Raw genomic sequence first — 230,686 nt, 5'->3', positions numbered from 1 at the left:
TCCTTATATTGAGTTAGACCGGGTGGATATCTGGCAACTTAATACGGAAGAACGATAATTATATTCGGACTTTTATTTATTTTTGATATTTAAAAGGGGATTACGCAAGTAATTCCCTTTTTTTATGGATTAACTTTGCAGAAATTTTCTTTACATTAATTTTATATGGAAGATTTCTTAAAAAATATTATCTTAGAAGCGATGCAAAAAAATATGATCCATATTGACTCCCTCCACCATCATGGCGGTTTCGACCGTCAATAGCATTGCTACAGGCAGCTTAAGCTGCCCTCCACCCTTTTTATTCTTATTCTCTCTTAACAAACTTCTTTTCAATTATATCTATCCCTAATTGCTATGGAACGAACTGCCGATTCTAAAACTTCACTACGTATCGCGATCCAGAAATCAGGGCGTCTGACCGACAAGACTATTGATCTGCTCAAAGGTATCGGACTCCGTTTTGATGATTATAAACGCAATCTACTGGTAAAATGCCGTAATTTCGATGTAGAGTTACTTCTTATTAGAGATGATGATATTCCGGAATATGTTCAGGATGGAGTCTGCGATCTCGGTTTTGTAGGAGCCAATGTCACCGCCGAAACCGGGGCAAATGTAAGCGTACTCCGCGATCTGGATTACGGCGTATGCCGGCTGTCACTGGCAGCTCCCAAAGATGGTGATATCCAAACAACAGAAGACTTCGATGGAAAAACCATTGCCACCAGCTACCCTAAATTAACCCGCGATTTTTTGGATAAACAGGAATTGAACGCCAATATTGTTACTATTTCAGGCGCCGTTGAGGTTGCACCCCGCTTGGAAGTAGCAGATGCTATTGTAGATTTGGTATCTACCGGTAATACGCTGAAAGCAAACGGACTTCAGGAATTGAATACCATCCTTGAGTCGGAAACGCAACTCATCCGCACAAATAAGGAACTCTCACCCGGAAAAAAAGAACTGATCGACAAGTTCCTCCAGCGCATGGATGGCCATCAACAAGCCGAGCGCAGTCGATATATTATGATGAATGCTCCTAAAAAGGCCGTGCCTAAAATAAAGGATATTATCCCCTCTCTAAACAGTCCGACGGTAATGCCTCTGGCCGACGAGGATATGGTAGCTATACATACCGTTATCCCCATTGATCAGTTCTGGATTGTCATGGAAAAACTAAAAGCCGAAGGAGCTACAGGAATTGTTATTTTACCAATCGAAAGCATGATTCTGTGATGAAACAATACGACATTACAAAACTTACCAAGGAAGAGATACAGGATCTCTGCCAGCGGCCTAAAATGGATTTTATCTCCATCTTTTCAGAGGTAGAGCCAATCATAGATAAGGTTAGGCAGAAGGGAGATTCAGGAGTTAGCTATTATACCAAAAAGTTCGACGGTGCTTCGCCGGATACCATTACCGTTAATCCTGCTGATCTTTCGATAAATCTGACATCCTCCACTCGTAACGCTATTGATACCGCTTTTGAAAATATCCAGCGTTTCCACAAAGGCCAGCTGCCCCAACCTTTAGAGGTGGAAACCATGCCCGGAGTGAAGTGCCAGCGGGTATCGCGACCTATAGAAAAGGTAGGGCTGTATGTACCCGGCGGAACTGCTATATTGCCTTCTACGCTTATGATGCTGGGAATTCCGGCGAAGTTGGCAGGATGCAAGACCATTGTTACAGCCACTCCTCCCCACAAAGACGGAAGTATTGCCGATGAAATTATCTATATCGCTCAAAAAATTGGGATTACAAAAATCCTTAAAGCGGGCGGAGCCCAAGCCATCGCGGCAATGGCATACGGTACGAATACGGTACCCAAAGTGGATAAAATTTTAGGCCCCGGCAATCAATATGTTACGGCCGCTAAAATGATGCTCCAAAACAGTGAAGCACAAATTGCCATTGATATGCCGGCCGGACCTTCAGAAGTACTGGTTATTGCCGACGAAACGGCCAATCCGGAGTTTGTAGCCGCCGACCTGCTTTCCCAAGCGGAGCACGGTCCTGACAGCCAGGTTGTTTTAGTTGCTACTAAAGACTTTGACCTGGGGGCCTGCTCAACTGCGTTGGAAGAACAACTTATGAGACTTCCCCGTAAGGATGTAGCCCAAGAAGCCATTAACAAGAGCTTTACCTTAATCGTAAATAATCTGGAACAGGCATTTGACTTCTCTAATCAATACGCACCGGAACATCTGATCGTCCAATGTGAGGATGCCGAACAGTGGCAGAACAGTATTTACAACGCCGGATCTGTTTTCTTTGGCCAATGGACCCCCGAGAGTGCGGGCGACTATGCTTCCGGAACCAATCATACGCTTCCAACCTATGGCTATGCCCGTATGTTCAGCGGGGTATCGGTTGATTCGTTTCTTAAACAAATTACCATGCAGACCATCAGTCGGGAAGGATTACAAAATATTGGTCCGACCATAGAAAAGCTGGCCTCCCTTGAGGAACTCGAAGCTCACCGCAGAGCAGTCTCAATTCGATTAAATAATCTGAAATAATTTTCAGCTCGTTATGTCTAATCCATTTGATCTCGAAAAAATTGTACGACCCAATATCAAGCATCTAAAACCCTACCACAGCGCCCGGCAGGATTTTAGCGATGGCCTGTTATTGGATGCCAATGAAAACAGCCTCGGAGCTCCCTACCAGGAGGCAGAAGGACTACACCGTTACCCTGATCCTTCTCAATCCAGATTGCGCGATTTCATTGCTGATTGGCGCGGAGTAAGAAAGGAAAATGTGTTTACCGGTGTGGGGAGTGACGAAGGGATCGATCTATTGTACCGAATATTTTGCAGGCCGGGACAAGACCGCGTTCTTACTACCCCTCCCACCTACGGAATGTATACGGTTTCGGCTGACATCCATAATATTGCTGTGGATTCAGTACTGTTAACGGCAGAAACATTCCAGCTTAATGTGGATGAGATTCTCAATACCATCCGTGACGAAACCAAACTGCTTTTTCTTTGTTCTCCCAACAATCCCACGGGCAACACTTTTAAAAGATCATCAATAGAACAACTGATTAAAGCCTTTCCAGGTATTGTCGTCATTGACGAGGCCTATATCGATTTCAGTGAAGAGCCAAGCTGGGCTTCAGAGGTCGTTAATTATCCCAACCTGGTGGTCCTGCAAACCCTGTCAAAGTCCTTCGGACTGGCTGGCATCCGCCTGGGGATCTCCTATGCTTCCGAAGATATTATCAATTACATGATGAAGGTTAAGGCTCCCTATAATATCAATCAATTGACCTCGAACTATGCGGTACAGGCTTTTGAAAATCTTAATACCGTTCGATTTAATATTGATGCAATAAAAAAGGAACGGAGCCGCCTCCGCGGAGAGTTAGAAAGGGTACCAACTATCCGAAAAATTTATCCGAGTGAAGCTAATTTCCTGCTTGTGAAAATTGATGATGCTCTGACCATATATAACAAGCTGACACAGCAAAATGTGATTGTTCGTTACCGGGGAAATGAACCACACTGCGACAGCTGCCTGCGTATCACCGTTGGTACGCCGGATGAAAATAAGCGCTTAATTTCAGCACTAAAACAACTAACGCCATGAATATTAGAATATCGTTAGAGGCATTATCCGGAAAGAATGAAACTTTACTTTGGAGCGGGGCTCTATACGGTCTTAAAAGGCTACAGGAATTAGGTCACAGGCTCTTTTTTCTCATCGATGATCTGTCTAACAAACAAAAGGATCTGCTGGAGAACGAAAAAATAAAGGCCACAGCATCCATCCCGGAGGAAACAGATTTACAGGTCATTGCCGACAACGGAAAGCTAGAAGTTATTACCAGAGAGGGGAAAACGATTGAAGAAGCCTCTGACTGGATCACCATCAGTAATCGGATATGCTTCCCCACTCGGAAGGCCACGCTGTCTCGGCAGACCGCTGAAACGGACATCCATATTAAGCTGAACCTTGATGGCACCGGTAAAAGTGCCATTGACACGGGACTTCCTTTCTTCGACCATATGCTGGAACAAATTGCAAAACACGGACTTATCGACCTGGAGCTTAGTTGTAATGGCGACCTTGAAGTAGATGAACACCATACCATTGAGGATGTAGCTATTGCTCTTGGAGAAACCGTCACTAAAGCCCTGGGTAACAAAGTGGGCATTAGCAGATATAGCTTTGTACTCCCGATGGACGAATCCCAGGCAACTATAGCCCTGGACCTGTCGGGCCGCCCCTATTTAAAGTTTGAAGGCTCTTTTGACCGGGAAAAAGTAGGAGACTTCCCCACCGAAATGGTGGAGCACTTCTTTTACTCCCTGGCCATGAATCTACAGGCTACCCTCCATATTTCCGTTGTGGGGGATAATGCTCACCATAAAATTGAAGGTTGCTTTAAGGGTTTTGCCCGCTGTCTGAGAGCCTCTGTCAGCCGAAGTGAACGAAACGCAAATATTCTTCCCAGTACTAAAGACTTACTTTAATACATATTCATGATTGCAATCATTAATTACGAAGCCGGAAACCTTGCCTCAGTATCCAATGCGCTGCAACGTTTAACGATTCCACACACGATTACAAATAAGGAATCTGAACTGGATAAAGCCGATGGTATTATTTTTCCGGGAGTAGGTCATGCTACCCCGGCAATGGCTTCCTTGCGTGAAAATGGACTTGATAGCTGGCTTAAGCAGACTACAAAGCCAGTACTAGGCATCTGCCTGGGTATGCAGCTGTTTTATGAATCCTCGGAAGAGGGAGACTCGGAAGGACTCGGAGTTATTCCCGGACGGCTAAAAAAGTTTGATTCTTCCCAACACAAGGTCCCGCATATGGGATGGAATACCTTCTCGGATGTTAACGCCCACCCTTTGGTCAAAGGATTCGGTACCGAAGAGTATTTCTATTATGTACATAGTTATTATGCTCCTGAAAATGAATTTACGACTGCAAGCTGTCACTATATCAACGAATTTTCTTCGGTTGTTTGCAGAGATAACTATATGGGGGTACAGTTCCACCCTGAGAAATCCGGAAAAGAAGGATCATTGCTGCTCCAGAATTTCATACAGATCGTTTCCAGCGAGTAAAACTGTTCTGAGTTAACAGAATATAGTGGAAACACCGTAACGGGTATGTTAACAGGTTTACTGCACAGCCTGTGCATGGAGACCGTTAGGAAATTTTTCGAAAAATATTCCTTGACTGGAATCTAAAAAATAAGCAGTCTGTTGATGACTGCCTTCCCTCCCTAATCGCAGGAACAGGCAAGAGAGAAAACCGTAACCAGATTATCCAGTATTATGGCTATACCCTACACTATCGTCAAGCAAAAGAATCCCCGGAATACCAATCAGACCCTATATTATCCCCGCGCCGCATCCAACGGAGTGGTTGAATTAGAAGAGATCATCTACAAACTGGAACAAATGAGCACCCTGAGCGGCGCCGATATTGAAGCGGTGCTATACGGACTTACTGATCTGGCCGCCCGGGAACTCTCCAACGGGAAAATCGTGCGTTTTGGTCGGCTGGGCAGCTTTCGCATTACATTTGAAGCCTCAGCCTCGGAATCCAAGGAAACGATTAGCCCGGACAATATCCGCAAAGCAAAACTGCGCTTTCAACCTCATCAACGCTTTAAACAGATGCTCAGTACAGTAGAGTTCAAGGAGAAGTAACCTTCTTTCGGTCATTTAACATATGTTATTTATTATTTAGCATATCTCATATGTAGAAATAACACATGTTGTTTTCCCTACTCCTGCGGATGTTCTTGAGAAAAGGTAGTGGTTATCCAGCAAGGAAGTGCGCAGAGCTATTTATCGAAGCAACTTTCTTATAATATTCCTCTTCTGGGCTTCGGCTACATGCCTCCCCTGTGCTGTAATATTCTCTGCTTGTACATCAGTGAAAAAGTTGCTATAATTTTGACTGAACGTTTAGTCAATATAAATTATGTCTCCCAGAACACCACAACAGAACGAAGAGATTCGCCAGCAAAGCCGGAAACAGATTATTGACGCCGCCTTTGAACTATTTGCCAACGAAGGATATTCCCACACCAGTATTTTAGCAATAGCCAGGAAAGCCAGCGTTTCCAAGGGACTGATCTATCACTATTTCGACAGTAAAGAGTCTATTTTAGTTGCAATCTTTGATCAGATGGTGCAAATAGGCGAAGAGATGCTGGATTTCCCCGACCATTTTACTTCCACTGACAAAATAAAACAGGTATTGAACCAAACATTTGAGTTCATTGAAACTCAACCCGGTTTAGGGCGGTTAATGATTCGCTTAGCTCTCCAGCCGGATACTATGAGTACATTGAAACCCAAGATTGATGAAGTCCAAGAAGCTCAAATGGTACAACACGCACAAATACTGGAAGACCTGGGGTATGAAAATCCTAAGCTTGAAGCTTATGAACTTGGAGCTATACTGGATGGTGTTTTACTTGGTTATGCTTCTCAGGGCGATGATTATCCACTAAAAGAAATGAAAACCAAAATTATGGATGACTATGTACCCTCTTAAATCAATATTGATATCTATTGTCATTTCGGGCATGGTTGCCTTGCCGGTTTATGCGCAGGAGGCCACGGAGATTGTACGTAAAGCCGACCAAAAGATGCGCGGGGAGTCCTCGAAGACTGAGGCCACGATGACCATTGTGCGTCCAGACTGGGAGCGGGCCATCTCCATGAAAACATGGAGCCGGGGCACTGACTACGCGCTGATTCTTATTACTGCACCGGCTCGCGACGAAGGCACAGCCTACCTGAAACGCGGAAACGAGATCTGGAACTGGGTGCCTAATGTCGGACGTACCATCAAGCTGCCTCCCTCCATGATGATGCAGTCCTGGATGGGATCGGACTTTACCAATAATGACCTCGTGCGCGAATCTTCTATCGTCACTGATTATGAGCATGAGCTGCTGGGTGAGGAAACCATCCGGGATTACGAGACGTATAAAATTGAGATGGAACCCACCCCTGATGCGCCGGTCGTCTGGGAGCGGGTGCTCATTTGGATATCCAAAGAGGAATTCCTGCAGCTGCGCATTGAGTTCTATGACGAGCGCAATGAGCTGGTCAACACGATGATTGCTTCCGAGATAACGGAGTTCGATGGAAGGAGATTACCCTCCCGTATGGAGATGATTCCGGCAGATAAAGAGGGACACAAAACAATAATGGAATACCAGTCTATGAACTTTAACGAAGAGATCTCTGAGAGCTTTTTTACGGTCCAGAATATGCGAAGAGTAGATTGAAACCAGTAAACAGTGTATCAGTAAACAGTTAACAGTATAATAAACTTATTAATTTATGCGGGTTTTCTTAAGTATAGTAAACAAAATTCTGGCAAGCTCATCGGCGTCAGCATGCATGCTTGTATATATTGCTTCATCAATAAATTCCGTGTCTTTTAACAATGACAACCAATATTTGGTTTCCAGGCATTCTTTGTATGAAATCGAGAGCTTGGATGAAAAATCAGCTGTGGATATAGCACCATTGGCTTCGGCTATATTGGCCCCAATACTGGTACCGCTTTTAAGCAACTGCTTGGAAAGAATAAATTCTCGCTTCTCCAGACTTAAATATTGATATGCTTTGGTAATGCGAATAGCAAATGCGTACGCTTTTTTATACAAATTATTGTCCATATGTCTCTCATAATATATGTAGTTAACGATTTTAATAGTAAGATCTATTTGGACCGTCTTCCTTACAAAAAATTTATTGTGGCTATTGGCACACTATACGCTGACACACTGAACACTGTTAACTGATCACTGAAAAATGCTTTTTCTCAAACTCGCATGGCGAAATATCTGGCGGAATAAGCGCCGCACACTCATTACGATGGCATCGGTGGTGATGGCAGTGCTGTTAGCCTCCGTGATGAGCTCCATGCAGGAGGGGTCCTACGACCAGATGATTGACAACACGGTCGGCTCATCTACCGGACATATCCAGATACAGGCACAGGGATATCACGATGAGCCAACTCTTGACAACAGTTTTGAGATTGACTCTACTCTGTTGGAAGAAGTAGCTGAACAGCTGGGCGTCGCCTCCGTAATTCCACGTATTGATTCTTATGCACTATCTGCCGGAGAGGAACGTTCCCGCGCTGCAATGGTAATCGGCATTGATATCGAAGCAGAAAAATCGCTCAGCGAACCTCATGAGAAGATCGTTGAGGGTACCTATCTTGAGAACAATAATCAGCAATCAGCACTGGTAGCAGCGGGACTAGCGGACTACCTTGATGTGACAATAGGTGATACGCTCATACTACTGGGACAAGGTTTCCGGGGTACCAATGCTAGCGGGGCCTATCCTATTGGAGGAATCATTGAGTTCGGTATCCCCGATATGAATAACTCATTGGTGTATCTTCCACTGCAAACCGCCTCCCGGTTTTACGGCACCTACGATCGGCTAACCGCCTTAGTCCTCCTGGCCGAACGTCCTGAAGATGTACAAGCAATCACCCGCTCGCTCCGCTCTCAGCTGCCGGAACAATATGCAGTCCTCGACTGGCAAACCCTTATGCCTGAGCTGGTACAGGCCATCCAGGCCGATTCGGGAAGTAACTTCATCATCCAGCTTATTCTCTATATGGTGGTTGGTTTCGGAATATTTGGAACAGTATTGATGATGACTGCCGAACGTAAATTCGAGCTGGGTGTTATGATTGCCACCGGTACCTCCCGAATAAGTGTAGCAACTATTCTGCTGCTTGAGATGATCTTTATTACTTTTATGGGCACCCTCGTTGGAATGATTGCCAGCGTTCCTTTCATGTATTATTTCAACCGGAATCCAATCTACTTCAGCGGTGATGCTGCTGCCGCTATCAAAGAATGGGGTATGGAGCCGTTTGTCCAGTTTTCAACAGATCCGTCTATCTTTTTGACTCAAGGAGCTATTGTACTGAGCATTACGCTGCTAATCTGCATATATCCCCTGTGGTATGCCTTCAAACTTCAACCTGTAAGTGCAATGAGACAGTAGAAATTAAGAATTTGGAATTAAAAATTAATGAGCCAACCCCATCCCTTCCTAAAGCTTTAGGGACGGAGTGGATAAAAATAAAAGATGACAAACTAACAATCCCTTCATGTGGTCAATTATTAAATTAAGCTGGAAAAACATCTGGAGAAATCCCATGCGCAGCGGGGTAGTCATTACTGCGGTGGTACTGGGAACATGGGCCGGTATTTTTATGTCAGCCTTCATGAGTGGGATGAGTCAGCAGTATATCCGTGATCACCTGCAAAACTACACCGGACATATACAGGTTCACAATGCCCGCTACGTCGAAGACAACTTGCCGGAATTTTATATTCAGGAGGCAGACGCCCTGGTCAATCAGCTCCAGCAACAGCCTTTTGTGGAAGAAGTTACCCCACGCAGCGTGGTGAACGGGCTGGCCTCTAGTGCTACCAATAACTTCGGCGTAACCATTCAGGGTGTTTGGCCGGAACAGGAAAAACGAGTCTCTGGTCTTCATGAATATATGCAGGAGGGGGAGTATCTTGATCCTTCTATTCGCAATCCCGTGGTAATAGGGGCTCCGCTGGCCCGGCGGCTTTCCATAGAAACAGGATCGCGTATGGTCCTTAATTTCCAGGATGTGGATGGCAACATCACGGCGGGGGCATTTCGCGTTTCGGGTATCTTTAAGTCTGCCAACTCCGGTTTTGATGAGTCAAACGTTTTTGTCCTGGCTGAGGACCTTAACAACATCCTGGGACGAGAAAATGTCATCCATGAAATAGTATTAATGGTAGATGACTTCAAACAAGCCGGTTTATACACCTCCCAACTGGAAGATACTCTTCAAAGTGAAGGACTCGCTATTCAAAGCTGGGGAGACGTCGCTCCCACCCTGCGATATATGGATACCAACATGGATTTTACTCTTTATATCATCATGACCATCATCATTATTGCACTCATGTTCGGTATTATTAATACCATGCTAATGGCCGTCATGGAGCGCACCCAGGAAATCGGCATGCTAATGGCAATCGGTATCAACAAAAGACGCACCTTTGCCATGATTTTTTGGGAAACCCTCTTTTTAACTATGATCGGTGTACCGCTTGGCATGGGTCTGAGCCGCCTGTCTATAGCTATCTTCAGCAATACCGGCATTAACCTGGGCATGTTTGCCGAGGGACTCTCGGAATATGGCCTGAGCTCCGTTATATATCCCGAACTGGAAGCCTTTTACTATCTGAATATCGCACTGTTAATGGTTGGAGCTACCCTAATATCTTCGCTTTATCCCGCCTGGAAAGCACTGCAGCTCAATCCCGTGCAGGCAATTCGAAAAATTTAAGATTAACGCTATGGCTATTATTGAAACACATGACGTAACAAAAATTTATAACCAGGAACAGGTGCCAGTGCACGCCCTTAACGGTGTTACCCTGAATATCGAAGAGGGTGAGTTCACCTCAATTGTAGGTCCCTCTGGCTCCGGAAAAACCACGCTGCTCAATATGATTGGCGGCCTTGATAAACCGACTTCCGGCAAAGTGGTAGTCAATGGAATTGACCTCTTTGCCATGAAGGAAAACGATCTGATCAACTTTCGGCTGCAACATATTGGCTTTGTATTCCAGGCCTACAACCTTATTCCGGTACTTACCGCTAAAGAGAATGTTTCTTTCATCCTGCAGATGCAAGGCAAAAAAGCCGCTGAGTACGAAACACGCAGCATGGATTTGCTCAAAGCAGTGGGACTTGAAGACAAAGTGGATAAACGTCCCTCAGAGCTTTCGGGCGGACAGCAGCAGCGGGTAGCCGTTGCCCGGGCCCTGGCCTCCAAGCCGGATTTTGTACTGGCCGATGAACCGACCGCCAATCTTGATTCGGTCTCCAGCGGTAACTTATTAGATATGATGCTACATCTGAACGAGGAAGAAAATATCACTTTCATCTTTTCCACCCACGACCAGCGGGTGGTTGATCGGGCGCGCCGGGTGGTTACCCTGGTAGACGGAAAAGTGGATAAGGATGAAAAACGCTGAATACAATAATTGGAATTGCCAATGATTATGAAGCTGCTTACGAACACAGAATATAGAATTACGAATGTAATCCACTTTTTTATATCCCTTATCTGGTTTTCAATATTTATATCCACCCTTCTGTTATCCATTATATCATCCCCTGTCCTGGCTCAAGATGGAATCGACACTGATTTTGGGGGATACCTCAAAGAACTTGGACAAATAAGCGTTAGTAATGATCTCGGAACCCTCCGTTACGATAATGTCTTACACCACCGTATCGAAAGCGAGTTCGACTTTGGCAAAGGATTCGAAGTCCGGGCTGATATGCGTACCCGACTACTCAACGGCTGGACGGTACGAAATTCTCCAAATTACACCGACTTCCTGGATGAAGATCCCGGTTATTTTGACCTGAGTCTTACTTGGATCAATACCGACCAAACCATTCTTCATTCGACCATAGACCGGCTCCACCTCTCCTATATCACTGGTCCGTGGGAAGTACACGCCGGACGCCAGCGCATTAATTGGGGCAAGACCATGGTTTGGAATCCCAATGATCTGTTTAATGCCTATGCTTACCTCGATTTTGATTACGAAGAACGGCCCGGCACCGATGCAATTTCTCTGCAATATAACTGGAGTTACGCTTCCAGCGTAGATCTTGGATACCGTATTGGTGCCTCCATCGACGAATCGGTAATCGCCATGATGTTCAGAGGGAGCCTCAAAAATTATGACATACAGCTTGTTGGTGGCAGCTATTACGAGCACCTAACACTCGGGGCCGGATGGACAGGTTATGTTAAGTCAGCAGGTTTCAAGGGCGAATTTTCTTATTTCCATCCGCGCCAATCATTTTGGGATGAAACAGGACATATCACAGCAACAATAGGCGGTGACTACATGTTTTCGAATTCGGTGTACCTTAACGGAGAACTACTCTACAACAGCGGATGGGATAGCGCGGCCAATCCTGTTGCAGAACTTATGCAACCTCCTACCGCTGATGACCTTTTTATGGCTAAAACAGGATACTTTGTAGATGCATCCTATCCACTCACCCCGTTAACCAATATAAGTGGTGGAATCATGGGTAGTTTTTCACGCCCCCTGGCAATCTTTATCCCCAGGCTAACTCATTCACTCAGCAATAACCTGGATTTTATGGTCCTTGCACAAGTACTTAAAGGATCAGTTTTGGAGGACTTCACAGAAACACCGAACTTGCTTTATTTTAGACTCAAATGGTCTTATTAAACTACCATAAAGTTCTAAATAAAAAATTCTTTATTTCCGAACTTTTTTCTTTTTGATCATTCTATGACACATTATCGTTTCATAATACTTGCTTTTCTTATTTTAGTAAGTTGCTTGTGGCCTGGAGTTGTATCTCCCGTTCAGGGACAAGATACCAATAACCCAGATAAACATTCTCCTAAAATTGGTCTGGCCTTAAGTGGCGGTGGGGCCAAAGGTTTTGCGCATATTGGCGTGTTAAAGGTATTAGAGGAAGCCGGAATTCAGCCCGATATTGTCACAGGCACCAGCATGGGCAGCGTTGTAGGCGGACTTTACGCGATAGGCTATACCCCTGCCATGCTTGAAGAAATTGCCCTTTCAAACAATTGGGAAGAGTTCTTTAGCAACCGGGCTCCCCGTCAATACCAATCTATTTATCAGAAAACAAATCACTCTCAAAACCTGCTCACCTTTCCTTTCAAAGACGGCTCGGTCAGGTTACCGCGTGGACTTATAAAAGGCCAGAAAATTGCGATGATGCTTTACCGGCTCACCGAACCCTATCACGGAGTTACTAATTTTAGAAATTTGCCTATACCTTTTGCTGCTATTGCTACCGACCTTGCTACCGGAGAAGCAGTAAGGATGGACCGCGGCTACCTTCCGGATGCTATTCGAGCTAGCATAGCGATCCCAAGTATCTTTGAGCCTGTAGAGATCGATTCCGTTAGCTATATTGATGGCGGTGTTGTCCGTAATATCCCTGCTTCAGATGCTCGTGAACTTGGCGCTGATATCGTGATTTCTTCAGATGTGAGTTCCTCTCTTGCACCGGTGGATAGCCTTAAATCATTTGTAAATATTCTGTCGCAAGCCGTAGGCTTTACTATGCAGGCCTCTAATAAACAACAGTTGGCCCTAACTGATATACATATCCAGCCAGCCATAGGGAGTTATTCGGCCTTCGATTTCGAACAGGCTGCCCAGTTGATCCAAAAAGGTGAGCAGGCAGCCCGCAAAATGCTTCCCCAGCTAAAAGCGCTGGCAGACTCTCTCGATAAACCAAAAAATAAGCTTCCCCCCGTTCCCCAGCAATCGGATACATTATTAATCAAAGAACTTCAAATAAATGGCTCAAATTCTTATATCCGGGATCGACTAAAAAACTCACTCCATCTTGAACCGCCTACCCGGCAATCGCTCTCAGAGCTGGAATATAAATTAACCCGGATCTATAATTCCGGTTCTTTCACCGACCTAATCAGTTACCGCCTGCAGCAGCTGCCTGATCAAGACGGATATTTATTAAACCTTGATATCTCCACCCAAAATCAACAGACGGTTGGTCTTGGCGCACGCTACGACAGCCACTATAAAGCCTCCCTGTTATTTAGCGGAACTTTCAATAAGATTTTTACGCCTGGTGATGTACTATTAGCAGACTTGCGACTCGGTGAACAGATACAATTGCAGAGCAACTATTTTTTGCCCCTTTCGTTTTATCCCAAAACGGATTTAGCCCTGATGGGTAGTATCACGCGGCTCCCCATTGATATATTCAACAATAATCAGCGTATCTCTAAAATAGATGTGGAACAGCTTTCCTTTTCCCACCACTTGCGTGTAGAGATTATGCCAGAACTGTTTTTTGGTATTGGTCCGCACTTCGAGGTCTTCAATTTGAATGAAGCAATTGGAGAAACCCTCTTTCTTAGTAATATAGATGGATTAATTACAGCCCAGATGTTGGTTTACGGCGATTCTTTTGATCATGCTTATTTCCCTTCAAAAGGGCAAAAGTTATTTATTAAATCTGATCTTTCAGACCGTCGATGGGGAAGCAGTCGGTCTTTTTTCCAATTGACAGCAGATTGGGAAACCAGACTCCCTGTTTCAGACCGGTTTTCATTTCTCTCAAGACTTACAGCGGGACGTACTATTTCTTATTCGTCAACACTTCCATTGCATTATCGCTATTTTGGTGGAGGAGCTGTTCCCATATCCATTTATCAAGAGAGACAATTTCCTTTATTGGGATATGAGGTTCAGGAACTGTCAGGACAACATATACAATCATTGGAACTGGGCGCTCAGCTAAGAGTCAAAAATACATTTCTGCAATTTAAATGGAATGCCGCCAGCTTTTCCGATCAATCCAAGTGGAAGATTCAACCTTCAAATTTTAAATCGGGTTTTGGTATCTCCGGGGGGACAAAAACAATTATCGGTCCAGTAGAACTTATCTTAATGGCCCCGGACTTTGACGGACCTTATGCTCTGCGAATAAATGTAGGCCATTCCTTTTGATCACTGATTGGGTTCTACAATCTCGTATTTAAATTCATCGGTAAATGTACGCCCAAACATATCGGTTACCCGTATTTCAATCGTATGCTCTCCAAGTGGTAAATTATTCGGTACGCCGGCTTTCCACAAGTGAGATGATTGAATCGGGTTAGACGGCCTTCGCCCCTCTTCGGGCAGCTCATCAGCTGTATCCCACTTTTGGCGCAACTTTGTGACATGAGGATCCTGTTCTTCTACCTTGTTCATTGGTCGCCAGCTCTCCCATTCATTCTGAACACGAAATTCCACTTCCGTATATTCATTACCCAAGAAATAGTTAACATAGAGTTCGGCTCCATGCCAGGAATCTTGTGGAACGATCTCAGGCCCCCACTTACTTAATCGATAATCTTCTGGCTTATCTGCAACCTTATAATCGATAGTATATTCATTTCCCTCTATATTGAGCATCGCATAGCCATTGGGGGTTCCGTCACGCATCAACGTGGGGGGAATTCCACGCTCATCCACCTGCCCGGACCACCAGTCACCGTTAGTTGTCCCCACGTTGTAGTGAATATGGGGTTCCAACCGTTTCCATTCATCTTTATCATCAAAAAAGTGGAATTTTTGAATATGAGTATGAGCTGAAAGCGTCAAGGTATTTGGATACTTCTTTAGTAAATCAAATAATCGATCACGATTTTCAATGCGGAACGTACGTCCCCACCCATCCGGCATAAAAATCGGAATATGAAACGCAATTACCACTAGCTGGTCTTCAGAAACATACTCCAAATCATTTTTGATAAATTCGAACTGTTTATCCGTAAAACCTCCGATATAACCTGATTCACCATCTTCGCGCGGGTAAACTACATCATCCAGTACAATAAAATGGGCATTGCCATGATTAAATGAATAGGTCGGGGGACCAAAAGTAGCCTCAAACGTTTCGTCAGCCAGAGAATCACTATTAGCATCAAAATTCATATCGTGATTGCCATATACATGAAACCAGGGGAGTCCGATTTTAGATACTGATTCAATGTAAGGCTGAAACAGATCCAAATCATCTCCCACGATATCACCCAGCGTAATTCCAAACTCGTATTCCTCTGTTCCTTCCAGCTCGGAGACAATATCCTTATCAAAATATTCTACTTCCCGCTCAGTATAGGGCTGTGGATCTCCAAATAGCAAAACGCTGAACTCATTTTTCTGCACATCCTCCAGAAGCGGAAAGTTAATCGCTTCCGGAAGCGGACCCGTCGGCTCTACTCCATCAAATTCCAATTCCGGAGAACCATCTGGCGTATGGATATAGTAAAACTGCGGCTGATTGAGCTCATTCACGGGCAATCTATATCCTGCGGGTTTAATCACAAAAATAGTGGCATCATCTTCATTGATCTGGATAGAATATTCCCCATCTTCATTCGTCTTAACCACATCACTCCCGTTCGAGACAGCCACTCCGAATAATCTTTCTTCATTTCCATCCAACTCACCGTTATTATTATTATCCACATAAACCGTCCCTTCGGCGGTTTTCTGCGCATTCAGGATAGCGGGAGAACTCATTAGCAATGAAATAATGATCGGGAGAAGTATCTTTTTCATAATCAGCTCAGAGTTTTAGTTTAATTGAAAAACATAATGTAACAAATGTGAAGGAATGCTGTTTAAAATGGAGATTAACAAATGATAAACATAACTTCAGGTTAAATCATGTATAGGTTGTAAATCATTTACCAACTGATATCCTAAATTCTAGAAATTATTTTAAGAATATGCGTGTAATTCCAGCTATTGATTTATTAAATGGAAAAGTAGTTCGTCTTCATAAAGGTGATTATGATGAGGCCACCATCTATAATGAACATCCCTTTGATGAAGCCATAAAATTTAAAGAAGCAGGATTTGATCATATCCATATTGTAGATCTGAATGGTGCAAAGGAGGGAAAGTTTGTCAATTTAGACCATATACAGACTATTATTGATAAACTCGATATATCGGTACAGACCGGTGGGGGTATCCGTAGCTTTGAAGATGCCGAGATGCTAATTGAACACGGTATCTCAAATGTTATTTGTAGCTCGATGGCCGTTAAAAACAGTGATGAATGGCTAAAAGTTTTGGATACCTATGGAGATAAAGCCATTTTAGGTATGGACCTGAAAAATGGGAAAGTGGCTTATAGCGGCTGGTTAGAGACACTGGATCAATCACTTGAGGAATTTTTAAAGCCAATGATAGATCGCGGGCTTTCAACCGTTCTCTGTACGGATATATCAAAGGATGGCACGCTGGAAGGCCCCAATGTAGAGTTGTACAAAAAGCTCAGTGCTCAATTTTCAGAAATAAGCTTCATCGCTTCCGGAGGAGTATCTGACAGTAACGATTTAAAAACGCTCAAAGATCAGCAGCTCTACGGCGTTGTAGTGGGACGAGCTTACTACGAGAATAAAATAAGCCTGGAACAACTGTTAAAATATCATACTTCCTAGGTAGCTGTTGAATTTACGCCAGCCTTTACTAACATCAACACCAATACAAATTCCAGGGCAATTAACAGTGCCACTCCGACCAAATGTACAACCTGATACAAAGGTGGTATTCCGAGGTAATACAACCCTATACCTGTAGCTATCTGCAATAATATGAGTCCGAATATCCAACTCCCTAGTTTAATTATCAGCGCACTTTGGGAATGCCATCGTGTAAGATAGAAGAGCACTCCTCCGGCCAATAAAACCACCCATGAAAAAGAGCGGTGAAGATTATCAATGAATCCAATTTGTGATATCCAATTTTCCCGCGGTGGAGATGTATCCATATTCTTGAACACATCAATAGCTTCACGAACTTGGGTACCAAATCCGAGCTGTAAAAAGGTAATGGCCAGCAATACCACACTTGTAAATAGAAACCAGCGACGTTTAGTTGATGACAGGGTAATAACAAACTGATTTTCAGAAGCCTTGAAAACGGCAAATATAAGTGTCATCATGATAAACATTGCTAAGATCATATGGAGTGTAATCAGCCATTCATCAAGTCCTGTGGCAACAACCCTTCCTCCAAGCCAACCCTGTATAATTACCAGAACAAAAGCAGCTCCTGAACTGTGAAAAACAGCATTATTCTGTTTCCGGTACCGAAAAGACAAAATAAAAGTAGCAGTGATGAGCAAACCAATAACAACTCCAATCAGGCGGTTTATATACTCTGTCCAGGTTTTAATTACATTAAACTGCGACTGATCAAATTGACTGGGTAAGTCGGAAGCAGTGGTTGGCGGTATCCACATCCCGAAACACTTAGGCCAGTCGGGACACCCAAGCCCTGCGCCCGATGCCCGCACCAATCCTCCGATAAAAATAAGAAAAATAACAGCCCCTACGGTTGTCAGAGCTACTTTCTGATAGGTATTTAACTTCATGCTCTTTTTATCCTCCTATTTTATACCTGATATTGGGGTACTGATTTTTAATATTTTTTAGTATCTTAAGCGTACTGAAAAATTTAAGTTCGGCATGAAGTTAAGCACAGATCTAACTCTTTCAAAGTTTCTTAATACGGAAACCCTTGCGGCATACTATGAGCTTACCAAGCCTGGTATAACCCTGACCGTATTAGCCAGCATGCTTATCGGTTTTATACTGGGTTCAGGGAACGGAATTGATTATATGCTTATGCTTCATGCCGCCCTGGGAACCTGGCTTATCGCCTCGGGCACCGCTGCCCATAACCAATTTATGGAGTGGCGATACGATGGAAAAATGAAGCGTACTCAAAAGCGCCCCGTCCCCGCAAGTAAAATAAGTCCCCGCCAAAGCGTTTTCTTTTCTTTGGGATTAATTATAGGCGGACTTATTTATCTTATTCTCGTCGTAAATTATGTAGCCGGACTTGTTTCTCTCCTTACCACCCTTATTTATCTGGGAATATATACCCCGATGAAGCGTATCTCGGTAGCAAATGTTTTTATCGGCGCAATACCTGGTGCATTGCCGCCGGTTGGTGGATGGGCAGCAGCAACAGGCCATTTGGGCAGTACAGCAATGTGGGTTTTATTTGCTATTGTTTTCCTGTGGCAGGTACCTCACGTAATGGCCATCGCATGGGTATGCAAAGACGACTATTCTACTGCGGGATTTAAAATGTTGCCCAAAGACGACCCCAAAGGATATAAAGCAGTTGCCCTTATTCTACCCTGTCTCTTCCTACTTCTACCGGTCTGCTATGGACTCTATTGGGTTGACATGAACAGTTGGCTCTACCTTGCCGGTTCGCTGCTCAGCAGTCTGGTATTCTTATACTATGGAATCATTTTTACCCGGGATCGGGACAAGCCTTCAGCAAAAAAACTAATGTTTGCTTCTTTCGGATATCTTCCTGCTGTTTGGGCCTTTGTCATTATAGATCTTCTACTTCTCTAAAGGTCAAACTTCCTGATCGCAGCCCGTTTAGACTTATTTATGTTTTGTCTTTAAAGCAGGGATTTCTTAACTATCAATCCCATAAGAGCCAATCAGAGATAAATGAGCATGCGTACTTTCAAAAACTTTTCCCTTTTTATACTGGCTTTAGCGCTAACGGCTTGTAACATTGAAGCAGTCGATGGAGACGATGACGATGATCCCGATACAGAAGTTTATTACCGAAATGTAAGTGCGGATTACTTGCCGTCGGGGCTTTCCGGCTCAACGCAAAAGGCTAAGGCTGCTGATATCAATGGAGATGGATTTCCCGATATCGTATTGGCAATCAATGGCCAGCCAAATAAAATATTACTCAATGACGGCTCCGGAGATTTTTCCCACATATCGCCGGTCCAGCTTTCTTCACAGGGATATACTACCCAGGATCTCTCGATAGCTGACTTCAATAACAACGGAAATCCTGATATTATATTTGTATCCGGGCAAGGTAATCCTAACGAGCTCTATATTAATATTGGCGGAGGGTCTTTTTCCGATATAAGCAATCGAATACCCGTCTCCAATAATTCAACTTCTGTTGAAACATGGGACATCGACAATGATGGAGCGGTGGATATCTTTATAGGGAATATTGGTCAAAATACCATCCTCATAAATAATGGCAACGCCTTTTTTACCAATCAGACGGATCAACGGATACCTATTCGGTTTACTGACACCGAAGATTTCACTTTTGGGGATGTAACCGGCAACCAATGGTGGGATATCGTAACGGCCAATCGGGATAATAATCGACTTTATCTAAATTCTGGCAGTGGTTTTTTTACAGACCAAACACAATTCCGTATTCCTTTTATCCAAACCGCTGAGGAAAGCAGCCATATTAGCCTTGTAGATATCGATGGTGATGGTGACCTGGACCTGTATATTGGAAACTCTACCCTTGAAAACAGTCCTTATGTACAAGATCGGCTGCTTATAAACGATGGGGAGGGATTTTTTAGCGACGAGACCGGAAACCGACTTCCTCAAATAACGACCAATACTTCTGATGCGGCATTTGTAGATTTAGACAATGATGGGAATAATAACAATAGAGATTTCGATGTAGTTCTTGGCAATCCCAATGGTGGTCTTTGGATTCTAATCAACAATGGCAATGGAAACTTTAACAATCAAACATCAAATTGGATTGAAGAAGATTATTTCCCACAGGTAAATGACATTGAAGTAGCAGATTTTAATAGGGACGGCTTCTGGGATTTATATCTGTCTGTGCAAAATAATCCCGACCAACTACTCCTTCAAAGAAACTAACAATCTTTCGCTACGTACACTCGGAAAGTTAACTACCCAACAAGAGATAGAGTCCCGCGGCCAATACGCCACCAAAGAGAGGGGCCGCAATGGGTACCCATGAATAGGCCCAATCGCTGCCTCCTTTATTAGAAATTGGCAAAAGTGCATGCATTATTCGAGGACCTAAATCCCGCGCCGGGTTAATTGCATAGCCCGTTGGTCCGCCAAGTGATAACCCTATCCCCAAAACAAGCAGCCCCACCGGCAATGCAGAAAGGGCTCCCAAACCGAACCCTACTTCTTTTCCCTCAATAGTTATCGTTTCCAACAGCTCTCCCTCTGCTCCTACAAAACCTGGAGAAACCAAGTATAATACTCCCAAAACCAGCATCAATGTCCCAATTGTCTCAGTCATAAAATTAGAAGGATAATTCCTGATATTCGGAATCGTACTGTGGCAGGCCAAAATTAGCTCTTCGTTCTCCGATGCTTTGAAATGGTCTTTATAAGCAAGCCAGACAAGTAACGCTCCCAAGGCGCCCCCAATAATCTGCGCGATAATATACGGTATAACCAGCCCCCACTCGAACAGGCCCGCACTGGCAAGCCCAACCGTTACCGCCGGATTTATGTGGGCACCGCTGAATTGCCCCATTGTATATACGGCAACAAAAACAGCGATCCCCCATCCCCAGGTGATGACAATCCATCCCCCATTATTTCCTTTCGTTTCTTTTAATAACACATTGGCTACTACTCCATTCCCTAATAAAATGAGGATAGCCGTACCAACAATTTCAGCTATAATTGGTGACATACTTTTTTAGCTTTGTTAATTATTTTGGTTGATATATTTCTACAAGTTTTTTGTAATCTTCAAGCTGCTTTTCAATCCATTGGTCATCATATCCTGCTTCACGTGCCATCAGGCGAGCGACTTCCGGAGCCATCTCCAGACTAGCTTCTGCATCCAAAAGCAGAGCACGAGTCCGACGGGCATTAAAATCCTCGACCGTCATGGCCATCTCGTTTCGCGTAGCCCAAACAACCTCCGCTTTTATATAAGGCATTTGGCTATGCAGCCGTTCTCCTAATTCCGGGTCTTCTGCTACAAGCTGTTCTACATTTTCCTTATCACTGCCATAATAACTGAGTGGGCTGTCCGGATTATCCCCCTGTTTCCATCCGTGGATTTTAAGATTCTCTGTGATACATTCCTGCTCACTCAGCCCGCCTTTCTCTATTGCTTTATCAACGACATCTTCTGCCATTTCTCGATAGGTTGTCCACTTCCCACCCGCAATCGTCATTAGTCCGGATTTACTAATTAACAGAGAATGGTCCCGTGATACTTCCGCCGTATCTTCTGCATCCGGATCGGTTACCAGGGGACGCAATCCGGCAAAGATACTTTTTATATCTGATTTTGTCGGAGCATCTGTTAAATATTTTGCAGTATGTTCTAATATAAAATCGATTTCATTCTCTAAAGCCTCCGGTTCAGATTTAATCTCCTCGACAGGAGTATCGGTTGTTCCCACCATCACCTTATCATACCAGGGAAGAGCAAAGAGAATCCGTCCGTCACTGGTTTTTGGAATCATTATAGCAGTATCTCCGGGTAGAAAATGCTTATCAATCACAATATGTATACCCTGACTGGGAGTAATGATAGGGCTTGCCTCAGGATTGTCCATCTTTCGGATACTATCCGTAAACACTCCGGTCGCATTAACAACAGTTTCTCCCTCGATTTCATATTCATCACCGTTCAACATATCCTGTACCTGAACACCATAGACTTTCCCTCCAGACTTCATTAATCCGGTGACTTTCATATAGTTGATGAGAGTTCCTCCCTGCTCTGCACTGGTTTGGGCAAGATTTATTGCAAGCCGTGAATCATCAAACTGTCCGTCAAAGTATAATATACCACCCCGTAGTTTTTCCTTTTTTAAGGTGGGAACTCTATCCAGTGTTTTTTCCAGGGTAAGATATTTAGACGAACCCAATCCAAGATTTCCAGCCATCAAATCGTAAATTTTCAATCCAAGCCAATAATAAGATCCTCTCCACCTGCTATAAAAGGGTACCAAGAAAGACTGATCGTGGACAAGATGGGGGGCATTCTTCTTTAATAATCCTCGTTCTTTAAGTGCTTCAAAGACAAGTGAAATATTTCCTTGTTCCAGGTAACGAACTCCACCATGGACCAATTTAGTAGACCGACTGGATGTACCTTTGGCAAAATCATCTTTCTCCAGAAGTAATGTTTTATATCCACGGGATGCAGCATCTACGGCCACTCCCAAGCCTGTGGCCCCACCCCCAATAATAATCATATCCCATCTATCGGTCGCTTTGACCGCCTGTACCATTTCTGTTCGTTTCATCAAATAGCTTTCCTTAAAGCGTTAAATCTATTCTTCAGACCAGCTTATAGTTGCTTTTAAAGCTCGATCCCAGCCAGACCTTAATTCCTCTATCTGGTTCTTTTCCATTTGGGGACTAAAGGTCTTATCGATATTCCATTGTTTACTAATTTCTTCCTGATCTTCCCAGTATCCAACAGCTAACCCCGCCAAATAGGCCGCTCCTAAAGCGGTAGTTTCCAAAACCTGGGGGCGAACTACAGGAGCTTCAAGCATATCCGATTGAAACTGCATAAGAAGATTATTAGCTGTAGCTCCCCCATCCACTCGTAATTCTTTAATTTCTATTCCTGAATCAGCTTCCATCGCCTCTATAACATCCATCGTTTGGTAGGCTATACCTTCCAATGCAGCCCGGGCTATGTGCCCGGCACTTGCACCGCGTGTGAGCCCAACAATAGTGCCACGGGCATGTTGGTTCCAATGGGGGGCTCCCAAGCCGGCAAAAGCCGGTACCAGGTATACTCCATTATTATCTTCTACCGAGGCCGCCAGCTTCTCAACTTCTGCTGAGTTTTCTATAATTCCCAATTCATCCCTAAGCCACTGTACCACGGCACCAGCTATAAAAATACTTCCTTCCAGAGCGTATTCGACCTTCCCATCAATCTCCCAAGCGATAGTTGTTAATAAATTATTTTCAGAGATGATGGGTTCCTCTCCGGTATTCATCACCATAAAACAACCCGTCCCATAGGTATTTTTTACCATCCCGGGTTTAATACAGCGCTGGCCAAACAGTGCGGCTTGCTGGTCACCAGCTATTCCTGCTATGGGAATTCCCGAAGCAACATTACTTGTCTCGGCATACACCTCGCTTGAAGATTTCACTTCCGGCAGCAGGCTTTGGGGGATATCGAACAAATCAAGAATCTCCTCATCCCACTCTCCCGTCTTGATATTGTACAACATAGTCCGGGAGGCATTCGTAACATCCGTAACATGGGTTTTCCCCTGCGTGAAATTCCAAATAAGCCAGCTATCAACCGTACCAAAAGCCAATTCTCCATTCTCTGCTCTTTTGCGTGCTCCCTCTACATTATCGAGGATCCATTTTATTTTAGTAGCAGAAAAATAGGCGTCAATTATCAATCCGGTCTTTTCACGGATTTTCTGGATGAGTCCTTTCCGTTCTTTCAGCCTGTCGCAGTATTCAGAAGTTCGGCGATCTTGCCACACAATAGCATTATATACGGGTTTTCCCGTTTTGCGATCCCAAACGAGTGTCGTCTCCCGCTGATTGGTGATACCGATTGCTTCAATATTGCTCCAATTCAGACCAATTTCAGATATTGCTTCTGTAGCCACACTGGATTGGCTTGACCATATCTTCGACCCATCATGTTCAACCCAACCCGCGTTGGGGTATATTTGTTTGAACTCTTTTTGTGCTGACGATTTAATCCTCCCCTGTTTATCAAATACAATAGCCCTTGAGCTTGTCGTTCCCTGATCCAGTGCTAAAATATATTTTTCCGGCATTTTCTATCCCTTTATTTTTTGTATAGTTGTCTATACAGGTTATGGAAAGAGCTTCAACAAATCAAGCATTTATTTCTGTAGAAAATTAAACATATTTACAGGTTACCAACTGTGCTCTTCAAGCTCTAGTGGAAGGCTATGACTTTCATGATTCTGATCATAAGGCTTCGTAGTAGTGGTAAAATTAATCCGATCGCTTCTATATACATCTTCCGAATATTGGAATACCTTTCCACTCTTCGTTTCGATCAGTCTTTTCATCAATAATAATGGATCACCCACATTTACATCCAATAATTCAGCTTCTTTTTCCCCGGCACTGATGGCTGTAATTTGCTGCTTAGCCTCACCAAGCTCAGTATTGGTATGCTTATAAAGCAACTTGTAAATAGAATTAGACTCCAGGTCCTTATCTAAAATGGGTTGAAAAAAATCATACACGAAATATGATTGCTCTATAATCAATGGATGGTCATTACCATAACGAACACGCACAATGTGTACGAGCTTATCCTTCTCCCCAAGCTCCATCAGGCTCATTAAATCTATGGGAGGAGTAATTACATTTTGCTCTATAATCTTTGCCGACGGTTCAATATCGTGCTTCTCCATAAGCTCAGTAAAGCCCATTAGCTTTTCTGAGTCCTGTTCAATAGTCGGACTGGTCACAAAGGTTCCCCGCCCTTGTTCTCTAACCAAGTACCCCTGCTGTATTAAGAGCTTTACCGCTTCCCTGATTGTACCCCGGCTTACCTCAAACTTTTCCACCAAATCCATGTCGCTGTAAAAGCGATCGTACTCTTCAAATTCACCGCTTTTTATCTGCTCTAAAAGCTTCTCATAAATCTGATAATACTTCGGTATAGGTTGTTCTAGCTCCTCCATGGATGTCACACTGGTTAAAATGGGTCACGTTGATCAATTGCATCAAAATAATACAATTGACGCTATTTTTTCAAAGTTAAATACTTTATGCAATTAAAGTAGTGGAGCATTGCTTCATCCAAAAAACTATGCAGAGATATATACTCAGGCACAAATATTACGTCCCCTTTCCCCTTCCTCTATTCATAAATAGGTGGATATTTATCTGGATCTGCCTCACTCATAATAGCATAAACAGCTTCAAAAATATCCTCCTCATTGGGTTTTGAAAAGTAATCCCCATCCGAACCATATGCCCCGCGATGCTCTTTGGCCGTAAGGCATTGGGGTTCAGAATCGAGGTAATAATATCCTTTTTGCTCCTGTATAATTTCATTCATCATATAGGCAGAGGCTCCTCCCGGCACATCTTCATCCACGATAAGAATACGATTGGTCTTTTTTAGAGACTCAACGACGTCATGATTACGATCAAAAGGCAACAGAGTTCGGACATCTATTAATTCAACTGAAATACCGGCTCTCTTAAATTCCGGAAGCATCGATTCACAAATATTACAGGTAGACCCGTAAGAAACGACGGTAATATCCTTACCCTCTGAAATAATTTCTGGGATACCCAATGGAACAGTAAACTCACCCAAGTTTTCCGGTACTTTTTCCTTAAGTCGATATGCATTTAAAGGCTCGATAACCAGTGCAGGGTCATCTCCCTGCAAAAGTGTGTTATACATCCCAGCAGCGTCGGTTAGGTTCCGTGGAACGCAGAGATGAACGCCGCGAATACCGTTAAGTATCATTCCCATGGGAGATCCTGTATGCCAAATACCTTCCAAACGGTGTCCTCGTGTCCGGACGATAAGCGGAGCTTTTTGTCCGCCCATACTTCTATAACGAACGGTGGCCAGGTCATCACTAAGCCCCTGGAAACAATAAAGTATATAATCCAAATACTGAATCTCAGCAATGGGTCGCAAGCCTCGCAGGGCCATTCCTATTCCCTGTCCTAGGATAGTCGATTCCCGGATTCCAGTATCGGCCACGCGAAGGTCGCCGAATTTCTCCTGCATATTTTCTAATCCTTTATTCACATCCCCCAGCTTTCCGGTATCTTCACCAAAGACCAGGGTTTCAGGATACTTTTCAAATAATTTTTCAAAGTTGTCACGCAATACAATCCGGCCATCTACCGATTTAGGGCTGGTTCCGTATCGGGGCTTGACCTCCTCCACATTAAGTGGCGAACGATCGCTTTCACTGTACAGGTGACTCCCATAGCGCTCCTCATTTTCCTTGAGAATTTTTTTAAGCCAATTCTGCATTTCTTTCTTTGCTTTGAGATCCTCTTCCCGAACTATACGACAAGCTTTACGCACCGCAGATACAATATCTTTTCTGAGAGGTACCGTAGAAGCATTCATTTGCTTCTTAATCCTTCGTAACTTTCCTCTATTATTACTCTCATTGATAAGTGCATCAATAAGATCGGTAGCTTCATCCAAATCTTGTTTTAATTCAGTACTAAATGCCTTCCAAGCGGCATCTTTCCCCTCTTTAGCCTCTTTCTTTGCAGCTTCTTCTATGGTATTCAATTCTTCTTCCGTAGCAATATCTTCCGCAAGCATCCAGTTGCGCATTTTTTTAATGCAGCAATGCTCTTCTTCCCACTCGAGCCGTTCATCTAACTTATATCGTTCATGGGAACCGGAAGTAGAGTGGCCCTGCGGCTGAGTAACTTCCTGTACATGCACCAGAACCGGCACATGATCTTCACGGGCAATTTGAGCAGCTTTCTTATAGGTCTCCAGTAATGCCGGATAATCCCATCCTTTAACTGTAAGGATTTCAAATCCCTCATCCTCTTCTGTCCGTTGGAAACCGGATAACACATCCGAAATACTTTCTTTAGTAGTTTGATATTTCCGGGGTACAGAAATACCATAGCCATCATCCCAGACCGAAACAACCATAGGTACCTGCAAAACACCGGCTGCATTTATAGTTTCCCAAAAAACACCCTCTGAAGTACTGGCATCACCTATTGTTCCCCAGGCAACTTCCTTACCATCTTGCGAAAATTTTTGAAATTTTTCCTGCTCAAGAAGTGACTCATGCTTTTGATATACCTTGGAAGCCTGTGCCAAACCCAGTAGGCGCGACATTTGTCCTGCTGTAGGAGAGATGTCCGGGGAACTGTTCTTCTTTTCCGTCAAATCTTTCCACTCTCCTTCTTCATCCAGGCTTCGTGTACTGAAATGGGCATTCATCTGACGTCCTCCGGAATGAGGATCGGCCTCTATATTAGCATGAGCATAAAGCTGAGCAAAGAACTGTTGTACTGTTACTTCGCCAATAGCCATCATAAAAGTTTGGTCACGATAATAGCCGGAACGAAAATCTCCCTTTTTGAAGTACTTTGCCATGGCAATTTGTGGCAATTCTTTCCCATCGCCAAAGATGCCGAATTTAGCTTTTCCCGTGAGCGTTTCTTTACGCCCTATATAGGATACTTCCCGACTGATAATGGCCAATTTATAATCTTCTAAGATCTGCTTCTTTTTCACGTTTGTTAACTCAGCAGATGAAAAACCATTTTGCTGCAAAATACTTTCCTGCCTGGTTTCTGTAGGTGCCATAAGATCATAATTTCAATTTCCAGTCACTCTCACATGTGACCTTTCTATCTGGTTAAGTAGCCATTAAGAAAAACAGCTATTGTTAATCTATATTACATATTAATCTATTTTGAGGACATAATTTATTCAAGGAACTATTGCTTATAACGTTAAAACAGTGGTAAGATTCTGATTAACGCTGAAAATGGCAAATTCCCCTTCACAAAACCCTTTTACTCCATAAAACCCCCCTTCGTCATATTAATAGGATCAAGTGCCTGATCAAGTTCCTCATCACTTAAATCTGTCATTTCCCGGGCGACCTCTTTTACAGGACGGCCTTCTTTAAAAGCCTTTTTAGCAATTTTGGCTGCTTTATCATATCCGATTAAAGGATTAAGAGCGGTTACCAGCACTGGATTACGTCCTACCATATCCGCAACCTTTCCTTTATTTACACTTAGTCGGGATACCGATCGCTCAGCAAAGTTTCGCACCGCATTTCCTAAAATATTGATTGACTCCAACAGATTGTGAGCAACGACCGGCAGCATCACATTAAGCTCAAAATTTCCGGACTGGGCCGCCACCGTAATTGCAGAATCGTTACCTATAACCTGTGCACAAACCATGGTAACCGACTCTTCAATAACCGGATTTATTTTGCCCGGCATAATAGACGATCCCGGTTGCAATGCTTCAAGCTGGATTTCTCCGATTCCGCTATTGGGTCCTGAATTCATCCACCGCAAATCATTGCTAATCTTCATTAATCCCACGGCTATCGTCTTTAGCTGTCCGCTTAGTTCTGCAGGAGCGTCCACCGTTGACTGGGCCTCGAAATGATTTTCTGCTTCCCGAAAAGAGAAACCGGTCGCCTCTGAAAGGGCTTCTGCCACCTTAGCTCCGAATTCAGGATTTGTATTAAGTCCTGTACCGACTGCAGTTCCTCCCTGCGGGAGTTCTGTCATCCGCTCCAGAGCCGATTCCAATCGTTCAACCCCTAAAGAAAGCTGACGTGCATAGCCCTCAAATTCCTGTTGAATAGTTACCGGCATGGCATCCATCAGGTGAGTACGTCCTGTTTTGACAACTTCCGAAAACTCTTCTCCTTTTTCTTCAAAAGCCTTCTTTAGTTCTTTCAGAGCTGGAATCAGATTCTCCTTTACTGCGGTAACAGCGGCTATCCGTATGGTAGTAGGAATAACATCATTCGAACTTTGTCCATAATTCACATGGTCATTGGGATGTATATCGGTTTCCACCCCTTCAGCCTTCAGTTCATTCGCTCTTTTAGCAATAATTTCATTAGCGTTCATATTTGTGGAGGTACCGGAACCGGTCTGAAAAATATCCACGGCAAAATCCTGATCAAATTTTCCATTGCTAACCTCTCCTGCCGCCTTCGCTATTGCAGATGCTACATCCTCATCCAGCTCGCCTAATGATGCGTTAACATCCGCAATATTCTTTTTTAGCAATCCCAATGCTTCGATAAAATGGCGACTGAACCGCAATCCACTTACCGGAAAATTATCTACTGCTCGTTGGGTTTGAGCTCCGTAATAGGCATCTTTAGGAACTTTCACTTCTCCCATTGAGTCCTTTTCAATTCGGAATTTGCTCATAATCTATTTAAATAATTTTTAAAAATTTGCATTAACACTGTTACTCCCACAGTATTGACAGGCATACAAATATAGTAAAATTATAGCAATTTTTTGAGTCCAAAAGAGAGGTTAAAGACAGTAGATAAGATAAATAGGTGGGAAAAAATTAAAAAACTTTTAGCAGGAAGTACTGTAGTTACTCGGAGTAATCAATAACAATCTGTGCTAAAGTTCTTTGCTATACATTCGATAGGTTTTCTCGCGCCGGGCACCAATTTTTTCCGCTACACTAATCATCCCTTTATTGGATTCCAGAACCCAGCTCAACTCAGAAGATTTATACCCTACTTCTTTGCCGTTAATTATCGCCTCTTTATGGAGCAAGGCATCAATACCTTTTCCCTGGTACTCGGGAAGAACGCCCATCAGGGCCGTTCGGATACGATTAATTTTTCTGCGATACCACAATAGTTTGAATATTCCGGTCGGAAAGAGCGTTCCATCCATATGCTTGAGTGCCTGATTCAAATCCGGAAGACCGATAGAAAAAGCAACCGGCTCCCCATCTACCTCAGCAATATGGGCGACTTTGGGATCCAAAATTAACTTTAAATCTTTTGCCAGATCTTCCAGTTCTTCCTCATTAAGCGGAATAAATCCCCAATTCCCGGACCAAGCTTTATTATATATATGTCGTACAATCTGCACCTCTTGCTCAAGGTTTTTAAGATCGATTTCACGGATATCCAACCGCCGAATTCGCCGGCGCACCAACTCTTCTGCCCGGTACATACGATCTAGATTTACGGTCCCTTGTGTTACCCGAAAGGCATAAAGATCCATTGCTTTACTCAAGCCGGCATTTTTAATCAGCTTATCATAATAGGCCTTGTGATAGGGCATCATAATACTTGGATCGTACTCAAAACCTTCAACCAAGATACCAACCTCATCCATCATACTGGGATTTGCCGGTCCCATCATCTTGGTTCGCCCTCTCTCCCGCAACCAGTCGGATGCTACTTTAAGCAATAAATTAGCTACTGTTTGATCATCAACACATTCAAAAAATCCAAAAAAACCCGTTTTATCATTGTGATGTTCATTATATCGATGATCAATAATCGCTGCGATACGCCCTTTTAGTTCTTCTCCCTCTTCGACCAGAAAAAGAGCGATTTCGGCGTTTTCAAAGAAAGGGTTTTTATCTTCATCAATAAGCTTTTTTTGCTCCATTTTAAGCGGAGCGATCCAGTGCTCATCGCCCTCATAGTGTTCATAAGGGAACTCAATAAACCTCTTTCGCTGTTTATCGGTTTTTACTGCCGTAATTTTGTGTGTGCGCTTTCCAGTACTCACGAGTTAATCAGTATCCAACAAAGAGTGACCGTTTTGATCAATAATACCCTGATCGAGACCAACCTTGCGGAACGCCTCTAAGATACGATTCAGGTGATCATCGGTATGAGTTGCCATATAGCTGGTTCGGACAAGAGACTGTCCCTGCGGCACACCAGGTGGTACTACAGCATTTACATAAACGCCAGCCTCAAACAATCCTTTCCAAAACTGGAAGCAATCTTTCATCCCTCCTATCACAACCGGTATAATAGGAGTTTGGCTACTCCAAACATTAAATCCCATGTCCTGTAAGGAATTTCGCATGTAGTCAGAAATTTCTTGTAACCGATCTAAGCGCCATGTTTCTTCCTGAAGGATTTCTAATGCTTTTAGAACAGTAGCCACATTGGCAGGGGGCATCGAAGCACTAAAAATATGAGCGGGTGAATTATGACGAATAAATTCAATAACTTCCTGGTCGCCCACCAGAAAACCACCAAGGGAGGCAAAAGACTTGGAAAAGGTTCCACTTATTAAATCCACTTCGTCCATCAAGTCAAAGGTCGAAGCCGAACCGCGGCCTTTATCTCCTATAACACCTATAGCGTGTGCATCATCCAGATAGAGGCGAGCATCAAATCTATTCTTTAGTTCAACCAGTTCGGGGACTTTAGCAATAGTTCCCGACATTGAGAAAACACCGTCACTCACAATAATTTTCCCTGCCTTCTCATCCGCTCTTTTCAGCAGCTTCTCCAGCTGCTCCATATCATTATGCCGAAAACGCATAGTCTTCGCATTGGATACAAGCGTACCTGTTACAATACAGGCATGATTATCTTTATCGGAGAAGATAACATCCTTACGGCCGGCGATGGTCTGTATAGCGCCTTCATTTGTCTGGTACCCGGTACTAAATAACACACAGGCATCTTTATTCATAAAATCTGCCAATTTTTCTTCCAACTCAAGATGCAGATCGAGTGTGCCGTTCAAATATCGGGAACCTGTGCATCCTGTTCCATACACTTTTATCACATCACGGGCTGCTTTAATAACCCTCGGATCATTCGTCAGACCCAAATAATTATTCGATCCGGCCATAATTACTTCACGACCATCGATCTGTACCGTAGTACCGTCAGTAGCCTGTAAAGGCTTAAAATAAGGGTATAATCCTTCTGATTTTATCTCCTCTGCCTTAGTAAAATCGTAGGCTTTGGCAAAAATATCGTTTGCTTTTACATCGGACTTAGAATTAGTCATTCGTTCCTGCTTTCGACTTATTATATGAGTGCTTATCGTTGCAAATATACTTCCATATTAAGCATCAATCAAATTATGAATACCTTAATGTTATTTTATAGTATAACGATCAACAACTGTTTCCAAATAATTAACATATTCTTTGGCAACATGCAGCCAACTGAATTGTTCCTTTACGTGATGCCGGGCATGTTCTGAGAATGATGCGAGATCATCATCTAATACATATCGAATCTTTTCAGCAAATTCTTTCGGACTAAGTGTGGGGACGCGAAAGCCATTTTCACCTTGCGTTATAACATCTTTTATACCTTCAAGATCAGCAGCTACCGCCGGCGTTCGAGCCATATTCGCCTCCAGTAAAACAATTCCAAACCCTTCCATGTCTCCTTCGACCGGAATGTTGGGCATAACAAAAAGATCGGCCGCGGCATAGGCCTGCTTTAAAATATTATCTGGCTGACGTCCCAGCAAAAAAATACGATCCTTAAATGGAACCTCATCTGCAGCTTCTTGAATATTTTCGAATTCAGGGCCATCTCCCACCGTCACATAAACAACATCTTCTCCCAGCTTGGGCATCACCTCCCGTATAAACCACTCATGACCTTTACGTTTCACATTACGGCCAACGGTAAGTAACATCTTTTTTTGATCCAGGGGAATATCAAAATTTTTCTGAAGACTCCATCGCGATTTCTCCTTAGCCGGAAATTTATCCAACCGATTAAGATCAAATCCGTTAGGCAGCGCTATCCCCTTTCCCGGTGCCATGCCTCTTTTCATACATTCTTTCTGGGTAGCTTTGGAAACAGAAATCACTCCATCCAGCTGTTCAAATACTTTGGGCACAAACCACTGATAAATCCTGACTGGCAGCGTCACATCCCGGCCATGATTAATAGTTACCATTGGAACATTAATTTTTTTTCGAAGAAAATAGGCCATGCTTGCAGTAACCATTGAAGAAAACAAGACAACATCGGCCCCCGTTTCTTTTACCCTGTGGGGGAGCTCCATCAGTTCTTTAAACAAAAAGGAAACCGTCTTCGCTATAATTTGTCCTTTCCCAGAGGCATTAATGGTATCTTTAAAAACTGTTACTGATTCTTTCCGTTCTAGTTCACGTATAAGTTGCTGACTTACACGCTGCATGCCTCCCACATTGTCAAGAATTTCTCCTTCTTGTGGATGGCTATGAGAAACATATAGTATTCGCAATATCAAAAAATCTGGTTAAAACTTCAGTTGTGGACGGGGTTCACTTAAAGCTTCTCGATAATTTTCCAGAAGCTTCTTATTTACATTTTCCCATGAGTACGCTAATGCTTTCTGACGGGCTGCTTTAGCCATGCTTTCTTGCATCAACTCATCTTCAAGTATTTTGGCAACACAGCGGGCAAACTCTTTAGTATCACGGGGTGCCGCCAGAAAACCGTTCACCCCTGACTCAACCAGCGACCTGCTACCCGTAGCATCAGCCACGACACATGGCAATCCGCTGGACATTGCTTCGAGAGTCACATTCCCAAAAGTTTCCGTCTCGGATGGAAACAGAAACACATCACTGCTAGCGTAAGCACGACTCAGCTCATCCCCAGTGACAAAGCCGGTAAAATGTGCCTCCGGAAGCATATGCTCGAGCTCCTTCTTTGCCGGTCCATCTCCCACAATCATAGGTTTGATGCTATCGTATTTCTGGCGCAATCGCTTTACAGTATCTACGTATGTCTGCAAATTTTTTTCCCAGACCAATCGTGATACAAAACTAACGACTTTATCGGAATCCTCGATCCCGATAGAACGACGCCATTCCATATCACGAAACTTTGGATTAAACTCATCGGTATTAACCCCCCGGGCCCAAATACGGATTCCTTCATCAATTCCTTCTTCATTTAATTCTTTTGCCATGGAGGGCGAAGGCACATATATATGCTTGCACTGACTGTAAAACCACTCTAGGTATTTCCATCCCAAAAGCTTGAGCATATCCAGATTATAATACTTTAAATAACTGGTAAAATGAGTATGGTAGGAGGCCACAATCTGAATATTATTTGCCTGTGCCCAGCGCATAGCACGAAAGCCTAATACATCCGGGGTAGCCAGATGGATAAGCGTGGGATCAAATTCACGAAGCCGTTTCTGCGCGGATTCCGGAAATCCTACCGTAATACGATACTCGGAACGCCCGGGCATCGGTACCGAAGGAACCGGCACAAACTCTCCTTCATGATCCATCGGCGGATTTTCTACCGTGGGGCCAAAAACAATCACAGGCACCCCCTCCGTCTCCAAATAGGCAACCAGACGATTTAAAGTAAGAGATACTCCATCTTGGATATGATTATAATTTCCGGTAAAAATTGCTACTCGAGGGTCATTCATAAATTTTCCAATGCATCATTGAGATTTGTATCTTTGCACAGTGGTTCCAAAGGAACTTGGTTAACACTATTAACATAGTCACCAAATATACAAAATTTGATGAAAGCCTTCGTAACCGGCGGCACGGGTTTTATTGGCAGTCACCTTGTTGACGCTTTGCTAGAGAACGACGACTATACAGAAGTTCGCTGCCTTATTCGCAATAACCCCAAATGGCTAAAAGGTAAAAATATTACTTCGGTGAAGGGCGATCTCGATGATATATCTACTCTAAGGGAGGCTGTTCGCGGTGTAGATGTCATTTTTCATATTGCAGGTCGCGTTAAAGCTCCTACGTACAAGCAGTTAGAACATGCCAATGTAGGAAGCACTGAAAATCTTTTACGCATAGCACAAAAAGAAGGTATTACTAATATGGTGATACTTTCTTCTCTTGCTGCAACAGGTCCCAGCAATGGTGAACCTGTTACGGAAGATGCTCCTATGGAACCGATCAGTATGTATGGTCGTTCAAAAAAGGAGATGGAAGAACGCATCCACGCACTGGCAAATGAGGAGGTTTCCATCACTATTTTACGTCCCCCGGCTGTTTACGGACCTCGTGAAGATCAAATCTACTCCTTTTTTAAGATGGTTGACAAGCGCATTTGTCCCATTATTGGAGATGGCAAAAAACCCAAAATATCAATGGTCTACGTGGGCGATGTTGTACAAGGTATCCTTAAAGGGGCTAAACAGAAAGAAGCCGGTGTACACACCTACTTTATTTCGGGAGAAGAAGTATATACCTGGAATAAAATCCGGGATATAACAACTAAGATACTGGGTAAAAAGAATATTCCTATTTACTTGAAACCAGGCTTGGTTCAAAAAATTGCCGGGGCTCTTGAAAAAGCATCATCATTTTTTGGTATTTATCCCGTTTTAAATAGAGACAAGGCCAAAGAAATGATTCTTGAATGGACCTGTACATCCGAAAAAGCACAGCGTGAACTCGGATATAAACCTCAGTACTCCCTTGAAGAAGGTATTTCACGCACGATTCACTGGTATCAACGACATCATTGGTTATAGACATTTATGAAATATTTATACAGTTGTTTTATCCTCATGCTACTTTTCATTAGTAGCGCACCAGCACAGCCGACTCTAACAAAGGATTATTCCTACCTCATGGATATTCCTTCGGTTGTGGCAATGGAAAGTTCTCCGGCCCATTTTTACGTACTGTCGGAAACAGAAGGCATGGCTGTTTTCCGGTCCCGCCCAGATTCACTGCAATGGCTTTACTCCTCAACCGGGATGCAAAGGCGTGGAAACACGGTAGTAGCCGATATTCGTTTTGCCTACCTGTTTGGTGACAGCAATCGGTTGTCAGTACTGGAGCCTACATCTGTACTGGGTGTTTATTCCTCTACTAATCTTCCGGTTCCTCCCTTAGATGTTCAACGGATAAGCGAACAGCTCTTCATTGCACTGGGAGATCGTGGACTGGGTCAGTTATCCCTCGAATCACCCTCCTCGGTAGATTCCCAAGTTACATTTGTTGCAGAGTCGCAGTTAAATAATCAATCTGTTATAGACCTCGAACGACTGGATGATCAGCTATTTGCCCTCGGCTCCGAGAGCAACCTTTTCCGATTTAACTTCGACAGTGAAAGGCTTTCACTGGATCAGACCTTCTCCCTTGCCGAACAATTGAATCGTATTTTTCTTGTTGAGAACACTTTATACGGAGCAGATGCTGGAGGAAATATTTATGAAATAAACGGTAGTGGAGATCTGTCAAAGCTGGGAAGCATAAAAGAACAAGTTATTCAAATTCTTAAATGGAATGACTGGCTTATTATAAAAGGGAATTCTAATAAGCTGTGGACGTCCTATCAAAACCGGAGCCCAGTATTGTGGAAAGAGAATGAAGCGGCCGGGAATTTTATTACTAAAACAAAAGGGCAGCTTTGGCTTAGTGAGTACAACCAAATAAGCAGAGTGACCGTAACGAAAGGACAAACCCAAACCGATGCGGATAACAATAATAGCAAAAAATCGGGTTCTTTTACGCTTCAGCCGATAAAGAACTATACCATCCCCCATTCCAAATCACTTATTTTCCCTATCAAAATTGAGGGAAATATTTCGCCGGAACAACTGCAATTCACCTATCAATCGTCCAGCATACAGGACGCCGAAGTACGGGGACAAAGTTTTTACTGGCAACCCTCGCAGGATGATGCGGGGTCGCACCGTGTTAGAATTATCGCTTCGGCAAAAAATGGCCAAACGGCTTCAGAAACATTTAATATACAGGTACGATCCTTTAATGCTCCCCCCAGATTTACCCCAATGCGGCCAATGACCATTCCTGTTGAAGAATCCTTTTCACTTCCTGTGAATGCTACCGATCCGGATGGAATTAATGAGGACCTCATTCGGTACATGGGGGTCAATATGCCGAAAGGAGCTACCATTAATGAAAGAACCGGATTAATTGAGTGGACGCCTACCATCCGCCAGGTTGGGGAAAATAACTTCCGGGTGATTGCAACGGATCAGTTCGGAGCGGCATCATCCGTAGATATCACTATAAATGTTACGGAAAAAGTCCGGCGAAACAATGCCGGAGAATAAGTTATAATCACAGCTTCAAAATTTTTATCCATCATTGAACAACACTGAACTTCAGTCTCGGTTACTGGATTGGTACGATCAAAATAAACGAAATATGCCTTGGCGAGGTTGTGGAGATCCGTACAAGATATGGGTGTCTGAAATAATGCTCCAGCAAACACGCGTAGACCAAGCCACACCGTATTTTGAGCGATTTATGGAGCACTTTCCTACCGTGCATGATTTAGCACAAGCTGATCAGCAAGAAGTGCTTAAAGTTTGGGAGGGACTGGGCTATTACAGCAGGGCCCGCCATCTCCATGCCGCATCAAAACTGGTTGTTAACGAATTTGATGGAAAAGTTCCGGATAATTGGGAAGATATTAACAAGTTAAAGGGAGTGGGTCCTTATACCGCTGCGGCCGTATTGAGTATTGCTTTCCAGAAAAAACACGCGGTTATGGATGGAAATGTAATTCGCGTACTCAGCCGGTATTTTGGCATTGAAGACAATGTTCGTACGACCAAAACAAAAAACATTATTCAGGAATATGCCGATGAACTGATTTCCGAAGAACGTCCCGGTGATTTCAACCAAGCACTGATGGAGCTGGGAGCCACCTTATGCACTCCTTCCAGTCCCGAGTGTGAGGTATGCCCCTTACAAAAAAATTGTGTGGCTTTTAAAACACTTAGAACCGAAGAGATCCCCTACAAATCTAAAAAGAAAAAACGTCCCCATCACCAAATTGGTGTGGGCATTATCATGAATAAAGAAGAGGAAGTACTCATTGCGCTGCGTCCCAATGATGCTATGCTCGGGGGCCTATGGGAATTCCCGGGTGGCAAACAAAATGAGGATGAGGAGATGCCGGATACCGTCAGGCGTGAACTCAAAGAGGAATTAGACGTAGATGTTGCTGTTAAAAAGCCCTTTATGAAACTTGATCATGCTTACTCACATTTTAAAATTACCATGCATGCCTATCTCTGTGAAATCCAGAAGGGTACTCCAAAACCGAAAAGCAGCCAAGAAGTCCGTTGGATATCTATCGATGAGCTGGACGATTATCCTTTCCCAAAAGCCAATAGAAAACTTACAGAGAAGTTAATGAATCTTAACAGAGGCCAGCAGGAATTAGAGATATAACTACTACATCATACTGAATCACTGTGCTAAATTTCATTCAATATCTCTTTCAGCATCTAAATCTACCGGCCTGTATTATAGTAATCTAAACCAGATATTGGTCCGGCGGATAGAATGACATTCTAATAATATTTGACCAGATAAATATTCCATTTAATGCGACGAGAGCTTCAAAAAAGATCACCCGTACAGATCAAAAAACTCAAACCGTTTTTAGATAAATGGGTGGAACGCATTGAGCAACGGGATTATATTAATGAGGATCCTATACTTTTTATGCATGCCTTCAATCACAAAGAGGATCAATTACTAGCCGGCTTTTTTGCTGCAACTATGGCCTGGGGTCGGCGGGATATTGTAATCAGAAAAGTACGTGACCTGCTGGAGCGAATGAATAACCGCCCTGAAGAATTTATCGGTAATTTTTCAGATGATGATGCGGATCGTTTTGAAGGATTCAAGCATCGCACTTTTAAACCGATTGATATGATTTGGCTCACCAAAATTCTACAATCCATTTTACAAGAATTCGAATCCTTTGAATGCTTCTGGAATGCTTGTTACCAAAAAGCCCAGCAAACAGGTCGACCTTTGATGGCTGTTTTCCATGAGAATTTTTTTGCACTCCAGTCCAACACCCCCAAACGTACATACAAACATGTCTCCAATGCCGAAAAGAAGAGCTCCTGTAAGCGACTGTACTTGTATTTGAGATGGGCTATCCGAAAAGAGAGTCCGGTTGATCTCGGACTAATGGACTTTATGCCTGCATCGGAACTTATGGTACCACTGGATGTTCACGTAGCCCGACAAGCACGGAAGCTGGGATTACTTTCGCGCACTTATAACGACTGGTGGGCGGTAGAAGAGCTTACAGAAACACTGCGACTTCTTGATCCCAAAGATCCAGCCAAGTATGATTATGCTCTGTTCGGTCTGGGAGTGGCGGAAGATGGACTGCCTGAAGAGCTTATCATAAATCCAACGTTAGGTAAATAACAAGAAAAGCCCCTTCTGTCACGATATAATTAAAAAGACATCCCACCCCTTTCTGGATAAAGATTTTTTATATTTTAGCTGAAACTATATTCTTCAAAAGACTTCATCACAGATGAAAAAAGCAGTTATTGTTTTACTCCTATTTTTTAGCTTTTCAACAATTTCTTTTGCACAAATAACCTATAAAAGTGATCCTGGTTTTTTTACTCCGGTTCTTAAATCTTTCTATCTACGAGGTGGTTCTTTTGAAAATACCCAGTTAATTGGTCCGGCAATTGGTTACCGGATTAATGAAAGTCACGATTTCACCCTGCATACAGAATATCTATCCAGTGATCTTGGCAGCGAGGGCAAAAATACTCCCAAATATTCGGGAATAAATGTAGGTTTTATTCTCGGCAATAGCTCTGCCGATTTTGCTGAAAACTGGCTCATCCGCTCAAAACTTTCGGTATATAAGTCCTTCAATTTTAATGCTACGGGCTACTCAGATCGCAATTTAAAAGATCCGAAGCTATTTTCAGGACAAGGATCTACAGCCATATATATTCGACTACCGGTTTCCACCTCGATCTCCTTACTACCAAATGCTGGTGGCTTTTTGGGCTACGGTGATTATTCTCCCACTCAAGCTTCAGCTCATTTTCGCCAGGGAATTGACGGTTTTCAAGTAGGTCCCCAGTTTGGGTTAGATCTGCTATTCAAATTTTCCCGAAATTTCTATTTAGCGCTCAAGCCCCAGTATCATATCCAATACAACCTTACGCATGATACCTCTGGGGGGATATTATTTTTTAATACACAATTCAACTTTTAGCTTCTAACTAATTTACAAGCATATTATATATGCAAAAAATTGGTGCCGGCCATTTGAGTTGACTTGGAGACGCAGCTACAATTCTTTAACACATGAAGAAAACGTTATTACTCTCACTATTTATACCTCTCTTTACTTCAGTTTGCGCCCAAGAAACTGAACAAAATTGGCGGCTCAATATTATCAATCCAGACATAGAATTTGGGCTTGGTTTAAGCGCTAATATATATTAGAATATATCCGTTTCAAGCACGGACGTTTACAACCGTCATAGAAAAAAGATTTTTTTCGAAAACCCTGTCATTCTGAATCTATTTTAACTCATGTTATTTGTCTCTATAAAGAATAACCTGTACTCTCTAATTGACCTCTTACGACAACTTTCCCCTTCCCAGTATAATAGTTCTTGCACAGCCTTAAGCGGTTCCAGCATAGGGAGCCATTATCGGCATATTATCGAAATGTTTAGATGCCTGTTAGATAAGTATGATGAAGGGACCGTAAATTACGATTACAGACCGCGAAATAGGACCATAGAAACCAATATAGAAGTCGCACTCCAAGAATTAGAACTTTTGATTACTCAAATTGAAAAACCAAATAAAACGATATCCTTAGAACAGATGATTTCCGAAGAAAAGATCCTAATTGAAAGTAATTATTATCGGGAGATACTACATAATTTAGATCATACCATTCATCACCAGGCCCTGATAAAAATTGGTGTATCTGAATATGATAATATCATTTTAGATGATAACTTTGGCTTTGCTCCCTCCACATTAAAATACAGAAAGCAAAATATGTAATGAGTTTTTTTGAACTGTAGGGATCATAGTTCATTCTTTTAGGTAATAGCCTTACCTTTTGAAATTGGACATAAAAAATTACCCAAATTTAAAACTTGGCTTTTACAAGACTCAGGAGTGGTTAAGGTTACACACGTACCCTCTTACCTTGGTAAAGGTGTTGAAATGAATAGCAACTTTTCTTTGTTATAATTATGTACATTTATAAAAAGATCCTTATATTTCGCGTCCGAGAATCGAAAGCAAAACAATTTAAAGTATATGGTTGGAGTTAAAGTAAAAGATAACGAGAGTATTGACCGAGCAGTTAACCGCTTTAAAAAGTTGGTGGCTCGTTCACGAATTTTAAATGAATATAAAGAGCGGCAGCAGTATACCAAGCCCTCCAAAAAACGTCGTGAAGCGTTAAAGAAAAGCATTCGTGAACAGCGCAGACGTGAGCGTCACCAGTTCTAAGCACTATTACTATTTTTTTAAAAGCTCTTTAGATTATATTCTAAAGAGCTTTTTTTATAGCTGCCATAATATTCGCCGCCTTAATGAGCTGTAAATCGTGCTTTCGGTCAATGGTGCTTGCTTGGGGGACTATGGCTTTTTCAAAACCCAGCTTTTGTATCTCCCCGAGACGCTGATCAACATTATTGACCGCGCGAATCTCTCCTCCCAGCCCCACTTCCCCGAGGAAGGCAAAATCCTTTGAAATAGAATCATCGAGCAAGCTCGAGACCAACGCACAGACCACACCCAAATCTGCAGCCGGATCATTCACTTTTAGTCCGCCGGCTATATTCAGATAAACATCCTGACCTGAAAACTGGTACCCTCCTCTTTTCTCCAAAACCGCCAGCAGCAGTGAAAGCCGCCGGTGATCAAATCCATTGGCTGTACGCTGTGGTGTACCGTAATTACTGGGGGTAACCAATGCCTGTACTTCTGCTAAAAGCGGACGTGAGCCTTCAATAGAACAGATAACTGCATTGCCACTAACACTGCTGTCATAATCCGACAGAAAAAGCTGTGAAGGGTTTAAGACCTCAACCAACCCCGACTGCTTCATCTCGAATACCCCAACTTCCTGTGCCGGACCAAATCTATTTTTTAGGCTGCGCAGCATCCGATAGTTATAGTTACTGTCTCCCTCAAACTGAAGCACCGTATCCACCATATGTTCAAGTACCCGCGGGCCCGCGATATTACCTTCCTTGGTAACGTGTCCGATAACCAATGTCGTGATATTCTGCTTTTTAGCCAGTTGCTGCAACAGGGCGGCACACTCTTTGACCTGCTGAATGCTGCCTGCCATGCTGGTTAGCTCCGTACGGTAGACCGTCTGTATCGAATCCACTATCAACAAGTCGGGATCCAGCTTCCGTGCTTCCTTCAACACTTTATTGATATCCGTTTCCGTATAGATATAGAAGTTATTGGATTCCACCCCCAGCCGACGGGCGCGCTGTTTTATCTGCCCCGCCGACTCCTCTCCCGCACAGTACAGTATTTTCAAATCCGAAACTGCTTTTCCCAGCTGGAGAGTCAGCGTACTTTTACCAATCCCAGGATCCCCCCCCAGCAGTATAAAGGAGCCCGGGACAAATCCTCCACCAAGTACACGATCCAATTCCTGGATATGACTCAAAAATCGCTCCTCAGAATTCGATTTAATATCGTCCAGCTTTTGGGGAGGTTGGGAATCATTTAAGCCTTCAACCTTGCCCTTATGCTCCTTTTCCGATTTTGTCTTGCGCTCTACCTTAAACTCCTTGAAGGTATGCCAGCTTCCACAATTGGGACAATTACCCAGCCATTTTGTAGAAGTATGGCCACATTCATCACATACAAATTGCATTCGATCTTTTGGCATAATCAAATAGATTCAGATGAGGGAACGTCTCTTTCTTGTTCTTCGGGGGACAAGTCATCGAAACTTTCTACTACCGACTGATTTATATACCAGGTAGTAGCCATGATTCCCAAACCAACGGAGATATAATAGCTAATGACTCTCCATGCAAATACAGCGAGACCAATAAACGCTTTTCGATCCATTAAGGGACCCTGAAAGATAGCGAAGAGTCCCTCTACCCCACCACTTCCACCTGGTGTGGGCATAATGAGAAAAGCCAGATTCATTGCCAAGCTTCTGAGTATCGAGAGAATTTCATTTGCAGGTAAAAGACTTAATACAACAATGGTAGGCAATGCGATTCTACACAACCAGGACATGGTCGATAAAAAGAAAGCCTTTAGCAAAAAGCTATTCGGCTTCGCGCGAAGTTCATGGGCATATTCCACTAAATTTTCAGTTTCATCTTTTACATCATCTTTCCAGCGACGCAAAAAAGGAAGTTTGAATACCACATTCACCACCTTTTTGATCGCATGAGGATTCTTTAAAATGCCATAAGCCATCAGGCCGGCATAACTTAATAGTCCTATATATAGCAATATCATAGAAGCATGCCCCACCACCCCAGTATTATTGGGTACTACTTCATAGAATATTCCCGATACCAGCAAGATAGGCACCGCAAGGGCAAACCAAAGCTGATCAAGAAAAAGGCTATAGAGAATAATGGCCGATGATTGGCCCAGACTAAATCCTTCCTTCGTCATGGCGTATGTCCCCATGGGAGCTCCGCCTACAACAGAAGGGGTTATCGAAGAAGTAAAATCCCAGCTAAGCATAACGCGGCATGATGCCATCCAGCCCAAAGCCTTTTCAGATAAATACCGTATTTTTGCCGCTGAAAAACCAATTCGCATGAAAGATACCACCACAGCTATAATAAGTCCCGGCAACCTTTTCATCTTCAAATGCTCCAGAACTCCAGGAGTATAGGTCCAGTAAATTAAAAAAGCCATCGTCCCCACACTCAAGCCTATAGAAATAAACAAGTATTTACTGGAAAAATACTCCTTAGGACTTTTTTGTATGTGATGTTCACTACCTGACAAAAAGCTATTATTTAACAATTAGAGAAAATGCGTAGCTCAAAATAGGTATCAAATCTAAATAATAGAAACCAAATTAGCAGGTGCCAAGATATTTAACTAAGGCATAAAAAAAGCCTTATGGAAAATCCATAAGGCTTTTAAAAAACATTTAGAGCTTTTAGGCTACAGTAATATCATCATCAAGATATACATCCTGAATGAAGTTAAGTAGCTTCACTCCTTCTTCCAATGGTCGTTGAAATGCTTTACGACCGCTTATAAGTCCCATGCCGCCGGCACGCTTATTAATAACAGCTGTACGAACAGCCTGCGCAAAATCATTTTTGCCGGAACCGCCTCCAGAATTAATCAGTCCTGCGCGACCCATATAACAATTTGCCACCTGATAGCGGGTAAGGTCAATGGGATGTTCACTAGCAAGCTTGTTGTAAATATCCTCATCAAGCTTACCATAAGAGGAATCTCCCATATTCAGGGCCTTATACCCTCCATTATTCGTCGGCTGCTTCTGCTTAATAATATCGGCCTGAAGGGTAACGCCCAAGTGGTTAGCCTGCCCCGTAAGGTCCGCTGATGCGTGATAATCTTCTCCATCTACTTTGAAAGCTGAATTCCGGGTATAACACCAGAGAATAGTAGCCAGCCCCAGTTCGTGCGCACGCTCAAAAGCGCGGGCAACCTCCTGAATTTGTCGGCTGGACTCTTCCGAACCAAAATAGATCGTAGCTCCTACCGCAGCAGCCCCCATCTCATACGCACGTTCAATCGAACCGAACATCACCTGATCATATGTATTCGGATAAGTCATCAACTCATTATGATTAATCTTAACAATGAAAGGAATTTTATGAGCATACTTTCGAGCTACTGCTCCTAAAACTCCAAAGGTAGAAGCAACACCGTTACATCCCCCTTCAATTGCTAATTTTATAATATTTTCGGGATCAAAATAGTCGGGGTTGGGTGCGAATGAGGCTCCGCCGGAGTGTTCAACTCCCTGATCTACCGGCAAAATTGAGGTATATCCCGTACCTCCCAGCCGGCCATGATCTAGCAGGGCCTGTAGATTCCGTAGTACTCGTGGATTCCGGTCGGACTGGTACCAAACATCATCTACGTATGATCCTGAGGGTAGATAGAGTTTGTCTTTAGATATTGTTTCACATTTATGAGTCAGCAAATCTTCTGCTTCATCACCTAACAGTTCTTCTATACTTTTGGATGCTAATGCCATGATCCCGTTCTATAAATTAATTGAATTAAGGATTAAGCGCTAGTATAACAATTTTCAGCATTCATATCATTAGTTAATTTTAAACCGCTAATTTCTAACCTGACAATTAATCGAGGTTTTCTGAGATTCTCCTTATATTGAGGTTCAGCAATTATTAAACCAACCATTGAGTACCAAAGTGAAAATAGGTGATTTAGATTTAGGTCATAAGCCGCTTTTGCTGGCTCCCATGGAAGATGTAACGGACTCTCCCTTTCGAACTATTTGTCGGCGCAAGGGGGCAAATATCGTATACACGGAATTTATCAGCTCTGAAGCCATAATACGAGACTCCGACCATGCTATGCACAAAATGGACTTCAGTGAAGAGGAACGTCCCTTTGGCGTACAAATTTTCGGAGGTCGCGAAGAAGCAATGGAGGGAGCAGCGAAGATAGCCGAATCTAATAACCCCGATGTAGTGGATATTAACTTCGGGTGCCCCGTCTACAATATTGTCAAAAAAGGAGCCGGATCTGCCTGCCTTAAGGATATGGATCTGATGGAACGAATGGCCGGATCTGTTGTGGATGCTGTAGAAAACCGGCCGGTAACAGTTAAAACGCGGCTCGGATGGGATGATCGAACGATCCGTATTGGGGAAGTAGCCCTTATGCTTCAGGACCTGGGCGTTAAAGCCCTCACCGTACATGCTCGTACGCGCAATCAAAAATATAAGGGGGATGCACGCTGGGAATGTCTTAAGAAGCTAAAAGACACTCCCGGTCTCGAAATTCCGATCATTGGCAATGGAGATGTTACCACTCCACTGGATGCCAAACGGATGTTTGATGAAACCGGTGTGGACGGCGTCATGATCGGACGCGGAGCCATCGGAAACCCCTGGATATTTGAACGTTCCCATCACTACATCCAAACCGGAGAACTGCTGCCCGACCCTTCCGTTGAGGACCGGATAGAACTTTGTGCCGAACAACTACGTCGTTCCGTAAAGCATCACGGTGAACGCTATGGAGTAATCATCATGAAGAAACACTATGGCCAATTTCTTAAAGGCGTGCGTAACAGCCGCCAGTTGCGGGCTGCGATTATGGAAGAGCAGGAAATGAAGCCTATCCTCGATCTACTGCACCGGTTCAAAGAACAGGAAATGTATGCCGTAGCTTCCTAGTTACCTCTATATTACTATATAATATTCAAGCATCTCACTTTCCCGGATACCATCCGGGTAAAAGTCTCCTATCCAACTGTCATACGACCACCCGCTGGTTCCAAGATACAACTCCCTCACCCTGTTTTTGCTTAAATTATCTTACAACTGCTATAAGGATATAGAGATTGAGCATTCTCTGTTTAAATGAATCAATTTGGCTTTCTGTTCGTAAAGCTAATTACACAGCAATTAATTATATCCAGTTGTTATGATACAGCGACTTCTTCGACTTCTCGCGACAAGCCTGAGTCTCTATACTTTTTATTCCAATCCCCTGCGATTTATCGTCAGTTTACTTTGCATAATGCTCGTTCCCTATCTGGCGTATATTTTCTGGGGAAGCTTAGTAATTATAGGTCTTGCTATTTTGGGCATCTACTTCATTTACCAATTGATAGCGAATTTTAGCAATCGCAGATCATCTTACTATTAATCAGCTTCTTCCTGTTGAACTACTGAGTTTATAATTTCAATAGGCATCGCTTCCGTATCCTGACCGGCATAAAGAGATACATGAGGAAAAGGAATCTCAATACTTTCTTCATCAAATTTCTTTTTGATCTCTTCCTGAATGGTGTTCTTAAGGAAAATCCATTCATTAACCGGGGCCCAGATCCGAAAATCCAGGTCAATAGAAGAAGTACCAAAGGCCTCAAAGATGATTTGAGGTTCGGGTTCACTAAGAGAATACTTATTTTTCTCAGCCACCTCCATTAAAATTTCCCGAACTTTTCCCACATCTTCTTTATACGCCACCGAAACCTTGGCATTAAACCGCCGGATGGGAAAACGAGTTAAGTTAATGACTTCCGTTTTGATAATAGTTTCATTGGGAATTCGTACGAACATATTGTCAAAAGTGCGGAGTTTAACCGAAAGCACATCAATAGACATTACAATACCAATTGTACCGTTCACATTGATGATATCATCGACTTTAAAGGGTTGTTCAGCAATCAGGAAAAGTCCACTGATAATATTGGATACGCTGGTTTGTGAGGCGAAACCAAGAGCCACTCCAACAATCCCGGCACCAGCCAGCAGTGGAGCCAGGCTAATACCCAGCTGCCCCATTACCATTACAATCATAATAACCAAACCGGTATAGAACACTACTTTTCCTGCAAGCATCCCATAGTGGGACGCGTATTTCTTAGTGAAGAAAGAACGGGCCCAATTCCGCAGCAGCAATAAGACCGGGAAGGAAATCGCAATGATCAGTAAAACTCTTACGGCTTGAAAAACCGTTTCCTCAGATATGTAGTTATATATATTAAACAAATCCATAATAAGTAATTGTTATCGTCCTAAAATATCAGTGTCTTCAAAAAGGCGTTGAAAAGTACGGGTAGCTAAACTCTTGTGTATCTGCTTTCTGGGTTTGGATATCTGCATATCCTTGGTGATTCCTTTGGGTAGCTTCCCTGTCATTATAATATCACTATGTTGCTCCTCCCCATGATATGTAATCTCGGTTTCATCCGCCCACAATACACCATTTGTATCCTTATAAATTCCCAGTCGTTCCACTCTAAAGCAGAAGCTCTCGAAGGTTAACTCTTCTGCAGAGCGGTTAGAAATAGTAATGGGACAACTTAGCAGGTAATCTTCCGGTGTCGTTTTTGATAGGTCACGACGAGCCTTTGTGGTCACATGGTAGCACAACTCCCCTTCAATGGGGGTACCGAACCATGTTTTGGAAAGTTTCGTAGCTGGCAGCTCTATCAGGCTATATTCGTTTTTTGCTATAGAAATGGAAATCCATAACGGAACCCGGCTGTATATCTGTATAGTCGTATATGGACTCACTTTAAGAGAATATTCGGATTGCACAATAAGGGGAAGATCAGCAAATGCAGGTAAAATCTGCACCTCATTGCCTCCACTCTTATGGGCCCATCGCTGCCAATCAGTCTTTTCCGGTGGGGCGGAAGGATCCACCTTTCCTTCTACTTCTTCATCATAACAATACGCAATCCATATCTCTTCATTTCGGTATAGCATCCATAAATTAAGTGCACCCACATCCACAAAGTAGGGTTCTTTATCACCCAGGGGATGCGTTCCCCATATGCTGTTCTTTACCTCGCTCATCTGTATGAAATCTTTTTATAAAATTAATTAAGAATGTATTTACAATGCTCTAATTGATAACATCGGTACCCATAAAAGGCTGAAGTACTTCAGGAACTTTAATACTTCCGTCTTCCTGCTGATAAATTTCCAATATCGCTGCTACTATGCGGGGCAGGGCCAACCCGGAACCATTAAGCGTATGTAAGATTTCTGTTTCTCCCTCGTCATTGCGATATCGAAGCATCATCCGTCTTGCCTGAAACCCTCCGAAATTAGAACAGGAACTCACTTCCAGCCAACGTTCTTGAGCAGGACTCCATACCTCAAGATCATATTTTTTGGTTTGGGTAAAGCCCATGTCACCCGTACACATTAACAAAGTTCGGTATGGAATCTTCAGCTCTTCTAAAAGGGATTCAGCATAGGCACGCAAACTCTCCAGCTCATCGTATGCCGCATCCGGATGCACTAACTTGACCAATTCCACCTTATCAAATTGATGCAGGCGGTTTAGTCCTCGTACATCTTTACCATAGGAACCCGCTTCGCGGCGCCAACAAGGCGTATAAGCCGCATAATAAATGGGAAGATCATCATTATCCAGAATTTCATCGCGATGGAAGTTCGTCACCGGTACCTCAGCCGTAGGTATGGCAAAAAATTCATCTCTTGGAATCTCATACATCATATCTTCCTTATCGGGAATCTGTCCCGTTCCCCGGGCCGAATCCTCATTGACAAAGTACGGTACCTGTAGTTCCGTATATCCCTCATCCGTTGCCTTATTAAGAAAATAATTTATTAACGCACGCTGAAGTTTAGCTACGGGACCAATATAAAACGGGAATCCGGCTCCTGTGACCTTTGCCCCTCTCTCAAAGTCGATCCACCCCTGTTCTTCCACCAATACCCAATGCGGTTTCAGATTCTCATCTTTTAATGGCTCACCCCAGGTCTTAAAGACCTCATTTTCGTCTTCCGAATGCCCGACCGGAACTGATTCATGCGGGACATTGGGTATGCGTAACAATAAATCAGTACGCTCTTCTTTAAGGGAATTCAATTGTACTTCTTTCTCCTTAATCTTTTCTTTGAGCTTGCTTGTATAGGCAATGATTTCCTGGGCTTCTTCTTTATTGCCCTTACCCATCAGCTCACCGATCTTCTGTGCCTTGGTATTACTTTCACTCCTCAGATCATCGGTTTCTTTAACAAGCGCACGCCACGATTCATCAACCTCCAACAGTTGATCAACAATCTCAGGTTGATCTTCGCCCTTGTTCTTCATTCCTTCTTTTACGCGCTTGGTATTATTGCGAATATAGGTGACGTCTAACATTTGTTTTAGTTACATTTTCTTGTATTATAATTTTGCTAAAGATAAAAGAGTTTTCACAAACCTTTGAATCTTAATTTTGCTTCTTTAAAATACTGTTTCACTACTATTGGCATCAGCTGAAATTAACTGTGCTTGACCTCCTTAATATTTAAGCTTATTTTTAATAAATCATAGAAAATTTAGGCAATTAAAAAGGAGGCTATATGGGTAAAGGACTGGATGAAACCGATCTAACTATTTTAAAACATCTTCAAAAAGAAGGACGAGCACAGCGAAATCAACTTGCTGAAATTGTCCATTTATCCGTACCATCGGTTTCAGAACGCATGCGCAAGCTTGAAGAAAAGGAACTTATCACGGAATATCGAGCAATTTTAGATGCCAAACGCTTTAAATTTGATATCACGGCCTTCGTTTTTGTAGAAGTTGATGGCTCTGAAAATTATCCCCGGTTTATCGAGCAAATACAGCAAGAACCGGAAGTGCTCGAGTGTCATTCAATTACCGGAGATGGCTCCCACATCCTAAAGATCAGGACGGAAAATACCGACTCTTTTGAAAAGCTTCTTTCCCGTATTCAATCCTGGGATGGTGTAAGTAAAAGCAGGTCTAATGTGGTATTGAGTAGTTTTAAAGAAACAACTGAACTCCCTATTGAAAAAACGATAGATCCAAAATAACCTTAGTTATTGCCGTTGACCTTTAAATGTATCTGGTCTTTTTTTACAGAAACCTTTGTAAAACCTCCAAAAATTGGCTTGTCACTGCGAGCCTGCGAAGCAATCTCCCGATCAATGCTGGTAAAAAGAGATCGCCACACTTCGTTCGCGATGACAGAATGGTTTTTCAAAGGGCTCTTTACGATCATCATCTTGCTTTTCTTTGCCGGCTCCATTCATGCTCAACGAAATTTTGGCGTAGTATGGGAATTGCCAGAAAGCGAACAGCAGGCTCTTGATCAGCTAAGTACTTTCCAGGAAACAGGCATTACCATTCTGGAATTAAATGAACAACCATCTGATCGCCTTTGGGAAACGATCAACCAATATAATTTTGAGATCTATGCCTCACTTGGAATCTCCTTTCCCACCCCCCTTTCTCTTGCACGTACAGATTCGGCTACTGCTGCGGCCTTAATCCAAAAAGCAAAGGCTTTTCTGTCCCAGCCTTCGGTAGAAAAACTTAAACTTTTTCAATTCGGAGCTATTGAACAGTCTGCATTTAATACAGCGGCTTCCTCTTTTTTCGCCTCTTTTAATAATCTCGATAATATAGATACATATTATACCGACCACCAAATAACAGATACGCATCCACCAGCCGATTTCCTTATTTATGACATTCGTCTGCATTCAACAGATCTGGATTCCCTAACTATTCCACGATCCGAATTCATTGGTGGATATCAATACAGTCCGGACCCGAAACTTCAGGGATTTCTCACTCCTCTTAAGAGAATCATTGAACAAACTTCACACTCACCCGGCAAGCCTCTTTTATTTAGGAGTTCACAGCTCCTCTCTACAATCGAAAATAACCCCCAATTAGGGAATACCCTGCGTGCTTTTGCTTCGACCCCCAACGCGATCTTTCCGGTTCCTGAAGAATCACTTCCTAGCTCCCGAAAACCCATTCTTCCCACAATAGTGCTTTTACTGGTTTGGGGGTCACTTGCCATGCACTATAATATGAGTCCGCTCTATCGAAAATCACTGTTCCGCTATTTCTTCGGTCACTCCTTCTTTGTGAATGACATATTCAGGCGTCATATCCGTACTTCGGTGCCAGCCATGCTCATCCTGTTACAGCATGCTCTGCTTGCCGGCGCTGTATTGTATACTCTTTCAACTTATTTATGGTCCCCGCTGGGTCTGCAGAGTCTCGCATATCATTATCCCATGCTCGAGATAATTATCAGCGGTAATGAGTATATTCTTCTTCTGGTATTTTCAGGCATATTCTTGATGCTCTCTCTTATAGCAATATTCTGGCTGTATCTTAGCAACAAATATCTTCGATCACTAACCCAGGTCACTACTCTTTTGGCTTGGCCTTTCCATCTTAACTTTCTTATCGGGACGTTTGCTATAGCCGTTTATGTATCTTGGGGCAGTATATATGCCATCACTGCAGCCACTATTTTACTACTATTTGTATTTTTTTGCTCCTTTATAGTCGCTGCTATAGACCTCTCCCGGGCGGTAGTAACCAATAAATTGCGTTATCTGAGTTTAACGGTGGGACTTTATCTCCTCCTTATTACAGCATTAACTGTCTGGATGGTAGGATTCAACAGCTCCGTGTGGGAAGTTATTTACCTAAGCCTGAAACTTTAAACAATTTGTTTACGAAGTCGTGCGACCGGAATATTTAGCTTCTCGCGATATTTACTCACAGTTCTTCGAGCAATTTTATATCCCTTTTCCTTGAGTTGATCCGCGATGGCCTGGTCACTCAGCGGTTTTTTCTTATCTTCATTATCCACGATTTCCTGTACTGCATTTTTAACCTCCCTGCTGGAAACTTCCTCTCCGCTCTGTGTTTCCAGTCCCTCGCTGAAAAAGTACTTAAGCTCGAATACTCCAAAATGTGTCTGAACATATTTACCGTTAACTACCCGGGAAATGGTGGAGATATCCAAATTCACGCGATCAGCAATATCCTTAAGAATCATCGGTTTCAATCCCTCCCCATGCTTAAAAAAGTCCTCCTGAAGGGCTACGATCGTCTGCATGGTATTCATCAGCGTATTCTGCCGCTGACGTATAGAATCGATAAACCACTGAGCAGATTCTATCTTATCTTTAATAAAAGATTTGGTCTCTTTAGTCTGCTTACTCTTATCCTTTTTCTTTTTCAGGTCTTCCCACATATCCTTATAGCGGGGTGAAATTCTAAGAGGTGGCACATTTCCATTATTTAGTGAAATGACAAAATCACCGGCCTCTTCCTCATTTCCATTGGAATTTTCCGCAGGCTGATAATATACTTCAAAATCGGGTTCAATATAGTTTTGCGTATCATCGACCGCATTACCTCCGCCGCCGGGCTTTGGATCCAGCCCCTTAATACAGTCAAAAGCAGCTTTTAACTCCTCATCATCGATCTGAAGTTTTTTCTTGAGCTTCCGGAAATGCTTCTTTTCAAAAAGGTCCCAATGATCTTCGAGCATAGCGATCGCATCATTCCGGCCCTCGACATCTTCATTCATCATCCTAAGCTGAACCAGCAGGCAATCCCGTAGATCGCGCGAGGCGATGCCCGGGGGATCGAGCCGTTGAATTTGTTTACGGACTTTCTCAACCTCTTCCTTGTTGGTCAATGTTCCCTCATTGAAAGCAATATTATCAACAACGGCCTCTATTTCTCTTCTGAAATACCCGTCATGATCAAGAGAACCAAGTATTTGGTTGGCAATCAACTGTTGTTCTTCATTTAAATCCAGAAGGCCAACCTGCTGCTCCAGCTTTTCCAAGAAAGATTCATGATAAGGATCCGGCAAATCCCTCCAGTCTTCATTGCCCCCATATCCGGAACCGCCGGAATAGTTATTGCCGTCGTACTCGGTGTTGTGCATAAATTCATCCCAGTCGATCTCTTCATTCTGATCAACCGGCTCGAGTTCTTCATCCCGGGCGACTTCTTCCTCTTCCCACTCCGGTTGTTCCAGTTCATCTACGGAATCAGATTGCTCACCTTCCTCCAGAACCGGATTGGTCTCCAACTCTTCCTTTATCCGCTGCTCCAAAGCAATAGTAGGGAGCTGCAACAGCTTGATATACTGTATCTGTTGCGGCGACAGACGCTGCTGTTGCGTCTGTTTCTGGTTCATCTGTTGACCGGTCTTAAGCATATACTACGTTTTTTCCATCCTGTAAACAGGATAAAATAGATTCTTTAATCTGTAACGAGATGATAGTGTCAATAGTACCGACTCAAGATACTATTTCTAAAACTGAATCGAAACGCCAACGCTTTAAAGAATAGTAATAAAATATAGAAATTATAAAAGCTCAAAATTTTTACCCGCAGACTGACGTACACAGTGCTGCATCTCCAATTCAAGTAGTTTAGGTAACAATTTATGTGCTGTAGTATCCAGCTGTTCAGCTAAATAATCTATATGCATCGGTTCTTCTTCCAGTGCCTCACAAATATTTGTAGACAATTCATCCAGATCAAGGGAAGCCCACTTACGGGAGGCCGACCCGGCAGAGCGATCTTTTTTTTCAGATTGCGTTATATGAACCTCAATCTCTTCTAAAACATCTTCTATATTTTGAACCAGCTTGCCCATCCCGCGCTGTATCAGGCTGTGGCAACCGATAGAATTGGGAGATCCAATGGCGTGAGGTACGACAAAAACTTCCCGGTTCTGATCCAGTGCCAATTTAGCAGTAATCATGCTGCCTCCATCAATGCCCGAAGCTACCACCAGTGTACCCAAACTCAATCCGCTGACAATGCGATTACGCACCGGGAAATTACCGGCATCCGGAGGTGCCCCAAGGGGAAATTCCGTGATAACAGCACCACCCGTATCAACAATATCGGCTACCAGTTTCCTGTGTTGCTGCGGATATATGATATCCAGGCCCGATCCCAACACTGCTACTGTACATCCATTTTCCGATACAGCTGCCCGATGAGCCGCCCCGTCTACACCCAATGCCAATCCACTAATTACAGTTAGGCCATTATGAACCAATTCCCGGCTAAAATACTTTGCAGTTTCCAATCCATACTTTCCGGCCTTGCGCGTACCTACAACGGCCACACTCTCATTTTGCAGGGCCTTCCTGCTCCCTTTAATCCATAGCATCAGCGGCGGATCGAATATTTCGCGCAGCAGTGTAGGATAGTCCTCATCCCATAAAGTCATGATCTCTGATCCAAGGCGCTGCGTCTTATCCATGATCCGGTCGACTTTACCCCAGCTGTCAAAGGTAATAATCTCCTCAGCGGTCTTGGGACCTATTCCATAAACGGATTCAATATTCTGCCGATCCAGTTGAAAAATTTCGCGCGGATGATCCACAAATTGCAACAGGCTTCGAATACGCTGCGCACCCAAGTTGGAAATTAAATGAAGGGCTATAAGCTCTCTAACCGGAGCTTTCTGTATCTTCTTTAGACTTTTCAACGGCTTGTATCTGCTCCCAGATGATTTCTTTCAGTTCATCTATATGGTAGTTAGTTGCGGAGGAAATTTCAACTACCGGGATGTCCAGATCTAATTTTTTTTCTTTATCCAGCTCAAAGTTTTCCTGCAGATCCATCTTGGTAATAGCCAGTATACGCGGTTTATCCAGCAGGTCGGAGCGATAGGCCCGAAGCTCGTCCAGCAATGCCTCGTACTCATATTCGATATCCTGCTGAGAGCTTACCATAAAAAGAAGAACATTATTACGCTCAATATGCCTCAGGAACTGAATGCCCAAGCCCCGCCCTTCGTGGGCCTCTTCAATAATTCCGGGAATATCGGCCATTACAAACGTTCGATAATCGGGCATCGTAACAACACCCAAATTAGGCTGTAGCGTGGTAAAAGGATAGGAATCGATTTTGGGTTTGGCTCCTGAAATAGCCGACAGCAACGTACTTTTACCTGCGTTTGGGAAACCAACGAGTCCAACATCAGCGATGAGTTTCAGCTCGATCTCTATAGCTCGCTGCTCTCCCTCTTCTCCATCCTGGGCATGACGCGGGGTCTGATTGGTTGAACTGCGAAAATGCCAGTTTCCGAGTCCACCTTTACCGCCTTCCGCTACTACAATTTCCTGCTCGTGGTCGGTGATTTCCCCCAGACGTTCTTTGGTATCCGCATCATATACCACGCAGCCCAGTGGAGCTTCCAGGATTTCATCTTCACCATCCTTACCCTTGCGTTTACTGGATTCGCCGCGATTGCCGTCCTTGGCATTCACATATTTCCGATAACGAAGATCCAGAAGCGTATTCAACTGCTCATTGCCCCGGAGAATAACATCGCCCCCGGCGCCACCGTCGCCTCCATCTGGCCCCCCATGGGGTACATACTTCTCCCGGCGGAAATGAACCGCACCGGCTCCTCCATGACCTCCCTTAACATAAACTTTTGCATAATCGGCAAATTGAACTCGGCCCATACTATAAGTTTTCTAAAATATAATCAGTCAGCATTCTATAAAGATGTTCACGAGTATTTCCGCCATAAATACCATGATTGCGGTTCGGATAAAACATGGTTTCGAACTGTACATTAGCTGACACAAGGCGATCAATCATTTCAACGGTATTTTGAAAATGCACATTATCATCACCTGTGCCATGCACCAGCAAATAATTACCGGTAATCTGATTTGCGTAGGTTAGCGGTGAACCCTTGCTGTACCCTTCAGGATTTTGCTCAGGAGTCTGCATAAAGCGCTCGGTATAAATCGTATCGTAATACTTCCAGCTCGTTACCGGCGCAACCGCAATGGCCGTACTAAAAATATCATTTCCCTGTGCCAGGGCCAATGTAGACATATATCCACCATAGCTCCAGCCCCAGATTCCAACTCTATTCTCATCAATAAAATCATACTCTTCTGTCAGGTATTTAGCAGCATCAATCTGGTCTTCCACCTCATACTGCCCCAGCTTCTTGTAAATCTGCTTTTCAAAATCACGTCCCCGGGCACCGGTTCCGCGATTATCCACACTCACAATAATATAGCCCTGCGAAGCCAGGTAACGATGCCACAACGGTCGCTGAGAGGTAGAAAAGTTCTTCTGTACCGTCTGGCTTCCAGGACCTCCATACACATAAAAAAGAACCGGGTATTCTTTGGAAGCATCAAAATTATGGGGCTTTATCATATAGCCATTGAGTGTCGCCTGTGGCAGAGGGATTTTGATAAATTCTTTTCCCGGAAAATCATATTCGGCAAGGGTATCACTCAGTTCATCATTATCCTCCAACACGCGCACCTGAGCTCCATTAATCTTGTGCAGAGTGTATTGCGGCGGAGTACCCGAGGAGGATGAGGTATTGATATAGTATTTAAAGTCACGGCTCATGTTGATACTATGCCATCCCTCGCTATCCGTCATTTTTCGCTTATCGCTTCCATCGCGCTTTATACTGTAGAGATGGCGTTCAAGTGGCGATTCCTCAGTGCTCACAAAATAAAATCGATCGGTTTGCTCATTATAACCAAGATAATTCGTTACCTCCCAGTCCCCTTGAGTAACCTGACGAATCAATTCTCCATCAAGGTTGTACAGGTAAATATGATTATAGCCGGATTCTTCACTGGTATAGACAAACTCTTCGCCATTTTTTAAAAAAATCAGATCGTCATGCACATCAATCCAGGCATCACTTTCTTCTGTTTTTATAATCTCGGTATCGCCGGTATTTGCATTAGCAAGCATCAAGTCCTGCTTATTTTGCAGTCTGTTCATGCGACGAATGGCCAGTGTCTCGGGATCTTTCGTCCAATTGATGCGGGGGATATACTGATCATTTTCTGAACCTATATCCATCCATACGGTATTATCCTCATCCAAATCATAAACTCCAATTTTGACCACCGAATTTTCCTCACCGGCTTTCGGATACTTAAAGCGTGTGAGTCCAGGGTACAATTCTCCCCATTCGGTCATAAAAAATTCTTTCACATCAGACTCATCAAAACGATAAAAGGCAATCTTTTCCCCATCCGGAGACCAGCTCCAGGCTTTTGCAAAACCAAATTCTTCTTCGTATACCCAGTCGGCCGCGCCATTAATAATCTTATTAAATTCACCGTCGGTTGTGATAGCTGTTTCCTCACCGGTAGACAGGTTTACCCAATAGAGATTATTTTCCTGTACAAAAGCAGCCTTTTCCCCTGACGGAGAAAGCTGGGCATACTGCTGTTTTTGGTCCGATTGGGTCAGCTTTTGTGTTCGACCGGTTTCAAAATCATAAATGAAATAATTTTCACGGGTACTGCGCCGCCAGATCGATTCGACATCGGTTTTGATAAGTACCTTGCTTTCATCCGCAGAAAACTGGTAATCCTGTATAATGATCGGCTTATCACGTCCCGGTACTTTTAAGTCCGAAGTAGACATCAACACTTCATAATCCCCAGTGGTAATATCATATTTTCGAATCTCAATATCACCGTTGACACGCTTCAAAGTACTGTAATACCGGCCATCCTGCATCCAGTTTACATTTTGGATACTTTCCGCTCTAAAGGTGTTATCGAATATATGGTTGAATTGGACTTCCTGGGTCTGGGCTGAGAGAGGCTGCAGAATCCAACCAAAAATTATGGCTAATAAAAGTAGTTTCTTCATAGATCGCGCATGTTAGCATTCAAGTTTCCCAAAGCCAAGTAACAAATCTAAAGAGCTCTCCTCAGCTACTCTTCAAATTTGTGGAGTAAAATATTCAATAGCTTGGTCATTTCGTCCTTCATTTGATTACGGGGGGTAATAAAATCAAGAAACCCATGTTCCAACAGATACTCGGATCGCTGAAATCCTTCCGGCAGATCGCGACCGATAGTCTGTCGTATCACACGGGGGCCTGCAAAACCGATCAGAGCTTCCGGTTCGGCAATATTAAAATCGCCCAGCATCGCAAAACTGGCAGTCACTCCACCGGTAGTGGGATTCGTCATTACGGAAATATAGGGAACGCCCGACTCCTCGAGTTGTGCCAGTTTGGCCGAAGTTTTGGCCATTTGCATCAGGCTCAGCACACTTTCCATCATTCGGGCACCACCAGATTGTGATATGATGATCAACGGTTTTTCGTGTTCGCGGGCGTGATCGATGGCCATGCCTATACGTTCACCGACAACCGATCCCATACTGCCACCGATGAAACTAAAATCCATGCAGGTAATTACAACATCCAAGTCATTCATCTTACCCACGCCAACACGTACGGCATCAGTAAGTCCGGTCTTTTCCTGGTACTCTTCCAATCGATCGCTGTATTTCTTACGGTCTTCAAACTCCAGTGGATCAGTTGGTACAATATCCTGGCCGATTTCTTCAAACTCACCGTCATCAAAAAGAAAGGAGAAATATTCTTCACTGCCGATACGAAAGTGATAACCGCTAAGGGGATCTACCCAGAGATTATCCTCCAGCTCGCGGCGGTGAACCGTTTCACCGGTCTTGGGGACTTTAATCCAGACCCCTTCCGGCATTTCTTTACGTTCATCCGTTTGGATATTTTTATCTTTTCTTTTAAACCAGGCCATGATCACTTTTTTAGTTTAAATGGAACCCAAAAATAATGATTCTCTGCCGAAGCTAAAATCTTTTTATTGGTCTGCTACATTTCTCGATATAAATGCCCCCATGAATGATTCAAGGGCATTATCATCTATAAAAAACTCTTTGGTAGATGTTATAACGGATTTTTTTCTTCTATAATATGTCGTGCTGAACTTATTTTACTTCAGAATTCGATTTATGAATTACAGACAGGGACTAATTCAAAGGATCTGATAGTTTTTTAGACAGAAGCCGCAAAAAAGCGTACTCCCATTCCAATTAAAATAGCGATGGTAAAGCTTAAAAGTGTTCCAAGAAGGATGTATTCCGTTGTCAGGCGCTGCTTCTCATCGTCCCGGAATCGCAGAATAGACTTCGCTGCAATTAGAAGACCAATAGCGGCATACTCTCCAACGAGTATAAACAGAAAAATAAGCAAGCGCTCCAAATATCCAATCCAGGCCCCGGCATTGGGCAATTCATCTGCCCGGTCTCCCACAACTTCTGCCCACCTGCCGCTTACAAACTGTATAAAGATACTACTTGGCCGAAACAGCAGTAACAAGCCTGCTCCATACACCGCCCATATGCCCCATTGTTCAGGGTCAATCACCTCATCTAATCCTCCGGGCACCTCCGTTAGTAATATAGCAATAGTAACAATTACCGCTATATGGGCAAGCTGATCTACAATAAAAGCCGTAGTTGTTTTCTGTTTATCTACCTGAACTTTGATGGCATCTACCAGCCAGTGAGTGAACGCCGTTCCTATGCCCACCAACAACCAGCTTTGCCATTGTGCTGCAAATAGATAGGCCAGAAAGCCCGCAATCAGTGCGTGCAGCGCAAGCTGTGGAGATTTCCACCTTTTTCGACGCTTTTGCCGCAACATATATTTGCTCTGAAGAAAAAAATCGGCCAGTAGATGCGCCATTAATAATTGAAAAAATAGTTGCAAAAAATTACTCATAATACCATTTGATTAGATTCTCATAGCGTTCAAGCATTTGGCGTAAACCCTTCCAATGAGTAGCCTGACTGTGTTGATTGACGGCTGATTGGGAAATGCCAAATTCCTCAGCTATCTCTCGTTCTTTCAGTCCCTTTAGTTTCTTATAAACAATTCTTGCCGCCGACAGCGACCACTGCTCTATGATCCATTCATACAGATACAGTTCAGTAGAAAGTTCTGCATTCAGCTGCTCCTGATCAGAAAATATCCCCGTGCCCAGTCCTTTTTCGGTAATCGTATCCAGGCATCTGCCCGAGCGTACAAAAGGGGGAGTATTCGTAATATCATTCAACTCAACAGATTCCACCTTACCTAAACCAATGGCCGTTCTGATATCAAAAACGGTAGATTTTCCACGTCTGGAGACCATATCTTGAGGCATAATCTGACGTACTGCTGTTTTCAGTCTAAAAGCAATCTCAAGAGCACGTGCAGGATAATCGGTCACCAGCTGTGCGCTGTCGCCCCGATACAGTTCGTAATGGCGCACAAGCTCCTCTTCCTGCAAATCCGACAGTTCTGCCTGCAATACCTCCATCAGCTGATCAAAATCACCCGACGATAATTTGGTAGAATCTACCACATCCGTTGTCAATACAGCTATTGCAGGCATTTTTAACAAGCTCTTATTATAAGCCAAATAACTTATTACAATAAAGTATAAGCTGTATAGCTTATCAAATATCAATTTGATGTTTAGAATCTACGGTCTATCTCCTCCCATACGGAAGAAGAACTATATTTCATACTGCTAATTACTGAACCTGACTCGAAGTGTAATAAGACGGGTCAAAAGATTCCGGATCGACCTGCTTAAAAAAGTTTTCGGCCTCTGCTTCATACAGATCTATAAGAGATCGGGCGGTAATAGCGTGACTATCCAAGAGCGTTGCCTTGTCCCGGACCTCAGCATCCAGCCGTTTTAAGCCGGTACCCACCACGATATCCCCGGCTTCTATCATTTTTTCAACATTATCTATAGGTCTCACTTCGGTTTGGTCGTACGTGCGAAGCGCTCCCTGTTCCCACTGAAATTTCTGATGATACAGATGCTGCCGACGCGCATCTATCACGCTGTGGATGGTCCCAACGACTTCCCTTTCAGTTGCGGCCTGCATGGCATAAGAAGCCAGAGTATCCACCGCATAGAGCGGCACTTGTGTCTGGAAGAGCAGCCCTTTTACCGCGCTGGCGCTAATTCGCAAGCCGGTATAAGATCCCGGTCCTTTACTGACCAGCACCCCCTCCAGCTCCGGTATTTTCAAACCGTGCTCCTCCATCAACTCTTCAATAAAAAGAAACAGCAGCTCTGAATGGGAGCCCCGCTTATTCGTTCTTTTTTCAATCTGCTTTCCTTCCCGGTCGCGGAAAGCAACAGAGCATACATTTGTTGCTGTTTCAATGGACAAGAGCATGATTTGGTTGAAGGTTAAAAGTATAGAGGTTGTATGTTTTATTGTTCGATCAGCCAGTGACTGTTGCTGAGTTCTACCCAGCGATTATACAGCTGGTAGAGTGGGTCAAACTGGTCTACAGTAAAATTCTGCCGGCTAATGTTAATAGCATAATCATAATTAAGCAGATTATTTTCCATATCATAGGATTCCTCAAAAGAAGCCCCCGGGAACTCCAGCGTACGGCTTTGTACGCCTTCCCCCATGCTTGCTCCTTGCGGCAGTGCAATAGAATAGGATACTTTCAGGCGTTCCGGGGCATCAAGCGTAACAGGAAGCGTACGGTTGGTATCCCCGAAAGGGTTCTCCCTGCGATAGCCCACCACCATGGGAGGAAATTCAAGTCCGTTGCTAAAGCTGGTTGCATAGTTGGGAATTTCAAAACGGGCCCTCAGTTCAACAGGTGCACCAGGAACTTCACTATTGTTAAGCGCTGCATCGGTTACCTGCAATTGGGAATACCCATCGAATAAAACCTGCCTCAGAATATCCGCTTCCGAGTTTCCATTGGCCTTCTGCTGGCGAATCAGGCGGGCGGGATACCCCTGCTGCCCGCTTACCACCTCTCCACTGAGCGTTCCATTGGCTGCCAGCTGCGCATTTATTTCAATCTCAATATCAAATAAGCTCTCATCCGTCTGCATGGACACCCACTCAAAGGATTTTTTACGCAACAATAGTCCCTCCCCGTTATTAATTTCCGTAGGGATGAGATTGGGATGACTGTAAGGAAATCCGGCATCCATAATATATTCCTCGCCATTGATATTACTGTAAACAGCCAGCGCATTAAACTGATAAAAAGAGGGAAACTCCCGGTTTATTTCTCCAGAAGAGCGTGTAGATGTCAACAGTGGGTAAGCTTCAATGCCTGCTCCCCGCAGCATGGCCAGCAGCGTCTGATTAATAGCTGCCTGATCAGCCGCCTCTCCTGCAAGTACCGCCGAATCAGGAGTGGTACTGTGAGGGACATAGTTTCCTGAAAAATTAACCCGTTCATTCAGATAGTGATAAATACTGTCCTGCACCACACCGGGACCATTCGCAGAAATCGACTGCGCGATAGAATCTCCTTTTTCCCGAGCTAAATCATACTGTTCAATCTGCGACCACGGGTTAATATTGCGGCGCAGCTGGGCCACAACCACTTCCCAGCCGGTATCCAGCGGCTGCCTCGGAAGACCAAAAGCATTAAGCAGAAACTTTATCTTGCCCCTATAGTTATCCAGTGAAGTGGTGAATGCTTCCTCCTCTACCGCAGGAATATCCGTAGCTATCCAGCGCTCCGTTACAACCGGATCGGGCTGCGGAATCGTAAAAATCTTAGGCACCGAACTCGTATCAGTATAGGAAAAGCTATGGTCTACTTCTCCGTCGTAGTTTTCCACGACGCTCTCATAGCGAAGATAACGCGGATAGGTAATAGTGGCCTTGGCATTCAGGGTTGGCACCCGGTGCGAGAAATGAAAATCCGGGAGCTCTTCAATATAGCGGCGGTGGATCACATAGCGATACTCCAGCACGGCCCCATCCTCTACCGCCGGCATCTGAAACTCCTTGATATTATACCGGCTGTTGATATTAATGGTGCGTATATCTTCTTCACGGAGGGGCACCTGTTCACCAGAAGGCAGGTAGGTCGTACCGCTTATTTCCACCAGCTGTTCCATATCATTGTCAAAGTAGTAAGGCACAGCCACCACCGAGGCTTCCGGATGATCCCCATCAAAGACCTTCAGGCGTACATGTTGTGCAATAATAGCTGTAATACCTCCATCTGATTCCCAGAAGGATATATCCATCTCTTTATTGGTTACGGTATAGGGATAATCATCTGGATTTGACAGCGCAAAAAGCGAATCGGGAATAACGCCAAACTCCGCATCCTGGTAGGGTTGCGCCTGTACGTTTCCCAAGCTTAAGACAGGGACAAGACAAATAAGAGCAAAAAGTCGAAACAAGAAATCAGGCATGAATTATAATTTCAAACTAAATAACGCTCGACCCGGGGATTCATTCTGTTAAAAATATTCAAGAGTTACAGGATTTCTATATATCTATCATTCTACCGAGTAAAAAGTGCCTCAAGTTCGGGCGCCATGACTTGGTTCCAAACTGCATATCCCTCCTCATTCAGATGCAATTGATCCTCCACAAAAAGAGAGTCATCGGGCGTGCCGTCTTCGCCCAGCAGCGGCGTTGCCAGGTCCACATAGTACAGGTACTCCCGCTTCTCGTTATAAGCCTTCACCTGCTGGTTCACCTCTTTCATTGCAGGCCAATAGTCCCACCGGCTGCTGCTTGGCTTGATAGGCACATATACAAACTTTGCATCCGGGAAATCCTTATGAAACCGGTACGTCAGTGCTTTGTAATCACTTACAACTTCCGCTACTGACTTCTCGTTTGCAATATCATTATCCCCGGCATAAAAAACGACCAGGGCGGGGGCATATTTCCCAATGACTTCTTTATAGAAATATTGCACATCCGAAATCATAGAGCCGCCAAAGCCACGGTTGATCACCGGATAATCCGGGAACGCCTTATGTGTTTCCCAGAACCGGATGCTGGAGCTTCCCACAAACAGAATAGCCTCATCCGGGAAACTGTTTTTAGCATCCCAGTTTTCAAAGGCCTCAATCTCCTGGCGGAAGCGCTCCGGATCAAGTTCCCCATCCTGGGTTTGGGCCCATCCCATTGACGGGACTAAAAAAGCGAGTACAAGCAGGATTCTAAACAGGGTTTTAGCCGTCATAACAAAAATTAATATATAAGCTGTTTTGTTTTTTATTTCGGACCATGTAACAGTTTTAGAAGGCTTGTGAAGCTCAAGGTGTCATCCTGAAGTTAGTTCAGAATAACATAATAGAAGGTTTTGCAAAGCATCCTTATATCAAATCTCATTAACCACAAACTGTCCCTTATTGTAGATCGCCTCTGCCCGGCCGTTCATCTGCTGGTCCAGATAAGGAGAGTTCGCCGATTTTGACCGCACCTGTTGCTCGTCAAAGGTCCACTGCTCATCGATATTGAAAAGCGTCAGATTTGCTGTGGCTCCCTCCTTAATCTCAGGTACTGTCAGGTTTAAAATTTCACGGGGATTCTTAACAAACTTATCCAACAGCTCTTTCAATTCCAGCACGCCGGAATTCAACAACTGCCGCACACTTACACTCCAGGCCGTTTCCAGGCCGATGATGCCATTTGGTGCATAGATAAACTCCACTTCCTTCTCTTGAATAGCATGCGGTGCGTGATCGGTACAGATCGCATCAATGGTGCCGTCGGCCAGTCCCTCGATCATGGCATCCACATCTTCCTGTGTGCGCAGTGGCGGGTGCATCTTCACATTGGTATCAAAATCGCGGCGTTCAATCTCCTCATCAGTCAGGTCAAAGTGGTGGGGACACACCTCTGTTGTGACGTTAATGCCCTCGGCTTTGGCGCGGCGAACCAGGTCCACGGCCTTGGCCGTACTGATGTGTGCCACGTGAATATGTCCGCCGGTAAACTCCGCCAGCAAAATATCGCGGGCGATCATCGTCTCCTCCGCGATGCCCGGCGTACCGTCAATGCCCAGTCGTGCCGACACTCTTCCCTCGTGCATATGTCCCGGACGCGAAAGCTTCAGATCTTCTTCATGATTAATAACGGGCATCTCCAGCATGGAAGAATACTCCAGGGCCACCCGCATCAGCTGGGAATTATAGACCGGATCACCATCGTCACTAAAAGCCACGGCACCGCCCTCTTTCATATCGCCCATTTCGGCAATAGACTCTCCCTTTCGCTCCTTGGATACGCATCCGATCGGGTGCACTTCCACCGGCAGCTCGGCCGACTTCTTCTTAATATATTCCACCACATCGCGGGTATCGATAGCAGGATTGGTATTCGGCATGCAGGCTACCTCGGTAAATCCACCGAAAGCCGCAGCTTCACAGCCGGTTTCAATCGTTTCCTTATGTTCAAAGCCCGGTTCGCGCAGGTGCACATGCATATCCATCCAGCCGCCGGAGAGGTAATTGCCATCCGCATCGTGGACATCTTCCTGATCGTTACCTTCCAGTCCGGTTCCTATTTCGGTAATCTGGCCATCCGCAATGCGAATATCCACCGTTTCCGTGCCGTCGAAATCAGCGCCGACCGGCTTCACATTCCTGAGTAATAAATTAGGCGTGTAACTCATAAAAACTATCCGTTATTTTTGATGGTAAATATACAAAAGCCACAGATAAACACAGATTTTTTCATAACATACGACTTTAATAAATATTGGACTCTATCTATACCTCTTCTCCACTGCTTATTTCAAACCAAAATCGAGTCAAAAGCAATGATTCCTAACAGCTCGTTTTGGGTTCCGTTTTTGCGTCGTTCCAAAAATGGAACAAGGGGGAAAGTATAAGAATACCTCCTTACTAAAAGGGAAAGCCCTAATCAAAACAAAAGAAACACTCTTATCCAAGAGGCCAAAAACACACTTGGTATGATTCTGTATTTAAGTAGTTTCCTTCCTATTTTAGGTGAGAGGCTGGAATGGACCAAATAAACCGGTAAGAACCCGGGCCTTACACCCAAATTCTGAATACTGATCACTGTTAACTGTCAACTAAACACTGAAAATGTCACAATCGGATCTTTTTAGCACCTCTGCCCTCTCGGTCTCGGAACTTACCGAAGATATCAAAGCTGTACTGGAAGGCAACTTCCTGGATATCAAGGTGGAGGGAGAAGTCAGCAATGCCTCTACCAGCCGGGCAGGACACACCTACTTTACGCTCAAAGACGAAGACGCACAGCTCTCCTGCGTGATATGGAGTGGAATTAACCAGCGGCTGAATGTGGAACTGGCCGACGGGCAACAGATCATTGTCGGTGGCGATATCCAGGTCTATCCCCCGCATGGGAAATACCAGCTGATCGTGCGCTCTCTCGAGCAGGCTGGGAAAGGGGCTCTGCAGGAAGCCTTTGAGAAACTTAAAAAGCAGCTTAAAGAAGAGGGACTCTTTGAGGACACACACAAAAAAGCCCTGCCCAAGTTTCCCTTTGATATAGGTGTCATCACCTCTGCCACCGGGGCGGCCTTCCACGATATCCGCGACACCCTGGCCCGGCGCTGGCCCCTAGCTACAGTACACCTCCATCACGCCAGCGTTCAGGGCGTCAATGCGGCACCCCAGCTGGTCAAGGCCATCAACCATTTTTCTCAGGAACAGAAGGTAGATCTGCTTATTGTGGGACGCGGAGGCGGCTCGCTGGAAGATCTCTGGCCCTTTAATGAAGAAGCGGTGGCCCGCGCCCTATTCGACTGTAAGGTGCCGACCATCAGTGCGGTTGGACATGAGGTGGATTTCAGTATCTCCGATTTTGTGGCCGATGCCCGCGCCGCGACCCCTACCCAGGCAGCCATCATTGCCGCGCCCGATATCAATGAGGTGCGCATGTACACCGATGATCTTTCCAACCGTCTCCACCAGTCTGTTGAGGATCGTATCGCGAACCAAAAGGATCGGGTAAAACAGCTGATGCAATCCCATGCCCTGCAGGCTGTACAGCAGAAAGTCAGCCGCCTGAACGAACGCATCAGCGGATTGACCGACCGGCTGCACCACCGCCGGGAGATGCTGTTTATGCGTAAGAAAGAAAAGCTCAGCGACCTCCATCACCGGCTGGAAGTGCAGAATCCCAATGCCGCCCTGGAACAGGGTTACAGCCGCATCCGCCAGGATAATGAGTGGATCAAATCAGCAGAGGCTTTTGACAGCGAGAAATCCGCTACCATCGAATGGAAGGATGGGGAGGTTGAGGTTTAAAGTTGCAGGTTGAAGGTTAAATAGTTAGTTGCAGGGTGCTGGATGCCCGATTCCGGATGACAGATACCGGATGCTGGATCCCTGGCAAGTTTAAAACTTGTGCCAGTCAAATCGAGGCAGATAATTACAGGCGTTGGTTTCAGTATAATGCATCCGAAATAGACCACGGACGACCAATACCTGCTATCCAATTTCTGAAATCCGCTATCTGCTAACCAACCTCCGGTATCCTGTAACTTAAAACTTTCTACTCAATACTTAACACTTCATCACCCTTTTCAATCCACTCAACCTTTAATATCTCTTTTTATAATCCCCATACATCCCTTAGATTTACTTTAATACATGCATGCTTCATCAAAATAAATCCTGCGCTTATGTTTAACCAATACCGGATACAGCTTCAATATAAAACCCGACAACGCCAGATCCTCAATGCGCTCCTGGCATTGGCAACGGGCATATTAACCCTGATCTATCCAAACTTCCTATACCTCATTGCCGCAGGATATCTGATAGGATTAGGACTTTTATTCATGGCCTTTAGGATCCCGGCTACTCTTTCGGCGCTGCCCATTGTGGCGGGCGTTCTTATTTTCATCTTTCCGGAGCTTATCCCCGTAACCTTTGCCGCCTTTCTGGGGCTGTTTGGGTTTATCCTGCTATTTGGATTTCAGTTTGCGCTTGTTGGTGTACTCACGCTCATTATTGCCATACTTATTCTTATGAATCCCGATTCGGTGGCCTACCTGATTGCCACCTTCCTGCTGCTGTATTCCGTTTCAAATCTTATCCGCTTTTATCAAAACCCCAAAAAAGGAAGCGGCGACTCAGAAAAGGGTCCGGTGAGTATTCAGTAGCTCTGACTATTGCGGGCGTAATTAACCTTCAATTGTCCTTTCTTAATTTTGATTTTCGATCTATCTATAGCGCGGGAATTAATTCCCGCGCTAGTCATTTGAATGACTAGTTACTTTTTTGTCAAGTCCCACTTGTTCACTTCATCCTGCATTCTAGATGCTCTATCTATTTTCTTTTTCCATAGAATTCAAACCTTTCAAGCTCTTCTTCTAGTTTCCAATGCTGCTGGTGCTTTTCCTGATTTATAATATATTGGCGAATATCAGCCAGATTATTCGTACTTACAGAAATTGCCCCATATCCAACCTGCCAAGAAAAAGGAACCTCTAGATATTGCTTTTTATTAATCCATCTGGATGAGTTTCCCTTTATTTGTTTCACAAAATCTGACACTTTTTGATCGGGCAACAACCTGATAAGGCAGTGTACATGATCTTCAATTCCATTAATCATATCTGCAACCAAGCCCTTTTGACAGGCATTTTCTTTCATATATTTAAATAAGCTGATTCGAAAATGTTTATGCAGCAATGGCATGCGACTTTTTGTTGTCCATATTAGATGTATCCAAATTGATGAATAGCTTTTCATACGATAAAGGTATTATTAATAGTTAAACAAATCTGATATACCATACATAGCGCGGGAATTAATTCCCGCGCTAGTTAGAATCATTCTGAATGCCTAAGCGATTCATATTAATCTTTTCAGTTTAAAGTAAGTTCAAATTCTACGGAGATCCTTACAAATAAATTCCACTTAATAAGCTTATCCCTCCCGTCGGCCTTGAAAAGTCAGGCATTCAATTGATATCACAGGGCAAAAATCAAATCCATCCGACCTTGAAAAAGAAGTATTCCGGGTGGCGGGGGCGTAGCGGAGGAATAAGAAAAAAATATGCCTGAACCCGACAACCGTCGGTTGAGTTTATATTTTTCCCGGAGCTTAAGCAACCGCCGAATGCTTCTTTTTCTCAGTCGGTGGTTTTTTGGGTTCGTTTTTGTCCACACAAAAAGGAACAAGACATCAAAATAAAAGAGGATAGATTAGGTTATTTAAAAGACAGTATACGTGGCAAGCGACCCTATCTGCAAAAAAAACAGGACAGATACCCCACTTAAAAAATGCCCGACTTTCCGTATCATTACCATTACCGTATTGATCAAATAAGATGATATAACACGCTACCAAACCCGTAAATCTTGCATCCCAATGATTACCGTTAGCCTCCGCTTTTATGGAGATCTGAATGACCTGCTTACCATCAGTACCGGGCAGAATCAAACAACTTTTGAAAGGCAGCTACCCGGACCAACCTCCGTCAAGGACCTGATCGAGGGATGCGGTGTACCCCATACCGAGGTTGATGTCATCCTCGTTGACAGCAAGGCGGTTGACTTTTCCTATCTGATCGCAGATGGAAATCGCATCAGCATCTATCCTGTCTTCAATAGCCTGGATATCCCTGAAGCGGATCGCCTGCAAAAGCCAACGGCACACTATCCCCGCTTCCTGGCAGATGTAAACCTGGGTAAACTGGCCCGGTACCTGCGATTAGCCGGCCTGGATACTGCCTACCGGAACGATGCGGATGATGACGACCTCATTGAACAGATGCAGGAGGAAAATCGCGTGCTACTGACCCGCGACCGGAAGCTGCTGATGCACAAGGTCGTCCGACACGGCTACCTGCCCCGGTCGGCCGATCCCGCCGAACAACTAGAGGAGGTACTCCGGCGGTTTGATCTCTTTCACGAGTTGGAGCCCTTTTCCCGGTGTCCCCGCTGCAATGGATCCCTGCAAAACGTTCCCAAAGAAGAAATCATCGATCGGCTGGAGCCCTTAACCAAACGCCACTTTGATGAGTTCTCTCAATGCATTGGCTGCGGACAGGTATACTGGGCGGGCTCGCACCGCCGGCGGCTCGATCCGAAGGTCAAGGAAATATTTGATCGGATATAAAAGCAGTCTCCATATTATTTTTTCCTTGGGAGGACCTCCTTTTTGCATTTTACATAGCACTTTTGGTCGCCAAAAGTGCTACAAAAACGACCGGCCCTGTGGAATGCCCCTTTGGGGCCCGGTCTTGCCGGATTCCACGGGGCCGGCGGGGTCATTTTCTTTCCGGCCTTGGGTTGTGAGCCGATCAGAGCAAGGGCGGGAGAACCGCCCGTAAATAAGCTTGTCTGAGCGACCAACGGGAGCGAGTTTTGCTTTTTTACAGGGTCGAGCGGACGCGCTCAGGCGAAGAACCCTCAGCCGGCGACGTTTTTGGGTTCCGTTTTTGCGTCGTTCCAAAAATGGAACAAGACATTAAGGTAAAGCTTGCATCCATATCATCTTGTTTCAATCCTCCTGTCCTCCTTCTCCAAGGAGGAACTCCCAAACACCTGCCTTGAATAAACAAAAATCTATCTCCTCCGGCCTTTGAATATGTTGCTGATAAAAGTGCAGGGGCTGGAGTAGTAAAAAAACATTTTTGTCTGACGACCAATACATAGAATCCGCAATCTGCTAACCGACATCCGCCTAACCTGCAACATTCAACATTTTTTATCCTGCAACTTAAAACTTCTACCCTCTCAACTTCTCAATAATCACCCGGATGTCTTTGTCCTCGAACATGCGGATCAGGCCGAGCACCTTAGGCAGCAGAAATCCCGGAGGCGCAAGCACCTTCCTGGCTACCCTCGCTATCTGTTCATCCATCTCGCGAATAATATGATCCTTGTCCTCCTCATCGGCATGTGCCAGCGTAACAGCGGCACCCCACGCAAAGTCGCGGGCCCTCCTGAGGCTAAAATTAATCATCTTCTCATCACTGCGCTTCCCTATCCAGTCGAGCAGGAACAGCAGTGGTGATGCCCGGAAAATCCGCTCCTGCATCTCATCAATCAACTCCTCCAGCAGATTATTCACCGTCATGAAATCCTTTTTAAGCGTCTGTATCTGTCCGCCGGGAGCCGTCTCCGCCGCAGCGATCCCCAGATCAAGATTGATATGCGCATTCATGCCCAGCAGCAGGTGCTGCAGGATGATTGGCTTTCGTCCCTCCGGGTCTTCGGCCGCATGGAAGGCGGTCCTCCACACAAAAGGAACCGGCTTATCATGCCTGTAGCGCCAGAAAGCCCGGATATACTTCGCGGCAAAATCCACATCGAAGCGCTCCATCCGATCCGGATCTTCGAACGTATCCTCCGCAATCCCTTCCGCTATCCTGGCGGTTGTTCTGCGATATACAAAGGCAAAAATTGCCAGCGGACTCCCTTCCTCCACCGTGGTTTCGATAATATCATCGAGTTCTTCAAGCACTTCATCGATACTCTGCAGATTACGTACAGGCATAATAGATATAGGTTATAAAATTAATCGGTATCCCAAAAAGCTCGTATCCTTATCCCAAATAAAAGAGAAAAAAGCTAATAACCAACGATTTATATTTATATGCGCAGATCCATTTCTCAATCTGTTTCGATCAAAATCATTTGGAACCATTATCAACATAGGTTTTTAAAAAATAATGAGAAACTCCTTCCCTTGTTTCTATGTGACTTTTCCCATTGATGGAAAAGTCACCAAAAAATCTAGGACCATTTAACTCCTCAGGATGGACAACATTCGAAAACGTTGAATACAGTTTTAGGCCACCCTTCGTCACACAGAAATGGTCCGGGTGGGGTTCTGTCGCTTTCAATATTTACAGTAATCCGGCCGTGAAAAGTCAGCCATCCGGATAGGTGGAGACAGAGAGCAACCTTCATTTCGGTAATCAACCTATCTCTAGCGCGGGAATTAATTCCCGCACTAGTAATTACAACCTAACCTTTTATTTGGCTTTTAATCTATTTCAAATAGCCAATGAGCTGGAATATTTATTTCCTAGCTATTTAAGAAAAATTACTTGATCATCCCCCATAGCCCCTCATTCAACAGCTTTTCTGCAGCATTGCCATAAGGGGGACTTTAATTTCCGGCCTTGGGTTGTGAGCCGATCAGAGCAAGGACGAGAGAACCGGCCGTAAATAAGCTTGTCTGAGCGACCAACGGGAGCGAGTTTTGCTTTTTTACAGGTTCGAGCGGCCGCGCTCAGGCGAAGAACCTACAGCCGGCCCTTGTGGAATGCCACTTTGTGGCCCCGGCCTAGCCGGGATTCCACGGGGCCGGTCATTTTTTTGGGTTCCTTTTTTGCGTCGTTCCAAAAATGGAACAAGAGCCTTTAAAAGGTACCTCCCAATAAATAAAGGAATTCAAACACACCCCGAGCTTCCGCAAAATCCACGGTAGCCCACCAACAGTACGCTAGCGCTACGTCGCAGGCCCTCTCAAGAGGAGACTTTGTCAGAGCCAACAATTAGAAAGTGATACCCCTTACTACTACAGACACTCGTAGTAGTCTACTCGGACCTTCTGTCCTTACTACTCCGAGCTCCTGTCCTTACTACTACAGGCTCTGTAGTAGTCCACTCCGGATGACTGTAGTAGTGCGGATATAAAAAAATCCCCTATCCTGGCGGGGAAAGGGGATTTCAGTCTATTGACTATTCACATTTACGATACGACCAGTGGGATACCCAATCCTCCTGTTCGTATCTTATCATGACCGCGAGGAGTATTGCGCACCTCTATCTCATATTCCCCGCTTGCGAGGCCGTCGGGAATCATAAAGATGAGATTGGCCGGCATATTACGCATCAACATATCCGCCTTGGTTTCCGTACCATCGGTTGCGATGAAGAAGATCCCCTGATCGCTGTCCGTGGTATCCAGTTTTAGGTGGCTGCCTCTTATTTCTCCACTGGAACCCGGTGTGATGGTATCGTTCTGGGTAGCGGTGGAAAAATCCTTAAACAGCTCAACCACGGGCTGAACTTTGGAAGCGGATACTTTCTGCACGGGCAGGTCTTCGGCGATCTCCCCGATGCGTGAACCCGGATTCACGTTCAGCCGCACATAGTGGCGCGAGCGGTCGAAATTATCGGTCTGATCCTCAAATACGCCCGAAATGGAAGCGCTGGTTTTAAACAGCGGCGTATTGATGCGGTCGCCATTGCTGAGAAATTTAGCTATTACCGACTGGTAATCTTCCATCACGGAAAGGATATCGGCTTTGGTAACGGTAGACCCCCGATCGGCCATCTCGTTGATGATATCGTCCATCGTTCGCGTCTGCTGATCCTGCACTACCGCCATGTAGTCATTAGGATCGTCTGTAAGATGATTGGGAATTAACGAATAATTTATACTCATAATAGTATGATATTTTATTTATTGTTTGTTTTTTCACATCTCTTGAGAGGACGCTATTTTAGGTCTCTCATTAATAGTAAGTACCATCCGGAGGCCAATCCTTACAAAAAATTTTCGGAGAAAGGGATTTTTTTGTCTGGATAGGTGTATGACTGGGAATAGATTAGCGCAAAAACCTCTTGAAAGGGTAACCTGACTTTTTGCTGTAAGAAAGGTATAATGATTTTGGCAAATGGTTTCCGATAGATCTTAAGCTATCGAAAATCAGGACACTCGACCAGGACTTTTAAACACCTGATCGTGATTCCAGGCAATATAATCGACACTTGGCTCATACACCGCGCGGACCGGCGGACGCATTTCATCGCCATGAAAACGACCCAGCCACAAATCAAAACCGTCGGTGCCGATGACTTTTTCGGATACCAAGAACCGCTGGTCTTCATTAAGAGTAAAAGCCCCTAAATCAAACAGCTTGTGATGCATGGTACATAGGGCAATGCCGTTGGATACCTCATCCGGTCCGCCCGCACTGTGCCATTTGATATGCGCGGCTTCTATGCAGATGGTTTTGGAACCAAGACGGACGTCAAAATCGCAGACCGCACACCGATGCTCGTACGCCTGCAACACATTCAATCTGAAATTCGGATCGCGTGGTTTTCGGCTTACCTCCTGATCCTCAAGATTCAGCCCCACTTCATGAATAATGTCTTCGTGGATGGTATCGGGGAAATGGGCATCCAGCAGCTTCGAGCAGATCGTGCTGACAAGAGCAGGTTTTTGTTTCAAGAGCTCATACACCTCAGACGTAAAGCCGGCCCGAATATCTTTATTTCTCAGTTCGGTTTTTCGCACTCCTCCACTGCTGTTCAGTGTTAGCTCATTATCGCCTTCCACTTCCCACATCCCGTCGTTGCGTAACCGCCAGAACGGATAATGCGTGTTGCGCGCATTACGCGGAGTACCGAATTCTTCCAACAGTCGTTCCAGCTTCCCTTCCACCATCTTATAGGGAAGCAACCGCTGATCCTTATTTTGCAAATAGCCGAGGGCCAGCATCACCAGTAAGGGTTTATGAGGTGCCCTGCGGTCGCCGCTTCTCCAAATTGTCAGCGACTGGAATTTATTTCGGATTTCTTGTTCGGTCATCGTTCTACCTCAAAATAACTTTTGGAGTATATCAATCTCTGTATCACTCATAGAAAAAGGGATTGCCGAAAGGTTAAGTTGAATATGCCGATTCCCTCGACTTATTTCTGCCGTATGCACATGACGATCACGCTCTATTAGCGATTTCCACGTTCCCTTTTTACAGGGATACATAAGTGAACAACGAATTTCTTTGTCCTCTGGAAGGGAAGCATAAGCTAATATTTGGAGCAAATCGTTACGGTGCCGCTCCCTGATGGTATCCCCAATATTATACCAGCTTTCGGTATTCAAATCCTCCCAGTGATCTTTGTATTTGGCATCTATGATGTGGACAACATCCTCTTTTTCTACCACAAGATCGGGCACTAATGAACCTTGCGAACCGAGAAAGGGTGGATCCCATGAAATAGGGACTACCGTTTCCCGATTACGTCCACTTTTTAGGGTACCACCCGTCTGCTGTACGATTTTTTCAATTACCGATTCAACATAGGACTCAAACAGCTCTTCCATATTCATCTTCCATGGCAAGCCACTCAAGTCTCCCAATCCAGCCAAGCCTTTGTTTTCGGTGGTCCAGACTATGGCTTGCAGTCCACGCTCAATAGCATCGCCCTGCAATAAAGATGACTGTAAATAATCAATTTGGAGATTATTGGGTTGCCGTGGCGGACAATCGGCCACTTTTTGTATTAAATGATTACACAAATCAATAAGCTGAAGCACATGAACGCCGGCATCACGTTGGGTTGCCAAACTCTGTCGCTGCTTATTTAATGCAAAATGGACGACGGATTTAAGTTCACGATTTTCCTGCAATTCCGGGTATCGACATTTGAAGTTCAGGAACTTCCCCTTTGGGACCTGTTTCTGCGCATAGTCAGCCCAATCTACCTTGCCCTTGGGTTTAGTTCGATGCAGTTCGTCCATTTCGAAGCGGCGATCTAGCTGTTTGATCAATTCTTCTAGACGCCCCAAAATAACACTCGATAATACCCACGGTGGGACACGCCGCTCCGAGATCTTTAGTTGGGGTAGATTCAGGATATTGGGTAGAATCTTCCATCCTGTCGTAGATAAGATAGGTCCGATGCCCTGCCATCCAAAGCGAGGCGTTATAATTAAGCTGTATTCATACTTATGTGTGATCGGTGAAAGAAGGGGTATCGCCCCTACACATGTATGAGATTGTAATTTTAACTTTAGGCTATCCCCGGAATAATAAATCTCGGGAACCAGATCGAGTTTATTTAGAGTATTCCTATTGAGATTTAAAAACTGTTGCCCCAACTTTGCCGTGATCTTGTCTTCATTCCGAGCATCTACATGTTTCGATAAAAATTCAGTACTCAAATAAGCCGTCTGATTATCGTGCAGCTCTAAGACATCCGAGTGGTTAGCCTGCAAACCCTTGGCCCACTCGTCGGCTGTTTGCTTTTTAGCCATGACAGTTAATCCTTAAAGTTGTTCAATCTCCTGAATATAGGCATGGATGGCATCCGCAAAATTAGCTACATATCCTTGCGCTAAATATTCTTTCAATAGGGGAATCAAGTTCGTCTGCATTTGATCGGCGGCGTCAACATCTTCGTGAGCGATGAAGTAGGAGTGTCCTGGCATAAGATCGAAAGAATCCTCGGAAGCATAGTTGATAAAAATCGATAACAGTTTCTGATAGGCTTCCTTCGTCAACTCATTTCCTTTTTCTTCTACAACCTCTACCTGTGGCCACATATTTAGGAATGCAAATCGACGACGAATGGCTACATCCAAAATGGCGATACTACGATCTGCCGTGTTCATCGTACCAAGAATATGCAAGTTTTCAGGAAAGGTTAACTCCTGACCAATTTCTCCTCCAAAATCGTAAGGCAATTGAATAGTGCGATCCTCATATGGCTCCAATCCATAGATAGCTTCACCCAGTACTTTCGCCAAATCTGCGCGGTTAATCTCATCAATAACTAATAGAACATCATCTTCTGTTTGGTAAGCTTGTTCAACGGCATCTAACAGATGACCACGGCTGACACTAAAATTCAATCCTAACTCAGTTCCTGTAGATGTGGGAAAAAGTCCACCGATAAAATTTTCATAAGTTATATTGGGATGAAACTGGATCGTCATTCCCTGACTACCATAATCCTCTTCCAATAATTTATTCGCTAGTCGTGTTTTACCTGTACCCGGCGGACCTTGAAGTACTACATATTTCCGCTGTTCCAGTAGATTACCAATTTTCTGTTGTGTTACCGTCGGCATTAGGTAAGAAAAATAGCTACTTTTAATCTCCTTAAACTCATCTTCAGAAGCACTAAGAGGGGTATAACCACGCTCTTCAAAATTAAAATCTAAAAAGGCTTTTAGTGCTTTATCAGCCACCTCTTCCTTGGCGATGCAAAAGCCATAAATCTCTTTACCATAACGATCAAATACACTTTTATACTTGGGGTGGGCATTAATCACATTTTGAGGAACAGTAATATCGGTACGTACTGCATCTTTTTTAGCCCAAGCAATGGGTTCATTTCCAGAATACTGCTCATTTAACCAGCGGACAATAGCATTCATTTTTCGTGAATGTCCGGGCTTTCCGATAATATTTTCATCGGGGCTTAATCCCTGTGTACCAACTCCCATGGCGATCATAGCGGGGCCGTCCTCAACAGGAAAAATCACAAAACTCATCCCACTGTATCCTCCACTTGTGGGATTTGACTCATGGATTATAGCAGAAAAAGGAACTGATGCAGCTGGGGTACGAAATTGAATATCTTTTTGCGCTCTTAAAGAGTAACGTCCATCACCCGACCCGAAAAGTTCCTCGAATGCTGTTTCTGATTCCTCTGACCAACTATCTGATATATATGACTTTGTACACAGATCAATTAATGAATTCATTCTTGTATATTAATTATCAGAAATTCTACTCTCAAAGGTGGGCTATTTATGAAAGGAATACAAATCTCATCAATGTGTTTTTTGCCTCCCACAAATACCTCCCCCCCACAAATTCAACCTTCTCCGCATCGTAGAGACCTATGCCGCTGATCTTAAGTCTGGGAATAACCAGCGGGTCCATAAAAAGATCAGATAATCTGAACTTGATAATTGACATATAAATAAAGAGACTGACATCTTACTTTTGATATTATTTTGGTATTACATATAATACCACATGATGATTAACGTTGTTATTGATACCAATGTGCTAATTTCGGCTCTACGTTCGAACCGCGGAGCCTCATTTAAGTTGATCAGCTTAATAGGAACCGGAAAGTTTGATATCAGTCTTTCCGTCCCGTTATTGCTTGAATATGAAGCGGTAAGTAAAAGGAAAAAGTTTGATCATTTGATAGAAACAGACATTGATGATCTGTTAAACTATCTGTGTAATGTAGCTGATAAACGGGATATCTTTTTTCTTTGGCGACCCTTTTTGAAGGATCCCAAAGATGATATGATATTGGAATTAGCCGTTGAAGCTGGTTGTGAGTATATCATTACCTACAACCTTGATGACTTTAAAGGTGTTGAGCAATTTGGCGTGGAAGCAATAACACCGAAACAATTTTTAATTAAAATTGGAGAACTATGAGCACTTTAAGCATTCGATTACCCGACTCGATGCACGAGAAGATAAAAGAGCTGGCTAAAAAGGAAGGCATATCTATGAATCAGCTAATTAATTCTGCGGTTTCTGAAAAACTATCTGCCTTAATGACGGTGGAGTATTTAAAAGAAAGAGGTGAATTAAGTTCACGAGACAAATTTGAGCAGGTATTATCCAAAGTTCCGGATGAAGAACCTGATGAAAGGGATAAACTATAATTTGTGATGCCTACATATCATCGATCATCCGGATTTCCTATCAAAGGAAAAGACAGATTGAATTAAGCCCCGTGGAATGTCACGTAGTGACCCTCCGAATTTCGGAGGATTCCACAAGGGCAAGCTAAAATGAACATGCAACCTTTAACTTTTAACCTTTAACCAGGCACCACCCAACAAACTCAAAGTTTTCCGCATCGAAGTGCCCTCTGTCGCTATTCTTAAGACTGGAAATTACCAGCAAGGCCATAAAGATATTAGGATATCAGCAGATAGGGCGAATTCAGCTCGCTATTCCCAGACATTCACTTTCACCTCGGTATAGTAAAGGGAAGTCGTAGCTTCAAATCCCGACCGGGTACCGGCCAGCAGCCAAAGATTGCCCTCGGCATCAGTCCTTGCAGTTCGGGTTCCGCCGGTAACCGTTTTTATCTCATATCCCCATCCTTCCTCGCATTCCCGCGAATTGGCTACGTCGCCGATCTCGGTGGCCTGGTACCAGCTCTGTGCCTCTCCCTCATATTCTTCTGCGAGATTCAGGCGGTAGAATCCCGGGTCGCGGCTGTCATCCACGATGCGGCCGGGCTCCATTCCGGAAGCATCCACATGCACGGTTACGCCTTCACCCGGCGGTCCGCCGGCGCCCACACATCCCGAGGGAGCAGCGGTAGCAAACGAGACGTCAAGGGATACCTCATAGGTGGTTTCCGGCTGCAGTCCGCTGATGCGGTGCTTTAAAAACATATTCAGATCATCACTGAGGTTTTGGCCGGATAAATAGAATCCCTCCTGCCCGGTATCCAATGGGGCGGGCAGCGAACGATAGCCGCTTTCGAGTTCAAAATCATCCTCGCGTCCCACACTATAGTTACTGAATAAGGCGGACCAGCCGCCGGGCTCTTCATCAAACTGATATTCGTAGGTCTGGTCGGGCGCATCGGAGCCGGTAAGGGAATCGCATCCGATATTCGAGAATGACAGGGAGACCAGCAATATAAAAAGGAGGGCTAACGGCGGGTTCGACCACGCAGAGAAGAAGTTTTGTGAATGCTTACTGTTGATATTATCAGGGGTTTGCATAACCGTTTCGTTTGAAGCAGTTTGTCTTCTGACTCACTTACACTTATGATACGGGATGAACCGCTGGATTATTGTATGGAGTGAACGCAACGGGGCCAACTGGCTATCTCAAAGGTTTGTGCCATTCCAGAGGGCCGGGTGATTTATAATCCTATTGAAAGCGACAGAGCCCGTCCCGGACCATTTCTGTGTGACGAGGGGTGGTCTAAAGCTAAAATCAACGTTTCCGAATGTTGTCCACCCTGAGGAGTTAAATGGTCCTTGATCTTTTCGTCTCTTTTGGATCAAGCCAAAAGGGACACTATTAATATTGTTAAGTTTTTCCTTTTAGTAAGGTGATATTCTTATACTTTTTCCCTTGTTCCATTTTTTCAACGACGATTCGCTGGGAATTTGAATTAACCAGTGGCGCTTAGCGTAGGGTTTTATCTTTGAATAGCGTTTACTTGCACCTTTTACCTTGATGCAAAAGGTGCTCATAAGATCAAGGCTGAGAATTGTGTGGTCGCTTTAGCCGGCAGGATGCGTAGATTTTGATGGTCCTTTAGCTATTGAGCCAAATGATTGGAATATCACCGGTACTACTACGCCAAGGCTTCGTAGCACAGGTACAAAATCTACAACCTGCATCCTTTGTCCGCAGCACACAATTCAAGGCCAGGTTATTTCCTGATTTTATTGAAAGGGACAAAACCCAGCAGACGAATTTCTGTTACTTTTCATCAATGGAAAAAGTAACAGAACAAGAGATACAGATCTTAGCTATTCTATGTATCTTTTAAATGATAAGAGACATCCAGCAACAGACCTAAATATAAATTTAGACTCAAAACGCCATGCGCCAAATAGTTAATACCGCCAACGGTAATTATGATGTTCTGGAAGTACAGGAAGCCCCCGACCTGCATCCCGGTAGCGATGAACTGATTATCGAGGTTGAGGCTTCGGGACTTAATTTTGCGGATATCCTGGCCCGTAAAGGGCAATATCCCGATGGTCCCGACAAACCCTGTGTGATGGGCTATGAGGTCGCAGGCAGAGTTTCCTCTGTAGGTAGTACCGTAGACGATTCCTGGGTAGGTAAAGAAGTCGTAGCCATGTGCCGGTTCAAAGGTCAGGCCGAGCAGGTATGCGTTAAGGAACAGCAAATCTATGAGAAGCCATCCCGGCTTTCTTTCGCAGAAGCGGCTGCCGTACCTGTCAATTACATCACTGCTTGGGTACTGCTCAATGTAATGGGCTCCCTTCATGAAAGTGAGTCCATACTCATACACAATGTGGGCGGTGGCGTGGGCATTGCCGCACTGGATATTGCCCAGCATATCGGCGCCACTACTTACGGCACTGCCAGCGAACACAAGCACGAATTCCTAAAAAAACGCGGACTCCATCACGCGATTGACTATCGCAATAACGACTGGTTTGAGGTTATCATGGACCTTACAGGCGGACGCGGGGTGGATCTTATTACTGATCCGCTGGGCGGCAAGGAGTGGAAACGCAGTTATAAAGCGCTGAGGGCCACCGGACGTCTTGGCATGTTTGGGATATCGTCTGCCCATACAGGACCCAAAGGCGGACTTAAAGCTTATTGGGATATGCTGAAAACCGTTATACGGATGCCCCTGTTCCATCCGCTGTCTCTTATAAATAGTAATCGCGGCGTATTCGGCGTCAACTTGGGTCACCTCTGGCACGAACAGGATAAAGCCTCTTCCTGGATAGAAGATATCCTCGAAGGCGTAGAGGAGGGTTGGATTAATCCTCATGTGGATACCACCTTTTCCTTTGATGAAGTTGCTGAAGCCCACCGCTATATCGAGAACCGAAAAAATATCGGCAAGGTGATCCTGGTGCCGTAAATCTGCATAATAACAGTAGTGGAGCAGCTGCTGCCAGAGGTTAAAATTCGAAATGCCGCCACAAAGCCTTACCTTTCCATCGTATTCACTTAATCCAACCCACATCCTGATTCCCGCGCATGAGAAACGATGATATCATACAGAGCATCCGGCACATGCTGGATATTAATGATCATGAAATTGCCCATATTCTAAAGCTCCGGGGATATAATCCCAGGCGCGGTGAAGTGGCTAATATTTTTATCAATCAACAAGCCCCGGAGGATGAAAAAGGACCGGATTGCAGCCATGTATTGATGGCGCATTTTCTGGATGGCCTCATATACTACAAGCGGGGTAAAAGTAAAGAACACCCTCCCCGCCCTATCAAAACGCCGGTGACCAATAATATGGTGCTTAAAAAGCTGCGGGTGGCCTTTAAGCTTCGTGAAAAAGATATGCATGATATCCTGGAGCTGGGCGGCTTTTCTATTTCTAAGCCCGAGATGAGTGCGCTGTTTCGAAGAGAGGGACATAAGAATTACCGGGAATGCGGAGATCAGATCCTGCGCTATTTTCTGAAGGGATTAACAGTAAGAATCAGGGATGATAATTAGCTGTTGCAGGCTAAAGGGTAAAGACGGTTGACGGTTGGCGGTTAGCGGATGGCAGATTTCAGATTACAGATCTCAAGTATTGGTTGTCCGTGGTCCATCGTCGAATACGTTATATTGAAGCCAGCGTCTGTCATCGCGAGAGTGCCTGTTCTTGCGAATGCGACGATCTCCCGAAAAATGTAGTCTAATGTAGTCTCTCGATTGAGTGTATATACTCTTCTCCTTTTCTGTGTGCTCTCTTTTATGACAGGGAAAGTATATGGGGACCTTTAATTGATGAAAAATGTTGCTACCTTTTGGGTGCCTCCTCTCACCCTGTTCAGCAAAATTTATAAGGCCGGAAAGGTAGAATTCATACATAGCGCGGGAATTAATTCCCGCGCTAGTGATAGGTCGCTTACTAAATGAAGGCCGTTTTCCACTCCACCTACCCGGATGCCTGAATTTTAACGGCCGAGATATTTCTACTCTTTTATTGAAAGCGACAAAACCAACCCCGCCTGCACTCACTCTACTCAGCAAAATTTGTAAGATCGGAGAAAAGAATTAAAAATTAGGAAGTGGGGACATTTTTTAAATAGTTTTAGCTCGTACCGTTCTACGGAGCAAAAATAATACTTATGATTTTTTGGCTTATTATTTCAACCATATAAAAGAAAGATTTATATACATTCTGAGCCAAGAGTTGATATATTCCAATCAAGGTTCATATTCATTCCTAATTTTTCATTCTTAATTAAAACGCAGTGAGTGATCAAAAAGTTATTTTTTCGATGGTTGGGGTCAGCAAGGTTTATAAACCCAACAATTATGTACTTAAAGACATCTACCTTTCCTTCTTTTATGGTGCCAAGATCGGCGTGCTCGGCAACAACGGCTCCGGCAAAAGTACACTGCTGAATATTATCGCCGGTAATGACGAGGAATACCTGGGCGAAATATCGCGCAATAAAGGGATTACTTTCGAGATGCTGCCCCAGGAGCCCAAACTGGATCCCGATAAGACCGTCAAGGAGATCGTGCAGGAAGGCGTACAAGATCAAATCGACCTGCTGGCTGAATATGAGGAAGTAAATGCCGCCTTCGGAGATCCCGATGCAGACTTTGAGAAGCTGATTGCAAAACAAGAGAAACTACAGGAAAAGATCGAGCAGCTTGGGGCCTGGGAGCTCGACAGTAAACTCGAGCAGGCGATGGATGCACTGCGCACCCCGCCGGGTGATACTTCGGTTGAAGTCCTCTCCGGTGGCGAGGCCCGCCGGGTGGCGCTCTGCCGCATCTTATTGAAAAAACCGGATGTCCTGCTCCTTGATGAACCAACTAACCACCTGGATGCCGAATCGGTGGCCTGGCTGGAGCAGCACCTGGCACGCTATGAAGGGACTGTTATCGCCGTTACCCACGATCGCTATTTTCTGGATAACGTAGCGGGATGGATACTGGAACTGGATCGCGGTGAGGGCATCCCCTTTGAAGGTAACTACAGCTCATGGCTGCAACAGAAGAAGAAGCGTCTTGAACAGGAAGAAAAGCAGGAATCCAAGCGACAGAAAACCCTGCAGAAAGAGCTCGAGTGGATTCAGCAAAACCCAAAAGGCAAGCGGTCGAAAAGTAAAGCGCGTATCAATCAGTATGAAGAATTGCTGTCGGAAGAGCGCAAAAAACAGCGCGAGGATATGGAGATCTTCATTCCGGCCGGACCGCGTCTCGGTGATAAGGTGATTGAAGCTCATAATGTTTCCAAAGGCTACGACGACCGGCTGCTTATTGAGGAAATGAATTTCAGTCTTCCCCCGGGTGGCATTGTAGGGGTTATCGGTCCCAATGGCGCCGGAAAATCAACGCTCTTTAAAATGATCACCGGAGAAGAGGAACCCGACAGCGGTACTATTGAAATCGGCGAAAGTGTGGAGCTCGGATATGTCAACCAGAAACGTCCACTGGATCCTGACAAGACCATTTGGGAGGAAATATCGGATGGCAAGGAGGTCGTCAGGCTGGGCAACCGCGAGATAAATTCGCGAGCGTATACGGCCCGTTTTAACTTCAGCGGAACGGATCAGCAGAAGCGGTGCAGCGAAATTTCGGGTGGAGAACGCAACCGGGTACACCTGGCCAAGATGCTGAAGCAGGAGGCGAATGTACTGCTGCTCGACGAGCCTACCAACGATCTGGATGTTCATACCCTTCGGGCCCTGGAAGAGGCCCTGCTGGATTTTGCGGGGTGTGCCGTCGTTATCTCCCACGACCGTTGGTTCCTGGATCGTATAGCCACACATATGCTGGCTTTTGAAGGCAACAGCCAGGTGTACTGGTTCCATGGAAACTATTCGGAGTACGAAGAAAATCGCGAACAACGCCTCGGCTCCAGGTATCATCCGGAACGGGTACAGTACAAAAAGCTGATGCGCGACTAATGGTGCCCTAACCGGCACATTACCAGCCGGGGGATATTTGAAATCCTATATAGCCCCCCTTTTCGGGACGCTGAAAAGGAACGGCATAGTACAGTTCGGTAATCAGATATCCCAGTATATTTACGCGCACGCTGGCCCCGGCACTAAAGACGGGAACCCGTTCGGCAGAGTGCCTGTCCCATTTCAGTACCGGAGGATCGTCTTTGGTCCAGCTCACGCCTCCGTCAAAGAATGCGGTGAGCGTGGTGGGTATGGTACGGGAATCAAAGAGCGCAAATTCATCCGGCCCGAGTACCGGCAGCCTTAGTTCCACATTGGAGATCGCCATTTTGCTGCCCGAAAGACGATTTAATTCCATACAGTTGCCTTCGGCTGACTGAGTGCATTCTCTGGGTTCAAAAGAAGTAAAATTATATCCGCGGATCAGGCTTTCATACCCAACAAAATTGGGACTTAACCGATCGTCCTCTGCATCTTGCCCGTATCGGCCACTGTGCATGGCGCGAAAAGCTAATGTCACCGGACGAAAAAAGAAGTAACGGCGATAGTCTGCCAGCGCTGATATATAATCCAGAGAGCCCGTCGTAGGAGAAACCTCCAGCCGCATGCGCTGTCCGGCTACCGGACCCGTAAGCGCCGGAACGGAAGAGTCTTGCACATACGCCAGTGAAGCATTCACCATATTTAGCGGTGATGGGGTGGAGAGATCTTCCGTTTCACGATCAAAAGGCGTTCCCAGCTGGTCAAAAAAGGTTTTTTGTAGCTCCATATCGTACCATATATGCGTATATCCGACACTGGCTTCGAGCCGCTGTGTGGTAGAAATAGGATACATGCCAAGGGCCGAAATACGATCCTGAAAAGTGCGCTGGTTAATGCGATTCAGGGTGGGAGCTACCACTTCCGTATCATCGACCGTGGTGGTATCCTGAGAATAGAAGCCGCGGCTGGTTCTATATGGAATATGAGAAACAGATCCGCCCCAGATAATACGATTGTCCCTGTTCAGATAAGCTACCTGTCCGCCCAGGTCTTTAAAGGTACCCTGTAATCGCAGTGTGGTCATCAGCTGGTGCTGATTCAGCATGTCGCTGAATTGCAGGTCAATACCTCCACCAGCTCCCACTCCCAGCTGATTGGAAACGCCAATACCGCCTCCGCCGCCAATGTAATCGAGTGCCAGGCGGGGCTGATAATCTGACTGGGAGAAGGAAGTATCCGAAGGAAGATCGGTTTCCGGATCAGATAACAATGAAGAAACGACTTGTTGGCCGCTCCTAGCATCTGGTGGTAATTGTAAAGAGTTAACCAGGGGAGCATCCTCTTCAACTCGCTCTCCTGAGCTTTCACCGGGCGAAAGCCGGCGAAAGAGATACTGTGAATCTTTAAAGGTTGTAAGGATCATGGTGCCCTCATTGCTGGCTACACTGAGCGCAGGGGAATATTTACTGATTCCGCTTACCCCCGTACTGACATCCGTAACCTGGTAGCGATCCATTGTCTGCATGTCATAACGATACACGTTATTGACCCCCTCGTGGTCGGAAATAAAATACAGGGAATTCCCATCGGGACCGAATTGCGGGTTAATGTGCTTGGCATCATCAAAGGCGGGAAGAACGGTATGTTCGCCCGTTTCCATGTCCCTCAGGGTAATCACCATCTCTCCATATACCAGATCATCAAGATCAGTATCAGGACCGCGGTCGGATATAAAAGCAAGCGTTTCGCCGTCCGGGGACCAGGTGGGCTGCAAATCGGAATGGCGGTCTTTGGTTATCTGCTGCAGCGAATCTTTTTCCATATCATACATCCACAAGTCACTATAGCCATCAGTAGATCCTGAGAAAGCAATCTTATTTCCATCCGGAGACCAAGCTGGATTCGTTATTGCATCCACTTCGTCAAAATGAAGCCTCCGTGTGATATCCCCGTTATCGGGATCAATAAGAATAATCTGGTTGTCTCCTTTCGCAAAGACTACGGCCGCAAACCGTTCACTGTCCGGCGACCAGCTGCCTGAAGATTCGATGAAACGCAGAGCATTAAGATGAGGATCAGTGATAGTGCTGGTCAGCTTTCGGATCACTTCACCCGTTTGAGCATCAGCAAGGTACCATTCCAGGGAAAAAAGGCTTTCATCGGAGATGTATACTACATATTCTCCATCAGGGCTCAAAGACGGAGCACTTCTCATTCGATCTGAATCATCCGAAAACACCGGCTCACCAACCTCATCGGGTGGGGTTAGCCGTTTCACTTCGCTTTCGTAAGTGGATCTCATCGCTTTGTGCCACATTCCCGAAAGGGTATCAGTGGAAATATTAAGGGTATCCTCCAACCCTTTCTTGATACCTTTTTTAGCTACGGACTCGTACAGGGGCTTTATTATCTGGTCTCCCCAGGTTCCTGTCATATAACTCCACATCGCATGCCCGTATCGGTAGGGGAAATATTCTCTACTATTGGAAAGCTCACTAATCGTGGGCAGATTGTCGTGTAGTACAGCATCGCGCATCCACATGGCTGTTTGCGTATCATTTGGGCCGATGGACAGGTATTCGGCCATTCCCTCTATAAACCACAGGGGTATATCAGAGGTTGCCTGTATGCCGCCGAAATTACTGCCTTTGGCTATACGATACTGAAAAGCATGCACCAGCTCATGGCCCAATACGTGATTGGTACTACTGTTGGATTCAGCAAATGGCATCACTACCCGGTTTCTTAGTCCCTCGGTGACACCACCGGTTCCCACACTTACATTGGGTACAATATTGTTTTGCTGAAAATCGGCATGATTGGCATAAATAATGAGTGGGTTACGCTTCGAAAAGGTAAAGTTAAACACTGTTGCATGGCGCTCATACCAGCGCTCCGAAAGTTTTCCAAGATTCTGTACCGCTTCGTCTTCTGCAGGATAATGATAAAGATCAAAATTAGGCGTATGGAGGACTTCAAAATCAAAATCCTCGTATTGAACTTGGTTTCTGCCGAAATATTGAGCGCTAATAATTTGGGGAATAATGAGCAAACAAAATAATATCCAATAAACTTTCTTATTGAAAATCATAATAACATGATTGCCTTATGTAAAAAGTAGAATATTTATTGTCTTTCTTTTTTAATGGAAGTCAACTTCTATGCGTTCCATGGAAATATTCAGCCCCAAATAGCAACCAGATAGGCGAAAAGTTTTAAAAAAGCTAAAGGAGAACTTATTAACTGCAAAATGAGGTTCTGGGGCGATTGAGAGTCTTCATTTTGATAGGATCAGGCTGTCAGGCCAGAATGTTTTCATTGCCAGAATCGGCCACAAAAACACAGGCCGATTGGGTACGCTCTACGAATAACCGGAGTTCGTCCAAGTCGGGATCCTGGGGTAATCCCATCAAATCCACATCTGCCTGTGGAGCATTTTGGATAGCTTCTTTAAAAGTGCCAATCTCTACATGAGGCTGAACATCCGGGAGGCGTGCAACATCCAATAGGTTTTCGAGATAGTTATAGGCCTGTTCTACCTGCGATTCATCCACAACCGTTATCATTCTCATGGTGGCATTCCAGTTCATTTTTAATTTATAGGCGGTAAGTAAAGCTAAGTCTATATTTCCAAGCTCCATACTCAAATCCCAGTCAGGGCTCCTTTCGCGCATCCATACATTTACCGATGAACTTCTGCCAAGCTGTGCTATCGTATCCTCTACATAAAGCTGGATTCCCATATTATTTAACCTTGCCTGGTTGATGATAGAATGAATTTCTTCATCATATCTTTTATGGTTCGGTAACCTCAGAAAGAGGATATTAGGCCTGAAAAATGTCCCTTGTAATGTTTGAAGTGAGTTTAATATGGCTTCCTTAAAATTATCAGAATCTATAACGCTCCACTTCGCGTATACGTTTTCTCTGCTAAATGACATAGCAAAGTCCATCAGCGAATCTCTGAGTTTACTATCATCTCCTGTACCCGACAGTCCCACTAATTTTACCGATCCTTTGGGATATACCAGATTTCTGATGAGACTAAAACTGCCGCGCAACTCCCTTGCGCTGCGCACAGGCACAAGTAGATTTGCTTTCCATGCACGCTCATTATTTTCCGGCAGAAGGGAAACGCGCTTTGCTGCCCACTCGGCCAGGGATACAAAAAGACCACTTCTCATATCCCCATAGGGCACTTTTAACTTTCTGTTCGTGAGATATAAATAGGTTAGAACTACAAATCCCAGAGCAACAAGTCCGAAAGTAGAATTAATGATAAACATGGTAAAAAGGCATCCGGCTGTACCTATAAATGGAACAAACTTGGGAATGGTAAAAGTGGGACGAAAACTAATCATGTTCATCCACTGCTCCACGAATACTACCAGATTGATCATCATATAAGTGATAAGAAAAAACATCGTAATGAGCGGAGCGATGGTATTAAGATCGCGAAGCAGCAGGGTTGCTAACACAATGCCTCCAGTCAGGAGAATAGCATTCCGGGGTTCACCATTTTCCGACAATTTTGAAAATATTTCTCCACCTGGGAAAATCCGATGATCGCCGAGGGCCTGTAAAATACGGGGTGCTCCCACAATAGAAGCCAATGCCGATGAAAAGGTCGCACCTAATAGTCCGCCTAAAACGGCCGGCGCCCATAAAGCATAATCAATCATCACGTTATAGTTGCTTACCAGCTCATCCACCGGTGCTACCCTTGCAAACCAATAACCCGAGGCCATATATATTACATAACTAATGACTATAGCCGAGATGGTTCCCAGGGGAATGCTCTTTTTAGGATTTTTTAGCTCCCCGGACATATTAGCACCCGCCATGATTCCGGTAGCCGCGGGAAATAGCACTGCGAATACCACCCAAAAACTGACGCCCTCAAACCCATTCTCCGGGGCTCCGGGAAACGCTCCCCACCATTGTATACTATGTTCCATTGCCCCCGTAAAAATGGTGCCCCCAACGGAAATTAAAGCTCCAACAATGACCGCTAAAATAATATACTGTATTCTAAAAGCCAGTTTGGCACTCATAAATGCGATGCCGAACAAAGTTCCAAATACTACAAAATCGACCAATATGGCATAATGTCCAGGAAAGATATAGAGCCATCCCTCTCTGAATCCGAAAATATACATTGTAATAGCAAAAGTCTGAGCAAGATACAGGGGAACGCCTACGCTACCTCCTACCTCAAGTCCCAGTGACTGCGAAATAATGGAATATGCGCCACCCGCCTTGATGCGAATATTTGTAGTAATACATGACATCGAAAGGGCCGTAAAGGTGACAATGACAAAAGCAAGGGTAATTATGAGCCACCCACCCAGCAGTCCGGCATTCCCAATCACCCAGCCCTGTCGAAGGAAAAGGATAACGCCCAGTATAGTAAGGAGCGTAGGCACAAACACCCCGCCAAAGGTACCGTACTTCTGTTGAACGCCAGATTTCTGCTCGTCAACCTGTTCTTGTAAAGTTGTTTCTTCGGCTAATTCATTACCCATTGCAAATATTCACTTTGTTGGAGCTACTCCATTAATGTATAAACCTGCTCCTTCAATTCACAAAAGATCGCATTTTTTTATTCTATTCTTCAAAAACTGATTACCTCATTACTGTGCAACGACTTGTTAAGTGTGTTTAAAACAATTATAATTTAATTGTCTGTTTTTTACTGATAACCACTATAAATGATTTTATCATGAAATATTTACTATACCGTCTTCCTTTTTTGCTTGTTGTTATTTTATTTCTTCAGACTGGTTTTACTGCTTCTGATACAGTCCAAGCGCAATCATCTTCTGTCTCAGAAGCGCCCTATACCAATCCGCTTATTCTCCATCGGGCCGATCCATGGATTTATCGCCATACCGATGGCTACTATTATTTAACGGCTTCTGTTCCGGAATTCGACCGGCTGGAAGTTCGCCGGTCCAAAACGATAGAGGGACTTAAAGAGGCCGAACCCAAAGTCATCTGGCGCAAGCATGATGAGGGCCCCATGGGTTCCCACATCTGGGCTCCGGAACTCCACTATATTAATGGCAAATGGTATATGTATTTCGCGGCGGGTGGTTCTGAGGATATTTGGGCAATCCGTATGTATGTGCTGGAAAACGATTCCGAAAACCCCCTGACGGGCGAATGGGTTGAAAAAGGACAAACAAAAACAAAGTGGGAAACCTTCTCGCTAGATGCTACGACCTTCGAACATCGAGGTACACGCTATATGGTTTGGGCGCAGCATCCACCGGAAATGGATGGCAATACCGCCCTTTATATCGCAGAAATGGACACCCCATGGAGTATCGTACAGCCGCAGGTTGAACTTACCCGTCCCGAATATGAATGGGAAAAACAACTTTTTGAGGTAAATGAAGGAGCAGCAGTCATCAAAAAGAATGATAAGATCTTTATGACCTACTCAGCCAGCGGCACAGATCATAATTATTCGGTGGGTCTCCTTACCGCGAATGCAGATGCCGACTTGCTGGACCCAGACAGCTGGGAAAAGTCTGCCGAGCCAGTTTTCGAAACATCGGAGGAGAATGGGATTTATGGCCCGGGACATAATAGCTTTACCACAACTCCGGATGGAAAAACAGATCTATTTATATATCATGCCAGAAGCTATAAGAAGATTGAGGGCGATCCGCTTGATGACCCTAACCGGCATACGCGCGTGCAGGAACTTCAATGGTCAGAGGAGGGGACCCCTGTTTTCGGAGAACCTTTGCCGGATAATGCCCCGACCGATCCGGATAAACGTTAAACATTACCCGCGGGAATAAATTCCCGCGCTAGTTATAGATTCCCTAACCCTGCTATTGCATTGCTTATATCAATCTTTTGTTCGCCAGACAAGTAACTTAATACTAATCCCCATTGCCTACCTGTGCAGGATAGGAACCGAGTATCTTCAGTGAGCTGGCTTTCTGCTCCAGCTCTTCAAGGGCAAGCCGCGTATCGGGATTGGCAATGTTGCCCTCAATATCCAGGTAAAACTGGTACTTCCAGGGCTCGTTGGGCTTGGGACGTGATTCCAGCTTTGTCATGCGTATATCGTGCTCATCAATTACGTTCAGACAGCGTATCAGCGCACCTTTATCGTGAGAAGTTACCATCAACAATGAGGTTTTACACGGAATCTGCTGATCGACTTCCACAGGATCGGTACTGACTACCACAAAACGGGTAAAGTTTTCAGGCTGATTGGCTAAGTCGCGTTCCAGAATTTTGAGATCATAAATTTCGGCCGCATGGGCACCTGCAATAGCCGCCTGTGATAAGTCTCCGTCTTCCAATACTTTCTTCGCAGCCATCGCCGTATCAATATAAGATTCCACTTTACAGCGATGCTGTTTAGCCAGAAAGTTGCTGCACTGGGCAATCGCTTGTGGATGCGACAAGATACGCCGGATTTTATCTGTGGATACCTCTTCGATAGCCAACAGACAGTGGATAATTCGAAGGGCTTCCTCCCCTACAATGTGCAGGTTCCCGTCTCCCAGAATATCATAGGTATCGCTGATAGAACCGGCGGTGGTATTTTCTATTGGAAGAATCGCATAATCCACCTTCCCCTCTTCCACGGCTTTGGCAGCCTGACGGAACGTATCATATCCAACAGAGTGGACTTCTGTATAACGCTCTTCAAAGTGACGTGTGGCAGCCAAATCACTATAAGCCCCTTCTGTTCCCTGGTAGGCTACTCGAACATGTTTGGCATCATTTTTAACATTCTGATAATCAACCAGTGTATGTGTCTGGAAACGGACGGAATGATCGATAATATCCTTAAACAGCTGTTCCGCAAAATAGCGATCGAGTCCCGCTTCCCGGGCCAACTTGGTTATTTTATTGAGGAGCTTCTCCTCACGCTGGAAGTCGCGTATATTTTTTTGTTCATCTATCTTAAAAGACGAAACTTCTCTTACCAACTGCTGACGTTTAGCCAGTGCGTCAATAATTTTTTTATCCGTTTCGTCAAGTTGCTTTCGTATTTGATCTAATTTATCTGACATAACTATGCTTCTCTGTTCACTTCAAGTACAGCGATAGAATATCAGAATAATAGCGTTTATAAAAATAAAAATTAGCAATATTCCGATATTCTATCACAGACTTGAGTAAATTCCATCTTCGGTGGCCAGCTTCTATGGAAATGAGCTAACTGAACGTCCAGCATAGAGGTCAGTTATGCCGTTGATTTTTGATACCGGAAGATAGCCGCTGGAAGAATGATTACAGCCATCAGAGTGAGTAAACCCGTCAGATGCTGGACTTCCGTCCAACCGGCTCCTTTCAATAATACCATCCGCATAATTTTAATGAAGTGTGCTACCGGATTGAACATTGATAACTCCTGCGCCCATACCGGCATACTTTCAATGGGCGTAAACAAACCTCCCATCAGAATAAAAACGACCATTAAAAACCAGGCAATAAACATCGCCTGCTGCTGGGTATCAGTTATTGTTGAGATAAATAAGCCAATGCCCTGTACCACCAACATAAATATAGCCGCAATACCAAAAAGCAATAATACACTGCCGACAAAGGGGATGTTAAAGCCGTAATAAGCGATAAAAAGTCCTATTCCAAGCTCAAAAAGGGCAATGATCCAGAACGGCAACAGCTTCCCCGTAATAAACTGGTATCGTTTAATCGGCGTCACGTTTAGCTGTTCGATGGTGCCGATTTCCCGTTCACGCACGATATTCATTCCAGACAGAAACATCCCAATCATCGATACAAGCACGACCAGGATTCCGGGAACCATGTATTTGATATAATCGAGGTTGGGATTGTACCAGCTGGCCGGAATAATCTCAATGCCCTGAGATGCTAAACCGGAAGGCTGTATGTCCGTAATGTCTGGCTGAATTTCTGCATTAAAATCCTGAATAATGGACCGACCATATCCCTGGATGAGTCCGGCTGTAGCACCGTCTACGGCATCTATATTCATTTGGATGGAACTACTTTTACCAGACTTTAGATCTTTTTTAAAGTGAGGTGGGATTACAAGTGCCAGCTGCACTTCATTTTTTTGGATCTCCCGAATTCCATGATCAATATCTTGAGAATGACTTTTCAAATTAAAATAACCCGAGGCCTGCAACTTAGTTACCAACTGCCGGGATACGTCTGACTGATCAAAATCCACTAAATGCATATCCACTTCTTTTAGCTCGTAGGTTGCTGCAAAAGAGAGTACTACCAGCTGAATAATAGGCATGAGAAAGATGATAGGCAGCATACTTTTATTACGAAATATCTGCAGAAACTCTTTTTGTAAAAGAAATTTTATAGTTCTCATCTCAGTTAGCAGTTAGCAGTTAGCAGTTAGCAGTTAGCAGGCTGCGGATTTCTAATCTCCGGGCCAAAAATTAATTTTGTTATTTGTTATACATTCAAGACTTCCGCTATAAAGTACTTCGAATTCACAGAACTCAACCTTAACTTCATTCCAATCTCACTTTGAAGCTCCTGACACTGAGTGTAATAAATCCAAGCGTCATGACAAGCAATACCAGGGTCTCTTTCCAAAGAAACAGCAAGCTGGAATCTTTGAGCATTATGCTTCGCACTATGACCAGAAACCAGCGCGCCGGAATCAGGTTGCTTATCCACTGCAATACCTGGGGCATACTTGCAATCGGAAATATAAAGCCCGACAAAAGAACAGTCGGCAACAACAACCCTGCCAGGGAAACCATCATGGCGGTCTGCTGATCATTGGCTTTCGTAGAGATTAATACACCCAGCGCCAGAGCCGTAAAAATGAACAACAGCGATTCAATCAAAAACAGACTGTATGATCCCCGAAAAGGGACATCAAACACCCACTGGGCCATTAATAATACCGTCAGTACATTTATAAATGATAGTACGAGATAAGGCAATACCTTGCCCACAATAACCTGGGACGGATGCAGCGGAGAAACCAGCAGAATCTCCATATTCCCCATCTCTTTCTCACGAGTAATTGAGATAGAAGTCATTAATGTTGATATAAGCATTAGAATAACGGCAATAAGTCCCGGTACAAACAAATTGACGCTTTCCAGCTGCGGATTAAACAGCATATTGGCATGAACTCTTATGCCTCTCTTTTCCGTGCCCGCAGGTGACATGCGCTGCTGGAAATCAAGGATAATAGAGGAAGAATACTGTTGAATAAGCTGTGCCAGGTTTGGATTGGAAGCATCTGTTATTATATGAACGGCTGGCTGCCCTCCTCGCTCCAGCTTGCGGGCAAAATCATTCTCAAAAACGATAACTTCATCAATCTCTCCCTGCTGGAAAATGGTCTCAATATTATTTATATCCTGTAATTCACCCGCGACGCTAAAATAATTTGAAGCATCAATCTTATTGACAAGCTCCCGGGTTACTTCATCACGAGAGTTATCCAGAACCATGATCCGGGCATTCTCCACTTCATTCCGGATGGCAAAGCCAAACAACAACATCTGTATGATTGGCATGCCAAACAACACCAACAGTGTCCGCCTGTCGCGATAGATCTGCTTGAATTCTTTAGTAATGAATGCTTTAAATGATTGCATTTTTTAGTGATCAGTTAACAGTGTTCAGTGTGTCAGCGTATTATGTGCCAATAGCTTCAATATTTTTTTTTGCAAGGAAAACGGTCCAGATAAATCTTACTATTGAAATCGTTAATTACATATTTTACAGGATACATTATGCATAATAATTTGTATTACTGTTACCTGTTTACTGACTAACTGTTCACTGTTCACTGCGATCAGCGCCACGGGCCAGCTCTATAAAGACCTCTTCAATATCGTCAGCTTTAAATTCCTCTTTTAATCCTGAGGGCGTATCCAACGCTTCTATAACGCCGTCAACCATGATGGAAACGCGGTCACAGTATTCTGCTTCATCCATATAATGGGTAGTTACAAAAACGGTGGTTCCTTTTTCCGTAACTTCATATATCTGCTCCCAAAATTGGCGCCGGGTAATTGGGTCGACGCCTCCCGTCGGTTCATCCAAAAAAACAATATCCGGTTCATGCAGTACCGCAACTGAAAACGCCAGCTTCTGTTTCCACCCCAATGGCAATGAGCCAATACGTTTATCGCGTGCATCACTGAGCTGAAGGGTTTCCAGCAAATCATCTGCTTTTGCTTTTACGATCTCCATCGGTAGTCCATAAATACCTCCGTACAGCCGAATATTTTCCCAAACGGTCAGATCGGCATAAAGAGAAAATTTTTGGCTCATATATCCTATTCTTTTCTTGATAGCTTCAGCTTCGGTAAACACATCATAACCTGCAACAGTAGCTTCCCCGGATGTCGGCGTTAATAATCCAATAAGCATTCGTATAGCCGTAGTTTTACCTGCTCCATTGGCTCCCAAGAATCCAAATATTTCTCCCCTGCTTACTTCAAAGCTGATATTATCCACCGCAAAAAAGTCGCCAAACTTCCGGGTCAGATTCTGTGTCTTAATCGCGGGTATCGTGTTATTCATGGATGTTTCTATTTTGCATGAGTGCTATAAAACTGTCTTCAATATCGGGCGATGTTGGTTTTATGCTAATTCCGGACAAACCGGCATCCGACAAGTAGGCCTTCAGTTCATCAGCATTTGGTACTTCCCTCTGGTCGGTGTAGTGTACGTACTCTCCGAATGGCTGTACGGAATGACTCCACTGGTAGCTGCGAAGCTCTTTGATAAGCCAATACATGCTGGTGGCTTTGACGGCCAAAATTGGTTTATTAAATGATTGAACGACCTTCGCCGGGGTGTCAATCTGAAGAATTTTCCCTTCGTCAATGAGTGCGACTCGATCGCACTGCTCGGCTTCATCCATATAAGGTGTTGAAGCAATTACGGTAATACCCTCAGCATTCAGCCGCTGGAGCATCTCCCAGAATTCCTGTCGTGATACCGCATCCACTCCCGTTGTGGGTTCGTCCAACACGAGTAGCTCCGGCTTATGGATAAGCGCGCAACTTAACGCCAGCTTCTGTTTCATTCCACCGGATAGGGCACCAGCCAATCGGTCTTCAAACTTTTCGAGCTGACTATAAATCGGAGCTACCAAATCGTAATTTTCTTCCAGTGTGGTACCAAAGACCGAGGCAAAGAAATTCATATTCTCCCGCACGCTTAAATCCTGGTACAGCGCAAACTGTCCGGGCATGTATCCAAGCTTGGGACGAATGGAACGATAGTCTTCTATCACATCCATTCCTAAAACTGTGGCCGTACCAGAATCGGGTTTTATTAACGTCGTCAGAATACGAAACAGAGAGGTCTTTCCCGCTCCGTCGGGACCGATAAAGCCGAAAAGTTCTCCCCTCTCTACTTCGAAGGAAACATCCTTCAGAGCCTGGACCTTTCCATAACTTTTTGTGATATGTTCAATGACTAATGGTTTCATAATATAATGCTATTCAAAATTCACTTCTCCGGGCATCCCTATTTTTAAAATACCATTGGGATTAGGTACTCGAACTTTCACGGCATATACCTGTGTTACCCGTTCCTCCTTGGTTTGGATCATTTTGGGAGTAAACTCTGCTTCAGATGCAATCCAGCTTACTTTTCCCTCCATTGCCTGATTTTCCTCAGCGTTTTTATCAACTAATACTTCAACTCGCTGTCCAAGCTTCACAGAAGGTAATTGTGCTCCACTGATATAAACCCGAAGCTCCAACGTATCCAAATTGGCAATTTCATAAAGCGGCTGGCCTTGCCGGATCATTTCATAGGTCTCCACAAAAGAGGTAAGTACCGTTCCGTTTACCGGATTCATTATCAGGGCATCGTCAATCTGATCCTCCACCTGTTCAATACGCGTTCGGATAGTCTCCATTTCAGCCCGGATGGATTGTTTTTCGGTTTGGAGAGCTCGAATCCTTTTCTCCATAGTCTGTACCTTGGTTCGGGTATCATCCAGCTGCTGTTCGGTAGCAGCGCCATCTTCGTGCAGAGCTTCCGTTCGCTTCAAGTTGGTCCGGGCCAGGGCTAATTCTTCTTGCTGGACTGCAACCTGCGCATCTATATTTTCAATTTTAGAACGGACTGATTCTAATTGTGATCTTAATTCTTTCTTCTGCAGTGACAGGCGCGTGGTATCCACCTGGCCAACCTGCGTATTCTGGTCAAGGCGATCCCCTTCGTTAATGGTGTACTTTATTAGTTTGCCCGGCACCTCAGAAGAAATGGAAGTTTCTGTCGCTTCAAATTGCCCGTAAGTATCCGATTTTTCTTCGGAAGCGCAGCCCGCAAGCAGAACTAACAGCGGTACTGTATAAAAGAACCAATGCAGCTTGCCGACTACGTGCCTTACTATTGTAACCTGTGATAATCTATTTATATGTAACATGTTTTTATTGTTATAACTCAGATTTTAATTCCTGACTTCTTCCCTTCATGCTGTGGACAATCGTTTTTTAGAATCACCGAAAACCTTATCGAATACCGTGTGGAACCCCGGCAAAAGCTTGTATTTTCTGGGGTATTGTTTTCCCGAAAGAGTCTTTCCAATAAATTCAAAAACAACTCTGGAATTCCAGTATTCGGTATGATTTGAGATTACCTCGCTGCAATCAACGATGGTAAGTTTCTCCAAATGCGAGACTACTTCGGTTTGGTTCTGTAATCCGGAATAGCCCACCGCATCCTGCCATTCTACCAAGCGAAACCAGTATTTAAGAATGTCATCATTTTCCGTATGGAACAAATAAAGGCTATCCATTTTCTGTATTATTTGCTCTGTACTCTCTTTTAGAAAAATATTTTGAGATACTGCAGCTCCGAACGAAAACACATTCCGGATTCTCATCTTTTTGTTAGTCTTCAAGGCATGGTATCCCACAATAGTTGCCATACTATGACCAATTACATCGATAGTACATTTTGCTTTACTGAATCGATTAATCCAATGGCGCAATTGCCGACCGGCCCTACGGGCATTTCGTTTGGACTTAAAGTAATTAAACTCTGATTCTCCCCCTGGCCATACATATCCGATAATAGCATCGTATTCCGAGTTAAAAAATATGCGATATTGTTGTTCTATCTTTTTAAAGACTGACTGAATATGATGGGTAGTATTATTGAAACCATGGATAAGCACTAAAATATTTTTTTGTGCTACCTGCTGCATTAAATCATCGTCCGTCATCGAGTGCAGTTTCATATCTTCGTCTAAGTAAGATATCTGCTCAAACCGGGAAAAAGTATTTCCTTTGACTCCATCCTGTCGTAAGTTGATCAAAAACATGGTAACCTGATTTTGTATCTTTTTATAAGAGTCTGCTTGACAGCGCTATCCGCCATCAGACAGGTTAGTAAATTTATTGACCTAAAAACCTACGGCCAGTGCAATAGTGAATACCCTGTTTTTTGCCTCCGGATCTCCAGCTATATCAAACACATCGGTAAGCCCCAATGTATAACGCAGATCTAATCCTACAGTTTGGATAAAATCAGTTGGAGATGAAGCTACCTCTGCATCAAGCCCCCCACCAAACGTCAGTCCAAATTCTGCATCCTGTATTTCATCATCGATGTCGCGATCGTTTGCATTACCATATAGTTTAAATCCAATTGCAGGGCCGACAAGAATATTTGGATGCAAAGTATTACCAGTTACCAGATGATATTTGAATAATACTGGTACTTCCAGATAACCTAACTCATAATCAGTAGTAGTCTCTTGCCCTGAAACACTATTATCTAATTCTGCTCCCTTCATGCTAAAAAGCATCTCGGGCTGGAGGGACAGACGAGGACTAAATGCATAGCTAAAGAATAAGCCCCCATTGAATCCCGTTGCAATCTCGGTATCATTAACATCATCACCATAGAGAGTAGCCAAGTTAACTCCTCCCTTTAATCCCCAGCTTAATGGCGCGCTCTTAATCCTCTGTGCATTGACTGTTGAACTGACAAAAAGCAGTGTTGCTAAAAGAGTAGCAGTAAAAAGTCCAAGATATTTTAACTGATTGATTTGCATAATAAACCTCCGTAATTTGGAATGCTGGGACATCTGCCTTTTGGCCGATGAACCCGATTAATGATTGAAGGTGCGCGTGCTTCTTACTTTGCCAAAAGCGGGGCACGTTGCACCTTTTATTTTTATAACCTGTTGTTCGTTATCGCATATCACAAATAAGCTTTACCTTCAACCTTATCGAATACCATCAGCAGGTATTCCCAATGTTGTCAAATATTCTACCTTTGCCTGCGACAAACGCACCCTGTTGATATAAAGTGAAAGGCGCGCCTGATTTGCACGGGTCAGCTCCATAACATACTCCGTAGCTGTAATCACCCCGTTTTTAAGCTGACTGGCACTTTCCTTCACCACTTGTTGGCGAAGTTCAATAATCTCCCGGTCCCGCTTCATATTTTCCTTTATGGATCCAATATGCTCGCTAATACGATCAAGCGAAGCATTGAGCTGACGCTGAAATGCACGCTGCTCATGATCTATCTTTTGCTGTTCGATCTTTAAAATCTGCTGCTCCCGATCGGCATTAAAAAAATCCCACACGTTCCATCGTACCTTCACGCCAGCTATATAGTAATCGTGGAAGTCATCATTCAGGAAATTGAGTCCGGGACGTCCATATGCCGCCGTTCCAAATGCGGCAAGTGATGGCATTTGTTTGGTTCGAACTAATTTTCTCTGCTGTTCAAGTGTCTGTCGCCTGCTTTCAAATAAATTTAACTCTGCACGCTGGGGATGAAGGGATTGGTAGCCAGGCTGCTCTTTCGGTAGCACCAACTTTGCTTTAGGAATAATTTCCTCTCCGATAATCTCACTTAAGACCTCGTATCCGGCCTTTATATTTGAATGATTATCTATGGAATCCTGGCGCGCGCTGATTAGTTCTGCTTTAAGAATATGTTGCTGGCTGGGAAGAAGTACTCCATTTTCTACCTGTGAGCGTACAGCAGATAACTGTTCTTCCAGGTTTTCAATCAACAAATTAATGGTTTTCGCTTGTTGCTGAGAAAGCAGAATACCGAAATAGACCTGGTCGATCTGGGAGCGTATTTGTTGCAAGTTCACTTCCGTAGCGTGCATTTGTTGCTCTCCTTTGGCTCTCTCCAGCTCCTTTTGGATTTCCACCGCTCCGCCGTTAAAAATCGTCTGGGTTACATCAACCGACCCCTCGTATTGATCTTTACTGATGCTCGGCAGACCTCCCCCACCGGACAATCCTATCTCAGTCACTTCCGACTGGTAAGTGGCTTGTCCATTTATCGTGATATCCGGGAAGTAACCGGTGTTTGCGATATGGACATTGAGCTCCGTAATCTTCTTCTGGAGTTCAACATTCTTAGCGGTGGGATAATGTTCATATGCCTGCTGATAGCAGTAGTCCAGACTTATCGAATCTGGTTGTACTGATCCAAAAAATGATAAAACAAAAAAAATGGCAATCGTTAAAAAAGTCATGGTCTTGTATAATTAATTCCACTCAGAATAAAATCCACCAAAAAGGGCTTTCTCTCTTTGAGAAATTTCAAAAACTGCTTTTCATCGTATTCAAAAAACACCTCAACCATCGTTCTGGCGATATAGGGAAAGAGGATAATACCTACAATACTTATCAATAATTGCGTAGGATCTACGGCATCCATTCGCTCTTCATTGATCGCCTCTTTGATTTGCCGCGTAAATTCAGCCGGTGGATGAATACCCTTTTCTTTGATAAAGCTCCGAAACCGATCGGGATTTTGATTCATCTCATAAATGATGAATTGGGCCATCTTGGGATTATCATTCAGGAAGCCGTAATAAGTATCAATAAGTCGTTCTAATTTTTCATCAAGTGGATCTTTGGAGCTGAGCACCTTGAATATTACCGGGAAAAAGCGACTCACTTCCCTTTGGTAAACTTTCTGGAAAAGCTTGTCTTTATTGCGGTAATAATAATGGAGCATCGATTTATTAATGTCTGCCTCATCAGCAATCTCCTGCATCCGGGCGCCAGCATATCCTTTTCGCTGGAAAACCCGGCTGGCCGCTTCAAAAATTTGTTCCTCTGTTCCTGATTTATTTTCGCTCATAATAGAATCTTTGGTTTAACATTCTGAAGGTAATCTAAATCATCTAACTATAAATTTCAACTATTTGGTTGAATATTTTAGTTAACAACTATTAAAAAAAGCTTAGGAAACAAAAAAAGCCCGTCAGATTTAATTCTGACGGGCTTTTAGAGGTAAATACCTATACTTTTTAGCCGATTCTCAGTTTTAAATCCTCGATTTTTTCAAGAATATCACCACGATCCATTTCCTGATAGCGTTCGGGGAGTAACTCTTTAGAGGTGCACTCAATAACCGCGCTAAGGGTCTGTAGTTCTATTTCCTCCGGATAGGTAGGCGGAAGAAAATCGTTTAGAGCAATATCCAGTATTTCAGGGGTTACTTTCCCCATTCCCTGAGCGGCGGCTCGAAATTTAGCCCGGGTAAGCGCTGCTTCCATATCTGCACCCGAGAAAGACTTAAGCCCCTGCTCAATAGTTTTCGGTACATATTCTTCGGTAAGTTCCAGTCCCGTTTTGTTCTTCATAACTTTGAACAGTTCCACACGTTCCTCTTTGGTGTGGGGCGGAAATAGTGCCAAGTGCTCCTCTGCCCTACCTTGTCTCTTGAGATCTACCGGCATCAAATCAGGTCGGGCCGTCATCAGGAACCAAAGTATGCGTCCTCTGTTACGCGTATCGCTCATAAAGGTAGCAATTTGAGAAAAAACCCGGCTGGATACTCCGCTGTCTCCACTTGCATCACGGTCTCCCAGATACGCATCAGCCTCATCAATCATTACGGCTACGGGCGCCATAGCTTTAAGCAATCCCAGTATTTTTTCCAGATTACCTTCGGTTACCCCCTGCCATTGACTCCGAAAGTTTTTGAGCTTCACCATGGGGATCCCCACCTCACTCGCAAAACAATTCACTAAAAATGTTTTACCCGTTCCTACAGGGCCGCATACGAGGTATCCCATTGGAAGTACATCGCGCCGACCATTTTTCAAGGCTTGCACAGCATGCCGAAGATGCTCCTTCACTTTAGTATGTCCCGCTACGTCGTCAAGCGTGTAATGGGTTTCCACAAACTCCAACAAGCCGTAGGCTTCGGCTTCAATGAGCTCTTTTTTGGCTTCTGAAAGGCGGTGGTGGGTTATAGTTTCCTTATTTTCACGGGCATTGGAAAGAATGCTTCGGATATTGATGAAATTCAGCCCTGCCGTCTGTTGGGCTACCACTTCGGCTGATACATTTGACAGTCCCCCGAACTTATCTTCTCCCACTTCAAAGTGGATAAAATTCTTCCGCTGCTTTTCATCAGGAATATTTATTTTGAGCTCGTTAGTATAGGGATTTTGAACCAATGTCTTATTCAGGTCAGCCAGGTTCTCAGTTAGCAGTACCGTTGTAAAATCCGCGGCTAAAAACATGGGATCATGCGCCCAACGAGATAAATATACCATAGAGGTACGGTCTTCGGAACCCGTAGACCCAGCCTCGTTCATTGGTACAATAGTTTCCGCATAATCAATAATAAGTGCGATACTCTTTTTGTCATCAATACGCAGGCGAAAATACTGCTCCAACAGTGAAAATACACGAACCGGATCCTTTGGAAGCTTATTCGCATAATCGGTGCCCATCAGTGAATCACGTCCCGACAACGCACGGTTAAAGTCTTTTTTTGATTCTCCATCTCTAAAGTAAATACCTGAAGAACGGTCGTAGAAAATGACGTAGTCCCGTGCCCCAAAAAACTCTTCTGATAAAAAAGTCTTCAATCGAACAAAATTATTATTCTCTCGGTCTAACGGAACCAAATCGTGCACATTTCCGTGTAGTATAAACTGGTTTATCGTACGACTCAGATATTTTTGGGCAAATTCCTGCGCCCATTCGGGATAATGGTTAAACATTCAGTTAGCGGTTAGCGGTTAGCGGTTAGCGGTTAGCGGTTAGCGGTTAGCGGTTAGCGGTTAGCGGTTAGCGGAGGCTGTTGATTTTATCTCTCAGTACCAAGAATTAACTTTTGATTATTTGATATAAGTTAATTGGTTATTCGGTGGTTGCTTTAGCTGAGGAAAAAGCTTCAACATTAAACCTGTAACTTTCAACCTTATAGCTTAACACTTAAAACTTTTCCCTGACCACAGTTGTACTGTTCTCTGTGCATTATTCCATCATTACCAGCTTTACCGTCTCAATACGGCTTGGTGTAGCCTTACTGATAATTACTTTGTTGTTGCCAATCATCAGCTCCTCATTTACTTTGGGAATACGTCCTAATTCATTAATAATGTAGCCGGCCACCGTCTCATATTCATCGGTATTTTCCAACAAATTTATCTCCGGATACTTCTCCAGCAGATCTTCAATTTCAATACCTCCACTCAGGATATAGGTATTTTCAGAGATTTTCTTCATGAAATAGTCTTCTGTGTCATATTCATCCTGTATATCCCCAACTACCTCTTCCAGCAGATCTTCAATGGTCACCATCCCAGCCGTCCCCCCATATTCATCTATCACAATAGCTACCGAAATATTCGTTTTCTGGAATTCGGAAAGCAGATCCTTTGAGCGTTGAGAAACCGGTACCAGTTTAACCGGACGTATAATTTCAGATAGATTCCGTGGATTGCTAAATAAATCGTAAGCAAAAATAACACCTATAATATCATCTATACTTTCCTGATAAACGGGTAGCTTAGAATAGCCGGAAGAGATAAAAATCTTGAGGGTTTCTTCAATACTACTATTCTTTTCCACGGCCACAATGTCAGTACGGGGGATCATAGACTCTCTTACCCTCATATTGGAAAGCTCCAAGACGTTATGGAGAATCTCTGAATCCTCCTTATCCAAATCTTCTCCTCCCTGGTCTCGCAATTCCTGAAAAATCATTTCTACATCCTGACGACTAAAAAGCTGATCGGATGATACACTTCCCGGCTGTACCATACGAATTACAATTTTGGACGCCCCATTAGCAACCGATATAAGAGGTCTAAAGAGATAATAAAATATTTGCTGGGGAATGGCTATAATACGCATCCACCAATCGGCATGAGTTCGAAATAACACTTTGGGCAGAATTTCACCAAATATCATAATAACCGCCGACGCTATAACCGTCTGCATGATAAGAATAAAGGTTACGGAGGGAGTTGTCCCTATCCAGCTCTGATAAAAATTTGTCAGGGGGGTGACCAGGAAAATAGCCATCAATGTACCGTATAGCACATTGGCGATATTATTACCAACCAGCGTTGTACTTAGAAAAGTTTGGGGACTGCGTACAAACTGACTGACCGTTTTGCTGGTCCAGCTATTGTTACGGGAAGCAATTTCAAGTTTTAATCGGTTGGCACTTACAAATGCCATTTCAGAACCGGAAAAAAATGCGCTAATTAAAACCGTTATAAGAATTAAAAACAGCTCTGTCATTTAAAAAAATTGATTAGATAATATCTGATTTACTTAAGGTATGTTTAGAATCTGGTAATTCATCTAAAGATACGACCAGAACTACATTTTAAAAAAGCTTGTTATGCCTCAATTCAAAAATTCAGCTATTTACCTTTAAAATCGGGTTTACGCTTCTCCAGAAAAGCAGCGGTTCCCTCCATAAAATCTTCTGTTTCACAGAGCTCACCAAATAATGCGGCTTCTGTACGATAACTTTCGTTTTTATCGGAGGTAAAAACAGCCTCAATTGCTTTTTGGACGGCCAACGGTCCTTTGGAAAGTATTTGCTGAATAAGCTTCCGTGCTTCTTCTACGGGATTTTCTTCCGCTACTGAATTGACCAGCCCTATTTGCCGTGCTTGTTCTGTATCAATTTGTTTGCCAGTTAAAATCATTTCAAGCGCTTTGGCGCGCCCAACAATCCGGGATAGTCTTTGGGTACCTCCATAACCGGGAATAAGTCCCAATCCAACTTCCGGCAAGCCAAATACAGCATTACTCCCTGCTACTCGTAAATGGCAGGCCATCGCCAGTTCGGCTCCACCGCCCAAGGCATAACCGTTCACTGCAGCCACTACCGGCTTTCGGCTATTCTCAATTTTCTGAAATATCTGCTGCCCTTTGCGGGAAGCCTCTTCTCCAGTATTCTTATTGAGGTCACGGAGCTCTTTAATATCCGCACCTGCTACAAAGGCTTTGTCTCCCGCACCGGTCACTATAACCGCCGATACCCGGTCATCCTTTTTAAGGCTATCAAAAACTTCTTTTATCTCATCCAGAACTTTACTGTTCAGGGCATTTAACTTTTGGGGGCGGTTAATCGTAACCGTAGCGATACCATGCTTATCCGTTTCCCGGATAATGGTTTCGTAAGAATCACTCATATTCAATTTACTCTTTTACTCGTTTAGAAGAACTGACATTCGATTCCTGCTGTTCCTTTTCCATTTCGCGGAATTCAGCGTCCAAATCGATACCTCCAATATCTGAATGGAAGGGTAAAATTTCACGATCCATATCATCAATGAGCTGTGACGTTTCTTCCACCTCATCCAACAGGTTATCCAGTTGGAGACCAATTTCTTCCGGATCGCTCATGGTCATCGACTGTTCATAAATATATTGGATAGCATCTTCAATAGTTTCAATATGAGTTTCACAGATAAGATAATTCTCCTTCGCTACCTCAAACTTTTTAAGCCGCTTTCTGAGGATGGCGACCCTCCGTGCCGTTGTCTCCTTTAAGCGATCAGAATCCATATCCTCCATCTTCCGTTCTTCCTTCTCCACTTCTGCTTTCAGCCGCTCTTCCACCGACGTATTCATATACAACTGATAGCGTTTGTGCAGATCCAGCAGATTAAGATAGTTTGAGCTAAGATCTTCTATCTTATCCCGTATATTTTCAAGTAACCCCTGTGAACTATATGGCAGTTTATCAAAATTCTCCTTAATGAGTTTTGTGAGATGCTTCAAACTCAAAAACCGTTTTTGGCTCTTCCGATCCAGCTCGTGAAAAATCGTCTTGTCATCTGTAGCATCTTTTTCGTGTAGTTTTCGAAACTTTACGTTTTTTCGAAAACGGGGCAGGCGGGGGACAATCCCCAGATACATTAACTCAACTCCAAAAGCAATGGTTAGTGTAAGACTGGCAACAGACCCCATACCACTCATGGCAAAAGCCGAGATAGCAGCCACCAGAAGCATCCCCAAATTAATCGGATGGAGAAAAGCTTCGCGTGTAAAATTAATTGTTTCTTCTTCACTCATAATGGTATCTAATCTTCCTCACTGCTATCGGTCGTTGTACTCTTATCAGACTTTGAGGATAATTCAGAACTGGGTCCGATGGTTTTTTCCACTTCTATAGAACCGGCTTGGTCCTCAATTTCCTTGTAAAGCATTCCCATCTCCATTTTCAACTGCTTTAATGTTTCCTTGGCCTTTGCTCGGTCTAATTGTTCATCCAACTCTTGAGTTTCCATTGACTTTCCTTCAACCCCTAAGTCCTGCATAGCCATATCCAGCCGTGCTTCAGCAGATGCTATTTTATGCTTTACAGAGAACAAGAAATCGTCAAAAGCTTCCAACATTTGGCTTTTGTCCATATCGCGAAGAGCTTCTGCAATTTTGACCGTCTTTTGTTGACGAGACATACGTTCCTTGGTCTCCCGCATCTTGCGGTAGTGCGCTTTATACTCCTCCTTTAAACGTTCCCGTTCTTCGCGGCTATCAGAGCTCATGTTTTAGCAGTTAGCAGTTAGCAGTTAGCAGTTAGCAGTTAGCAGTTAGCAGTTAGCAGTTAGCAGTTAGCAGTTAGCAGTTAGCAGTTAGCAGTTAGCAGTTAGCAGTTAGCAGTTAGCACAGGCTGCCGGTTTCTTATCCTTCTGTCAAGAGTTAATTTTGCTCATTCGTTTATCAGTAAATTAGTTATTCGAGGCTGTTTGATCTCAAGCTAAAACTTTTAACGTTCAGCTTTCCCTTAATAATTAAAAACTTTCATTAAGATTGTGATCGTTCTTTTTTCCCAATTGTTTTGCCGGATTCTTTTTCAGATGATTCCTCATCAATTTCTATCTGCTTATCAGCAGCAGATCCTACACTTTTTTCCTTTTCCTCTTCCGAAACTTCCGTTTTACCCATCTCCGACTTAAACTGTTTTACCAGTTCATGGGCCCGAAGCTTTTCAGCATTGGCTTCAATCTCCATAGCATCCGTATCAATACTGTCGAGTGCCAACTCCATACGAGCTTCATTTTTAGCTGTTTGCTCATTCACCCGATTCAACATTTCATCATGGGTCTGATCTAATCCACCGGTCTCAAACTGTTCCAGGGCATCTGCAACTTTTCCCTGCCATTCAGCCCGCTCATTAGCCCGTAAAGCTTCTTTGGCTTCCTGTATCTTACGATCTTTTTCCTTCACAAAGGCTTTTTTGACCTTCAACGCCTTTTCATAGGCTTGCTCAGCGAACTTGAGTTGTTCTTTAGAAGAGGAGAGATTTTCCTTTGCCTGTTCCAGCTGCAACGCATATCCTTCTGCTATATCATCACGATCGGCATTAATGGCCGACTTTATTTTAGCCGTCAAATCATTGATACGCTTTTCATATTTCTTAACCTCTTTCTGCAACATTATCATATTTGCCTTGACAGTGGCAATATTCTCATTCATTTGGGGGATCTGATCATTTAAATCCCGAATGTTTTGCTCCAATATAAGCTTGGGATCTTCCATAGAGCTTACAAACCCACCAAATATCGACTTGATTGCACGAATGAATCGTTTAAACATAATATTGTACTTTTATTAAATTTTGCCCTTGCCCTAAGTGAGTATTTTGCTTTTCAACAAATTATTCACATACAAAGTAAAGTTAGATTATTTTATCGATATTGCAATTTTTATCGTATTAATCTTTAATCGGATGCACCCCCTTTCGATCAACGCGATGCGTAATCATGGTTAATGGGCTCGGCTTTTGCTGTTTAATCTCGAATGCATCCTCTAAAGTTTCCACTGCAATTTCTATGCTTTCTTTGTTGTTCGTAAAACCGGTAGCTAATGTTTCACCTTTTTTCAGATGTCCACCAACTTTCTTTTGCAGCACCACGCCCGCAGCGGGATCGATTTCATCATCTTTTGTTTTACGTCCAGCCCCCAATTCCAGGGAAGCAATCCCAACCTTGTAGGCATCCAGCCTCCTAACATAACCGCTCTCTTGTGCTTCAATAGTAAAATGATATTTTGCTTTGTTATATTTTTCAAAGTCTTTCAACACCTCCGTATCTCCTCCCTGCTCCCTGGTAAGCTCTAACCATTTTTCAAACGCCTGTCCATTAGCAACCGCTTCCTTACTCATTGCTATACCCTCTTTAACCGTTTCTGCCTCACCTCCCAGCCAAATCATAGTACCGGACAGCATATGCGTGATTTCCATAACATCCTCCGGACCTTCTCCCTGCAAGGCCTCCATCGACTCCTCCACTTCCAGCCAATTGCCAATTTTGTATCCAAGTGGTTGGGTCATATTAGTCAGATAAGCTACCGTTTTTTTTCCAAAATCTTCTCCGATAGCAACCAAGGATTGAGCCAGCTTGCGGGCGTCCTCCTGCTTCTTCATAAAAGCCCCGGCCCCAAACTTTACATCCAGTACCAGCGCATCAATTCCCTCGGCCAGCTTTTTACTCATAATGCTACCAGCAATCAGAGGGATGGATTCCACAGTAGCAGTCACATCACGCAGCGCATATAGGCGCTTATCGGCCGGTGCTACTTCTTCCGTCTGGCCTGCCATAACCATCCCACACTTTTGCAGTATTTTTTTATATCGCTCGAGTGTCATATCTACCTTAAAGCCGGGGATGGATTCCAACTTATCTAGGGTGCCTCCAGTATGTCCGAGTCCCCTCCCCGATATCATAGGGACCGGCACCCCGTAACTGGCCACAATGGGTGCCAGAATAAGCGAGAGTTTATCGCCCACACCACCGGTAGAATGCTTATCGACCTTAATGCCATCCACATGACTTAAATCGAGTACAGTACCAGAATACAGCATCGCTTCCGTAAGAGAAGCCGCTTCATGCTCATCGAGCCCATTTAAAAAAGCAGCCATAAGAAAGGCGCTCATCTGATAGTCCGGAAGGCGATCAGCGGTATATTCTTTGATAAGATAGGCTATTTCTTCATTCGTCAATGATTGCCTATCGCGCTTTTTCTTAATAAGAGATACCGTATTAAAACTCATATATTCCAATATCTTATCTTTATCTTGAAGTATTGTAATAACGTGTTTTTGCCAAAAAATTAACAACTTTATTCATGATATCCGTTTTCGCTGATCAGTACTTGTATCAGATCGATCATTTCCTCCCCGATCAAGTTGAACTCTATTTATTTGACCCGGCCAATGGACTTCCCAGCGAGTTGTCTAAGGCCCATGCACTCCTTATACGCACTGTAAACTCCATCAATGAAAAGAGTCTGGCAGATATTCCGGATAATCTTTCGTTCATCGGGACCGGATCCTCAGGTACCGATCATGTAGACCAGGAGTATCTCCGTGAAAATGATATTGTTTTTGCCGATGCGGCCGGATGTAACGCCCGGTCAGTTGCCGAATATGTAGCCGCCAGCCTGCTTATCTGGTCGGATAATACCGGTCACTCTTTGCATGAGTTTTCTGTCGGCATTATTGGAATGGGACATGTAGGTAGACAGGTTAATACCCTACTACAAAAGCTGGGAATAACTACTTTTGGGTATGATCCCCCGCGGGCGGAACGAGAGGCTGACTTTAACTCGGTGGAACTGGATATGATTTTAAAAGCTGATATTCTCAGCTTTCATACTCCACTAAATCATGGTGGCAATTACCCAACCTTTCACTGGTTGAATAGTGATAAACTCAAAGGCCGGGCATTCGATCTTATTATAAACACGGCCCGTGGCGGCGTTGTGGATGAAAAGGCGCTCATAGAAGCCCATAAGAAAGGGACAATCCATCATTATATTCTGGATGTGTGGGAAAACGAACCACAACTAAAGCTGGAAACCGCCCGACAGAGCTATATTAAAACTCCCCATATTGCCGGATATTCCGTTCAGGCGAAACGAAATGCCTCCAAATTTATAGCGGATGAGCTGATACGCCATTTCGATCTTCCATCTGCAAAAAACACGGATGTCCCTTCTCCACGAACCATTACTGATACCATCGAATCATTTTCAGGTATCGAACAATTAATTACGTATTTGCATCCAATACGGCAATATGAAGAGAAACTCCATCGCATCTTACAGAACAATCAGGATAACCGAGGGGAACTGTTTAATAAATTACGGGCAGAGTTCCCGTTGCGGCAGGAATTTAACAATATCAGGCTTCCTGAAGCTTATTTTAACCACTATCCGTTACTCAAGAAGCTGGGTTTCCAATCATTGGACTAATACTATGAAAGGTCGAAAAACTGCTTCGCGGTACGATCCGTCTGTAGGAGAACTTCATTCAGGGAACATTCCTTTACTTCAGCTAATCGCTCTGCAGTAAAACGGACAAAGGCCGGTTCATTTCGTTTCCCTCTTTTGGGAGAAGGAGCCAAATAAGGCGCATCTGTTTCCAACATCATTTTTTCAAGGGGAAGCTGTGCTACGGTTTTATCTACGCCCGCATTTTTAAAGGTAAAAATGCCCCCTATCCCCAAGTGCAATCCCAAATCAAGCGTACGCCTGCCTTCCTCGACTGACCCATTAAAGCAATGCCATACTCCTCTCAAACTACCGTCCTGCTCATCTTGTATAATATCCAGCAGATCAGTTGTACTGTCTCTGTTATGTAATACAATGGGCTTATCCAACTCTTTAGCTACTTTACAGTGGATACGAAGGCTGCGTTGCTGTTCCGTTTTATAATCATCACTCCAGTAGTAATCCAGCCCGGTTTCTCCAACTGCAACAATATCCTCACTACTGCAGTATTCCAGTAATTCATCCTCGCTCGTCTTTTTTCCTTTGTTAATTTGGGTAGGATGAATACCGGCCATTTTATAAAAAGCTATGTGAGGATGTTCCAGCTCATCCATTCGGGAAAGGGAACCAAAATGGATGGCCGGCATGAGAATATGTGTCACGCCTGCGGCATACGCCCGCTCCAGCACTTCATCAATATCATCATCAAATTGTTCGAGAAAGAGATGGCAGTGGGTATCAATCACAATATCCTGTACTTTTACAGCGAATGAAATTCTATAAGCCGTTTCATGGGCTTGCTGATATAACGACCCGATTTCATCCCGTGCTTTTCCAGAATTCCATTGATCATATCTTTATGTCCGTGTGCTACCGATCCAATGAAACACACTTCATAGTCAGAAGCATTGGTATATTTCATCACAATTCTGGTGATAAAATTCTCAAACCCTTCATAGAGCATCTCTTTAATATGGGGGTGGTCTTCATGCTCTCCCAGGAATGAAGCGTAAGAAGCAATAAACCGGCTTTTCTGAGAACCATCATAAAGTTCCTTTGTAATATGATCCAGATCCATATTATAATTTTCCTCCAGATCTTTGCGCAAGTTATCGGGAAGCTCAAACCGGTAATACTGGTTGATGAGCTTTTTGCCAAAATATCCGGCACTTCCTTCATCCCCAAGAATAAAAGCAAGCGAGGGAATATGTTCTATAATCTTCTCCCCATCATAGAGACAGGAATTAGAGCCCGTACCCAGAATACAAGCAATCCCCGGCTCATTAAAAAAACATGCCCGGGCTGCTCCCAACAGATCGTGATATATATGCAGCGTTGCATCGGGGAAGTTATAAGTAAGAGCAGCATCAACCCTCTCTTTCTTTTCCTCACTGTCACAACCGGCCCCATAAAAATGAACATCCGTGATCTCTATGCCATCATCCAGCTTGGCACGAAGTTCATTCTCGACAACATCTTTGATACTTTGTGTGGTATGATAGTAAGGATTTAACCCCTCCGTTTTATAAATCTTATTACCGTCTGCCGACTTTACACACCATTCTGTTTTTGTTGCGCCACTGTCGGCAATTAAAATACTCATAAACACCTTTTCATTTATAATTTCGATGCCAAATCTAAGCAATTCTTATCACATTCTGCAAAATTGCGCCTAATATAATTATCCGCCTGACAAGGTGTGATATTTATCACAAATATCAACGAAAAATAACTATAGTTAAGCACACAATCATAAGTAAAAGGGGAACTCCCTCATCACTTACATACATAGTGAGGCAGGAATTTGTCAAAATTAAATACAAATTAAAAGAGAAGCTGGAAAATATTGATATCCAAATGATTAAAATGCTCATTTTTTAAACATTTTTAAAAAAGATTGTAAGGATTTACCTGCTAAAACGATCTTACTTACTCATTCCTGCTATTTTTGTGGAGTTAACTTTGAATACAGCGAACTAATCAACTATTCCAATATAGCAGAACCGGTCTATATATTAATTCACAGTATTTTTTACAGATAGGGATGACGCTATGTTGTCACTTTTATTTGATATATTAACCGATGAAAAACAAAAGATAACTATAGAAACGTACTTATGTCTGACAATAACGATCGCGAAAAGGCACTGGAAATGGCCATCGGCCAAATCGAAAAACAACATGGGAAAGGCACTATTATGCGCCTGGGAGACGAAGCGGCACAGGATGTTCCCAGCATCTCTACGGGGTCCCTGCTACTTGACCAAGCTCTCGGAGTGGGAGGAGTTCCGCGAGGACGTATTACTGAAATTTATGGTCCGGAAGGAAGTGGAAAGACGACGCTTGCAATGCATATTGTAGCCGAAGCTCAAAAGGCGGGCGGGTATGCAGCCTTTGTAGATGCCGAGCATGCTTTTGATCCCCGGTATGCAAAAAACCTGGGCATCAATACCGATGAATTGCTTGTCTCGCAGCCCGATAGCGGTGAACAGGCCCTTGAAATAACCGAAACACTTATTCGCTCCGCTGCTTTGGATGCCATTGTTGTGGATTCTGTTGCTGCACTGGTACCACGAGCTGAGCTGGAAGGAGAGATGGGCGACTCGCATATGGGATTGCAGGCCCGCCTGATGTCTCAGGCGATGCGTAAAATTACGGGTATCATCAATAAAACACGAACATCCGTAATTTTTATCAATCAGATCCGGGAAAAAATTGGAGTCATGTTCGGAAATCCTGAAACCACCTCCGGGGGACGAGCGCTTAAGTTTTACTCTTCTGTTCGTATGGATATCCGCCGTATCGGTTCCCTCAAAAAAGGAGATGAGGTAGTTGGCAACCGTACTAAGGTAAAAGTGGTCAAAAACAAGGTAGCTCCACCTTTTAAAGTGGTAGAATTCAACATTATGTATGGCGAAGGGATTTCCCGCATGTCTGAAATTCTCGATCTGGCGGTCGAATACGATATCATCGAAAAACGAGGCAGCTGGTATCGTTATGATGGCGAGCCTATTGGCCAGGGAACAGATAATGCGATTGAATTTCTCGAATCAGATCCTGAGTTAACGGAACGGATTGAGGAAATGGTGCGTAACGAAATGAATCCCCAGCCTACAGAAGAAAATGAAGAAGAACAAGAAGCCAAGGAAGAAGAGCAGGATTAACCATGGCCACAGATTCCTATGAGGATGCCGGTTCCGCACTCCCTGCTACCATCACCGGCATAACCATCCAGAAAAAGAATAAAGAGCGCTATTCTATTTTCGCGGACGGAAATTTCCTCTTGGGCGTCCATGAGCAAACGCTTCTGGCATTTAATCTAAAGGAGGGGGTTGAAATAACTCCCTCTCTTTTCAAAAAATTACAGCGCGAAGAAGGGCGTTTTGCTATAAAATCCTACCTGATGGGATTACTAAGCCGGCGGGATCACTCCCGGCAGGAATTAATGAATAAAGCTCTGCAAAAAGACTATGCCCCTGAAACTATTACGGGGGTACTGGATGAACTTCAGGAAAAAGGATATATCGACGATACGGAATTCGCTCTTAAATATGCATCCGAAAAAAGCCGGAAAAATAATTGGGGACCCGCCAAAGTTAAAGCTCATCTTTATAAAAAGGGAATCAAACGGCAAAATATTGAAAAAAGCGTCAGAAAAGCTTTTGAAGGTGCAGATTTCGAAGAAACTTTCATACATTTAATTTCAAAACGTAAAAGACGTTTTTTAAAAGAAGAACATCCACTAAAGCGAAAAAAGAAAGTTATCGACCATCTGGCAAGGAAAGGATATTCTCCTTCCAGTATCTATAACTGTATCGATAAGCTTATGAAGCTTTTAGAAAAAGATGAATAATTTAACTCTGGAACGGCTTATAAAATCAATTTTAGGACTGGGAGCCGTTGGCATTCTCTTTTATCTGCTTTACTATTTTGGCACCCTGGTAGGCTATGCTGTCATTGCAATAATCATAAGTTATATCTTAGACCCAATCGTTAACCGCATACAGGCGGCGGGCATAAACCGAACGTTTGGCATTTGCCTGACACTTAGCGCTCTTATTCTGCTCATTATCTGGATATCTACCAATATTTTGCCGGTCATCGTAAGCCAGATGGTAGAATTGGCAGGACAATTGAATATCCAAAACATTCAGAGTATAGCACGACAAATCGAACAACGCCTAACGGAAAGCTTTTCTTTTCTACCTGATCGGTTCCTCAGTGATAATATAACTACCATGTTACAGGAGCTTTTTAACATTGGTCAACTTCCTACTGCCCTAAGTAATATCATTGGTGTCTTTACCAATATTTTTTATGCTGCTCTGGTCATTCCATTTGCCACTTTCTTTTTCTTAAAAGACGGAGCACGTATTCGACGGGATATTCTGCGACTGGTTCCTAATAAATATTTTGAAACCACTCTGAGCCTTGTTGACAAAATCGAAACCCGTTTGGGCATCTATTTCCGAAGTGTAATGCTACAAAGTTTCATCGTTGCCCTAGCCTCCTGGATTGTACTTTCCGTTGTGGGACTTAACAACGCACTTTCAGTCGGAATAGCGATAGGATTGGCCAATACGATTCCTTACTTCGGTCCGGCCATCGGTTATATACTTTCCATCATCGTTTCTATTATTGAAATTGGAAACTTTTCGCTGGTTCTCCCCTGTATCATTGCCATACTTTTAGTTCAAATGCTGGATAATCTGGTTCTTCAACCACTTATTTTTTCCCGGTCGGCCGATATTCATCCCGTTGCCATTTTGTTTATTATTATGATCGGTGCACAAACCGCCGGTATCATCGGTATGCTAATTGCTATTCCCATAGCTACTGTTATAAAAATTACGATCAATCAGATACGATGGAGTCTTAATAACTATTATGTTTTTCGCTCACCGGACTCAATGTCTACAGAATAACAAACCTACTTGCGGAAATAAGGCTTCGTTTTTAAACTTTTTTACTTATCTTCACCCACTTAAATTGATAGCAACTTATAGTATCGTTTTCCATTGATTAACATTGTCGTTTTTGCCTCCGGATCGGGAACAAACTTTCAGTCGATTATTGATGCTGTAGAAGAAGGAAAGATCAATGGACGTATACGTGGACTGATTACCAATAAAACCGATATTCAGTCTATTGAACGGGCTCGAAAGCATAACATTCCCCATGTCACAATTTATCCCGGCGCTTTTGATAATCAATCAGAATATGTCGATACGCTTCTTACCCGGCTTGCCAATTGGGAAACCGATCTTATCGTACTCGCCGGTTACATGTTAAAGATTCCTTCTGCAGTTATAGAAAATTATGAAGGAAAGATCATCAATATCCACCCTTCTCTGTTACCCAAATACGGAGGGAAGGGCTTTTATGGAATTAACGTGCACCAGGCTGTTCTTGAAAACGAGGAACAGGAGTCGGGCTGTACCGTTCACATCGTCACCGAAGAATATGACGAAGGACCTGTTCTGGCCCAGCGAAAAGTTCCCGTTTACGATACGGACGATGCCGAAGAGTTAGCCAAACGTGTATTAAAACAGGAACATCAGCTCCTTCCGGAAGTTATTGCTAAACTTGCTAATAAACATTCCAAAACATAATTAAACTGTGTCTTTACAACCTCTTTCTGAACTACCTGAACATAACCTTTCAATTAACAGAGCCCTGCTCTCAGTCTCCGACAAAACAGATATTATTCCGCTGGCCCGGGTCTTGCATCAACATGATGTTGAAATTATATCCACAGGGGGTACCGCTCAAAAGATAAGAGAAGCCGAACTGCCGGTTACAGATGTGAGTGAAGTTACTGGTTTTGAGGAATGTCTGGATGGACGGGTTAAAACGCTGCATCCTATTATTCACGGTGGACTTTTGGGAAGAACCAGCCATCAATCTGACCTCGATGAAATGAAACAACTAAATATTGATCCCATTGAGCTAGTTGTGGTGAATCTGTACCCTTTCAAAGAGACGATTGATAATTCCGATTGTACTCCTGCAATAGCTACGGAAAACATTGATATCGGCGGTCCTACTATGATTCGGGCAGCAGCCAAGAATTTTGCCCACGTTTGCGTTCTTACTGCTCCCAAACAGTATGATGATTTCATAGCTTCACTTGAACAGGAAAACGGTATCCCATTTACTAAGCGTCGGCAATGGGCGCGCCAGGCGTTTAATCATACCGCTCACTACGACACCCATATTGCCAACTATTTCAATACGCTCGATACTAAATCGGAGGAACAGCCGGAACAGCTGAATATATCACTCCCTAAATCCCAGGAATTGCGCTATGGCGAAAACCCCCATCAGAAAGCGGCCGTATATGGCTACCAAGAAGAATTCATCGATTGTTTTCACGGCAAGCAACTCAGCTATAATAATTTCCTTGATGTGGATGCCGCCCTGCGACTTATTGCTGATTTTAAGGATTCTGATCCAACCTGTGCTATTTTTAAACATACCGTTCCCTGTGGGGTAGCCTCTGACGAGAATCTTACCAAGGCATGGGAAAAAGCCTTCCAAACAGATACTAAATCCCCTTTTGGAGGCATTGTAGCTGTCAACCAGGAGCTCGATCTTGATACCGCTAAAAAAATAGACGAAATATTTACTGAAATTATTATTGCTCCTTCCTATACTGAGGACGCTCTTTCTCTGCTCAGGCAGAAGAAAAAAAGACGCCTTATTCGCCAAAAGAAGTATTTGAGTGATAGCTCAGAACAACAGTTCCGTTCGATCTTCGGAGGAGCACTCAGTCAGGACCTTGATTTCTCTATTCTTGATGAAAACGACCTTAAAGTGGTGACAAAGCGCCAGCCGAGCCAAAAAGAACTTCGCGATATGCTTTTTGCCTGGCAGGTGGTTAAACATGTAAAATCCAATGCCATTGTTTACGCTAAAGATCAGCAAACTATTGGCATCGGCACAGGGCAAACAAGCCGTGTAGAAGCTTCGCAAATTGCTATTGCCAAAGCCAAAGAAGAAGGACTCTCAATAGAAGGTACCGCCATTGCATCTGATGCCTTCTTCCCCTTTCCCGATGGAGTAGAAGCCGCGGCTAAAGCAGGCGCCACTGCAGTAATTCAACCAGGCGGAAGTATTCGCGATGACCAAGTCATAGAAACCGCTGACGCCCTTGATCTTACCATGGTCTTCACCGATAAAAGACTTTTTAGGCATTAAACATTTTCATTTTAACTTTTATTCTTATTTATTCGGAAATAGACGTACAAAATTGTATTTTTATTTTTGGTCTTTTTTAAGGTAAAATTTGACTACTTGCAGCTCATCTACACATAGCTAATATGGACAATAACGTATCTACATCTAAGAAAGATAAACAGCAACGAAAAGGTTGGTTTGACTGGCTATACACCGATATTGCTATCGATCTTGGTACCGCCAACACCCTTATCTATTCCCGGGGGGAAGGTATCGTACTTAATGAGCCCTCCATTGTTGCCCTGAACACACAGAATGAACCTGTTGCAACAGGACACGAGGCCCGGCTGATGCACGAAAAGACCCATAAGAATATCCGCACCGTACGCCCCCTACGTGATGGCGTTATCGCGGATTTTGAGGTCGCTGAACAAATGATTCGCGGTATGATTGACAAGGTTAAAATGAAATGGTACTCCAGTACCCGAACAATGGTTGTTTGTGTACCCAGCGGCATCACCGAGGTCGAACGCCGAGCTGTTCGGGACAGCGCAGAACATGCCGGAGCCAAATCGGTCCATCTCGTAGACGAACCCATGGCAGCGGCAATCGGAATTGGACTCAATGTGCACGAGCCGATTGGAAATATGATTGTAGATGTAGGCGGGGGAACCACTGAGATTGCTGTCATCGCTCTTTCGGGTATCGTATATGCACAGTCGGTACGTTTGGGTGGTGACGAGCTGAATGAAGATATTATTAATTATTTCAGGCGGAATCATAATCTCCTTATCGGAGAACGAACTGCTGAAAAGATCAAGTGCGAAATCGGGTCGGCTGCTCCTCTCGATGAAGAAATAGAAATGGATACGAAAGGACGTGATCTTGTTAACGGGGTCCCCCGAGTCCGCCACGTTACATCCAAAGATGTTCGGGAGGCAATCTCCGAATCGGTAAACACTATTGTTGAATCTATTACCAAGTCCCTGGAGCAGACTCCTCCTGAACTGTCAGCGGACATTCTGGATCGGGGTATTATGCTTACCGGTGGAGGTGCCAAGCTTAAAAATCTTGATAAACTAATCCGGGAAACTACCGACTTGCCTGTCCACATTGCCGAAGATCCTTTAACTGCCGTTGTACGTGGTACCGGCGCCATATTAGAAGATCTCGATTATTACCGAACCGTAATTACCTAAGTATCTAAGGAAGGAAGAAGTGAATGCAAATTCGTTTTCCGGGAATAACGGAAATTAAAGATCATATTATTGCAGCATTTTTACTTATTGTTGCGGTAGGCCTTATTGTCAGCCGTCATCAGGGGGGGCTTCATAATTTACGAACTGTTTCGGTAACTGTTTTCAGCTACCTGGAGGAACCGTTATCTAATATTCGAACTTATCGGCAGGCCTTAAGGACTAACACTTACCTCAGACAACAAAATGTTTTACTACTTGACGAGTTAAGTCGCCTACGTTCAGCTCGTGAAGAGAATGAAGAACTTCGCCAATTACTTGAATTCAGCCGCAATAGTAATCTTAATCTATATCCCGTACAAATTGTGGGAAAAGAACTTTCCCAGGTATTTAATTCTTTAACTATTGATGCAGGTACTGAAGAAGGTATAACCGCTGGTATGCCTTTGGTAGCAGCCGAGGGATTGGCCGGAAAGGTTGTACTGACCGATGGAGGGTACTCCCAGGTAATGCCAATTTTTAACAGTTTATTTAAGGTTAGTGCCAAACTACAAAACTCAGGTGCCTATGGCATTGTTTCCTGGGATAGTAAAAACATTCATGAACTTCAGCTAAACTATGTCCCTCAAACCGTAGAGGTCGATTCCGGAGAAATAGTAATCACTTCTGGATACAGTAATCAATTTCCTCCGGATATTCCTATTGGAGAAGTGATACGGACCGAACATCAACCGGGTCGGGATATACAGAAAATTATCGTCAACCCTTTTGCAGATATTTATAGCATGACGGCCGGATTTGTTGTTAAATTTCAACCCGATACTACGATCCAAAAACTTAACGAACAATATCAGAACGCTTTAGAATGACCGGAAGGCGGCTTAAACATATCGGCATAGGACTTGTCTTCCTGATTCTTCAGCTTGTGCTATTTCGGCATTTAACTATTTTTGAAGCATATCCTGATCTTGTTCTTATATTCCTGGTCTGGTATATGAGTAAGGAAAACAGAACAGCAGCTCTGCTGATGGGGGCTTCTTTGGGATTTCTGCAGGATGCTCTGCTTGATGTTTGGGGGCTCAATATGTTTTCTAAAACATTGCTTATATATATCGTTCATCGATTTATTCCTAAAGATCATAAAACACAATTAAGTGTTGGACAAGTCGTTATTACTGTTGCACTTGCCGCTCTTTTCCATAATCTTATTTTTTTGGGGTTGAACATCTTTATCCAGAATTACACGGCAGAAACACTTTTTGGAGCTTACCTACTTGGAAGTAGCTTATATTCAGCTATAGTAGCAGCTCTTTTCTATATGTTCAGAACTAATAAGTAGTACCATTCATGCAATATCAGAAGAAAAAGCGCAGCCATATATCCATTCGCGTTTTGATGGGTATCATTATCGTTTTGGGGCTGATAATTCTAGGACGTCTTTTCCAGCTTCAAATATTGGAATATGATACCTATGATCCGCTAAGCCGGGAAAATGCCCTGCGACAACAGATTGTCAATCCAGCGCGTGGTCTTATATATGATCGTAATGGGAAACTATTAGTAGAAAATGAGCCCATTTATTCTATTACTATTATTCCTTCCAGTTATAAGGATGAAAACACTCCCATTCTCGCAAGATTATTAGATATACCTGTTGAGGAGGTAAGAAAACGCGTAGAGGAAGCCCGCTCATATTCTTGGCATCGGGCATCCCGGCTGTTTACTGAAATTAATTTTGAAACCTTCTCAATAATTCAGGAAAACATCTGGCAGTTACCGGGCATTGGCCATCAAATTGAAAGCAAGCGTCACTATCCTATTGACAGTCTTCGAGCTTCTCATGTACTGGGTTACCTCCGGGAAGTCTCCCAGGAAGAGTACCTGGCCAAGGATAGTTATCATCTGGGAGATAAAATCGGCAAAACCGGCCTTGAAAAGAGCTATGAATCCCAACTCAGAGGAAAAGAAGGGACAGAATATATTCTGGTCAATGCGATGGGTCAAAATCTTGGATCCTATCAAAATGGATCTATGGATGAAGCGCCTCAAAAAGGAGCTGATTTGCATACTTCCCTCGATACAGATCTGCAGCTATTGGCTGAGGAGCTCATGGAAGGAAAGAAAGGAGCAGCTATTGCTATTGACCCCCAGGATGGGAGCATCCTGAGCATGACCAGTGCTCCGGAATTTGATATAAGACGCCTAGCGGGTAGAATAGATGCTGATTACTGGCAAAGTATAAATGCTGATACTTTAAACCCTCTTTTCAACCGTTCGACTTCAAGTGCGCAACCGCCCGGATCTACCTTTAAACCCCTTATGGGTCTTATGGGAATGGAGATGGAGGTAATTACTCCACAAACAACTATTTATAATCCGGGTTATTACTCAAGGGGACGACGATATAACGATTTAGCTGACCCGGGACAATACAATATTGGCAAAGCTATCCAAGAGTCCAGCAATACCTTCTTTTTCTGGCTAATGGATGAAATGGTACGCTCCCATAGCATTGATCGATGGAATGAGTTAGCTTCGTCCTTTGGCCTTGGTCGCCCCACCGGCATCGACCTACCCAGTGAAACGTCTGGTATTTTACCCGACAGCTCGTACTTAAACAATACCCTTGGTGAAGGTACCTGGGGCATAGGCGACCAGCTTAGCCTCGGTATTGGACAGGGATTCATGGCTGCGTCACCGCTTCAAATGGCTACCGTAGCGGCACAAATTGCAAACGGCGGTTATGCCATCAAACCCCACTTTGTACAATCCATTCGGGAACCAAATGGAAGGGTTATATATCCCAATACAGATACAACAAAAATAAGTTGGGTCGATGAAAGTGAATTGGCGGTCATTAAAGATGGTATGCGAAGAGTAGTTACGGAGGGTAGCGGGAGGTACTACGCAGACTTAGATAGTATAGCTGTTGCCGGGAAAACCGGTACAGCCCAAAATCCACATGGACAGGATCACGGATGGTTTATTTGTTTCGCTCCCGTAGAAAACCCTCAAATTGCTGTAGCAGTACTTGTTGAGAACGCTGGTTATGGCTCTATATCAGCTGCACCCATAGCTTCATTAATGGTAGAACAGTATATCAATGGAGAAATTGGTCGCTCCCATGTGTACGATTACGTGATGAATTTTGAACCAAGACCCGAAAACAATTAAAAAATGAATCGTTTTGGAGAATATAACTGGTCTCTTGGCACTTTATGGATCGGCCTTGTAGTAGTTGGCCTGGTAGCCATTTATAGTGCTACTCAGGGCCCAGTGGCTGAATTCCTGCCTGGTTACATACAAATCAACTTCTATAAGCAATTAGTGGCATTTGGTATCGGCCTGGGAATTCTGGTGGGACTTCAATATATAAATCCGCGTACCTTTCAAGAAGGAGCATTTGTTTTTTATGCTATTGGACTGCTGCTGATGATTCTTACCCTGTTTATTGGCCGGGAGGTTAATGGAGCCAAAAGCTGGTTGGTATTAGGACCTGTTAACCTGCAGTCAAGCGAATTAATGAAAATAGCGACTGTGCTTGCTGTCGCCAGCTACCTGACCAGCCGACGTAATATTTCTGCTGATAATCTTAAGACAGCCGTTACCACTGTACTGATTATCCTCGTCCCCACAGTACTTGTTTTCCTTCAGAACGATACCGGTACGGCCATCATATTTTTGGCGCTTATTCCCGTTGTACTTTTCTGGTCGGGTCTACCTTATGGGATATCCCTGTTTATTATCTCTCCTGCAATCATTGGCTATGTAAGCATAATTAGCTGGTACTGGGGGATTCTTGCCGCTGTAGTATTAACCCTGCTGGTCTTTATGCTTCAGCGAAGCACTTGGCTTACATTTACTTCCTTCGCCACCGGTATTCTCCTTGTGATTGGGGTTCAGGTTGCCCTCTTTCAAATATTACAGCCCCACCAACGTGCACGTATAGAAGCCTTTACCGATCCCTCTTTTGATCCACAGGGCGCTGGATGGAACATCATACAGGCTAAAACCGCTATTGGTTCGGGTGGCGTATACGGAAAAGGATTCATGGAAGGAACCCAAACCCAGCTTCGGTTTCTTCCGGAGCAGTGGACAGATTTTATATTTTGCGTTATTGCTGAAGAATTTGGATTTATAGGAGCTGGAATAGTTGTGCTACTCCTACTCGGATTTACCTTGCTTTTATTAAAAGCTGCAGCGACCCATAAGCATCCATTTGCACAACTTGTAATGGTGGGGGTTGCCACTATATTCTTTACTCATTTCTTCATCAATGTAGGTTCGGCAACGGCGCTTATCCCTGTCATCGGTGTTCCCCTACCCTTTATTAGCTACGGGGGATCAGCACTTATTACGAACACCCTTATGCTGGGAATATGTCTAAACCTCGATTACTATAAGCGACAATTCAGCATCTATCGCTAATTCTAAGTTTCCTCCAGCATTACTTCCTTGTCTGTACGCAATTTAAAGCTTTGCCGATGATATTCTGTATAGCCATACTCCTCCAGTCCACTGTAATGTTGGGCTGTAGGATAACCCACATTGGTATCCCAGCCGTAATAAGGATACTCCTTATGTAATTCAATCATCCATTTATCTCTGAAAACCTTGGCAATAATAGAAGCAGCTGCAATACTCATCGAACGGTCATCTCCTTTGACCAAACATTTATGCGGACACAGTCCCGCGCTAAATCGGTTTCCATCTACCAACAGATAATCCGGCCGGGCTTTTTTTGCTTCAGTGCACCGGTGCATTGCTTTAATAGATGCATGTAATATATTCAGTTCATCGATCTCGGCCGGCATACACCATTGAACAGTCCAAAAAGAAGCGAGTTCTTTTATCTTCTCAGTCAACGACATTCTTTCTTTCAGGGAAATAGTTTTGCTATCCCGAATTTCCTCAACAAAGGTTCCCGGTTTAAAAATAACTCCTCCTGCTACTACAGGTCCTGCAAGGCATCCTCGTCCCACTTCATCCAGCCCCATAACTCTATCAAACCCTTCTGACCAAAGCTGGCGCTCAAATTGAAGGCGATCTATATTTTGCACTTTATTTTCTGCCATCCAATGAATTAATTTTATTGTCTGTATGTTTTCTCTATACTCCTGCTAAAGTCAATGTTTTTGCCATGCATTTCAAGTATCGAGAATGGAATCCCAATATAGATAAAAAATCACCTAATCAGTCTCCTTTTGATACCCTCATGGATTTATTTGAGGAGTTGCTTACCATAGCAAGCGGAGACGTCTCTCAGGCTTTGCGTTGGATGGCTGATATTGATGACGAATATGGTATTACAAACCAATTTGATGATTTTGATCTGGATGATTTCGTAGACGAACTCAAAGAAAGGGGGTATATAGAGCAAGACCAAGAAGAAAATATGCTCGTCATTACCCGAAAGGCAGAGCGAAGTCTTCGGAAACATTCACTCGAAGAAATTTTCAAACATCTTGACAAAGGAGCGGCAGGGAGGCACAAGACTGATCATACGGGAGAGGGACTCGAGCGCCAACCGGAAACACGCCAATGGCAGCAGGGAGATGACTTAACCAATATTGATAGTGTTGGCACGATGATGAATATGTTTAAGCATAGTAGCATCGATCAGATGGATTTGAAAGAAAGGGATATCAGGGTACATAATACCGATCATCATACTTCTGTGGCTACCGTCTTACTCATTGATTTAAGCCACTCCATGGTCTTATACGGCGAAGATCGCATCACACCAGCTAAAAAAGTAGCTATGGCCCTTTCTGAACTTATTCTCAATAATTACGCTAATGATTCGCTTGATATCGTAGCCTTTGGCAATGAGGCTTGGAAAGTAGGTATCGAGGACCTTCCTTATCTCAAGGTTGGTCCCTACCATACCAACACTCAACAAGCGCTGCAGATGGCCAGACATATTTTACACCGCCGTAAATATGCCAACAAGCAAATATTTATGATCACAGATGGCAAACCCTCATGTATCATAGAAAATGGTCGGCTGTACAAAAATAGCGTTGGACTGGATCGCAAGATTGTCAATAAGGTGCTGGATGAAGCCGTGAAGTGCCGTCGCGATAAAATTGATATAACAACATTTATGATTGCCCGGGATCCGTACCTTCAGAATTTTGTCCGCGAGCTAACCGAAGCTAATAAAGGTCGGGCATACTTTGCATCATTGGATAATCTGGGCGGATATATTTTTGAAGACTACATCCGCAACCGTAAAAGAAGAGTCAAATAAAAAAGGCAGCCTGTTTTACAGGCCGCCTTTTGAGAAAATTAAGAGAATCAGATGAGCCTACATATCCAGCTCATCCATCACTTCATCCGTTATATCATATTGCTGTTGTGCTTCATCAGAAACATAGAGAAGGATTACGTCTCCATTACTGGTCGTCGTGTTCAACACATAAGAAAGTCCCCTTTCATTAGCCACTGTATTAATAGCAGAATCAATTTGGTCTAACAGAGGTCCCACTAATTCTTGCTGTTTTTGCTGGATCTCTTGCTGAAGCTGGGACTGATACTGTTGAAGTTCTGCCCCCATTTGTCCCAAACGTTCTTCTTCCTGTTGCTTGGCATCTTCGGATATAACCGATTCTTTATCTTGATACTCAGCTACTTTCTGCTGGTACTCCTCCTGTTTAGAAGCAAACTCTTCTCGTTTGCTTTCCATAAAATTCTGGAGCCGTTGTTGAACGGCTTTCATCTCCGGCATTTTACTCAGAATTGCCTGAGGATCTACATATCCGATTGTTAAATCGTCATTCTGGACTTGAGCAAAGGAGGTATTAGAAAACCCACCGACTAAAAGAAAAATAAATAAAACTGGTAGTATTCGTTTAATCATAGTTCTAAAGTTAGATTCTGTGTTAGTTCTGTGTCGCATTCTCATTAATATGTTCAATCACCTGCTGAGTAATATCCAACTGTTGATCAGCAGCATAGTAGATCACGTTATCTCCACTATTTGTCGCCTCATTGAGTACAAAATCAAGGTTATTACTTTCCGCTACCTCAGCAATCGCCTGATCCATAGCTTCATACAACGGATTAAGCAGCTGGGATCGACGCTCTTGAATTTGTCCTTGTATGGTTTGCTGAAACTGCTGTATTTCTCCTTCTAACTCAGAAAGTTCCTGCTCTCTTTGCTGAATTTGCTGATCAGTCATATTTCCCTGATTCTCCTGGTACTCAGCAACCTGATCCTGGAAATTAGCAATCCGATTTTCCAGTTCTCCTCTTTTCTCTTTTATAAAGCTATTCAGTTGCTGTTCTACTTCTGAGCGCTGGGGATGTTCACTTAGAACCTCCTGGGTACTCATATATCCGACTTTCAACTGCCCGTAAGCCGTTGTACTTAAAAGAAAAAGAAACAGGCAAGCTGTACTTAGTATTTTTCTAATCATTGAATCAATCTTTTTTAACATTCTATTTTGTTAAAGCGTGTGATAATACTAACAATTTATATTAATTGCTGGACTCATTTAACGTAAGCCCCAGCTCTTGTAGTACCTCTTCATTTAAATTAAATTCCTGGTTACCATAGAGCATGTTGGTATTTTGTGCACGATCGAATATAAAATCAAAATTATTACGTTTGGCTATAATATTTACAGCCTCAAAAACCTTGCGCTGTATTGGTTCTAATAATTCTTTCTGTTTTTGAAAATATTCCCCTTCTTCACCGAACTTTTGATCCATAAACTGCTCACGTTCAGTAACGAGTTTTTGGATTTTTTGTTGTACTTGTTCTCGCTGCTCCTCAGTATACAGAATCTCCCTGGACTCAAAATCTTCCTTCAACTGATTAATCTCCTCCTCCATTTTCTTCAGCTGGCTATTCCATTCGGAGCTTATCACCTGCAGCTGTTGTTGTACCCCTTCATATTCAGGCATTTCTGATAAAATCTGGTCGGTATCTACATATCCTATTTTCTGCTGTTGTCCATGGGCAATCGATAAACTGCCAAATAATAACACAACCAGAAGTATAGTATATGTATTTACCCTAACCATTAAAAAGGTGCACCAATATTAAAGAGGAACTGCCATTCTCCCGGCTGCACTCGAGTATTGGGTATTCCGTCCAGGCGGTAACCGTAACTGAGATCAACGAGTCCTAATATCGGCAGATAAATACGCGTTCCCAATCCAACAGAACGCTTTACATCAAAGGGAGAAAATTGGTCAACATTCAGGTATGCATTACCAGCATCCATAAAAGCATAGGGATAAACCTGCGCCTGCTGTTCAGTAATGGCCGGATAACGCAACTCCAGAGAATATTTGGAATACAAACGCCCGCCTACATTCTGTCCATCTTGAAAAGCGGTAATAGATCCATTCTGTCCACCTGGGAAACCACGCAAATCAATATTATCATCCAGGAATGATTGCCGCTGCTGCAGTTGTGTTCCTCCAAGTTTAAAGCGCTGAAAACCACTGCGCTTGCCCTGACTCAAATACCCAAGATAACCATACTCAACGGTGTTAGTCAGTACCAACTTACCTACCAATGTTGTGTGGTTCTGGTAGCTTGACTTTAACTTATAATATTGTGCAAATGAAGGTAATGGCGGAGCTAATTCACCAGAAAGCTGAATCTTGGAACCGGTCGTAGGGGAAATCTGATTATCAGTAGAATTACGCTCTAAAATCTGTTTAATACTCAAAATACTGGAAGCCCCTTCAGGTAAGAACGATGCTCCTCCCTCAACATCATACAGCTGATAGGATAACACACTTCGATGGGTAAAGTAGTCATCAGGCCAGTCTAATCGTCTTCCCAGCGATATACTGCTTGAAAAGAGTTCATTGCGTTGATCTGACCTGCGGTATTTGATCAGGTCGTAACTGGTATTTACCCCAAGCGAAAGCGGCCGACCTCCAAGCCATGGCTCCTGGAAACCAAGGCTGTAACTTTGGTATCCACTACCGGTAACCTGAACGCCAAGAGATAACTTCTGACCATCTCCGGAAGGAATAGGATTCCATCCTTCTCCCCTGAGCGCCCGCTGTATGGAAAAGTTATTAAAGTTCAGCTTCGCTGAAAGAATCAAACCGATACCCCGGCCTCCAAATCCTCCGGAGAACTCAAAATTGTCGGTACTCTGGGATTCATCCAAATTGTAGGTTATATCAACCGTTTGGTTTTCCTGATCCGGAACTAAGTTTGGTTCAATAGCATCCTGTCGGAAATAGCCCAGCTGCCCTAGTTCACGTATAGTCCTAATAATATTCTGACGACTATATTTCTGGCCGGGTACTGTCCGTAAGGTTCGACGAACTATATCATCATGGGTTTTGGTATTCCCTACAAAAGAAACTTCCTCAATGTAGGCAATTTCATTTTCATAAATTCTCATATTGAGGTCAACTGAATCTTCCGCTACCACCTCAATATTTTCTTCTACCCGGAAAAACAGGTACCCAATATCTTGGTAGAGACTGGTTACATCAGGACCTGACTGATTGATTTCAAGTCTGGTATTAAATTTTGTCTGGTTAAAGACCTCCCCTTTTTCAAAGCCCAGTGTCTGGGTGAGTTCCTCATCAGTATAAACAGTATTTCCCTCCCAATTAATATCTCTCACCTTATATTGAGGGCCTTCATATACTGAAATATCAACTTTTAAGCCTTCAGCGGGATTGGAAAGCACATATAGTCTTTGCTGGGTATAAGGAAAAGTATAGACAGAGTCGGAGGTTACCCGGAAATCGAGAAAGCCATGCTCCCGGTAAAAGCTTCTTAAGTTATTTTTGGCTTCTTCAAATTCATCTTCCTTATAAAGCTTCTTTGAGAAAAACTTCCACCACCGATCTTCCGAAATAGTTCCCAATGACTTCTGGAGTGCCCGGTCATCAAATTTTTCGTTACCATGGAAAGTAATATCTTTTACCTCTAAGCGCTCTCCCGGATTAATATGGAACTCCAGTGTTATTCGATTGCGAGTCTCATCCAATTCCGAGCGCTGCACATCAATTTCGGTATACCAGTATCCCTCCTCTTCATAATAGCGCTTTATGGCACTCTTAGCCTGGGAAATAGAAGATTCTGTCACTGCATAGCCTGGAACAAGAGACAGCTTTTCTCTAATATCGCTCCGCTCTGAGCTCTTTACTCCATGAATTTCATAGTTTTCAAGCCGGGGCTGTTCCTGAACAATAATTTTCAGGTAAATACCATTTCCTTTCTCCCCTGTTTTAATAATTTCTATATTCGAAAAGAGTCCTGTTTGATACAGACTTCTAATGGCATCTCCCACATCCTGCCCGGGAATAGTAATACTGCTTCCTTCCTCAAGTCCACTGGTTCCAATTACAAACTCCTCCCGGGAAGTTGTTAATCCCTCCACTTCAACCCCCAGTACTTCATACTGCTGAGGCGTTGTATTCATTGGGTTTTGGATATTTATCGAAACACTATCGGGTGAAGTATCCTGGGCTGATGCTGAAAATGCAACAAAGCAGAGTACAAAAAGTGTGCTTAATAATTTCTTCACGTAAATATATTCTTGTGTAATAGTGAGCGTGCGTTAATGAAAGGTTATGGTGTCAGCTCTTAAACGTGCAGACTCGCCTCTTTCTTTTGTTCTTTTTTGGAAAGTTTGCCAAACCTGCGTTCACGTTCCTGAAAAGATTGGATAGCTTTATATAATTCATCTCTGCGAAAATCGGGCCAATAAGTTTCGGTTATATAGAGTTCGGAATAAGCTAGTTGCCATAAAAGAAAATTACTGAGGCGATATTCACCACTGGTTCGAATTATTAAATCCGGGTCCGGAATATCCGCGGTTGATAAATGGGCTCCTATAAGATCATCATTGATGTCATCCGGCTCAATTTCACCTTTTTTTACGCGTTTAGCCAACTTCTTAACGGCTTCAGTAATATCCCAGCGGCCGGAATAGCTCAGAGCGAGACATAAGTTAAGACGATCATTCTCTTCGGTTAACTCGATTGCCTCTTGTAGTTCTTGCTGACATCTTTCGGGGAACCGGTCAATCTGACCAATAGTGTTCAGTTTTATATTATTTTCATTCAAGTTCTCCGCCTCCTTACGCAAGGAATTAGCTAATAAGCGCATTAAAGCATTCACTTCCAGCTTGGGTCGCCCCCAGTTTTCCGTAGAAAATGCATAGAGAGTTAAGTATTTTACTCCTATTTGAGCGCAAGCCTCCGTAATATCACGAACCGAATCCACTCCCGCTTTATGTCCATACGAGCGGATATTTCCCCGACTTTTAGCCCATCGGCCGTTACCATCCATAATAATAGCAATATGCTGAGGTATCTTACCCTCGTCTGTAAGACGGAGCTGTGCCTCTTTATCGCTACTTTCCTGTTCTATATTTGTGAGTGAATATTGCTCCAAAAGCGTATAACTGGTGATTTGTTAAGCTATCAATATTAGAGCTTTATCGTCGTTATATCAAGCTTTTTAGCATTATAATTGATCAATATGCCGGCTCAAACTTATCATCTCTATAAGTGCCAGTGCGGCTTCGGCTCCTTTATTCCCTTTACCTTCAACAATACCAGAGCGTTCCTGCGCCTGTTGGACATTGTCTGTAGTCAAAACACCAAAAACAACCGGTTTATTGCCTTTCATATTTAAATCGGTTACTCCGCGGTTAACTGCATCGCAAACATAGTGAAAATGAGGAGTATCTCCGCGAATAACGGCCCCAAGAGTAACCACTCCATCTGTTTTTTCTAATAACTTTCGAGCGGTGAAGGGAATCTCGTACGCTCCGGGGCAACGGGCGACGATAATATCTGTGTCAGAGAAGCCTTTTTGAGTAAATATATTCAATGCGCCTTCTAACAGCTCATCCGTTATAAATGAATTCCAATTGGCCACAGCAATGCCCACCGTACAATCGGAAATGTTTTTATTTCCAGAAATTATTTGAGGAGCCATTCTATTACGCTATTGTTTCTTTACGTTGATTCGTTAGGCGCAACAACCGATACACATATTTAGTATTAATTGTTACAACCCCAAAGTATTTTTGGTATTTTTTATTACTTCCATGGAAATCACTGCCCCCGGTTTTTAACAAATTATGCCGGTCGGCGAACTCTTCCATTTGTTTTTGTGTCTGATAATTGTGGCTTGGATGTATAACTTCAATTCCGTCAACTCCTGCCTCTACCAGACTTTCCAGTTCTTCTTCAGAATATAATCTGCCCGGATGTGCTATTACTACCGCTCCCCCGGCCTCCCTTATGATATCAATGACCTGATGATGACTATAATATTCATTGTATATATTTCCTAACTGATCATCACTCAGATATCGAATAAATGCTTCTTTAAAAGAAGCAACATAGCCTTTATTCTCTAGTACAGCCGCAATATGGGGGCGGCCGATGTTCCCGCCTCTGGCTTCGGCCTTCACTTCTTCCAAATCTAACTCCATACCCTGATTCCTTAGCTGTTCAATAATCCAGCTCCCACGTTTAAGACGAGACTGATAATGATGCCAGACCAGTTTCTTAATTGCCGAGTGATTTGGATCAAAACAATAGGCGAGAAGATGACACTCCCGATCTTTAAAATCAGAGGTTATCTCTATACCGGGAAGTAGTTTTATATCTCTTTTTTCGGCCTCTTCGGTTGCCTCCTGATATCCTTTTATAGTATCATGATCTGTAATAGAAATAACTTCCAGATTATGCTTTTCTGCATAACGAACCGCTTCCTTTGGATCTATATGTCCATCTGAGGCAAGGGTATGTATATGCAGGTCTGCTTTAGCCACTATATTATCCTTAAGGTCTAAAAATCTTCGAATAACGTATTGATCAACAATCTCCTATTCAGGACTGCCGATCTTAAGCGTTTGTCCCGCATAAATTCGATTACCATTTATACCATTCAGCTCCCTGATCTTACTTACCGAAACCCCATGCTTATTAGCTATATCAATCAGGGTATCATTGGGCTGAACCGTATACTCTCCATCAGTATTTACGAGGGAGGCTAAAGTGATATCCTCGTTTCGACGTTGTTTCAACTCAATTTCCTGCTTCTTATCAAAAGGCATTTCCTTTATTTTCAGATAATAGGACTTTTTTGAATTATCTACATAAATATCAAGATTATTACCGGGCCTTATGTAGCTTGTAACATTATTCCATCTTCTTATCTGGGAAGCAGTTACATCAAACCATTCGGCAATATGACCGATCGTATCCCCCTTTTTAATGGTATACTGTACCTTAGCTTTATCTGACCCCGCATCGGTTTGAGAATTCGATTGTGAGGATGAGGAAGATTGAGCCTTTTCCGAAGTATTACGTTTGCTTGTATTTGTGGGGCGGTTGGAGGCTATTTTATTTTTACTCCCTCCGGGCAATGGAACTACAATCTTTTGACCGGGATAAATAGTGCTAGAAAGTTTTTCATTAGTCTCATATAAAGCACGAACAGACGTACCATATTTTCGGGCAATATATCCCAGATTTTCACCGCTACTAACCGTATGCATAGCTATGTGACTACTTCGCTCGTCCTTGGGGATATCATCATAATTGGCAGCAAATGTATCATAGGCCCCTACCGGCAGCTTTAGAGGATACTTATCTCCCGGCGGTGTGGCCCAACGCAACAGTTCGGGATTGTATTCTTTCAATTTATCAAGTGATATTCCCGCAGCATCCGCCAGCGTTTCCAGCGGCATAAGCGGATCCACCCGAAAAACTTCATAGTCATAGGAATCTCCTGAATACTGTTTCTCAAAACCAAACTCCTGGGGATTCATTCCAATCATCGTAGCTGCCAAATAGGTGGGAACATAATTTCTTGTCTCACGCGGTAAATAGGAAGCTGCTGTCCAATAGTCTTTTTCACCACCGGAACGCCGAATAGCACGCTTAAGTCCCCGTTGACTGATATTATAGCCGGCCAAAGCCAAGTGCCAGTCGCCCCAAACATCATACAGATCCTTTAAATGCTGAGCTGCCGCCCGTGTTGCCTTTTCAGGATCTTGTCGCTCATCAATCCACCAGTTCACCTCAAGCCCATACATTGATCCTGTTGAACGAATAAACTGCCACATTCCTACAGCCGAGGCCCAACTTTTGGCAGTAGGATTCAATCCGCTCTCAATCATAGACAAGTGGATAAGTTCTGTTGGCACCCCTTCTTCTTCAAAAATTCTTTTCATCATCGGAAAGTACTTGTCAGAACGGTTGAGCCATTTTTCCATCACTTCAGGACGTTCCAGAGAAAAATACGTTAAATACCTGTTCACCTTATCGTTCTGCAGTAAGGGTACCTCTGTTCTATTGATGGAAATATTATCTGGCAAGGAGTAATCTTTATTCATCCAGTCATGCTCTTCAGCAAAAAGCTCTTGCTGGATCGCAAATATCTCTCCCTGAGCTTCGGTTTCTTCCGGAGTAATGCCATAAAACTCACGATATTCTGTCATAACCGACCGATAGAGTTCACTAAACCGTCTGTTTGATTGAACTTCCGGATAACGATCCAACAGTCCCTGCAATTCATTCAAGGCATCAGTAATAAATTTCTCGGCCTGTAGCGGATTTTGATTGAGCTGAGCATACATGGCTTTATAATGGATTTCATAAATCCCGGCCATCCGCTGCATTACATCCTCTTCCAGGCTCCCCGGTTTTATATCATTTGTATTAATACTGTCTGTCTCAGTATCCTTGTCTTCCATCGGATTATTATAGGGAAGCCGCTCCGAGGATAAAGATGAAACTTCTAATTTAATATTGGTTGTATTCGCCTCTTGTCCAATAGCAGAAGATGTCACTAAAAATGAGAGAACAAATATTAAAAATAACTTAGGTTGCATAGAAATGTTGATATATTATTTGATAAAAACTTTTGTACATAAACTCGTTAGCGATATTCCTATCGCTAAGATCTGTTTTGGGTCCACCGCTGAACCAAAGGCCAGCGTCTACCAGACCCAAAAGATTTAGAACTTAGTTTGAGCACGGGAGCCGCCTGTGCACGCTTATATTCCATCTGATCCACAAGTCCTAATATGCGATTTACTGTTTCTTTTTCAAAATTTTGAGCAATAATTTCATCAATCGTTTTTTGCTCCTCGATATAGGCCTGTAAAATAGCATCCAGCACTTCATAGTCGGGCAGAGAATCTGCGTCTTTTTGATCCGGACGCAATTCAGCACTTGGCGGTTTATTCAGAACTGACTGTGGAATAATTTCATCGTTGTAATACTCATTATTAAGCCAATGAGCCATCGCATATACTTCTTGTTTATATAGGTCCCCAATTACGCTAAGTCCTCCGGCCATATCACCGTACAAGGTACAAAAACCCGTTGCGAGTTCCGACTTATTTCCAGTATTCAACAGCATATGACCAAATTTATTTGAATAAGCCATCAACAAAGTGCCTCTGATTCGCGGCTGTAAATTTTCTTCAGCAACCCCGAAAGAAGTATCCTGAAACAGTGGCGCCAAGGTATCATTAAAAGAATCATAAGTATCTTTTATAGCTATTTCATGGAGGCCAATACCTAAATTATTGGCAAGTTCTTCAGAATCGGTAACGCTTCCGGTGGATGAAAACTCTGATGGCATGGTAATTCCAATCACCTTATCATCTCCCAGGGCTTCCCTTGCGATACAGGCTACCAAGGATGAATCAATACCGCCGCTTAATCCTAAAACTACTTTATCAGCTACTTCTGTTTTTTGGAGATAGTCGCGAAGACCTGTTACAAGTCCTTTGAACTGCTGTTCCGGCAACGAAGGAGTATTAGTCTTTACATCATTTTTTACTTGCAAAGAACTTCCCTCCCCCTCCCAGTTAATATCGATAGCATCCTCTTCAAATAAGGTACATCGCTTCTTAACATTACCATTTTGGTCCATTGCAAGAGAATCGCCGTCGGATATGAGCTCTGTATTGCCACCTACCTGGTTAGCATAAAGGATCGGCAACTTTAGGTTATCTACCTGCTTCCTAAGCATCCTTTCTCTGCCTACTGGCTTATTTCGTGTATAGGGCGAAGCAGAAATATTTAAAATAATTTCTGCTCCTTTATCTGCAAGCTCCCTGGCCGGATTTAAATCATAAGTTAAATATTGCGGTTCACTGTAGTTGTACCAAATATCTTCGCAAATAGTTATACCCAGCTTTTCTCCAAAAAGTTCTATACACTCAAAAGACCTTCCCGGCTCAAAATAGCGGTGTTCATCAAACACATCATATGTAGGTAAAAGCGCTTTATGAATTTCCGCCATTACTTTCCCTTGATACAATACCAAAGCACTATTATAACATTTTCGTCCTCTACCAGTGTGATTAGGCGTTACCGTTCCTAATATAAGGACTGTATTCTCTACTTTGCCGGCAAGTCGGTTGTTCATTTTATATAATTCCTGCAAAAAAGAAGGATATTCCAACAGATCCATTGGCGGATATCCACAAGTAACCATTTCCGGCAAAACCAAAAGATCTATATTATCCTGCTGGGCGGCCATAAGAGTCTGAACAATTTTTTGCTCATTTCCTTGTATATCGCCTATAATCGGATTCAGCTGTGCTACCCTAATCTCCATAACTCAAATTACTTCTGTGTATCTATATTAATCAGCTTTAGAATATATCTTTTGGCCAGCGACCCAGCTTTCGAGAACCTCAGTTTGCCAAATTTCCTGATCAGGAATCTCAAAAAAGTCGCGATCAATCAAAATAAAATCTGCCCATTTCCCCGGCTCAAGGCTTCCAAGCACTTTCTCCTGGTGAGCCGCGTAGGCAGCATCGAGCGTAAATGACCGCAAGGCCTGTGCCCGACTTACTCGTTCTCCGGGATACCAGCCACCCTCCGGTTCTCCCTCCTGGGTTTGTCGAGTTACAGCTGAATACAAGCCATAAAAAGGATTTACATCCTCAACAGGAAAGTCAGATCCAAAGGCCACGACTGTTCCCTGATCAATAAACGTTTTCCACGCATAACCTCCCTTGATGCGCTCGGAGCCCACCCGATCTTCAGCCATATTCAAGTCACTGGTGGCATGAGTGGGTTGCATGGAAGCGATGATATCAAGCGATTTAAAACGAGGAATATCCTTCTCTGAAACAATCTGGACATGCTCAATGCGATGGCGAAGCCCCTGATTGCCTAAGCTATCTTTTACAGATTCAAACGTATTTAATACCACCCTGTTGGCCCGGTCGCCTATAGCATGCACATTCGTTTGATAACCTGCCGAGGCCGTTTTTAAAATCTTATTGGTCATCTCTTCCTCAGAAGCAAAAAGCAATCCCCTGTTATCCGGATCATCACTATAAGGATTAATCATTGCAGCTCCCCGGCTGCCAAGAGCACCGTCAGCATAGATCTTTACACTTTGCAATGCCAGCATATCCTGCTTATAAGACGGTATAGGTCCCTTTTGTGCCAACGTATCAAAGGTAGCGCCTGTCCCAGAAATCATTGCATAGATACGAGTCGTAAGACGGCCCGAGTCTGCTACCGATTTATAAAGCTGCCAATCTCTTATGCCAATGCCTGCATCATGAACGCTTGTTAAACCATGGCTGCGCATCTGTTGAAGCGCATTATTAAAAGCCAATTTCCGTTCACGGGTAGTGGGCTCCGGAATTTCAGAAGTTATAAGATCCATGGCAGCATCCACAAAGATACCCGTTGGCTCTCCATTTTCATCGCGTATAATCTCTCCTCCCTGGGGTGCTTCGGTCTCAGCGGTAATTCCGGCCAATTCCATTGCCTTGCTGTTGGCCCATCCGGCATGGCCGTCAACTCTAGTCAACCAGACAGGGCGTTCATTTTCAATTTTATCAAGCTCTTCGGCTGTTGGGAACCGATTGATATCCCAGTGTGTATGGTTCCATCCCCGCCCTTCAATCCAGTTCAGATCGGGATAGTCAGATGCATATTCTTCAACCTGTCTCAAAGCCTCTTTAAGGGAAGGGGTACCTGCTAAATTCACGTGTATCTGTTGGAAGCCCAACCCCATTACATGGGCATGGGCATCAATAAGACCGGGCAGCATTACCCTTCCTTGGCCATCAATTATTTTAATATCTCCACTGTCATTAAAAGATGTATCAGTATAAACATCTACTACTTTCCCTTCTTCAAAAGCTATGGCTGAAAATTCACGGAGGGTATCCTCATAGAAGGTATAACCGGTTACATTTTGAATAACCATACGATCCATTTCATTCTGTGATTGGCAGGAAATAGCTGCAATTGCCAGTACGACCAGAAAAACGCTATAATATTTAAATACTGATAACATGGATTAAATGGTATAAAGTTATTTAAGTATTGAATTAAGAAATGTTGAGGCCTACTCTGTTTTCCCACTGCTCTAAAATTGGAATTAAGTCCCGGGGAACAAACGGAATATTGCGCAGCTCTTTTATGGGTATCCACTGCAGATCTTCAATGAGCTGCTCTTCCGTCTCCAACTCAGGATCAGAGCCTAAAGTTGCCTTCCCTTCAGCATGATTAACTTCAAAATAACACTCCACGGCGTGGAAAAGGTTTTCCATCAACTCATTGACATGCAACAAATCTCCGACCTCCACGCTTATTTTGGCTTCTTCCCGAAACTCTCTCTTTACTCCCTTTTTAAGAGACTCACCGAATTTAATCTCTCCACCCGGGGGCATCCAAACAAGCTGATTAATAACGGGTGAATGTATTTTAATTAAAAGGATAGCAGAATCTCTGATCAGCAATCCACAGGCACGTAACCGCAGACGCTCACTAAATGGAGAACTGGAGACATCCATCAGGCTTCACTGACCACCACTTTTTCACCCGTTATAGGTACATGCAAGTCATGCTCTTTGGCATATTCCAGTCCGGCTTTTACGAAGTCTACAAACAAAGGCTGAGGATTATTTACGGTAGAACACAATTCAGGATGGAATTGTACCCCTACATACCACGGATGGTCTTCTAACTCTATAATTTCAACAAGATCACGCTCTGGATTGAAACCAACGAGCTTCATTCCGTCTTCCACCAATTTGTACCGGAGATTATTATTCACCTCATAGCGGTGGCGGTGGCGTTCTTGAAAAAGTTCTTTCCCATAGGCTTTATACGAATTAGAATCTTGCTTTATCTTACAATCATACAAGCCCAGACGCATTGTCCCTCCCTTGTCTTCTATATCTTTCTGGTCGGGCATCAAATCGATAATAGGATACTCAGTATCTTCATTAAATTCTGTACTGTTGGCATCGGTCCAGCCACATACATTCCGGGCATATTCAATGACTGCGCACTGCAAGCCCAGACAGATACCGAAGAAAGGAATATTATTTTCGCGGACATAGGTAATTGCTGCCAGCTTACCTCTGATACCGCGTCCCCCAAAGCCGGGAGCTACCAAAACACCGGATATATCTTTTAGCTTATCGGGAACATTCTCAGGAGTAAGATCATCGGATTGAATCCACCGAATATTAACCTTGCAATCATTGACGGCGCCGGCATGTATAAATGCCTCAACAATCGATTTATAGGCATCATGATGCTCCACATATTTACCCACCAACGCAATATCAATACCGTTGGATGGATTTCGTACAGCTTCAACAAAACCAATCCACTGATCCAGTTCAGCATCCCCGGCTTCAATATCCAGCTTTTTAATCACTCGCTCATCGAGTCCTTCACCCTGCATCAATAACGGTACCTGGTAAATACTCTCCGCATCGAGGGAAGCAATCACATCCTCATTTTCAACATTACAGAATTGAGCAATTTTATTCCGGATATCCTGATCCAGTTCATACTCCGAACGTGCTACAATAATATCGGGCTGTAGTCCACTTTCGGAAAGCGTTTTAACGGAATGTTGTGTAGGCTTCGTTTTCAATTCGCGTGCCGCAGAAAGATAAGGAACCAGCGTTAAGTGGATGGAAAGCGTATTTTGCCGACCCACATCATAACGTAACTGGCGTACGGCTTCAATATAGGGTAAGCTTTCAATATCGCCTACCGTCCCACCGATCTCTACAATAACGATATCATAGTCACCGGATTCTCCTAAGGCCAGGATATGTGATTTAATTTCATCGGTAATATGGGGAATAACCTGTACTGTTTTACCCAGGTAAGCCCCCTGACGTTCTTTGGATATCACATCATTATAAATGCGGCCTGTCGTCACGTTATTTTCCTGTGACGTTTTAATATCCAAAAAGCGCTCATAATGCCCGAGATCAAGGTCAGTCTCGGCACCATCTTCAGTTACATATACTTCTCCGTGCTCGTAGGGATTCATGGTACCTGGATCAACATTAATATACGGATCCAATTTTTGTACTGTGACACGAAGTCCGCGCGCCACCAAAAGGCGCCCTAAAGATGCACAGATGATTCCTTTGCCAAGTGAAGACGTAACTCCTCCGGTTACGAAAATGTATTTTGTGGACATGAAAGCATTTATTAATTAGGGAAAAGTAAAAATAGAAGGTTTCCGCTCAGCATTCAAACCTTAAACAGTTTTTTTTAAGATTTTATTCTTTTTCCTGAAATTCTGTGGCTACCTCTTTTAACAAGTCCGGTTTATTGGTAAAAATCCCGCTGACTTCAGCACTCAGTAACCTACGCATTCTACGTGGCTGATCAACCGTGTAAATAAAGTGCGGAATATTATGTTCCTTAAGCTCGCGACTCCATTTCTTCTTAAACTGATTGTAACTACAGTTAAAAGCATCCACTCCATACTTCCGAACGAGTTCAAGCGGAGACATGTTTTCCGATTCGGAGCGATTGTATAGCAAAGCCACCGGGATCGCTGGATCTAATTTCTTTAAATGTTCCAATGCCCGATAATCAAAACTGGAAAAAATTACATGATCCTCCATCCCGTACTTCTTAACCAACTCCAGGCTTTTTTCCTCAACACCACCATGCAATTCATCAGATACCGCCTCTGTTTTAATTTCAATATTGAGAGCTATTTTTCCGGAAGCAAATTCAATAGCCTCTTCCAGGGTCGGCATCTTTTCACCTCTATACTGTTCACTAAACCATGAGCCCACATCCAGTGTCCTAAGCTCCCGGAGGGTATAATCTTTTAACAGACCTTTACCATCGCTATGATCATCAAGCCTGGCATCATGAAAGACCACCGGCACTCCGTCACTACTCATCATCACATCCAGCTCAATCATTTCAGCTTCCATTTCTACCGCCCCTTTAAAAGCCGGCATCGTATTTTCAGGATACTGAGCACTGGCTCCCCGATGGGCAATCACTAAAAAACTATCATCATTCGAATGATATAAAACAGGAAGCGACAAATCTTGTGACATAAGGGGCTGAGCTAAGATACCAATAGTAAAAAAAATGAATGCGCCGGCAATAAAAGTTAATTTATCCCTGTCCATGTAGCTGTTTCCAATTCAAATATTCAACAAGTTCCCGTAGCTGTTTTTTCTGATAAAAAATAAGTCCCACATTAATCCCAAAAACCGCCACTATGATAATGAAAAACGTTTGGCTAAGCTCCGTGATGTCAAAATAGAAGGAATAACCAAAGATAAGCACAGCTGCAATATTCACTGCCAGCATAATCCATTTATTCCGATCCTTTTTCTTCAGTTCTTCTATCTGTTCCTGCACAGATAGCGACTGCGAGTCGTCTTTAAGGTGAATTTTGAGATACGATTCCAATTTTTCCTGCTCTTTTTCGTTGCTAAAATCAGTCATGCTAATTTTTCGATTCGGTCACTCTTTTCATTGCGTCACGCAACAATTTATTGGGATCGTGCATCTTTGTAATCGTATGGTACACCAAGAAACAACCTATCATCGTAGACAAGCTGGAAATCATCGTCAACAGTGTTGAGACCCAAATCGGCTGTATAAATCCCAGTATAGAAACAGTAATCACGGCCAAACCAACCCCTACCTGACTGATTCCCGCAACTAAGCTAATAGTTGTTGACGAATGGATCTGGTTGATCCACTTCGAAATACCGGTACTGTACGCAGAATCTCTTATATTAGGCTCATCCGATGGTATTTTCCAATTATTATGTTTTCTGGATTTACTCATAACGGATATCCAAGATTAGTAGGTCTTTTGATTACCTACAAATTAACTGAAATTGTTGTTTTTTCAACCTTATTTTTTCATGTCAGATTCCCAATCCGATATTTATATCTACGGTCGTAACCCCATTCGAGAAGCTCTTTCAAACAAAGCCGAGCATATCGAAAAAATTTTTGTGCGCAATTCCCTGCACGATAACCAGATTTCGGAAATTTTTGAGCAGGCCTCGAATCATAGGATCCCTATCTCGCACGTACCTGGCCAGAAACTCTATGAGCTGGTTGGTTCGGTCAATGACCAGGGCGTGGTTGCCTTAATAAGTTCTACTCCCTACCAAGATTTCAACAACTGGCTGGATACCGTAGACACCGAATCCTATCCAGCTATTTTACTTTTAAATGAAATTGAGGACCCCGGAAATTTTGGTGCTATTCTTCGCACTGCTGCGGCAGCTGGCCTTTCTGCCGTTATCGTTCCAAAGCACCGTCAGGCTCCTGTTAATGCGACTGTTTACAAAACATCGGCCGGCACAGCAGGACGTATTCCTATTATACGGACCGGCAACCTGAATCAGGCTATTATGAAGCTTAAAGATGAGGGTTTTTGGATCGGAGGATTGGATATGGCGGGCAATCAGAACCTTTGGGACTTAAAAGTAGACAGGCCCCTTGCTTTTGTCATTGGCAATGAAGAACACGGCATTCGGGAAAAGACGCTTGAACACTGCGATTATCACTTTCAAATTCCAATGGAAAATGAGGTAGAATCTTTAAACGCCTCTGTGAGTGCGGCATTGCTTAGCTATGAGTGGAAACGCAAACGATAAGGTAATTTACGTTTACTCGTATAGGAGATAATCCGCCCGCTGCTGTCTAAACTGTTCAGCCGTTTGGCTCCAGTGTTCAAGATACGATTCATTCTCCAACTGTCGCATCAATTCTTCTTTATTAATACCGCTCAGCTTTTGGATAAAATCATTAAGCTCGGCCTCGGGAGTCGCATCCAGCATCGTTGCCAACATGCGAACGCCCAGATGCACCGGATTATTAAACCGTTTCAGATCCGTAATTTGCAGTTCCATACCGTGGCAGCGTTCCCCTTCAAACTTAGGATTTGGGGCCTTACCAGGTATCGACCGGGGACGAAAGGAAATACGTTCAATGTTAACCCCGTTAAAGTCACGGCGGAGCCGGGCAATATGACTGGTAGAAAGCGTAGCTGCGGGAGATCCCACCTTTAAAAAAGGATCCGCAGTACCCCGTCCCTCCGAAATATTTACCCCTTCGAAGAGTACCGTTCCCAAATATACATAAGCGTGCCGAAAGGTTGGTAAATTAGGGGATGGCGGAATCCATTCAAGCCCCGTCTGCGGCCATGTCATTGACCGATCCCATCCCTCCATGGGAATGACCCGAAGCTCTCCTTTTTCTTGAAATTTAATCCATTCCTCTCCGACCATCATTTTTGCCAATTCTCCCATGGTCATGCCATGCGCCATCGGAATGGGATACGCTCCCACAAAGGATTTATGCTCTTCCTGAAGCATCCAGCCGGAAATATAATTTCCGCCTGCAGGATTCGGCCGATCCAATACCCAAACGGCGACCCCATGTTCTGAAGCCGCCTCAATAACATTTCCCATCGTCACATTGTAGGTATAAAAGCGAGCCCCCACATCCTGCATGTCGAAGAGTAAAATATCTACCTCATCAAGCATTTTTTCCGTAGGTTTTTTATTCTCACCATAGAGTGAAAAGACCGGAAGCCCGGTAGCCTGATCAATTCCATCCTCAATGGTCTCTCCCGCTCCCATATCTCCACGGAAGCCATGCTCAGCTGCAAAAAGAGCTGTCACATTAATATCCCTGGCTATCAATATATCCAACATATGGATGCCTTCCACCCGGGCTGTAGGGTTCATTACTAGTCCTACGCGTTTCCCCTCTAATTCTTCAAGATGATTATCCAACAAAACCTTGGCACCTACTGTAACCGCCGCATCATCCGTGCTTTGGGCTTGACAGCCTATGGTCAGAAAAATAAGAATTGATAAAAAATATGATCTATACATTATCATTGATCATTATATATAACAGAACTTACAAAAAAATAAACTTCCCACCGCTATCGCAGTCCCAAAATAAATCTTAGGAAAACCAGGCTGCTGATTAAAAATAAGAACAGCCCGGTTTCCCTAAGCGATTACCCTAAGCTTTATTGGCTACTACTTCCTGCTCGGCAAAGAAAAAGTTGGACTCTTTCTTTCCATTTTCTACTGAATCGGAGCCATGAATAATATTTTCTCCTACACTGTCTGCAAAATCCGCACGTATGGTACCTTCTTCTGCTTCATCCGGATCTGTAGCTCCAATGAAAGTACGGAAATCTTCAATCGCATTTTCCTTTTCCAGAATCATTGGTACGCAGGGACCACTACTCATAAACTCGCACAGTTCATTGTAAAAGGGGCGTTCTTTATGAACCGCATAAAAACCACCGGCCGTATCTTTGGTTAACCGGGTCATTTTCAGTGCAACAATTTTGAAACCTGCTTCTTGAATGCGACGAGTTACCTCGCCAATTAATTCTTTCCGTACACAATCAGGTTTTAGAATGGTTAGCGTTCGTTCTACAGCCATAAATAATACTCTTTTTTATCGATTAGTTTTGAAAAGTGAATAGAACCCAAATATAACGCTTAGAATGTTAATTCCCGAAGTCATTTCTTCCCGTTTTATAAGAACAAACAAAAATTAATTACCGCTTGAGGGCTACCGTATCTTACATTAGCTTATCTACTGAAAAGGAAGCATAGCTTTCTTCTGCAATAATCACTTTAAATTACTTTTAAGAAAATGAATAACAGTAACAAGAGTTATAAGAATGCCAATCCACCTATTGCACATAGCTCAAAGAACATGTCGAGTAAAAAAAATATAGCACTTGTCGCTCACGATCACCGGAAAGAAGATCTGATCGACTGGTGTGACTTCAACCAAGGTTCTCTTTCTAAACACAATTTATTTGGCACCGGTACCACAGGACAATTAATTGCCGATAAGATAGGATTGGATGTAACTCGTTTTAGCAGTGGCCCACTGGGAGGTGACTTACAGATAGGAGCCGCTATTTCTAAGCACGAAATTGATATGATGATTTTCTTCTGGGATCCACTACAGGCCCAACCCCACGATGTAGATGTTAAGGCTCTGCTTCGCATCGGGGTATTATACAATATTCCTGTGGCCTGTAATCGATCGTCTGCCGACTTTATGATTTCGTCTGAGCTGTTCAATGACAGTTATGACCGTTTTTTGGTAGACTATAGTCAGCGCTTTACAAAAGAAGTTGATGAAGAAGAATGACCTCAAATAAAAACAAACAGAATACAAATCGACTGGCGGATGAATCCAGTCCCTACCTACTTCAGCATGCCCACAATCCGGTAGACTGGTACCCCTGGGGGGAAGAAGCCTTTGAAAAGGCCCGAAAAGAGGACAAACCGGTATTCTTATCCATTGGCTATGCCACCTGTCATTGGTGTCACGTTATGGCTCATGAATCGTTTGAAGACAAAGAAACAGCAGCCATGATGAACCAGGCATTTGTCAATATCAAGGTCGACCGGGAAGAACGACCTGATATTGATAATACGTATATGCCCGTCTGCCAGATGCTTACAGGTAGTGGAGGCTGGCCCCTTAATGTATTTCTTACACCGGAAAAAGAACCCTTTTATGCTGCGACCTATATTCCGCGCCGGGGGCGCCAGGGAAGACCCGGCATGCACGAGCTTATCCCCTGGATTAGTCAATTATGGGAAAAGGAACGCTCAAAGATTAAAAAATCCACTGACCAAATTATAAAAGCGTTTCAAAAGTCCAATAAATTCTCTCCGGGCAATCCGCTCGATTCATCAGCCGTAGACAAAGCTTACCGTCATTTCAAAAAACAGTTCGATAAGCAACACGGTGGATTCGGTTCCGCCCCAAAGTTTCCCGCATCACATAAGCTTATGTTTCTACTACGCTATGCTAGGCAAACGGGAGATACCGAAGCTATACAGATGGTAGAAAAAACCCTAACGAATATGCGGCAGGGCGGACTATTTGATCAGGTAGGATTGGGCTTCCATCGTTATTCTACCGATCGCCACTGGCTTTTACCCCATTTTGAAAAGATGTTATATGATCAGGCTATGCTGATGATGGCCTATACTGAAGGGTGGCAGTGTACAAACAATTCTCTCTTTAAAAAAACAGCTGATGAAATTTTCCATTATGTGCAGCGGAAAATGCAACATGCGGATGGTGGATTTTATTCAGCTGAAGATGCAGACAGTGAAGGAGAGGAAGGGAAATTCTATGTATGGAGCATTTCAGAAATCAGGGAAGCTCTTCCTCAAACCGAAGCAGAGTTGGCTATCGAGGTATTTAACTTATCAGATGAGGGTAATCACCAAGATGAAGCCACTGGCCGAAAAACCGGAAAAAATATTCCGCATCTAACAAAATCTATTTCCCAGCTGGCAAATGAACGCAATATGTCTTCAGAAAAGTTAAGCCAGCTCATTCATTCCATTCGGGAAACACTGCTGGAAGTGCGAAGTGAACGTACCCCTCCCCTACTCGATGATAAAATATTAACCGACTGGAATGGTCTTATGATTGCTGCACTGGCCAAAGCCGGACGAGTTTTTGAGGAAAAAACATACCTCAAACAGGCTGAAAACTGTTTTTCATTTGTAGAAAGTCACCTGTGGAATAATAGTACACTTAAACATCGCTTTCGAAACGGTAAAACAGCGATTGATGCCCATGCCGACGATTATATCTTTTTGACCTGGGCACTTATTGAACTTTATGAATCTACGTTCAAATCTTCCTATTTAGAAAAGGCAATAACTCTTAATAAAACGCTTATCAATCTTTTTTGGGATGACGAAAATGGAGGTTTCTATTTCACATCCGAGTCGGCCGAAGAGTTGTTGGGAAGGACGAAAGAGCTTCATGATGGCGCCCTTCCTTCTGGTAATTCCGTAGCCTGGTCAAACCTGCTTCGTCTCGGGCGTCTGACCGGCAATTCCAAATGGGAAGAAATGGCGGACCAGATGCACCAAATTTTTGCTGATAACATGCAAAAGGCTCCCACCAGCTTTGGCTTTGCCCTCCAAAACGTTCTGTTTACATTTTCGGGAGGAAAAGAAGTCATTATCAGCGGAGAAAAAGATAAGAAATCCACACAGGATTTACTTCAATCTTTGCAGGCCCGATTTTTGCCAAACACTCTTGTCTTATTAAATGATCCAGATGATGATTCAATAAAAGAACTAGCCCCCTTTCTTAAAGACTTTCCTGTGAAGGAGCAGGAAGCCACTGCCTATGTTTGTCAAAATTATAGTTGCGAACTACCAACTCATAACGCTGATAAAATGATTGAACTAATAGAAAACGATACCTGATAGATTACCTATTTACTTATTCCGTGGATAATTCTATAACGGTAACTTCAGGCGGGGCATCATACCGAATGGGAGCCAGTGTAAACCCTAAACCGTTGTTAACATGGATCGGCAGATTATCTTCCCGGTACAATCCTCCGACATAAGGTGTTTCCCGTCCTGCTGCCGAAAAACGCATTCCTAAAAATGGTACATGTATCTGTCCGCCATGCGTATGGCCAGCCAGTATCATATCATAATTGCTATTCTTACTACTCTGAATCAGATGGTCTTTGACCTGGTGAGAAGATAAAATTTTCAGCGTAGCTGCTCCGGCCGTCTCTGTGAGCGAATCAACAACAGCAGGAGAAGAACTTTTACTATATACTTCCGTTACCCCGGTAATCAATACCGAAATAGAGCTGTCAACTTCTATAGTATAGTTTTCATCCTTTAGCAATGGAATATTTTCCTGTTGGAGAGCCTTTTCTACATTTTCCGTTCCGGCCCAATAGTCATGATCACCGACAACAGCATAGGTCCCCAAAGGGGCTGCTGTTCGTCCAAATTCTTCGGCTGAGCTTTTAATAAAATCAGTACCATAAGAGATAAGATCCCCGGTAAAAACAACGATATCCGGCTGCTCCTTATTTATTTTATCAACATAATTTGCTATCTCGCGGCGGCCGGTGTATTCATCCCCCTGAATATCGGTGATATGTACGATTCTAAATCCATTCATCTTTTCAGGTAGGTTTTTAACCGGCAACGTAACATTATTTACTTCTACCTGTGTGGTATCTCTGTAGGTCTTCCAGCCGGTAAAACAAAAGATAATCACAAAAAGGACGAATAAACTCTGAGCAAACAGGTACTTTATGGTCTGCCTTTGATCGGATACAAATGAGGCGATGAGCTGTATGCCATCTGCTATCAATACCCAGGTGGTTAACTGAAAGACAAACACCAATCCAAACCAAAACCAGTAGGTCAACAATTTGGGGAACTTAAGGATATCTATATCACCAACAATATAGAAATAGACAAGAGCAGCTGCCGGAAAAAGATAAAAGGAACCAACTATCATGGGCAAAGTAAAAGACCATCCGGATGATTCCGGCAAAAGAATACGGGAGCTATAGCGATATCTCCAGATCAAATATAAAACAGCCGGCAGCATTAGCAGCGCCACTAGCAAAGTCATCCTTAAAAGCCAGGGCAAATCAAATAAATTTTATTCCTTGATATTTTAGTTTAGGGAAAGGGAAGCCAACGTCAATTACCATCAACACTAGCGATCATTCATCTTTTGGAAAAGATATTGTTGAAAATTCATCAATTTAACATCGGAACTTACTTCGAGCAGCGAGCGATCTACCGGAGTTTTACTCACTTTCGTAGCCTCCAATACCGATCGCAATTCACCTTTTGAATATAGTTCTACTCTTAGCGGAAAATATTTTTCTTTAAAAATAATATCTGCGGGGAAGCTACTGCTAATCAGGGCATCCATATTATCGTTCCATGGTTCGGCCAACATTCCCCAATTAACGTCTATCTCTTTTGTCATCCATACCACTGAGTTATCGTTTTCTCCATCCTCCTCTTCTCTGAAGATAAACTTTTCAGCCTTGTATCCTCTTATATCCTTTGTATCTCCGGTTCTGCTGTACCGAATATCATAATCATCTGCAGTTTCCTTAGCATCATTTCCAAACATTTTCATCATAGAGGTAATATCTGACTTCGCAATTTGAAGCGCCTTGCTATCACCCGTCAGAAATACAAAATCCTGTTTATCCAGTCGCACCAAAACCCCTTCTGTTTGAATAGATTCCATAAATTGGTATTGATTCTCTCCCTGCAGTAAAATACGGTCAGGCCTGACATAAAGATTAAACCCATCAGATTCTTTTTCCTGCCCCTTGCTGTATTCGTAGGTTTTAAAGGTAATTTCTCCTTCAAACTGTGCGGTTGCGGGTTGCGTAAAACAAGCAACCATGAGCATTGCTGACAAATAATAGCTGGCCTTCTGCATAGTAAAATTATTTAAAGTTCATAGTTGATAATAATGTTTGGTAGTCGTAGACGGATATCCACCACCATATGTTACATCCATTCAATAAAAAAGTCTGCCCAAATAATATTTGAGCAGACTAAATAACGAACAGCATTCATATAAATTATGCTTCTTGTAAAATATCGGTATCGATATTCACTTTATGTATCCATCCCCCGGCAACTACATCGTTCCCTTCATAACAGACTACTGCCTGTCCCGGGGCAATGGCTTCACGACCAGTGGGAAAGGTTACCTCTATTTCATCATCTCCAGTTTGACGGAGATGGCCGATTGCACCATCATCATTATACCGAATAGCCCCGGTAACTTCCATTTCACCACCAGGTACTTCCCCATATTTGCTGAGATTAACATTCTTAGCTTTACAGGTTGTACTAACCAAGTCTTTCTTTTCCCCAATAGTTATTACATTTGTGTCGGGATTAATATTGGTAACGTATACCCGTTTCCCCATTGCAAGATCCAATCCACGACGCTGGCCGATGGTATAAAAAGGATACCCTTCGTGCTCACCAACAATATTTCCATCCTGGTCAACAAATTTGCCGCCCTTCACGCGTTCTTCCAGACCATCAACACGATCTTTAAGAAACCGACGATAATCGTCATCCGGTACAAAACAGATCTCGTATGAATCAGGCTTATCAGCTACTTTATTAAGTCCGAACTCTTCTGCAAGATCCCGAATCTCTGTCTTTTCATAACTACCTAAGGGGAATTTTGTGCGAGCTAAATGCTTCTGCTCCACACCCCATAAAGCGTACGATTGGTCCTTACGCGGATCCAGACCGCGGGATATCACGTACCGGCCGTTCTCTTCACGTACGTTTGCATAATGTCCGGTTGCTATAAATTCACAACCCAGATTATCTGCACGACGCAGTAATGCCGCCCATTTAATATGCGTATTACACAGCACGCAGGGATTAGGTGTACGCCCGCTCATATAATCTTCCACAAAACGATCTATTACCCAATCACCAAATTCATCGCGAATATCTACGATAAAGTGCTTAAAACCGTATTTCACGGCAATCTCACGGGCATCATTCATAGACTCAATTGTACAACAACCCGTTTCCTTGTCGGATTTACCCCCTACCCGAGAGTAATCCCATGTCTTCATCGTAATTCCGATGACGTCATATCCTTGTTCCTTGAGCATTACAGCGGCCACGGAAGAATCTACTCCTCCACTCATCGCCACTAATACTCGTCCTTTACTACTCATGTTTTGATATTGGTGATTAGTTATTTGTTATCAGATCAGCAAGCAATAGCTAATAGTGAATAACGAACTGTAAAAATACGAATTTTTTATGTAAATCTTATGAAGAAGGCGGTTGTCTTATTGAGTCAAAGTCTCTTGATTATTGCTGCATTTCAGTAAATGGTGAGGCCAAATAACAAAGAATACGTAATCAAATAACTACATATACAGGTATGGCTTCCAATCTTCTTGCACACTCCCCATGACAGACTGTAAAAAGGTAATATGAACCGGCCGATAGGGTTTTCGTTTTAGCGGCATTTCAGCTTCTTTCGGCGTACGATTTCCTTTTTTTACGTTACAATCGTCGCAAGCTGCTACAAGGTTCTCCCAGCTGTCTCTTCCCCCTCGGCTTTTAGGCATAACATGATCAATAGTAAGATTGTAAGCAGCACCGCAGTATTGGCAAGTATTGGCATCACGTTTTAGAATATTCTTCCGGCTAAGTACAATCTTGTTATATGGGATATTAATATAGCGTCGCAAGCGAATAACCGAAGGATACGAATATTCCTCGCTCACGGTACGCAGGGTGCGATCGGGATAGTCGTGTAGCATTTCGGCCTTATCCAAAAAGAGAAGCTTGACCGACCGATGTACTGAGCATACACTTAGCGGCTGATAATCCTTATTTAAAACCAGAACATTTGCGTCCATGGTAGTAACAAATTTATCCGATAAAACTCCTTAAGCATTAATAAATGGTTATAGAAAATCTTTAGTGTGTAGAATCAACATTAAATTTTGCTTAAATGCAAGGTCAGATAGACAAACTATCCTGAAATGAGCCTCTTATCCAAAGAGATAATTCCAAATACCTACTTTTATATCGGGATTAATGGCTACAGCCAACGCAATGGATACAGCCAGGCCGAATAAGGCATAGCCAGCATCTTTACCGACCAACTTCAGGCTTTTTCCAAATGGCTTTCCCTTACCACGGGCATCTGTAAAGCTCATCGCGATCTCTCTTCCTGCCAGTAAGCCTATAAACACCCAAGTAGTACTCATAGGAACATTACTCTGTATTTTAAAAATATATAGAATAATAGCATATACGAAATCAATGATGCTGGCTGATCGGATATCCCGTACATCCGACTTCTCCGTAACTACCTTTTGGATCCTATCTCCCCGCATGTAGAACAATATTCCTAAACCAAAAAAGATATAGAGGGCAAAACCCAGAAACTCTGCCAGTGAAAGGGAGCGAGGGAGATAGACGGCAATATTCGCTGCATCCTGCATAATCCAAACCGACCACAGGGTACCACTGGTAATCCATTGAAAAACCGTCCACCATTTTTTCGGCTCTCCGACAAAATACTTTCTGATTATCCGTGATAATGCAATCCAAGTAAAAATAGCTACTACAAAAGCTACCAGGTATCCCGAAAGACTCTTTACCAGAACCTGTCCGATAGCGGAAGCGCTGGCTGAAAAGCAACTCAATAATAGGAAAGTAGTGGAAACCGGCATACGCATGCGGGTTAGCAGCAATAGAAAGATAGGGGCAGCAATTTGTAGAAAACTAAATGACTGGGGCGCTTCAGAAAATCCCTTGGCGGCCAAACGCTGGTTACTCACATCCCCATCAAACATATACCAACTATAAAATACCGTTGCCAGGAAAATTCCTCCAATAAATAACCACAAAACCCACCATCGTTTATCCTCATTAGAAGCAAGAAATGTACCTATCGTTTGAATGCTGTCGTTTGCGATAGCCGAATATCCGGCAAGGGCAAAACCAATCCATTTAGCGATCCCGGCATAGGGAAAAGTAACACCGGCTAAAATGAAGAAAAAGCCAATCAGGGCTATAAAAGTCCGCTCTTTCCGAAGCATAATCCGAACACGAGGAGATAGGAAAGAGGCTAAAGATAAGGACGTGGTATCAGAATCCCGGGAATCAGACATTTATCAATTTTTAATGATAGACAAGATGCTAAGATGATCACGAAGCCATTTTTAAGGCTTTAAAGATGTATAAATAACACAAAAAATGCATATTAATTTCAGTTTAATATTTCTTCGCTACCAAAGAATAGGCTATTTATAACCACCATTCATAATTTTTTTCAAAAAATTGTGCTTATATCATCTGAAAAATTTTTTATAACTTCTTTGCATTACTAATGGGACAAAAATCAGCCAATCCCATACAATAGAAATGCTAATTCCTCACACTTGGATTTCCTTCTATGTCGAACAAAGAAAAAATGCGTACAACTGGCTATTACAAAGAACCGGGACCCAAGCTAAATGAAGAGTCCCCATTTAAATCTATGATGGAGCGCTTTCAATTTGCTGCCGAAATACTTGAGCTCGATGAAGGCATGTTCCAGTATTTAGCTAATCCTGTTAAGCAAATTACCGTCTCAATACCGGTTGTAATGGATTCGGGAGATATTCAGGTTTTTGAAGGTTATCGCGTTATCCATGATAATGTTTTGGGACCATCCAAGGGAGGTATTCGCTTCGCTCCGGATGTTAATATCGAAGAGGTAAAAGCATTAGCTTCCTGGATGACATGGAAATGCGCTATTGCCAATGTCCCGTTTGGTGGGGCCAAAGGAGGCGTTAGGTGCGATCCTAAAAAGCTTTCAACATCGGAACTGGAGCGCCTAACCCGACGTTATACGGCAAACATGCTTGAGGTATTTGGTCCGGATCGCGATATTCCCGCTCCCGATATGAACACCGATGAGCAAATTATGGCTTGGATTATGGATACTTACAGCATGAATGCTCACAAAACCGAAACCGCTGTAGTAACGGGAAAACCCATCATCCTGGGGGGCTCACACGGACGTAAGGAAGCAACTGGACGTGGAGTTGTGACGGTAACGCTGGCTGCCCTCAACAAGCTTGGCTTAGCTCCCAATAAATGTCGAACGGTGGTACAGGGCTTTGGAAATGTTGGATCGGTAAGTGCGAAACTAATGTATGAACAGGGCGCTAAGGTGATAGGAATCAGTGATATTACAGGAGGTTATTACAATAAAAACGGTATTGATATTATCGATGCCATAGAATTTGCCAAAAATAACGGTAACTCACTGGAAGGTTATCCCGAAGCTGATAAAATAACAAACGAGGAACTGCTTCAACTCGATTGTGATGTACTCATTCCGGCTGCGAAGGAAGACCAAATAAGCCCCCGTAACGCTGATAAGATTAATGCGCGCGTTATTGTGGAGGGAGCTAACGGACCTGTTACGGCAAATGCCGATGCTATTTTAGAAGGTAATGATATTATGGTTGTACCCGATATCCTGGCAAATGCGGGAGGAGTAACCGTTTCTTATTTTGAATGGGTTCAAGACCGGCAGGGATATTTTTGGACTGAAGAACGAGTGAATCGACGCCTGAACCGTATGATGCGGGCTGCGTTCGACAATCTCTTTAATGTAAAGGAAGAACATAATATCACACTCCGTCAGGCTGCATATGTTTTTGGAATTAATAAAGTTGCTACTACTTTAAGGATGCGTGGAATTTACGCATAACAAAACACATACCGGCTTTTACTACTTGTTTTATATATAAAAATCTTTATTGTTATTAATTAGTTCATGGCTTCAGCAGACCAAAAAACACTGTCTATACCCTCCTCCTATGAAGCGTTGGAACAGCTGGAGCCTTTTGTCATTGAACTACAACAATGGGCGTCCTTTTCGGACGAAGATCAGAATCGTATCATGCTGGCACTCAGTGAAGCAGTAAATAATGCGATAGTTCATGGTAATGATTTGCAAGAAGATAAAACTGTAACCATCAGCGCCAGCTATCAAGATCGACAATTAGATATTTCGGTGATGGATGAGGGAAAAGGTTTTGATCCGGAAAGTATTCCAAATCCACTTAAAGAACAGAACTTACTCAATGAAGGGGGACGTGGCGTTTATCTGATGAAACAGTATGCCGATAATGTGATCTTTACTAAAAATGGTTCTAAGGTTACCATGAATTTTGAGATCGGATAATCCCTGTTATTCACCCGCTCCTTCCCCGGTAAGTTGACCACTTAAACGAAACAAATTTGTTTCGGCAACCTTTGCTTCGTATTGTGCTTCAATAAGCCTGTTTTCTGCACTTACTAGTGTTCGTTGTGCTTCACGTAGTTCTAATGAACTTATCGTTCCCAGCTTAAAACGCTCGAGCGCTATACTAACAGACCTTTCCGCATATGTTAGATTTTCTGATTCTAACTTTACAAGCCTTAAGGCGTTAATATAGTTCTGATAATCGCTGTCAAGGTTTGCCTGGATGACTTCTCGCTGCTCCTCCAAGGCCAGCTGTTGGTTTTTAAGGGCAATCTCAGCATTACGGATACGCCTGTTTATATTAAATCCATCAAAAATATCTACCGAAGCTGTAATACCATAGTTAATGCCGTTAGTTTCATTAAAAGCTAAAAACCCTGCGCCCGACTCATTTTTATTATAGTTATATCCTGCATTTACAGAAATTTCCGGATAGCGCTCGGCCTTCACCTCTTTCACCTCCAGCTCAGCTATCTCCTGGCTCATCCTAGCCGCCGTTAATTGCACATTATTTGTCAGCATCTGCTGTTCAAGGTCGGTATAAGCTAGTTGCTCATCTAGAGGTATGTTTTCAACAACCGCAAACTCTGTTTGGCTGTCACGGGCCAAAAGTTGATTAAAAACAATTTTAGCGTCTTTTAAGGCCGTTTCCTGACGAATCAAAGCGGCACTATCTGCATTCAAGTCCGCTCTTGCTTGCAACAGGTCATATTCCGAACCGGAACCGAGGTCTTTCTTGGTTTCAGCGATTCGGATACGCTCCCGGGATATCTCTGCCGTATTTTCAAGGGCATTCAATGACCGCTTCAATTGCGTGATGTTATAATATCCAATGATAATCTCCTGCAGTGTCTGCTCAATGGTTAACCGTGCCTGCTGTTCTCCCAGTCTTTCGAGTTCATTGAAGCGTTCATAGCTGGTAAACATCCGCAAGCCGTCAAAAAGTGTCCATTCCAACGAAACTCCGGCACTGGTGGTTGTTGACTCCGCATTTTCGTCTTCCCGGTCAGGCAGACTGCCTTCTGAATATACTGTCCGACTATCTTCAACACTGCGCGACTTGGAAATATTAGCGGACAAACGTGGCAGAAAACCGGCATTTCCCAAGGAAGCATTGTTTTCTGCAATGGCCGACTCATTGTGTGCTATTTGAATGGCATAATTGTTCTGAAGCCCCAACTGAATGGCCTCATCCAATCCTAGTGTATCCTGAGCCTGGCCAGCATGGAATAATCCTATACCACTAATAATTACTAGTATTATAACGCGCAAAAAAGATTGAAAACTAAACATTTTGCAACTCCAGATTTTCTGCTTTTCTAACCAATTCCTCATCGATACCGTCATCGGCTGATTTCTCGGAAGACAGGTAGGAATAAATAGCCGGAATGATATATAGTGTAAGTAAACTCCCTATGATCAATCCGCCAATGATAGCAATCCCCATTGAGGTCCGGCTTTCTGCTCCGGCGCCCAAGGCCAGAGCAATGGGTAAAATACCCAATACCGTAGATAAGGAGGTCATTAAAATAGGCCGAAAGCGGGCTGCTGAAGCATCAATAATTGCCTCTCTGATATTGAGTCCTTGCCGCTGACGCTGATTGGCAAATTCAACAATGAGAATACCGTTCTTTGTAACCAGACCTATAAGCATAATCATCCCAATCTGGCTGAATATGTTCAGCGTTTCATTGAAATACCATAGCGTCAATAGCGCGCCGGTTAGTGCAAGGGGAACCGTAAACATTATAGTCAGAGGATCTCTGAAGCTTTCGAACTGGGCGGCTAGTACCAGAAATACCAATACCAGTGCCATTAAAAAGGTAAACAAGAGACTCGAAGAACTTTCCTGGTAATCCCGCGACGGTCCGGCCAGAGAAGTGGTAAATGAATCATCCAGCTCGCTATCAGCGATTGCATTCATGGCATTTATACCATCTCCAATTGTTTTTCCGCTTGCAAGCCCGGCCGAGATGGTAGCCGATGCGTATCGGTTAAATCGAAATAGCTGTGGCGGACTGCTTTGCTCTTGGAGTTCTACAACATTGTCAATCTGTACAAGGGTACCTTCATTATTCTGCACATATAACGATTGCAGGTCTGCGGGGTTGTTACGATCCTCACGTTTTACCTGTCCAATTACCTGATACTGTTTACCATCTCTGATAAAGTATCCGAATCGCTGACCACTGAGTGAGAGCTGGAGCGTCTGAGCGATATCCTGTGCAGAAACACCCAGAGATCGGGCCCGCTCCCGCAGGATATTCACCTGAAGCTCTGGCTTATTAAACTTTAAATTAACATCTCCAAAAGAAAAGGTAGGATCACTGTTCACTGACTGTAAAAAACCGGGAATAACTTCTTTCAATTTTTCAATATTATCTGCCTGAAGTACGAACTGTACCGGTAATCCTCCTCCGCCTCCACCAATACTTTGCTCCTGAAATAGATATACCTGTGCTCCACTTAAATCTTTAATCGATTCTGAAAGTTCATCATAAATCTGCTGCTGGGATCGTTCCCTGTTCTCCGCATCCTCCAGAATAATGCGTGCAAAGCCAGAGTTAACCGAACTCGAAGCGCCAAAGCCCGGAGAAGTCACAGAAATAATTGACTGTGCTTCAGGAACTGTTTCCTGTACAAAAGCAATCAACCGATCCATATAATCATCCATATATTCAAATGTAGCCCCTTCGGGTGCCGAGGCACTTAGACCAATGCGTGCCCGGTCTTCTACGGGGGCCAGTTCCTTGGGAAGTCCTACAAAGAAAAGGTACATCAACAAAGCAGAGCCGGCTAAGATCGGGAAGGCTAACCACCTGCTCTGCATAAAACTCTCGAGCGTATTACGGTAAGATTTATTGAGCCACTGGAAAAAAGGTTCCGTTTTTTTATAAAATTTGCTGTGCTCTTGTCCTTGCTTAAGTAGTTTGGTAGATAGCATGGGCGTAAGTGTAAGCGCCACGAAAGTAGAGATCACCACGGCACCGGCAATCACAATTCCAAATTCCTGAAACAACCGGCCTGTTATACCTCCCAGAAATAGAATCGGCATAAAAACGGATATCAGCGCTAGTGAAGTTGCTAAAACAGCAAAGAAAATTTCGCGAGATCCCACCAGACCCGCTTCAATAGGCGTCATCCCCTGCTCTATTTTCGCATAGATATTCTCAAGGACCACAATGGCATCATCCACCACTAATCCAATAGCAAGCACAATAGCCAATAAGGTTAATACATTGATAGAGAAGCCGGCAATGTACATCACAAAGAAAGCGCCGATAAGAGCAATGGGAATTACTATAATGGGAATCAGCGTAGTGCGCCAATCTCTGAGAAATAGAAAGATAATCAGGATTACCAGTCCCATTGCCAAAAATATTGTTTGCTGAACTTCATTAATAGAAGCCCGGACATATTCGGTCGTATCAAAACCGATAGCGGTTTCAATATCTGGAGGTAAGTCATTTTGAATGCGTTCGGCCCGCCGGTAAAATTCATCAGCAATCTCAATTTGATTGGCTCCGGGCTGTGGTACTAAAACCACGCCCACCATTGGTACACCATCGCGCTTAAGTACGGTGCGCTCATTTTCTGCCCCCAGTTCTACTTCCCCGATATCCTTAAACTGAATCGTCCCTTCACTGGTATCCCGGATAATGAGGTTTTCAAACTCATTAACCCCAGAAAGTCGCCCCATTGTCCGTACCGTAAGTTCAGTCGTATTCCCCTCAATACGTCCCGAGGGCAGCTCTACATTCTCACGCTGCAGAGCATTCCTAACATCCAGGGGTGTTAAGTTATGGGCTGCCAATCGAGCGGGATCCATCCAAAGGCGCATCGAATACCTCTTTTCACCCCAAATTTGCACACTGCTGACGCCAGGTATAGTTTGTACCCGCTCCTTAAAAGTATTAATAGCAATATCCGTTAACTCCAGGAGATTACGCTGATCGCTCTTAACATTGAAAAAGACAATAGGACTGGCATCGGCATCCGCTTTTGAAACAACCGGGGGATCTGCATCGGGCGGAATATTACGCACGGCACGCGAAACCCGGGCACGCACATCATTGGCCGCCGTTTCGAGATCAATATCCAGATCAAATTCTACCGTAATAGTACTGCGCCCTTCACGACTAACCGAAGTCATGGTTTTGATCCCGGCAATACCATTCACCTCCTCTTCCAGAGGTTCGGTAATTTGCGATTCAATGACATCCGCATTAGCTCCGGTATAGGAAGTACTGACCGTAATAATCGGTGGGTCCACTGCAGGATATTCTCGTACTCCAAGGAAGGTAAAAGCGATAAATCCAAGTAGTAATATGACTAATGAAAAAACCGTGGCCAGAACCGGGCGGCGTATGCTCAGTGACGATAAACTCATGAGGACCCCCTATCTGTACCAGAAATTTCGACCGCCATACCCTCGCGAACCTGTAAAAGACCGGTCGTCAGTACGCTATCACCGGGATTCAACCCTTCAACTATTTCAACCTGACTTTCACTTCGAATTCCGGTCTTCACCTCTTGCTTCACAACCTTTCCATCCCGATACAAATATATATATTGACCGCCTAATTCCGGAACAAGTGAGATCGTTGGTACTGTCAACGCATTGTCACTGCTTTCCAAAATAAGTTCAATATCAGCAAATGAACCGGGTAATAACAAGGCTTCTTTGTTATCACTGCGGGCCCGGATTTGCACTGATCGGGTATTACGCTCTATAGCTGGCTCAATGGCATAAATATCTCCCTCGAAAGACTGCTCGGCAGTCTGTACATCAAATACTATTTTATCACCATTTTGCACCTGATTGTAGTAACGTTCCGGAATAGAAAAATCAATCTTAACCGGATCAATATTCTGCAACGACGCAATTCTAGTAGTAGGCGATATATAGCTGCCGTCACTTACATATTTTAGTCCGACCCTTCCATCAAAAGGGGCACGAATTTCTGTTTTATCAATTTGGGCTTCAATAAGGTTAACTTCCGACCGAAGCACATTCACTTCATTAAGGGTAGCGTCATAATCTTCTTGGCTAATGCCCCCTTCTGCTAGCAATTTTGCCTGGCGGCCTTCACGCTGCTCTGCCAATGCTAAGCGGTGTTTTGCCCGATCCAACTGTGCCTGCAGCTCGCTATCATTTATTTTTATAAGCAAATCACCTTCCTGTACCGACTGTCCTTCTTTCAGAAAAATAGATGTTATTTTACCCGAAACTTCACTTCGTAAATCAACTGTTTCATTCGCAAGAATTGACCCGGTTGATGAAATTTTTCGCTGTAGCGTAGTAGGTTCTGCTACTGCCACTTCAACTTGCAAGGGATCCGACTGGTTCGATTGCTCTCCCTGTGCAGGACTACTAAAAAGTGGAGCAATTTTGGGATATGCTAACACTAAAAATAACAGCAGCACTCCCAGACCTGCTATCAAACGCTTTGTTCTTTTATTCATTTATTGATGAGTTAGAGAAATTACATACCTTTTGAAAATCGACAGTACCATTCCTGTTCAATAATTACAGGATTGAGTTTAAAATAAAATGATAATGGAGAGAAGTGAAGGTCATATTTGTAAAATGCGATTAAAATATCAAAGGCGGTGAATCTCTTCCACCGCCTCCAATACTAAAAAAGTGCACTCTTTTAGTTTGTAACCTGCGCTTCCAACTGTTTTTTAAGCTGGGCTTTAGGTACTGCTCCTACAATCTGATCAACTACTTCTCCATCTTTAAAAATGAGCAGAGCGGGTATACTACGAATGCCATACTTGGTGGATGTTTCAGAGTTAGAATCTACATCTACCTTACCTACCTTCGCTTTTCCTTCAAACTCTTCAGCCAATTCCTCTACAACAGGCCCGACCATCCGGCATGGGCCACACCATTCAGCCCAAAAATCCACCAATACAGGAGTATCTGCATCAGCATTTAATACTTCTTCTTCAAACGTTTCATCTGTGAGTTCTAGTGCTTTACTCATAATAACATTTTGTCCGTTAGTTAAAGTTAAATCCTTCGATTTAATTTCGATGTTAATATCTTATAAATTTACAAAACTATCATATCACTTCTTATTATACGACCTATTACAAAAATTTATCTTCTGCCATTCACGCTCCGTTTCATTTGAACAGAATCCTCGCCCAGCAGTGATTTCAATCCGCCGATTAACTCTTCATTGGGATCCACCACGTATTTACGCACATGCATGGCAAAAGGTCGCTTTGCCTCCCTGCTTAACACATTAAAGTGTACATTCGTTTGTCCTTGATTATTCTTGAAGAGATTAGCCATTTCCTGCAGCTCACTCTCATCTACCTGGGAAGTATCAATATCCAGCTTCAGCTCTATCTGATCCTGATATTTTTCCCGCATACTTTCGATTCGTTCAAAACTGTTAGCTATAATTTGGGGTTTCCCGCGGCGGGTATCAATACTACCATCCACGACGACTAAGGTATCGACCTGTATCATGCCTAAATTTCGGTCGTACACATCATTAAAGGCAATGACCTCTACCGTGCCGTGTAAATCCTCCATTTGCAAAAAGGCAAAGGGACGTCCTTTTTTATCGGTTACCCGTTTAACTTCCGTAATAATACCGGCACACCGAACTTCAGTACGATCATTGAGCTGTTCCAGTTCCTCAGCCTTTAAGGTATGGGAACAGAAGATACGTATATCTTCTTTGTATTTACTCAGTGGATGTCCACTCAGATAAAAGCCAATCAGTTCCCGTTCCTTATTGAGCCGTTCAATATTCGACCATGGTTTAATTTCCTGCAGCTCTGGCTCATCAATAGCAGAGGCACTTCCGCTGCCGTCTCCAAACAGATCCGACTGATTAGAGTTTTCCATCTCTTGCACCCTTGAACCGTAGCTGATAATCGTTTCCATATTATTGGACAGCTTTCGACGGTTTGGATTCAAAGAATCAAAGGCTCCCGCCTGAATCAACCCCTCAAGGGTGCGTTTGTTACAAACGCGAGGATCAATGCGACGGGCGAAATCATAAATCGACTCGTATTTTCCATTTTCTTTACGCTCCTTCACTACCTCATCCACGGCATTGGAACCCACCCCCTTGATAGCTTCCATTCCATACTGAATTCGTCCATCCACCGCTACAAACTTTCCGGCTCCCGTATTTATATTCGGAGGATCTACCGTAATGCCCATATGGTAGCACTCTTCAATAAACTTGGACACCTTATCAATGTCGCCCATATTGTGCGTTAAGACCGCGGCCATATATTCCGGCGGATAATTGGCCTTAAAGAACGCAGTTTGATAAGCTACAACAGAATACGCCGCCGAGTGTGATTTGTTAAAACCATAGTTCGCAAACTCGGCCATAATATCAAAGAGTTCTTCGGCCTTCTCTTCGGATACCCCATTATCAACAGCTCTTTCAGTAAAGACCTTGCGCTGCTTGGCCATTACTTTTTTCTTTTTCTTACCCATAGCCCGGCGAAGCAAATCCGCTTCGCCCAGTGAATAATTGGCAATAATCTGGGCGGCCTTCATAATCTGCTCCTGGTAGATCATGATACCGTAAGTCGGTTTCAGCAGCTCTTTCAGGTCTGGATGTGGATACTCCACTTCACTTCGACCGTGCTTTCGATCAATATACTCGGGGATAAACTGCATGGGGCCCGGACGATAAAGGGCATTCATCGCAATCAGATCGTCCAATTCGGTAGGCTTTAACTGCTTAAGATATTTCCGCATGCCATCCGACTCAAACTGGAAGGTCCCGATCGTATTTCCCTTCTGGTAAAGCTCAAACGTCTTCTCATCCTCTTCAGGAATCTCATCCAACTCGTAGTGTACTCCATGATTTTCTTCTACATACTCTATGGCTGTTTTGAGGATAGAAAGCGTTTTAAGACCGAGGAAATCCATTTTCAACAGTCCGCAATCTTCAGCGTGGGGACCATCATACTGGGTAATTAATTCCTTGTCTTTAGAAAGGGCGACGGGAACATAATCACTTATTTCTCCCGGGGCAATAATGACCCCTGCCGCGTGGATACCAGTTTGCCGGGCAGACCCTTCCAACGTACGCGCAAAGCGCATCATTTTCTGTACCTGTGGATCAGGATGATCAAACAGCTCTTTAATATCATCCGCAGACTCAGGATTCTTAGACTTGTCCAAAACCTTATCAAAGGTATTTACACCCGGCTGATCGGGGAACAGCTTGGTAATCCGGTTCACCTCCTCCAGCGGCACTCCCAATACACGCCCCACATCACGGATGGCTGTCTTCGCCTTCATTGTTCCATAGGTAACAATTTGTGCCACGTTATCGCGACCGTATTCTTCAACTACATAGTCGATCACTTCCTGGCGGCCGCTGTCATCGAAATCAATATCTATATCCGGGGGACTTACTCGCTCAGGATTCAGGAAACGCTCGAACAGCAGATCGTGCCGCAGGGGATCAATATTAATTATTCCCAGGCAGTACGCCACGATAGAACCAGCCGCAGAACCACGTCCAGGACCAACAAAGACATCCCGCTTGCGGGCCTCAGAAGTAAAATCCTGTACAATCAGGAAATAGCCTACAAAATCCATTTCCTTAATGATAGTCAGCTCCTGCTCAATGCGTTCACTCACATCGTGGGTAATCTCCCCATAACGTTTTTTAGCCCCCTCATAGGTAAGCTGACGAAGATAATCGTACATCGAATCATACTCATCCGGGATACTATAATGCGGCAGGAGCAATTCGGAGCTGAGATCAATATCATCTACTTTTTCGATAATCTCATTGGTATTATCGATTGCCGAAGGCAGATCACTGAAGAGTTCCTCCATCTCCTCCGGCGTTTTCAAGTAAAATTCCGTGTTCAGATTGTTATTATCATCAGTAAATCGAAATCGATTGGGATCATCGATGTCCGCATTAGTTTGCAGGGCTAAGAGGATATCATGGGCCTCGGAGTCTTCTTCCTCTACATAATGAGAGTCATTAGTAGCAATCATTTTCACATTGTACTGTTTAGCCCATTTAACCAGCGTTTCATTGCAGCGATTCTGATCCTCCAGTCCGTGCCGCTGTAGTTCAATGTAATAATCATCCCCAAACACATTCAGATACCACTCAAAAATCCGCTTGGCCTCTTTTTCACTCTTATTGATTATAGTCTGATTTATTTCGCTGGCAATACAACAGGTTGTTGCAATAAGTCCTTCTGCATGCTCAGCCAGTGTGGGCTTATCAATACGCGGTTTGTAGTACATCCCCTCGGTGTAGCCCATCGAACAGAGCTTAGACAAATTTTTATAGCCCGTCATATTTTTCGCCAGCAGCACCTGGTGGTAGCGAGTGGTATCCTTTTTGTCATCCATGCCAGAGGGAGTTACATAAAACTCACAGCCAATAATTGGCTTAACTCCCTGCTTCTGTGCCTCATTAACAAACTCCGGCACCCCAAACATATTGCCATGATCGGTAATGGCAATGGCTGGCATACCTTCATTTTTTGACTTCTTGATAAGCTGACTGATGCTGGCGGCACCGTCAAGCATACTAAATTGAGTATGGCAATGTAGGTGAGAAAAATTCATGCAATATCACTTAAAAATTAGCACTGGCACAGACTATTATAATACGATTCCTTTCCCAGAAAATTAAGAAGAGATTTCCTTAAAAAGTATACTTCATGCAAAGAAAAATAGTGATGGCATTAGAAAAATATGGTCTTACCCTTCTATTTTGCTATTTTAAAATCAATTTTCAGTCAGAATCTTTTTGAGCAGGGGTATAAATCAGCCAATGAAAGCACTTGTTGTAGAAGACGATTTAGTCCTTAGTTTCCTATATGAGACCTATCTTAATCGGTTAGGGTTTGAAACAGAAGGAAATATGGTCTATGGGAAAACAGCTGTTGAAACGGCTCAGAACTTTAACCCTGACCTTATTTTAATGGATATCATACTGGAAGGTGAAATGGATGGTATCGATGCCGTAAAAAAGATCCAGGATGAAAAAGATATTTCTGTCATTTACATCACAAGCAGCAACGATCCAAACCATAAAAGGCGGGCTGCGCAAGCCACTAAGTACCTTGATTATCTAATCAAACCCATTGATTTTGATGATCTCAAAGGAGTAATAAAGAAACATTTTGATATTAAATAGCAACCTTCCTTACAGCCAAAAATTATACGTCATATGCTATACCTAGCTAATTCAATTTCAATCAAAATGAAAACGACGGCGATATCTGTGGTAGCTATGGCCTTCGTTTTTGCCGGATGTACTGCCAGTCAGCAAACAGCAGTCGATCAAACCAATGAACAAAAACAGGAGAAGCAGTCCCAATTGCCATCCGAACGGGATCGAATGGTTCCTAATCCCATTACTAATGAAATACCCCATGCTTTTTTTCAAGCCATGGAGGAAGGAACCCGAACAATGTCTGGTGAGCCGGGAACAGACTATTGGCAACAACGTGCCGAATACGATATGGATGTGGAACTCATTCCCGAGGATACCCTGATTAAAGGAAGCAGCACTATTACCTATCATAACAACTCCCCCGATACGCTGAACCAACTTTTCCTGGAACTTGCACAAAATCTCCACAAAGAAGGGGTAGTACGTAATGAAAGCGCTGAGATAACCGGAGGAATCAACCTGCACCGAATAGAAACAGCCCAAGGGACACTTAGCGAAATGCAGTCTTCGCGCGCTCAGCAAGGGTATTACGTAGATGGAACACTCATGGTCCTGCGTCCCGGGAATGCACTCGCACCCGGCGAATCTCTCGAATTTGAAATAGATTGGGACTTTAAAATTCCGCAAAGAGGGGCCAGTGGACGCATGGGCTACAGTGAAGATAACCTATTTTATATCGCCTATTGGTATCCACAGATGCGGGTATACGATGATGTCAATGGTTGGTTTACTGATCAGTTTAAAGGCAATGCAGAATTCTACCATGATTTTGCTTCTTACAATGTGGATATTACCGTACCTGAACAATGGATAGTCACATCAACCGGTCAGTTGACGAACGCTCAGGATGTATTAAATAATGAAATATATCAGCGACTCGAAAAGGGCCACAGCAGCGATGAGGTTGTACCCGTAGTTACAGAAGACGATTTTGGAAATGTTACACAAACGAGCAGTGACGGAACCCTTACCTGGAACTTTTCTTCTGATAATGTCCGGGATTTTGCTTTTAGTGTAACCAAAGAATCGATGTGGGATGCCACCCGATCTGAAATTGGTGATCGGGATGGGGATGGCGAAAACGATTTTGTTGAAATTAATGCAATCTATCGAAGCTCAGCCCCTTTGTGGACCAATGGAGCAGAATTTACCCGTCATGCCATCAGCTCACTCTCTGACGTCACCGGCCTGAATTATCCCTGGCCACACATGACCTCCGTTGAAGGGGGGGGGATCATTGGCGGCGGGATGGAGTTTCCAATGATTACAATCATCGGCGCCTATAACGGTCGGCCGGAACAGTCGCTCTATGCTGTAATTGCCCACGAGCTGGCACATATGTGGATACCGATGCAAGTAAGCACTAATGAGCGACGCTATGCCTGGATGGATGAAGGGACAACCACCTTCAACGAATCCCAAGCCAAAAAAGAATATTATCCTGACGTAGACCATGAACACCAGGATTTTCAGTCATACCTTCAAATCACCAATACTGATCTTGAAGGTCCCATCATGCGGTGGTCCGATTATCACTATAATAGCTTTGCCTATGGTGTGGCCTCATATCCGAAACCCGCATCTATGTTAATAGCTCTACGAGAGTTACTGGGAGAAGATACTTTTCAGGATGCATTTCAGACCTTTCTTAGCCGCTGGCAGTATAAACATCCCTATCCGTGGGATATGTTTAATACCTTTGAAGATATAGCCGGCCGCGATCTGGATTGGTTTTGGAGAAGCTGGTACTATGAAACCTGGACACTCGATCATGCTGTTGGAAATGTTCAATCCAATGATGAAGGTACAACTATTGTTATTGAGGATCATGGGCAGGTACCTATGCCAACATCCATTGAAATCACCCTCGCTGATGGTACAACCATAAACCGTCATATTCCGGTAGATACCTGGCTCAGAGGATCGGTAAAAACTACGCTAACGGTAGAAGGACAAGCAATAAAGATTGTTATTGATCCGTACCGAAAGTTTCCTGATGCTAATCGCATAAATAACCGCTGGGAGCAATAATCCAAATTATTTCTCGTAATATTGGGGAGGGATATTTTAATAGTACCCCTCCTTTATTAGTCCTTGAACATTAAGAGTGAAAAAAAATGTTAAACCCCATAAACTTTGTATATTTCAATACTTATCTTATTTGGATAAGATTTTAATCTGGTACCACTATGAAACGATACAGCAAACTACGTTGGGTATTACTGGCTGCCGGGGTCATTGCCATCTTAGGTCTCACAGGCATGAATGTATATTCGCTATATCAGCTTCATGAAAGTACCATTGAGACAGACCAGGAACCCAAGAAGCTACAAGTAGCGGAGTTTGCAGATCGTGTCCGTTATCGTTTTTTCAAACCTTTCTGGGGACTAAGTTCAACGAGTATAGAAAAGCTTCAATCTCATTTTGAAAAAACGAACCAGTTTACCGAAGAGGTCGCCACTAGGGTTCAGGAAGCAGCTGAAGATTCTATCTTTACTGATGTATACTTTATTCCGGCAAATACAGAGGCTTGTCAACAAAATCGCTTCGGTTACAAATATAATAAAGCACATCAGCAACTCATACCAAGTAGCAATATCTCTGATATAGTCTGTGACGGAATGGGCATCGCCCGTACACAGATGCGCGCCCTTATTCACGATTACAGGTATAATAACAAGGTCACTTTTGATACTAACAGAAGTGTTACTGTGGTACTGGTTAACCCTTCGGAGAAAACTATTTTCGGCTATGTGACGATGCCCATAAATCAAACATACCTTACCGAACGTTTTCTGGAAAAAGAATTGCAAAAACGATTTGGTCCGCCGGAAGAATCTGGTATGAATGTATGGATGCGGGACTGGACTAATAATAACATAATTGCCAGTAGCAATGAGCAAGCTAACTACGATCACGACAAGGTACAATTCAAGCAACGCTTTCCCGACTTTTTTGATAACTGGAATTTGGAAGTAGCATTTACCGGTTCTTCTACCATTGAGGCTTCAAATGCTTCTTTAACTCGAAATCTTATCGTACTCATAGCAGGGGTATTACTTCTGCTGGGGGCATTAGTATTTATGTTTATTTCGGCCCAAAGAGAACGGGCGTTGGCCGAACGTCAAGCCAGTTTTCTGGCCAATGTTACGCATGAACTCAAAACACCACTGACGGTTATGCAGGCTGCAGGTGAAAATCTATCTGACGGAAGGGTTCAGGACCAAGAACGTCTTAAAAGTTACGGAAATCATATCTTTGAAGAGGCCGTCCGGCTTCGTAAAATGATTGAAAAACTTCTTGATGTAGCGAAAGCTGATGCCGGGCAGTCTCTTATTGAACCAAAGCCGGTCTATCTAGATGAACTGGTTCAAAACTATCTTGACGATCACGAAGAGTTTATACGCGATAAGGGCTTTACTTTGGAAGTAAATATGGACAATGATATTCCAAAGACCATGCTTGATGAAAATAGCTTTAATACTATTCTCGGTAATCTAGTAGAAAATGCTCTCAAATACAGTACTGAAGAACATCATCTGGGTATCTACCTGGATGCTTCAGACGAAGAGATTATGCTTAAGATTGTGGATCATGGCATAGGGATGACAAAGAAAACCATCAATCATATCTTTGATAAATTCTACCGGGCTGAAGATACGCTTACCGCAGAAACCAAGGGTCATGGCTTGGGGCTATCAATAGTTCAAAATTTAGTTGAATTAAATGGAGGTACAATAAAAGTAGATAGTACTCCCGGTAAAGGATCTACTTTTACCGTAATCTTTCCAGTCTTAACGGATATGCCTTCCGATAATTCCGATAAACCGACCGAGCCAACTTCAAATAAACGATCTATTCCATTAACTCAGCAGTCTGAAAATTATGTCAGCTAAACCTAAGAAAATTGTTATTGTAGAAGATGAACCGAGCTTGGTCTTTACCTTGGAGGACACCCTCGAAAACGAAGGCTATAGTGTATTTGTTGCTGAAACCGGGGATACAGCCATAGATATTGTAAAGGATGAAAAGCCAGATCTGATGATACTTGATCTGATGCTTCCCGGAATGAGCGGTTTTGATGTCTGCAAGAAAGTGCGAAGCATGAATTATACGTTCCCGATTATTATACTCACGGCCCGGGACCAGGAAATTGATAAAGTAACCGGTCTGAATATCGGAGCAGATGACTATATGACGAAACCTTTTGGTGTAAAAGAATTACTGGCTCGTATACAAGCGCGTCTCCGCAGATCAGAACGATATTCCAACAATACTCCTGCCAGCGAAATAGATTTAGGAGATATCCACATTGACTTAAATAAGGCTCGGGCCGAACATCCGGATAAAGGAAGCATCGAGCTAACCACCCGGGAGGTCGAGCTTATTCGGTACTTGGTGGCCCATGCCAATGAACCGGTATCGCGAGATGCCCTTCTGGAGAATGTTTGGCGCTATGAGTTTAGTACGAATACCCGCACAGTTGATGTACATATTTCCAAATTACGTTCCAAGATAGAAACTCAGCCAGATGATCCTCAGTACTTGGTCACCCTACATGGGGTAGGCTATATGCTGAAGATAAATTAGTTTTGGCTGGAGGATACTACCGGCTCCTTGAAATCACGTACAAAAGGGATAAAATTCTTTATTTGAGACTCCATCAACTCCTGTTGAAAGGAATCTTTTATCCCATTTTCATCATCGAAGTTTTTGTTAATACGTGGAATAAAAACCCGTTCGGGAAAAACATGAGCATTTCTATAGCCTACAACTTGCTGTAGTTGTTCTACTGCGCGAAGCGCTCCGAAATCTCCATTAGCCTCTCCCACCAAAGCAATAGGTTTTTTATTCAAACTGCCGGGGAAGGGCAGGTAATCAATGAATAGCTTCAATATACCAGGATACCCTCCATTATATTCCGGGCAAACAATCACGAGTCCATCTGCCTGTACCGCATTGTCTACAAAAGCATCAACAACAGGAAGCTCCTGTCCATATTTCCCTCCCGTAACTTGCCCAGTGGGAAAATCCTGTAGATCAATTATTCCTGCCTCAACTCCTTCGTCTTTATATCTCTTTTGCAAATAATTCGATACGCGAAGTGCATTTGAATTCGGCCGATCTGTCCCGCTTATAATTTGCAAATCTATCATAAAAAGTATGCACCTTGTTTCTGCTTAAGCTAAAAATACTATTTACAAAGCAAAACTATTTTCCCTACCTTCTATACAATTATTATTAGGGGATTTTAAATTTTTTAATTAATAATTAAGTTATTTTAAATTTTAAATGTTATTTATTTTTGCAATTAATTTATTATTCATTATAATAAGAGGTAAATAAATACAAAAAACTAATTGAATATGGCAAATGATTAAGTTCGCTAAAATTATTTTGTCATTGGGATTACTGGTTTTGTGTCTTCCCAAAGGCATATTGGCTGACGATACCGTTTTCCTTTCCTCTACAATCGAAATACTGGAGACCGCAAATAACAAAACGTTTACCGACCTGCTGTGGATTATGATTGCCGGATTTCTGGTATTCTTTATGCAGGCGGGTTTTGCCCTTATTGAAACTGGCTTCACCCGGGCTAAGAATGTTGCCAATATCATGATGAAAAACATGATGGATTTTGGAATTGGTACGGTCATTTTTTGGGCAGTAGGTTTTGGCCTGATGTACGGCTCAGATATTGGGGGAATCGTCGGGTTTAGCAACTTTTTCCTCTCTGACGCTATCCAACCCGATGGTTCTCTAAATGCCTGGATGTATGGAGAATGGTTCTTCCAGGCGATGTTTGCTGCGACAGCAGCCACTATTGTTTCCGGTGCTATGGCAGAACGCACTAAATTTACCAGTTATCTTATCTATACCGTCTGTATAACGGCCTTAATCTATCCGGTCGTTGGACATTGGGTCTGGGGCGGTGGCTGGCTCTCTGATCTGGGATTTTATGATTTTGCCGGATCAACAGTGGTACATGGCGTTGGTGCCTGGGCCGGACTTAGCGGTACTTATATTTTGGGGCCCCGCATTGGACGATTTGTCAAAGGAAAAGTAAATGCAATTCCAGGTCACAGTATGGCATTTGGTACTCTTGGAGTATTCATATTGTGGTTTGGGTGGTTCGGTTTTAATCCCGGTAGTACGCTGGGAGCCGATATTTCCTTTGCCCGCATTGCTGTTACTACAAATCTTGCTGCTGCTGGAGGAGCTATTACTGCAATGGTGATAGCCTGGATCAAAATTGGGAAACCAGATTTGGGGTATACACTGAATGGTGCATTAGCCGGACTGGTATCTATTACCGCGGGGTGTGCGGTTGTTTCTCCCACTTCTGCCTTAATTATCGGATGCATTGGAGGTGGAGTAATGTTTTATGGTACAAAAATCCTTGAATATGCCCGCATTGATGATCCAGTAGGAGCTATACCCGTACATGGCTTTGCGGGAGTATGGGGGACACTGGCGGTCGCACTTTTTGCACAGGCACCTTATTCCACATCCTTAATTGGTTTATTTTTTGGCGGATCTGCTTATCAGCTTCTTATTCAATCAGTGGGAGTATTGGCAATTTTTGGCTGGACAGCGGGAACGGCCCTTGCCGTTTTTAAAGCCATAGATGTTTACTCCGGACTTCGCGTTTCAGAAGCGGAAGAATTGCACGGGCTTGACAGAAATGAACACGGCACCTCGGCCTATCCCGACTTTTGGGGAGTTAATGAAGCCAGGGATATGCTTGATCTGGATATCGAACAGGAACTCACGCTACTTAAAGAACAAACATTAAAAATTGATATAAACAACCAATAGAAGTGCAATTAGTTTGATGATCACTTAGCAGGGACTGGATACTTGACAGGGTCTGGTCCCTATTCTTTTTCCCGGGCTTTAGCATAAGCCTCTTTAATAGCTTCCAGGCGTTTCCAGAGCTTTTTCTCTCGTCCGATATTTCCGGGTTCGTACCAAGAGGATCCGGTCACTTCTTCCGGTAAATACTGCTGGGGAGCCCAATGGTGATCATGGGAATGCGGATAGATATAATCATCCGAAGCATTTTCCACTCCCAGGTAACGCGATTGCTTAGAGTTAGCCGTTTTGTCACGCAGATGCGGAGGCACAGTGCCAATGCCATTATTTTTAATTTCACTGCGAACCGAAAAGACAGCTCCCGTACTGTTACTTTTGGGCGTCAACGAAAGGTAAATACAGGCATGGGCTAAAAAGTAGAGTCCTTCCGGCATCCCACACTTGGTAAAAGCCTCATGAGCCGAATTAACAACGGTAAGTGCATGCGGATCCGCCATCCCCACATCTTCTGAAGCCAGGATGAGCATCCGCCGAAAAAGGAAGTTCGGATCCTCTCCTCCTTCCAGCATGGCTACCATCCAGTATAGTGCCGCATCTGGATCGGATCCGCGCATGGATTTAATAAAAGCCGAGGCAAAATGATAGTGCTCATCACCGGTTCCATCATAGCGCACACTGCGTTTTTGAATACATTCCTTAGCGATTTCAAGGTCAATGTGTATAACGCCATCCTCGTCCGGCTCACTTGACAATACGGCTACCTCCAAGGCATTAAGAGCATTGCGAATATCCCCCGCAGCAAAGTCTGCCAGATGATCTTTTGCTGCTTCGGTCACCTCTATATTCCTCTTACCGAGCCCTCTTTGATCCTCATTCAGGGCCCGATCAATCATCGTCAGCACATGGTCTTTGGTCAGATCATAAAGCTCAAACAGCTGACATCGGGAAAGCAACGGACCAACCATGGTATAAAAAGGATTTTCGGTAGTAGCCCCAATGAGCGTGATAATTCCCGACTCCAGGTGAGGCAATAAGGCATCCTGTTGCGCCTTATTCCACCGGTGAATTTCATCCACAAACAGGATGGTCTTACGGCCATTCATCTGCTGAATCTTTTCGGCCTTTGTCACCACTTCCCGCAGGTCTTTAATCCCATCCAATACAGCATTCAGTTCAACATATTGGGCATTAATTTCCCTGGAAATAACGTGTGCTAGCGTCGTTTTACCCGAGCTGGGCGGACCGTAAAAAATAAGCGACCCTATAACGCCAGACCCTATCATACGCCGCAACATCTTACCCTCACCCACAATATGTTTTTGACCCACAAACTCCTCCAGCGAACGGGGCCTCATGCGGGTAGCCAAGGGTTCATGCGGATTAACGAAATCATTACCGCTTCCAGATGTATCGGTCATTTCTTCCTCTTCAAAAAGATCCATGAATCAATTTCCAATTCTTCATTTTGAGTTGGCTCGATTTTTTCTCAAAATCCAACTCATAATATGTATGTTTCCATTCAAAAAATATATTGATAACGTACTACTTATCCGAATTTGGTTTTACTTAATACCTTAGCAACCATATATACAATGACAACAATAAATAAGAGAACACAGATTCATGGATCGTAAAAAATTTATTACACTGGGGGCAGGTTTAATGGGAGGTTCAGTATCCGCTCTGGGGATCAGCAAGTCCAGCGTGCCGAAGAAGCAGGAGAAAAGATATCAGGATGGTCGAAGTCCCTGGCCTATTTGCTTGGATACTGCCACTATCCGTCCCGCTTCACTAAAAGATAAAGTTCGCATCGCTTCCGAAGCCGGTTACGATGCTATTGAACCCTGGGATAATGAACTGCAAGAGTTTGAAGAAAATGGAGGGGATCTGAATAAATTGGGGCAGGAAATTAAGGATCGGGGTATGTTCGTACCCAGTGTGATTGGTCTTTGGAATGCGCTCCCTCCCACCCGGGAACAGTGGGAAGAATCATTACAGGATACCCGCCGGAGAATGCGTATGGCCTCTGACATAGGTTCAAAACACATCCAGACGATTCCCAATACGGTAGGCGAAAATTATGATTTAAAGTGGGTGGCCGACCGCTACAGGGATATCATTGAGATAGGAGTTCAGGAATATGAGATTCATCCTGCTATCGTCTTTGTCAAATTCTTCCCACTTAAAACGCTGGGAGAAGCAGCAGCTGTTGCCCTGAATGCTAATCATGTTGAAGCCAAGGTCATTCCAGATACGTTCCATATGCATATTAGCAGAGGAGGTTTTGAGGGATTAAAACTGTTAAACGGAGATATGATTGCCATCTTTCAGTTTGCTGATGCTCCGGATAGCCCTTCTGTTGAAAAGCTCGAAGACAAGCATCGGGTGTTCCCCGGTGATGGCGTACTTCCTCTTGTTCAATCACTAAAGGATCTAAAGTCAACGGGATATACAGGCTGTGTATCTCTTGAACTATATAATCCTGATTATTGGGAACGAGACCTGCAGTCGGTGGCGGAAACAGGTCTTCAAAAGACCTTGAATGTTATAGGAAAAGCGGAAGTATAAAAAAGCTTGCCCACAATACTTCAAATATATAAATCAATAGCATAAAAATGACTCTTCCTATTGCCACCACATTAAGTATTTTATTCAAATTAACATTACCTTAATTAATATTAGTTATTAGTATTTTTTTGTTATTATATAAGGTTGTTATAGATAAATAATTATTTATATTTAGTATTTATTAGAATTAAATTAATATAATTACCTAATGAATACTGATCATTCTGTTATCTATGATAATCACGGTCGGCCTATTACCTATCTTCGCTTATCGGTGACGGATCGATGTAATTTGCGATGCAAATACTGTATGCCGGCCAAGGGCATTAATTTTTTACCCCGTGAGGAGATCTTATCCTACGAAGAACTCGAGCGTATCATCAATATTCTAACAGGGCTGGGAATTTCTAAGATTCGCATAACCGGGGGTGAACCCTTTGTACGAAAAGATCTAATTGATTTTATATCCACAATTAGCAAGAATAAAAAGCTTAAAAAGATTGCCATCACTACAAATGGCACTCTTCTGGCCCCTTATATTTCACGCCTGGAAGAAATAGGGATTACCTCTGTCAATCTGAGTCTTGACACACTCGATCCTGACCGGTTTAAATCAATTACACGAAGAGATCAATTCGATCAGGTGATTGAAACTTTCTATCTCCTTAAAAAGAGCTCTATTCCCTTTAAAATAAATACAGTAGTGATGGAGGATGAAAATATTGAAGATATCATCCCCTTGGCCGAACTTACGCAGCAATATGACCTGTCGGTACGGTTTATTGAAGAAATGCCCTTTAATGGAAAAGGCGGGAATGGCTCGAAACTTACCTGGACATACGACAAAATCCTGAATCATCTCAAAGATGAATATCCCAATTTAAAAACGATATCCTCTGGCCCCCACTCTACCTCCACCAACTACAAGGTTCCCAACTACAGGGGAAAACTAGGTATTATCGCGGCTTATAGCCGTACATTTTGCGGGACTTGTAATCGAATACGCATCGATTCCCAAGGCACCCTTAAAACCTGTCTCTATGATAGTGGTGTTCTTAACATCAAGGATATTCTCCGGGATGGAGCCAGTGACGAAGAAATCAGTAATCTCTTCAAACATACCTTTAAACAGCGGCCCAAAGATGGGTTTGAGGCTGAAAAGAGAAGAAAAGAAAAACTCCAAGAGTCCATGTCGGTAATTGGTGGATAATAGAGTAGTATGACTTCCACATCTATCAAATAAATTCCTGTCAATGATATCAATACACCGAATAAATTTGGCACTCTTGGCCTGTCTGCTTTTAGTAGGTAGCTATTTAGGATCTGTTCCAAAGCATTCCGGTAAGTTAACTGTTGCCGTAGCCAGCAGCCTTAAAGTCCCCCTGGAAGAAGTCACAGCAGCATTCGAAGACCAATACGAAATTGACGTTGAACTCATTAGTGCATCTTCCGGTGTTCTTGCAACCCAAATTCTACACGGCGCTCCCTATGATCTTTTCCTGTCGGCAGATCTCCAATATCCTCAAAAAGTATTTGAACAAGGTAAAACGTTTTTCGAACCTCAGATATTCACTTTAGGATCACTGGTATTCTGGAGTAACACACCGCTATTAGGGAAATCAGCTGAAGACATCCTACAAAAGAATCAACAGCAAAATATAGCTATTGCCAATCCGAAGTTTGCCCCATTTGGTAAAGCAGCCAAGCAATGGCTGAAAGAAAATGAGCTATATCAACATGTTCAGGAAAGACTAGTATTTGGAGAAAATGTAACCCAGGTTAATCAATTTATTTTCTCAGACCAAGTAAGTGCAGCTTTTAGTTCATCCTCTGCAATTGATATGACACAATTAAGGGAAAAGGGCCATTGGAAGGTACTACCACTCAAAATTCCCCACGGGGCTGTAATAATCCAACAAGAAGATAATCAGGATCGCCAAATACATCGGGCTGAATTATTTATGGACTATCTTTTTGGCAAACGGGCACAGTGTGTTTTCCAACAGTTTGGTTATAAAAATCCTCCAAAAAAATACTGATATGGACTCATTCTGGTATCCATTTATTTTAAGTCTTGAACTTGCCACGGTCACAACGATTATACTTTTAGCGGCAAGTATCCCTCTTTGTTGCTATATCTTTTTTTATAGCTCAGGAATAACTCCGCTTTTGAAATCGCTGATCAATTTGCCTTTTGTCTTACCTCCAACTGTCCTCGGTTTCTATATGCTGATTGCTTTAAGCGAATCAAATTTAGCCTTTAGTTTTACAAGCCTAGTTGCGGGGTCCATCATTTATAGCCTCCCTTTTATGATGAATCCAATACTATCCGGTCTTGAAAACTTACCCCAAAACTTTCAAGATGCTGCTTTTACCCTCGGGAAGTCTAAAGTTACCACGTTTTATAAAGTAATGATTCCAAACATAAAGCCTTCCATCCTGATAGGTATTGTAATGTCATTTGCGCATACCATTGGTGAATTTGGTATGGTTCTTATGATTGGCGGAAATATACCGGGCAAAACAAGAGTGGCTTCTATAGCAATATATAACGAGGTGGAAAGCATGAATTATGCAGCTGCCAATTCTTACTCCCTTATACTGCTTATTTTTTCTCTGCTGGTGTTACTTGCTGTCCACTCTTACCAACATTACAGAAACATCAATTTTTTATGATCCAGTGCTCTGTTTATAAAAAACTCAATCCAGGGGGACCTACTCCATATTTGGAGATCAATCTTCAAATAGACGCTCAGGAAAATATAGGTATATTGGGGCCTTCCGGAGCCGGTAAAACTACCTTACTAAAAATACTGGCCGGCCTGATAACCCCTGATTCGGGCAAATTAAAGGTTAACGATAATCTCTGGTTTGATTCAGACCGTAATATCAATCGACCACCACAACAAAGAGATATCGGATTTGTTTTCCAGGATTATGCCCTATTTCCAAATATGAATGTCCAAGAAAATTTGGAATTTGCTTTCTCCGGCGACGTAAATCGCCATCGCCTACATGAAATTCTCGAGATGCTGGATATTACTTCTATAGCTAATCAAAAACCAGCTACTCTTTCCGGGGGGCAAAAACAACGGGTAGGTCTTGGACGTGCCCTCATCCGCCAGCCTCAGCTCCTGCTTTTAGATGAACCCCTTTCAGCCCTGGATCCAGAAATGAGAACAAAGTTACGGCATGATCTCTTACGCGTCTCTTCTAATTTTGATGGAATCATGATCTTAGTCTCGCACGATCCAGCAGAAATAGTACAGCTCACAGACCGTGCTATTACGCTCCATCAGGGAAAAATAGCGCAAACTGGAAACCCCGCTGAACTAATATATTCACAACCTGCCCAAAATATGAAGCCAGGCGTTGTTAAAGTTATTGATATTCTATTCGACAAAAATATACTTGTTGTAACATCACACCATGGTTTGATACATATTCCATATGACCCAGACAAAAATCCGGATATCCGGATCGGTACTACTATTTCATTAAGAGTTACATCAAAAAACTATCAGCATAAACTTTAAAGTTATAAAGTTCGATACAGAAACAGAGGATAGCTTTCCCCGGCCTTAAAATGGTCTTGATCTTCCGGCAACTCCAGAAAGCCATCGCCCTTGCACAGATTGGCTAAATCACTGGAACCTTTCCCTTTTACCGGAGTAGCCTTCATAATACCTTCATCATTAATTTCAACTTTCACCTGCAAAAAATAGGTTAACTTTTTCTCGAAGGTATAATTTACAGTAAGCTGAGCCATTAATTGATTTCTTTTACTTATTCCTAACTGCTTTTTCAGCCAAGGCATAACATACCTGTAACAGCAGGAAAAAGTAGAAACCGGATTTCCCGGCAGGGCAAATACCACGGACTCCTCAGATTTTCCAAACCAGAAGGGTTTGCCCGGACGCTGTCGCACTTTATGAAAGAGTTTTTCTACCCCCTTCTGCTCAAGAATCCCTGGAATATAGTCTAATTTACCCTTGGAGACGCCTCCACTTAAAATCACCAACTCAAATTTTTTGAGTATATCATCCAGTCTTTTGGAAATCTCAGAACGATCGTCATTCAGATGAAACAGCTCTGCTTCCATATGTAGCTCTCGCAGTGCCGCAGAGATTGTATAGGCATTTGATCGACGTATTTGGTGGGGAAGCGGACGCTGGCTGATAGGTACCAGCTCATCGCCAGTGGATATAACGGCCACTTCCGGTACTCTCGAAACGTTCAGCCGTGTCTTCCCCACCGTAGCAGCTACCCCAATTTCGGCCGGACTTAGAACCATGCCTTCGTTCGCTACCAGATCCCCTTTTGGGCGATTAGTTCCTTTTGGATGGATATTCTGTCCCTTTGCTTTCGGACTTTTTTGTATAACTGCTACAGTTTCTTTTTCCTGCTGCTGGATTTCAATATCCTCATACCGAATCACAGTATCCGTCTTACCTGGTAATATTGCTCCGGTCATAACTTCCATACAGTGTCCGCTACCATCCATGACCTGCTTAGGTCCCCCTGCTTTTTGTAACCCCTCTACCGGAAACACGCTCTGCCCCTGTTCCCACTTATCATACTGAATAGCAATTCCATCCATCATAACCCGGTCGAAAGGGGGTAAATCCCTATCCAGTGTTATGGATTCCCGGAGAATCATTCCAACAGTTTCAGAAATATCAAGTTTCTCAGTCTCTATCTTCAGCTTTATCCCATTAATAATATCACTAGCCTCTGATACTCCTATCATATATTTATGTATAAATAATTTTCTTAAAAAAACTAATTATATTAATAAATTATTGATATAATTCATATTTTACTAACTTAATTAATAATAATTACTGCAGTTAATAATAAAATCGAATCAAATCGGTAAAACGATCCTCAATAATGCCAAAGAATAAGAACGGGCAACCTCATCAAAAACACACTTCATTAGCTAAGGCGCATGATGGTACATTTGGCAGAAATGAGCTGTCCATTGTTGGTACCACTTGTACGGCCATTAAAAAGTTTGCCAATCAACTTAGCAAACAGTTATCCCAAAAGTACCAGCTCGGCTATATAGATGCAGAGCATTGGGATAAAAATAGTTCTGATAGAGATAGTTCAGAAACGTATCCAGATACTGACCTGGTCCATATTCAGACAGAGTCCGTACAAAAATTTAATTTTAAAAAGAGGCTGAATAACTATCAGGTCAAATCGATCTTTAATGAAGTAGACTTGATACTTCTTAACGGGAATCATTTTAAAGTCCAAAACCGAATTACAGTTATTGATCCACGGAAGCCGGTAAAACCGGAAGATTTAGCCAATACAAAGCTCATTGTATTGCAAGAAGGACTAACCCGGATACCTGATTACGTGAAGAAAAATATAAAAGAGATGGACCAGGTCCCTGTTTTTAAAATTGGAGATACTGCAAAAATTGCCTCCAATATTGAACAACTTTTAGAGGGTGCAATATCCCCCTTGAAAGGATTGGTATTGGCCGGTGGAAAAAGTACAAGAATGCACACCGACAAAACCAAGTTAGACTATCATGGCAAGCCGCAACGCGTGCATCTCTATGAACTGCTGGATGATTATTGCGATGAAGTATTCCTCTCATGCCGAAAGGAACAGCAATCAGATATACCGGAGGGTTATAACATTATTACCGATTCCTTTCTGGATATGGGTCCCATGGGAGCCCTATTATCAGCTTTCAAGCAGCATCCAGATTCAGCCTTCCTCACAGTGGCCTGCGATCTTCCTTTGTTAACATCCAAAACGTTAGAGAGTCTCAAAGAGAATCAAAATCCTTCTAAAATTGCCACTGCATTTAAAAATAACGAGAGCGGATTCCCGGAACCGCTTATTACCATTTGGGAACCTAAAAGTTACCAGGTTCTACTGACGTTTCTGGGAATGGGCCACTCTTGTCCCCGGAAGGCATTAATCAACGCTGACGTTCAGCTATTAGATCCTCCTGATTCACAAGAGCTTATGAATGCCAATAATCCCGGGGAATATGAGCAGGCTCTGGCAAAATTATCAACCCGATGAATCAAAACTTGATTAAATAACTTTCTCCTTTTACATACCATTAAAATGAATAGTATTTTTCATTGATCTTAAGTTTGAAAAACTGATTAACCTATGAGCACTACAACTCCACTTGAAAATATTACGGCTTTGGCATTTGAAAGCCGAATGGCAAATTCTACCGCACAACTCTTGCAACGAAAAGGAGCCCGGACTATTAGCGCCCCATCCATGCAGGAAGTACCCTTGGAAAATCATACCGCTGTATTTTCATTCTGCGATGAACTCTTTGCCGGTAATGTAGATATTCTGATTTGCATGACGGGTGTAGGCACAGATATGCTGGTTAAAACCATGAAAACCAAGTACGACTGGGAGAATATACACCAGGCATTATCGGATCTTACTGTTGTTTCGCGTGGACCTAAGCCGGCTAAAGTACTTCGTGAGCTCGATATACCGATTGATATAAAAGTGCCGGAACCTAACACTTGGAAAGAGCTCCTTAAATCCCTTGCCGATAACAAATTAACCTCGGATTTAAATAAAAAGCTCATAGCCATACAGGAATATGGCGAACCGAATGAAAAACTAAATAGAGAATTAGAGGCACGCGGTGCTGAATTATTGCAGACCTCTATCTACCGCTGGGCTCTTCCGGATGATCTGAAACCGTTAAAAAAAGGCATTCGGGCTATTCTGGATGGAGAAACAGATATTGTACTTTTCACCAGTAAAACTCAGGTTAATCATGTGATGAAGGTAGCAGGTATGGTGGCATCCAAAGAGGAGTTGCGCAAGGCCCTGAAAGAAGTAGTAGTGGCATCCATCGGACCCGTTTGCTCTGGTGGATTGGAGTCACATGGAATTAAGGCTGATTTTGAGCCTTCGCGTCCCAAGCTGGCTATCTTTATTAACGAAATAGCAGAAGAACTTCCCAAGAGGATAAATTAAATAGTAAAAGAGGAACAAACCTATCTATTTCCAAGCATAAATTCTTGGAATAACCATGGGTTTGACTAAAATTTTTCAGCCGTCAGTAAAAAATGATGTTAGAAGAAAAAATCTTCCCAAAAAGCCTCAATAGGCTGTTTTAAGTGTCCATGCTTAACACAATCAGGGAAAATGCTATAATGAGCTTAGTATCGGTGCTAAAAATTAACTAATAACTTGATTCACGGATGTGCAGACACCCAAACTTCCTTGTCCTCAAAAAACTCTTTCTTCCAAATAGGGACCGTTTCTTTGAGGGTATCAATCACAAATTCACAAGCTCTAAATGCTTCTTTGCGATGGGGTGATGAAACAGCGATGACCACGGCAATATCGGAGATTCGCAGCTCGCCGATGCGATGAATGACTGAAATATTCTTTATTGGCCATTGCTCTTTGGCTCTATTCACGATTTTTTCAAGTTCCGATATTGCCATCTTATCATAGGCTTCAAAGTCGAGCTTTACTACCCGTTTGCCATCAGTCATATTTCTGACCGTCCCAATAAAAAGTGCCAATGCGCCGGCTTTTTCTGACGAAACCCGGTTAATCATTTGCTGTACATCAATAGGTTTGTCTGTTAGTTCAACCATAATTTAATTCCCCGTTAACTTCTCATAAAATCATCCTCCGCTTACCGGGGGGATGAGAACCACCTCGTCTTGTTCATTCAATACTAAATCCTGGGGAGCATACTCCCCATTGACGGCAACCATCAATGATGTAAGTCGGCCGAGTTCAGGATATTCTCTTCTAAGTTCTTTTCGTAATGAAGATACATCCGGCGATGAAGAAAGGCAGTATTCCAATTCCGTTTGACCGATGATCTCTTTTGTTATTCCATAAAGCTTTACATTCAATCGCATAATCTGTTTCCTGCTTTTGGTTAATATTCCTGACTTATCTCCTCACCAAAATCAATTTTTATTTCCTGATATGAAGATTTCGGAGCCTCACACATCGGACAAGAATACGTATTAGGAAGCTCAACAAAAGGTATTCCTTCAGGAATACCCGACTGTGGATCTCCGTATCGCTCATCATAGGTCGTCATACAATCCGAACATTGAAATGCGGTTTGCAAAGAAGGTTCCTCTTCCTGCTCCTCCCATATCCTATCTTCCTTTTCCTTATTCATTTCTTCGTAGTATATCCTGCTCAGCCTCATCAGAACATTAGGCAGCTCCTTCTTTGAGACATACATTGCAAATGGGATATAATGCTCCTCATTGGGATCAAAATTCTTGCTGTATAGTACATTATAGCGCTTCAAAACATTATATTTTCCAAACAGCCGGATACTCGGCTGGGTAAGAATAGCAACAGAAGTAAACAAGTTAACCGGCTGCTCCTTGATAGAAAACGTTAGTCCATACGTGCTGATATCGTGCTTGTCAAACACATCAACCAGGTAATTTTTCAACTTCAGAGCTGAATCATCAAGCACGGGCAAATGCCAATTGAGTTCGAGGGACGAGTGCCTCAAATTAATTCCATTATTACCACACAAGAGTTCCCACTTCGGCCGGTCTTCTTCTGAAATATCCTTAACAATAAAAGACTTCCAGGGAGTAATGATAATTCGTCCACAGTTGGTCTGCTCACAAAGGTTGCAAACCTTCTCTAAGAAAGAGATGGTATAGCGATTGTTTCGCCAATACAATCCCAGCCAATACTTGTTACCAGCCATTTTATTCAATCCTTCATAATATGGAAAGGGCTCAGAGGGGTAATCCAAGTCTTTGTCAATAGTTCTGTTATTTGTCCCTACTTTTTTATTTATCTCGTCGAATAAATTCTTGGTGGATATGATACTTTCCTTTTCAGGTCTAAAATGGTACTCCTCTATAGCAGCAGCTAACTTTCCTATATCCTGGCTATCAACCAAGACCGGCCAGCGCTGCAGTTCATCGGAGGAGTTGAGCTTAATAAACAGATACCAATAGTCCTCATGGTCGGAAGCCACAAAATTAAGTTGTCCGTTGAACAACGGGACCAGGCTCTGCTTGGGATCCGTTATATTTATTTTTAACCGGGGCCGATAGTCAAAATATTCAAGCACATTAAAATAGGTTCCCGAAGTGACCCACGGAGAACTTGCCATTAAGTCCACCGCCAAATAGGAAGTAACAATATTCTGATACCGTCGTCCGCTCCATTCGTAATTTGTTTGAATCGAACCAAATTCTTCATCCAATTTTTTTTGATCCACCTCATCACCCGGAAACATAATATCTTGCCTTGACCCAAAATGGACCACCTCATTCCCCAAGTCCTGGGCAATGCCGATAATCTTTTTTAAGTCCCTTGGGGTTAAAACTCCACCGGGAATGAAAGCTCGGATGAGATCATTTTTTTTCATAGCGGATTTAGCAGTTACTGATGTTTTTATACTACGTGTCAAGGATCAATTTTGGTTATTTGTTGTCAGTCAACCAGTTATTGGTTATTCGTTGGTTGCTCAGCTTTAAGTTGAAACCTTCAACATTCAACCTTTCACCTCCGACTTTTCAGATTAACACTTCTTTCTTTTCACTTTTTTATTTCTTCCTGTTCATTGGTTCTACTGCTTTAATTTCACTGTAGCCTGTTCAAGGATTGCTTTTACTTCGGGCTTACAGCTTCCACAGCCTGTTCCTGCCCCCGTTTGATTGCAAAGATCTTTGAAATCTTCACATCCCTCACGAATAGCCTCTAGAATATTTCCGTCTCCAACATTATTGCAGGAACAGACTACTTCGCCTTTCAATGGTGTCAGCGACTGACCGGAACGCAACAACTCTTTACGCCGATCAGATAACTCCATGTTATTATCTATCAGTCGGCGAAACTCATTGAACTCAGTCTTATCTCCCATCAAAATAGCACCTACCAATCGGTCTTGGTAGACAATGCATTTCTTATAAAATCGCTCGCTCTTATCCACCAATACGATTTTTTCATATCCGGATGCACTGTCGGGTATCTCGGTTATACCCATCGAGCAGAGTTCAAGGTTGGGGAACTTCAATATATTCATGGAAACCGTACCCGAATAGCTGCTGGAGAGATCACCTGAAATATAAGCAGCCGCAATATCCGCCTGTTCTTCCGCTGCAGCTGTTATTCCATTCATGGATCCTTTGTGCTCGGCAATTTCTCCAATCGCATAAATATTGGGATCGCTGGTTTGCAGATGCTCATTAACCACTATGCCCCTTTTACATTCCAGATCTGCTTTTTTTGCCAGACCGATATTCGGACGAGTGCCTATCGCATAAACTACCGCCTTGCAATCCATAAATTTACCACTCTTCAAAGACGCATGAACTCCATTTTCTCGTTGAGACAAATGCTCAATTTCGTCGTTAAATATCACATTAATGTCACAGTCTCGTATGTGTTCATAGAGCAATTCACTCGCGGTTGTATCAAGCTGCCTCTCCATCAGCCTTGGATTGCGATGTACCAGTGTAACTGCTATATCAACTTTTCGCAGTGCAGCTGCCATCTCTAATCCAAGGAGTCCACCGCCTACAATTACTACATGGCCTTCCTTATTTGTGTATTCGATCAGCTCTTCAGCATCGTCTCGATGACGGATGGTGAATACGCCCGGCAAACGGGGAATACCATTAGGAAAATTTGCACGACTTCCGGTAGAAAGAACCAGTTTATTATAAGAATGCATATCGCCATTTGAATCAATAATGGTTTGCGTATCGGGATCTATGCTCGCCACGCTGATGCCCTCGTGCATAAGGATATCGAGTTCTACGAGCTTATCGGACTGCATTTTCTTCAGCTTCTTCCAATCCAACTCTCCACTGATATAGTCAGGAAGCAATACCCGATTATAAAACCAGTCATACTCTTTGGAGAAAACTTCTACCTCATCTTCCGTATTGTACTCGCGATAGCTATTGACAAACTGAAAACCTCCGGCTCCGGCCCCAACCACAATAATTTTCTCCTTCTCTTTTTCAAATTTTGAAACCTCTACGGTTGAGAATTTAAAGTCAGGTTCCTTTGAAACGGGGTCTACTCTATCGCTGGTCAAATTATTCGCTCGCGGAAAATCTTTTTGGAGTATCTTTCCCCAATGCATCGGGATAAATACAACACCGGGCTTTATGGCTTCTGAGAGCACCGCTCGCACACGAACTGCTCCCCGATCATTTATTACTTCAACCACGTCTTCATTGCCAATACCATGCTTACGGGCATCCTCAGGATGTATTTCGATATAAGGTTCATCAATATGCTGATTGAGCCGACTCACTTTGCCAGTGCGGGTCATTGTGTGCCATTGATCACGAATTCTACCCGTCGTTAACACCAGTGGTCGGTCTTCATCCCGGCGCTTTGGCAGTTTCTTACTCTGGGTGTGGATTTGAGCACGACCGTTGGCCGTATAAAACTGGTGGTCCAGAAATAAACGCCGTGTCCCCTCTACCGCTCCCTCCGGAAATGGCCACTGAACCGTTCCATTTTGTTTTAAATACTCATGACTTAATCCACTGATATCAATATTGGTCCCCTTAGTAAGCTTACAATGCTCATCAAATATCTCTTCGGCCGAATCGAAGTCAAATCCCTCATACCCCATCTTGCGGGCAAAACGGCACAATATCTCGGCATCCGGCAGAGCCTCGCCAGGTGCTTCTACCACTTTATTTAAGTAGCTAATTCGGCGATCAGAATTAGTCATCGTGCCCTCTTTCTCCAGGTATCCTGCTGCCGGCAACACCAGGTCGGCATAATCAACGGTTTCGGAATCCTGTGAAATATCCTGTACGATTACAAATTTGGCCTTTTTAAGCGCTTCTTCGACCATGGCAGAATTGGGGAGACTCACTACCGGGTTAGTACAAATGACCCAAATTGCTTTCATATTCCCATTCCGCAAAGCGTCAAACATTTCGGTTGCCGAATAGCCAGGCTCTGCGGGAACCGAATTAACATTCCAGAGATCGGCCACCTCCTGTCGGTGTTCCGGATTACTGAGATCGCGGTGCGCGGAAAGCAGATTGGCCATACCGCCCACTTCACGTCCCCCCATAGCATTGGGCTGTCCGGTCAGTGAAAAAGGACCCGCGCCGGGTTTGCCGATCTGGCCCGTAATGAGGGAAAGATTAATAAGCGCGAGATTTTTATCGGTGCCATCCACACTTTGGTTAAGCCCCATCGCCCACATTGAAATAAAGCCGTTGGCATCACCAATCCATCGGGCAACCTGCTTAATTTCCCTTACTTCCAAGCCACAGGTCTTGGCTGCTTGCTCCAGCGACCTTGACATAACCTGGGCTCTAAGATCTTCAAATCCATCGGTATGGTTTTCGATGAACGATTCGTCAATCCGGTCATTTTCAATCAGGCAGCGGGCAATGGCATGGTATAACACCGTATCGGTGCCCGGGTTTAGCTGCAGGTGAAGATCCGCTATAGAGCAGGATTGTGTTTCCCGAGGATCGGCAACGATAACTTTAACATCCGGATGCTTCTCTTTGTGGGCTTCAATACGGCGAAAAAGAATAGGATGGCACCAGGCCGGATTGGCACCGGTTATAAAAAAACAGTTGGCCAGCTCGATATCATCGTAGCTGATCGGCGGTGAATCTTCTCCCAGGGATTTCTTGTACCCAGCTACGGCTGAACTCATGCAGAGCCGCGAATTCGTATCTATATTATTCGTGCCTACAAATCCTTTAGCAAGCTTATTGACCGTATAATATTCCTCAGTAAGGCATTGGCCTGAAACATAAAACCCCACAGAATCGGGTCCATATTTATTGATAAAAGTACCGAACACCGCCGCCGCCCGATCCAGGGCTGTATCCCAGTCTACGCGTCTGCGAGGCTGATTGCGGGCCCATCGCATCTGTGGGTAGAGTAGCCGGTCAGAATGATCTGACACCGTGTAGTGCAGATTCATTCCTTTGGAACAGAGCATCCCTTTGTTTGCTGGATGCGATTCATCCCCGGTAACCTCAATCTGGCCTTTGGCGTTCTTTTCTACAATAACACCACATCCTACTCCACAGTAAGAACAGGTAGATTTAAATTTTTCAGTTCCGGATTGATCCATATTCATTTAAGTATTTCGTTATTGAAGAATCCCAACTGTACTTTGAAATAACCATCACAACGGAATGTGACAGTACTCACAACTTGGCAACCTTCAACTTTCGTACCTTTAACTTTCAACCTTTAATTAATCAACATAGGCCGGCTCTAACTCGGGTTCCGGATCTGACAGGGCTTCTTCTAATTCATATCTCGCTTCTTTCTCGTCACCCATTGAGAAACGAATGGTAAAAGAGAGGAAGGAAACCACTGTAACAACGCACCCGATAATAAACAACGCTTCGGGATAGCCTAAAGATTCATATTTAAACAGGAAGCCAGCCATCACAGCACCGGCATTTCCCCCAGCTCCTACAATCCCGGAAACGGCTCCTACGGCTTTACGGTTTACAAAAGGAACGACCGAATAGGTGGCTCCTTCAGCCATCTGCACGCAGAGACTAAAGAAAATCATAGTCCCAATAGCCAATGTCAGGGTCACCATGCTGGAAAAGAGCATAAGGGCCAACCCTTCCAAGAATAACATAACAAACAGAAATCGAACCCGACCCTTGAGGCCAAACTTAATTCCAAACTTGTCGCCCAGATATCCACCGGCCGAACGGGCAAAAATATTCATCAGGCCAAACATCCCGGCAATAAGTCCGGCGGTCTGCAGATCCAGAGAGAAATAATCGTGGTAATAAATAGCGGCGATATTATTGATCGTTAGTTCAATACCAAAACTAGCGCCATAGATTACAAACAGGCTCCACACCCGATAATCCTTCATTACTTCAATCATTGATACATCAGCTTCCTCCTCTTCGCCCTCAAGTTCTGCTATGGAATCCACTTTCAGCTCAGAGAAGTTTCCTTTGGGAGTATCAGTTGTATAATTGTAGTAAAGAATACCCAAGACAATCATAGCTATTCCCGGAACAATCATAGCATATCTCCATGCAGAAGAGTCCTCAAAGCCGAGAAATACGAATCCGGCAAAAATAAGCGGCATAATTACCTGAGTAGCGCCTCCACCCATATTCCCCCATCCTGCGGTGGTAGCATTGGCGGTACCCACCACGTTATCTGCAAACATAACCGAGGTATGGTATTGGGTTATCACAAATGAAGCCCCGATAATCCCGATAGCTAATCTAAACAGTAAAAATGTTTCATAACTATTGCTCAATCCAATACCGATAACAGGAATCGATCCAAAAATAAGCAAAACCGTATAGGTAAGGCGGGGACCATATTTATCACAAAACCGACCGATAAATATCCGTGCAATTACCGTAATTGCCACTGATGCAATAATGGTATTACCAATTTGTGATTGGGTTAAGCCCAGTTCCTCACGTATTACGGCCATTAGGGGAGCAACCCCAAACCAGCCAAAGAAACAAAGGAAAAACGAAATCCAGGACAGGTGAAAGGTCCGCATATGCGGGGCTGCAAAACTAAAAATGTTAATACTTGTCGCTTTGTTGGTATCGGTTGTCTTCATAGCATTGATCAGGGTATGTTTATTTTGGATTAATTAATTATCACTTCGATAAAAAATGGGGATTAAAGCTGAGCATCAGCCAAGTCCAGTTAGAAGTTTGACTACTGCTTCCACCCTTGATTGCTTCTAATGAAGAGGTTCCAAACATATGAGAGTATCCAGCCTGGATTTTGACCTCCTCGGATAGTACATGACTAAAAACAAGATCAATTTCAGTGCCCAGCCGATTGCGTAACCTGTTCACTGGATTTATGGGATTGACAATAGAGACCGGTGATATAAATTCATGAAAAGCGACTGAGGCAGTCGTTTCTTTGGAAGCCTGTACCGTTGATTGCAGGTAAAGATCCACCAATCCAATATTATTGTTATGGTCTGCTGTCTGCTGATAGTGCGGATTACCTACATAAAAGTAATCCATAAATCCATAGAACTTGTGGTGCGTCCCATAGAGGGGATTAAAGGAGTGGTTTTGTTCCTGATCAGCTCGTGTTCCGGAAAGATAATCTGCACCGAGAGTCAAGCTGATATCTTTAAATCCCGAATAAGATATGTTCCCCGAAGCAAGTAAAGCACTCTTTTCAGCTCCAGACGGATCTGTTCCAGTTTGATAGTATGTGGTACCGTTCACTTGAAAATCAGGAAAAGTGTGGCTGCCGGTTACCCCTACTGTTTGAGTGAAGTTTACGGTGGAATCCGGCTGCTGAACACCATTATTCAGGAATAAAAAAGAAAGCTCGGCAGATTCAAATTCACGATGATACCAGAGATATTGAAGGGTCTTGTAATTATTTACTCCAGAATAAAAAGTATCAAATAATTTGGCTGGTTCTGGTGGATTTATATCCTGATTAAATGCAAAACCGGTATGCAGAGTCCATGCTTCATCAGTAAATTTAACAAGCATAACATCGTGACTTCGACCTTGCGCTGTCCATCCAACACTCCCCAAAATTCGCTGATCGTCATACACTAATTCCTGTCGGCCGGCTTTCAGAGCAATACTTTCACTAAAATTAATTTGCCCCCATGCTTCGTGCACCGAAAACAGTCCGTCACTTTTATTCAGCTGGCCCTGACTACCCCAGATACGTACATCCTGAACGGTAAAACCAACCTTGTACAGATCTTTGCTATAATTGAGGTTAAGTCGGGAACGCTGCTCAGTAAAAAATGCAGCATTATCTCCCTCAGCTGGCAAAGTTTTGTATCCATGGCGAAGTTCTGTACGGGGACGTAACTCGCCAGATAGATTGAATTGGGCGAAAAGCGTATTCGCAGATATCAGTAACAAAATACAGGAAAAGACTATAACAGACGCCAGGTAGCTTTTTGTAAAAAACATTTAGATTATATTATGAGGCTATATGAAATAAGTTTAATCAGAAGCAGATTTTGAGTAGAAGTCACTTTTCTATCCGGACCGGGCGGAGCATTTTCTTTGCATAAAATACCCCTGGCAAAATACCTCCCAGGCTTTGCCGCAACCCATCGGAGCTGCCGGGCAACGTCACTATAAGCGTACTTTTCAGGATCCCGGCAGTCAGCCGTGACATCATGGCCAGCGGGGTTCTTTTCAGCCCGTGCAGTTCCATGGCATCAACCACTCCGGGTGTCTCTCGCTCGATGATTTCCTGAACTGCATCAACAGCGGTATTATCCGGTCCGAGTCCGGTACCCCCTACAGTAAATACAAATGGGATATTCATGTCCGCCCATTCTTTGAGCTGGGACTGGACGGCTTCGGGACGATCAGGCATCACTTTAAAATCGACGATATCTGCATTGTGCTCCTGAAGTATCTGTTCAATAATAGGTCCCGCCCGATCCTCTTTTCGACCGGCGGCAACGGAGTTAGAGCAGATGAGCACGGCAACTTTATTTTGTTTGCCCACTATCTTCTTCAGATTGCTTTTGCCACCTGTTTTATTGAGCAGGCGCGTCGTCCGAATTTCGACTTCATCTCCAAGTGGTTTAAGGAGATCGTAAACCGTTAGCGCGCTGATAGAAACCGCCGTAAGCAACTCCATCTCTATCCCGGTTCGGCCAATTGATTTTCCTTCGGCAATAATAGCAATCCCATATTCTGCCTCTACTTTTCCGATATCCTCTTTGCAATTACCGGCTTCGATAAAGCTATATGAGATATCGAGTGCATCAATCGAAACAGGATGGCAGTGTGGTATCAGGTGATGGGTCTGCTTGGAGGCCAAAAAGCCGGCCGATCGAGCTACATCCAACAAGTTACCCTTGGGAAGCGTATCAGACTTTACCCGCCCCAGTGTTTCCCGGCTGCAACTGACCACCGAAAGTGCTTTTCCAGTGCGAAGCGAGGAATTCTTACCAGAAATATCTCTCATAATTCTAAAGTTAGAGTTTGTAAATTAGTATTTTTACGAGAGTCCGATATACACATACCCATCCTCTACTTTCACCGGATAGGTTGTAACCGGATCTTCTTCGCCATTAATATTCTCACCAGAACAAAGCGAGAAAGCTTTTTTATGAAAGGGACAAGCCACTTTTGGTTCGCCTTTCGATTCCCCGATCATTCCACGGGCCAAAGCCATCTCCTTTTTGTGGGGACACATATTCTGACAGGCAAACCATTCGCCGCGCCGGGTAAAATTAAATACCGCAATCTGCTTGTCCTTATACTTTACACAGGCTCCTCCGTTTTTGGGAAAATCGTCAACTCTGGCAGCTTTGAACCATTTTTTGATGTTTTCTTTCGTTTGCATAGCTAGGGTTGAATAGTACTTTTAGAATTGTAATTAGGATGAAAATTGTATGATTGGATTAATTCATTACTCATCATCTTCCCAGCCAGATGGCGCGGGCACAGGCTGTTCGCGATAGTCTTTGAATTTGACACTGGGGTCCACATCATCGGAGTTGACAAAGTGGGTAAACCGCTCCCTGAGTTCCGGATTGTTTACCACTTCTTTCCACTCGCAGGAATAGACATTAATCAGCTGCTGCATTTCTCTTTCAAGCTCTTCTCCTATTCCAAGTGAGTCTTCAACCACAACTTTCCTCAGATACTCGAGGCCGCCCTCCATCTTATTCAACCAAGTAGAAGTTCGATTCAGATGTTCGGCCGTCTTAATGTAAAACATCAGGAAGCGGTCCAGATATTTAATTAGCGTCTCTTCATCGAGGTCAGTAGCCAATAGTTTAGCGTGCTGGGGATTCGTACCGCCATTTCCGCATACGAACAGATTCCAACCCTCTTCTGTGGCTATTATTCCAAAGTCCTTAGCCTGGGCCTCCGCGCATTCACGCACACAGCCAGAAACCCCGCCCTTAAGTTTATGTGGGGCCCGCAAGCCGCGGTACCGTTCCTCAATTTCGATAGCAAATGAAACAGATTCATGCAGTCCGTATCGGCACCATGTGGAACCAACACAGCTTTTGACGGTACGCAGCGCCTTACCATAAGCATGACCGCTTTCGAAACCGGATTCAATCAGGTCCTCCCAGATATCGGGAAGCTGATCGACGCGGGCGCCCATCATGTTGATACGCTGTCCACCAGTAATTTTAGTATAAAGACCGTATTTCTTGGCCAGTTCACCAATAGTGATCAGCTTATCCGGAGTGATCTCTCCGCCGGGCACCCGGGGAATAACCGAATAAGTACCTCCGCGCTGAATATTAGCCAGAAAGCGATCGTTGGTATCCTGAATGGTATCTCGTTCTTCGAGTACGTGTTCATTGAAGGCACTTGCCAACAACGAAGCCACAGCAGGCTTACATTTTTCGCATCCATCGCCTTGCCCCACTTCATCCAATAATTCATCGAAGGTATGAATTTCTTTCACCTTGATAATATCAAACAGCTCCTGACGGGTATAATCAAAGTGTTCACAGATTACTTTGCGTACTTCTTTACCACGGGCCTCCATGGATTGGGTTAGCAGGTCATCGAGCATGGGTACGCAGCCACTGCAGCCCGTTCCCGCCTTCGTGCATGATTTTATACTGTCAATATCCTCTTTTCCTTCTTCTTCAATGACATCACAAATTTCTCCCTTTGTCACGCTTTCACAGGAACAAATAATGGAGTCATCTGGAAATTCATAGACCTTCTGCCCCCCGCTTGATTCTTCGTCACGATCTCCGATAATCAGATCAACAGGATCAGGCGGAAGTGAAAAGCCGTTTTGGGCTATTTGAAGAAGCATATTGTAATCGTCGGCATCACCTACAAGCATCCCGCCCAGCAGACGATCACCATCTTCCGAGACGTTGATGCGCTTATAAACACCTTTCGCCTTATTGTCTATTATGACTTTCTTACTGTTTTCTTCCGATTCGCCAAATGCGTCTCCAAAACTGGCTACATCCACGCCTACCAATTTCAGCTTGGTTGACATGTCGAATTCCGTAAACTCCTCTTCACCGCCAGTAAGATTCTCTACCACTACATCGGCCATCTCATATCCGGGGGCTACAAGACCATAGATCATCCCGCGGTGTAAAGCCGACTCACCGATAGCATAAATATCCGAATCACTTGTTTTTAATTGATCGTCAACAATTATTCCTCCGCGCTCACCGACTTCAAGGTCAGCTTTTCTAGCAAGCTCATCGCGTGGTCGAATACCCGCGGATATAATCACCATGTCGGCATCCAGGCGGTCGCCATCTGCAAAATCGAGGTATTGGGGAGTTCCATTACCTCCGATCAGGGTTGTGTTTTTATTTAATAATATCTCCAGATCCAGCTCTTCGAGTGCTTTTTTCAGAGCACCAGCCCCAATTTCATCCAACTGCTTGGGCATCAGGCGGGGGGCAAACTCAATCACACTTGTTTTGAGGCCCAAATCCATGGCTGATTTAGCCGCCTCTAAACCCAGCAAGCCCCCTCCTAGGACCGCAGCCTTGCTGGCTCCTGCTGCATATTTCGTGATCGCTTCCAGATCCTCTATCGTGCGATAGACAAATACCCCATCTTTATCTACACCCTCTATGGGAGGGACAAAGGCACTTGATCCGGTAGCAAGAATAAGTTTGTCGTATGAGACTGTTCTACCTTTTTGCGACGTAACCGTTTTATTATCCCGATCCAGATCTACAACCAATTCACCGGTAAACAGTTCAATACCCTGTTCTTCGTACCACTGCTCCGGGGCCATTTGCAAGTCTTCTTCATCCGCTCCGTCAAAATATGAGCTTAGCTGAACACGATCATAGGCTGGACGGGGCTCCTCACCAAAAACAGTGATGTTAAACGCTTCATCACCTTCTTTTGAAACAAGCTTCTCACAAAACTTGTATCCTACCATTCCATTTCCGACAACAATGATGTTTTTTCTGTCTGATCTTTTCATAAAGCAATTAAAATTGCTGGTTCTGTCTTAAAATTTATTAGCTCCTCATTGATATCTTTGCCTACCAATAAATAAAATATTTTAATTAATTTTTAAGTTTTATTTTTAATAATTCATAATTAATTTATGCAAAGAATTAATTTTACCTCTAATACTAATGTAAAAGAAAATTATTGTCAACAATGAATTTTAATAATTCAACAACCGATTCCTTGAGCTCTACCTCACGATACAATGCAACAGGCTTTTTTATGAGTGGGCATGCCTGCATGTGCTGGTTATTCCTAACCTCATCAAAGAATATTTCACCAAGAGAATAGACAAACCAATCCCAAAGCCATCAACCCATGGAAAGGTCAAAATTAATTTTGTTAGGAGCAGGACCGGGTGACCCGGACCTCATCAGCGTTAAAGGTGTTAAAGCACTTAAACAAGCAGATGTAGTACTTTATGATACTCTTTCACATCCGGCATTGCTGGATTATGCCCCATCAACCGCTGAGAAAATTTATGTAGGTAAAAAGGCAGGCTCTTGTCAAAATAGTCAGGAGAAGATCAATAACCTCATTGTTCAAAAAGCCAATGAAGGTAATTGTATTGTTCGACTAAAAGGAGGAGATCCGTTTATTTTTGGAAGAGGACATGAAGAGCTGACTTACGCTCGTGACCATGATATTCCCGTTGAGGTTATACCCGGTATATCAAGCTGTACATCTATCGGGGAGCTTCAAACAATTCCGCTCACTAAACGAGGAATCAATGAAAGCTTTTGGGTCACTACCGGTGTGACCAGAAATGGCGGAGTCTCAGAGGATATTGAACTCGCTGCAAAAACGACGGCTACTGTTGCGATTCTGATGGGAATGAGAAACCTACCGAAAATCACCGCTATTTTTGAGAAACACGGCAAGGCCGAAACACCTGCTGCCGTTATTCAACAGGGATCCTTACCGGAAGAAAAAATAGCCCTCGGCACGGTTGAAACGATCGTCCATGAAGTAGATAAACACGGACTAACCAATCCGGCACTTATTTTAATTGGGGACGTCGTTAAGCTGCACCCAGAATTTAAAAACCCAAACAATGTTGAACACCTTATGGATACGTTTTTGGCAAAGAGCGCTCTCTAAATAAACTAAATATTATAAGCCTAAACCCCGAAGTAATATTAAAACATTAATCTACAAGGGAAGGTTATCGTGTTTCTTCTGCGGAATACTGTCCACTTTATTTTCGCTAATTTCAAGCGCATGAATTAGTTTCTCCCGGGTTTCACTCGGCAGAATCACATTATCAATGAAGCCACGCTCTGCCGCCTTATAAGGATGGGCGAATTCTTCTTTGTAATAATCAATAAGCTCCTGCTCTTTAGCCTCGGGATCATCAGCTTCGGCGATCTCTTTGCGGAAAATAATTTCAACCGCTCCCTTGGGGCCCATAACCGCGATTTCAGCCGTGGGCCAGGCCACATTGTAATCGGCACGGATATGCTTAGAGTTCATTACGTCGTAGGCACCGCCATAGGCTTTGCGGGTAATGACGGTCATCTTTGGGACTGTTGCCTCGCAAAAAGCGTACAGCAATTTAGCCCCGTGTTTAATTATTCCACCCCATTCCTGGTCAGTGCCAGGTAAAAATCCTGGGACATCCTCAAAAGTAACCAGCGGGATATTAAAAGCATCGCAGAAACGTACAAACCGGGCCCCCTTGATAGAGGCATCGATATCCAGCACACCAGCCAGAGATAACGGTTGATTGGCTACAATACCCACACTGCGCCCGTCTATACGTGCAAAACCGACCACTATATTATCCGCATAATGCTCATGCACTTCCATAAAGGAGTCCTTATCCACAATACCCTTTATAACATCCTTGATATCATAAGGCTTGTTGGGTTGGTCAGGAACAAGATCATCCAGTTCTTCTGCTTTAGAAGAGTCAGGTTTTTTGGACTCTTTTCGGGGTGGTTTTTCCTCGCAATTCTGCGGGATATAAGTCAATATTTTACGCATATCCTGCAGGCAAAGCGCATCATTTTCTTCAGCAAAATGCGCTACTCCCGACTTCGTGCTGTGTGCACTCGCCCCGCCCAGCTCTTCGGATGTAACTTCCTCGTGGGTTACGGTCTTCACCACATTTGGTCCCGTTACAAACATGTAGCTGGTATTTTTCACCATAAAAACAAAATCGGTGAGAGCCGGACTATATACCGCTCCACCAGCACAAGGACCCATAACCGCGGATAGCTGTGGTATTACTCCCGAAGCCATGCTATTGCGCCAGAACACCTCTGCATAGCCTCCAAGGGAAGAAACTCCTTCCTGAATTCGCGCGCCGCCCGAGTCATTCAATCCCATGACCGGTACCCCGTTTTTCATTGCCAGGTCCATCACTTTACATATCTTTTCTGCGTGCGTTTCCGAAAGCGATCCGCCAATAACTGTAAAATCCTGGCTAAAAACATAAATAGGTCGTCCGTGTACCTTTCCAAAACCAGTAACCACTCCGTCGCCGGGAATCTTTTTCTCCTCCAGTCCGAACTTATGGCTCCGGTGCGTTACAAAAGGATCGATCTCCTCAAAAGTGCCCTCATCGAGCAGCAGATCGATGCGTTCACGGGCCGTAAGTTTACCTTTGTCGTGTTGCTTTTCTATACGCTTCTCTCCTCCTCCTTTCCGTGCTTCTTCACGCTTTTGTTTAAGTCGTTCTACCTTTTTATCTGAAGACATTCAACCACTTATTTTATTGATTTTCTTTTTTTAAAAAATAGTTCTGTAATCGATCGGTAAAGTTAACGGCTGTTTTGGAATAAAGGTTTACCATATTACGCTTAAAAACTTCCTTCTGTATATATTTACTGGCGCTGCGCCAATTTTCATAACTGGCAATTTTCTCAATTGCCTTATCATAGGCCTGATCTGATCCTCCGAAAATTTCTTCCACAAAGCGATCGCGCTCATCGGACAGGTACTTACTGAGATCACTCGTTTCCTCTTCGGGTGATTCCTCCTCTCTCAAATCGATAATCGGCTCCTCAATAAATCCATCTTCATCAACGGGAGCATCTGTTTCTTCTTCATAACCGGTAACAGACAACTCTTCGGGAACCTCATCCTGTTCTTCAAGAGCAGTCTTATCCTCTTCACTCATATAATTCATCCAAATAGGGGTATCACTGTCTTTACCCGGTTCTGCTTTATTTTCAACCACAGGAGATGGGGTCTCATATTCTTCTTCCTCTTCTGTAGACTCTGTAGATATTTCCTCATCAGAAAAGTCTGAAGTCTCTATCGCCTCTTCTTCATCTTCCGACGACTCTTCTTCACCAGCAAAAATGGCGTTTAATGAATTATTCTCATATTCTTTTTCTGCCGGATCATACATAGCTTCCGAATATTCATACTGATCATTCATTCTTTCCGGTTCATCCCCTTTTTGCTCCGGCGATTCTTCTGAATCTTCCTGTTCTTCGGAAGCAGTTGGCATTTTTTCATCTTCCCTAACCGGTTCCGACTGATCATCTTCCTGCTGCTTAGCAATGTCATCTGTGTTAGTGGTACTTTCAACATAATCTGTATCCATATCAATTTCGTTTGAGAACGATTCTTTTTCCTGTTCTACCGGCTTAACCTCCTCATCTTCAGAAAACTCATCCGGATTATCGCTAACTGCCCCGGGTGTTGAAAGTGTCTCTATAAAACCAGCCCGGTTGAGCGACTCATCTTTTTGATCAAAAGCTTCCGCAAAGCGATCCATATTTCTATCCTCAAAAAACAACCGGAACAATGAGGGTTCCACCTCTCCATCCAATAAGTCAAAAAGTGGGGCGAGCATCTGCGCCCAGTTTAAGGAAGAATAGTTGGCCGTCATCTTGGCATCCGCCTGTTTAACAATTTGGGAGCAACGCTCCTTTGCCAGGGTATCAAGCTCTTTTTTCTCCATGTAACGCGGTAGAAAGGTAGAAAAATGCGAATAGACTGTAATCGCCTCTGCGCGCCGACAAACTTGTTCGTAGCTCAGTTCTTCATCATTACCAAAAATCACTTCCGGTACATTCTGCCGGGGAGCAATCAAAATATCCAGCACATCAGCAACCGAGGTCTCAATAACTGCTCGCGCATAGCTGGCCGGCAGCCGTGTTTCATCGCGAATAGCCTGTACAAACTGTTCCCAGGCATGCTGTACCGCTTCCGTTTCTATATTCGCCCAATCTGTCTTGGGAGGAATCATTGATTCGGCCAGATTACGTTTCAACTCCACTCGAATGCGATTTACGACAAAGGAAGGAAAACCCCATGTGCGGAGCTCATCCGGTTGGTAATACTGCTGCTCCTCGGGTAGCAGGTTAATCAGTTTCTGGGTGGTCTTCTGAAGGGTTTGGTTCATCATTTTTGTAGGGAATATATTGTCTGCCTGTTGTCAATACAACTTTAAAAATTAAAAATAGCCAGTAGAGTCGCGCTGCTTAAAACGACTTTTCAATTCGGAAAATTATTAGCAGCCCGCTATCTAATATGTTAAATACAATGGTTCTTATGAAATGGAGAGGGTACTTTATCCTTCCTCTCTAGCCATAAAATATATTTTATATTTCCATTGGGGATTATCTCCTCACTTTTTACCTTTGTCTGTGATGACACTACAGGTTAAACGTTTAAAAAAGACTTTTGGTCCCCACACTGTATTTTCGGATTTATCTTTCGAGTATTCCGGAAATACGCTGGGCATTGCCGGCTCTAACGGTTCCGGAAAATCTACCCTTTTAAAATGTCTGGCAGGATTATTATCTCCTACCGAAGGAGAGGTCAACTGGCTGGAAAACAATGAGAGAATTTCTGCCCAAATCTTCAACCAATCTATGGGCTACGCCGCACCCTATATCAACCTCTATGATGAGCTAACTGTTATTGAAAACCTTCAATTTCTATCTAATATCCGCCGGCATACCGACAGTGCAGAAAATATAAAAAAATGGATTAGTAAGACTGGACTTTCCAATGTAGAAGGCCAACCTTATGGCACGCTTTCTACAGGACAGCAGCAGCGACTACGAATAGCCGCTGCTCTTTTTCATCAGCCGGACATTCTTTTGCTGGATGAGCCCGGCTCCAATCTTGATGAAACCGGACGCAGCCTTGTCAGTGAGATTGCAAACCTATATCAAGATCCTCGACACCTGCTAATTATAGCATCTAACGATCCGCGGGAACTTGAGGTTTGCCAGCAGATTTTTACTGTTGAGCGACAACAGTTTATATAGGCTCATCTGTCGTTTGGCACGACTCCCCCTGGCAGCATTCTGCTACATTAATTCCACAATTTGCACATTGTCCGTGTCCATGAACCCAAACCAAAGGGGCTTCGGCCCCACAATAGGAACAGCGCCGAAGGTCATTATCCGGACGAGAAACAACCGATGACTTTTCCGATGCTCTGTCAGGTGACTTGGACATTATCTATTTCTATTTACTTTTGTGCGAAGTTTAATCTTTTGCGGATGCTACACAGTCATATCATCCCGGATAAGCAGCAATATTGCTCCATGGGGACAAATAAGATATTTCTCATTTTCGAATTCAATCTCATGAGTCTGATCTTTCAGAAAGATCGCAAGGTCGCCTTCCTGCGCCTGCATTCCAATATATTTTGTCTCGTCGGTATCTTTCCATGATTCATCAATCTCATTGGATGGAATGGGATAACCGGGTCCGGTCTTTACCACATAACCGCTGTGTATGTCTTCCTTTTCTTTAACGGTTGCCGGTAACACTAACCCACTTTTCGTCCGCGTTTCCATATCGCGTGGTTTGATGAGTACCCGGTCGCCAACAACAATAAATTTTTCAACAGAATTAAGATATTCTTGAATCATTCGTTATACAATTTCGTGAGCCTGAGTTAATAGCTTCGTAAAGATAATTGGTTTAGAGAAGAATCTGAATTTTTGTTTCCAATTCTTCTTCCGATTTGACGAAGAGTTCTCACGAAAGGAAATGATAGCAGGAAATCTATCTGTAAAAGTGAAACCCTATAAACGAGACTAGTGGTATGGGCTCAGCCAAAAACAAAAAAACGCTTCAGGCGGATCTTACGGGAACGCCAGACGAGTTCATTTATCATCGTATCTGATAAGTCAGCATCATTCTGTGATGGTTCTTGCTCGTGCTCAGGAATTTCAGCTTCCTCAAACGTCAGATGTTTCAAGAACAGCTTCAGCTGGCTTCGGGAATAGTGAGAATAGTTTTGCTCTAGCACATTCATGATAGCAGGCCATAAGTCTGCCCTGTTTGTCCATTCAATACCCAGTCCAATGGCATTTTCGGGAGCCTCTTCCGTGAGGCAAATATTAAATTGCTCCTCTATTGTTCCCGGTACAGGTTCATGGCGTAATAGCTTAGGACCCATGGATTCCTCATCTGACTGCGGGAAAAAACTTTTCCACATCTGGTTAGTTACAGGATGATGATAATATGCTTCGCAGTTTTGACTGTCTTTGCGAAGCTGTTTCATCTCATTAATGAGAGCGATTTGTTTTTTTCGGTCGATAATATACATGGGAAACAATTTTATTAGGCCATAATCAGCATTTTCTCTCACCTTCAAATTCAATTTCCAGAGAATATTGATCTAATTACTTCCCCGGATATTATTGATACTCATACCTTCCTAATTTGTTCCCATCATCAACTTGGTACGCTTGTACTCTATACGCCCCGGCCCCTACCGAAGATCAGGGAAATAACAAAAAGAACGATAAAAACATAAAACAGTATCTCAGCGATTCCGGCCGTAGCACCTGCTATTCCGCCAAATCCCAATACTGCAGCAATAATAGCAATGACCAAAAATGTAATACTCCATCGTAGCATAATAGACTCCCTTATTTTTTTATTAACATTATTCTTTAGCTGCTCGTGTAATTAAAAGACCTGCAAGCAGTACTATAACAGAAACGATCATCCCCGTGGGATCTCCCTCACTCACCGTAACATCAAGTCCTAAGGCACTAAAACTCTCTGTATTATTGATATAATTAATGCCCGTGAAGATCAATCCGATAAGTCCGCCAATCGTAACCACATATCCAAGTATTTTCATAATAGATCTCTTTGATTCATTTTTAAACTTAAATGTATATTCGTCTAAATTGTTCCCAAAACAAAATTATATAACCATTTACAATATTAAGTTTCTACAACAAAGAGAGCGTATAGATAGACGGGATTGTTATCGCACGCAACGCATAATAAAGCGGACCATCTCCCGGCTTACCTGCTCGTCCTGTAGTCGCCCCATAATTTCCATCTGTTGCCCATTTGTCGATTTAAGTGTCCCTTTGTAACTAAAATGAATGGTATCATCCCTATTCCCCGGATTCCCGATAAGGAGGTCTATAGTACACTTTTTGTTTGCTTGCAAATCACCAAAGCTTCCCGGCAAGGTAAAAGTAAAATCCACAATAGGATCATGAAATCCTCCCCCCGTATCAATAGCTGAAAGCTCCAGATTTACGGTTACCTCACCCGGTAAAGATATCTTCTTGCCATCCAATTCTGCTTTTTTTATATACGCTTTGGTTTGCTGTTTCATAATTAATTATAATAAATACAAGGCTCTGTCTGTGTTGATTATATATCCGAAATTAGAAGCCTGCCATTTGAATTACAAAACCTATTTTTTCATTATAGATATCCAAAAAGACAGATAAGCTATAGTTATCCCCCCGTGATTATGAAGAAAAAAGAATGCCCCGGATGCGCAATGGAGGTAGATGCCGACTCAGATATCTGTCCAATCTGTGGATATGAATTCCCCAGCCAACCCTTGAGCATCCAAATTATGGCCTGGGTAATGGCTATTCTCCTTCTGTTATGGCTGGTTTTCTAAATGACCTACGAATTTTGTTCTTTCAGCGTGGCATTGATACTCTCCTGATCAAGGTTATACCATGCACCAGTTGCGGCATCCACGACCACAGGAACAAGTCCGCCCAGAACATCCAGACCACCCATCCGGCTCCCACCGAATTACCTATATGGACGCTTTTGGTTTCATACCCTTCTCTTTCAAATTTAATATCATATTCTTTATCCGACTTAAGGTTTAATCTAACCGGCATGTCTCCCCTATAGTATCCATCGACATAGACCTCCGCTGAAGGATTAGCTTATAAATACTTCCGTGGCCACGCCTAATCACTCACAAACAGGAGCTCCGGCCTGTTCATTGTACAGCTTGCCCAAACTTTCGCTCTTTCCCACCAGGTGCGCATGATCTTCTCCCCTGTTCCGGGCTTTGGCAATCATCTGATCTAACTCATTTAACAGTTTACAGGCTTCTTCAAAGTTTTCTACCTTCATATATCCGTCAAACAGCCAGGTGAAAGCATGAAAGTCGCGAGAAACCAATGGCCGCCCCGTTTCCTGCTGCCATTGTACGGAGGCCTCATAAGCAGCCTTATTTGATTCAATAAATTTATCCCACATTCCTAAATGCCTGAAAATATGGCTTGGCATATGAAGGGCATGAGGAGATTTTGCGATCTCCATATATCGCTCAGCAGCCGGAAGAGACCGCTGCGCAAACTTTCTCGTATCGTACAGATGAATTAAATAGTGAAGGGCCCCGGGATGATCCGGATTCTGCTCGATAACGGACTCTAAACGTTCTGCTACAGGCTCCACATCGCTTTCGGCACTAAAACTAAATCCATTTACGCTCATCGCTGCAAGCGATTCAAAAACAGTTACCTCCTGGTCATCTGGGTATTGCTCAGCCAGCTCAGCCATCGCAGAGGCATATTGATCCCGCCTTTTATGCATGGGAGGTCCCGTTTCATAAAGAACACGCACGGCATCTAGATACGCCTTTTCTCTCTCAGACCACTTCACTGTTCCCGCATTCACTTTTTGATCTAATTCCTTCAGCACCTGACTCCCTTTTTCATGCTCGTGCCGGCTCCATAAGGGATGGTCATGAGTCATGGCCTCCCCCCAATATGCCATGGCAAAATCCGGGTCCAGTTTACGGGCCTTTTTGAAATGCACCCGGGCCTGCGGATACCAAAAATCGTGAAGAGCCGCAACTCCCTTTATAAATTCACGGTGGGCTTCACCAGATGCAGAAGTCTGAAAATGAACGACTCCCCGGGCATTATCGGAGTCTGACGGATCCCCGATAAGAGAGCAGCCAGCCAGTAATAAAAGACCAGATAAACATACAATGGTATTAATATTCATTCGAAGTAGAATTCCTGATTTCAGCTATGGATTAAGTATGCTGCAACCAGTCACAAATAAATATGGCCTGAAGGTATGAAGGCCACCAAAGGTGCTCGGCATACAGCTATCACTTATAGGTAAAATGGGTAGATTCTGTTCCGGGAAATGAATTCGAAACCAGGCCGGAGTACAATTACATTTAAAGTAAATAAAAAAGGCCATGCATCCCTGCATGGCCTTTAGTACATCTAATCAATAATTTTAAAACATCTTTTCCCTGTTACGTTCGGGAAATCTTTTTAATTTGATTGCCTGAATGATCAAAAAACACGGTCTGCATCATCTCGTCCTGCTGGAGTTTTACTTCGTACTCTGTCCTGAGGACATTAAAGTCATGGACAACAATTTTATTACTGGCCATTGTCCATCCCTTATACTCATCACTTACCAACTTACTTGCTATAGTTTTAGGGAGAGGTACATTTTCCTTAATAAGGCGACCATCAATTAAATTCCCATTTTTTCCATAGGTTGCTTTAAGATTCATATTTTTATTTTTACTTTTTACGGTAAAAAAATCAGCTTTGGGATAACTGTTCTCATCCAACCCTATATATTGAATATTTGAATACTTTTTCAATCCTGCAATATTCAAAAAATATGGGTATTCATTCACTCCAATCTCAGTCAGAAAAGATGTAGGTTCGATTTGTTGTACTGTGATCACTTCCTGACATTTACAATCCTGGGCATTAAGTAACGGGGTATAGAAAAACAAAAACCCTGTACCTAATACAATTTTCAGGATACTATTTATTGATTTCATCGATTTGCTCTGAGTAATTAAACTCATTTCTGTTATTAATATACTTGATAATAAGGGGACTCGGACAGTGAAATTTTGCGATAACAACTTTTTCTGGAGAGGCTTACCTATTATCAACTAGTAAAGCTATCACTAACCCCAATGACATCCTACAATTATTTTCTTGCAGTTAATTAAATTTTATTAACGATTGAATAGCTGGATAGGTCTTCGAGATCCCTACCTATGGATCTCTTATTACCCATGTAGGGATTATGCGTATTTGCCTCTTAGATGGATATTTCCGAGACTTATCTGTCGTATCATCATGAAGATATAATGAATGATAGTTCAGCTGGCTTCGTAAATATTAACAGACAATCATAAGAGAATGGCTACATCAAAATTAATCAAAGAGTTTTTCGAAGAGCAATTCCGAAATACTTCTCACTTTTTCCTTTACAAAGACAAACAATTATTAAAAAATGGCAGCTACCGTAAATATGCCCGGGAACAAATTAACAAAGCAAGCAAAATATTCTGGTCCGTTGCCTTCAGTATATTTGTTTGTTCCTGGTATGGCATCATAAGCTTTATTGAATATGGAGCTGAACCTAACTGGTTTGACCTGACATTAGGTTTAATTGCTTGGGCGGCTCTTGTTATAATACTGCTATATTCTGCAAAAGAATATTATACCATTAAAAGCTCTATGGAATTGCTCATAAAGCTGCTGGATGACAAGGAAATAAAATCCACTATCTGACTCCGCATTAGCAGAGAGGTCCCATCAACTTTAATCACCCTCTCCAGAATCATAAGGCGGCAATCAAAACAACTAAGCTGAATAACCAATTATGAACAACAAATTCGAAAAAGAAACAACGGATGTGGCACACAAAAGTAAGTGGCATACCTTTGAAATGGTTTTTGGTATTCCCTTTCTTATTGCTGCTGCCCTGCAATTCGCCGTGCCCCTTTCGCTCCCTCGGGGATTCCTTACCCCTGTCGTTCTCCCTGCCGGCATTGTGCTCATTGTCGTGGGCTCGCTTCCGCTCTTAGGTTTCGATAAGGTTTAGCGCCATTAGTTCGAGTGTCAGCGACTTTGTAAGGCTGGAAAATCAACTAATTTGTAACAAATAGCCTCCTTTTATGGTCTTGTTATGAAAACCTAAATATAATTTCATTTATTATGAAATATATTCAATCAAGATTTACATATATTTTAACAGGAGTGATTGGGATAATTACTATAGCTGTTGCGTGCAGTGATACTATAAAATCGGATTCTGAACAAATTGCGGGTGTTGAAGAGTTGACCCAAAGCACAGAATTCAAAAGCCTAGTAGGTAGTATTGAACAACTTAACGCACCTTTAGTAAAGAAGATGATACCAATGGAAAAAGAAGAAATAAGAGAGTTTAAAAAAAATATTTCTTCTTACATTGATAATTCTGGTTCGAAACCAAAATTAACCATTGACTCAGAACAAATGGTTCAAAAAGATGGGTTATAAAAATATCCAACAATATAAGGATCTTTCGCAATCGGTCAGAAGTAAGGTAGAAAAGCTTCATAAAGTATATCCTGAATTTAAGAAGAAGGCTATTCAAGAAGCTACTTTTCAAATCATTAAAAAAGAACAGTCCGAAGACGCCGAAAAATCGTGCTGATCCATGTGTAGAAGAGTTTAATGATTGTTTGAGAGATGCCACTGTTCAGTTTGTGAGCGGTACAGCAGCGTGTATTATTGTTGGAACGTTTGGCACATTTCCATCGGGATTGGCGTGCCAAGCCGTGAATATTGGAACGTATGAAACACAAAAATATGCTTGTTCGCAAGATTACTGGGAATGCAAGGGCTGTCGCCATTGTGAACCACCAAACATGGATAATCCTGATGCCTATTATAATTATTAATACTTAATTCGTTATTACCATGTTTTCATTAATATTTCAAGATTACGAAAAGGTGAACTCTATTGCCCGTTATATAGGATTCTTTTTTGTTGCGCTTGGAGTTGTGTCTCTATTTATCCAGCCCGAACCCTATATGTTAGGTTTTTATACCTGTCTAATTATTGCTGTATCTTCGCTTATTGTTGCGATATATAATGATGTTCGGCATAAGCAATATGACAGGCTGAAGAAGCGCGGACTAGGAGCGCTATCAGTCTTATTATTAACAGGTGCGTATTTTCTAATTCTTTTTTTTAAAATAGTTCTTTCTAGGGGTTGTAGGATAAAAAATAATTGTCCTGCAATTCCCTTTTTCTATTCAGCCCACGGAGCAATTACATGTTGCATTTGCTCCTAATATGCCTTCAATTGATAGCGCCAATTTTCAAATCCCATCTCACGCTTACAGACAGCTCTTCAAAATTCTGAACGTCAAATTCCCGCCACTTGGTTTTAAGAATCTTCTTTCGTTAGTTGAAAGTCAACAGTAATCCGTGTGCCGGCTATGTACAGTCGTAGTAGTAAGCCGCAACAAGGTCGTTAGGAGGCTCACACAATACACCTGAAATGTGGAAATGCCCAAAATGCAATCGGGAATTTACTCGTCGAAACCAGAGACACGCCTGTGGTACTGGAGATCGTGAACATGTGCTCCGAAACAGACCTGACTCCGTTGTCGAAATCTACAATGCCATTGAGGACTTCGTCATGAGCCTTGGCACGGTTGAAGTTGTAGCAAGAGAAAGATACGTACTTTTTCGAAGCACTCGTATTTTTACAGACTTATCCATCATGAAAGATGCCGTACGGGTAGCCATTCATATAGGACGAAAAGTTGATGATCCTATATTTATAAAAACAGTAAGTGATGATAAAAAAGTAACTCATGTAGCAAAGTTAAGGGATTTAATTGAAGTAGAAGTTATTAAACCACTATTAGAAGAGGCGTATCATTTCTCCCTAGCGTTATGATTCGTTCTTTACCAGCACAAGAGTATTACGTGGGCATCCACCCTTCCCTGTCCTTTTAACTTCTTTCGGTCCACTATCTAACCGGTCTTAGAAGAAGTAATCTCCCTTATGATAAGTTGGCACCTCAAAAATTACCTTTTGAGCTCATCCAATTTAATTCCTATTCTCTTATGACTTAATTCTTTTCAATCATCCTATAAATTAAACACCATTACATGGATCTGGCAGTTTATCTAAATGCATTAACCGGCTTTTTTGTCATTACGGATCCAATCGGGGCGGCGCTGGTATTTCACTCCCTGATCCCGGAGAAAGAGGCCAGTCATCGCCGAAAAATGGCCTTCAAGACGGTGATTATTTCCATGTTTCTTTTAATTGTGTTTGGTAATTATGGTGAACCCTTACTGGACCAGCTTGGCATCGATATCAATTCCCTGCGCATTGCGGGCGGACTGCTACTGTTCTATACCGCTTTTAATATGATTACTGAAAAAGTGGAATACACTCCCGCTCCCGAGAAGAAAGATATCTCCGTATTTCCAATGTCCATTTCCCTGCTGGCCGGACCGGGCGGCTTGATCTTGTCTATCCTCATGTTCTCCAAATCAAGTGAAAGCAGTGCCAACATTGGAGTTATAGCAGCCATCGTGACCATCTTGCTGCTCACCCTAATCCTTATGCTGGTTTCTAAATACCTGAAGAAAATAATCGGCAAAACGGGCGATGAAATTTTGAGGCGCTTTTTAGGCGTCATACTCGCCGCACTTGCTATACAATTTGTGTATGATGGGATTATTAATATTGCTGCATAGAAATCGAATCGTTCGGATAAATTAATATCCCCTTCTTAGGAGGAAATCGGGAAGGTTACCTGAAATGTAGTATTTTCTCCGGGAACCACTTCCACCTTTCCATTCAGCTGATCAGTCAGTGTTTTGACCAAGGTTATCCCCAGTGATTGCTGTTTTTCAAAACTAAAATCATCCGGCAATCCGATCCCGTTGTCCGTTACCTGCATCATAGCCGTTCCATTTTGTTTTTCCATTGTAATACGTAACTCCCCCACACTTTCGGAATCCGAGAATCCATGCTTATACGCATTATTAAGCAGCTCGTTCAGTATTAATCCAAGGGGAACAGCCTTGGTAATATCAAGCGTAAAGCTCTCCAGGTTCTCCTTCATGGTGATCTCCTGTTGCTCCGACCCATAGGTACTCTCAACCATTTGGGTAAAGTCTTCAACATATTCTTTCATGTCTACCTCAGAAAAACTGTCCGTCTGGTACAATTTTTCATGAATCATGGCAATGGATTGGATTCGCGACTGCATATCTTCCAAAATAGGGCGTATTTGCTCATCAGCGTCTGTTTGTTGCAGGTGCATTAAACCTGAAATAATTGCCAGATTATTTTTAACGCGGTGGTGAATTTCAGCCAGAAGGGTTTGTTTTTCCTTCAGCGATTGCCGTATCTTTGCTTCTTGTTTCTCTTGTTCCGATATATCACGTATGCTGCCTACAAAGGCTACGGGTTTGCCGTCTTCATCCCTGAGCAATCTACGGCGATTATTAACCCAAATATAATTTCCCTCTTTTGTTTTTATGCGATACTTGGTTTCCTTTGCAAAGTGATCTTCAACCCCTTTTCCTTTCATCTCATTGACTTCTTGTTCGATCCGCTTTAAATCCTCTGGATGTATGCGATCCAATATAAATCCGGGTCCTTTTTCCACCAGTTCTTCGGGGGTATAGCCCAGCATCGATTCCACTGCGGGACTTAGATATTCATAGTTCTGGGAATTGAAATCCATCTGATAAATAATATCACGAGAATTCTGAAGTACTTTCTTAAATTTGGATTCACTCTTAACCAGCTGCCTGTTCAAATCGTTTATTCCCCGAAAGAACCTCCGTGTAATGATATAGCCTATAACAATAACAACGGCTCCTAATCCTACGGTAGCCCAAAAAATAATGTCCTGTACCCAGCGGGCCGCCTCCCCCATAGTTGCGGAAAACGAGGTTTCAAGGTCTGTTAGCCTCTGATCTAAAGAGTTAATATACCTGATAGACTGGCTCCTGAGCTCTGGATTCATCTGTCCCGCCTGTACAGCTTGATGTATCTCGCGGCCAAGTTTGTCCAGTTCAGCAATCTGCTGATCACCCTGCCTCCATATATCTACGGCCTCTTCCATATATGATATATCATCGTGAAACTGGGTCAACCATATAAGCAGCTCAATATCCTCCGGGTGTAGATCAGATTTTTGAAATCCCTTATAAGCCAGATCATGATCCGGATTTTCGGAGGTCAGTGTCTGCCGTGCTCGCTTATACCCCTTGTGTAAATCCAATGCTTCCTGGAATTGGGTATATAACTCTGGATCCTGTTCAACGCTATATTGCACCAGCAGACTCGCAGCTTCTTTCTGGGCTTTGGTCCATTGACCCTCACTCGCTACATAGGCACGAACAGCAGAAAGTGTTTTTGTCCCATAATGAGTGGCCACCACCAAGAACAAAGCTACCACGAAAAAAACCGATAATATAATAATATGCCCCTTCTTGTCACGAAGAGATTGTTTAAAATCCGTCATTTATGATGATATCTCTAATTAGAGCGAATCCCGTGAATACTATTACCCGATTATTACCTTTAACCATTTTTACCTTTTAACTAGCACATATGGCAACTTATCTTATGAACAGTAAGCTTAAATCTGCTTTATTATTTGTATGCACTGGTATTCACGCCTGCTACCAGATGTTAGGAATGTAATGAATATACCACATGTTTGTAAAAACTCCCTAATCGCAAAGAAAACATGATAAGAAAGACTTTATTGGCCTGCATTTATTTTATACAAAATGATTACCTGTCGATCCGGACCTATCAGTTTTTGGGAACTTAATTTCATAACGGGTTTTTCCCTCTTCAGTATATGCAACATCAATATCTCCCTCTAATTGTCGGACCAATTGTTCAACAATTTGATATTCCAGAGACTCTTCAGACCAGGTTTTTAAATCCCTAAGAGATCCTGCGCCATCATCCTCAACAACAAGTGTTACCCGTTCACTTTCGCGCGTAAAATTGACCTCGATATGTAGTGGTTGAGTACCAGGGGCCTGCTTAATAGCATGGGTTACCAACTCATTTATCATCAGCCCGCATGGCACCGCTTGATTAACATTCAGAGATATCTCATCACACACTACACTTAGATCCACCCGGCGATTTTTCCTTTGCATGCTCTCGCAAACATACTCCACGAGGTCGGATATATACTCTTCCATGCTTATATTTGCAAAATCCCGGGAGTCGTATAACTGCTCGTGGATATGAGCCATGGAATGGATGCGAGACTTACTTTGGATCAACGCATCCCAAACAGTCGAATCCTCCTCGTAATTCATAGCCTCAAGCTGCAAGAGGCTGGAAATGATCGCAAGGTTATTTTTCACCCGGTGATGGATCTCTGAGAGGAGTATTTCTTTTTCCTCGAGCGATTGCTGAAGGTTTTCTTCGGTCTCTCTCAGCTTCGTGATATCGGTGTAAATGCCAAATGCTGCAATGGGTTCTCCATTCGTCATGACAGGTAAGGCACCAACAAGCAGATCTTTCGTGGTTCCCTGTTTAGTTAGCCGCTGATCTTCATAGTATTTTGACGTACCTTCTTTAAAAATACCCGCATAAAGCTTTTCAATTTCGTCATGCCGTTCTTCGGGTAGCTGTTGCTCCAGCAGATCTTTCCCAACCACTTCTTTCTCTTGATAGCCGAATAACTCTTCGTAGGATTTATTAACCTTCTGTATTTTTCCGTTGGCATCAATCATGACAATGGAAACGGGGGAATTAAAAAATAGGCTTTTAAATAATTGCTCGCTCCGCTCTAACTGCTTTTGAGCTTCCTTTTGGGCCGTAATATTCTCAATAAACGTCAACACTGATTTCAGGGTCCCATCTGGTTTACGCAACGCTGATACATGCAACAGTACATGCATCCTGCGCCCATCGTTTAGCTGTATGGGGGCCTCAAACCGGTCCCGGTCTTTCTCTCTGGCAGCAATATCCTGCATGCGCGATTTTACAGAAGCTGCTTCTCCCTCTTCAAAAAGGGGTATGTCAAATAAGGATTTTCCCAGTACTTCATCTTCAGTATAGCCACTCTTTTGTTTCGCCCGTCGTGACCATTCGATAATCCGAAAATCCTCGTCTAACTTGACCATCGCCAGCGGGTTATTATGGATAAGCTCCTGCTGGGCGCGGTAGGTTTCTTCAATTTCATTTTTCAACCGGAGGGTTTCCGTCAAGTCATGAATATGGGCAATACGGGCATCCCGACCCCCGACAGAAAGATCCTGCCCGGTAACTTGAACGTATAAGAGTTCTCCGTTTTTAGTCTGATGGCGAAAAGTCCCCCCATTCGAAACATCTGATGTTCGTTGTATTTGGTTAAGTCGCTCGCGCAAGGTAGGGATATCTTCCGGGGGGCGGATATCCTCGATCGTCAGCTGCAAAAATTCATCCCGGCTGAATCCGTATTTTTGGACGGCGCTTTGATTAACCTCTAACATCTCAAGGGTATCAATATCGTACACAAACATCGAATTGGGATGTTTGTCAAAGAAAAGCGAGGGCAGTTCCATGTTATCTCCCATGGTAGATATAGCTTTTAGTTAGGGTTTTCAGTTCCTTTCAACTGCAAACTTACTTTTTATATATCTACGTTTTTATACCTACGTACTTATAGCTGGAACATAATATAATCTATGATTTGAATCCAAATCTATTTGGATTTTTTGCTTTTAACAGAATCCTTAAATCAGGTTGAATAAGGGAACGTGACTTCAAATGTGGTCCATTCTCCTTGCGAGATAGTAATATCACCTTCCAATTGGCTGATAAGCGTCTTAATGAGCGTCATGCCCAGTGAACTGCTGCTCTCAAGGGAAAAATCATCGGGTAACGGATGGCCATTATCCGCAACAGATAGCATAGCTTCTTCATTGGCCTTTTCCATTGTAATTCTTATTTCCCCTTCATGTATATCCGAAAACCCATGCTTAAACGCATTAGTAAGCAATTCGTTAATAACGAGCCCCAGGGGAACCGCATTGGTGATGTCAACAGTGAGAGGTTGCAAGTCTTTGGTTATTACAATCGCTCTCTGTTCAGAATTAAAGGTATCCGATATGATATTGGAAAAATCTTCGATGTATTCCTTAATATTGACATCAGAGAGGGTTGCTGATTGGTAGAGTTTTTCATGGATTTTGGCAATGGATTTAATCCTCGATTGCGTTTCATCAATCAATGCATCTAATGATTCCACCGGTTCATATCGTTGTAATTCCAGCAGACCTGATATAACGGTAAGATTATTCTTGACGCGGTGATGGATTTCCTCGAGAAGAACTTCCTTTTCCTTGAGAGACTGCTGGATCTTCTGTTCTTGTTGTTTAAGCTGGGTAATATCTAACGTAACACCATTAAGACGCACCAATTTTCCTTCGCTGTTAAACTCTCCCTGTGCCCGGCATTTCAGATAAGAAATCTCTTCATTCTGCATCACACCCCGTATGACAAAATCCCTAGCCTCATTTGTTTCTCGAATTTGCTTTATGATCTTAACCATCTTAGGACGATCTTCCGGATAAATCAGTTCATAGAATGTTTCAAAATTGGCTTCAAAGGTTTCCTTATCCACATCCATGATGTCATATAGCTTATCGGACCATATAAATCGGTTTTCGGCAACCTCATACCGCCACCATCCCAGCCGAGCTAACTGCCCCGCTTGCTGGGCCTGAATTTTGGCTTCGATCTCCGATGTAATATCATCAATAACGGCCAGCTGCAATGAGCGTCCCTCAATGTCTATTTTTTGTGGTTTTATTTTTGCATAGAACGTTTCTCCATCCTTGGTTAAATGGCGAAAAACAGATCGTTCATTTTGACCATCTACCTGGTTGAGACTTTCCATGAGAATGGGAATATCTTCTTTCGGCCTGATTTGTGTAAGATCCAAATTCCGAAACTCTTCCCGGGAATAGCCGTATCTTTCACAAGCGGCTTCATTAACCTTTACAATTTGTAATGAATCCCGGTCGAAGATGACCATTGGACTGGGATTTTTGTCAAATAAATATGGCGCCACCTCTGAACTGAGCATGTTAATCTCTTCCATAATGCCCCTCCCCTATATTATTTATCTGTCAAATGATATGTCCTTTCGGACCAAAAGCAAAACATGACTTACTGACTATATCTATTTCCCCATAGAAGCATTAATAGCAGAGTACCTATTATCCTATTTAAAATCAAAATAATAACCAGTATAGAGGAATAATAATATTGATTTCTGTACTTTAGCTTTTTACTGCCTTCCCTACCTACAATATCTGACGAGGTTTCTGTTGTGATCTCTATTTGTAAAATATTATCGAATAATTTACTGGTAATTACGATATAGATTCTACAAAGAATAAGCTCACTGAATGAACTTGTACTAAATTCTGCTTATATTTACCAATGAAAAGAATTTCATGAAACCCGGATTATTTAGGATCTTAACTATAACATATCCGGAAGTAAATTGGCCGTTCCATTCATGCCTGAATCATTCATTTGTGACTTCATGCATTTAAAACGTACTGCTAAGAACGACAAAGTATAAAAAATATCATACTCATATTATGAGGAACCCAATGACATCCCTCGAATCTGCTCAGTTCATTGCAAATCTGGAATCAGCAGGATTTGATTACCAAATTTGGGATCATTATAAAGACCTCCAGATCCCTACTTCAACATATGATCATTTACTAAAAGATTGTGATCCGCGACCTATCAACAAACAATACCAAAAATCAGCAAATTGGTAGATACAGGAAGTAATTCTCTTAAAATTACAACCCTATTTATATTTTTAACGGGTACATATCTTGACTTTAATTACTCGGGTTTGGACTCTCGATTTCGCCATCTCTCAGAAGCTTGCCGTAGGTAAGCTTTTTTATTAAGTGACATAGTGATTTACTTCATATTTATGTAATTCTAGTTTCAATTACCTGACGTACGATAATTCGCTTAAATAAGCTACATAGATCTCTGGATTCTCTAAGCTCTCTCCTCAGCCAGTTTCCTGATCTTTGATATCAGACTTCTTATTTTGTTGTCCGTTTAAGTTTTTAGCATATCTTTTATACATATTGCAAAGCTTCAATCCCCTTGCCATCAGACGAATCTGGGTAAAGTTTTCTTCGTTTTGAGGATCAGGCCGCTTGCCTTGAATCATATCCAGTTGCTACCATTCGATGATTTGGCCTTGCACCTCTTGGATGAGCTGGTCATTGCGCTCAAAATAGTTTGACTTATAGAATTCACAAGTATCGTGTTCGTAGATAAACAGTATCATATAGCTCAATATCCCCCTGATGATTACATAACCGAACAGTCCCACTTTACTGAGAAAAGCCCAATCTCATATAGATATAAACAAAGAAAAAACCTACCGAGAAACGATATCCGGGGATGAATCTGCCCGAAAACAGATACACCAGCAATGGTCGGGAACTTTTCAGAGACTAAAGATGTATAGATAATTCAGATTGTTTAAATTTTTAATTTTAAATTTAAACAAAATTACAAAAATACACCTTAATCCAATCCTATTTCTTATGAAAACCAGAATACAACAATTCTCTATAGGGAGAAAAGTCCCAGTGATCAAAGCCTTCATAGTTTTATTAGCATTCACCATGTTATCGGCTTGTGGAGATGACGATGATGGGCCAACGGCCCCAGAAGGGCCGGGCAACATTGTCGAAGTGGCTCAGTCCAACGATGATTTCAGCACCCTTGTATCGGCTGTTACCGATGCCGGCTTGGCTACAACATTGCAGGGCAGTGGACCCTTTACTGTATTTGCCCCCACCAACCAAGCATTTGAAGCGCTACCGGAGGGCCTGCTAGAAAGCCTGTCCAATGAACAGTTAAACGAAATATTAAGCTATCACGTTGTAGCCGGATCAACTGTTATGGCTGGCGACCTGCAGGCTGAACAATCGGTGGAAGCGTCAGCGGGAGGCCAGCTTTTTGTAACAGTCATGGATGGCGACGTAATGGTAAACGATAACGCTTCGGTTGTTACGGCTGATGTAGAAGCCTCCAATGGCGTCATTCATGCCATTGATCAGGTAGTCCTTCCCGATAGCTACCTGGATGTAGTGGGTATTGTGGCTAAACGATTCAGCTTGCAAACCCTGGAAGGGGCTGTCGGACAAGCGGATTTAGTCTCTACCCTCCAAGGCGAAGGACCCTTTACTGTCTTTGCCCCAAATAATGCCTCGTTCGAAGGACTCGACCTGTCAGGGCTTTCCCAACAACAGCTGCAGGATGTACTGACCTATCACGTGCTGGATAGCAAGGTTTTGTCCGGAGACCTTGCTACTTCGCAAACTGTTACTACTGTTAATGGAGATGAGCTGACTATCGAAGTTGCAAGTGATAACACGGTTTCGCTGACCGACCAGCAAGGCAATACCTACCAGGTAACCCAAGCTGACCTCGAAGGCACCAACGGTGTGGTCCATATCATTGACGGAGTACTCATGCCAAGTTAGTCTTAGAATGACTAGCATAAATATTTCCACAATATTTAGCCACGCTTTGTACTCCAGAGCGTGGCTTTATTTATAAGAAGATGGAAACGGAAAAAAATACTTTTAAACAGTAAAACACTTCATAGTTTTTTACATTTTAGTCTACCTGATACTGGCAACAACATGTAACCTTTATGAAACGGGTGCAAACTAAATTATACCGTTTAAATATATGCTATAAATAATAAACATGGATTCTTTTTCGATATCTCAAATATCTCAATTTTCGGGCATCAAACCACATACCATCCGGATGTGGGAACAGCGCTATAGTGCCTTGAAACCAAATCGCTCGGAGGGAAACACAAGATATTACAGCAATGCACAACTGCGACGGTTGCTGAATATAGTAAGTCTCAAAAATTCTGGTTATAAACTCTCGGAACTGGGTGCAATGCCAGATAAAAAACTGAACGAACTGGTTTTAAAAGAACAAGAAAAAACGACGCCCGATGAAACCGATGAATATTTTGTTTTACAGCTTATAGCAGCCGGAATAAGCTATGATGAATTATATTTTGAAAAAGTATTTTCTCATTGCCTGCTGAGATACGGACTGAAAGATGCCTATAGCAGAATCATATATCCTATGATGGTACGACTGGGATTAATGTGGACGAGCGACCGGTTGCCTCCCGTTCATGAACATTTTATCAGTAACTTGGTCAGGCAAAAACTGCTGACGGCTATTGATTCGTTACCCCCCGCTAAACCTGACGGGGATAAATGGCTCTTGTTCCTTCCAGAAAATGAATTCCACGAGTTGGGGCTACTGTTTGCCCATTATCTTATTCGCCGTTCCGGCCAACAGGCGATATATCTCGGTGCCAATGTCCCGGTGCAGCTACTCATAAACGCAGTATCAGAGACAGAATCCGATCACCTGCTTTTTTTTCTAGTGCACTTCGATTTACCTGAAAATAGCCGTAAATACCTTGATCAGCTAAAAGACAGCTTTCCTGACAAAAAGATATACCTGTCGGGCAACCACAAATTAATTAATCAACTGGAAACCGGAAAGAGCATGATATGGCTGAAATCAGTTGAACATCTCGAACAACTACTGGCATCATAGTGGCTGCATATATTCTAAGAAAGACTTAAAACTAAAAAAGCCCCCCAACAGCTCTCAAAGCTATCAGAAGGCTTTATAAAGTCGGGACGACAGGATTTGAACCTGCGACCCCACGACCCCCAGTCGTGTGCGCTACCGGACTGCGCCACGTCCCGAAATATCGATTCAAAAGATAGTGCCAATTACTGCAAAACTCAACCTATTTTCCGGTCGATTGACATAATTCTATTAACACTCCACAATTATCTTTCGGATGGACAAAGACCACAAGCTTGTCATCGGCGCCGGGACGGGGTTCCTCCGATAAAAGCGTAAACCCTTCTTCTTCCAACCGTTTCATTTCAGCATAGATGTCATCTACCTCAAATGCAACATGATGCATTCCCTCTCCCTGTTTGGAAACAAACTTATCAATCACGGAATCCGGTGCTGTAGCACCCAGCAGTTCAATTTTTGACTCACCTGCCCGGAAAAAGGCGGTCTCTACTTTCTGCTGTTCCACCGTTTCCCGCTTGTAACAGGGACTTTCCAACAGTTTTTTGTAGGTATTGATAGCCTTTTCCAAATCTGCAACCGCTATACCAATATGGTCGAGATGTTTCATTTTCTGTGGAGTAAAATGGGCACACGGTAATAACAAAACACTGTGTGCCCATTGATCTTACGTTGTTTTAGTTATTCAGGCTGATGTATTTCAATGCATTCACACCATCCAGCTCAATAATAGGCTTCAGTTCCTCTTCTGTGAGTTCCTTATCCACCGATACGGCAGTAATGGCATTCGAGCCCTTATCCGTACGTCCCAGACTTAGCGCGCCGATATTGATACCCTGCTTGGCCATTGCTCCACTCACGCCGGCAAGCATCCCGGGTTTATCAACATTCTGATACATTACAATATCTCCCTCCATGCGGAGCTCAATACCATAACCGTCAATCTCGACGATACGGTAATCATCCTCTCCGAATACGGTTGCCGATATCGTCTGGTAGTCGGCGTCTTCTCCAAATGTTACCGTAATCAAATCATTAAAAGTCTTTGTATCACTGACTTTGGTTTCCCGTATTTTTAATCCGCGATCATCCGCATAGTGACGGGCATTAATAAGATTTACCGACTCACTGACGTGATGGGAAAGCATCCCTTTCAAAATAGAATCCGTCAGTACATCTGAATATTGCGCACAAGCCCCGCTGTATTCAAAGGAGAAGTTGTTTGCATTTTCAGGGGCCAGCTGTATAGCAGCACTACCCAATATTTCTGCCAGCTTAAGGTACGGCTGAACTTCTTTATTGGTTATAAGCGAAATGGATTTCCCATTTAGGCTGCCTTTAAAATTTTTCTGCTCTAGTGCATCAGACATCTGGTAGGCAATCTGTTCGGCCACTTTTTCCTGTGCCTCTTCGGTGGATGCTCCCAGATGAGGCGTAGAAATTATATGTGGATGTTTTAGCTGCTTATAAAGTGCCTCATTAGGGGGTTCTTGAGAATAAACATCGAGTGCAATACCGGCCACATAGCCATTGTCAATAAGCTGTGAGAGATCTTCTTCTTTATAAATACCGCCTCGGGCACAGTTCACCAAATACATGCCTTTCTTAAGCTTATCAGCGTTCTCAAGAGAAACTAAACCTTTGGTTTTTTCTGTGAGCGGGGTGTGTACCGTAAGAAAATCCGCAGTACCTAACAGCTCATCCAATTCTAAAAGCTCAATATTTAGACTCTCAGCTTTTTCCACAGAAGCAAAAGGGTCATACGCTTTTACCGTCATACCGAACTCTCGCATGCGCTGGGCTACTTCCGCACCAATCTTTCCCAATCCTATAATACCGAGCGTCTTGCTATGGACTTCCGTCCCCATATATTTTTTTCGATCCCAGCCGCCATTCTTAACTCTATCTACAGACTGGGGAATATTCCGTGCCAGTGCCAATATCATTCCACAGGTATGTTCGGCGGTAGAAACGGTATTTCCATCGGGAGTATTCATAACCAGAATTCCTTCGGCCGTTGCTGCTTCTATATCGATATTATCAACTCCTACACCTGCCCTCCCTACTACTTTTAGGTTTTCGGCAGATTTTAGGAGATCTGCACTTACCGTGGTCGAACTCCGTACTACAATACCATCGTATTTTTTAATTTCTTGGTGTAGCTCTTCACCACTTAGATTGTGGTTACGAGTAACTTTAATACCGCGTTCTTCAAAAACTTTTTCAGCTAACGGATCAACATTATCTAAAATCAGGATGCTAAATGACATGGAGTCTTATGTATAGTGTTAGGTTTATTGAGTAAATTCGGATATCAGCTCTTTGACCTCGTCAATTCCGACATCGTCTTTAACAGAGCTAATAATTATAGGTACTTCAATATTCATTTCGTCTAAAATTCGCTTAACGCGTGCCTTAGACTGTTGGCACTTATTATGTGAAATCTTATCTCCTTTGGTCAATACCACTATAAATGGCAACCGATTAGTCCCCAACCAGTAAAAAAATTCTTCATCAAGCTTTGAGGGTTTATGGCGGATATCTACCAAGTGAATAACCAGTCTTAACGTGGGACGTTCCAACAGATAATCCCTGATATCCCTTCCCCATCGCTCCCGTTCTTTTTTGGAAACTTTGGCGTAACCAAAACCGGGTAAATCAACCAAATACGTTTTGTCGTCCACCAGGTAGTAATTCATCTGTTGGGTCTTACCTGGCGTATTACTGGTTCGGGCCAATCCCTTGTGGTTTACCATCGCATTGATAAGCGATGACTTCCCCACATTCGAACGTCCGGCAAGACATACTTCCGGATAATAAGCTTCGGGACATACATCCAATGATGGGGCACCGGTAACAAAATGAGCTTTTTTAAACTGCATCAAACAATTTCATTTTCTTCTTTTTCAACGCCAAAGTTCACAGGTACCGGATAATTTTCTGTAAAACAGGCTGTACAATATCCATGATCCGATATATTCGCTTCCTTCACGGCATTTACCAGCCCATCAGGAGAAAGATATCGCAGACTATCCACTCCAATTTCTTTAGCCATTTCTTCAATATCACGATCAAAACGATTGGCCATTAATTCTTCGGGACTCGGAAAATCCATTCCGTAATAACAAGGACTGATAATTGGGGGTGAACTCACCAGGAAATGTATTTCGGCCGGATCTGCCTGTCGAATCATATTCACCAAATAGCGCGAAGTCGTCCCCCGCACTATGGAATCGTCAACAATAATCACCGACCGGCCTTCAATAACCCCTTTAACGGTATTAAATTTGGTGCGCACCTTCTGCTCGCGTGATTTCTGTCCTGGAGAAATAAAGGTACGTCCTACATAGTGATTCCGTATCAGTCCGATTTCAAACTTGCACTCATGGCCAAATTTCTGGTTTTCATGCACATAGCCCAAGGCAGCCGTATTACTAGAGTCGGGCACTGAAATAACAATGGGCTTTTTATCATCCGGTGCATTTCTGATAACTTCATTTATAGGATGCTCCTTCGCCAGATATTTACCCAGGTTTCTTCGAACCTTATCTACATTTTCACCAAATATCTTACTATCAGGACGGGAAAAATAAACAAACTCAAAGATACACTGACTTGTATCGGTGCCATACTCCGGGTCCAGATGATAGGATTCGGGCTCAGAGTCAGATCCCCCATTTTGATCAATCACCAGCACCTCTCCGGGCTCAATATCCCGAATATATTCGGCATCAATGATATCAAAAGCACAGGTTTCACTGGAAACACAGTAGCTACCGTCTACTTTTCCTAGTGCCAGGGGGCGAAAACCGTTGGGATCGCGAACCGCAATCAACTTATCATCGGTAAGCATCATCAGGCTGTAAGCCCCCTCAATTTGATCCAGTGCATCAAGCACCTGCTCTATCTGTGTTTTCTTTGGACTATGTGAAATTAAATGCAGAATAAGCTCTGTATCAGAAGTACTTTGGAACAGTACCCCTTCTTGCCTGAAGCGATCACGAAGCTGTTTGGCATTCGCTAAATTCCCATTATGTCCAATGGCGATATTTCCTTCGTGATAATGTACGCGAAAAGGCTGGATGTTCGCAGGATTCTTGGCCGCACCCGTTGTAGAGTATCGATTATGGCCGATGGCAGCCCGTCCCTGTAGTTCCCTCTTAAAAATATTTTGGTCGTCAAAGACATTGAGAACCAATCCGAAGTCTCGATGTGCAGGCATTATCCAGCGCTCCTTGTCCTCATCAAAATATGAGGTTACGATGCCTGCTGATTCTTGCCCTCTATGCTGCAGTGCATGCAATCCATAGTAGGTGAGAAGAGCTGCATCCGGATGGTTTTGAATTCCAAAGATGCCGCAATAATCTCGTGGTTTATCAATCATTGAAGGTATCCGATAGTAAATAATTTTCGGTGGTCACAAAGTTAATAAATTCAATCACTAATTAGTAACAAAATTAACAACTGATTCTGAGCGACAGAACCCTGCATCAAAATCTTCACACAGCAATCTCAGTGATAACAATGTTGTGAGGTAACGGAAGATTTTTTCTTCCATAGCATGAAGTTAAGTATCTTTAACAAAATCTTAAAAACATAAAGAAAGCTATGAATCAAAAGGAACAGGAGAAGTTAGAGACAATTATTCTTAAAAAAATTGTTGAAACTAAAGAAGAAATTGAGCATCTAAAGAGTTGATAAAACCCATTGCTCCTGATAACGCCATTTGGTCGCCTTAAGTTTATGCCCTGAACCACAAAATGCGTAGTTTGTGCCTAAAAACTTCCTCAGTCAGCTTATTTTTTTGTCAAAAGACTTACAGTTCCAGGGGGATCTAGCTATTATCAATGTCCCTGCAATCATGCCGTTTCAACCTCTTTTAACCCCTCCGAGAAATGGTCGGGATAGTACTAGTCAATTGGCTGGCTGCATAAAATAAGTTTGATACATACCCCAAATAACAAAGCCCTTGTAGGAAACTACAAGGGCTTTGAGCTGAGAGCGGGAGACCGGATTTGAACCGGCGACCTTCTCGTTGGCAACGAGATGCTCTACCGCTGAGCTACTCCCGCTAATAAGTCAATAAAAATAAAGCTCTCATCCTCCGTAGCTTCTAGCGAAGAAGGACTCCCGCTTTTCAAAGAGACCAAATATAAGACTATTCTTTATTACATTTCAACTTAAATTGACATTTTTTCGCAAACTTTCCGAAACATATGAAGTCCTTTTTGTACTGTAATTCCAGACGAAATTACAGTACAATGGTTTCATTTCGTTTGGGTCCTTTGGAAAGGATAGTCAATTCTACGTCCAGATATTCGGAAATAAAGTCAAGATATTCACGGGCTTCTACGGGAAGTTCCTCAATACTGCTGTAATGATCGAGAGACTCTTCCCATCCCTTCATCGACTTATAAACCGGCTTCAGGGATTTTATATCTGGCAGGTCAGTGGGAAATACTTCTGTTTCTTCCCCATCGATTTCATAAGCCGTACATACCTTTATATCCTCAAAATCATCCAGGATATCCAGCTTAGTAACCGCTAATTCGTTAATTCCATTAACACGGACAGCATACCTGAGGGCAACCAAGTCAATCCATCCACAGCGTCGTGGACGTCCTGTAGTAGCTCCGAATTCCTGCCCGGCCTCACGAATCTTTTCTCCAACTTCTCCATTGAGCTCGGTAGGAAATGGTCCGTTTCCAACGCGGGTACAATACGCTTTGGTTATTCCCATAACTTTATCGATTGCGGTTGGAGGGAGACCGGTACCTGTACATGCTCCGCCGGCCGTGGGGCATGAGGAGGTGACAAAGGGATAGGTTCCGTGATCTACATCCAGAAGACTACCCTGGGCTCCTTCCAAAAGAATGGTGTCGTTATTAAGTACGGCTTCATGTAACAGGTTGGCCGTATTCGTTATATAAGGACAAAGCTTTTCTGCTGCCACCAATAATTCATCAACGATTGGATCTGCTTCTATCGGATCTTTTTTATAAACATGCCGGAGGGCTTCGTTTATATCCGCAATATTGGCCCTCACTTTTTTCTTAAGCTCCTCGGGATGAAATAAATCACTCATCCGAATACCTACACGAGAAACCTTGCTGACATAAGCAGGCCCGATTCCCCTTCCGGTCGTTCCGATGGCATCGTCTCCACGGTGCTCTTCTTTAACCCGGTCCAGCAACTGATGGTAGGGCAAAATAACGTGAGCAGAACTACTAATTTTAAGTCGATCTTTCAGGCTTCCTCCCAAAGCTTCAACTTCCTCTATTTCTTCAAGTAATGCATGGGGATCGATGACGACTCCATTTCCTATCACGCAGGTGGCATCACCATTAAATATACCAGAGGGAATCAGATGCAGCACAATCTTTTTATCATCAAACTTCAGGGTATGTCCCGCATTTGCTCCTCCCTGATATCGGACTACATATTCGGATTTTCTGCTTAAAATATCTACAATTTTACCTTTTCCTTCATCGCCCCACTGGGCTCCTACAACAACACGTATAGACATAAATAATTATAAATCAGACATAAAAAAAGGGGTGCAATGCCCCCTTTTCTATTTAAAATTTAAGTTCAAATTACTCTTCGTCATTAGAATACGATTCCACTGCTTCATCCAACGACTTGTAGTTATCAAACACCGTTATCAGCTTAGTAACTACCAAGAGGCTCTCTATTTTATCGCTTGCATTGGCGATACGCAAATCACCACCGGCCTTACGCATCGTTGTCAATCCACCGATAAGCATACCTAATCCGGATGAATTCATGAACTTAACCCTTCCCAGGTCAGCTACCACATTCGTTTTATCATCCTCGATAAGTTCGTGGAGCTTTTCATTCAGCTTAACGGCGTCAGGTCCGCCCATCACGTTTCCCTTAAATTCGATTACAACACAATTATACCGCTCCGATACATTGAAATTCATATCTGATCTCCTGTAACTATATATTTAAAATTAATCTTTAGACAACAAGTTAGATTTATTTACCCTAATTAATAAATAAATATTACGCTTGGGATGCTAATTTTGTTACACCCTTCAAATATCCATAACCTATTGAAACCAGATTTTTTTTCCTAACCATTTTAGGATTTTTGTTGTCTTTTATTCAGTTCAATAACCATGGAACTGGCTATAAACAGGGAACTATAGGTACCAATTACAACGCCAAGCATAAGGGCAAAAGAGAATCCTCTTAAGACTTCTCCGCCAAATAAAAAGAGTACGGCAACCACAAAAAAGGTCGTAACGGAAGTTATTACGGTACGGCTAAGCGTATCATTAAGACTCTTGTTGATCATCTCATCATAATCCATCGTCTTATAGAGTAAGCTATTCTCCCTGATACGATCAAAGACCACCACTGTATCGTTTAGCGAATAGCCCACAATTGTTAGAAAGGCAGCTATAATAGCTTGATCTATCTGCAGACTAAAGGGAACTATATCCGATAATAATGTAAAGACCCCCAGCACAATGAGAACATCGTGAAACAAGGCGGCAACAGCTCCTGCCGAATAGGTCCAGTCTTTAAAACGGATAAGGATATAAATGAAGATGACAATCAATGCAAAAATAATTGCATTAACAGCCCCCCTTTTAAGGTCTTCAGCAAAACGGGGGCCTACAATATCTGTTTTTATTACTTGATTCGGATTATCGGGATAAAGCTGTCCCATCGCTCCTGTTATGGCATTCTGTACGGTTGTAATATCATCCGGATTATCAGTACGTATCAGAACTTCCTCGGGAGATCCATAAAATTTAACCTCGGGAGCTCCTCCCAGGGGTTCCGCCAATTCACTCCGAATATCCTGCACTTCTACAGGATCCTCAAATTGGAGCACAAATGTTTTTCCCCCTTTAAAATCGATACCATACTGCAATCCTTTGGTTAAGATGCCAATGAGTGCAGCAGCTAAAAGTATGCCTGAAACGACATAGCCAATTTTATGGGCTTTTAGAAAGTTAAAGTCGGGTGTTTCGAACCATCTCATGGTATTAAATCCTTTATTTTATGTTTTAATATCTTATCTATCTGTTAACCAAAGCTAATTTCGGCGGACTTCTCTTGCGTCAGGTAATCCACCACTACCCGGGTTATAACAATAGCACTGAATAATGAGGCTACAATACCGGCCATCAATGTTACGGCAAAACCTTTAATCGGCCCTACTCCAAAGCTGTACAAAATGATTCCAACAAAGAAGGTTGTTACATTTGCATCTACAATCGCGCTCATGGCATTAGAATAGCCTCCATCAATAGCTGCCCTGAGTGTTTTACCGGTCCGTTGTTCTTCCCGGATACGATCAAATATCAGCACGTTTGCATCTACAGCCATACCAATCGTCAATACAATCCCTGCAATACCGGGTAATGTAAGGGTGGCATTAAAAGCCGCTAGTATCCCCAATATGAAAATAATATTGAGAAGAAGTGCCAAGTCAGCTATTGCACCCCCGGCATGGTAATAGATAATCATAAAAATCGCCACAATAATCAGCCCGATCAGCGTTGAATAAAATCCAGCCTGAATAGAAGCTTCCCCCAATGTCGCACCGACGGTACGCTCCTCAATAATTTCAAGGGAAGCAGGCAAAGCACCAGAAAGGAGGATATTTACAAGGTCTTCCGCTTCCTGTACATTTTCCAGTCCTGATATAGAAGAGCGGCCGCTCGCAATTTTTGACTCTACATTGGGATAGGAATAAACATAACCATCCAGTACAATAGCAATGGGTTTGCCGATATTGGCCCCGGTTATACGCGACCATTGACGTGCGCCTTCGGAGTCCATATTCATCGACACACGCGGCTGATTAGTTGCCTCATCAAAATTAACGCTGGCTTCTTCAATAACCTCACCGGTCATCTCAGCTTCGGGACGAACACCAATCAATTCAAAAAGCTCTTGCCCTTGTGGAGTCTCTGAAAAAGGACTTGCTCCCCACATCAGCTGAACATTACGCGGCATCAGATCCTGTACTTCAGATCGTTGTAAAAGTTCATTGACCCGGGCGGTATCACGTCCCGCTGCATATCCAAAAGAGTAGGCATTACGCGTTTGCGTAGCCAATACTTGAGTCAGAGGATTCTGGCCATTATTCTGCTGGAGTGTAGTATCGGTCGTATCCGATGCAAGTTCGCTATAATAGTTTACAACCCGCTCACGTGCGTTACTGATCTGATCAGGCGTAGCAGTCAAACGAAATTCTAATCGGGCGGTTCCTTTCAAGAGATCCCGAATTCGCTCTTTATTCGCTACTCCAGGCAACTCAACGACTACCCGATTATTACCCTGTACAAAAATGGCAGGCTCTGTAACTCCATACCGATCTACCCGTGTTCGGATGATTTCCATCGCCCGGTCCACCGCTGAATCGCGCTGATTTTTCAGGTATTCTTCAATTTCTTCATTACTGGATCTACGTGTTATATCCTGAGCATCCGACCGATAATAGCGGCTAAGGCGCGCATCCGGGTATTTCTCTTCAAACACTGTTACCATTTCTTCGATAAAATCAGTGTTATTCTCCAGTGCTCGCTGATCGGCTATGTTAATAACTTCTTCCAGCGTTTCATCTGCATAATCGCCAGCCAACTCCAAAATAAGTTGTGGAGTACCTACCTCCAGCGTCACGTGCATCCCCCCCTGTAAATCGAGACCAAGCGAAAGGGATTCTTCGCGCAAATTCTGAAGGCGCTGCGCATTTTCCTCTACATATTCGGTGCGTTCCGCTTCAGGCAGATCTTCTATATAATTCTGCTCGAGTGTATTAGCTATTGTCGGCCACAAATAATAAACCGACATCGCCAGAAAGGCTACTATAAATCCAATTTTAGTTCCATTACCCTGCATAATAAATCACTTTAAAATGGTTAGAATTGCGTTTCTTAATAAATAAAACAGTAATTATTTCTGTATAGTAAAAAGGAGGGGAGAAAAAGAATTAAGGAGCACCTATGGCTATCCCACCGCTCATGGGCTCAATAGATACATTGATAACTCTTGTATTGTTGGCCTTAGAAATTGGTTTTAGCCCAAACTGCGGCGTTTCACATTGTATATTTCCAAATGATCCAAAAGCTCCCTTATCAATATGAAGCAACATAAGGGATTTAACAGTATGTGGGACCGGCATATTGGCCATTGCATTACCGGTCTGAAATTGCTTCCATTCAATTAATAAAAGCTGGTGTATCTCACGCGAGGTGTCTTCATTGGCGAATGGAAAATCAAAATCATCATTATTTGAAACAAGCTCCGAAGCTTTTTCCACAAAGTCTTCAAAGTCTCCTCCCGATCGTTTCAGATCTTCCAGTTCTTGCTGAAAATCCGTAGTCTGGGATGATTCTGCCATCATGCTCAACCATTGAGCAAAGGCATACGAATTATGGCTGGCTTGCACGGGCTGTATCCAATAAAGGCTTAACCCTGAACAAACAAGCAGGGCTACCAGCAATCGGGTTATATATGAACGAAGTCGTTTCATCAGTGGCTGAAAATAGTCAGAAAGGAGCAACGGGACAAATGGTTTTTACTTTCTCTCAATTATTCTGAATGCTATTCCCTTGCTGCGCAACCAGATTATGAGTATCAAGTCTACCTAAAAAAGTATGTACTACTCATATTTACTTAATGTCTCAAGCAGTTATAGTCTGCTTATCTTCGCGCTCAAATTCTTCCTTAAGATAAGTACCTGTAGCACTATCTTCGGTATTTGCTACCTCTTCAGGAGTACCTTCGGCAATAATCCTGCCTCCTTCATCGCCTCCTTCCGGACCTAAATCAATAATCCAGTCGGCAGCTTTGACTAAATCCATGTTATGTTCAATAACAATCACGGTATTTCCCTTATCCACCAGCTGCTGGATCACATCCACCAGCATACGAACATCCTGGAAATGAAGGCCGGTGGTAGGTTCATCCATAATATAAAGCGTATCGCCGGTACCTACCTTTGCCAGCTCGCGGGCCAGTTTTATACGCTGTGCTTCGCCACCGGACAATGTGGTACTCGGTTGTCCCAGTCGGAGGTATCCGAGCCCTACATCCACCAGCGTTCCTAATATCCGGTTGATTGCAGGCACTGAGTCAAAAAACTCATGGGCTTCCTGAATAGACATATTTAATACATCGGAAATGTTTTTACCTTTATAATAGATTTCCAATGTTTCCCGATTATAACGCTTCCCGTTGCAGGTTTCACAGTCTACATAAACATCCGGAAGAAAGTTCATCTCAATCTTTCGGACGCCATCGCCATTACAGCTTTCGCAGCGCCCTCCTTTTACATTAAAAGAAAATCGTCCCTGATCGTAGCCACGGATTTTGGATTCGGGAAGTTCGGCAAACAGTTTACGGATATGATCAAAGACTTTGGTATATGTACCCGGATTTGAGCGGGGCGTACGGCCAATCGGACTTTGATCCACGGAGATAATCTTATCCAGGTTGTCGATTCCGTACACCTCATCATAAGGCAGAGGTACAGATTTCGAATTATAAAACTCGGTAGAAAGAATAGGCTCGAGTGTCTGATTGATTAATGAACTCTTGCCACTCCCGCTTACTCCCGTCACACAGATAAACTTACCCAGAGGAATATCCACATCTACTTCCTTGAGATTATGTCCCCTTGCTCCCTCAAGACGAACCGTCTTTTCACTGCCTTCACGGCGGGTATCAGGGTAGGGAACGGTTTCTTCATCATTTAAGAACTTTGCCGTCATAGACTCCGGATCGAGCTCCTCAGGTTTCCCCTGGGTTACAATCTCCCCGCCATATTCTCCCGCGCCGGGCCCCAAATCGAGTACGTAGTCGGCCTGTTCGATAGTTTCGCGGTCATGTTCAACCACAATAACGCTGTTACCCAAATCGCGAAGTGTTTCCAGCGATCGGATAAGCTTAATATTATCCCGCTGATGCAGTCCGATACTCGGTTCATCCAAAATATAAAGCACCCCCACCAACTGGGTTCCAATTTGTGTTGCCAGCCGGATACGCTGTGCTTCTCCACCGGAGAGGGTCTGTGCTTCCCGATCGAGCGTCAGGTAATCGAGTCCGACATTTAGCAGGAAGTCTACTCGATCACGGACCTCTTTAAGAACCTGGCTTCCGATTTTTTGCTGGCGTTCATCCAGCTCAAGATTATTTATGGTCTTACGCAGCTGCTTAATATCCATCTGCACCAAATTATCGATGGTATAGCCATCAATTTCATAAGAAAGGGCCTCCCGGTTTAAACGTCCCCCGTCACATTCGGGACAATCAATTTTACTCATAAAGGCCTTAGCCTTATCTCTTTTTTTTCTGGATCCGCTTTCCTCGTACTGTTCACTAATCATATTCCGAAGCCCTTTAAAGGAATGCTTATAGGTCACATTATCCTGGCGGAAGTCATAGCTTACATCGAATTTCTTATCTCCGCCTCCTTCAAAAAGCAATTCCATAGCCTCCTCGGAGAACTCATTGATGGGGGTTTCAAAATCCAGGTTCAGGCTGTTCAGTACCGCTTTTAACTGTTTAAAAGCAAAAATATCTCGCGGCTGCCCCAAAAATCGGATGGCCCCTTCTTCAATCGTTTGCTCTTTGTTAGGAATAACCAAGTCACGATTTACATCGTAAGTATAACCTAATCCATCACAATATTGGCAAGCCCCATAGGGTGAATTAAAAGAAAAAATATTGGGGGCAGGATCTTCATATGCCAGTCCGCTTTCCGGATCAAATAAATTTTTGGAAAACAGATGATCCTCAAAGACAACCTCACCATCTTCCTCTTTGGGAACAGCAAGCACTACATTGCCCTCGGCCATTTCCAGTGCCAGACGGACACTCTCTGCAATACGTTTCTCGCTCTTTTCATTAATAACAAAGCGGTCTACCACCACTTCTATATCGTGCCTCTTATAGCGATCTACTTTCATATCTTCTTCCAGGTCCATAAACTCACCGTCTACACGCACCTGTACAAAACCCTGCTTCATCGTCTGTTCAAACAGCTCCCGGTAATGTCCTTTACGTCCCCGTACGACCGGTGCCAGACAGTAGGCCTTGGTCCCTTCGGGCAGCTCCATAATGGCCGAAACAACTTCACCTGCAGTCTGTTTCGCCATCTTATTGCCTGTCTTCCAAGAATAAGGAACCCCAATACGAGCATAAAGGAGGCGCAGGAAGTCATATATTTCAGTTACTGTACCAACCGTAGAGCGGGGATTACGATTTGTGGTCTTCTGATCAATAGAGATAACAGGTGACAACCCATCGATAAAATCTACTTCAGGCCGCTCCATCATTCCTAAAAATTGCCGGGCATATGCCGAAAGCGATTCCAGGAACCGCCGCTGTCCTTCAGCATAGATGGTGTCAAAGGCCAGGGAAGATTTTCCCGATCCGGATATACCTGTGACAACTACCAGTTCCTCACGGGGAATATTGACATCTATATTTTTCAGGTTGTGCTCTCGTGCGCCGCGAATTACAATATTTTCTCGCAAGGGTGATACAAACTTTTAGGTTCAAAAGGACAATACAAAGCCCAATTCAATTAAACTGTTAAAGATACAGATAAATCGTATTTTTTGAAGCTTTTAATTCCTGTAAAACTTGTTTTATTGGGACATCGTATTATAACCAAAATTCATCTGTTTTAATTCACCTTATTAATTATGCCAAACCAATCTATTGATCTGGTTCAGCTCTTTAAATATAGTTTCGGTAAGTACAAAAAGTATCTTTCCTTTGTTATTGGCATTATGACGACCTATTACGTGCTTGCTATTATTCCTCAGGTTTACTTTTTGACATATGCGCCTGCGAATCCCACTACCGAAAGTCAGATCCTCTCAGGAGTTTTAACCGTGCTTCAACTCTATTTGAGTCTGGGGTTTATTAAAATTATGCTCTGGCTGATCGATGACAAGTACGTAGAGGTAAGCGATTTATTCAATAATTTCCGCCCCTTTTTGAGTTATTTCGTAGCCAGTTTTATCTACATGATAGGAATTACGATCGGAATTTTTCTATTGGTCTTGCCCGCTATTTTTATCGCTATTCGTTTTCTTTTTTATCCCTACTTCATTTTGATAAACAACGATACGGCTATTGCCGCCTTGCAAAAAAGTTATTACATAACTCAAAACCTGACACTTGAACTTTTCCTGTTCGGTACAACAGTGGTAAGTCTTAATATTATAGGTGTTCTTTTCTTTGGCATTGGAATAATCTTCACCTACCCCCTAACAACCATGGCTACCGCTGTCATTTATAAAAGCCTGGCTGGTAATAGCAAAAATATACCCTCCGAATCGTATCTGCCGTCATAATGGAACAATTTCTGAAAACCGAGTATACAACTATGAATCCATAACACTGTTTAATGAATACGTTTCATGAGATCTTTTTTCTATAAGTTCGCTGCTCTTTCTATAGTCATCGTACTCTGGACCTCCTGCAAAATCATTGAACTCCCTTTTTCGGATGATAAATCTGGCAGCCCGCTATATCCTTATGTAGAAAACCAGCAAGTTGGATTTATGGATGACCAGTTAAT

General features: G+C 43.3%; 203 protein-coding genes, 2 tRNA genes and 1 pseudogene (2 of these 206 only partly in view). 79 read left to right on the top strand and 127 right to left on the bottom strand.

Translation table 11 applies throughout. The features are described 5' to 3' along the window. Positions 1-58 carry the 3' end of an SMP-30/gluconolactonase/LRE family protein gene (locus ABEB05_RS15070; protein ID WP_265791028.1) on the top strand. It extends 872 nt beyond the left edge of the window, so only the last 58 of its 930 coding nucleotides appear in the window; its start codon lies beyond the left edge, outside the window; it ends in the stop codon at positions 56-58. 134 nt (positions 59-192) lie between these two features. On the opposite strand, the gene ABEB05_RS15065 is transcribed toward ABEB05_RS15070, so the two are convergent. Next, complete coding sequence (locus tag ABEB05_RS15065; RefSeq protein WP_265791029.1) at positions 193-324, bottom strand: hypothetical protein; 132 nt, start codon at positions 322-324, stop codon at positions 193-195. Between the two features lie 33 nt (positions 325-357). Here ABEB05_RS15065 and hisG point away from each other — a divergent pair, with 33 nt between their 5' ends. The 8 genes from hisG to ABEB05_RS15025 all read left to right on the top strand — a co-directional run bounded on the left by hisG (position 358) and on the right by ABEB05_RS15025 (position 7,282). After that, complete coding sequence (gene hisG, locus ABEB05_RS15060) at positions 358-1,239, top strand: ATP phosphoribosyltransferase (RefSeq protein WP_265791031.1); 882 nt, start codon at positions 358-360, stop codon at positions 1,237-1,239. After that, complete coding sequence (gene hisD, locus ABEB05_RS15055) at positions 1,239-2,525, top strand: histidinol dehydrogenase (RefSeq protein ID WP_265791032.1); 1,287 nt, start codon at positions 1,239-1,241, stop codon at positions 2,523-2,525. Before hisG ends, hisD begins: the two co-directional genes overlap by 1 nt. A 13-nt stretch (positions 2,526-2,538) precedes the next feature. Continuing rightward, positions 2,539-3,600 carry a histidinol-phosphate transaminase gene (hisC, locus tag ABEB05_RS15050; RefSeq protein ID WP_265791033.1) on the top strand — a complete coding sequence of 354 codons (1,062 nt, stop codon included), beginning with the start codon at positions 2,539-2,541 and terminating at the stop codon, positions 3,598-3,600. Continuing rightward, a complete protein-coding gene (hisB, locus tag ABEB05_RS15045; protein ID WP_265791034.1) occupies positions 3,597-4,487 on the top strand; it encodes an imidazoleglycerol-phosphate dehydratase HisB in 891 nt (296 codons plus the stop codon). Before hisC ends, hisB begins: the two co-directional genes overlap by 4 nt. Before the next feature lie 9 nt (positions 4,488-4,496). Further along, positions 4,497-5,093, top strand: coding sequence for an imidazole glycerol phosphate synthase subunit HisH (gene hisH / locus ABEB05_RS15040; protein ID WP_265791035.1), 597 nt, complete (start codon positions 4,497-4,499; stop codon positions 5,091-5,093). A gap of 213 nt (positions 5,094-5,306) precedes the next feature. Continuing rightward, the gene (locus ABEB05_RS15035) at positions 5,307-5,684 is read left to right on the top strand and encodes an HU family DNA-binding protein (protein ID WP_265791036.1); all 378 of its coding nucleotides are present in this window, start codon (positions 5,307-5,309) and stop codon (positions 5,682-5,684) included. A gap of 277 nt (positions 5,685-5,961) precedes the next feature. After that, entirely contained in the window at positions 5,962-6,540 is a 579-nt protein-coding gene (locus ABEB05_RS15030) for a TetR/AcrR family transcriptional regulator (protein WP_265791037.1), read from the top strand. Continuing rightward, positions 6,521-7,282 (top strand): outer membrane lipoprotein-sorting protein, encoded by a 762-nt coding sequence (locus ABEB05_RS15025; protein ID WP_265791038.1) that lies wholly within the window; start codon positions 6,521-6,523, stop codon positions 7,280-7,282. The genes ABEB05_RS15030 and ABEB05_RS15025 overlap by 20 nt, the downstream gene beginning before the upstream one ends. A 48-nt stretch (positions 7,283-7,330) precedes the next feature. Here ABEB05_RS15025 and ABEB05_RS15020 read toward each other — a convergent pair whose 3' ends face one another. Further along, entirely contained in the window at positions 7,331-7,678 is a 348-nt protein-coding gene (locus ABEB05_RS15020; RefSeq protein WP_265791039.1) for a four helix bundle protein, read from the bottom strand. A gap of 136 nt (positions 7,679-7,814) precedes the next feature. Between ABEB05_RS15020 and ABEB05_RS15015 the strand changes: the two genes are divergently transcribed. The 5 genes from ABEB05_RS15015 (at position 7,815) to ABEB05_RS14995 (ending at position 14,596) form a co-directional block, all read left to right on the top strand. Continuing rightward, complete coding sequence (locus ABEB05_RS15015; RefSeq protein WP_265791040.1) at positions 7,815-9,035, top strand: ABC transporter permease; 1,221 nt, start codon at positions 7,815-7,817, stop codon at positions 9,033-9,035. 106 nt (positions 9,036-9,141) lie between these two features. Next, positions 9,142-10,368, top strand: coding sequence for an ABC transporter permease (locus ABEB05_RS15010; RefSeq protein ID WP_265791041.1), 1,227 nt, complete (start codon positions 9,142-9,144; stop codon positions 10,366-10,368). Positions 10,369-10,378: 10 nt separating this feature from the next. Next, positions 10,379-11,062, top strand: coding sequence for an ABC transporter ATP-binding protein (locus ABEB05_RS15005; RefSeq protein WP_265791042.1), 684 nt, complete (start codon positions 10,379-10,381; stop codon positions 11,060-11,062). A 27-nt stretch (positions 11,063-11,089) separates the two neighbouring features. Next, entirely contained in the window at positions 11,090-12,307 is a 1,218-nt protein-coding gene (locus ABEB05_RS15000; RefSeq protein WP_265791043.1) for a hypothetical protein, read from the top strand. 114 nt (positions 12,308-12,421) lie between these two features. Then, positions 12,422-14,596: a patatin-like phospholipase family protein gene (locus tag ABEB05_RS14995; protein WP_265791044.1), complete on the top strand. Its 2,175-nt coding sequence runs from the start codon at positions 12,422-12,424 to the stop codon at positions 14,594-14,596. Here ABEB05_RS14995 and ABEB05_RS14990 read toward each other — a convergent pair whose 3' ends face one another. Then, positions 14,597-16,198 (bottom strand): calcineurin-like phosphoesterase family protein, encoded by a 1,602-nt coding sequence (locus ABEB05_RS14990; RefSeq protein ID WP_265791045.1) that lies wholly within the window; start codon positions 16,196-16,198, stop codon positions 14,597-14,599. Positions 16,199-16,368: 170 nt separating this feature from the next. On the opposite strand from ABEB05_RS14990, the gene hisA reads away from it, so the two are divergent. Then, positions 16,369-17,088: a 1-(5-phosphoribosyl)-5-[(5-phosphoribosylamino)methylideneamino]imidazole-4-carboxamide isomerase gene (gene hisA / locus ABEB05_RS14985; RefSeq protein WP_265791046.1), complete on the top strand. Its 720-nt coding sequence runs from the start codon at positions 16,369-16,371 to the stop codon at positions 17,086-17,088. Here hisA and ABEB05_RS14980 read toward each other — a convergent pair. Further along, positions 17,085-18,023 carry a COX15/CtaA family protein gene (locus ABEB05_RS14980; RefSeq protein ID WP_265791047.1) on the bottom strand — a complete coding sequence of 313 codons (939 nt, stop codon included), beginning with the start codon at positions 18,021-18,023 and terminating at the stop codon, positions 17,085-17,087. The two genes, hisA and ABEB05_RS14980, sit on opposite strands and share 4 nt — an antisense overlap. A 94-nt stretch (positions 18,024-18,117) precedes the next feature. Here ABEB05_RS14980 and cyoE point away from each other — a divergent pair, with 94 nt between their 5' ends. Further along, positions 18,118-19,023 carry a heme o synthase gene (gene cyoE, locus ABEB05_RS14975; protein WP_265791048.1) on the top strand — a complete coding sequence of 302 codons (906 nt, stop codon included), beginning with the start codon at positions 18,118-18,120 and terminating at the stop codon, positions 19,021-19,023. A 108-nt stretch (positions 19,024-19,131) separates the two neighbouring features. Beyond that, positions 19,132-20,343 carry an FG-GAP repeat domain-containing protein gene (locus tag ABEB05_RS14970; protein WP_265791049.1) on the top strand — a complete coding sequence of 404 codons (1,212 nt, stop codon included), beginning with the start codon at positions 19,132-19,134 and terminating at the stop codon, positions 20,341-20,343. Between the two features lie 28 nt (positions 20,344-20,371). Here the strand turns inward: ABEB05_RS14970 and ABEB05_RS14965 are convergent, their stop codons facing one another. The 10 genes from ABEB05_RS14965 to ABEB05_RS14920 all read right to left on the bottom strand — a co-directional run bounded on the left by ABEB05_RS14965 (position 20,372) and on the right by ABEB05_RS14920 (position 34,347). Continuing rightward, the gene (locus ABEB05_RS14965; RefSeq protein WP_265791050.1) at positions 20,372-21,142 is read right to left on the bottom strand and encodes an MIP/aquaporin family protein; all 771 of its coding nucleotides are present in this window, start codon (positions 21,140-21,142) and stop codon (positions 20,372-20,374) included. A 19-nt stretch (positions 21,143-21,161) separates the two neighbouring features. Next, positions 21,162-22,718 carry a glycerol-3-phosphate dehydrogenase/oxidase gene (locus ABEB05_RS14960; RefSeq protein ID WP_265791051.1) on the bottom strand — a complete coding sequence of 519 codons (1,557 nt, stop codon included), beginning with the start codon at positions 22,716-22,718 and terminating at the stop codon, positions 21,162-21,164. A gap of 27 nt (positions 22,719-22,745) precedes the next feature. After that, positions 22,746-24,239, bottom strand: a complete 1,494-nt coding sequence (glpK, locus tag ABEB05_RS14955; RefSeq protein ID WP_265791052.1) for a glycerol kinase GlpK — start codon at positions 24,237-24,239, stop codon at positions 22,746-22,748. Positions 24,240-24,341: 102 nt separating this feature from the next. Beyond that, positions 24,342-25,124 (bottom strand): GntR family transcriptional regulator, encoded by a 783-nt coding sequence (locus tag ABEB05_RS14950; protein WP_265791053.1) that lies wholly within the window; start codon positions 25,122-25,124, stop codon positions 24,342-24,344. Between the two features lie 179 nt (positions 25,125-25,303). After that, complete coding sequence (locus ABEB05_RS14945; RefSeq protein WP_265791054.1) at positions 25,304-27,760, bottom strand: alpha-ketoacid dehydrogenase subunit alpha/beta; 2,457 nt, start codon at positions 27,758-27,760, stop codon at positions 25,304-25,306. A 212-nt stretch (positions 27,761-27,972) separates the two neighbouring features. Then, a complete protein-coding gene (locus ABEB05_RS14940) occupies positions 27,973-29,367 on the bottom strand; it encodes a class II fumarate hydratase (RefSeq protein ID WP_265791055.1) in 1,395 nt (464 codons plus the stop codon). Between the two features lie 207 nt (positions 29,368-29,574). Next, positions 29,575-30,708 carry a GNAT family N-acetyltransferase gene (locus ABEB05_RS14935; RefSeq protein WP_265791056.1) on the bottom strand — a complete coding sequence of 378 codons (1,134 nt, stop codon included), beginning with the start codon at positions 30,706-30,708 and terminating at the stop codon, positions 29,575-29,577. Positions 30,709-30,711: 3 nt separating this feature from the next. Further along, a complete protein-coding gene (locus tag ABEB05_RS14930; RefSeq protein ID WP_265791057.1) occupies positions 30,712-31,956 on the bottom strand; it encodes an aminotransferase class I/II-fold pyridoxal phosphate-dependent enzyme in 1,245 nt (414 codons plus the stop codon). 90 nt (positions 31,957-32,046) lie between these two features. Continuing rightward, on the bottom strand, positions 32,047-33,177 hold the full coding sequence (locus ABEB05_RS14925; protein WP_265791058.1) for a glycosyltransferase family 4 protein: 1,131 nt from the start codon (positions 33,175-33,177) through the stop codon (positions 32,047-32,049). A gap of 15 nt (positions 33,178-33,192) precedes the next feature. Next, a complete protein-coding gene (locus ABEB05_RS14920) occupies positions 33,193-34,347 on the bottom strand; it encodes a glycosyltransferase family 4 protein (RefSeq protein ID WP_265791059.1) in 1,155 nt (384 codons plus the stop codon). Between the two features lie 99 nt (positions 34,348-34,446). Between ABEB05_RS14920 and ABEB05_RS14915 the strand changes: the two genes are divergently transcribed. From ABEB05_RS14915 to rpsU, 7 genes are all read left to right on the top strand, one after another. After that, complete coding sequence (locus ABEB05_RS14915) at positions 34,447-35,421, top strand: NAD-dependent epimerase/dehydratase family protein (RefSeq protein WP_265791060.1); 975 nt, start codon at positions 34,447-34,449, stop codon at positions 35,419-35,421. 36 nt (positions 35,422-35,457) lie between these two features. After that, entirely contained in the window at positions 35,458-36,975 is a 1,518-nt protein-coding gene (locus ABEB05_RS14910) for an Ig domain-containing protein (RefSeq protein WP_265791061.1), read from the top strand. Positions 36,976-37,009: 34 nt separating this feature from the next. Beyond that, on the top strand, positions 37,010-38,104 hold the full coding sequence (gene mutY / locus ABEB05_RS14905) for an A/G-specific adenine glycosylase (protein WP_265791062.1): 1,095 nt from the start codon (positions 37,010-37,012) through the stop codon (positions 38,102-38,104). A 156-nt stretch (positions 38,105-38,260) separates the two neighbouring features. Then, positions 38,261-39,103, top strand: a complete 843-nt coding sequence (locus tag ABEB05_RS14900) for a TIGR02757 family protein (protein ID WP_265791063.1) — start codon at positions 38,261-38,263, stop codon at positions 39,101-39,103. Positions 39,104-39,215: 112 nt separating this feature from the next. Next, a complete protein-coding gene (locus ABEB05_RS14895) occupies positions 39,216-39,920 on the top strand; it encodes a hypothetical protein (protein ID WP_265791064.1) in 705 nt (234 codons plus the stop codon). Positions 39,921-40,381: 461 nt separating this feature from the next. Beyond that, on the top strand, positions 40,382-40,729 hold the full coding sequence (locus ABEB05_RS14890; RefSeq protein ID WP_265791065.1) for a hypothetical protein: 348 nt from the start codon (positions 40,382-40,384) through the stop codon (positions 40,727-40,729). Between the two features lie 261 nt (positions 40,730-40,990). Beyond that, positions 40,991-41,185 (top strand): 30S ribosomal protein S21, encoded by a 195-nt coding sequence (gene rpsU / locus ABEB05_RS14885; RefSeq protein ID WP_265791066.1) that lies wholly within the window; start codon positions 40,991-40,993, stop codon positions 41,183-41,185. Between the two features lie 40 nt (positions 41,186-41,225). Here rpsU and radA read toward each other — a convergent pair whose 3' ends face one another. The 3 genes from radA to ABEB05_RS14870 all read right to left on the bottom strand — a co-directional run bounded on the left by radA (position 41,226) and on the right by ABEB05_RS14870 (position 44,918). Then, on the bottom strand, positions 41,226-42,590 hold the full coding sequence (radA, locus tag ABEB05_RS14880) for a DNA repair protein RadA (protein WP_265791067.1): 1,365 nt from the start codon (positions 42,588-42,590) through the stop codon (positions 41,226-41,228). A 2-nt stretch (positions 42,591-42,592) separates the two neighbouring features. Further along, entirely contained in the window at positions 42,593-43,606 is a 1,014-nt protein-coding gene (locus ABEB05_RS14875; RefSeq protein ID WP_345694311.1) for a lysylphosphatidylglycerol synthase transmembrane domain-containing protein, read from the bottom strand. A 235-nt stretch (positions 43,607-43,841) separates the two neighbouring features. Then, a complete protein-coding gene (locus tag ABEB05_RS14870; protein WP_265791068.1) occupies positions 43,842-44,918 on the bottom strand; it encodes a class I fructose-bisphosphate aldolase in 1,077 nt (358 codons plus the stop codon). 166 nt (positions 44,919-45,084) lie between these two features. Between ABEB05_RS14870 and dusB the strand changes: the two genes are divergently transcribed. After that, positions 45,085-46,089 (top strand): tRNA dihydrouridine synthase DusB, encoded by a 1,005-nt coding sequence (gene dusB / locus ABEB05_RS14865; RefSeq protein ID WP_265791069.1) that lies wholly within the window; start codon positions 45,085-45,087, stop codon positions 46,087-46,089. 471 nt (positions 46,090-46,560) lie between these two features. On the opposite strand, the gene ABEB05_RS14860 is transcribed toward dusB, so the two are convergent. Genes ABEB05_RS14860 through serS form a run of 3 tightly spaced genes read right to left on the bottom strand, consistent with a single transcriptional unit; the run spans position 46,561 to position 49,546 of the window. Then, the gene (locus tag ABEB05_RS14860; protein WP_265791070.1) at positions 46,561-47,418 is read right to left on the bottom strand and encodes a mechanosensitive ion channel family protein; all 858 of its coding nucleotides are present in this window, start codon (positions 47,416-47,418) and stop codon (positions 46,561-46,563) included. 12 nt (positions 47,419-47,430) lie between these two features. Further along, positions 47,431-48,225, bottom strand: a complete 795-nt coding sequence (locus tag ABEB05_RS14855; protein ID WP_265791071.1) for a DUF432 domain-containing protein — start codon at positions 48,223-48,225, stop codon at positions 47,431-47,433. 49 nt (positions 48,226-48,274) lie between these two features. Then, a complete protein-coding gene (gene serS, locus ABEB05_RS14850) occupies positions 48,275-49,546 on the bottom strand; it encodes a serine--tRNA ligase (protein WP_265791072.1) in 1,272 nt (423 codons plus the stop codon). 203 nt (positions 49,547-49,749) lie between these two features. On the opposite strand from serS, the gene ABEB05_RS14845 reads away from it, so the two are divergent. Together ABEB05_RS14845 and ABEB05_RS14840 are read left to right on the top strand one after the other, a co-directional pair. After that, positions 49,750-50,226, top strand: a complete 477-nt coding sequence (locus ABEB05_RS14845; RefSeq protein WP_265791073.1) for an Lrp/AsnC family transcriptional regulator — start codon at positions 49,750-49,752, stop codon at positions 50,224-50,226. Positions 50,227-50,340: 114 nt separating this feature from the next. After that, positions 50,341-51,882, top strand: a complete 1,542-nt coding sequence (locus tag ABEB05_RS14840; RefSeq protein ID WP_265791074.1) for a hypothetical protein — start codon at positions 50,341-50,343, stop codon at positions 51,880-51,882. Here the strand turns inward: ABEB05_RS14840 and rpoN are convergent. The 11 genes from rpoN to ABEB05_RS14785 form a co-directional block, all read right to left on the bottom strand. Further along, positions 51,879-53,399 (bottom strand): RNA polymerase factor sigma-54, encoded by a 1,521-nt coding sequence (rpoN, locus tag ABEB05_RS14835; protein WP_265791075.1) that lies wholly within the window; start codon positions 53,397-53,399, stop codon positions 51,879-51,881. The genes ABEB05_RS14840 and rpoN overlap by 4 nt on opposite strands. Before the next feature lie 150 nt (positions 53,400-53,549). Further along, positions 53,550-54,689 carry a DNA-processing protein DprA gene (gene dprA / locus ABEB05_RS14830; protein ID WP_265791076.1) on the bottom strand — a complete coding sequence of 380 codons (1,140 nt, stop codon included), beginning with the start codon at positions 54,687-54,689 and terminating at the stop codon, positions 53,550-53,552. Further along, a complete protein-coding gene (gene obgE / locus ABEB05_RS14825; RefSeq protein WP_265791077.1) occupies positions 54,652-55,674 on the bottom strand; it encodes a GTPase ObgE in 1,023 nt (340 codons plus the stop codon). Before obgE ends, dprA begins: the two co-directional genes overlap by 38 nt. A gap of 1 nt (position 55,675) precedes the next feature. Beyond that, complete coding sequence (locus ABEB05_RS14820) at positions 55,676-57,862, bottom strand: S9 family peptidase (protein ID WP_265791078.1); 2,187 nt, start codon at positions 57,860-57,862, stop codon at positions 55,676-55,678. A gap of 65 nt (positions 57,863-57,927) precedes the next feature. Continuing rightward, on the bottom strand, positions 57,928-58,779 hold the full coding sequence (accD, locus tag ABEB05_RS14815; protein WP_265791079.1) for an acetyl-CoA carboxylase, carboxyltransferase subunit beta: 852 nt from the start codon (positions 58,777-58,779) through the stop codon (positions 57,928-57,930). 257 nt (positions 58,780-59,036) lie between these two features. Next, complete coding sequence (locus ABEB05_RS14810) at positions 59,037-59,765, bottom strand: DUF3307 domain-containing protein (protein ID WP_265791080.1); 729 nt, start codon at positions 59,763-59,765, stop codon at positions 59,037-59,039. After that, on the bottom strand, positions 59,758-60,420 hold the full coding sequence (locus ABEB05_RS14805; RefSeq protein ID WP_265791081.1) for a hypothetical protein: 663 nt from the start codon (positions 60,418-60,420) through the stop codon (positions 59,758-59,760). The genes ABEB05_RS14810 and ABEB05_RS14805 overlap by 8 nt, the downstream gene beginning before the upstream one ends. A gap of 142 nt (positions 60,421-60,562) precedes the next feature. Then, positions 60,563-61,216 (bottom strand): tRNA (adenosine(37)-N6)-threonylcarbamoyltransferase complex dimerization subunit type 1 TsaB, encoded by a 654-nt coding sequence (gene tsaB / locus ABEB05_RS14800; protein ID WP_265791082.1) that lies wholly within the window; start codon positions 61,214-61,216, stop codon positions 60,563-60,565. A 44-nt stretch (positions 61,217-61,260) separates the two neighbouring features. Beyond that, entirely contained in the window at positions 61,261-63,234 is a 1,974-nt protein-coding gene (locus ABEB05_RS14795; protein WP_265791083.1) for a DUF3857 domain-containing protein, read from the bottom strand. 92 nt (positions 63,235-63,326) lie between these two features. Further along, positions 63,327-64,019, bottom strand: a complete 693-nt coding sequence (locus tag ABEB05_RS14790) for a GDSL-type esterase/lipase family protein (RefSeq protein WP_265791084.1) — start codon at positions 64,017-64,019, stop codon at positions 63,327-63,329. Between the two features lie 138 nt (positions 64,020-64,157). Beyond that, the gene (locus ABEB05_RS14785) at positions 64,158-65,453 is read right to left on the bottom strand and encodes a dihydroorotase (RefSeq protein WP_265791085.1); all 1,296 of its coding nucleotides are present in this window, start codon (positions 65,451-65,453) and stop codon (positions 64,158-64,160) included. Positions 65,454-65,889: 436 nt separating this feature from the next. Between ABEB05_RS14785 and xseA the strand changes: the two genes are divergently transcribed. Continuing rightward, positions 65,890-67,080, top strand: a complete 1,191-nt coding sequence (gene xseA / locus ABEB05_RS14780) for an exodeoxyribonuclease VII large subunit (protein ID WP_265791086.1) — start codon at positions 65,890-65,892, stop codon at positions 67,078-67,080. Positions 67,081-67,457: 377 nt separating this feature from the next. Continuing rightward, positions 67,458-67,940: a DUF308 domain-containing protein gene (locus ABEB05_RS14775; RefSeq protein WP_265791087.1), complete on the top strand. Its 483-nt coding sequence runs from the start codon at positions 67,458-67,460 to the stop codon at positions 67,938-67,940. A gap of 166 nt (positions 67,941-68,106) precedes the next feature. Here the strand turns inward: ABEB05_RS14775 and tnpA are convergent, their stop codons facing one another. Further along, positions 68,107-68,532, bottom strand: coding sequence for an IS200/IS605 family transposase (gene tnpA / locus ABEB05_RS14770; protein WP_265791088.1), 426 nt, complete (start codon positions 68,530-68,532; stop codon positions 68,107-68,109). A gap of 621 nt (positions 68,533-69,153) precedes the next feature. Between tnpA and ABEB05_RS14765 the strand changes: the two genes are divergently transcribed. Both ABEB05_RS14765 and ABEB05_RS14760 read left to right on the top strand, forming a co-directional pair. Continuing rightward, positions 69,154-69,903 (top strand): Mut7-C RNAse domain-containing protein, encoded by a 750-nt coding sequence (locus tag ABEB05_RS14765; protein WP_265791089.1) that lies wholly within the window; start codon positions 69,154-69,156, stop codon positions 69,901-69,903. Between the two features lie 75 nt (positions 69,904-69,978). Continuing rightward, positions 69,979-70,131 (top strand): hypothetical protein, encoded by a 153-nt coding sequence (locus ABEB05_RS14760; protein WP_265791090.1) that lies wholly within the window; start codon positions 69,979-69,981, stop codon positions 70,129-70,131. Between the two features lie 384 nt (positions 70,132-70,515). Here the strand turns inward: ABEB05_RS14760 and ABEB05_RS14755 are convergent, their stop codons facing one another. From ABEB05_RS14755 to ABEB05_RS14730, 6 genes are all read right to left on the bottom strand, one after another. Then, a complete protein-coding gene (locus ABEB05_RS14755) occupies positions 70,516-71,286 on the bottom strand; it encodes a DUF5995 family protein (protein WP_265791091.1) in 771 nt (256 codons plus the stop codon). 719 nt (positions 71,287-72,005) lie between these two features. After that, positions 72,006-72,140 (bottom strand): hypothetical protein, encoded by a 135-nt coding sequence (locus ABEB05_RS14750; protein ID WP_265791092.1) that lies wholly within the window; start codon positions 72,138-72,140, stop codon positions 72,006-72,008. A gap of 349 nt (positions 72,141-72,489) precedes the next feature. Further along, positions 72,490-73,188, bottom strand: coding sequence for an HU family DNA-binding protein (locus ABEB05_RS14745; protein WP_265791093.1), 699 nt, complete (start codon positions 73,186-73,188; stop codon positions 72,490-72,492). 264 nt (positions 73,189-73,452) lie between these two features. Continuing rightward, positions 73,453-74,340 carry a phosphorothioated DNA-binding restriction endonuclease gene (locus ABEB05_RS14740; protein ID WP_265791094.1) on the bottom strand — a complete coding sequence of 296 codons (888 nt, stop codon included), beginning with the start codon at positions 74,338-74,340 and terminating at the stop codon, positions 73,453-73,455. Between the two features lie 9 nt (positions 74,341-74,349). Next, positions 74,350-75,789: a 5-methylcytosine restriction system specificity protein McrC gene (locus ABEB05_RS14735; protein WP_265791095.1), complete on the bottom strand. Its 1,440-nt coding sequence runs from the start codon at positions 75,787-75,789 to the stop codon at positions 74,350-74,352. Between the two features lie 12 nt (positions 75,790-75,801). Beyond that, on the bottom strand, positions 75,802-77,244 hold the full coding sequence (locus ABEB05_RS14730; RefSeq protein ID WP_265791096.1) for an AAA family ATPase: 1,443 nt from the start codon (positions 77,242-77,244) through the stop codon (positions 75,802-75,804). Positions 77,245-77,521: 277 nt separating this feature from the next. Between ABEB05_RS14730 and ABEB05_RS14725 the strand changes: the two genes are divergently transcribed. Together ABEB05_RS14725 and ABEB05_RS14720 are read left to right on the top strand one after the other, a co-directional pair. After that, positions 77,522-77,941, top strand: a complete 420-nt coding sequence (locus tag ABEB05_RS14725; RefSeq protein WP_265791097.1) for a putative toxin-antitoxin system toxin component, PIN family — start codon at positions 77,522-77,524, stop codon at positions 77,939-77,941. Next, positions 77,938-78,174 (top strand): toxin-antitoxin system HicB family antitoxin, encoded by a 237-nt coding sequence (locus tag ABEB05_RS14720; RefSeq protein ID WP_265791098.1) that lies wholly within the window; start codon positions 77,938-77,940, stop codon positions 78,172-78,174. The genes ABEB05_RS14725 and ABEB05_RS14720 overlap by 4 nt, the downstream gene beginning before the upstream one ends. 291 nt (positions 78,175-78,465) lie before the next feature. Here the strand turns inward: ABEB05_RS14720 and ABEB05_RS14715 are convergent, their stop codons facing one another. Further along, the gene (locus ABEB05_RS14715) at positions 78,466-79,254 is read right to left on the bottom strand and encodes a hypothetical protein (RefSeq protein WP_265791099.1); all 789 of its coding nucleotides are present in this window, start codon (positions 79,252-79,254) and stop codon (positions 78,466-78,468) included. 836 nt (positions 79,255-80,090) lie between these two features. Here ABEB05_RS14715 and ABEB05_RS14710 point away from each other — a divergent pair. The 3 genes from ABEB05_RS14710 (at position 80,091) to ettA (ending at position 84,129) form a co-directional block, all read left to right on the top strand. Further along, the gene (locus tag ABEB05_RS14710; RefSeq protein WP_265791100.1) at positions 80,091-81,116 is read left to right on the top strand and encodes a zinc-binding dehydrogenase; all 1,026 of its coding nucleotides are present in this window, start codon (positions 80,091-80,093) and stop codon (positions 81,114-81,116) included. A gap of 119 nt (positions 81,117-81,235) precedes the next feature. Continuing rightward, on the top strand, positions 81,236-81,712 hold the full coding sequence (locus tag ABEB05_RS14705; RefSeq protein WP_265791102.1) for a YehS family protein: 477 nt from the start codon (positions 81,236-81,238) through the stop codon (positions 81,710-81,712). A gap of 746 nt (positions 81,713-82,458) precedes the next feature. Then, on the top strand, positions 82,459-84,129 hold the full coding sequence (gene ettA / locus ABEB05_RS14700) for an energy-dependent translational throttle protein EttA (RefSeq protein WP_265791103.1): 1,671 nt from the start codon (positions 82,459-82,461) through the stop codon (positions 84,127-84,129). Positions 84,130-84,148: 19 nt separating this feature from the next. On the opposite strand, the gene ABEB05_RS14695 is transcribed toward ettA, so the two are convergent. Both ABEB05_RS14695 and ABEB05_RS14690 read right to left on the bottom strand, forming a co-directional pair. Beyond that, positions 84,149-87,202, bottom strand: coding sequence for a collagenase (locus ABEB05_RS14695; RefSeq protein ID WP_265791105.1), 3,054 nt, complete (start codon positions 87,200-87,202; stop codon positions 84,149-84,151). Between the two features lie 208 nt (positions 87,203-87,410). Next, on the bottom strand, positions 87,411-89,636 hold the full coding sequence (locus ABEB05_RS14690; protein ID WP_265791106.1) for an amino acid permease: 2,226 nt from the start codon (positions 89,634-89,636) through the stop codon (positions 87,411-87,413). A 197-nt stretch (positions 89,637-89,833) separates the two neighbouring features. Between ABEB05_RS14690 and ABEB05_RS14685 the strand changes: the two genes are divergently transcribed. Beyond that, positions 89,834-90,904 carry a glycoside hydrolase family 43 protein gene (locus tag ABEB05_RS14685; protein ID WP_265791107.1) on the top strand — a complete coding sequence of 357 codons (1,071 nt, stop codon included), beginning with the start codon at positions 89,834-89,836 and terminating at the stop codon, positions 90,902-90,904. 103 nt (positions 90,905-91,007) lie between these two features. Here the strand turns inward: ABEB05_RS14685 and pheA are convergent, their stop codons facing one another. The 17 genes from pheA to ABEB05_RS14600 form a co-directional block, all read right to left on the bottom strand. Further along, positions 91,008-92,156, bottom strand: a complete 1,149-nt coding sequence (gene pheA, locus ABEB05_RS14680; protein ID WP_265791108.1) for a prephenate dehydratase — start codon at positions 92,154-92,156, stop codon at positions 91,008-91,010. Positions 92,157-92,329: 173 nt separating this feature from the next. Then, positions 92,330-93,454: an ABC transporter permease gene (locus ABEB05_RS14675; protein WP_265791110.1), complete on the bottom strand. Its 1,125-nt coding sequence runs from the start codon at positions 93,452-93,454 to the stop codon at positions 92,330-92,332. 145 nt (positions 93,455-93,599) lie between these two features. Beyond that, complete coding sequence (locus ABEB05_RS14670) at positions 93,600-94,706, bottom strand: ABC transporter permease (protein ID WP_265791111.1); 1,107 nt, start codon at positions 94,704-94,706, stop codon at positions 93,600-93,602. Positions 94,707-94,890: 184 nt separating this feature from the next. Continuing rightward, positions 94,891-95,640: an ABC transporter ATP-binding protein gene (locus ABEB05_RS14665; RefSeq protein WP_265791112.1), complete on the bottom strand. Its 750-nt coding sequence runs from the start codon at positions 95,638-95,640 to the stop codon at positions 94,891-94,893. Next, entirely contained in the window at positions 95,633-96,556 is a 924-nt protein-coding gene (locus ABEB05_RS14660) for an ABC transporter ATP-binding protein (RefSeq protein WP_265791113.1), read from the bottom strand. The genes ABEB05_RS14665 and ABEB05_RS14660 overlap by 8 nt, the downstream gene beginning before the upstream one ends. A gap of 9 nt (positions 96,557-96,565) precedes the next feature. Beyond that, complete coding sequence (locus ABEB05_RS14655) at positions 96,566-97,504, bottom strand: HlyD family secretion protein (RefSeq protein WP_265791114.1); 939 nt, start codon at positions 97,502-97,504, stop codon at positions 96,566-96,568. 45 nt (positions 97,505-97,549) lie between these two features. After that, positions 97,550-98,404: a DUF726 domain-containing protein gene (locus ABEB05_RS14650; RefSeq protein ID WP_265791115.1), complete on the bottom strand. Its 855-nt coding sequence runs from the start codon at positions 98,402-98,404 to the stop codon at positions 97,550-97,552. Between the two features lie 81 nt (positions 98,405-98,485). Then, positions 98,486-99,139, bottom strand: coding sequence for a porin family protein (locus tag ABEB05_RS14645; RefSeq protein WP_265791116.1), 654 nt, complete (start codon positions 99,137-99,139; stop codon positions 98,486-98,488). Between the two features lie 174 nt (positions 99,140-99,313). Then, positions 99,314-100,591, bottom strand: a complete 1,278-nt coding sequence (locus ABEB05_RS14640; protein ID WP_265791117.1) for a TolC family protein — start codon at positions 100,589-100,591, stop codon at positions 99,314-99,316. Then, entirely contained in the window at positions 100,588-101,205 is a 618-nt protein-coding gene (locus ABEB05_RS14635) for a TetR/AcrR family transcriptional regulator (protein ID WP_265791118.1), read from the bottom strand. The genes ABEB05_RS14640 and ABEB05_RS14635 overlap by 4 nt, the downstream gene beginning before the upstream one ends. Before the next feature lie 169 nt (positions 101,206-101,374). Continuing rightward, positions 101,375-103,084, bottom strand: coding sequence for an ATP-binding protein (locus tag ABEB05_RS14630; protein WP_265791119.1), 1,710 nt, complete (start codon positions 103,082-103,084; stop codon positions 101,375-101,377). 256 nt (positions 103,085-103,340) lie between these two features. Then, a complete protein-coding gene (locus tag ABEB05_RS14625; RefSeq protein WP_265791120.1) occupies positions 103,341-104,615 on the bottom strand; it encodes a hemolysin family protein in 1,275 nt (424 codons plus the stop codon). A 125-nt stretch (positions 104,616-104,740) separates the two neighbouring features. Next, positions 104,741-105,520: an enoyl-CoA hydratase/isomerase family protein gene (locus tag ABEB05_RS14620; protein ID WP_265791122.1), complete on the bottom strand. Its 780-nt coding sequence runs from the start codon at positions 105,518-105,520 to the stop codon at positions 104,741-104,743. A 7-nt stretch (positions 105,521-105,527) separates the two neighbouring features. Next, positions 105,528-106,406, bottom strand: coding sequence for a hypothetical protein (locus ABEB05_RS14615; RefSeq protein ID WP_265791124.1), 879 nt, complete (start codon positions 106,404-106,406; stop codon positions 105,528-105,530). An 8-nt stretch (positions 106,407-106,414) separates the two neighbouring features. Further along, complete coding sequence (locus ABEB05_RS14610) at positions 106,415-106,879, bottom strand: hypothetical protein (protein ID WP_265791125.1); 465 nt, start codon at positions 106,877-106,879, stop codon at positions 106,415-106,417. Between the two features lie 259 nt (positions 106,880-107,138). Further along, the gene (locus ABEB05_RS14605) at positions 107,139-107,930 is read right to left on the bottom strand and encodes a PspA/IM30 family protein (RefSeq protein WP_265791127.1); all 792 of its coding nucleotides are present in this window, start codon (positions 107,928-107,930) and stop codon (positions 107,139-107,141) included. 118 nt (positions 107,931-108,048) lie between these two features. Continuing rightward, positions 108,049-109,386, bottom strand: coding sequence for a thymidine phosphorylase (locus ABEB05_RS14600; RefSeq protein ID WP_265791128.1), 1,338 nt, complete (start codon positions 109,384-109,386; stop codon positions 108,049-108,051). Between the two features lie 74 nt (positions 109,387-109,460). Here ABEB05_RS14600 and ABEB05_RS14595 point away from each other — a divergent pair, with 74 nt between their 5' ends. Beyond that, on the top strand, positions 109,461-110,588 hold the full coding sequence (locus tag ABEB05_RS14595; RefSeq protein ID WP_265791130.1) for a 4-phosphoerythronate dehydrogenase: 1,128 nt from the start codon (positions 109,461-109,463) through the stop codon (positions 110,586-110,588). A gap of 2 nt (positions 110,589-110,590) precedes the next feature. On the opposite strand, the gene ABEB05_RS14590 is transcribed toward ABEB05_RS14595, so the two are convergent. After that, the gene (locus ABEB05_RS14590; RefSeq protein WP_265791132.1) at positions 110,591-111,352 is read right to left on the bottom strand and encodes a TatD family hydrolase; all 762 of its coding nucleotides are present in this window, start codon (positions 111,350-111,352) and stop codon (positions 110,591-110,593) included. A 14-nt stretch (positions 111,353-111,366) separates the two neighbouring features. Beyond that, complete coding sequence (locus ABEB05_RS14585) at positions 111,367-112,209, bottom strand: hypothetical protein (protein WP_265791134.1); 843 nt, start codon at positions 112,207-112,209, stop codon at positions 111,367-111,369. Between the two features lie 514 nt (positions 112,210-112,723). On the opposite strand from ABEB05_RS14585, the gene recA reads away from it, so the two are divergent. The 10 genes from recA to rodA all read left to right on the top strand — a co-directional run bounded on the left by recA (position 112,724) and on the right by rodA (position 123,409). After that, positions 112,724-113,770 (top strand): recombinase RecA, encoded by a 1,047-nt coding sequence (gene recA, locus ABEB05_RS14580; protein WP_265791136.1) that lies wholly within the window; start codon positions 112,724-112,726, stop codon positions 113,768-113,770. A 2-nt stretch (positions 113,771-113,772) separates the two neighbouring features. After that, on the top strand, positions 113,773-114,459 hold the full coding sequence (locus ABEB05_RS14575; protein WP_265791137.1) for a regulatory protein RecX: 687 nt from the start codon (positions 113,773-113,775) through the stop codon (positions 114,457-114,459). After that, positions 114,452-115,531, top strand: coding sequence for an AI-2E family transporter (locus tag ABEB05_RS14570; RefSeq protein WP_265791139.1), 1,080 nt, complete (start codon positions 114,452-114,454; stop codon positions 115,529-115,531). The genes ABEB05_RS14575 and ABEB05_RS14570 overlap by 8 nt, the downstream gene beginning before the upstream one ends. A gap of 93 nt (positions 115,532-115,624) precedes the next feature. Further along, positions 115,625-116,218 (top strand): phosphoribosylglycinamide formyltransferase, encoded by a 594-nt coding sequence (gene purN / locus ABEB05_RS14565; protein ID WP_265791140.1) that lies wholly within the window; start codon positions 115,625-115,627, stop codon positions 116,216-116,218. A 7-nt stretch (positions 116,219-116,225) separates the two neighbouring features. After that, the gene (gene purH / locus ABEB05_RS14560; protein ID WP_265791141.1) at positions 116,226-117,806 is read left to right on the top strand and encodes a bifunctional phosphoribosylaminoimidazolecarboxamide formyltransferase/IMP cyclohydrolase; all 1,581 of its coding nucleotides are present in this window, start codon (positions 116,226-116,228) and stop codon (positions 117,804-117,806) included. 122 nt (positions 117,807-117,928) lie between these two features. Beyond that, on the top strand, positions 117,929-118,984 hold the full coding sequence (locus tag ABEB05_RS14555) for a rod shape-determining protein (protein ID WP_265791143.1): 1,056 nt from the start codon (positions 117,929-117,931) through the stop codon (positions 118,982-118,984). 23 nt (positions 118,985-119,007) lie between these two features. After that, entirely contained in the window at positions 119,008-119,850 is an 843-nt protein-coding gene (mreC, locus tag ABEB05_RS14550) for a rod shape-determining protein MreC (protein ID WP_265791144.1), read from the top strand. Further along, positions 119,847-120,320 (top strand): rod shape-determining protein MreD, encoded by a 474-nt coding sequence (gene mreD / locus ABEB05_RS14545; RefSeq protein ID WP_265791145.1) that lies wholly within the window; start codon positions 119,847-119,849, stop codon positions 120,318-120,320. Before mreC ends, mreD begins: the two co-directional genes overlap by 4 nt. An 8-nt stretch (positions 120,321-120,328) precedes the next feature. Further along, entirely contained in the window at positions 120,329-122,155 is a 1,827-nt protein-coding gene (gene mrdA, locus ABEB05_RS14540; RefSeq protein ID WP_265791146.1) for a penicillin-binding protein 2, read from the top strand. Positions 122,156-122,158: 3 nt separating this feature from the next. After that, on the top strand, positions 122,159-123,409 hold the full coding sequence (gene rodA / locus ABEB05_RS14535) for a rod shape-determining protein RodA (RefSeq protein WP_265791147.1): 1,251 nt from the start codon (positions 122,159-122,161) through the stop codon (positions 123,407-123,409). Between the two features lie 2 nt (positions 123,410-123,411). Here rodA and ABEB05_RS14530 read toward each other — a convergent pair whose 3' ends face one another. After that, positions 123,412-124,056 carry a ribonuclease HII gene (locus ABEB05_RS14530; RefSeq protein WP_265791149.1) on the bottom strand — a complete coding sequence of 215 codons (645 nt, stop codon included), beginning with the start codon at positions 124,054-124,056 and terminating at the stop codon, positions 123,412-123,414. A 65-nt stretch (positions 124,057-124,121) separates the two neighbouring features. Here ABEB05_RS14530 and ABEB05_RS14525 point away from each other — a divergent pair, with 65 nt between their 5' ends. Beyond that, a complete protein-coding gene (locus ABEB05_RS14525) occupies positions 124,122-125,234 on the top strand; it encodes a vWA domain-containing protein (RefSeq protein ID WP_345694310.1) in 1,113 nt (370 codons plus the stop codon). Positions 125,235-125,291: 57 nt separating this feature from the next. On the opposite strand, the gene ABEB05_RS14520 is transcribed toward ABEB05_RS14525, so the two are convergent. The 15 genes from ABEB05_RS14520 to ABEB05_RS14450 form a co-directional block, all read right to left on the bottom strand. Next, positions 125,292-125,843, bottom strand: a complete 552-nt coding sequence (locus ABEB05_RS14520) for an OmpH/Skp family outer membrane protein (RefSeq protein ID WP_265791152.1) — start codon at positions 125,841-125,843, stop codon at positions 125,292-125,294. Between the two features lie 22 nt (positions 125,844-125,865). Next, positions 125,866-126,402 (bottom strand): OmpH/Skp family outer membrane protein, encoded by a 537-nt coding sequence (locus tag ABEB05_RS14515; RefSeq protein WP_265791154.1) that lies wholly within the window; start codon positions 126,400-126,402, stop codon positions 125,866-125,868. A gap of 61 nt (positions 126,403-126,463) precedes the next feature. After that, entirely contained in the window at positions 126,464-127,012 is a 549-nt protein-coding gene (locus ABEB05_RS14510) for an OmpH/Skp family outer membrane protein (RefSeq protein ID WP_265791155.1), read from the bottom strand. Continuing rightward, positions 127,012-129,498 carry an outer membrane protein assembly factor BamA gene (gene bamA, locus ABEB05_RS14505; RefSeq protein ID WP_265791157.1) on the bottom strand — a complete coding sequence of 829 codons (2,487 nt, stop codon included), beginning with the start codon at positions 129,496-129,498 and terminating at the stop codon, positions 127,012-127,014. The genes ABEB05_RS14510 and bamA overlap by 1 nt, the downstream gene beginning before the upstream one ends. A gap of 59 nt (positions 129,499-129,557) precedes the next feature. Further along, the gene (gene uppS, locus ABEB05_RS14500; RefSeq protein ID WP_265791158.1) at positions 129,558-130,370 is read right to left on the bottom strand and encodes an undecaprenyl pyrophosphate synthase; all 813 of its coding nucleotides are present in this window, start codon (positions 130,368-130,370) and stop codon (positions 129,558-129,560) included. A gap of 72 nt (positions 130,371-130,442) precedes the next feature. Then, the gene (ribH, locus tag ABEB05_RS14495) at positions 130,443-130,919 is read right to left on the bottom strand and encodes a 6,7-dimethyl-8-ribityllumazine synthase (RefSeq protein ID WP_265791161.1); all 477 of its coding nucleotides are present in this window, start codon (positions 130,917-130,919) and stop codon (positions 130,443-130,445) included. Positions 130,920-130,923: 4 nt separating this feature from the next. Then, positions 130,924-131,763, bottom strand: coding sequence for a PHP domain-containing protein (locus ABEB05_RS14490; protein ID WP_265791163.1), 840 nt, complete (start codon positions 131,761-131,763; stop codon positions 130,924-130,926). Positions 131,764-131,817: 54 nt separating this feature from the next. Then, positions 131,818-133,830: a LysM peptidoglycan-binding domain-containing protein gene (locus ABEB05_RS14485; protein WP_265791164.1), complete on the bottom strand. Its 2,013-nt coding sequence runs from the start codon at positions 133,828-133,830 to the stop codon at positions 131,818-131,820. 65 nt (positions 133,831-133,895) lie between these two features. Further along, entirely contained in the window at positions 133,896-135,572 is a 1,677-nt protein-coding gene (locus tag ABEB05_RS14480) for an NAD+ synthase (protein WP_265791165.1), read from the bottom strand. Between the two features lie 27 nt (positions 135,573-135,599). Further along, positions 135,600-137,279 (bottom strand): amidohydrolase, encoded by a 1,680-nt coding sequence (locus tag ABEB05_RS14475; RefSeq protein ID WP_265791166.1) that lies wholly within the window; start codon positions 137,277-137,279, stop codon positions 135,600-135,602. A gap of 34 nt (positions 137,280-137,313) precedes the next feature. After that, positions 137,314-137,778: an NUDIX domain-containing protein gene (locus ABEB05_RS14470; protein WP_265791167.1), complete on the bottom strand. Its 465-nt coding sequence runs from the start codon at positions 137,776-137,778 to the stop codon at positions 137,314-137,316. Next, positions 137,778-139,436, bottom strand: a complete 1,659-nt coding sequence (pyrG, locus tag ABEB05_RS14465; RefSeq protein WP_265791168.1) for a CTP synthase — start codon at positions 139,434-139,436, stop codon at positions 137,778-137,780. Before pyrG ends, ABEB05_RS14470 begins: the two co-directional genes overlap by 1 nt. A gap of 82 nt (positions 139,437-139,518) precedes the next feature. Continuing rightward, positions 139,519-140,394 (bottom strand): glycerophosphodiester phosphodiesterase, encoded by an 876-nt coding sequence (locus ABEB05_RS14460; RefSeq protein ID WP_345694304.1) that lies wholly within the window; start codon positions 140,392-140,394, stop codon positions 139,519-139,521. After that, positions 140,381-140,716 (bottom strand): hypothetical protein, encoded by a 336-nt coding sequence (locus tag ABEB05_RS14455; protein ID WP_265791171.1) that lies wholly within the window; start codon positions 140,714-140,716, stop codon positions 140,381-140,383. Before ABEB05_RS14455 ends, ABEB05_RS14460 begins: the two co-directional genes overlap by 14 nt. A 1-nt stretch (position 140,717) precedes the next feature. Continuing rightward, entirely contained in the window at positions 140,718-141,065 is a 348-nt protein-coding gene (locus tag ABEB05_RS14450) for a hypothetical protein (RefSeq protein WP_265791173.1), read from the bottom strand. A gap of 79 nt (positions 141,066-141,144) precedes the next feature. Between ABEB05_RS14450 and rlmB the strand changes: the two genes are divergently transcribed. Next, a complete protein-coding gene (gene rlmB / locus ABEB05_RS14445) occupies positions 141,145-141,888 on the top strand; it encodes a 23S rRNA (guanosine(2251)-2'-O)-methyltransferase RlmB (RefSeq protein ID WP_265791174.1) in 744 nt (247 codons plus the stop codon). Between the two features lie 12 nt (positions 141,889-141,900). On the opposite strand, the gene ABEB05_RS14440 is transcribed toward rlmB, so the two are convergent. Together ABEB05_RS14440 and ndk are read right to left on the bottom strand one after the other, a co-directional pair. Further along, on the bottom strand, positions 141,901-143,133 hold the full coding sequence (locus ABEB05_RS14440) for an exo-beta-N-acetylmuramidase NamZ family protein (protein WP_265791176.1): 1,233 nt from the start codon (positions 143,131-143,133) through the stop codon (positions 141,901-141,903). 136 nt (positions 143,134-143,269) lie between these two features. After that, complete coding sequence (ndk, locus tag ABEB05_RS14435) at positions 143,270-143,701, bottom strand: nucleoside-diphosphate kinase (RefSeq protein WP_265791177.1); 432 nt, start codon at positions 143,699-143,701, stop codon at positions 143,270-143,272. A gap of 279 nt (positions 143,702-143,980) precedes the next feature. Between ndk and ABEB05_RS14430 the strand changes: the two genes are divergently transcribed. Both ABEB05_RS14430 and ABEB05_RS14425 read left to right on the top strand, forming a co-directional pair. After that, entirely contained in the window at positions 143,981-144,427 is a 447-nt protein-coding gene (locus ABEB05_RS14430; RefSeq protein WP_345694309.1) for a methylglyoxal synthase, read from the top strand. Beyond that, a complete protein-coding gene (locus tag ABEB05_RS14425; protein ID WP_265791180.1) occupies positions 144,424-146,523 on the top strand; it encodes a thioredoxin domain-containing protein in 2,100 nt (699 codons plus the stop codon). Before ABEB05_RS14430 ends, ABEB05_RS14425 begins: the two co-directional genes overlap by 4 nt. A gap of 16 nt (positions 146,524-146,539) precedes the next feature. Here ABEB05_RS14425 and ABEB05_RS14420 read toward each other — a convergent pair whose 3' ends face one another. The 5 genes from ABEB05_RS14420 to ABEB05_RS14400 all read right to left on the bottom strand — a co-directional run bounded on the left by ABEB05_RS14420 (position 146,540) and on the right by ABEB05_RS14400 (position 151,775). After that, positions 146,540-147,706 (bottom strand): metallophosphoesterase, encoded by a 1,167-nt coding sequence (locus tag ABEB05_RS14420; protein ID WP_265791181.1) that lies wholly within the window; start codon positions 147,704-147,706, stop codon positions 146,540-146,542. A gap of 87 nt (positions 147,707-147,793) precedes the next feature. Further along, positions 147,794-148,540: a hypothetical protein gene (locus ABEB05_RS14415; RefSeq protein ID WP_265791182.1), complete on the bottom strand. Its 747-nt coding sequence runs from the start codon at positions 148,538-148,540 to the stop codon at positions 147,794-147,796. Positions 148,541-148,685: 145 nt separating this feature from the next. Further along, positions 148,686-149,816 (bottom strand): tRNA 2-thiouridine(34) synthase MnmA, encoded by a 1,131-nt coding sequence (gene mnmA / locus ABEB05_RS14410; RefSeq protein WP_265791183.1) that lies wholly within the window; start codon positions 149,814-149,816, stop codon positions 148,686-148,688. Positions 149,817-150,014: 198 nt separating this feature from the next. Next, positions 150,015-150,512 carry an HNH endonuclease gene (locus tag ABEB05_RS14405; protein ID WP_265791184.1) on the bottom strand — a complete coding sequence of 166 codons (498 nt, stop codon included), beginning with the start codon at positions 150,510-150,512 and terminating at the stop codon, positions 150,015-150,017. A gap of 135 nt (positions 150,513-150,647) precedes the next feature. Then, positions 150,648-151,775, bottom strand: a complete 1,128-nt coding sequence (locus tag ABEB05_RS14400) for a hypothetical protein (RefSeq protein ID WP_265791185.1) — start codon at positions 151,773-151,775, stop codon at positions 150,648-150,650. A gap of 302 nt (positions 151,776-152,077) precedes the next feature. On the opposite strand from ABEB05_RS14400, the gene ABEB05_RS14395 reads away from it, so the two are divergent. Then, entirely contained in the window at positions 152,078-153,367 is a 1,290-nt protein-coding gene (locus tag ABEB05_RS14395) for a Glu/Leu/Phe/Val family dehydrogenase (RefSeq protein WP_265791186.1), read from the top strand. A 66-nt stretch (positions 153,368-153,433) separates the two neighbouring features. Continuing rightward, positions 153,434-153,844 (top strand): ATP-binding protein, encoded by a 411-nt coding sequence (locus ABEB05_RS14390; RefSeq protein WP_265791187.1) that lies wholly within the window; start codon positions 153,434-153,436, stop codon positions 153,842-153,844. A 6-nt stretch (positions 153,845-153,850) separates the two neighbouring features. On the opposite strand, the gene ABEB05_RS14385 is transcribed toward ABEB05_RS14390, so the two are convergent. The 5 genes from ABEB05_RS14385 to dnaE all read right to left on the bottom strand — a co-directional run bounded on the left by ABEB05_RS14385 (position 153,851) and on the right by dnaE (position 163,496). After that, positions 153,851-155,197, bottom strand: a complete 1,347-nt coding sequence (locus tag ABEB05_RS14385) for a TolC family protein (RefSeq protein WP_265791188.1) — start codon at positions 155,195-155,197, stop codon at positions 153,851-153,853. Then, positions 155,190-158,294 (bottom strand): efflux RND transporter permease subunit, encoded by a 3,105-nt coding sequence (locus ABEB05_RS14380; RefSeq protein ID WP_265791189.1) that lies wholly within the window; start codon positions 158,292-158,294, stop codon positions 155,190-155,192. The genes ABEB05_RS14385 and ABEB05_RS14380 overlap by 8 nt, the downstream gene beginning before the upstream one ends. Then, on the bottom strand, positions 158,291-159,370 hold the full coding sequence (locus ABEB05_RS14375) for an efflux RND transporter periplasmic adaptor subunit (protein ID WP_265791190.1): 1,080 nt from the start codon (positions 159,368-159,370) through the stop codon (positions 158,291-158,293). The genes ABEB05_RS14380 and ABEB05_RS14375 overlap by 4 nt, the downstream gene beginning before the upstream one ends. Positions 159,371-159,561: 191 nt before the next feature. Next, positions 159,562-159,897: a thioredoxin gene (trxA, locus tag ABEB05_RS14370; RefSeq protein ID WP_286669183.1), complete on the bottom strand. Its 336-nt coding sequence runs from the start codon at positions 159,895-159,897 to the stop codon at positions 159,562-159,564. Positions 159,898-160,013: 116 nt separating this feature from the next. Then, complete coding sequence (gene dnaE / locus ABEB05_RS14365; RefSeq protein ID WP_265791199.1) at positions 160,014-163,496, bottom strand: DNA polymerase III subunit alpha; 3,483 nt, start codon at positions 163,494-163,496, stop codon at positions 160,014-160,016. Between the two features lie 208 nt (positions 163,497-163,704). On the opposite strand from dnaE, the gene ABEB05_RS14360 reads away from it, so the two are divergent. The 4 genes from ABEB05_RS14360 to ABEB05_RS14345 all read left to right on the top strand — a co-directional run bounded on the left by ABEB05_RS14360 (position 163,705) and on the right by ABEB05_RS14345 (position 168,699). After that, positions 163,705-164,070, top strand: a complete 366-nt coding sequence (locus ABEB05_RS14360) for a response regulator (protein ID WP_265791201.1) — start codon at positions 163,705-163,707, stop codon at positions 164,068-164,070. 66 nt (positions 164,071-164,136) lie between these two features. Then, a complete protein-coding gene (locus ABEB05_RS14355) occupies positions 164,137-166,140 on the top strand; it encodes a M1 family metallopeptidase (protein WP_265791203.1) in 2,004 nt (667 codons plus the stop codon). Between the two features lie 158 nt (positions 166,141-166,298). Continuing rightward, positions 166,299-168,005, top strand: a complete 1,707-nt coding sequence (locus ABEB05_RS14350; protein WP_265791204.1) for a sensor histidine kinase — start codon at positions 166,299-166,301, stop codon at positions 168,003-168,005. Then, positions 167,995-168,699: a response regulator transcription factor gene (locus ABEB05_RS14345; RefSeq protein ID WP_265791206.1), complete on the top strand. Its 705-nt coding sequence runs from the start codon at positions 167,995-167,997 to the stop codon at positions 168,697-168,699. Before ABEB05_RS14350 ends, ABEB05_RS14345 begins: the two co-directional genes overlap by 11 nt. On the opposite strand, the gene ABEB05_RS14340 is transcribed toward ABEB05_RS14345, so the two are convergent. Then, complete coding sequence (locus ABEB05_RS14340) at positions 168,696-169,265, bottom strand: NADPH-dependent FMN reductase (RefSeq protein WP_265791207.1); 570 nt, start codon at positions 169,263-169,265, stop codon at positions 168,696-168,698. The genes ABEB05_RS14345 and ABEB05_RS14340 overlap by 4 nt on opposite strands. A 217-nt stretch (positions 169,266-169,482) precedes the next feature. On the opposite strand from ABEB05_RS14340, the gene ABEB05_RS14335 reads away from it, so the two are divergent. After that, positions 169,483-170,928, top strand: a complete 1,446-nt coding sequence (locus ABEB05_RS14335) for an ammonium transporter (protein WP_265791208.1) — start codon at positions 169,483-169,485, stop codon at positions 170,926-170,928. 59 nt (positions 170,929-170,987) lie between these two features. Here the strand turns inward: ABEB05_RS14335 and ABEB05_RS14330 are convergent, their stop codons facing one another. Continuing rightward, positions 170,988-172,367, bottom strand: coding sequence for a replication-associated recombination protein A (locus ABEB05_RS14330; protein WP_265791209.1), 1,380 nt, complete (start codon positions 172,365-172,367; stop codon positions 170,988-170,990). Positions 172,368-172,548: 181 nt separating this feature from the next. Between ABEB05_RS14330 and ABEB05_RS14325 the strand changes: the two genes are divergently transcribed. The 5 genes from ABEB05_RS14325 (at position 172,549) to ABEB05_RS14305 (ending at position 177,029) form a co-directional block, all read left to right on the top strand. Continuing rightward, entirely contained in the window at positions 172,549-173,493 is a 945-nt protein-coding gene (locus ABEB05_RS14325) for a sugar phosphate isomerase/epimerase family protein (protein WP_265791210.1), read from the top strand. A 208-nt stretch (positions 173,494-173,701) separates the two neighbouring features. Further along, positions 173,702-174,703, top strand: a complete 1,002-nt coding sequence (gene moaA / locus ABEB05_RS14320; protein WP_265791211.1) for a GTP 3',8-cyclase MoaA — start codon at positions 173,702-173,704, stop codon at positions 174,701-174,703. 43 nt (positions 174,704-174,746) lie between these two features. After that, complete coding sequence (gene modA, locus ABEB05_RS14315) at positions 174,747-175,532, top strand: molybdate ABC transporter substrate-binding protein (RefSeq protein WP_265791212.1); 786 nt, start codon at positions 174,747-174,749, stop codon at positions 175,530-175,532. Between the two features lies 1 nt (position 175,533). Continuing rightward, positions 175,534-176,169, top strand: a complete 636-nt coding sequence (gene modB / locus ABEB05_RS14310) for a molybdate ABC transporter permease subunit (RefSeq protein ID WP_265791213.1) — start codon at positions 175,534-175,536, stop codon at positions 176,167-176,169. Beyond that, complete coding sequence (locus tag ABEB05_RS14305) at positions 176,166-177,029, top strand: ABC transporter ATP-binding protein (protein ID WP_265791214.1); 864 nt, start codon at positions 176,166-176,168, stop codon at positions 177,027-177,029. The genes modB and ABEB05_RS14305 overlap by 4 nt, the downstream gene beginning before the upstream one ends. Before the next feature lie 2 nt (positions 177,030-177,031). Here the strand turns inward: ABEB05_RS14305 and ABEB05_RS14300 are convergent, their stop codons facing one another. Further along, the gene (locus tag ABEB05_RS14300; protein ID WP_265791215.1) at positions 177,032-178,243 is read right to left on the bottom strand and encodes a molybdopterin molybdotransferase MoeA; all 1,212 of its coding nucleotides are present in this window, start codon (positions 178,241-178,243) and stop codon (positions 177,032-177,034) included. Positions 178,244-178,386: 143 nt separating this feature from the next. Here ABEB05_RS14300 and ABEB05_RS14295 point away from each other — a divergent pair, with 143 nt between their 5' ends. Together ABEB05_RS14295 and ABEB05_RS14290 are read left to right on the top strand one after the other, a co-directional pair. Beyond that, on the top strand, positions 178,387-179,547 hold the full coding sequence (locus tag ABEB05_RS14295) for an NTP transferase domain-containing protein (RefSeq protein WP_265791216.1): 1,161 nt from the start codon (positions 178,387-178,389) through the stop codon (positions 179,545-179,547). Positions 179,548-179,640: 93 nt separating this feature from the next. After that, positions 179,641-180,480 carry a uroporphyrinogen-III synthase gene (locus tag ABEB05_RS14290; protein ID WP_265791217.1) on the top strand — a complete coding sequence of 280 codons (840 nt, stop codon included), beginning with the start codon at positions 179,641-179,643 and terminating at the stop codon, positions 180,478-180,480. A gap of 221 nt (positions 180,481-180,701) precedes the next feature. Here the strand turns inward: ABEB05_RS14290 and ABEB05_RS14285 are convergent, their stop codons facing one another. The 9 genes from ABEB05_RS14285 to nirB all read right to left on the bottom strand — a co-directional run bounded on the left by ABEB05_RS14285 (position 180,702) and on the right by nirB (position 193,410). Next, positions 180,702-181,112 carry a molybdenum cofactor biosynthesis protein MoaE gene (locus ABEB05_RS14285; RefSeq protein WP_265791218.1) on the bottom strand — a complete coding sequence of 137 codons (411 nt, stop codon included), beginning with the start codon at positions 181,110-181,112 and terminating at the stop codon, positions 180,702-180,704. A gap of 30 nt (positions 181,113-181,142) precedes the next feature. Then, on the bottom strand, positions 181,143-181,385 hold the full coding sequence (locus ABEB05_RS14280; RefSeq protein ID WP_265791219.1) for a MoaD/ThiS family protein: 243 nt from the start codon (positions 181,383-181,385) through the stop codon (positions 181,143-181,145). 20 nt (positions 181,386-181,405) lie between these two features. Next, positions 181,406-182,881, bottom strand: a complete 1,476-nt coding sequence (locus ABEB05_RS14275; protein WP_265791220.1) for a rubredoxin — start codon at positions 182,879-182,881, stop codon at positions 181,406-181,408. Between the two features lie 201 nt (positions 182,882-183,082). After that, positions 183,083-186,586, bottom strand: coding sequence for a nitrate reductase (locus ABEB05_RS14270; protein WP_265791221.1), 3,504 nt, complete (start codon positions 186,584-186,586; stop codon positions 183,083-183,085). Between the two features lie 126 nt (positions 186,587-186,712). Continuing rightward, positions 186,713-188,074 carry a NarK family nitrate/nitrite MFS transporter gene (locus ABEB05_RS14265; protein ID WP_265791222.1) on the bottom strand — a complete coding sequence of 454 codons (1,362 nt, stop codon included), beginning with the start codon at positions 188,072-188,074 and terminating at the stop codon, positions 186,713-186,715. A 40-nt stretch (positions 188,075-188,114) separates the two neighbouring features. Continuing rightward, positions 188,115-189,419, bottom strand: coding sequence for an alginate export family protein (locus ABEB05_RS14260; protein ID WP_265791223.1), 1,305 nt, complete (start codon positions 189,417-189,419; stop codon positions 188,115-188,117). Positions 189,420-189,480: 61 nt separating this feature from the next. Beyond that, a complete protein-coding gene (gene moaCB / locus ABEB05_RS14255; protein WP_265791224.1) occupies positions 189,481-190,434 on the bottom strand; it encodes a bifunctional molybdenum cofactor biosynthesis protein MoaC/MoaB in 954 nt (317 codons plus the stop codon). A gap of 33 nt (positions 190,435-190,467) precedes the next feature. Then, the gene (gene nirD, locus ABEB05_RS14250; protein ID WP_265791225.1) at positions 190,468-190,815 is read right to left on the bottom strand and encodes a nitrite reductase small subunit NirD; all 348 of its coding nucleotides are present in this window, start codon (positions 190,813-190,815) and stop codon (positions 190,468-190,470) included. A 66-nt stretch (positions 190,816-190,881) separates the two neighbouring features. After that, the gene (gene nirB, locus ABEB05_RS14245; RefSeq protein WP_265791226.1) at positions 190,882-193,410 is read right to left on the bottom strand and encodes a nitrite reductase large subunit NirB; all 2,529 of its coding nucleotides are present in this window, start codon (positions 193,408-193,410) and stop codon (positions 190,882-190,884) included. A gap of 347 nt (positions 193,411-193,757) precedes the next feature. Here nirB and cobA point away from each other — a divergent pair, with 347 nt between their 5' ends. Continuing rightward, entirely contained in the window at positions 193,758-194,540 is a 783-nt protein-coding gene (gene cobA, locus ABEB05_RS14240) for a uroporphyrinogen-III C-methyltransferase (protein ID WP_265791227.1), read from the top strand. A 51-nt stretch (positions 194,541-194,591) separates the two neighbouring features. On the opposite strand, the gene ABEB05_RS14235 is transcribed toward cobA, so the two are convergent. Together ABEB05_RS14235 and ABEB05_RS14230 are read right to left on the bottom strand one after the other, a co-directional pair. Next, positions 194,592-196,142 (bottom strand): acyl-CoA carboxylase subunit beta, encoded by a 1,551-nt coding sequence (locus tag ABEB05_RS14235; protein WP_265791228.1) that lies wholly within the window; start codon positions 196,140-196,142, stop codon positions 194,592-194,594. A gap of 13 nt (positions 196,143-196,155) precedes the next feature. Next, the gene (locus ABEB05_RS14230; RefSeq protein ID WP_265791229.1) at positions 196,156-197,802 is read right to left on the bottom strand and encodes a hypothetical protein; all 1,647 of its coding nucleotides are present in this window, start codon (positions 197,800-197,802) and stop codon (positions 196,156-196,158) included. 244 nt (positions 197,803-198,046) lie between these two features. Between ABEB05_RS14230 and ABEB05_RS14225 the strand changes: the two genes are divergently transcribed. Beyond that, positions 198,047-198,673, top strand: a complete 627-nt coding sequence (locus ABEB05_RS14225) for an ABC transporter ATP-binding protein (RefSeq protein WP_265791230.1) — start codon at positions 198,047-198,049, stop codon at positions 198,671-198,673. On the opposite strand, the gene ABEB05_RS14220 is transcribed toward ABEB05_RS14225, so the two are convergent. The 6 genes from ABEB05_RS14220 to ABEB05_RS14195 form a co-directional block, all read right to left on the bottom strand. After that, positions 198,666-198,866: a hypothetical protein gene (locus ABEB05_RS14220; protein ID WP_265791231.1), complete on the bottom strand. Its 201-nt coding sequence runs from the start codon at positions 198,864-198,866 to the stop codon at positions 198,666-198,668. The genes ABEB05_RS14225 and ABEB05_RS14220 overlap by 8 nt on opposite strands. A 47-nt stretch (positions 198,867-198,913) precedes the next feature. Beyond that, positions 198,914-199,285 (bottom strand): co-chaperone GroES, encoded by a 372-nt coding sequence (locus ABEB05_RS14215; protein WP_265791232.1) that lies wholly within the window; start codon positions 199,283-199,285, stop codon positions 198,914-198,916. A gap of 182 nt (positions 199,286-199,467) precedes the next feature. Next, the gene (locus tag ABEB05_RS14210; protein WP_265791234.1) at positions 199,468-199,968 is read right to left on the bottom strand and encodes a hypothetical protein; all 501 of its coding nucleotides are present in this window, start codon (positions 199,966-199,968) and stop codon (positions 199,468-199,470) included. Between the two features lie 149 nt (positions 199,969-200,117). Next, a complete protein-coding gene (locus tag ABEB05_RS14205) occupies positions 200,118-200,282 on the bottom strand; it encodes a DUF1328 domain-containing protein (RefSeq protein ID WP_265791235.1) in 165 nt (54 codons plus the stop codon). A 28-nt stretch (positions 200,283-200,310) separates the two neighbouring features. Next, the gene (locus ABEB05_RS14200; RefSeq protein ID WP_265791237.1) at positions 200,311-200,511 is read right to left on the bottom strand and encodes a hypothetical protein; all 201 of its coding nucleotides are present in this window, start codon (positions 200,509-200,511) and stop codon (positions 200,311-200,313) included. A 129-nt stretch (positions 200,512-200,640) separates the two neighbouring features. Then, positions 200,641-201,003, bottom strand: coding sequence for a hypothetical protein (locus ABEB05_RS14195; protein WP_265791239.1), 363 nt, complete (start codon positions 201,001-201,003; stop codon positions 200,641-200,643). A 141-nt stretch (positions 201,004-201,144) separates the two neighbouring features. On the opposite strand from ABEB05_RS14195, the gene ABEB05_RS14190 reads away from it, so the two are divergent. Further along, positions 201,145-201,300 carry a zinc ribbon domain-containing protein gene (locus ABEB05_RS14190; protein ID WP_265791240.1) on the top strand — a complete coding sequence of 52 codons (156 nt, stop codon included), beginning with the start codon at positions 201,145-201,147 and terminating at the stop codon, positions 201,298-201,300. Between the two features lie 169 nt (positions 201,301-201,469). Here the strand turns inward: ABEB05_RS14190 and ABEB05_RS17145 are convergent. The 3 genes and pseudogenes from ABEB05_RS17145 to ABEB05_RS14180 form a co-directional block, all read right to left on the bottom strand. After that, positions 201,470-201,559: pseudogene (locus ABEB05_RS17145) on the bottom strand (PEGA domain-containing protein); the annotation flags it as partial. Between the two features lie 49 nt (positions 201,560-201,608). Further along, a complete protein-coding gene (locus ABEB05_RS14185; protein ID WP_265791242.1) occupies positions 201,609-202,652 on the bottom strand; it encodes a tetratricopeptide repeat protein in 1,044 nt (347 codons plus the stop codon). 262 nt (positions 202,653-202,914) lie between these two features. Continuing rightward, on the bottom strand, positions 202,915-203,487 hold the full coding sequence (locus ABEB05_RS14180; protein WP_345694303.1) for a hypothetical protein: 573 nt from the start codon (positions 203,485-203,487) through the stop codon (positions 202,915-202,917). Positions 203,488-203,830: 343 nt separating this feature from the next. Here ABEB05_RS14180 and ABEB05_RS14175 point away from each other — a divergent pair, with 343 nt between their 5' ends. The 6 genes from ABEB05_RS14175 to ABEB05_RS14150 all read left to right on the top strand — a co-directional run bounded on the left by ABEB05_RS14175 (position 203,831) and on the right by ABEB05_RS14150 (position 207,182). Further along, on the top strand, positions 203,831-204,205 hold the full coding sequence (locus ABEB05_RS14175) for a hypothetical protein (protein WP_265791245.1): 375 nt from the start codon (positions 203,831-203,833) through the stop codon (positions 204,203-204,205). 91 nt (positions 204,206-204,296) lie between these two features. After that, on the top strand, positions 204,297-204,518 hold the full coding sequence (locus tag ABEB05_RS14170; RefSeq protein WP_265791247.1) for a hypothetical protein: 222 nt from the start codon (positions 204,297-204,299) through the stop codon (positions 204,516-204,518). A gap of 113 nt (positions 204,519-204,631) precedes the next feature. Further along, on the top strand, positions 204,632-204,955 hold the full coding sequence (locus tag ABEB05_RS14165; RefSeq protein WP_265791248.1) for a hypothetical protein: 324 nt from the start codon (positions 204,632-204,634) through the stop codon (positions 204,953-204,955). Further along, positions 204,945-205,112, top strand: a complete 168-nt coding sequence (locus ABEB05_RS14160; RefSeq protein ID WP_265791250.1) for a hypothetical protein — start codon at positions 204,945-204,947, stop codon at positions 205,110-205,112. The genes ABEB05_RS14165 and ABEB05_RS14160 overlap by 11 nt, the downstream gene beginning before the upstream one ends. Positions 205,113-205,965: 853 nt before the next feature. Beyond that, positions 205,966-206,370, top strand: coding sequence for a DUF5655 domain-containing protein (locus ABEB05_RS14155; RefSeq protein ID WP_265791252.1), 405 nt, complete (start codon positions 205,966-205,968; stop codon positions 206,368-206,370). Between the two features lie 215 nt (positions 206,371-206,585). Next, positions 206,586-207,182, top strand: coding sequence for a MarC family protein (locus tag ABEB05_RS14150; protein ID WP_265791254.1), 597 nt, complete (start codon positions 206,586-206,588; stop codon positions 207,180-207,182). Between the two features lie 35 nt (positions 207,183-207,217). Here ABEB05_RS14150 and ABEB05_RS14145 read toward each other — a convergent pair whose 3' ends face one another. The 4 genes from ABEB05_RS14145 to ABEB05_RS14130 all read right to left on the bottom strand — a co-directional run bounded on the left by ABEB05_RS14145 (position 207,218) and on the right by ABEB05_RS14130 (position 213,670). Beyond that, positions 207,218-208,966, bottom strand: coding sequence for a sensor histidine kinase (locus ABEB05_RS14145; protein ID WP_265791256.1), 1,749 nt, complete (start codon positions 208,964-208,966; stop codon positions 207,218-207,220). 262 nt (positions 208,967-209,228) lie between these two features. Continuing rightward, positions 209,229-211,031, bottom strand: a complete 1,803-nt coding sequence (locus ABEB05_RS14140; RefSeq protein WP_265791257.1) for a sensor histidine kinase — start codon at positions 211,029-211,031, stop codon at positions 209,229-209,231. A gap of 164 nt (positions 211,032-211,195) precedes the next feature. Next, entirely contained in the window at positions 211,196-212,560 is a 1,365-nt protein-coding gene (locus tag ABEB05_RS14135) for a histidine kinase dimerization/phosphoacceptor domain -containing protein (protein ID WP_265791259.1), read from the bottom strand. Positions 212,561-213,505: 945 nt separating this feature from the next. Continuing rightward, the gene (locus tag ABEB05_RS14130; RefSeq protein ID WP_265791260.1) at positions 213,506-213,670 is read right to left on the bottom strand and encodes a hypothetical protein; all 165 of its coding nucleotides are present in this window, start codon (positions 213,668-213,670) and stop codon (positions 213,506-213,508) included. 463 nt (positions 213,671-214,133) lie between these two features. Between ABEB05_RS14130 and ABEB05_RS14125 the strand changes: the two genes are divergently transcribed. Both ABEB05_RS14125 and ABEB05_RS14120 read left to right on the top strand, forming a co-directional pair. Continuing rightward, positions 214,134-214,997, top strand: coding sequence for a fasciclin domain-containing protein (locus ABEB05_RS14125; protein WP_265791262.1), 864 nt, complete (start codon positions 214,134-214,136; stop codon positions 214,995-214,997). 229 nt (positions 214,998-215,226) lie between these two features. Beyond that, positions 215,227-216,111, top strand: coding sequence for a MerR family transcriptional regulator (locus tag ABEB05_RS14120; RefSeq protein ID WP_265791264.1), 885 nt, complete (start codon positions 215,227-215,229; stop codon positions 216,109-216,111). Between the two features lie 81 nt (positions 216,112-216,192). On the opposite strand, the gene ABEB05_RS14115 is transcribed toward ABEB05_RS14120, so the two are convergent. The 12 genes from ABEB05_RS14115 to uvrA all read right to left on the bottom strand — a co-directional run bounded on the left by ABEB05_RS14115 (position 216,193) and on the right by uvrA (position 229,631). Further along, positions 216,193-216,266: transfer RNA gene (locus ABEB05_RS14115), tRNA-Pro, on the bottom strand. A gap of 44 nt (positions 216,267-216,310) precedes the next feature. Further along, on the bottom strand, positions 216,311-216,715 hold the full coding sequence (gene mce / locus ABEB05_RS14110; protein ID WP_265791266.1) for a methylmalonyl-CoA epimerase: 405 nt from the start codon (positions 216,713-216,715) through the stop codon (positions 216,311-216,313). 67 nt (positions 216,716-216,782) lie between these two features. Further along, the gene (gene serA / locus ABEB05_RS14105; protein WP_265791267.1) at positions 216,783-218,375 is read right to left on the bottom strand and encodes a phosphoglycerate dehydrogenase; all 1,593 of its coding nucleotides are present in this window, start codon (positions 218,373-218,375) and stop codon (positions 216,783-216,785) included. Positions 218,376-218,399: 24 nt separating this feature from the next. Next, positions 218,400-218,987, bottom strand: coding sequence for a ribosome biogenesis GTP-binding protein YihA/YsxC (gene yihA / locus ABEB05_RS14100; protein ID WP_265791269.1), 588 nt, complete (start codon positions 218,985-218,987; stop codon positions 218,400-218,402). Next, the gene (gene purF, locus ABEB05_RS14095; RefSeq protein ID WP_265791271.1) at positions 218,987-220,489 is read right to left on the bottom strand and encodes an amidophosphoribosyltransferase; all 1,503 of its coding nucleotides are present in this window, start codon (positions 220,487-220,489) and stop codon (positions 218,987-218,989) included. The genes yihA and purF overlap by 1 nt, the downstream gene beginning before the upstream one ends. Before the next feature lie 616 nt (positions 220,490-221,105). Further along, positions 221,106-221,177 (bottom strand) — tRNA-Gly (locus tag ABEB05_RS14090). Positions 221,178-221,356: 179 nt separating this feature from the next. Then, positions 221,357-222,631 carry an adenylosuccinate synthase gene (locus ABEB05_RS14085; RefSeq protein ID WP_265791272.1) on the bottom strand — a complete coding sequence of 425 codons (1,275 nt, stop codon included), beginning with the start codon at positions 222,629-222,631 and terminating at the stop codon, positions 221,357-221,359. Between the two features lie 70 nt (positions 222,632-222,701). After that, positions 222,702-223,052, bottom strand: coding sequence for an STAS domain-containing protein (locus tag ABEB05_RS14080; RefSeq protein WP_265791273.1), 351 nt, complete (start codon positions 223,050-223,052; stop codon positions 222,702-222,704). Between the two features lie 161 nt (positions 223,053-223,213). Continuing rightward, positions 223,214-224,125 carry a protein translocase subunit SecF gene (secF, locus tag ABEB05_RS14075; protein ID WP_265791274.1) on the bottom strand — a complete coding sequence of 304 codons (912 nt, stop codon included), beginning with the start codon at positions 224,123-224,125 and terminating at the stop codon, positions 223,214-223,216. A gap of 44 nt (positions 224,126-224,169) precedes the next feature. Further along, positions 224,170-225,990, bottom strand: a complete 1,821-nt coding sequence (secD, locus tag ABEB05_RS14070; protein WP_265791275.1) for a protein translocase subunit SecD — start codon at positions 225,988-225,990, stop codon at positions 224,170-224,172. Between the two features lie 91 nt (positions 225,991-226,081). Continuing rightward, positions 226,082-226,624: a hypothetical protein gene (locus ABEB05_RS14065; protein ID WP_265791276.1), complete on the bottom strand. Its 543-nt coding sequence runs from the start codon at positions 226,622-226,624 to the stop codon at positions 226,082-226,084. A 151-nt stretch (positions 226,625-226,775) separates the two neighbouring features. Continuing rightward, positions 226,776-229,631 (bottom strand): excinuclease ABC subunit UvrA, encoded by a 2,856-nt coding sequence (uvrA, locus tag ABEB05_RS14060; RefSeq protein WP_265791278.1) that lies wholly within the window; start codon positions 229,629-229,631, stop codon positions 226,776-226,778. A 171-nt stretch (positions 229,632-229,802) separates the two neighbouring features. Between uvrA and ABEB05_RS14055 the strand changes: the two genes are divergently transcribed. Further along, on the top strand, positions 229,803-230,459 hold the full coding sequence (locus ABEB05_RS14055) for a hypothetical protein (protein WP_265791280.1): 657 nt from the start codon (positions 229,803-229,805) through the stop codon (positions 230,457-230,459). A gap of 66 nt (positions 230,460-230,525) precedes the next feature. Beyond that, a protein-coding gene (locus tag ABEB05_RS14050; protein WP_265791282.1) for a WG repeat-containing protein crosses the window boundary here: on the top strand, positions 230,526-230,686 show its 5' portion. It continues 898 nt past the right edge of the window; the window shows 161 of its 1,059 coding nt (coding positions 1-161); the start codon lies at positions 230,526-230,528; its stop codon lies off the right edge, out of view.

The sequence above is a fragment of the Fodinibius salicampi genome (assembly GCF_039545095.1).
GTDB classification, from domain to species: domain Bacteria; phylum Bacteroidota; class Rhodothermia; order Balneolales; family Balneolaceae; genus Fodinibius; species Fodinibius salicampi.
Note: the sequence above shows the minus strand (reverse complement) of the source record. Positions and strands in the feature narration are given on the sequence as shown.

Coding starts and splice junctions, on each gene's coding strand:
- hisG (WP_265791031.1), top strand. CDS start 358: ATGGAACGAACTGCCGATTCTAAAACTTCACTACGTATCGCGATCCAG.
- hisD (WP_265791032.1), top strand. CDS start 1,239: ATGAAACAATACGACATTACAAAACTTACCAAGGAAGAGATACAGGAT.
- hisC (WP_265791033.1), top strand. CDS start 2,539: ATGTCTAATCCATTTGATCTCGAAAAAATTGTACGACCCAATATCAAG.
- hisB (WP_265791034.1), top strand. CDS start 3,597: ATGAATATTAGAATATCGTTAGAGGCATTATCCGGAAAGAATGAAACT.
- hisH (WP_265791035.1), top strand. CDS start 4,497: ATGATTGCAATCATTAATTACGAAGCCGGAAACCTTGCCTCAGTATCC.
- ABEB05_RS15035 (WP_265791036.1), top strand. CDS start 5,307: ATGGCTATACCCTACACTATCGTCAAGCAAAAGAATCCCCGGAATACC.
- ABEB05_RS15030 (WP_265791037.1), top strand. CDS start 5,962: ATGTCTCCCAGAACACCACAACAGAACGAAGAGATTCGCCAGCAAAGC.
- ABEB05_RS15025 (WP_265791038.1), top strand. CDS start 6,521: ATGACTATGTACCCTCTTAAATCAATATTGATATCTATTGTCATTTCG.
- ABEB05_RS15020 (WP_265791039.1), bottom strand. CDS start 7,678: ATGGACAATAATTTGTATAAAAAAGCGTACGCATTTGCTATTCGCATT.
- ABEB05_RS15015 (WP_265791040.1), top strand. CDS start 7,815: ATGCTTTTTCTCAAACTCGCATGGCGAAATATCTGGCGGAATAAGCGC.
- ABEB05_RS15010 (WP_265791041.1), top strand. CDS start 9,142: ATGTGGTCAATTATTAAATTAAGCTGGAAAAACATCTGGAGAAATCCC.
- ABEB05_RS15005 (WP_265791042.1), top strand. CDS start 10,379: ATGGCTATTATTGAAACACATGACGTAACAAAAATTTATAACCAGGAA.
- ABEB05_RS15000 (WP_265791043.1), top strand. CDS start 11,090: ATGAAGCTGCTTACGAACACAGAATATAGAATTACGAATGTAATCCAC.
- ABEB05_RS14990 (WP_265791045.1), bottom strand. CDS start 16,198: ATGAAAAAGATACTTCTCCCGATCATTATTTCATTGCTAATGAGTTCT.
- hisA (WP_265791046.1), top strand. CDS start 16,369: ATGCGTGTAATTCCAGCTATTGATTTATTAAATGGAAAAGTAGTTCGT.
- ABEB05_RS14980 (WP_265791047.1), bottom strand. CDS start 18,023: ATGAAGTTAAATACCTATCAGAAAGTAGCTCTGACAACCGTAGGGGCT.
- cyoE (WP_265791048.1), top strand. CDS start 18,118: ATGAAGTTAAGCACAGATCTAACTCTTTCAAAGTTTCTTAATACGGAA.
- ABEB05_RS14970 (WP_265791049.1), top strand. CDS start 19,132: ATGCGTACTTTCAAAAACTTTTCCCTTTTTATACTGGCTTTAGCGCTA.
- ABEB05_RS14965 (WP_265791050.1), bottom strand. CDS start 21,142: ATGTCACCAATTATAGCTGAAATTGTTGGTACGGCTATCCTCATTTTA.
- ABEB05_RS14960 (WP_265791051.1), bottom strand. CDS start 22,718: ATGAAACGAACAGAAATGGTACAGGCGGTCAAAGCGACCGATAGATGG.
- glpK (WP_265791052.1), bottom strand. CDS start 24,239: ATGCCGGAAAAATATATTTTAGCACTGGATCAGGGAACGACAAGCTCA.
- ABEB05_RS14950 (WP_265791053.1), bottom strand. CDS start 25,124: ATGGAGGAGCTAGAACAACCTATACCGAAGTATTATCAGATTTATGAG.
- ABEB05_RS14945 (WP_265791054.1), bottom strand. CDS start 27,760: ATGGCACCTACAGAAACCAGGCAGGAAAGTATTTTGCAGCAAAATGGT.
- ABEB05_RS14940 (WP_265791055.1), bottom strand. CDS start 29,367: ATGAGCAAATTCCGAATTGAAAAGGACTCAATGGGAGAAGTGAAAGTT.
- ABEB05_RS14930 (WP_265791057.1), bottom strand. CDS start 31,956: ATGACTAATTCTAAGTCCGATGTAAAAGCAAACGATATTTTTGCCAAA.
- ABEB05_RS14920 (WP_265791059.1), bottom strand. CDS start 34,347: ATGAATGACCCTCGAGTAGCAATTTTTACCGGAAATTATAATCATATC.
- ABEB05_RS14915 (WP_265791060.1), top strand. CDS start 34,447: ATGAAAGCCTTCGTAACCGGCGGCACGGGTTTTATTGGCAGTCACCTT.
- ABEB05_RS14910 (WP_265791061.1), top strand. CDS start 35,458: ATGCTACTTTTCATTAGTAGCGCACCAGCACAGCCGACTCTAACAAAG.
- ABEB05_RS14900 (WP_265791063.1), top strand. CDS start 38,261: ATGCGACGAGAGCTTCAAAAAAGATCACCCGTACAGATCAAAAAACTC.
- ABEB05_RS14895 (WP_265791064.1), top strand. CDS start 39,216: ATGAAAAAAGCAGTTATTGTTTTACTCCTATTTTTTAGCTTTTCAACA.
- ABEB05_RS14890 (WP_265791065.1), top strand. CDS start 40,382: ATGTTTAGATGCCTGTTAGATAAGTATGATGAAGGGACCGTAAATTAC.
- rpsU (WP_265791066.1), top strand. CDS start 40,991: ATGGTTGGAGTTAAAGTAAAAGATAACGAGAGTATTGACCGAGCAGTT.
- radA (WP_265791067.1), bottom strand. CDS start 42,590: ATGCCAAAAGATCGAATGCAATTTGTATGTGATGAATGTGGCCATACT.
- ABEB05_RS14870 (WP_265791068.1), bottom strand. CDS start 44,918: ATGGCATTAGCATCCAAAAGTATAGAAGAACTGTTAGGTGATGAAGCA.
- ABEB05_RS14860 (WP_265791070.1), bottom strand. CDS start 47,418: ATGGATTTGTTTAATATATATAACTACATATCTGAGGAAACGGTTTTT.
- ABEB05_RS14855 (WP_265791071.1), bottom strand. CDS start 48,225: ATGAGCGAGGTAAAGAACAGCATATGGGGAACGCATCCCCTGGGTGAT.
- serS (WP_265791072.1), bottom strand. CDS start 49,546: ATGTTAGACGTCACCTATATTCGCAATAATACCAAGCGCGTAAAAGAA.
- ABEB05_RS14845 (WP_265791073.1), top strand. CDS start 49,750: ATGGGTAAAGGACTGGATGAAACCGATCTAACTATTTTAAAACATCTT.
- ABEB05_RS14840 (WP_265791074.1), top strand. CDS start 50,341: ATGCTGGTAAAAAGAGATCGCCACACTTCGTTCGCGATGACAGAATGG.
- rpoN (WP_265791075.1), bottom strand. CDS start 53,399: ATGCTTAAGACCGGTCAACAGATGAACCAGAAACAGACGCAACAGCAG.
- obgE (WP_265791077.1), bottom strand. CDS start 55,674: ATGGGCCGAGTTCAATTTGCCGATTATGCAAAAGTTTATGTTAAGGGA.
- ABEB05_RS14820 (WP_265791078.1), bottom strand. CDS start 57,862: ATGAAGAAACTACTTTTATTAGCCATAATTTTTGGTTGGATTCTGCAG.
- accD (WP_265791079.1), bottom strand. CDS start 58,779: ATGGCCTGGTTTAAAAGAAAAGATAAAAATATCCAAACGGATGAACGT.
- ABEB05_RS14810 (WP_265791080.1), bottom strand. CDS start 59,765: ATGAGTAATTTTTTGCAACTATTTTTTCAATTATTAATGGCGCATCTA.
- ABEB05_RS14805 (WP_265791081.1), bottom strand. CDS start 60,420: ATGCCTGCAATAGCTGTATTGACAACGGATGTGGTAGATTCTACCAAA.
- ABEB05_RS14795 (WP_265791083.1), bottom strand. CDS start 63,234: ATGCCTGATTTCTTGTTTCGACTTTTTGCTCTTATTTGTCTTGTCCCT.
- ABEB05_RS14790 (WP_265791084.1), bottom strand. CDS start 64,019: ATGACGGCTAAAACCCTGTTTAGAATCCTGCTTGTACTCGCTTTTTTA.
- ABEB05_RS14785 (WP_265791085.1), bottom strand. CDS start 65,453: ATGAGTTACACGCCTAATTTATTACTCAGGAATGTGAAGCCGGTCGGC.
- xseA (WP_265791086.1), top strand. CDS start 65,890: ATGTCACAATCGGATCTTTTTAGCACCTCTGCCCTCTCGGTCTCGGAA.
- ABEB05_RS14775 (WP_265791087.1), top strand. CDS start 67,458: ATGTTTAACCAATACCGGATACAGCTTCAATATAAAACCCGACAACGC.
- tnpA (WP_265791088.1), bottom strand. CDS start 68,532: ATGAAAAGCTATTCATCAATTTGGATACATCTAATATGGACAACAAAA.
- ABEB05_RS14765 (WP_265791089.1), top strand. CDS start 69,154: ATGATTACCGTTAGCCTCCGCTTTTATGGAGATCTGAATGACCTGCTT.
- ABEB05_RS14755 (WP_265791091.1), bottom strand. CDS start 71,286: ATGCCTGTACGTAATCTGCAGAGTATCGATGAAGTGCTTGAAGAACTC.
- ABEB05_RS14745 (WP_265791093.1), bottom strand. CDS start 73,188: ATGAGTATAAATTATTCGTTAATTCCCAATCATCTTACAGACGATCCT.
- ABEB05_RS14740 (WP_265791094.1), bottom strand. CDS start 74,340: ATGACCGAACAAGAAATCCGAAATAAATTCCAGTCGCTGACAATTTGG.
- ABEB05_RS14735 (WP_265791095.1), bottom strand. CDS start 75,789: ATGGCTAAAAAGCAAACAGCCGACGAGTGGGCCAAGGGTTTGCAGGCT.
- ABEB05_RS14730 (WP_265791096.1), bottom strand. CDS start 77,244: ATGAATTCATTAATTGATCTGTGTACAAAGTCATATATATCAGATAGT.
- ABEB05_RS14725 (WP_265791097.1), top strand. CDS start 77,522: ATGATGATTAACGTTGTTATTGATACCAATGTGCTAATTTCGGCTCTA.
- ABEB05_RS14720 (WP_265791098.1), top strand. CDS start 77,938: ATGAGCACTTTAAGCATTCGATTACCCGACTCGATGCACGAGAAGATA.
- ABEB05_RS14715 (WP_265791099.1), bottom strand. CDS start 79,254: ATGCAAACCCCTGATAATATCAACAGTAAGCATTCACAAAACTTCTTC.
- ABEB05_RS14710 (WP_265791100.1), top strand. CDS start 80,091: ATGCGCCAAATAGTTAATACCGCCAACGGTAATTATGATGTTCTGGAA.
- ABEB05_RS14705 (WP_265791102.1), top strand. CDS start 81,236: ATGAGAAACGATGATATCATACAGAGCATCCGGCACATGCTGGATATT.
- ABEB05_RS14695 (WP_265791105.1), bottom strand. CDS start 87,202: ATGATTTTCAATAAGAAAGTTTATTGGATATTATTTTGTTTGCTCATT.
- ABEB05_RS14690 (WP_265791106.1), bottom strand. CDS start 89,636: ATGGGTAATGAATTAGCCGAAGAAACAACTTTACAAGAACAGGTTGAC.
- ABEB05_RS14685 (WP_265791107.1), top strand. CDS start 89,834: ATGAAATATTTACTATACCGTCTTCCTTTTTTGCTTGTTGTTATTTTA.
- pheA (WP_265791108.1), bottom strand. CDS start 92,156: ATGTCAGATAAATTAGATCAAATACGAAAGCAACTTGACGAAACGGAT.
- ABEB05_RS14675 (WP_265791110.1), bottom strand. CDS start 93,454: ATGAGAACTATAAAATTTCTTTTACAAAAAGAGTTTCTGCAGATATTT.
- ABEB05_RS14670 (WP_265791111.1), bottom strand. CDS start 94,706: ATGCAATCATTTAAAGCATTCATTACTAAAGAATTCAAGCAGATCTAT.
- ABEB05_RS14665 (WP_265791112.1), bottom strand. CDS start 95,640: ATGAATAACACGATACCCGCGATTAAGACACAGAATCTGACCCGGAAG.
- ABEB05_RS14660 (WP_265791113.1), bottom strand. CDS start 96,556: ATGAAACCATTAGTCATTGAACATATCACAAAAAGTTATGGAAAGGTC.
- ABEB05_RS14655 (WP_265791114.1), bottom strand. CDS start 97,504: ATGTTACATATAAATAGATTATCACAGGTTACAATAGTAAGGCACGTA.
- ABEB05_RS14650 (WP_265791115.1), bottom strand. CDS start 98,404: ATGTTTTTGATCAACTTACGACAGGATGGAGTCAAAGGAAATACTTTT.
- ABEB05_RS14645 (WP_265791116.1), bottom strand. CDS start 99,139: ATGCAAATCAATCAGTTAAAATATCTTGGACTTTTTACTGCTACTCTT.
- ABEB05_RS14640 (WP_265791117.1), bottom strand. CDS start 100,591: ATGACTTTTTTAACGATTGCCATTTTTTTTGTTTTATCATTTTTTGGA.
- ABEB05_RS14635 (WP_265791118.1), bottom strand. CDS start 101,205: ATGAGCGAAAATAAATCAGGAACAGAGGAACAAATTTTTGAAGCGGCC.
- ABEB05_RS14630 (WP_265791119.1), bottom strand. CDS start 103,084: ATGTTTAACCATTATCCCGAATGGGCGCAGGAATTTGCCCAAAAATAT.
- ABEB05_RS14625 (WP_265791120.1), bottom strand. CDS start 104,615: ATGACAGAGCTGTTTTTAATTCTTATAACGGTTTTAATTAGCGCATTT.
- ABEB05_RS14620 (WP_265791122.1), bottom strand. CDS start 105,520: ATGAGTGATTCTTACGAAACCATTATCCGGGAAACGGATAAGCATGGT.
- ABEB05_RS14615 (WP_265791124.1), bottom strand. CDS start 106,406: ATGAGTGAAGAAGAAACAATTAATTTTACACGCGAAGCTTTTCTCCAT.
- ABEB05_RS14610 (WP_265791125.1), bottom strand. CDS start 106,879: ATGAGCTCTGATAGCCGCGAAGAACGGGAACGTTTAAAGGAGGAGTAT.
- ABEB05_RS14605 (WP_265791127.1), bottom strand. CDS start 107,930: ATGTTTAAACGATTCATTCGTGCAATCAAGTCGATATTTGGTGGGTTT.
- ABEB05_RS14600 (WP_265791128.1), bottom strand. CDS start 109,386: ATGAGTTTTAATACGGTATCTCTTATTAAGAAAAAGCGCGATAGGCAA.
- ABEB05_RS14595 (WP_265791130.1), top strand. CDS start 109,461: ATGATATCCGTTTTCGCTGATCAGTACTTGTATCAGATCGATCATTTC.
- ABEB05_RS14585 (WP_265791134.1), bottom strand. CDS start 112,209: ATGAGTATTTTAATTGCCGACAGTGGCGCAACAAAAACAGAATGGTGT.
- recA (WP_265791136.1), top strand. CDS start 112,724: ATGTCTGACAATAACGATCGCGAAAAGGCACTGGAAATGGCCATCGGC.
- ABEB05_RS14575 (WP_265791137.1), top strand. CDS start 113,773: ATGGCCACAGATTCCTATGAGGATGCCGGTTCCGCACTCCCTGCTACC.
- ABEB05_RS14570 (WP_265791139.1), top strand. CDS start 114,452: ATGAATAATTTAACTCTGGAACGGCTTATAAAATCAATTTTAGGACTG.
- ABEB05_RS14555 (WP_265791143.1), top strand. CDS start 117,929: ATGGACAATAACGTATCTACATCTAAGAAAGATAAACAGCAACGAAAA.
- mreC (WP_265791144.1), top strand. CDS start 119,008: ATGCAAATTCGTTTTCCGGGAATAACGGAAATTAAAGATCATATTATT.
- mreD (WP_265791145.1), top strand. CDS start 119,847: ATGACCGGAAGGCGGCTTAAACATATCGGCATAGGACTTGTCTTCCTG.
- mrdA (WP_265791146.1), top strand. CDS start 120,329: ATGCAATATCAGAAGAAAAAGCGCAGCCATATATCCATTCGCGTTTTG.
- rodA (WP_265791147.1), top strand. CDS start 122,159: ATGAATCGTTTTGGAGAATATAACTGGTCTCTTGGCACTTTATGGATC.
- ABEB05_RS14530 (WP_265791149.1), bottom strand. CDS start 124,056: ATGGCAGAAAATAAAGTGCAAAATATAGATCGCCTTCAATTTGAGCGC.
- ABEB05_RS14525 (WP_345694310.1), top strand. CDS start 124,122: ATGCATTTCAAGTATCGAGAATGGAATCCCAATATAGATAAAAAATCA.
- ABEB05_RS14520 (WP_265791152.1), bottom strand. CDS start 125,843: ATGATTAAACGAATACTACCAGTTTTATTTATTTTTCTTTTAGTCGGT.
- ABEB05_RS14515 (WP_265791154.1), bottom strand. CDS start 126,402: ATGATTAGAAAAATACTAAGTACAGCTTGCCTGTTTCTTTTTCTTTTA.
- ABEB05_RS14510 (WP_265791155.1), bottom strand. CDS start 127,012: ATGGTTAGGGTAAATACATATACTATACTTCTGGTTGTGTTATTATTT.
- ribH (WP_265791161.1), bottom strand. CDS start 130,919: ATGGCTCCTCAAATAATTTCTGGAAATAAAAACATTTCCGATTGTACG.
- ABEB05_RS14485 (WP_265791164.1), bottom strand. CDS start 133,830: ATGCAACCTAAGTTATTTTTAATATTTGTTCTCTCATTTTTAGTGACA.
- ABEB05_RS14480 (WP_265791165.1), bottom strand. CDS start 135,572: ATGGAGATTAGGGTAGCACAGCTGAATCCGATTATAGGCGATATACAA.
- ABEB05_RS14475 (WP_265791166.1), bottom strand. CDS start 137,279: ATGTTATCAGTATTTAAATATTATAGCGTTTTTCTGGTCGTACTGGCA.
- ABEB05_RS14470 (WP_265791167.1), bottom strand. CDS start 137,778: ATGGATGTCTCCAGTTCTCCATTTAGTGAGCGTCTGCGGTTACGTGCC.
- pyrG (WP_265791168.1), bottom strand. CDS start 139,436: ATGTCCACAAAATACATTTTCGTAACCGGAGGAGTTACGTCTTCACTT.
- ABEB05_RS14460 (WP_345694304.1), bottom strand. CDS start 140,394: ATGGACAGGGATAAATTAACTTTTATTGCCGGCGCATTCATTTTTTTT.
- ABEB05_RS14455 (WP_265791171.1), bottom strand. CDS start 140,716: ATGACTGATTTTAGCAACGAAAAAGAGCAGGAAAAATTGGAATCGTAT.
- ABEB05_RS14450 (WP_265791173.1), bottom strand. CDS start 141,065: ATGAGTAAATCCAGAAAACATAATAATTGGAAAATACCATCGGATGAG.
- rlmB (WP_265791174.1), top strand. CDS start 141,145: ATGTCAGATTCCCAATCCGATATTTATATCTACGGTCGTAACCCCATT.
- ABEB05_RS14440 (WP_265791176.1), bottom strand. CDS start 143,133: ATGTATAGATCATATTTTTTATCAATTCTTATTTTTCTGACCATAGGC.
- ndk (WP_265791177.1), bottom strand. CDS start 143,701: ATGGCTGTAGAACGAACGCTAACCATTCTAAAACCTGATTGTGTACGG.
- ABEB05_RS14430 (WP_345694309.1), top strand. CDS start 143,981: ATGTCGAGTAAAAAAAATATAGCACTTGTCGCTCACGATCACCGGAAA.
- ABEB05_RS14425 (WP_265791180.1), top strand. CDS start 144,424: ATGACCTCAAATAAAAACAAACAGAATACAAATCGACTGGCGGATGAA.
- ABEB05_RS14420 (WP_265791181.1), bottom strand. CDS start 147,706: ATGACTTTGCTAGTGGCGCTGCTAATGCTGCCGGCTGTTTTATATTTG.
- ABEB05_RS14415 (WP_265791182.1), bottom strand. CDS start 148,540: ATGCAGAAGGCCAGCTATTATTTGTCAGCAATGCTCATGGTTGCTTGT.
- mnmA (WP_265791183.1), bottom strand. CDS start 149,816: ATGAGTAGTAAAGGACGAGTATTAGTGGCGATGAGTGGAGGAGTAGAT.
- ABEB05_RS14405 (WP_265791184.1), bottom strand. CDS start 150,512: ATGGACGCAAATGTTCTGGTTTTAAATAAGGATTATCAGCCGCTAAGT.
- ABEB05_RS14400 (WP_265791185.1), bottom strand. CDS start 151,775: ATGTCTGATTCCCGGGATTCTGATACCACGTCCTTATCTTTAGCCTCT.
- ABEB05_RS14395 (WP_265791186.1), top strand. CDS start 152,078: ATGCGTACAACTGGCTATTACAAAGAACCGGGACCCAAGCTAAATGAA.
- ABEB05_RS14390 (WP_265791187.1), top strand. CDS start 153,434: ATGGCTTCAGCAGACCAAAAAACACTGTCTATACCCTCCTCCTATGAA.
- ABEB05_RS14385 (WP_265791188.1), bottom strand. CDS start 155,197: ATGTTTAGTTTTCAATCTTTTTTGCGCGTTATAATACTAGTAATTATT.
- ABEB05_RS14380 (WP_265791189.1), bottom strand. CDS start 158,294: ATGAGTTTATCGTCACTGAGCATACGCCGCCCGGTTCTGGCCACGGTT.
- ABEB05_RS14375 (WP_265791190.1), bottom strand. CDS start 159,370: ATGAATAAAAGAACAAAGCGTTTGATAGCAGGTCTGGGAGTGCTGCTG.
- trxA (WP_286669183.1), bottom strand. CDS start 159,897: ATGAGTAAAGCACTAGAACTCACAGATGAAACGTTTGAAGAAGAAGTA.
- dnaE (WP_265791199.1), bottom strand. CDS start 163,496: ATGAATTTTTCTCACCTACATTGCCATACTCAATTTAGTATGCTTGAC.
- ABEB05_RS14360 (WP_265791201.1), top strand. CDS start 163,705: ATGAAAGCACTTGTTGTAGAAGACGATTTAGTCCTTAGTTTCCTATAT.
- ABEB05_RS14355 (WP_265791203.1), top strand. CDS start 164,137: ATGAAAACGACGGCGATATCTGTGGTAGCTATGGCCTTCGTTTTTGCC.
- ABEB05_RS14350 (WP_265791204.1), top strand. CDS start 166,299: ATGAAACGATACAGCAAACTACGTTGGGTATTACTGGCTGCCGGGGTC.
- ABEB05_RS14345 (WP_265791206.1), top strand. CDS start 167,995: ATGTCAGCTAAACCTAAGAAAATTGTTATTGTAGAAGATGAACCGAGC.
- ABEB05_RS14340 (WP_265791207.1), bottom strand. CDS start 169,265: ATGATAGATTTGCAAATTATAAGCGGGACAGATCGGCCGAATTCAAAT.
- ABEB05_RS14335 (WP_265791208.1), top strand. CDS start 169,483: ATGATTAAGTTCGCTAAAATTATTTTGTCATTGGGATTACTGGTTTTG.
- ABEB05_RS14330 (WP_265791209.1), bottom strand. CDS start 172,367: ATGGATCTTTTTGAAGAGGAAGAAATGACCGATACATCTGGAAGCGGT.
- ABEB05_RS14325 (WP_265791210.1), top strand. CDS start 172,549: ATGGATCGTAAAAAATTTATTACACTGGGGGCAGGTTTAATGGGAGGT.
- moaA (WP_265791211.1), top strand. CDS start 173,702: ATGAATACTGATCATTCTGTTATCTATGATAATCACGGTCGGCCTATT.
- modA (WP_265791212.1), top strand. CDS start 174,747: ATGATATCAATACACCGAATAAATTTGGCACTCTTGGCCTGTCTGCTT.
- modB (WP_265791213.1), top strand. CDS start 175,534: ATGGACTCATTCTGGTATCCATTTATTTTAAGTCTTGAACTTGCCACG.
- ABEB05_RS14305 (WP_265791214.1), top strand. CDS start 176,166: ATGATCCAGTGCTCTGTTTATAAAAAACTCAATCCAGGGGGACCTACT.
- ABEB05_RS14300 (WP_265791215.1), bottom strand. CDS start 178,243: ATGATAGGAGTATCAGAGGCTAGTGATATTATTAATGGGATAAAGCTG.
- ABEB05_RS14295 (WP_265791216.1), top strand. CDS start 178,387: ATGCCAAAGAATAAGAACGGGCAACCTCATCAAAAACACACTTCATTA.
- ABEB05_RS14290 (WP_265791217.1), top strand. CDS start 179,641: ATGAGCACTACAACTCCACTTGAAAATATTACGGCTTTGGCATTTGAA.
- ABEB05_RS14285 (WP_265791218.1), bottom strand. CDS start 181,112: ATGGTTGAACTAACAGACAAACCTATTGATGTACAGCAAATGATTAAC.
- ABEB05_RS14280 (WP_265791219.1), bottom strand. CDS start 181,385: ATGCGATTGAATGTAAAGCTTTATGGAATAACAAAAGAGATCATCGGT.
- ABEB05_RS14275 (WP_265791220.1), bottom strand. CDS start 182,881: ATGAAAAAAAATGATCTCATCCGAGCTTTCATTCCCGGTGGAGTTTTA.
- ABEB05_RS14270 (WP_265791221.1), bottom strand. CDS start 186,586: ATGGATCAATCCGGAACTGAAAAATTTAAATCTACCTGTTCTTACTGT.
- ABEB05_RS14265 (WP_265791222.1), bottom strand. CDS start 188,074: ATGAAGACAACCGATACCAACAAAGCGACAAGTATTAACATTTTTAGT.
- ABEB05_RS14260 (WP_265791223.1), bottom strand. CDS start 189,419: ATGTTTTTTACAAAAAGCTACCTGGCGTCTGTTATAGTCTTTTCCTGT.
- moaCB (WP_265791224.1), bottom strand. CDS start 190,434: ATGAGAGATATTTCTGGTAAGAATTCCTCGCTTCGCACTGGAAAAGCA.
- nirD (WP_265791225.1), bottom strand. CDS start 190,815: ATGCAAACGAAAGAAAACATCAAAAAATGGTTCAAAGCTGCCAGAGTT.
- nirB (WP_265791226.1), bottom strand. CDS start 193,410: ATGAAAAGATCAGACAGAAAAAACATCATTGTTGTCGGAAATGGAATG.
- cobA (WP_265791227.1), top strand. CDS start 193,758: ATGGAAAGGTCAAAATTAATTTTGTTAGGAGCAGGACCGGGTGACCCG.
- ABEB05_RS14235 (WP_265791228.1), bottom strand. CDS start 196,142: ATGTCTTCAGATAAAAAGGTAGAACGACTTAAACAAAAGCGTGAAGAA.
- ABEB05_RS14230 (WP_265791229.1), bottom strand. CDS start 197,802: ATGATGAACCAAACCCTTCAGAAGACCACCCAGAAACTGATTAACCTG.
- ABEB05_RS14225 (WP_265791230.1), top strand. CDS start 198,047: ATGACACTACAGGTTAAACGTTTAAAAAAGACTTTTGGTCCCCACACT.
- ABEB05_RS14220 (WP_265791231.1), bottom strand. CDS start 198,866: ATGTCCAAGTCACCTGACAGAGCATCGGAAAAGTCATCGGTTGTTTCT.
- ABEB05_RS14215 (WP_265791232.1), bottom strand. CDS start 199,285: ATGATTCAAGAATATCTTAATTCTGTTGAAAAATTTATTGTTGTTGGC.
- ABEB05_RS14210 (WP_265791234.1), bottom strand. CDS start 199,968: ATGTATATTATCGACCGAAAAAAACAAATCGCTCTCATTAATGAGATG.
- ABEB05_RS14205 (WP_265791235.1), bottom strand. CDS start 200,282: ATGCTACGATGGAGTATTACATTTTTGGTCATTGCTATTATTGCTGCA.
- ABEB05_RS14200 (WP_265791237.1), bottom strand. CDS start 200,511: ATGAAAATACTTGGATATGTGGTTACGATTGGCGGACTTATCGGATTG.
- ABEB05_RS14195 (WP_265791239.1), bottom strand. CDS start 201,003: ATGAAACAGCAAACCAAAGCGTATATAAAAAAAGCAGAATTGGATGGC.
- ABEB05_RS14190 (WP_265791240.1), top strand. CDS start 201,145: ATGAAGAAAAAAGAATGCCCCGGATGCGCAATGGAGGTAGATGCCGAC.
- ABEB05_RS14185 (WP_265791242.1), bottom strand. CDS start 202,652: ATGAATATTAATACCATTGTATGTTTATCTGGTCTTTTATTACTGGCT.
- ABEB05_RS14180 (WP_345694303.1), bottom strand. CDS start 203,487: ATGAGTTTAATTACTCAGAGCAAATCGATGAAATCAATAAATAGTATC.
- ABEB05_RS14175 (WP_265791245.1), top strand. CDS start 203,831: ATGGCTACATCAAAATTAATCAAAGAGTTTTTCGAAGAGCAATTCCGA.
- ABEB05_RS14170 (WP_265791247.1), top strand. CDS start 204,297: ATGAACAACAAATTCGAAAAAGAAACAACGGATGTGGCACACAAAAGT.
- ABEB05_RS14165 (WP_265791248.1), top strand. CDS start 204,632: ATGAAATATATTCAATCAAGATTTACATATATTTTAACAGGAGTGATT.
- ABEB05_RS14160 (WP_265791250.1), top strand. CDS start 204,945: ATGGGTTATAAAAATATCCAACAATATAAGGATCTTTCGCAATCGGTC.
- ABEB05_RS14155 (WP_265791252.1), top strand. CDS start 205,966: ATGTGGAAATGCCCAAAATGCAATCGGGAATTTACTCGTCGAAACCAG.
- ABEB05_RS14150 (WP_265791254.1), top strand. CDS start 206,586: ATGGATCTGGCAGTTTATCTAAATGCATTAACCGGCTTTTTTGTCATT.
- ABEB05_RS14145 (WP_265791256.1), bottom strand. CDS start 208,966: ATGACGGATTTTAAACAATCTCTTCGTGACAAGAAGGGGCATATTATT.
- ABEB05_RS14140 (WP_265791257.1), bottom strand. CDS start 211,031: ATGGGAGATAACATGGAACTGCCCTCGCTTTTCTTTGACAAACATCCC.
- ABEB05_RS14135 (WP_265791259.1), bottom strand. CDS start 212,560: ATGGAAGAGATTAACATGCTCAGTTCAGAGGTGGCGCCATATTTATTT.
- ABEB05_RS14130 (WP_265791260.1), bottom strand. CDS start 213,670: ATGATTCAAGGCAAGCGGCCTGATCCTCAAAACGAAGAAAACTTTACC.
- ABEB05_RS14125 (WP_265791262.1), top strand. CDS start 214,134: ATGTTATCGGCTTGTGGAGATGACGATGATGGGCCAACGGCCCCAGAA.
- ABEB05_RS14120 (WP_265791264.1), top strand. CDS start 215,227: ATGGATTCTTTTTCGATATCTCAAATATCTCAATTTTCGGGCATCAAA.
- mce (WP_265791266.1), bottom strand. CDS start 216,715: ATGAAACATCTCGACCATATTGGTATAGCGGTTGCAGATTTGGAAAAG.
- serA (WP_265791267.1), bottom strand. CDS start 218,375: ATGTCATTTAGCATCCTGATTTTAGATAATGTTGATCCGTTAGCTGAA.
- yihA (WP_265791269.1), bottom strand. CDS start 218,987: ATGCAGTTTAAAAAAGCTCATTTTGTTACCGGTGCCCCATCATTGGAT.
- purF (WP_265791271.1), bottom strand. CDS start 220,489: ATGATTGATAAACCACGAGATTATTGCGGCATCTTTGGAATTCAAAAC.
- ABEB05_RS14085 (WP_265791272.1), bottom strand. CDS start 222,631: ATGTCTATACGTGTTGTTGTAGGAGCCCAGTGGGGCGATGAAGGAAAA.
- ABEB05_RS14080 (WP_265791273.1), bottom strand. CDS start 223,052: ATGAATTTCAATGTATCGGAGCGGTATAATTGTGTTGTAATCGAATTT.
- secF (WP_265791274.1), bottom strand. CDS start 224,125: ATGAGATGGTTCGAAACACCCGACTTTAACTTTCTAAAAGCCCATAAA.
- secD (WP_265791275.1), bottom strand. CDS start 225,990: ATGCAGGGTAATGGAACTAAAATTGGATTTATAGTAGCCTTTCTGGCG.
- ABEB05_RS14065 (WP_265791276.1), bottom strand. CDS start 226,624: ATGAAACGACTTCGTTCATATATAACCCGATTGCTGGTAGCCCTGCTT.
- ABEB05_RS14055 (WP_265791280.1), top strand. CDS start 229,803: ATGCCAAACCAATCTATTGATCTGGTTCAGCTCTTTAAATATAGTTTC.